Consider the following 230,686-nt stretch of genomic DNA (forward strand, 5'->3'; position numbering starts at 1 on the left):
AATAAATGGTCTTTTACATACAGCAGATGTTATTATACCGAGTGTACTAGAACAAATTGAAGGGGAACATTTTGATTACATCATACACGACTCTATGTTTGGCTGTGGACGTTTAATTGCTCAAATTCTAAAGCTGCCAGCAATTAATTCGTGTACATCTTTTGCGCAGGATGAAATATCATTTGAAAGAATGTTAGACCATCTTTCGAAAAATATCCCTGTGGAAATTAATGATAGAATTAATAATGATTTTCAAAGCTTAAAAACAGGAATTAAAGAAAAATATGGTGTTGAAATCCAATCACCTTATGAAGTTTTCTGTAATCCCGCACCACTTACCATTGTTTATACAACAAGGGAATTTCAACCTTTTGGGGATGCATTTGACGAAACTTTCAAATTTGTAGGACCATCTATCTCTACACCAATCGCAAAAGAGGGCTTCGATTATACTTTAATTAAAGAGAAAAATTCGATTTATATTTCACTAGGCACTGTTTTTAATGAAGCGATTGATTTTTATAAACTTTGTATTAAGGCATTCGAGAATAGTGACCATGCGATTGTTATGTCTATTGGCAGCAAAACAAAAATAAGTGATTTAGGTGATATTCCTGAAAACTTCATTGTGAAAAATTATGTACCACAAACTGAACTTCTTACATATTCGAAATTATTTATTACACACGGCGGGATGAACAGTACACATGAAGGACTCTATAACGGTGTTCCACTCATTGTAATTCCGCAAAGTGCAGATCAACCGGTAATTGCTCAGCAAGTGGAGAATCTTGGGGCAGGAGTTAAGTTACATATGAAAGAATTAACTGAGGATCAACTACGTGAAAGTGTTGAGCTAGTATTAAATAATCCGTCATTTAAAGAAGCTTCTTTGAATATGAAGGAGTCTTTCCGAAAGTCAGGTGGGCATAAGCAAGCTGTTGATGAGATTTTTACATTTATAGGTCGGTAGTAAATTTAAAACTGTACATGAGAACAGTGTCTATGAAAGGGTATTATATGAATCCATAATGCAGATTCATATAATACCCTTTTTATTACGCCAATTCTTTCGTCATAAGAATGTGCGGAATTCCATCTTCCATAAATACGTCAGATGAGGTTTGATAGCCTAATTTTTTATAAAATCCTTCGGCATGTGTTTGACCGTGTAATTTAACTTTGTTTGCTTCTTTGTTGCGAGCAATCTCTTCTAATGCTTGAATAATTACTTTTCCTAATCCGTATTTGCGATAGTCTTTTAAAATACAAATTCTTTCTAGTTTACCTATCCCGTCAACAAATCGTATACGACCAGTACCTACAGGAAGCTCATTATAATAAACTAAAATATGTTTGCATTCTTCGCCAATTCTATCGAATGTATCGAACTCGTCTTCAAGAGGAACACCTTGTTCTTTTACAAATACTTCTTTACGAATGTGAAAGGCAGTTTCTAAATCTGTAAATTCTGTTATGAGTTGTGATTCCAATTTGTTCAGCCCTTTCTAGAATGATATGTATGTGTTTTCATAGTATATCATACAGTAGCGTTATAAATGGAAAAAGAAAAACTGACTTTCAAAAGTCAGTCTTTAAAGCAGTTAATATTCTTTTATTCCGTTTTCTGTTCCAATGATTGCTTTGCTCGTCATATTAATAAATAATCCTGTTTCAACTACACCAGTAATCATTTTTAGTTCTTTATGTATGTCATTTGGATTCAATATTTTATTTGGAAAAATACAATCAATAATGAAATTACCGTTGTCGGTAATAAATATTCCATCATTTTTCATACGTATATGTGTTTCGCATCCTAATGTTTGAACTCTCTTTTCAGTTTGTTTCCAAGAGAAGGGGGTAATTTCAATAGGAAGTGGAAAGGCGCCTAAATGTGAAACGAGTTTGGATTCATCTGCAATAATAATAAGTTTTTCAGAGGAGGCAGCGACAATTTTTTCGCGAAGTAATGCACCACCACCACCTTTTATTAACTGCAAATTCGAATCAATTTCGTCTGCACCATCGATTGTAAGATCGAGTATTTCAATTTCATTTAAAGAGATTAACGGAATAGATAGTTGTTTAGCTAATGCTTCAGTTTCTTTTGACGTTGGTACAGCTTGAATGGATAAACCTTCTTGCACACGTTTCCCTAATTTTTGTATTGTCCAATATACGGTGGAGCCTGTGCCGAGTCCAACTTTCATATTGTCTTGTACAAAATTCGCAGCATATTCACCGGCGAGTTGTTTTAAATTCATCGCTTTACTCCGCCGGACGTGGTCCAGCATCTAAGCCAGAATTTTCAACTGTAAGGATAGGGCGGACAGTAATATCTTTGTGTACACGCATTTGGCACGATAATCTTAAATGATCTTCAATTCCTTTTTCCGTAATCGCTTGTTTTTCATCATTTGTGGGATCACAAAAATCACCTGCAATGACTTCAACTCGACAAGTTGTACATCTTGCTTTGCCACCGCAACGATGTAGAATATGTACACCGTTATCTTCAAGTGCTAATACTAATTTCGTTCCTTCTTTAATATCAAAAGTTCCGGTACCTTCAACTGTTAATTTTGGCAAATTGATTCCTCCTCATGTAAAATTCTATATAACATATTTATGACCCGTATTCATGAACATAAACATAAAATTTATTATAAGCCCCGTAACTTTTTTATTTGTTCAATCGTTTATTAAGTAAGCGCTGAAAAGGAGTGGTTATTTTGTGCACAAAAGTAACGCAATTCTTAAAGGATCATATCGATATGAATCATTCAAATATAAATTTTTTAATCGAGAATTATGCGGAGTTAAAAAGATATTGTACATTTCTAACGAAAAATAAATGGGACGGTGAAGATCTCGCGCAAGAAGCAGTGTGTAAAGTTCTTCAAAAGTATAGTGATAAAGATATTTGTATGACGCTTCTATATAAAATAGCTAGAAACCGGTGGCTAGACCAAGTTAAGGTAAAGTCAGTTCAAGAGAAAATGGAAGAACAAAATACATTTGAAGAGCCACATGAAAAGATTGCAGATTTGCATGAGATGGTAGGAAAAGTACTATTTTCGCTAAATGTGCAACAATCTGTAATTTTATTATTAAAGGATGTTTTTCAGTATAGTATCGCGGATATTGCAAAAATATGCTCTGTATCAGAAGGTGCGGTTAAAGCATCGTTATTTAGGAGTAGAAATAGGCTGAAAACTGTAAGTGAAGAAGGCATTGAAATAGTGGAGTACACGGATGATGTTGAAATCGTTGTAACTTCTATTCGTGAAGAAAGACCTGAATTGTTGACGAAACTTCTCCCAACAATAGATTTCACTAAGTTACCATCAATACAACCGGTGTTATTATTCAGTATGAAAAAACCTTCTTCTTACAGTTGTATGCTTAGTGCGGCATAAAATAAATGGAGGGATTTATAATGAATGCAATTCCTTACGTAGTAGAACAAACGAGATTAGGAGAGCGCTCCTATGATATATATTCAAGGTTATTAAAAGACCGAATTATTATGATTGGTTCTGAAATTAACGATCAAGTTGCAAGTAGTGTAGTAGCACAATTATTGTTTTTAGAAGCGGAAGATGCAGAAAAGGATATATTCCTGTATATCAATAGTCCAGGTGGTTCAACGACAGCGGGATTTGCAATATTAGATACGATGAATCTTATTAAACCAGATGTGCAAACGCTTTGTATGGGCTTAGCGGCATCATTTGGTGCACTATTATTATTATCAGGTGCAAAAGGTAAACGCTTTGCGTTACCTAATAGTGAAATTATGATTCATCAACCGCTCGGTGGTGCGAAAGGGCAAGCGACGGAAATTGAAATTACAGCAAAAAGAATATTAAAATTAAAACACGATATTAATAAAATTATCGCAGAGCGAACAGGGCAACCAGTTGAAAAAGTAGCACATGATACAGAAAGAGATTATTTTATGACGGCAGAAGAAGCGAAGGAATACGGGATTTTAGATGATGTCGTTACGAAAAAATAAAATAAAGCAGGCTAGAGATTATAATTTATTCTCTAGCCTGCTTTTTAATCTTTTATCCATCCATCAACTAATGTTTGATTCTTTTTAATCCATTTTCGTGCAGCTTCTTCTGGGTCTTTCGTTTTATTTAACATGACCATTAACGTACCAAGCTGCTCATCGTTCATTTTCCATTTATCAAAGTATTTCACAATATCAGGATGATCTTTTTCGAAACCTTTACGAACTGAGTAATAAATGTCATCTTTTTCACCATATACTTTCTTAGGGTCTTTTAAATATTTCAAGTCAAATTCTGAAAAACCCCAATGTGGATTCCAAAGCGTAACAGCGATTGGTTTCTTTTTCGTATATGCCTTTTTTAGTTCGCTCATCATCGCAGCTTCTGAAGATTGGACAAGCTTTAGTTTTATATCATATTCCTTCATTGCTTTATTCGTTAAATTCATAAGACTACTGCCAGGTTCAATCCCGACAATTTTATCTTCTAACTCATCTTTATGAGCATTTAAATCTTCAATGCTGTTAATGTTTTTCACATAAGAAGGAACGACTAAACCAAGTCCAGTACCTTCATACCATTTTGATTTTAAGACAATGTCATTTTTATAACGATCGTTTAATGGTTTATCCGTAACAGGAAGCCATACTTCTAAATTAGCATCAACATCACCGCGAGCGACTCCAGTCCAAATCGCAGCTTTTTCTAAATACATAAGCTCTACTTTATAACCTTTTTCTTCTAATAAAACTTTCCACATATTTGCGGTTGCAATATTTTCTTTCCAACTTGTTACACCAAGTTTAATTTTTCCTTTCGAATTTGCATTTGTTGCATTACAAGAAGTGAAAATCATACTAATAAATAATAAAAGACTTAATATCCATATTTTTTTTCGCATTAAAAAACCTCCTATGAAACCTTAACTCATATAAATAAATCTATAAGTGAACACTCTTATTATGAACGGAAACGAGAATTTTAAAGGAAACTTATGAATGTCATTTTTATGTAATATTTATTTGTAAAATCGCAACACTATGTGAATAGATGGGTAGGAAAGGAGTAGCTGTATGAAAAATACGAAAGTACGTGTCGAGAACGTAACAAAAGTTTTCGGGAAAAATCCTCAAAGAGCGGTTGCTTTATTAAAGGAAGGAAAGAGTAAATCTGAAATATTAAAAGAAACGGGAATGAATGTTGGTGTGAAAAAGGCAACATTCGATGTGTATACAGGAGAAATATTTGTCATAATGGGATTATCCGGTAGCGGAAAATCAACGTTAGTTCGAATGCTAAATCAATTAATCAAACCCACAGCAGGTCATATATACATAGATGGTGAAGACATCGCAACGATGGGAAAAGAAGAATTGCGAAGAGTGAGAAGAACGAAGATGAGCATGGTATTTCAAAAGTTCGCTTTATTTCCGCATCGTACAGTTATACAAAACGTTGCGTATGGTTTAGAAATACAAGGAGTTCCAGTAGAAGAACGAGAAAATAAAGCGTTAGAATCATTGAAGTTAGTAGGACTTGAACATCATAAAGATAATTACCCTAGTCAACTTAGTGGCGGTATGCAGCAACGTGTTGGAATTGCAAGGGCGTTAACGAATGATCCGGATGTTTTATTAATGGACGAGTCGTTTAGTGCGTTAGATCCGCTTATTCGAAAAGAAATGCAAGATGAATTGTTAGAGTTGCAAGATAAAATGGAGAAAACAATCATTTTTATTACGCATGACTTAGATGAAGCCCTTCGAATTGGTGATCGAATTGCATTAATGAAAGATGGAGAAGTAGTTCAAATTGGAACACCAGAAGAAATAATGATGAGCCCTGCGAATGAATTTGTAGAGAGATTTGTCGCAGATGTTAATTTAGGAAAAGTCATTACGGCAGAATCGATTTTAAAAAGACCAGAAACGTTATTAATCGACCGTGGGCCTCGTGTAGCTCTACAAATTATGAGAAATGCGGGTGTTTCTACTGTATATGTTGTGAACAAAAAGTATGAGTTTTTAGGTATTTTAACAGCGGATGATGCTAGTAAAGCTGTGCAAAAACAGTGGCCAATTGCTGATTTATTACTTAATGATATTCCGCACGTTTATTTAGATACTTTGCTTGAAGAAACGTATGCAAAAATGGCGGAGATGAAATTTCCATTACCAGTAATTGATGAAAAGAAAAGGTTAAGAGGAATTATTAAACGTGAAAGTGTCATTCAAGCTCTTGCAGGTAATATCGAGGAAGAGGTGAAAGACGATGAATAATATTCCGCGTATTCCGTTAGGCGAATGGGTTGATACATTTGTTGCGAGTTTATATGATCACTTTGAAGGGTTATTCCGAGGGTTCTCCTATATTATCGGCGGATTCGTTGATTTACTCACTAATTTTTTAACAATAATACCAGCCATATTGATGATTATTATCGTGTGTTTCCTCATTTGGTACACAACGAAAAAAGTATCTTTAGTCATTTTTACTATTATCGGTTTACTGTTCATTTTAAACATTAACTATTGGGGACAAACGATGCAAACTTTAGCGCTCGTACTCACTTCAGTTATTATTTCCATTATAGTCGGCATTCCAATTGGTATTTTAGCATCACAAAATGAACGCTTTTCAAAATTTTTAAAACCGACATTAGATTTTATGCAAACAATGCCGGCATTCGTATATCTCATTCCCGCAATAACATTTTTTGGAGTAGGCGTTGTACCAGGTATTATTGCTTCCGTTATTTTCGCAATGCCACCGACAATCAGATTTACAGACTTAGGAATTAGACAAGTTCCAGAAGATTTAATTGAAGCAGCAAATGCATTTGGCTCTACCGCATCACAAAAATTATTTAAAGTACAATTACCACTCGCAACGGGTACGATAATGGCAGGAGTGAACCAAAGTATTATGCTTTCGTTATCAATGGTTGTAACGGCTTCACTTGTAGGGGCACCAGGACTTGGAGTCGATGTTTACCGCTCCGTTACACAAGTAAATATCGGAATGGGATTTGAAGCTGGACTAGCTATTGTAGTAATTGCGATTGTATTAGACCGAATTACACAAGGGTTTCATCAAAAAAGAAAATAAAAAAGAAAACACACTTTATACTTCAAAGTGTGTTTTTAATTATGTTCGGAAAGATTACATCCGAACGATAACTGAACCTCCAGCTGGTGCACAAACTTGGTTTTGCTGTTGTTCCATTGATTTAATTAAATGATTATTTTCTTCGATTAAAGAGATTAATTTTGCTAATTGGCTCTCAAGGCTTGCAATGCGCTGCATCATGTATTGAGAATCATGATGAAGTGTATTCCTCGCAGTGTGGGGGGGATAAACATATTGCTGATTTAAATTTGGATTCCAATGAGGATGCATATGAATTGTTCCTCCTTAAATGAATTACAGATCTTTCTTATAGTAAATGCCTATACATATTTAATGGTGACTTATAAAAAAATTTCATTAGAAGAGGATATTGTAAAGACAATGGATAAGTAGTGTTATAACTGCAATTAGTTTGTATTATTGTAATTATTTGGATGAATCGGCGAGTTTAGCTATAACAAAGTTTTGTATGAGTGGAAATGTTGTTAATTTAGCCTCTATGGTATTCATTAATATTATTGATAGCCATGAACAAAGGGGGATTTTTATTGGCTAGTAATAAAAAAAGTAATGAGGCAATGGCAACAGGAATCGGTATAGGTATCTTTATTGGATTGGCTCCCGGTTTATTTGCAGACAATCTAGTAATAGGAATTGCAATAGGGATTGCAGTTGGAATGGGGATAGTTTTATATAGAAATCAGAAATAGATTGTCCTTTTAATATTGGTTTTTAAGATAAAAAAAGTACAAACATCCTCATTTTATTTCTGAAAAATCAAACTATTAATCCTGTTTTTATGATATTATATAATGTAAATTTAAGGAAAGAGGGATGGATATGTCAATAAAAAAACAAACAAATGAAAACTGCTTCATTTGTCAAAAACATAAAGGAAACATAGCAGTTTCAGGCGGGGCAATTTATGAAGATGATCTTGTATACGTTGGACATGTCCATTGGGATGACGAAGAAACATATCTTGGTTATGTAATGATAGATATAAAGAGACATGTACCTGGCCTTGCTGAGCTAACAGATGAAGAAGCGAAAGCGTTCGGACTGATAACAAGTAGAATAAGTAAAGCGCTAAAAGAAAGCGAAGGTGCAGAACATATTTACACTTTCGTTTCAGGAAATGGTGTACCACATATGCATATGCACATTATACCGCGTTATCCAAATACACCAAAAGAATATTGGTCACCAACTGAAGTAGCGGAATGGGCAGGTGCACCGCATGGTGACTCAGAGGAAATTAAAAAACTATGCGAAAGAATACGAAAGTATATGGTAAATAAGTATGTATACAACAAATAATACACAATATTCATGGGTTGGAAGTAGAGAAATGTGTTTAGGGGAAGTTTCAGTTAAGCAATATGGCGATATCGTACTCGGTAAATATGGTGGTAATATAAGTGCTGGAGCGAAAAAGAATGAAGATGGTGCGTTAGTTTGGTCAAATGATCATTGGGAATTCGCCGCTATTTTAGACGGACATAATAGTGCAGAAAGTGTTGATTTAGTAGTAAATACAATCCAAAAAGAATATGAAAATATAAATGCGATAATGGAAGAACCAATTGAAACAGTATTTCGATCTGTTGAAAATCATATACTTACAGTTTTTCAATCACAATCATTTAAAGAAGAATGTGAAAAAGTTAAAGGTGAAACAGCTTGTTTAATCTCTGTAAGAAAAGAAAATTATATTTGGTGGCTATCTATTGGGGATTGTCTAGTATATGTGTTTCATGAAGAGTTACATAAACTAGGCCAACATGCACTAAACCAGCGTCATTTTTACGAATGGATTGGTAATATTAATACATTTTCTTTACCAGTTCCTTGTTATTCTTCAGGAATCCGCGAATTACGTACAGGGAAAAATCGAATTGTAATGGTAACAGACGGTGTATTAGAATGCGGAGAACGAATTTATGAAAATCCATCAAATTTGTATAAAAATATGAGCGAAAATACGAAAGAGCTAACAGACTGTGTTCAAAATATATTAAATCACGTTCATCATCAATTAGGACGAGATAGTGCGACAATTATAAGTTGGGATTATGAAAATGATGTGTATGCTACGTATCCGAGTGATCAGCCTGAGAAAATCAAGAAGATAAAGTAAAGGGGGAGACCTCTCTGTATCATGTAAAAGTAATTGTATTAGTTTTATGGATCATATTCTTAATTGTCTTAGAAAATATATTGAGAAAAAAGCTGAATATACCGAGACAAAAAGGATGGAATAATCAATATGTGAACAAGTCTCATAAATGGGGAAACAGGATTATCATTTTTTCTTATATAGTGGTTATAATTATATGTTCTTCTCTTTCAAATCCTCTATACATGGGCTTTTTACCTTTTCTGTTTTTAATTACGTTATATAGTTTCGGAGCATTTATGGAATGGAAATATGATCGGGAATCGAGGGAGTTTTTGATGTCCTTAGGTGGGGCTGTATCATTAATGATAACGGGGCTGATTTTATATTTACTTATTTAATACGTATTGATTACGGCCCTGTGGAAATATCATATAATGAGCAATTAAGGGAGCGGAAAAATGAAAGGTCCTCAATTACGTACTGAAGCAATAATTTTAAATGAAGATTGTTCTAAAGTGCTTGTTCAATGTGACGAGAATGAATCATTTTACCGTTTTCCAGGTGGCTCTATTGAATTTGGTGAGACGGCAAAAGAGGCTATAATGCGAGAGTTAATGGAAGAATATAATTTGAAAGTTTGTGTTCAAGAATTAGCAGTTGTAAGTGAGCATTTTTTTGAGTGGAACGGAGAAAAAGGACATCACTGCACATTGATACATAAGGGATATGTTGAACAAATAATTACTAAAGAAATAAGACATAAAGAATACAAAGACATTATATTAATATGGAGAAGTCTTGAGGAATTAAAGGAGAAGCCAACAGATCCTAAGGAGATTATAAGCTATTTGGAAGGAAATGGTGTTAACATAGTCCACTTTATTTATAAAAATTAAATGAAGTAATGGGGGATGGCTATGGGGAAATCTGCTTTTTTGATTATAATTATAGGTGTTTGTATAGCTGGATACTTTTTAGAAAAGTTTTTAAGAAAAAAATTGAATATGCCTGAGAGAAAATTTTGGATTTATAAACATGTAAATAGTTTACATGTGAAGCTGGAAATAGGGTTATTTATTATTTATCTTATAGCTAGCTTTATTTATCTCTATAAAGTTGAAAATTATAACATGGGGTATGCTATGTTTACTTATTTTGGGACGCTATGGATTTTAAGAGCATGGATGGAATGGAAGTATGATAGAGAATCAAAAGAATATATTCTCTCAATAATCGGATTATTTGCATTTGTTTTTATGATTTCGATGTTATTTTATTTTGATCCTCTTTCCACATAGTGACATTGGGAAAAAATGGCGAAAATTTAAAAAGAGTAGCTACCATTATTTATTTTGACAGCCACTCATTTTGTTTACTTCTTTGTAAAACTCCTCAAAACAAGAAATTCCCACAATCTCCACGGAAGAATCTTCTTCGCAAAGATTATAAATTTTACCCCTTTTCCAATCGGATATCGTAATGTAGTATGTTTTGCTTCGGCGATTTCAACGATTTTATTTGCTACATCTATCGGATTACCCAATGTATCACTGCCGCTATTAATATGTTTTTGTATTTTATCCATATATTCTTTGTAAGGAGAGGGTGTATCAGATTTGTTTTCAACTAATTGTTTGCCTACTTCCCATATGTTCGTGTTATAAGAACCAGGTTCAATTAATGCGACATCTATCCCGAAAGGTTTTACTTCTAAGCGAAGGGATTCACTCCAGCCTTCTAATGCATATTTTGAAGAAACATAAGGGGATAGACCAGGGAATCCGACTTGTCCGCTAATGCTGCTTACGTTAATGATTTTACCGCTTTTTTGTTTACGCATATAAGGTAATACAAGTTGGGTTATTGATATAGCTCCGAAAAGGTTCGTTTCAAATTGTTTACGGTATTCTTCTGTTGGAATTTCTTCTACAAAGCCACCATTTGCATAGCCTGCATTATTGATGAGAATATCTACTCTGTTCATCTCTTCTAAAAACAATTGAAAGTTATGTATAGAGTTTTGTTCTGTTACATCTAATTGTTGTACTTTTATATTATCGTGTAAGTTAAGTGCAGTAGCTTGAGTTATTAAGTTTATTTGTTTATCAAGGTTTCGCATAGTAGCGATAACAAAATAATCTTTTTTCGCTAGTTCAAGCGTCGTTAATAGTCCGAATCCACTTGATGCACCTGTAATAACCGCAATTTTTTTATTCATTGTCCGCTCGCTTTCTTTTTCTTTTATCATAACGAGTAATAAGGAGAAAATCTATTAATCTTATATATTGTTTTTATACATGTAATAGCAATTAGTAGTATTTCTGTATTCTAGGAGACGCTTATGGATTGGGTGCTTTAAGTTTATTTTAGTGCATATGTATGGAAATGGGGCAAAAAAGAGGGAAGCGTACAGACTCAGCGTATATAGAAAAGAGAGTATTGCATTCATGCTGATGAATTTAAGTTTTTATAATGGGGGGAAGCAAAGTGTTCCATGTTAAAGACGTTTTAGCAAATCAGTTATTAGCAAATGCGAATGATCCGAGTTGGTATATTCCATTTTCAGATGCAGTAAAAGATTTATCTGAGAGAGAAGCTTTCTGGAAGCCGAATGAAGAGAGTAATAGTATAGCTGAAATTGTACAACATTTACTGTATTGGAACTCGACGTGGCAAACAAGGTATAAAGAATCAAATGTTAATGCCGTGCCCGCTATCGGTGATAATAACAAAAGTTTTAAGCTATCAGATAATCAAACATTTGAAGAGTTAAGAGAAAAACTACTAGAGAAATTGTTACAATGGCAAAATCTTATAAATGAAGATAAGGTTGAAAGTGATGTAGTTGGATTTCCTGTATCTGCGAAGTGGTGGGAAGTATTAGCTAATGTAACAACTCATAATGCGTATCATATTGGTCAAATTATTTACATTCGGAAATTACAGAAGCATTTTGATAGTGAATAATGTAATAATTCTCAAATTGAGTGAACAAAAGTGGACAAAACGAGACAACCGTCTCGTTTTGTCCACTTTTTTATTTTTAAAAGGAAGAGAAAACCTATTAAATCAAGGATTGGAATCTGGCACGGTACTTGCAATATAAAAGACGAACAAGAAAATAGGAGGGCTGGACATGTTAAAAACAACTGAAAGTAAAGGGAATGAAATTACGAAAGAACAAGCTCGTTGGATGTATGAAAAAATGTTAGAAATTCGTAAGTTTGAAGATAAGGTGCATGAATTGTTCGCGCAAGGCGTTCTACCAGGTTTCGTTCATTTATACGCTGGAGAAGAAGCAGTAGCAGTTGGTGTATGTGTCCACTTAACAGATAGCGACAGTATTACAAGTACACATAGAGGACACGGTCATTGTATCGCAAAAGGTTGTGATTTAAATGGAATGATGGCTGAACTGTTTGGAAAAGCGACTGGATTATGTAAAGGAAAAGGCGGGTCAATGCATATTGCCGATTTAGATAAAGGAATGCTTGGTGCGAATGGAATTGTTGGCGGTGGTTTTCCACTTGCTTGCGGTTCAGCATTAACAGCTAAATATAAAGGAACAAAAGATGTGAGTGTTTGCTTCTTCGGTGATGGAGCAAACAATGAAGGAACATTCCACGAAGGAGTTAACTTAGCGGCGATTTGGAAGTTGCCAGTTATTTTTATCGCAGAAAATAACGGTTACGGGGAAGCAACTACATTTGAATATGCTTCAAGCTGTGACTCAATTGCTGATCGTGCGAAAGCTTACAATATTCCAGGTGTTCAAGTGGATGGAAAAGATCTTCTAGCAGTATATAAAGCAGCTGAAGAAGCGGTTGAGCGTGCACGTAATGGTGGTGGCCCAACTTTAATTGAATGCATGACGTATCGTAATTACGGTCATTTTGAAGGAGAAGCACAAACATATAAAACTGCGGAAGAAAAAGAAGAACATTTAAATGAAAAAGATGCGATTGTGCATTTTCGCAAACATTTAATTCATGAAGGCTTATTAACAGAATCCGAACTTGTCGATATGGAAAAAGCAGTAGATGAAGCAGTGCAACAATCAATTGAATTTAGTGAAAATAGTCCATATCCAGCTGATGAAGAATTATTAGAAGATGTATACGTGTCTTACAAATAAGAGGAGGGTGAAAAACAATGACTAGAACAGTAAGTATGTCAACTGCAATTAATGAAGCGATGAAATTATCAATGCGCCGTGATGAAAATGTCATATTAATCGGAGAAGATGTTGCGGGTGGTGCACAAGTTGATCATTTGCAAGATGATGAAGCGTGGGGCGGGGTTCTAGGGGTAACGAAAGGCCTTGTTCAAGAGTTTGGGAGAAATCGTATATTAGACACGCCTATTTCTGAAGCTGGTTATATGGGAGCAGCCATGGCAGCTGCAGCAACTGGATTACGTCCAATTGCAGAATTAATGTTTAATGATTTTATCGGTAGTTGTCTTGATCAAGTTTTAAATCAAGGTGCAAAATTCCGTTACATGTTTGGCGGGAAAGCGAAAGTACCAGTTACAATTCGTACGATGCACGGTGCTGGATTTAGCGCAGCTGCACAGCATTCTCAAAGTTTATATGCTTTATTTACAAGTATTCCAGGTATTAAAGTTGTTGTTCCATCCACACCGTATGATGCAAAAGGTTTATTATTAGCGGCAATTGAAGATGATGACCCAGTAATCTTCTTTGAAGATAAAACTCTTTACAATATGAAAGGCGAAGTTCCTGAAGGATATTACACAATTCCATTAGGAAAAGCAGATATAAAACGAGAAGGGTCTGATGTAACGATAGTTGCAATCGGAAAGCAAGTTCATACTGCGCTCGCTGCTGCTGAGCAATTATCGAAAAAGGGACTAGAAGTAGAAGTCATTGATCCGCGTTCTTTATCACCACTTGATGAAGATACAATTTTAGCATCTGTTGAAAAAACAAATCGTCTTATCGTTATTGACGAAGCGAACCCAAGATGTAGTAATGCAACTGACATCGCAGCGATTGTAGCGGATAAAGGTTTTGATTTATTAGACGCGCCTATTAAGCGAATAACAGCGCCACATACACCAGTTCCGTTCTCACCACCACTTGAAAAATTATATTTACCAACGCCAGAGAAAGTGATTGAAACTGTATCAGAAATGATCGGAGACCGTTCTTTATTAAATGTGTAATGAAACGATGAGAAGGGAGAGAGAAATATGGCTGTTGAAGTTGTAATGCCGAAGTTAGGGATGGCGATGAAAGAAGGTATTATTACGAGTTGGAATATTAAAGCGGGAGATAATGTAGCGAAAGGTGAATTAATCGCTAGCATTAACTCAGAAAAAATTGAAACTGAAATAGAAGCGCCAGCTGATGGCACTATATTGGATATAGCTGTAAGCGAAGATGAAGGAGTTCCGCCTGGTACCGTTATTTGCTATATAGGTAAACCGGATGAAAAAGTAGCTGCGCATGGAGCGGTAGATATTATAGAGGAATCTGCACCTAAAGAAGTAGCTCCTCAAAATGTACAGCATACAGAACCGTATGCGAAAGAAGGAACGAAACAAAGAATGAAAATTTCTCCAGTAGCGAAAAAAATTGCAAAAGCTGAAAATCTTGATATTGCAACATTAATAGGAACGGGTCCTGGAGGAAGAATTACAAAGGCAGATGTATTAAAGGCACTTGAAGAAAAAGTAGTTATTCCAGAAACGTTTGGAATAGAGGAAAGTACAACAATTCCTGTTACTGGTATGCGCAAAGCGATTGCAACTCGTATGCACGCAAGCTTGCAAAATAGCGCGCAATTAACATTAACGATGAAAGTAGATGTTACAGATTTAGTAGCTTTACATAAAAATATGGCTGAAATTGTGCAAAAACGATACGATAATAAACTAACAATTACTGATTTAGTTTCTCGTGCTGTTGTATTGGCACTTAGGGAGCATAAAGAAATGAACAGCGCTTATATAGATGATGCAATTCATCAATTTGAACATGTTCATTTAGGTATGGCAGTAGCATTAGAAAATGGTTTAGTCGTTCCAGCTATTCGCTTTGCAAATAATTTATCTTTAGTAGAGTTATCAAAAGAAATTAAGAAAGCTGCGCAAAAGGCAAGAGAAGGTAGTTTAAGTAGTGATGAAATGCAAGGAACGACATTTACAATTAGTAATTTAGGAAGTTTTGGAATTGAGTATTTCACACCAGTATTAAATACACCTGAGACTGGTATTTTAGGTGTAGGTGCAATTGAACATGTTCCAGTATATAAAGGGGAAAAATTGCAAAAAGGAAGCATATTACCATTAAGTTTAACATTCGATCATCGTGTATTAGATGGTGCACCAGCAGCTGCATTTTTACGCACAATTAAACAATATTTAGTAGAACCCGTAACAATTCTTTTATAAAGAGAAGGTGAGAGAATGAGTAAATTAGTTGTAATTGGAGGCGGGCCAGCTGGCTATGTAGCGGCGATAACCGCTGCTCAAAATGGTAAAGAAGTCGTTCTTATTGATGAAGCTGACCTTGGCGGAACGTGTTTAAATGTCGGGTGTATGCCTACAAAATCATTGTTAGAAAGTGCTGAAGTATACGATATTGTTAATCATGCGAATCGTTTTGGAGTATTAGTAGATAAGCAGAATGTATCAATTGATTGGAAACAAATACAGATGAGAAAATCACAAATCGTAACGCAGCTCGTCCAAGGTATACAATATTTAATGAAGAAAAATAAAATTAAAGTTTTAAAGGGAAAAGCAAAATTTGTAACGGATCATCGTTTACAAGTTATACAGGGTAATAAGGAAGAAGTAGTCGATGGTGAGCAATTCATTATCGCATCGGGATCAGAACCAACTGAGCTTCCATTTGCTCCATTCGATGGAAAGTGGATATTAAATAGTAGTCATGCAATGTCTTTTGAGAGTGTACCATCTTCATTACTTATCGTTGGCGGTGGTGTAATAGGCTGCGAGTTTGCAAGTATATATAGTCGCCTTGGAACGAAAGTAACGATTGTTGAAATGGCACCACAATTACTACCTGGTGAAGATGAAGATATCGCAAGCATCTTAAGAGAGGAACTAGAAAAAGACGGCGTAGAAATTTTCACAGGAGCAGCTTTAAAAGGATTAAATAATTATAAAAAACAAGCGATGTTTGAATATGAAGGTAGAATTCATGTGGTATCTCCTGAGTATGTTCTTGTATCTGTTGGCAGAAAACCACGTGTGCATGTATTAGGTTTAGAGAATGCTGGAATCCAATTTTCTAATAAAGGGATTACTGTAAATGAGCATATGCAAACAAATATACCGCATATTTACGCAGCGGGTGATGTTATTGGAGGGATTCAGCTTGCTCACGTCGCCTTTCATGAAGGGACAACAGCAGCATTACATGCGAGCGGAGAAGGTGTGCAAGTAAATTATCATGCTGTACCACGCTGTATATACACAGCTCCTGAAATCGCAAGTGTTGGCTTAACTGAAAAAGGAGCTAGAAAGCAATACGGTGATATCCTCATAGGAGAATTCTCATTTACTGCGAACGGAAAAGCTCTTATTTTAGGAGAACAAATGGGGAAAGTAAAAGTCATCGTTGAACCTAAATATCAAGAAATTGTAGGAATATCTATTATCGGTCCTCGTGCAACCGAATTAATCGGACAAGGAACGGTGATGCTTCATACAGAAGTAACCGCTGATATAATGAGAGATTACATTGCAGCACATCCAACTTTATCTGAAGCAATTCATGAAGCATTATTGCAGGCGATAGGACATGCTGTGCATGCATAAGTAGAAAAAGACCAGTCTTAAATGACTGGTCTTTTTATTTGGATACTAGATTATCAAGTTTCCAATATGTATTTGTTAATGGAGCAACTTTACTATCTATGTACAAATACATATTATTTAAATCTTTTGGTGAAGTTTTCATATTAAATATAATGTCAGTAGTTAAAGAGAACTCGAGTGGAACATTTTTATATTTCTCATCATCTACTGGATGAACTTCACCTTCATATTTTTGACCAGTTTTTTCATCTTTTATGAAATATTTTATTTCTGAAAGATCAATAGTTTTTCCGTCGGCTCGAACATTATTAATCATAACACGAGTTGAAAGGCGCCACTCTTTGTCTATTTTTTCAAATTTTGCATTTTCAACAGTTGCTCTATAGTATTCGTTTTTAACTATTTCCCCATAGTGCATTGCATTCTTTTCGAGAGCGCTCTTTTCTTGTTTTGGTGTAGCACTTCCATTACATCCTGCCATTATTCCTATAAATAATAATGCTGTACAAGTTACTTTAATTAAAGATTTCATAGTAATTCCTTTCTGTATTAAAAAGTAAAACATAGGAATAATTTTACATCAATAGGAAAATAAATGTAAGTCTTTTTGTGGAATATGCAAATATGCATTTATTTGGTGTTAAAATTAATGAAATAGAAAGAGAGAAAAAACCCGCATAAAGCTGGGAAAATAAGAATTGAAAATATTGTAAAACGGAAGAAACGTGCATATAATTAACATGAAGTTTAAATTTCTGAATCTTCAATAACGGTGGTGAGAACATGTTTACTGAAGAACGTCGAGAGAACATTTTAGAACTGCTTAAGAAAGATGGAAGAGTAATCGCAAAGGATCTTGCGGAAAGGTTCGATATGTCTATCGATTCTATAAGAAGAGATCTGTCAATAATGGAGAAAGATGGTTTATTAAAAAGAACACACGGGGGTGCGGTTGAACTTGCGCGAGTGAGAAATTTAGCTGCTGAACCATCTAAACGTTATAGTGATAGTTCAATATACGAGAAAGCAATTGCTAAAGTTGCTGCTTCCTATATACATGAAGCAGAGTCAGTTTTTATTGGTGGGGCTTCAGTTCATTGTGCCATGTTAAAGTTTTTACCCGAAACATCATTTACAGTTATAACAAATTCTATAGAGGTAGCTAGTAAATTGCGGGAATGTAAGAACATTGATACATATTTAATTGGTGGTAAGGTGAAAAATTCAGGAAATATTACTGATACACTTGCCTCTGAGTCAATTGGAAGTTTTTCTATTGATGTTAACTTTTCTACAGGTGAAGGCATTTCAATAAGTGGTATAAGTGCTGCAACACCTGAAGTTGCTTATTTTAATAAAAGGGTAAGTGAAATTGCCAGAAGAAATATTTGTTTAGCACCCCATAATAAACTTGGAATAGATTGCTTTATAAAAGGAGAGTCACTAAAAGAAATTGACCTTATTATAACAGACGAAGAAGCTAGTAAAGAAACCATTCATGAATTTGAGAAACAAGGTAAACAAATTGTAATAGCGCCAATGTGCTAAATTTGAAAGGAGTTTGTAATGATTATAAAAGAGCAAGAGTTTCATATAAATGGATTAGTTTATACAATTCGTTCCGCAGCTGAGACAGATGCAGATCAGTTATCGAAACTACGAGTACAAATTGATGGAGAAACTGAAAATATGGATAGAGAACAAGGTGAGGGATTTATAGATGCGAAAGGATTCCAGGAAATAATAAAAACAGATAGTGAAAAAATGAAAAATCTCTTTTTAGTTGCGGAAGTTCGTAATCGTATCGTTGGATTTTCAAGATGTGAAGGCTCGGACTTAAAGAGATTGTCTCATAAAGTAGAGTTTGGCGTTTGTATTTTAAAAGAGTTTTGGGGATATAGGATTGGAAAGGAATTTTTACAAGAATCTATCAATTGGGCTGACGCAAATGAAGTGAAAAAAATAGCGTTACAAGTATTAGAAACAAACGACAAAGCAATGCATCTTTATAAAAAATTAGGTTTTGAAGTAGAAGGTGTTCTGAAAAATGATAAGCGGCTGTCGGATGGTAAGTATTACAATACGGTTATCATGGGCAGATTTAACGATACCTCTCATAAAAGAGGTGATGAAATATGTTTTACAGAAGAAAATATTATAAAGTGAAAAGTGAATTTGTTGAAATCTTTAATAACCATTTCAATGATACAAATTTACCTAATCAATTAAAATATGGTTCCCGTTTAATTGGACGCTGGATGAAAGATAATAATGATGGTACGACTGAAGTGTTTGCCATATGGGAATATGATAGTTTTGAAGATTATGTAGAAATTGAAACGAAAATTAGAAGTGATGAGATGCACGTGAAAAGAATACATGATTGGTATGAAAAGTATGGAGGGAGAGAGTATGTTTTACAAGAGTATATATTGGAGATGAAAAATGAGAAGTTACTACATACTGTAAAATGATGACGAGGTGAAGTGAAGTGGAAATTAAAACAAAATTATTTGTTAGTTTAGCATTTACTATTTTATTTATCGTCGCGGTGGTAATATTCTTTTTTAATAATAATCCGATAAAGTGGTTTTGGTTATGTATTTTACTAGGATCAATTATACAGAATATAGTTTTATTTAAAAAATATAAAGAGATTCATTAAGATATTCAAATTATTAACATATTTGTGTCGTCTTTCTAATTGTATTGTAAACGCTTTTAACCGGTTTTATAATAAAAGTATGTTTTTAAATCTCCAAATAATTAAAGGGGAGATGATACAATGTTAGCTTCACCGCATTACGTACATACATGGCAAAAGTTTGTGGATGAAGGTGTACTCGATTCAGACCGGATAAATAAAAGAATTTCAGAGTCATGGTATCGCTGCAAACAAGCAAATGTAAATCCTCATATAAATAAAGGTCAGAACATTTTGACTTCTAGTGTTTTTCAAGATCAAAAACAAAAGAGTGAAATTTTTCTTGATATAGCATTACCTCATTTACAAAATATGAAGAAAACAATTGATGAATTGCAAATGATGGCTTTATTAATTGATCCAGATGGTTATGTCCTATCGTTAAGTGGAAACCAACAAACGTTAAAACGAGCGAAACATATTAATTTCATTGAAGGTGTGAAATGGACGGAAGCAGCTGTTGGCACAAATGCGATAGGAACAGCACTAGAAATTGAAGAAGCTATTATGATAAGTGGTACAGAGCATTATTCCGTCGCATCACATAGCTGGAGTTGTGCGGCTGCTCCCATTCATAACGATGATGGGAAATTAATTGGTGTTCTAGATTTCTCATGTCCAATTGAGTTTTCGCATCCATATATGCTTGGCATGGTAACTTCGATTGCACATGCGATTGAACGTGAATGTAGTATTCGAGTACATCAAAATGAACTACACTTAATTCACCGTTTTTTAGATGTAATTGATAGTGATGAACAAGTAGTTGTTTGCAATCATCGTGATGTTATTGTTTCAGCAAGTAAGCGAATTCGTGATCGAGTATCTAATTGGTCGCGAATGAAACTTGAAAATTTAATGCAAAATGGATTGAAAATTAAATTAGAAGTACCTGTATATAGTAATGATAGATTGATAGGGAAATGTATTTATTTAAAGGAAAATAAACAAACGAATGTACATTCTACTTTCCCGTTAATGAAAGGGATTTCTTTTCCTGGAGTTATTGGGACAAGCAGTGCCTTTCAACATACATTAGAAGAAATTAAGCTTGTTTCACTGACTGACGCTAGTGTATATGTATGTGGTGAAACAGGTGTAGGGAAAGAATATGTTGCGAGAGCTATTCATGAAAATAGTCCAAGAAAAAGTGGTCCTTTTATAGCCGTTAACTGCGGTTCATTGCCGAAAGAGCTAATGGAAAGTGAATTGTTTGGATATGCTGAAGGAGCGTTTACAGGTGCGCGACGTCAAGGATATAAAGGGAAATTTGAACAAGCGAACGGAGGAACGATATTTTTAGATGAAATTGGTGAAGTACCACCAGAGATGCAAGTAGCGCTATTGCGTGTTTTACAAGAACGAACAGTAACACCAATTGGAAGTTCAAAAGAATTTCCAGTAAATATTCGTATTATTACCGCGACGCATAAAGATTTACTAAGATTAGTAGAAGAAGGGAAATTCCGTCAAGATTTATATTATCGTTTACACGTTTATCCGCTATATGTTCCTTCATTATTAGAAAGAAAAGAAGATATTCCGTATTTCATACAACATTTTTGCGAACGAAAGAAGTGGAATGCTCAATTTCCAAAGAGTATTTGTAATCAATTTTCACAGCATATATGGCCCGGAAATATTAGAGAATTATTAAACGTATTAGAACGTATTTACATTTTGTCGCAAGGACGGGAAATATGCGGAAAACAAGTCTCTTTTTTATTACAAACAATGATGGGAAATCAACAAAAACTTGAATTACAAGCTGAAAATAAAACGGAACATACATTAAATTTCCGTGAAAGAATACAGCGTGATAGCATGATCGAAGCACTTCAAAAGACGAACGGAAATGTTTCATTAGCTGCTAAACTATTAGATGTGCCCCGTAGTACATTTTATAAGCGAATGCAAAAATTTAGACTATAAAAGTAGATTTTTGTAATCTACTTTTTCTTTATGTGCTCAAGTTCTGTCGGAATGTGCGCTTACCAGGGAAATAATAGAATAGTTAGAAAAAAGATTTCCTAAAGGAGGTTACTATGTGAAGTATATTGAAGTTGGGATCGGAAATAGATGGTTCGTTCGGACGGAAACGGAGAATAAGGATGGGACTGAATTTGAGGAACGAGGAATTGTAAAACCCATTTACTTTGAGTCTTTATATGTACGAGTTTGGTTTCGGAAAACGTGCTTTATTTTTGATACGAAAGAAGGGTTTAAGAAAGTAAGAAAAAGTAGAGATGAGTATAAGTTTATTGTTGGAATTGTGAGTAGGTTAAACCATTAGAATAAAACAGGGGGTGTTCTTATGATTAGAATTATCACCTTCATACTCGCAATTATTGTATTGGGCTATTCCATTTATAGTTGGAATGATGATTCGAAGCAAAGTATGCTCATTTTACAATTACTGTTAGGTTTTATGCTTGCTAGTATGGGGATACAGAACGTTAAGAAGGATGAAAAAGAGAATAAGAATATGGGGCATTTGCTTTTACTTACATCGATATTTTGTATCATTATATCGTTCATAAAATATTTTAAATAAACCATTACTTAACATATTGAGTATTGGTTTATTTTTTTGAAGGTTTCTCATTAAAAATTTCAGTATTTATCAAAGGAGAGAAAATCAAATGCCGATGTCATTATATTATAAAAGACTTCGTGAAAAATTAGAATCTGAACTAATTTTTATGCCGAGTATAGCTGCTGTTATTAAAAACGAGCAGGGGGAAACCTTATTTCAATATCCTGGAGGAGAATATTGGAGTTTGCCAGCAGGGGCAATCGAACCAGGAGAAACACCAGAAGAAGCGGTTGTTAGAGAAGTGTGGGAAGAAACAGGATTGAAAGTAAAAGTGAAAAAAGAAAAAGGGGTATTTGGAGGGAAAGAATTCCGGCATACATATTCGAATGGAGATCAAGTAGAATATATTGTTGTTATATTTGAGTGTGAAGTTATCAGTGGCGAGTTGAAATCGATAGATGGTGAATCTTTAAAACTAAAATATTTCCCTTTATCTGAAAAGCCGCCATTAGCATTACCGTATCCCGATAAACTATTTTTATAGATGTAAAATAGCACCCCTTATTAATAAGGGGTGTGCTATTTATATAGCCCTGTCGTATACATCACTGTCAACGTATGTACAACCTCTTCTAAATCTAGTTTTTTATCATTTTGCACAATTGCCCAAAGAAACATTTCATTCATTGCGAACCAACCACGTGCTACAATTTCTTTATTTAATTCAGGGTGTGCCAATTTATTTTCTTGAGAGTAAGTAATATCCTGGGTAATACTTTTTATAAAGCGTTCGCGAATCTCATCCCATTTTTGACGTATCTCTTTTGATAACCCTATTGCTTCTTCCACAACTTGCAAAATAGCTCGTTCTTCTTCCGCTAATTGTAAGAATGCTCTAACTTGATTTTGAATCATATCACGTGCTTCTACATTTGTTTGAGGTGAAAAAGTGCGCTCAGCAATATCATAAAAGCGATTCATAACATCTTCCATCAAAATGATAAGGAGATCATCTTTGTTTTTAAAGTATACATATGCAGTTCCGTAACCAGTTTTCGCATGTTTAATAATTTGCGTGATTGTCGTTTTCTGAAATCCGTTATTTATAAAGATAGTGTAACCGGAATGTAATAGTTTCTTTTTGGTTTCTAAGGAGCGGTGTTTTCTTGTTGAAAGAGCAGAGTTTTTCAAAGAATCACCTCTTTATACTGAAATATCTGAAAATATAATTGTATTGTAAAAGAAGTTTGTATATAAAGTCAACTGACATAATATCATTGACGTTATATCAATTTCAGTGATATATTTCAATTAGTTAGAATAAAAAGAAAATTAAAAGAAGGTGACACCATGTATAAAGTACCATTTCAACCAACTTATGAGTATGCGCTTGAATGTGATAAACATGATGAACTGAAAGATTTTCAAACTGAATTTTATAAAAAAGAAGGAACAATATATTTAGATGGGAACTCATTAGGTTTACTTTCAAAAAGGGCAGAGAAATCGTTACTTACTTTGCTAGATTCATGGAAAGAGTATGGAATTGATGGATGGACTGAAGGAGAACATCCTTGGTTCTTCTTATCAGAAAAGCTAGGAGAATTGACTGCACCTCTTATTGGATCTTTACCAGAAGAGACGATTGTAACCGGTTCCACGACAACGAATATTCATCAAGTAATCGCAACATTCTATGAACCGAAAGGGATTCGTACAAAAATTCTTGCGGATGAATTAACGTTCCCATCAGATATATACGCACTTCAAAGTCAAATTCGTTTAAAAGGATTAGATCCAGATGAGCATCTAGTTCAAGTAAAAAGTAGAGATGGTAGAACACTTTCAGAAGAAGATATAATTCATGCGATGACCGATGATATCGCTTTAATTTTATTGCCATCTGTGCTATATAGAAGCGGACAAATTCTAGATATGAAGCGATTAACAGCAGAAGCTCATAAACGTGGTATTGATATCGGTTTTGACTTATGTCATTCAATCGGCTCCATTCCGCATCATTTTAAAGAGTGGGATGTTGATTTCGCTGTATGGTGTAATTATAAATATTTAAATGCAGGGCCTGGTGGAGTTGCAGGATTATATGTGAATAAAAAACATTTTAATAGACTGCCAGGATTATCTGGTTGGTTTAGTTCTAGAAAAGATAAGCAGTTTGATATGGAACATTCATTAACTGCTGCAGACCATGCTGGAGCTTATCAAATAGGGACACCTCACGTATTAAGTACGGCGCCGTTAATCGGTTCACTTGAAATTTTTAAAGAAGCTGGCATTGAAAGGTTACGTGAAAAATCATTACATATTACGAGATACATGCTTAATTTAATTAAATATGAATTAAAAGATTTTGGATTTATAATTGGAAATCCGCTAGAGGATGAAAAACGAGGCGGGCATATTTATTTAGAACATGCTGAGGCGGCACGTATATGTAAAGCGTTAAAAGCAAATGGAGTGATTCCTGATTTTAGAGCTCCGAATGGAGTTCGTCTTGCACCGGTTGCTTTATACAATACGTATGAGGAAGTATGGAACTCTGTACAAATTTTAAAGAAAATTATGAAAGAGGAAGAATATAAAAAGTTTGAAAATAAGCGAGAGGTTGTGGCATAAGCATGAAAACATCGCAGTGGATTGATATCTCGCAACCGCTAAATAATGATATCGCAACGTGGCCAGGGGATACACCGTTCTCGTATGAAGTTTCATGGTCAAAAGAAGACAGTGGTTCAGTCAATGTCGGAAAGTTAACGATGAGTATTCATACTGGTACTCATATTGATGCACCTTTTCATTTCGATAATGACGGTAAGAAGGTGTTAGATTTAGATATAGACGTATATGTAGGTACAGCACGAGTTATCGATGTTTCAGGGTTGGAGAGTATCGGTAAAAAGGAATTAGAAACATTTAATTTAGAAGGTGTAGGACGATTATTATTACGTACATCCTCACACGGTAATGCGCAAGAGTTTCCAGAAGAAATCCCGTATTTACGTGCCGATATTGCCCCTTTTCTTTCAAGTAAGGGTATTCGTTTAATTGGGGTAGATGTACCTTCTGTTGATCCTTTAGATGATAAAGAACTAGCAGCGCATCATCAATTATTTAAACACGGAATTCATATTTTAGAAAATGTCGTACTAGATGACGTAGTAGATGGCGATTACGAACTTATTGCATTACCACTTGCATTAACAGATGCAGATGGAAGTCCAGTTCGCGCTGTTATTAGACCAATATAAATAGAAATGTTAAAAGGGGCGTTTGACTAATATGAAAGAAAACGAAAAAGTAATTATGGAAAAAGGGATTCACACGGACTTTAAGGAAAATATGACGTATGGAGAGTATTTACAATTAGATAGTTTACTATCTTCTCAAAAGAGATTGTCCGATCATCATGATGAAATGTTATTTATCGTCATTCACCAAGCGAGTGAACTTTGGATGAAGCTTATTTTACACGAATTGAACGCAGCAATTGAATCTATCAAACAAGATAAATTAGCACCAGCATTTAAAATGCTAGCGCGTGTATCAAAAATTCAGTCACAAATTATTCAATCTTGGGATATTCTTGCGACATTAACGCCATCAGAGTATATTGAGTTTCGGGATTCACTTGGACAGGCTTCAGGGTTTCAATCGTATCAATATCGAATGATTGAGTATGCACTTGGCTATAAAACACCACATGCGTTAAAAATTTATGAAAAAGATCCAGAATTACATGCTCGTCTTCATAAAGCACTTCATGCGCCAAGTTTGTATGACGTTGCGATACAAACGCTTGTTAAAGAAGGTTTCCCAATTCATAAAGATGTGTTAAATCGTGATATTACACAGCCTTACGAAGAGGATGCAACTGTAGAAGCGGCTTGGATAGAAGTATATGCGGACGTTAAGAAATATTGGGATTTATATCAGCTTGCAGAGAAATTAATTGACATTGAAGACTGGCTACAACAATGGCGCTTCCGTCATATGAAAACGGTAGAACGTATTATTGGTCATAAAATGGGAACAGGTGGATCTTCTGGCGTATCTTATTTAAAGCGAGTGCTTGATCAACGTTTCTTCCCAGAGCTTTGGAGCGTTCGAACTAAGTTATAAAAAATAAAACCTGATAGCTACTAAAGCTGTCAGGTTTTATTTTTTAGAGTTAATTTCGTGTATTAGACATTTTTGAAATTGTTGATAAGACTGGTTTTCAATTCGGCTTAAATGGCGGTAAGGAATGATTGTACAAGTTTTATTTGAATTAGGATATAAGAATTCAAATGTATGTTGCTTTTGAAAAATGAAATCTTTTGAAAGGAAATTTAAGTTTTGTAATATTGAAATTAGGTTTATAAATGCTCTTTTTCCGTGTACTACGATTATAGAGGGTTGTATTGTATGTAACATCTCAATAAATGGTTGTTTCACTTCTTCTATGACGTCTTTAGGTAATGCTCGCAATTCTTTTTCTTTTGATGTTGGATAAGAGAAAATATTAGTTTCGAACATTACTTCATTTGTTTCTGTAAAAACTTTTGTAACCAAATCATTAATTCTTTTCCGAGTTGGAGATTGTTTTCTTTTACCTTTCTTTACTCGTAGTGATTCATAATAAGAGATAAAGTTTTTATGGGATAAAATTAAGTTTTGATATGCACTTTGCTTCAAATCGTCTATATGAATTGGAGTAGCTGGATTATATCCGACAAGAAATATGTTTGGATTTGTGTCATTGTTTGAATAGAGGCCAGGGCGTAAATACACGCCATTTATACTAGGATAACTATATTTTTTGATGATTTGGTTTAATTTATTTGTCATCATATAAAATCTCCTTTCTAAATTTAAACATACAATAAAAGCATGTGTTTTAATAGAGAAAGAAATATAAAATTGTATAAACAACAAATACTAAATAATCAAATGATCATTAAGATGGAGGAAGATTCTTTGAATTTCGAACAGCTAGAAAATAAATTTAATAAGAAAAAAGTTAATACATTCCTTGTTTATCAAAGGGGGGAATTAACGACTGAATACTATAAAACGATAGACTGTGCACATGACTTATATAAAATTAATTCAATTACAAAAAGTATCGTATCTATATTAATTGGTATCGCAATTGATAAAGGGTTAATAAACGATATACATACACCAATTACAACATGGATTCCAAATGTGCCAGAGGAAAAGAGAGAATTAACGCTTTATCATTTATTAACGATGACAACGGGAGAAGAGTGGAAAGAGTTTGGGAATGGGGTCGTTTTTCCAAATGACTTTGTGGATTCAGAAGACTGGGTACAATTCATTATAGAAAAGCCGCTCATTGAAGAAATGGGTACAAAAATGAATTATAATTCAGGTTCTTCACATTTACTTAGTTATATTATCCAAGAAGAAACTGGTATGTCGACAGAGCAGTTTGCCAAAAAATATTTATTTGGGCCGCTAGACATTAAGGAATACGAGTGGCAACAAGACCCGCAAGGTGTATATGTCGGTGGATTCGGCATGAAAATGAAATCTATAGATTTATTAAAGGTCGGAAAATTATGTTTGCAGAATGGATATTGGCAGGGGAATGAAATTGTATCATCGAAATGGTTAGAAGATTCAAGGGAGGCACTATTTGAAACGTATGAACACGTCGGAGCATATGGATATCACTGGTGGGTATTAAATAAAGAAAGATTTCATATACCGTATTTTATGTATTTTGCTATGGGATATGGAGGGCAATACATTATTATCATTCCACAGTTAGAGCTCGTAGCTGTTATTAGTAGTCACATGCCGAAACGTGGCCTCGTACCATTAAAGTTATTTATAGAGCATGTAAAAGAGAATTCTAATTATTAATAAGAAGAGGGGGGATGTATTATGAGAAGTGCAAAAACGATAGCGATTTATAGGCTGTTTTTAAGTCTTCTAGCGTTTAGTGCACTTATTACTCAATTTGTTACAAGGGCACAAGTGAAACCGTTCAATCCAGTTAACTTTTTTAGTTTCTTCACAATTGAAAGTAATATTTTAGTGGCGATAATTCTACTTTTAAGCAGTTTTGGAACAGCCACATTCGGGCGTTCGGAGCAGTTTGGAGTTCTTCGCGGTGCGGCAACAGTATACATACTAACAACAGGACTCATTTATTTTTTGTTATTAAGAGGATTAGAAGAGTCACTTCAAACACCGATACCGTGGGTAAATACTGTGCTTCATTACATCATGCCATTAGCAATGATTTTAGATTGGGTTATAAATCCACCTACGAAGACCATTACATGGAAACAAGCTGCAAGTTGGCTTATTTTCCCGCTTTTATATGTTATATATAGTTTAATACGTGGTCCATTCGTGAATTGGTACCCATATCCGTTTTTAGATCCGAGAATAGATGGATATGGTAGAGTGTTTTTATTTAGTATAGGGATAGCCGTTGTGATTGGGGCTATTTGTGTTTTAGTAAAAATGTTAGGAAATCGAACTTTAAAGTTGAAAAGAAATCCCCCTTATTAAAGGGGGATTTCTTTTTGGAAGGGTTTGTAATATGGAGGGCGAAATAATAAACAATAAGGAAAGGAGAGATTGCCTGTGGATAAGATTAAAATTTTAAATTTGATACCAAAATTTTTAGATTTTTATACACTTGCTAGTCAAGATATGATAGATGAGGAGAAACGTTGGGAGCAGTGGAAAGAGCACTACAATTTTGCGGCTGTTCCACCTGGAGAAGAAGGGAGACAGTTAGCGAAAGAACTTTTGAGAAGTGCTTGGCCAAAATATGAAAAAAAGATAGAGTACATAATAAACTGGGAACCAAATCTGCAAATTATCGAGACATATTTAGAAGAAGTAAAAGAACTTTTGAATTGTAAAGAAAATATCAATATAACGATAGTATATTTTGTAGGTGCTTTTGATGAAAATCCTTTTGTAACCCCAACTGATGGTGGGGGAATCGCATTATGTTTACCTATTGAGAACGGTACTTCTGAATCTAGTATTATGATAGCACATGAATTAACACATATTGTTCACGCTAAAACAGCTAACCTTTCAACTAGTTGGGAACGTACAATAGGTTCTACAATATTACAAGAAGGATTAGCGACTCAAGTTAGTAAATATATAGTCCCGGGACATGCTGATGAATATTATATTGAACGTAATGAAGGTTGGTTTTCCTCGTGTCAAAATGTAAGGGAAAAAATTTTAACGGGAATATATCCGTATTTACATAAGTCGTCTCCAGAATACATCATGAAATTCACTTTCGGAAAAGGTACAACTAATCATGACAGAGAAGCATATTTTGCTGGATGGGAGATTGTACGGATTTTATTAGAAAATGGAAAAACTTTTAGTGAAATTGCTAGTATACAAGAAAATGAAATGCCAGCATATCTTGAATGTTTATATAAAGAAACCTCTGTCTTTAAGTAAAGACGGAGGTTTCTTTGATTCAACTTGTAAAAGTCCGATTAGTGTAGGCTTATAACCAGCCGTGATGGAAACACAAATTGATTAAAGTTGCACTTTACCGACTTGTTTTCTGAAAGGACATCTTTAGAAACTTCTCTGTTTTCGTATCAAACTCTACATCAACAAAAACACCATATTCTTTTCCATCCTCACGAAGCCACAATTTAAACTTTTCCACTGTTATTTGTACAGTTTTTGGTTTTCTACCTATATGAAGGTAATCAATAATTTCTGCTTTCGGATATTGCTCTTTCGTTTTTTCAACGGCCAGTTTACCCCATTTTGCATAGGGTGGCTGTGCGTGAACGATAGATGGACCGGTATATATATTTGCACAAGTTGTGATTAAAAAAATTATAAATGCTGTACGTGTAATGAATTGCTTCATAATAAGCTCCTTTATTCTTTTTGTATATTGTTTACATATTTCTTTAAGCATATAAGTTTGGCTTTTTTTGTCTTCTTTACATAAAAGCGAGGGTTTTACAAAACATAACCATGAAATCATTTCCGTAATTAAGGAGGGAAATACATGCGTCAAAAAACTGTTTTTAAGATAGCGATTTTACTCGTCTTTATCGGGCTATCTGTAATGGTAAGTAGTATACAAATGAAAAATGTAGAAGCCTTTTCTAATCAAGTGATTCAAAGGGGAGCATCTGGAGAAGATGTCATTGAACTGCAATCTCGTTTGAAATATAACGGATTTTATACAGGGAAAGTAGATGGTGTTTTCGGATGGGGTACATATTGGGCACTTCGGAATTTTCAAGAAAAATTCGGATTGCCAGTTGATGGTTTAGCGGGTGCTAAAACGAAGCAAATGCTTGTAAAGGCAACGAAGTATGAAAAATCGACTGCTAATAAAGGTACTACAACTAATAAAGGGAATAGCGGTGGAGGTACACAAGAAAATAAGCCACCAAAAAGTACAGGGACAAATGTTCCAAACGGTTATTCTCAAAATGATATACAGCTAATGGCAAACGCTGTATACGGAGAATCACGTGGAGAGCCGTATTTAGGACAAGTAGCAGTAGCTGCGGTTATTTTAAACCGCGTCACAAGTGCATCATTTCCAAATACTGTTTCAGGTGTAATCTTTGAACCGAGAGCCTTTACAGCAGTAGCAGATGGACAAATATATTTAACACCAAATGAAACAGCGAAAAAAGCTGTACTAGATGCGATCAATGGCTGGGATCCTACAGGAAATGCATTATATTATTTCAATCCAGATACTGCGACAAGTAAATGGATTTGGTCTCGTCCACAAATTAAAAAAATTGGTAAACATATTTTCTGTAAATAGAGCGGAGGTGGAAACATGTTACGAGGTATTATCATTGTATTGTTAACAGTAGGTGTAGTCGGAACAGGATATTGGGGCTATAAAGAGCATCAAGAGAAAAATGCAGTATTAATTAGAGCGGAAAACAGTTATCAGCGTGCATTTCATGATTTGGCATACGAAGTTGATTTATTACACGATAAAATTGGAACAACTCTTGCGATGAATTCACGTTCATCATTGTCGCCAGCTTTAGCAGATGTATGGCGTTTAACATCAGAGGCTCGTTCTGATGTAGGGCAATTACCTTTAACATTAATGCCATTTAATAAAACGGAAGAATTTTTAGCTAATATCGGTGATTTTAGCTACCGTGCAGCGATTCGTGATTTAGAAAAAGAACCGTTAAATGATCAAGAGTTTAAAACATTGCAAACTTTATATTCAAATGCAGGCAATATACAAGATGAACTAAGAAAAATGCAACATCTTGTTTTGAAAAACAATCTGCGCTGGATGGATGTAGAAATGGCTCTTGCGTCAAATCAAGATCCAGCAGATAACACAATTATCGATGGATTAAAGACCGTAGAAAAGAATGTAACATCATATTCGTCTACTAATTTCGGACCTACTTTTACAAGTGCACAAAAGAAGAAAAAGGGCGGATTTGAAGCAGAAGGGAAAGCAATTTCGAAAGAAGAGGCGGAAAAAATTGCCAGATCATTTTTAAATTTAAAAGGAAATGAAAAAGTAGAAGTCGAGAAAAGCGGAAAAGGTGCAAAAGAATCATTTTATAGTGTAAAGATTCAAGACCCAGCGACAAATAATGAGTTTTATATGGATATTACCGGGAAAGGTGGATATCCAATTTGGGTAATGAATAACCGAGAAATTAAAGAACAAAAAATTAGTTTAAATGATGCTGGAAGTAAAGGGTTAACATTTTTAAAGGATCACAAATTTACAAATATGGAGCTATATGATAGTTCTCAATATGATAATATCGGTGTGTTTACGTACGTTGTAAATGAAAACGGAGTGCGTATTTATCCAGAAGCAATTCAAATGAAAATTGCTTTAGATGATGGATCGATTGTTGGGTTTTCAGCGAAGGAATATTTAGCATCGCATCAAAAACGAACAATACCAAGTGCGAAGCTAACTGCTGCTGAGGCAAGAAAGAAAATTAATCCAGATGTAAAAGTAATGGAAGAGCGAAAAGCTTTAGTAGTAAATGACTTGCATAATGAAGTACTTTGCTATGAGTTTGTTGGTACTTTAGGGAAAGATACGTACCAAATTTTCATTAACGCAAATAGCGGTGCAGAAGAAAAAGTGAAGAAGATGCAAGCTGTTGAAAAAATTTATGATTAAACATTTATGATAAAGTGGTGAAAATAATGAAAATCCTTATATATATGTTAATGCTTTGCTTCGTTATTACTGGCTGTAGCATTGGAAAAAAAGATAACCCTAATGAAAAGCCAGAACAAAAAAATGTCTCGATGAAAAATGTTAATTATACAAACAAATCAAATAAGCCGAATGAAAAAGCAGCTGATCATTTAGCATCATTAGCTGCAAGTATACCTGGTGTAAACGATGCGACAGCGGTAGTAGTTGGTAAGTATGCAGTTGTAGGTATTGATGTGAAGGCGAAACTTGATCGAACTCGTGTTGAGTCAATTAAGTATTCTGTTGCAGAAAGTTTGAAGAATGACCCAAATGGTGCTAATGCCGTTGTTGTAGCAGATGTTGATACGTATGAACGATTAAAACAAATAGGTAAGCAAATTAAAAAAGGTAAAACTGGTCAAGGTATACTTGATGAATTAGCAGCAATTGTTGGCCGAGTAATGCCACAAGTTCCAAACGATCTAATTGAAAATAGAGAAACGAATCCGATTAAAGATAACGATAAACAATTACCAAAAAATGAAGAACAAGAACTAAAAAAAGAACAAGAAGATCAATCAAATAATCATTTGAAAAAATAGTGAAAATCCCGTACTAAACTGTACGGGATTTCCTTTATAAAATTAAATATTCAGTTTATTTTCCAGGGAAAATATGGTTTAATAATGAGGGGAGGGACAACCGTTATGATGAAAAAAAGCACACTCATATTTTGTAGTTTATGCATAGGTTTTAGTATGACAGCGTGTGAACAGAAGAAAGAAATGAAGAAGAAAACTGCTACTTCTTCTACTGTAACGGAAAATAAAAAGCAAGATTCCATTAATATCAATCATTTCTCAAATATTATTGAAGGAATGACTTATACAGAAGTGAAAGATTTAATCGGTTTTGAAGGGGATTTACTCATAGAAGAAGGGGAAGAAGATTCTACACAAATTAAACAAATTTTTGCTTGGAAAGGTAGCGATTCAAAATCATTTGTTGAGATTACATTTTTGGATGGAAAGGTTCATTCTAAAACACAGCAAGGTTTAAGTTAATAACTTGAAGGAATGGGAGAGTTAAGCATGAACATACATACTGGGGAAATACAATTGGTACCATATAAGGAGCAGTATAAAGAGAACATACAAGCATTTACTTTACCAAGTGAACAAGTTCAATTCACATCGAATCCAGGAGAATTACTGGAGAAAGCAAAAAATGATCGTACTAAAAATGTAGTTGTTATTTTAGACTATAACGGAGTACCTGTCGGTGTATTCGCATTACAAACAGGTGATAGAGTACAGGAGTTCACAGATAATAATGATGCCATACTTTTAACTTATTTTTCTGTTAATCACAATAAGCGAATAAAAGGATATAATAAAAATCATTGGCTTTATTACAAGACTTTGTAAAATATTATTATCCAATTAAAAATGAAGTTATACTTGCTGTAAATGAAAAAAATATTCCAGCGTAAAAGTTATATGAAAAAGTTGGGTTTCAAGATAAAGGGTATAGAAGAATGGGACCGATTGGACAACAATTAATATTACATTTACCGATAACCAAATAATTTAAAAAGCTTACTCTTGAAAAATCATGCAGTAAGCTTTTTTGTTTGAGATATTGTCCATGCATGATATGTTAGAAGAATTAAAGCCAGTAGCCGAGAAATATGAAGGTGCAAAACAAACCGATTGTTATGCACTTAAATACGTGAGGGGGTAATCAAATGACAATTTATATTGCACTACTACGGGGAATTAATGTAGGTGGACATAAAGTAATCAAAATGGCAGATTTGAAAAAAATGTTTGAATCAATAGGGTTAAAACAAGTGAAAACATATATTCAAAGTGGGAATGTAGTGTTTGAATCAGTGGAAGATATAAGTTTTGTAAAGGAACAAATTGAAAGTGAAATGAAGAATGTTTTTGATTTCGATGTTCCAGTCATGTTAAGAACAAATGATGAATTAATTAATATTATTAAAAAGTGTCCTTACGAGACTAATTCACTGTTAGAAGGTGAAAGTGTACATGTGGCCTTTTTAGCTAATCCACTTTCTGAAGAAGATAGTAAGCAGTTACTTATGTATAAAAGTGAAATAGAAGAATTCCAAATCGAAGGAAGAGTAGTGTATTTATTATTTAAGAAAAGCATACGGAATTCTAAATTAATGAATCAATTTCAAAGATTACATACGCCAGCTACAGTAAGGAACTGGCGTACTGTGAATAAGTTAAAAGCAATAGCTGAGGAGATGTAAATATAAAAAGATGAGGTTTTCTTTATTTAGAAAACCTCATCTTTTTATTTATATTGTTTTGCGATAATGAGTTCAACGATAGGATAAATAAAGAATGAAGAGCAAAGTGCGATAAAAAGAGGAAGGTTTTTAACTCCATCTAAATTGGAACCCATAGAAAACCCTTCCGAGAAGAGTAATATAAGGAACATTACAACTACAAGCACAAAATACGCGATTTTAAAGCTTTTATATGTAATTTGTTGGCCCATCTCATCTTGACTTTCTTCTGATACTCCGTTTGGATCTCCCCATGTAATATGATTAATTAAATTACTAAGTATTAGAGAAGCAGCGAAAATCGTCCCGCCTAAAATTGAACCTTCAGTTATGTATTTGTATGTGCCATGTACAAGTATTGCAATTAAAGCTAAAACAATGATTATAAAAGTAGTTTTTTTAGTATTCAATAAATGATTGCACCTCCACGATTGTAAAAAACTCTTTACAACTATAGTATAAAATTGGGAAACTTTCATGTCAAACACTTTTTACATAAGATATGTAAGCATATAATATTTTGTTTTTATGATAAACAAAATATTACATTACATTTGAATGTAAAAGAATAGGCTCGCATATATTTGGAAGGGATGTCAGATTAAATTAGGGGGTAGTTATGTCTATTCTTTTGAAAGCTGGTGCAGATGCAGGAAATAACGGTTTGAAGTTAATGGTGAAAGGGCAGGACCCTATTTTTATTCCGAGTATCTATTCTTTATATATAGGTGAACCTACAGGATTGTTGGATGAGGAAGATGTTTCATTAACCGAATTAGAGAATCATATTGATGTGACCATTAGTTCTCCATCGCTAATGCTAAATAACGTACGGTACATCGTTGGAGAAAAAGTGATTCAAGATCAATTAAAAGGTACTGAAGTGGAGAAAAAATCAAATAAATCGACTGATGAATTAATGGTTATTACAATCCTTTCGGGTTTAGCTATAAGCGCTATACGTCAAAGTCCAACTTCAAGTCATATTAATATTCATTATGATTTATCTGTTGCTCTTCCTATGCAACTAATTACACAAGAAATTGCTGCTGAAAATGCGAAACGTTATATGGGAAATCATAAGGTTGTTTTCCATTATCCGAACGGCCGCGATGTTACAATTAATGTTTCTATTGAGTTCTGTAAGTGCCTACCTGAAGGCGCGTCTGGGACGTGGGGCATTGTATACGATGAAGAAGGAAATGTAGTGAAACATAAAATCGAATGCGAACAAAATAAAGTGTCTGAAATTGATTTTGTAGATAAAACATTATTATCATTTGATATTGGCGCGGGGACGACAGAAGAGGTTGTTTCGTTAGGTGTAAACTTTAGACCGCAATTAAGTAAGGGATTATCATACGGTGTGAAAGAAACTTTACTGCAAATTATTACGAGATGGAATAGAAAGTATCCTACGAAAACGATTGATAGTATTACAGAATTTAATCAAATTTATTTAAATGAAAAGCATCCAAGAAATGCTTTATTAGTGGAAGAATCGCAACCAGCACTTTTAGGTTTAGCAGCACGTGTCGCAACAGATATTATTAACAAAATTGATGATATGAAAGACGATCCATATGTATTTATTTATGGTGGGGGCGCAGTTATTATTAAAAATAGCTTGAAAATGATTTTAAAACAAAAAGGACGCTTGAAAAATGTAATTTTTGTAGATAACCCGTTATTTACAAATGCACGTGGGTTATTAGTATATACATGTTCGCCAAAGTATAGAGAGCATAAGCAAAAAGAGTTAGGGTTTACAAACTTAACGATAAGTTAGTTGGTGGAAGTATGCGATCTAGGCGATATAAGCGTGGTGATCGAGTAAAACTTAATATTAACAGATCGGTATCACCCGAAATGATTGCTTGGCTGAATAAACAATCTAATCCAACTAATTTCTTTTTCTTTGCAGCCCAGCAATTATTTAAGCAGGTAGGAGATATTGATGTGTCAAAAACATTGACTAACAGCTATGTTTTTTCTTTGTATGCTGATCCTTCGCCGCTATTAAAAGTTGAAGTGAATCCTTTTAAAAATATACCAGTTGATAACAATAAATCTACTGAAAGTATAAAAAAAAAATTGTGGGAATCTGTTGATCAATTAGATTGCCCATTCTTTTAAACATAGAAAATCATAGGTAGAGCCCATCACTATACATACGGATGCAGTGATGGGTTTTTGTTTTTATTGCATAAAAAAGTGACGCAATGTAATTTGCGTCACTTTTAATAGGTGTTTTTATTCTATAGTTTTGAATGTGCTTTAATAATTTCATCCCAGTCATCAGAATGAATCTCATGTCCTGCACCTTCAAGGGTTAATAGTTTTGAATTCGGAATTTCATTAATAAGTGCGAGACTATGTTCAAATGGTAGTGCGGTATCGTCTGTACCGTGAATTACTAATGTAGGTACTTGTATCAATTGAAGTACACCTTCATACGAATCATCACCTTTAAGAAGAGCATGATTAAACATACTTAATAAATTATTAGCTCGCTCTATTTCTTGTTTTACTTGTTGATAAACCCTTTGTTTATCAAATAGACGTTTTGATCCACAGAGTAGACGAGAGCCTGAAACTAAGTATTCTGCGACATCATTTTGATTTGTCCAGTCTATATTTACGATATTAGCATGATGTGTTAAAATTCTTTCGTCCATTGGAGGTAAATCGCGAGTGTTATTATCAGATCCAATAACACTCGTCGCTAATAGGGTTAATGTTAAAATTCTGTCAGGATGTTTTACTACAGCGATTTGAGCAATCATACCTCCTAATGACATGCCCAAAAGGTGTGCCTTGTCAATATGATACGCATCGAGTACCCCAATGGCATCTTCAGCCATGTCTGCTACAGTGTAATTGGAAGTCCCAGGCTCATATGTAAAAGAGCGCCCAACATCACGGTTATCATAACGAATGACAAATCTTCCTGTACTAGCCAACCGTTTACAAAATTCTTCATCCCAATAAACCATTGAGCATGTAGCCCCCATAATTAATAAAATTGCTGGGTCATTAGGGTTACCAAAGCTTTCTGTACATATATCAATACCATTTATTTTGAAAATTTTCTCGCTCATAGTTTTCTCTCCATTTCATTTAAAGGTAATTAACATATAAAGAATAACTCTGTGTGTATATTAAACATAAGGTTGCATGGATGCTGTTTATATTAGAAGAAGATTCTCTTATCTAAAAGATAAAAATTTTTGTGCAAAATTACATAAATAGCACCCCAAGATATACTTATTGTCATTCCAAATAAAAAGTATTGATAAATAAATTTTGTTTCATCCGCTACAATTTGAAATTAATATAGGGGAAGTGTAGGACGATGAAAAATAAATTTAAAAGATTAATTTATTTTGAAGAGTATGTACCTATTAACGATACTAATCAATATTTATTTCATTCAGGTACAAAGTATGATAACCCAGTTATATTATATTTATATGGTGGACCTGGCAGCGTTGAATCTCTTTTTGCACATGCTTTTCAAGATAGATTAGAAGAGATCTTTACAATTGTACATTGGGATCAACGTGGCGCGGGAAAGACCTTTATAAAAAATCGTGATAAATATCCTACAATCGATTCCATGGTAAAGGATTTATATGAAATTATTCAATACTTAAAGAGGAAATATAATAAAGAAAAGATAGTTTTACTGGGACGGTCATGGGGTACTGTATTAGGAAGTGTGTTTGTAAAACAGTATCCTGAAGAAATTACTTATTTTATTAATGTTGCACCAGTTATTTCAATGCTTGAAAATGAGCGTGTTGCCTATAAGAAAATGAAAGGATTAATTAAAAAGGCGAATGATAAAAAGTCTTTAAAAAAACTTGAAGTTATTGGAGATTATCCGGGTGAAAAGATAACATTTGATAATGAGTTTTTAAAGAAATGTATGAAAATACGAAAACTTCAAGGGAAATACGGATTAGCAGGTAAAAGTGATTTTCCTGTATTTATAACTGCATTTAAAAGTCCTATCTTTAAGTTATCAGATCTTTTGGCACTTTCTAAAATTCTAAAAGTGAATAGAAAAATTCTTGAATATTTACAAGACTTTAATTTAATGACTGAATTAGCAGACTATGAAGTGCCAATCTATTATATTTTAGGTGAAGATGACTGGCAAGCACCATATGTTATTGCTCAAGAATACTTTCCAAAAATAAAAGCTCCGTATAAACAATTATTTTTAATACCTAATGCCGGGCATAGAATTATGTTAGTTTTGAGGTATTATCACAGATAAATATAATAGAACAAAACAGAGATAATTAGTAGCTTAGTTCAATAAATATGGAGTTAGTGAGACAAATACAAAAGAACTAGTAATGATTATTTATCATTATTAGTTCTTTTATATATATCATTTACGGACGACAAAAGTAATCGCATTTGTTTTAAGTTGAATGTGCTCTTCATTACGAACTATATTATATGCTAAGGTTTTTATTTCAACCTTTATTTCTTCCCAATCTCTATATATCTTTTTTAGTACATGCAACATTTCTTCAGTCGTTAGGTTAATTTCAATTAACGCATCTAGTTCTTCTCCTGTTTCTAAGTCTACTTCCCGAATGTTGGAGTTGACAATTAAACAATTAATACCGCCACTCTTTGTTCCGTTTTTTATAGCATGAAGTACTTTTTTAAAATCTTCTTCAGATTTGACATGCTCTAAACTTGATACTGCAACGATGTAGTCATAACTATTAGGGGGAATATAGTAATTTTCGATTGCTGATTGCTCCGCTTTTATTACTTCAAATACACCATATTCTTTGCTATAAACTTGTAACTTCGTTAAAGCCGAATCGAGTAGATCAACACAAGTAACTGTACCGCCAGCATTCATGATTTTTTGTGCAATTGGAATACTGTTTCTACCAACACCAGAGCCAAGGTCAAGTACTTGCAGGTAGTTCTGTCCTTCAAAATAACCCATCAAATCCAAAACTGTTTTAACAGGTTTATAAAGCCATGATCCTGCTTCGAATAATTTGTATTGTTCATAGCAAAAATCATGATACTTTTTCTCTTCTTGTCTTATGTAATCGATTCTGGTCATAGTGTTTCGGCTCCAATGTTTTCACAGCGAAATGAATATGTTGGACAACCTTTAACGTTCGTTTGAATTCGAAATATACCACCAGCATGTGGGTACTGTTTTAATTCCTCATCCGTCATTCTTGTTCTGGCTGTTGTTATATACAAATCGGTTAAATTAGATCCTCCAAATGTACACGATGTTACATATAACGCAGGGATCGGAATGCTTAATATTTGTTCTCCAGTCAAGGGATTCCATCTAGTAATTTTCGAACCTCCCCAATGCGCAATCCATAAACAACCTTCTTCGTCAATTGTCATACCATCGGGTAGACAGTCATTTGCAGGGAAGGTGATAACATCTGTTGGATTGCTAATTACACCAGTGTGTATGTCATAATGATAACGAACTACTTTTTTAGTAGGTGTATCAATAAAATAAAGGTATGCATAGTCAGGGGACCATGCTAGTCCGTTTGAAGTATTTACATGCGAAACTTTTTTCTCTACGCTGTAATTATTATTCAAACAATACAAGGAACCGGCCCCACTTATACCATATAAGTCAGTAGTACCTGCCCAAAAACGACCAGCTGGGTCGCATTTCCCGTCATTAAAACGATTTTTTAATAAATTTGGTTCGGGATCATAAATATGTGTAAGTTTTTCTGTATTTAGATTAAGAGAATAAAAGCCTCTTTCCATAGCTAAAAGTACTACACTATCTAAACATGGAACAACACAACCAATTTGCTGGTCGAGAGTTATCACTCTGTTCGTATTATTAGCAGGATTATAAAGGCATAACTTCTTCTCGATAATATCAACCCAATATAATATTTGTTTCTTCTCATTCCAGCAAGGCCCTTCACCTAAACAAGCCTTAGCATCTACGACTAATTCAATACTTCTGTGCACTATGTTTCACCTCGATTTATTAAAAGATACATATAAAGTTCGATAAAAATGGAGGTAAACCTTTTGTTAGATTGGAATAAAGATGTACTATGAAAAAAGAAGACCTTCTCAAGTAACTTGAAAATAGCATATAACTGTGGGGAGAAATAGACATATGATGTTTTATGAGATCTGTTGTTTTTCTTGTAAAAATGTATTTCGAGTATATGAAGGAAGTGAAAAGTATAAGCGATTTAAAGAGAAACCGAAAGGGGCATATTGTTGTGATGAGTGTAGCCATAAAATTCAACTTGAAGCAATAAAATATTTTTTTAGATAATGAAAGAAAATCAAAAACAATTGTTTATTATTATATATAGGCTTATTATGAATCAATCAAGTGGCCCGCGTATACCACTACTTATACATGTTGTCGGAGTTGAAAAATTTGTCTCATTATTAGATTTCTAGAGTCAGATACAAAAACAACGCAAGTACTTATAAAAATAAGTGCTTGCGTTACATAGTTCTTTACTATCGCGAATACATCTTTGGACACTCATCGCCATTTGGTTCGTAAAAACAATGACTTTTAAATTGCCCTGCAAACGGCTGATTATACCACTCGGGCGGGCAAGCTCCGACTGGACGGAAATACCAAAGAGCCCATCTTGCTGGCCAGCGCCATTCACCTTGTAAAACTCGTCTTGCGATTTCTTTTTCTGAATCACGAGCACGTTGATAAAAGTATCCGTATTGAACCGCTTCAAATCCACCAGGGCTTTGATACACAGCATCGCGTACTGTACGGATTTGTTTAAAATCTAAGCAATCACAAAATACACGGTTTACTACAACACATCCAACAAGTTGTTCTCCTTGTCGACCTTCGCCTTCAGCTTCAGCACGTATTAAACGTGCAAGTAATTCAACGTCACTTTCGTTGTATGGAATAAGGGGCATAGTGATACCACCTTTCTTTACCTGTTATAGTAAAGAGTGTATGTTTCAAAATGAGCTAAGTGCTTTTTTCTTTAAAATTACTACTAATTTTAAAAAGGAGCTTATACGGTTAAAAGCTAATTATTATATAGAAGATAAAAATGAAAAAGGAGAGGTACTATGCATCGTATTCATAAAGACCATATCATTTACGCAATGTCTCCACATAATGAGCCATGTATAGAAGTAGAACCTGGGAGCAGGATTATATTTGAAACGTACGATTGCTTTGAAAATCAAATTGATTCTGAAGATGTTGTGTTTCAAGAGCTAGATTGGAATCGAATTAATCCAGTGACTGGGCCTGTATATATTAAAGGCGCAGAACCTGGTGATATATTAGTCGTAACGATTGAAAAGATTAAAATTGCAGAGCAGGGCGTTTTAACAACAGGTGCGAACCTTGGTGTAATGGGTGATGAGCTAAATGAAAATACAGTGAAAATTGTCCCAATACATAATGAACATGTTGTATTTTCGAATGAACTACAGATTCCAATTAATCCAATGATCGGTGTGATTGGTACTGCACCGAAAGAGGAGAGTATTTCATGTGGCACTCCACATGATCACGGCGGGAATATGGATTGTAAAGAGATAAAAGAAGGAACAACATTATTATTACCTGTAAATGTTCCAGGTGCTCTTTTAGCATTAGGTGATTTACACGCTGCAATGGGTGATGGTGAAATTGGTGTTAGTGGGGTGGAAGTTGCTGGAGAGGTAACTGTAACAGTTCAAACTATAAAAGGAAAGAAATGGCCACTACCAATGGCTATCCAAAAAGAAAAAATAATGACGATTGCTTCAGAGAAATTGTTAGATGATGCAGCTAGTCGCGCCGTACATAATATGGTGACATTTTTACATGAAGAATTAGAAATGCCTAAAGCTGATGCAACTCTTTTATTATCAGCAGCAGGTAATTTAAAAGTTTGCCAAGTTGTGGATCCGTTGAAAACGGCGCGGATGGAACTAGGGATGGATTATGTGAAGAAACTGGGATTTACTTTGATTGAATTTCATATTAAGTAAGAAAAAATAGAAAAAGGATACTTTGGTATAAAAGCATCCTTTTTTAATTTACGGATTTAATGAAAAGAGATAGTATTTATTTTGTATAATTGTATATGAGATTGTGGATCGAAAAGGAGTTAAAAAATGGTTAAAATTATGATTGTAGAAGATGATATGAAAATTGCGGAGCTATTATCAACTTATGTTGCGAAATACGGTTACCAAGGAATTATTGTATCGGATTTTCAAAATGTGTTAGACATATTTTTAGAAGAACAACCAGAGTTAGTTTTATTAGATATTAATTTACCAAGTTTTGATGGATACTATTGGTGTCGTCAAATTCGTGCGGTTTCTACATGTCCGATATTATTTATTTCGGCCCGCGAAGGTACGATGGATCAAGTTATGGCGTTAGAAAATGGTGGCGATGATTTTATTCCGAAGCCATTCCACTATGAAGTTGTAATGGCGAAAATCCGCAGTCATTTAAGGCGTGCTTATGGAGATTATGCACCGAAACTAGAAGAACGAATGGTTGAGCAACAAGGTCTTTGTTTATATCCCGAAAGACTTGTATTAAAACTTAGAAACCAAGAGATTGATATAACGAGAAACGAAGCCATTTTATTAGAAATGTTAATGAAAAATTATCCGCGCGTTGTGAGTAGAGAAGTGTTACTAAATAAATTATGGGATAGTGAATCCTATGTTGATGATAATACATTAAGTGTAAATACAACACGTGTACGTAAAAAGTTAAAAACGTTACATATTGAAGGAGCGATTGAAACAATTCGCAGTGTTGGATATAGACTGCATATTACTTGGGAAAATGGTATGGAAAAATGATAAGACTGTTTATACGTGATCATATACCACTTATATGTTTTACTGTTTTTCAACTCCTAGCCATATTCCTTGTATATTGGTTTGATGGGCATAATCATATTACAACGGCATTATATGCAATGTTCTTAGGTGCTTTTTTTATGGTAAGTTATATATTATTTCGTTATTTTACACATCGATCTTTTTATGAACGGTTAGCAAATCCGATGCAATCTTTGGATGAATCTGTTCAAAAATCTGATTTTGCAGTTTTATCTACTGCTCTCCAAGATCTGCTCGAGGTGCAATATCGCCATTATCAAAATCAGCTGCAATTACAAGAGAGAAAAAATAATGATCATTTAACCTTTATGAATCAGTGGATTCATCAAATGAAAACACCTTTATCTGTAATAGAATTAATTACACAGGATGAAGTGGATTCGCGTTTCGAAAGTATTAATGAGGAAACAGATAGATTGAAAAAGGGGTTAGAGATGGCTCTGTATGTTGCACGTTTAGAAGCATTTACACAAGATTTTTATGTTGAAAGAGTACAATTACATAAAATAGTGAATGATTCTGTACATGAACATAAACGCTTCTTTATCCGAAATTTTGTATATCCAGAGCTTGAAATTGATAAGGGTATTATTGTAGAAAGTGATGCGAAATGGTTACAATTTTTAATTGGACAAATTATATCGAATTCGATTAAATATTCATCAGGCAGTAGAGAAAAGATTAAAGTAAAAGCATGTAAGGAAGGTAATACAGTTGTACTTGAAATTATCGATAGTGGCGTAGGGATACCGAAGCAAGACTTACCAAGAGTATTTAAACCTTTCTTTACAGGAGAAAACGGTAGAGATTTTAAAGAATCAACCGGAATGGGGCTATATCTTGTATATGAAATTACAAAACAATTAGGACATAGTGTAGAGATACATTCAGAAGTTGGTAAAGGTACCGTTGTAGAAATTAAATTTTGTAATGTGTAAAAAGTGATTCAGGCTAAAGAACTTTTGAGATAAGTTTTTTAGCCTTGTTTTGTACCGTTGATAAAATTCCGGAATGAAAGATTATTTACATAAGTGAAGCAAAACGATCTTGTTAAAAATAAAAGAAATACTAGATACATTAATGCTTTTTAGTATTAAAAGAGAATCCTTTTTTACTAGTTAATGAAAGAGGTGTATTGTAATGGATATTCGGAAAATGAGATATTTCATAACGGTGGCAGAAGAATTAAACTTTAGTCGTGCAGCAGAGCGGCTTAGGATGACTCAACCACCTTTAAGTCAAGAAATTCGTAAATTAGAAGAAGAATTAGGGGTTCAACTTTTTCATCGAACAAAAAGAATGGTTGAACTTACCAGTGCGGGGAAAATATTTTTAGAAGGTGCACGGCAAACGTTGCTTCAAGTAGATAGAATCATTAAAGAAACACAGCTTGCGGATGAAGGGAAGATAGGACATTTAATAATTGGTTTTGTCGATTCTACAGAAACTGTTATAAATATATTAAAAAAATTTCGAGAACGTTTTCCTAAAATACAGCTCATATTACGCGAGATGACAACAGACCAGCAAATAAAAGCACTCTATGAAAAACAAATTCATATTGGATTTATTCGTTCCAAGCAGAACAATGAAATATTAGCTTCCGAAGTTTGTTCTGAGGAATGTTTAAAATTGGTTTTGCATCAAGATCACCCTTTGGTTTCGTTACCTAACATTTCAATCAAATCATTAGCTGATGAACCATTTATTTTATTTCCCCGTCATTTTGGTACAAATTTTTATGATTTAATTATTAGTTACTTTTGGGAACATGGAGTAAGTTTAAATATTGTTCAAGAAGCGATTCAAATGCAAACGATTGTGAATTTAGTTGCTGCAGGAATAGGGATTTCTGTCATTCCATCATCGGTGGAAAGTTATAAAAAATCGGGAGTCATGTATAAAGAAATTCAAGAAAACACACCGAAAATAAATTTATATGTTGGATGGAGACAAGGAGAAAACTCTGTAGTGTTAGAGCACTTCTTAACAGTTGTTAGAGAGGTTTATACGACTTCATAATTTGAATTTAAAGAGAAAAAGCCCATCTTGATGGGATGGGCAGTGGGAATTTTGAAAGGGAAACGTTTATATTAAATTAGGACTACAAAGTTATTTTTATGTTTTTCATTAAGTATATTACTGATGTTTCAGCCTGTTTTGCTTGGATCGTACTCAATGAAACCTTTTAGTACACTATCAATTTGATCCATAATTTCAGGTTGCAATTTAACACCAGCAGCTACTGCATTTTCTCTTATTTGCTCCGGATTTGAAGCGCCGATAATCGCGGAGGAAACAGCTGGATTTTGTAGCACCCATGCAACTGCGAGTTGAGGTAGGGTAAGATTATTTTCTTGCGCGATGGGATTGAGTTTCTGGATAGCAGTGAGTACATCATCACTCATCCAACGTTGCACGAGTTTGTGGAAAAATGGTTTACCAGCATCTGAATTAGCACGTGATTGAGTGGGGATTGGTTTACCAGGTTGATATTTTCCAGTGAGAATCCCTTGTGCGAGGGGAGACCATACAACTTGACCAAGTCCCTCAAGTTGACATGTTGGTATCACATCAGTTTCGATAACTCGCCACAATATCGAGTATTGAGGTTGGCTAGCAATGAGTGGAATTTTCAATTCTCGTGCAAGTGCTGAACCGCGGGTGATTTGTTCTGATGTCCATTCACTTACACCAATATAAAGAACTTTTCCTTGTCTTACAAGATCTGAGAAAGCTAACATCGTTTCTTCAAGAGGAGTTGTTGTATCAAATCTATGTGCATAATAGACATCGATGTAGTCTGTTTGTAATCGACGTAAAGATGCATTACAATTTTCTAAAATATGCTTTCGTGATAAGCCTCTATCATTTTTTCCAGCCCCAGTCGGATGGCACACTTTTGTACATAGTTCTATACTTTCTCGGCGTATACCTTGCAAAGATCGGCCAAGGACTTCCTCAGCTATAGTGTCCGAATAAACATCAGCAGTATCGAACGTTGTAATACCGACATCTAGTGCGGTTTTTACACAATCATTTGCAGTATCCTCATCTACTTTTCCACCATGGTTTATCCAGTTCCCATATACAATCTTGCTTACAGTTAATCCACTGTATCCTAGTTTACTAAATTCCATTGTAGAATCCCCCCTTAAAAATGATATCTTTATTATAAGAACTGAAATTTAATATGTATAATATATGATTAATGATAAATTTATATAAAAATTATATAAAAATTATATAAGAGGGAGTGCTTAGAAGTTTACTGGTAGGGAAATATAAAGCCAGTATTACAACAAATGTTGTTTGTGCTTAATCGATATGAAGTGTAGAAATGATAAATAGACCTAAAAAAAGTGATCTTTATAACAGCACATATAATTGCATTTACTCATACAGTACTATTATGGTACAATATGGTTACTAAAGACGGAAAGGAATGATGGGTGGACGATGATTAACTAATCTTATTTTTAAATGTTGAAATTCAATAAATTTCAATTTATAAAAAATAGGATTAGTCTGCCCAATTCCATATAATAGTATTGCTATTTATTTTGTGTAATAGCTTATTTGGGTATAAATAATGTAACGACTAATCCTGCCAAAATTACTTTGGGAGGATTTTTTTATTCTCCCTTAATGAAAGGGATCGGTAATATGAAAGAATTATTAAAATTAAATGATGTTTATGTTGAAATAATGGAAAATACTTTATTAGAAAAAATGAATGTTACAGTAAAACAAGGGGAAGTTATCGGATTAATTGGTAAAAATGGTGCTGGTAAATCAACTTTACTTCAATTAATAAATGGGAAGATTGAGCCATCAAAAGGCACTGTTGAATGGCAGCAAATGAATATGACAACAGCATATGTTGAACAAGAAAAAGAATCTTTTATTAGTAATGATGTGATTGCAAAAGAAGCAGAACTTCTTGCAAAATGGGGCGTTCCAACGAACGATTTTATTACGTTAAGTGGTGGTGAAAAACTGAAAGTTCGACTAGCAAAAGGATTTGCTGAAAATCCTAATGTCTTAATATTAGACGAACCGACAAATCATTTAGATGAGATGAGTACGGAATTTCTTATTAAACAAATAAAAAATATGAGAGGTACAGTTATCGTTGTATCGCATGATCGATATTTTTTAGATGTTGTCGCAACAAAAATATGGTCAATTGAGGATAAGAAATTAATTGAGCATAGCGGTAATTATACGAGTTATATGAAAGCGCGTGAGCAAAAACGAATGACGCAGCAGCGTGAATATGAAAAACAACAAAAAAAGATAGAACAAGTAGAAACTCATATAAAAGAATTAAGTTCATGGTCACAAAAGGCACATGCACAGTCTACAAAACAAGAAGGAGTTAAAGAATTTTATCGTGTGAAAGCGAAGCGAATGGATGCACAAGTTAAGTCAAAACGAAAACGTCTCGAAAAAGAGCTTGAGAAAACGAAAATAGAACGTGTTAAAGAAGAGTATTCAGTTGAGTTCTCTATTCAAGCGAATAAAAAAGTAGGAAAACGCTTCTTAGAAGTGAAACAATTGCGGAAAAAATTTAATAGACGAACATTATTTGAAAACGTTAATTTTACAATCCAGCACGGTGAGAAGGTTGCGATTATTGGACCAAACGGTAGCGGGAAAACAACATTACTGAAGATGATTATGGGAACGGAAACTGCTCAAGGAGAAATATGGATTTCACCATCAGCAAACATTGGTTATTTAACACAAGAAGTATTTGATTTACCACTGGATAAAACACCAGAAGATTTATTTTATAAAGAGACATTTGAAGAAAGAGGAAAAGTCCAAAATTTAATGAAACATTTAGGGTTCCAAGCTTCTCAATGGAAAGAGCCGATTCAGCATATGAGTATGGGTGAGCGAGTAAAATGTAAGTTAATGGCTTATATTTTAGATGAAAAAGATGTACTTATTTTAGATGAACCGACAAATCATCTAGACTTACCTTCAAGGGAACAGCTTGAAAATACATTGGCTGAGTATAATGGAACACTAGTTATCGTTTCTCACGATCGATATTTTCTGGAGAAAACAACTAACACGAAACTCGTGTTTTCAAACAATACGATACAAAAGCAGCTAGAAGAACCTACTAAAACAAGAGATGATATTGAAGAGTTACGTTTAACGTTAGAAACAGAGAGACAAGAAGTATTAGGTAAATTAAGCTTTTTAACTTCTAACGACAAAGACTATAAAGAACTTGACGAACGATTTAAAGAACTTACGAAGCAGATAAAGGCACTTTAATGTGATTATGGGTACCTCTAGCTAGGAGGTATCTATAATTACTGAATAACAAATTTGATTAAGGGGGATTAACATGGGAGAAGAAAATTCGACTAAGTTATTTAGACTAGATTGTGGTGATATTTACTTACGAGAATTTTCCATTGAAGATGCGGAGAGTATTTATAAAATATCGAATCAACCGGAAATAGAAAAGTTTTTGCCAGACTGGAAATCAACGAAAGAACAACGAGTTGATTGGGTTACAAATTATGAAATACCTTCTAATAAAGCATTTCTAATGGCAGCTAAAAATCATTCGAGTATAGATGGACACTTTTTAAAACTAGGAGTATTTATTAAGGATACTCATAAGTTTATTGGATGGTGCTGTACAGGCATGAAAGAAGAACTCCCTGCACCGAATAGAGAAATTATGTACGCCATTTCAAGCGAGTATCAAAATAATGGGTACGCTACTAAAGCGACTAAGGGATTGATTGACTATTTGTTTGAAAATACAAATGTAAATGTTCTTAACGCAGTTGCTTTAATTAACAACGTACCATCAAATAAAGTTATTGAAAAGTGTGGATTTAATTATCTGAATCAACAGACGATAGAAAACCAACTATATAATCATTATATATTGAGTAAATCAGAGTGGATAAAAAATATTTCTCTTTAAAAAGGAGCTATAATGGAATGAAATCATTACCAAAAAAGCTTAGAGCTTAAAACTCTGAGCTTTTTTACGTACTATTTACTTTTTTGGTTTTACTTGCGAAGTATAAGTTGTTATTCATCGTTTTGAAGTTGTATAGTTATTCTTTATAATATCTTGCATGTGGCTAATAAAGAATACAAGGAATACAGCAGCTATTAATGATGATAAACATCTCTTAATCCCACTTCAGGTTTACAAGGTGTCCCAGAGACCAGAAATAAGTAGCACTGTATTTTATGCTGCTATGCAAATATTATAAGATAGATATACATCGGTTATAGTTTGAAAATAGGCTTGTTATCAGTTTTTTAGAAATCTTACAAGCGTGTAAGATAAATGAAAGATGAATCAATATGAGCTATAAGACAATTCATTTACACTTTATAGTGAGCAGTGCAAATGAAGGGAGAATATAAATGGAAATTTTACATGCAAAAAGTATTAGTAAAGTATATAAAGGGAAAATACCTTTTAAAGCATTGGTAGATATCGATTTATCAATTCAAGAAGGTGAATTTGTAGGGATTATGGGGCCATCAGGAAGTGGGAAAACAACGTTATTAAATATGGTATCTACTATCGATTCTCCAACATCGGGAGAAATATTAATAAATGGTACAAATCCTTTCCAGTTGACATCAGATAATTTAGCATTATTCCGTAGGAAACAGTTGGGATTTGTTTTTCAATCATTTAATCTACTTAGCACACTTACAGTAAAGGAAAATATCGTATTGCCGATGACATTAGATGGTGTTTCTTTACAAGAAATGAACAAACGAGTGGAAGAAATTGCAGAGAAATTAAATATTACAGATATATTGAGTAAAAGAACTTTTGAAATATCAGGGGGACAAGCTCAAAGAACAGCAATCGCTCGCGCTATCGTTCATAAGCCGCAATTATTACTTGCAGATGAGCCAACAGGGAATTTGGATTCTAAATCTTCAAATGATGTAATGGAGATGCTAGATACTCTTAATAAGGAAGAAAAGGCAACGATGATGTTAGTTACACATGATCCGTATGCAGCGAGTTTTTGCAGCAGAGTTATATTTATTAAAGATGGTCAACTTTATAACGAAATTTATTGTGGTGAAAGTAGGCAAACTTTTTATCAAAAGATTATGGATGTCCTTTCTTTGTTAGGAGGGAAAAGGCATGACTTTTCGTCAGTTCGCATTTAATAATATTTTTCGTAATAAGCGTACATATGCTGCTCATTTTTTAAGTAGTGCATTTTCTATTATGATTTTCTTTACGTACGCCCTTTTATTATTTCATCCAGATTTACAAGGTGAGTTAAAATCGACAAGTGAAACAATAAGTTCATTCGGTACTTTGGGATTTAGAATTTCACAAGGTTTGATATTTGTATTTTCATTTTTCTTTATTCTATATTCAGTTAGTTCATTTTTAAAAACACGTAAGAAAGAATTTGGCATTTTAATGATGCAAGGTATGTCAATGAGACAACTTAAGAAATTATTATTGATTGAAAATATGTTAATTGGATTTGGATCAATTTGTTTCGGAATTATAATTGGTCTCATATTTTCTAAATTAGTTTTATTGATAAGTGCAAGTGTATTAATGATTAATAATGGCTTACCTTTCTATATGCCGATACAAGCGGTACTATTAACTGTCATCACGTTTTTTGTTTTATTTTTAATTGTTTCGCTAGTTACTTTTAAAATGATAAAAGTAACAGAACTTGCGGAACTCATTCAAGCAGAAGAAAAACCGAAGCCTGAACCGAAATCTTCCATTTTATTATCGCTACTATCTTTAGTTAGTATAGGGTGTGGATATATTTCAATATTTCGTTTTATCTCAAGTCACAGTTTTATTATGCTTGGAATTGGTGTACTCCTTGTAATTATAGGAACGTACTTTTTATATACACAGTGTAGCGTTTATATATTATATCTTGCGAAAAGGAGTGAATCTTTCTTTTTAAAGAGAACAAATATATTAACATTTTCAGAATTGATTTACCGTATGAAAGATAATGCAACCATGTTTTTTATAGTATCTGTTATTTCAGCAGTTGCATTTACAGCAATTGGTACGACAGCCGCTCTTGGAAATCAAGAATTGGTAAGAATGACAAATCCGTATACATTTCTGTATGAAAGCTCTGAAAATGACAAAGAGGTAGATAAACATCTCTCTACTATAAAAAAACTTCTTGCTGATGCTAATATTCCGTATCGAATGGCTTCATCTTCAAATAAATATACAGAAAGTAACGTTTCTGTAATGAAGTTGAGTGAATATAACGAACTTGCGAGAGCACTTGGGTATCAACAAGAAACGATTGAACATGAAGATGAAATTTTACTAGTCCCTGGGATGGTATCGCAAAAGCAAGAATTTAAAAATGGTGACTATAAGAAGAATATTGAAGTCATTCAGGGAGATTGGACAAAGACATTCCGTGTAAAAAAAGCTGTAGCAAATTTAGTTTTACCGCATGATGTAGGAAGTATTTTCATTACTGTTCAAGATCATGTGTATGATGAAATTCCTCTTACTGCTAAACAAGATGATGAACATGTTCAAGATCGTACTTACGGATTTGTTGTAGATGATTGGTTAAAAACGAAAGAAATTTCAAATCAATTAAAGAGTATATTCGATAAAGATGTTAGAGAAGGTAATTTCTACTTTCAAGCTTTAACATTAGATTTGTTAAGTGCAAAGCAAACGAATGGATTATTACTTATGGCAAGCGTTTTAGTCGGAATTGTCTTTTTCACATTCGCTGCTAGTTTTATCTATTTCCGATTATATACTGATTTGGACCGCGATCAACAGCAATATAAAATGATTTCGAAAATGGGATTAAGTAAACGAGAATTAAAAAAAGTTGTAACGAGACAGTTATTATTAATGTTCTTCTTACCGATTGTCGTTGCGGTGATTCATACTGTAGTTGCTTATACGGCATTACAACAATTAGTCGATTTTTCTATTTTAAATAGCTCTATCGTTATTTTAATTTCATTTATATGTATACAAGTTTTATATTTCTTTATAACCCGTTGGCGTTACCTCCAAAAGCTTTATAAGACTATGGAGCAATAGAGTATACCGACTATAAAGATTACGAAAAAGCATGTTCTAAAAATGAATTGAATTATGAAAGGAATCGTGATGAAAAGAACACTATTTATTTTCATGTTAACTATAATAATTTTAATAAGCTTAAGTGCATGTTCTAAAAATAACGCCTCATTTCCAGCTAACGGTGTACTAATCATTGGAGATGAGAATAATATTTCACCAATTATTAATCGTTATAAGGCAAACACGAAAGAAAATGAAATTTTTTCAGTGAAAACAGGTACATTTGGAAAAGGAAAGGTGCTAATTTTAAATGAATCTACAGCACAAGCGATGATTAAAGCTAAGATTTTTCGTAAACGGGATAAAATATCCGATTCTATACCTATAGATAAGTTACCGAATATCCCGAAAGATGGATCACTATTATTTACACATGAAGACGAAGGGACTATGAAAAGTATTGAATTAGAAGGAAGAGAGATTCCTGTTATATACGATAGTAACGCTTGGATTGGTAACACTCGTAATTATGGGTTTCAATGGTATGTGATTGTAGCGAAAAGTAGTGTATATAAAGAAATAAAAGCAAATGAAACGAATTTGCAACTTCTCCATCTAAACAAATCTTTAGGTGATGAAAAACCTAAAATGTCGACAGATAATACATTGATTAATGAATATGTAAAAGTAAGAAAGCAAATTAAAGATTTTGATGGAAAAGTATCAGTTCAGTTTGTAACGATTGGAGAAAAATCTTAAAAAAGAGTTCGAGGTTGATAGAAACTTTATCAACCTTGAACTCTTTTTAGTTTATAGACCATTCAGATAACATAGATTACATTACTTCATTTAATCGAGTCTCACTCGTTTCTTCAATCACATTCGAATTTTGAACCGAATTATTTTGAGCTTCTTTTTCTTTACGGGATTTTTGTAGCATTTCAAGTATGATCCATAAAGGAACACCTTTATCTTTCAACATCTTCCATAAATCTAATTCGTTAAATTTATGCTCCGGTTGTTTCATTTCTTTTTCAGATGAACGAATATCAAATTTGATTGGATCATTTGATTTTTTTTCTTCAATTTTAGTAGAAGAGATATTATTATTATTATTATTATTATTATGCTCAAGACTAGAGGTAGTTAATTTAGTAGGTTGAGATAATGTATTCATATTTAATCCAATTTGCATATCGCTTTTCCTCCTTTTTATGTAATGAAGATAGCTGTCTTATAATATATAGATTGGTTTAGCGTGAGGAAACTACATTTAATTATAAATTCAAATAAACGGATTTACAAGTTATATTGTAAAAAGTAAATGCATACTTGGAATAATATTTATCAACATTTGTATATGTTTTCTACATATACAATGTATATAAAATATTTTACATTATGTATAAGTTAATAACTAATTGTGTGGATTGTTTTCATATTAAAATGTAAACGTTTTATTAGGGGGGAGAAAGTATGGGGAAGTTATTCTTTAAAATATGTTTTTTCGCATTAGTGGCTGTTTGTTCATTCACAGCGAAAACAACTTACGCTGAAGAGAGGCCACAAAATAATTATCCTATCGTTTTAGTAAATGGATTTGCGGGATGGGGTAGAGAGGAAATACTAGGGATAAAATATTGGGGTGGTTCTAATGATATTCAGGAAGATTTAAAACGAAATGGTTATACAGTACATACAGCTGCTGTGGGACCTGTTTCTAGTAACTGGGACCGAGCATGTGAATTATATGCGCAAATTAAGGGGGGAACAGTAGATTATGGTACAGCACATTCAGAAAAACATGGACATAATCGTTTTGGCCGAACTTATAGCGGGTTTGCACCGAATTGGAGTGAATCAAATAAAGTTCACCTAATTGGACATAGCATGGGTGGACAAACAATGAGAACTTTAGTTCAGTTGTTAAAAGAAGGAAGTTTTGAAGAAAAGAATTATGTGAAAAATCATCCGAATACGAATATCTCACCTTTATTTGAAGGTGGAAAATCATATGTTCATAGCGTTACAACATTAGCAACTCCTCATAATGGTACAACACTTGCGGATGGAAGTCGTCTGTTGCCGTTTGTTAAAGAATTACTTATTGCAGCTGCGAGTATGGGAGGGAATAATAATCTATCATTATATGATTTTAAATTGGATCAATGGGGTATTAAGAAGAGTGCCGGAGAGCCCTTTTTGCAATATACTGATCGTATTCTAAATAGTTCAATTTGGAAAAATACAAAAGATATAAGTCAATGGGATTTAAGTACTGATGGAGCAAATGAATTGAACAATTGGGTAAAAACACAATCAGATGTGTATTACTTATCGTATAGTGGGCATGCTTCGCAAGCAACGCCTTTAACAGGTTTGCATCTACCCCATATTACGATGAATAAAGTATTAATGGGAAATGCATTTTTCTTAGGCTCCTATACAAGGTATGAAGAAAACCGACCATTAATTGATGCGTCTTGGTGGCAAAATGATGGTGTAGTAAATACAAATTCTATGATTGCGCCTTCGTCTAATATTGCTGTAAATGATAATGAGTCTTTACAGATTGGAAAATGGAATCATATCGAAACGAAAGTGAATTGGGACCATCTCGATATGGTAGGATTAAGCGTTTCAGACACATTAGGTTTTTCTAATATTCAAGAGTTTTATAAAACAATTGCAGAAAAATTATCACGGTTACCGAAATAGATAATAATAAAGCGCTCTCGATGGAATTCGAGGGCGCTTTATATTATATTGAAAGAGGGATTTGGTAGAAAATATGGGGGGATATTATGAAAATTCAAGTTGTATTATCAGGGTATGGGACAGTAGGAAGAGAGTTTATAAAATTATTAAACGAAAAACATTTATATATAAATGAAACATATGGAATTGATTTAGTTGTTAGTGGAGTGATAGGAAGAAATATTGCAATACATAATGAGGAAGGTTTGTCTATTAATGATTTATTGTTATATGGTGGCGGTACTGCTGCAATTGAAAAATATATAGAACATTATCCAGAGAATCGTGGAACTATTAATATAAATGGTACTGTATTAGTTGAATCAACTGCTACAAATCTTAAAAATGGAAATCCAGGGAAACAGTACATGGAACAAGCTATTGAAAATCAAATGGATGTAGTAGCTATTTCAAAAGGCGCACTTGTTACAGCTTGGAGTGAACTGAATGAGGAAGCACGTATTTCAGGCTCACGTATTCGGTATAGCGGTGCAACTGCGGCTGCGTTACCTACATTAGACATCGGACAACTAAGTTTAGCAGGTTGCCATATTGAAAAGATAGAAGGAATATTGAACGGGACAACAAATTATATTCTTACAAAGATGTATGAAGAAGATAAAACGTTTGAAGAAGCGTTGCATGAAGCACAAAATAAAGGAATTGCGGAGACTAACCCATCATTAGATATTAGCGGGATGGATAGCGCATGTAAATTATTACTTTTGACGAATAGTTTAATGGGAACAGAGTATTCACTTAAAGACATACATATCGAAGGAATAGAAGACATTACAAAAGAACAAATTCAAAGTGTGAAGGAACAAAATAAATCTATTAAATTAATTGCATCAGCTTATAAAGATGATGATGGAAAGATAAACTTAAAGGTACAACCATGTGATATAGAGAAAGAGCACCCGTTAGCAAATATAAATGGTACCGAAAAAGGAATTACGTTCTTTACAGATACAATGGGACAAGTCACTACAATTGGTGGAGCTTCTAATCCACGCGGAGCAGCTGCTGCTGCTTTAAAAGATGTAATCAACTTATATCGTAAAGATTTGTAAGACCGTACCGCTATTAATAAAAAATACATATGTAGTGGACCTTTTGAGAATGAAATAAATATGCAAAAATAATTGCAGGGGGTAAGGAATTGTTTAAGGATTTTAAAGTTGTAAAAGATCGTCCCGTTTATATTCAATTGAAGGATTATTTGAAAAAGATGATTATGAAAGGGCATTTGTTAGGGAACCAAAAAATTCCATCAACCCGAGAACTGAGTGAATTATTATCTGTGAGCAGAAATACAGTACTCGCTGCTTATGCGGATTTAGAACAAGAAGGACTAATTTATGCAGTTAAAGGAAAAGGAAATTTTGTTGCGAAGGTGGATATAAGTAACACTTCGTCTGTTGAAATAGATTGGAAAAATAAACTCAATACAGTTACCGCATTAGCGGATGAATTAGATTTAATGAAACATGGTGTTCGCTGGGAAAAAGGAATGATTGTTTTTAATAGTATAGCCCCGGACGAAAAGCTATTTGATGTTGAAAATTTCAAAAGAGCTTTTCTTACTCGTATGTCCATTGAAGGGAATATCGTATTGAACTACGGATATGCAAAAGGTTATCGACCGTTAATGAATTACCTACTTCATTACATGGAAATGAAAGGTGTAGACATTTCGAACAAAGATATTTTAATTACAAACGGATTTACAGAAGGGTTAGATATTGTATTATCTTCTTTATCGAAGAAATCAGGGCGTGTTATTTGTGAAAATCCAACTCACCATGCTGCATTGAAACTTTTTCGCTTACATGGACTCGAAGTTCATGGGATTGATATGAATGATGATGGTATTGATACGAATGAAGTAGAAAAAAGTTTACGTGAAAAGGATTTTGATTTCGCGTATTTAATTCCTTCTTATCATAATCCAACCGGTATTGTTACGAGTTCGGAGAAAAGAACGGAATTGATGAGGTTATTTTCACAATATAAGATTCCTATTATAGAGGATGGGTTTAATGAAGAATTACGTTATTCAGGTTCACATTTAGCGCCATTATTAACTTTTGCTGGGGCTGGTAATAATGTGATTTATATTAGTAGCTTTTCAAAGGTACTTTTCCCTGGTTTACGTGTAGGTTGGATCATTGCAGACAAAGAACTGATTCATTATTTAGAAAGTGTAAAAAGAGCAAGAACCATTCACACATCAACGTTAGATCAAGCTGTTCTGTTTCAATATTTACATGAAGGATATTTTGAAAAATATTTAAAAAAGGCAAGATCTGTTTATAAGAAAAAATATGAGTTAGCTGTTGGGGCGTGTAATCAGTACATTCCGTTTAAAAGAATGACTGGAGATGGTGGACTTCATTTATTTATAGAATTGGAAGAAAAAATTCACGCCCGCACACTTTTACAAAAATGTTATGAGAAAGGAGTTACGTTTTCTCCTGGAGATGTTTTTTACTCTGATGGAGGAGGAGCGAACACTTTCCGATTAGGATTTTCACGTTTGAAAGAAAAGGAAATAGTTAGCGGGATTCAAATAATTGGTGATACATTAAAGAATGAAATTTGGAGTTGAGAAGATGAGAATTGGCGTTATTATGGGAGGAGTATCCTCTGAAAAACAAGTATCAATTATGACTGGGAATGAAATGATTGCACATTTAGATAAGGAAAAGTATGAAATAGTTCCAATTACGTTAAATGAAAAAATAGATTTAATTGAAAAAGCGAAAGACATTGATTTTGCATTGCTAGCATTACACGGAAAATACGGAGAAGATGGGACAATTCAAGGAACGCTTGAGAGTTTAGGTATTCCTTATAGCGGTAGCAATATGTTATCTAGCGGTATATGTATGGACAAAAATATTTCGAAAAAGATTTTACGTTATGAAGGCGTAGAAACACCAGAGTGGATTGAACTTACAAAAATGGAGGATCTAAAGCTTGAAGAGTTAGATAAGTTAGGATTTCCGCTAGTTGTAAAACCTAATTCTGGCGGCTCGAGTGTGGGAGTAAAGATCGTCAATGATAAAAATGAATTAATCTCTATGCTGGGAACTGTATTCGAATGGGATTCTGAAGTAGTAATTGAGAAGTATATAAAAGGTGACGAGATTACGTGTTCAATTTTTGACGGGAAACAGTTACCTATCATTTCGATTCGACATGCAGCTGAGTTTTTTGACTACAATGCGAAATATGATGATGCTAGTACAATTGAAGAAGTGATTGAACTTCCAACTGAAATTAAGGAACGTGTAAATAAGGCTTCAATTGCTTGTTATAAAGCATTAAAATGTAGTGTGTATGCAAGGGTTGATATGATGGTGAAAGACGGAATTCCATATGTAATGGAGGTTAATACATTACCAGGGATGACACAATCAAGCTTGTTGCCAAAAAGTGCAGATGCAGCTGGAATTAACTATAGTAGACTATTAGATATGATAATTGAAACTTCATTAAAAGTTAGGAAAGAAGAAGGTTTTTAAGTTAGTTGTATCATTAATACTTTTAACAGTTCTACGAAGTATGCTATGATAATTATAATACGACAACTAAATATTTATCCACTAGGGGGGCCTTTTATAGGCTGAGATCAAATATAATTTTGAGACTCTTAGTACCTGATCTGGTTAATACCAGCGTAGGGAAGTGGGGAAGACATGATATTTAATGCATAAATTAATACTGTCTATTTCACTTTCTTTACGCCTGTAAAGAAAGTTTTTTTATTTTACAGCGTTAATAACTGTGGATAAATACTTATATTTTATAAATTATTGGAGGGATTTAAATGACTTTTTCACAATCATTACGTAAAGATGCAGATTCTATTTGGGAAGCAAGTTTCAATCATCCTTTTGTAAAAAAACTTAGTGAAGGAACGTTAGATTTAGCTAGTTTCCGTTATTATGTGCTCCAAGATTCATATTATTTAAGTCATTTTGCTAGAGTGCAAACATTAGGTGCTGCTAAGGCACTTGAATTAGAAACGACAGCTCGTATGGCGCATCATGCACAAAATACATATGAAGCTGAGTTATCATTACATAAGAACTTTGCTAAGAAATTAGGAATTACGAAAGAAGAAAAAAACAATTTTGTTCCAGCACCAACTGCATATGCGTATACATCCCATATGTATCGTGCTGCTTATGAGGGGCATTTAGGAGATATAATTGCAGCTATACTACCTTGCTATTGGCTATATTATGAAATTGGTGAACGTTTAAAAGGAAGTCAGCCAGAAGAACCAATCTATCAAGAATGGATTTCTGCATATGGATCGGATTGGTTCCGTACATTAGTAGAAGAGCAAATCACACGATTAGATACTATCGCTGAAAAAGTAACAGAGGCAGACCGTAATCGTATGAGACAACACTTTATTATTAGTAGTCAATATGAATATTCATTTTGGGAAATGGCATATACATTAGAAGAATGGCCGGTGAATGAAGAAGTTAAAGGTGTTTTTTAAAAAAAAGTATAGTAAAGGTATCGCTATATAAAGAGGCGATACCTTTTAATATATTTAGTTTCTGTAAACATTTTGTAAATTATATATACATAATATAGCGATTTATCATATAATCGTTTTGTAATATACTAGGCGATGTAAGGAGGGATGTATATGGTAAAAGTAATACGTGAAATATAAGAAAGTATTGATATCTTTCATGAGATCGGTTTATGTAATGTTGTATTCATATAATATGATTAAGGCGTTTTTTCTGTAGTACTTGGTTTTAAATTAATTAGATTGGGCTTTATAAAAATTAGCGAGCTTTTTTTGTTTTATTCATAATCAAGATAATTAATAAAGAGAGGAAGTATTCATAGTATGAAAAAATTACAATTACTAACATTTAATGATATAGTAGAACCCCTCTTTAATGAAAAAGTAGCATGTATATATTTTCCAATTGAATGGCTTGATATTGTAGATATACATTATAGAACATTTTTATTAACGAGCAAATTAAAACTTTTAAATGAAAGATTGTATGATATGTTCTCTGACATATTATTCATTCAGCATAATCCATATATATTAAAGGAAGATACGCCTTGGATTGTTTCAAAAGAACCAATGAGACAAGAACAGTTAGACTATATTTTACAAAGTTGGTATGCGGTTATTCATGATTGGAAACCGAATAAATTAACAGATCCACCAGGTTTAGAATGGCATTATGATTTAATATGTAATTTACCAGTATTACATGATAAAGAAACATATTCTAAATGGGTTCCAGCATTAATTACACATGTTTTTTGCGAACAACCTGTACGTATGAATAATAAGAATGAAGAAGAAATATATTTTTCACCACTTCGATCACAAAATATTTGTGAAGCGATGTCAGAGCCAATTATAGATGAAGAAACACAAGATTATTTCGCTTATGTGTATCGGTTTGAATATATAACTCGTGGAGGCGAGAATATTCCACTTTTGAAAGTATCCATAGGGATTAGGCGATTTTATCAACAATATAATCATAAAGATATGTCTATACTTTTGAGTCGGAAACGCGGATTAATACTAGTTTCAACTCCTGAATTTGCATCGAAAAATAAAAAGCAGCGATTTGTAAAGTTAAAAGTGCAACAAGCGAAAAAAGGAATAAAGTGGATTAAACTTTATAGAAATTTAAAAGATGATTTTAAGATAGGAGGAGAAGTAGTGTTAGATCATATTCTTCAATATCCGAAAGAGTATATTGCGGGAACGAATGTAAGAGTGCTACTTCCATATAATGAAAAAATATATAAAGTTCAAGGAACAAAAATAAAATTTGGTATAAGAGTAAGAGATAAAGAGGAACTTTTTAATGAATTCCAGCGAAGTTTTCCATATTTCACATTGCTTCCAGAATGTGAAAAGATATTAACTAATACTGAAAATGAACAATTACCTTTATTTGCGCCAAAGGGATTAAAAACAATTACGTTAGAAGTATGGTCGAACGATATATTAATAGAGATAGAACAAGCGTTATTAGAAAGTAAAATAGTTCTGGCTCAGAATGATGATTCCACTTATTTATTAAATGCAGATGCTCCAGTTTTGTTGAAGATAGTGAGATGTAATATTGAGAAAGTGTTACAAAATCCATATCGCATGCAATATTGCCATAAATATAAAACAAATCTTGTTGACGATGTCGTGAAAGCTGTGCACGCTACAGCAGGAGAGCGAAATGAAACGACGTTAGCATTAATCGCAATAAAAAACTATGACGGGCGTGAGAAAATTGATCCGAAGCAAATTATTCGTGAAGGATTCGCTCGAACGAAACGTATTTCAACATTTATTAATTTATTTATCGGACAAAGTGTGTCTAAAGGGGAAATAATAACCGCAGTTTTTAGTTTGTTAGAGCAAAAGGGTTTCTTAAAGCGTAGTTGGAATAAGATGGAATTACCAGGTACTTATGTAAATTTATCAATTGAGAAAATATATAAATTCGATTCCTTACCTATTTTTTCAAAAATAAATGGGACAGAAATTTCATATAAATTATACGGACAAGCAGAGTGGAACACGATTGATCATACATTATTAAATATAGATAATTATAATGCGGTTGTACCCCAGCCATCTAAAAGAAATGATATGGGAGTTCGTTTTAAACAATTCGTGTCCGAAACGTTAGTTGAAATATTACAAGATGCGCAAAAGCGAAATGAAGATGTTTATTTTATTGTAGATACAAATATGAGAAAATATTGGATAAAAGAGTTGGCAAAATGAAACCATTGATATAGATGTTTTACCCGATATAATCTCGAATTCAAAAGAATATTCAAATTTAAAAGTAGTAAGAATTAATACAGCTTTTGATGTACCAAGTTATATTACTAGAGAACATAATTACGTTATAGATGAGAGTGGCTTATTTGCAGATCAAAAAGGAATGTATTATAGCACTAATGCGTACGTGTTAGAGTGTGATGAGACTGTACAGCAGTACATACGTGAAATTATCCCGTTAGGTGCAAAACCCGAAGAGAGAGACGACATCGCCAAATTGATACATTATATGTGTTGTAAAACAAGCTCGCTCGCGGAAAGAAATATACACAAGACGTATTCGATGCAAATGGCTAAATTAATAAAAAATTATATTACGGATATAGATGCAAGAGAATTTAAAGAATTTAATGATGAATTAGATGTGGATATAACGATCTTAGAAAAGGAAGATTCGTTGTTATTAATTTAAATATCAGTAAACAAATCCTGCTCATTATAATGAGCAGGATTTGTCATTTTTCAATGTAAATATAGATATGATTTGTCATGTATATTTTCTTTTTCATATTTACTTTATTCACATACGGGATTAAGATGTTTTTTAGAAATACCACTATTGTATCACGAAGAGTTGCCTTAAAATATGAAATTCACTTTACAAAACTGAAAAAGAATTTGAAAGGAATGGGGAATGGTGAAAAAATTAGATGTACTATTAATGGTACTGAGCAGCCTCTTTCCAGTTGCAGGCATTATGAAGCAAATCCCTCTAGAGCAATCTTTATTTATTGGAGGGTTATTATTTTTTACTAGTTTTGGTAGTTATTACGCAAAAAAGATGTACTCACGAATATGTAGCTGGATAGCATACGCTTCATTTATTACATTATTGTTAGTCATTTGGAATCAATATGTTACAATGAGTTCGTTAATAGCGAACGCGAAAATCGCTGCATGTATCGCTTTAATTCCATGTATATTCCGTTTTCGTACATACGGGCTTACAGTAGGCTTACTCTCACTATGGTCTGCATTGTTATGGGATATAAAAGAAATAAAGTCATTAGCAATTCTTGAGCGTATTACAAGTTTAATGACAACACATTATTCATATCTTCTGTTGCTAATGGGAGGATTTATATTTGGTGGATTACTTGCGATGCTATTGCACCGTAAAGAAAAAGATAATAACGTAGAAAATACAAATATATTTAAACAAAAAAAGAAACGCGAGAAGCCAACATTTAAAATTCGTATTCCTAGATTACCAAAGTTTAAGATTAAATTATTTAAGTTTGGCGGAAAGTCTCCAAAACGAAAAACGCCAGAAACTATTTATGAGCGTAATTATGATAAACCAGTTGAAACATATCAAATGATAGAGCAAGAGCAAGAACAGCAACATAAAGTAGAAGCTATACAAGGACAAACAAGGATGGAACGTCGAAGAAATAGGTATAATGCATAGTAAAATTAGTTAACCCCTTAATGATTTATCGTAGAATTGATAGATTATTAAGGGGTTTTATATATAGTTCTTTAATACTTTGAATGGAAAATAGATTTCTAAAGAAATTTGTAGCATACTTTAAAAAGTGAGACTTGAACAAAATAATGGAGGTGCCAAAATGCTTATTTTTACAATTATTTCTGTATGTATATTATTCTTAGTGAGCTTTTTACATGTATACTGGGCTTTCGGAGGAAAGTGGGGAACAAATAGCGTCATTCCAACTGAATTTGGAGAAAAAACGTTTACACCCGGTACAGCAATGACATTATTAATTGCGCTACTATTAAGTGTAGCAGCAATAATTTTATTACTACAAGCGAAAGTTATTAGTTTTGCGGTTCCAGACGTTATTATTCAAATTGGCACATGGGTTTGTATGATTGTTTTTTTCATTAGAGTAGTAGGTGAGTTTAACTATTTTGGAATATTCAAACGTAAAAAGGATACTCCTTTTGCTAAAATGGACACTCTTTTATATATTCCTCTTTGTGCCTTCTTATCTCTCACATTTTTATTAGCAATTATCCAGTGAAGAATTTAATAAACCATTAGGGTTACGTTATAATTTCTTTATTTATTTTTACAAATGATTGGATAACTTCACCGGCTTGCTAGAGGTCTTGTTTATGTAGACTCAAAGTAATAACTTTCTTTCATTTTAAAATAGTATAAATTGGAATTGTTCATTGTTGAACTACTTTATTTTGAAACTAATTGGAAAGAATGACAATAAATGATATTAATAGAAAGTCTAATAAAGTAAGTATCTAGAGCACGCATTAAGGTATTTTTTGTTTATGATATAGAAATTGTACTTTAAATATATGAAAAGAAGTTTTGTGATTATGTAGAATAGCAAGAGTACGTTGATACAGAAAAAACTTTTCTAGCGTGTTAGTTACCTCTATGTGTATCTATCTCTTTGGCACCTGGGCGAGGGTGCTTTTTTTATGCACATTTTAACAAGGTACAAGCATATATTACGTTATAGGACAAGTTCTTCGTGTTCTATTCAATACTCAGAGAAAACCTCTAATCACATGAGGGCATCCAATTGCAAGGGTGCTCTTTTTTGTTTGTAAAAATTGTAGCTTCATAAGAATAATAAGAGGAGTAGCAAAATACCACTTACAATAAAACCGACATGTACTCATGTGTATTTAAGAAAAATCACTACGAATTCTTCTTCTACGTAAAGTATGAATCAATAATAAAGATCTAACTAGGAACAGTATTGCATTTGAATCATAGCAAGGTTAAGTAAAAGAGAAATCCGAAAGATTTCTTTAATCTTAGATCTTAAACTTATCTTTAACATTAATAAATATTAAAAATAATATTATGGCAGATATTAAGTTAGACAAGTAGAATTCTTGGTGAAACAGTAGCTCAAAGATGACATCGAAAGTGTATAGTAAACCAATTACCGGCAATATACAAATGAATAGATATCTCCAATTTTTTAAATATTGTTTGTAATTAATAAGTACTTTCTCCATAGATTTTGCTCCTATAATTTTTATTTTCTATATAATTATACATTTAAATAAAAAGATTTACAAAGCGTTTTAAAAATAAATAAAAATTACCGTTAATATATCACTGTACTAATATGAATTTTAAAATAGATATAATCTATAAAAAACTTTAAAACATCTACACTAAAATGATACACTATAATCTATGTTATTTTAGTAATGAATTGAGGGATTTACATGATAGATAAAATTAAAAATGTTGTTGATGAAATGTATGAGGATGAAGCAAAACAATTACTTCAAAGTATTCTTATACAGTTAGATCTATTAGAAGAAAACTATAGTGAAGATACAATTAAACACTTGATGGATATTCCTAAGCAACTAACGAGAAATAAATCTTATAAAAGGAATGTAAAAGAAAGCACACACGTACATATCGCTTTTGATGATTCAACAGCTGGGTGCTTAAAATATATGTTAGATCAAGAAGAACTACATGAAGAGAGTGTTGTTGCATTCTCTGAATTCTTTTCAATTGGACCGATACATATGTTACATAAGAATAAAGGGCAACTAGCAAGGCAGCAATGGCTATTAAACAACTTAACTGCTTATGATAGTTATTTTGAAGAAGAATATTTACCAAGATTTATGGAAACTTTAGAAGAACTACAATCTATACCTAATGAAACGCCTATTACAATTTGGAAGGCAAATAATGCCCATGAGCATGTGGGCCTTTGTTTTGTAATTGCTCAATTAAAGGATAAGAAAAATATTCGTGTTATAAATACATCTGAAGCGAACAAAAACATATTCATCCAAGAGTATGATATACGTGGAACGGGAGAATTATCGCCTGAAAGTTTAGCTACTTTCCAAAAAAGCTTTGTAGAATTACCTTATTTAACTACAGAGAACAGAATAGGTCTTGAGAATGAATGGAATCATTTATCGAATCGTACAGAGTTTTTAAGAGTTTGGACCGATAATGAAGTGCATTCTGTACAAGAAGACCATTTTGATCAATTCATTATTGATTGTGCGAAAAGAGTGGGTGCTGACAAAGGGTTCCTTAAAGCTCCGAGAGTGATTGGCGAAGCGCTTGGCCTTGTGGAACAATTAGTTGGGGATACGTTTTTAGAGTATCGCTTGAAAGAATTAATTAAACAAGGATTATTTGAATTTGAAGGTTCACTAGAAGAAATGCGTTTTTATAGTGTGAAGTTGAGAAAATTATAAATACATGTCGCTTTATGAAAAGCTCGTATTTTTCAAAATACGAGCTTTTTTGAGTTGAATTTGGGCTATATATAAGCTTCCTTTAGGTGCCATATCACATATTAATGTTAAAGTTAATAAGTGAAAAGAAGGTGATTCTTTATTATGTATAACCAACAAAACTACCCATATGATCAAGCGATGTATTATAATCCACAAAACTATGGATATGAATCTACAAATGAAGTTAGAGATGTTGAACATGAAGATTATAGACCAGATGATGCGGAAGATGCTCCAACATCACCACCACCGTCACAAGCTCCGTCGTTACCTTCCACATTCTCTGCTCCTGCGCAAGCAGGAAATATGAGAACATGGATGTGTAACTGCCTAGGAAGATGGGGATATTTACGTTTGCATCGTCCTGGCCCATTCGGAAGAGACTTATGGTTCTTTCCGACAGAAGTAAGAAGAAGCGGAGTATCAGGATACACTTGGCAAGCTGGTCGTCGCCGTAAAGTAAGTTATCGATATCAACAAATTAGTAATTTTATGTGCTTCGCATAGAAGGAAGTGAGAGGGTAGAATGATTTTACTCTCTCACTTTTTTATTTTTCAATATATAAAGTAAGATTTTGGTTAAAAATTTACAATTTTCTAGTTTTTTCTGAAGTATAATTCAAATGTTGGGTTGATTTTTAAAAACAATTGAAAGTGAGGGAATGTAATGTCCATGAAAAACAAGGTTGGCCGAAAAATAGAGGATGGCATTAATTTGGCTTCTGCTCAGTTTAAAGAAGATGCATACGAAATTTATAAAGAATCGCGAAAAGTGCAACCTATTTTATTTGTTAATAAAGTCGAGATTGGTAAAGAATGGCTCATTACTAGATATGAAGATGCTCTGCCACTTTTAAAAGATAATCGCTTGAAAAAAGATCCAGCTAATGTATTTTCTCAAAATAGAATGAACATGTATCTTTCTCTTGATAATAGTGATCATTTAACAACGCATATGTTAAATTCAGATCCCCCTAACCATAATCGTTTACGATCTCTAGTACAAAAAGCTTTTACCCCGAAGATGATTACGCAATTAGAAGGAAGAATTCAGGAAATCGCGGATGATTTAATAAACGACGCCCAGCAAAAAGGTACACTAAATCTTGTCGATGATTATGCATTTCCATTACCGATCAATGTAATAAGTGAAATGCTAGGTATTCCAAAAGAGGATCAAGCAAAGTTTAGAATTTGGTCGCATGCTGTCATTGCCTCCCCAGTAACACCTGAAGAAATAAAAGATACTGAACAGCAACTATCTGAATTTATTACATATCTTCAATATTTAGTTGATGTAAAACGACAAGATCCTCAAGAAGATTTGGTCAGTGCTTTAATACTTGCGGAAAGCGATGGACATAAACTTAGTGCTCCGGAGCTATATTCAATGATTATGTTACTTATCGTAGCTGGACACGAGACGACAGTGAATTTAATTACAAATACGGTATTAGCACTTCTAGAAAATCCGGATCAGTTACAGTTATTAAAAGAAAATCCAAAACTAATTGATTCAGCTATAGAGGAAGGATTACGATACTACTCACCAGTTGAAATTACAACTGCAAGATGGGCGGCTGAGCCGTTTCAAATTCACGACCAAACAATCCAAAAAGGAGACATGGTTATTATTGCATTAGCTTCAGCAAACCGTGATGAAACAGTATTTGAAAACCCAGAAGTATTCGATATTACGCGGGAGAATAACCGTCACATTGCATTTGGTCATGGTAGCCATTTCTGTTTAGGTGCGCCACTTGCTAGGTTAGAAGCAAAGATTGCTATTTCTACTTTGCTAAAACGTATGCCTGGACTACAAATAAGTGGTAATCGTGAAGAAATTAAATGGCAAGGTAATTATTTAATGCGTTCATTAGAGGAATTACCATTATCTTTTTAGAATAGTTATATTGAGACATGCATACATCACATATGATTTACATAGAGTATGTATGTGTTATTTAAATTCGAAACGGAAGGGTGAAGACATCCCAATGATCAACTAATTCTATTTGTAAGAGATCTTCGTTAAAAAACGAAATATTCTTCTGAATAGGATTAGTATGTACATTTATAGAAAAGGGATGAATTTCGCACTGCGAATATATAGTCTTTTTATCTGATTTGTGCTGCCTCCTGTTCAGTATGCGAAATAGGAGGCTTTTTTATGTCGACGACTGTAGAAAGGAAACAAAATCATGGGGTATCAGAAGTATTAAAAAATCGATTTGTTCAAGGTATTCTTGCTTCAGCATTATTTTTACAAATTGGAATATGGGTTCGGAACTTTGCGGTATTATTGTATGTTATGGAAATGACGAAAGGTGATGCTTTCGCTATTTCCATGATTTCAGTTGCTGAGTTTGCTCCAATTTTTATCTTCTCCTTTATAGGTGGAACTTTTGCAGATAGATGGAAGCCGAAAAGGACAATGATATGGTGTGAAACTTTAAGTTCTTTATCAGTGTTCGCAGTATTAATTACTCTTATGTTTGGTACGTGGAAAATAGTGTTTTTTGTTACGCTCATTTCGGCAATCCTTTCACAGTTTTCCCAACCATCTGGAATGAAATTGTTTAAACAGCATTTATCGACAGAACAAATTCAGTTAGCGATGTCAATATATCAAACAATATTTGCAATATTTATGGTATTAGGGCCGATTCTTGGAACATTTATCTTTCACGGTTTTGGAATCTACATTTCAATAATAACAACTGGTATCGCATTTTTACTTGCAGCAATTGTACTATTATTTCTTCCGAAAGATCTTGAAAATGAAGAAGGGAAGACAGAAATCAGTCTGTTACAAGAAATGGTGGATGGTATTAAATATGTAAAAAAGAAAAAAGCATTAACTTTGCTCGGTTTATGTTTTATGGCAGCTGGACTTGGTATAGGCCTTATTCAACCGCTTGGAATATTTATTGTGACGGAACAACTAGGATTATCAAAAGAAAGTTTACAATGGTTATTAACAGTAAATGGTGTGGGGATGATTGTTGGTGGAGCTTTAGCGATGGTATTCGCGAAAAACGTTGCCCCGCAAAAGATGTTAATTGTAGGTATGTTTGGCCAGGCAATTGGGATTGGTATTATAGGCTATTCCACAAATTTATGGGTTACACTTACTGCACAACTTTTTAGCGGATTAGCTTTGCCGTGCATTCAAATAGGGATTAATACTCTCATTATTCAAAATAGCGATACGGATTTTATTGGACGGGTAAATGGTATTTTAAGTCCACTATTCACAGGTTCAATGGTAGTAACGATGAGTATTGCTGGTTCACTAAAGGAGCTGTTTTCACTAAGTACGATGTATGAGGGGACAGCTTTACTGTTTATTATAGGGTTATTATTCATTTTGCCAATTTATAATTTAAAACCGATTATTACAGCGAGTAAAGATAAAAATGGTGAAATGCAACAAGAGTCTTAATTTCAATGGGGAAATATACAACAACGATAATAATACAAAAAGCGTATAGCAAAGAGTATCATACCTCCGAATTTTGTTAATGATAAAAGAACAAGGAGGTGTGATACTATGGCACAAGACGTTTTATGTGAAGTAAACAACTGTAAATTTTGGGCTAACGGTAATAAATGTAGTGCAGACGCAATTTATGTAGTAAGTCATAAAGGGCAACAAGCATCTACAACTGAAGAAACAGATTGCAAAACTTTTATTCCAGAAGTGTAAGTTTTTTTTAAAGGGTAACCAAATCACGGTTGCCCTTTTATTAATTATATTATTGATAATAAATCTCATTTTCATTCATGTTTTTATAAATATTTATATTTTTTTCATGAGAGATAGTATCCAATTTAGTTCATGTTCAATACGCGATCTACTAAATTCAACAACTTCTGTAATAAAAGGGGCAACACCATCGAGTGATTGGATAGATATAAGCTGCTTATGAAGAACATCATGGCGCATAGTTAAAATTTCTTTTCTTGCCTCGTAATCAAGCTTTTCGAATAAGGCGATACGAACAAGAAATTCAGCATTGTTTACCGCAATTTTTTCAGGGAAATCTCTTAGCATTTCATAAAATATCTCTTCACCTGTTTCTGTTATTTCATAAATATTTCGATTTGGTTTTCTAACTTGCTCATGAATTTCTTTCGTTATGGCACCCATATCTTCAAAGCGCCGAAGAGCAGGATAAAGCATGTTATGGTTTAATTCAAAATTCTCACCTAAACGATTTTGGATATTTTTCTTTATTTCATATCCATGTTTTGGTCCAGTCGTTAATTCTGCCAGTAGTAAAATATCAACATACATAAAAATCCCCCTCATAATATTTCTCAAGTTCCTATTTGAAAATTTCAGCTTTGTATATGTTAAAATAACATATGTTAGATTATACATCTTTGAACTGCCGACCTATCACTTTTATTGTAAAAGAAAAGGGAGGAAAGAACTATGGATTCATCTGAAAATGTTATTTTAGTTCATGAAATTTCAAAGCTGAAAACAAAAGAAGAGTTATGGAATCCGTATGAGTGGTATCAATATATGAGAGATAATCACCCAGCATATTATGATGCAGAGCAAAATGTATGGAATGTTTTTTCATATGAGAATGTTAATCGTGTTCTATCAGATTATCGATTGTTCTCGAGTAAAAGAGAGCGCAGACAATTTTCAATTCCACCTTTAGAAACTAGGATAAATATAAACTCTGTTGATCCCCCAGAACACCGTAATGTACGTTCAATCGTCTCTAAAGCATTTACTCCAAGAAGTTTAGAACAGTGGAAACCGCGAGTACAAGCTATTGCGAATGAACTTGTACAACATATAGGAGAATATAATGAAGTTGATATTGTTGAACATTTCGCGGCAGCTTTACCTGTAACTGTTATATCCGATTTATTAGGGGTACCCACAACTGATCGTAAACAAATTAAGGGATGGTCTGATATTTTGTTCATGCCATATAGTAAAGAGAAATTTAATGATTTGGATACGAAAAAGGGAATTGCTTTAAATGAATTTAAAACGTATCTTCTACCGATTGTTCAAGAAAAAAGATATCATTTAACCGATGATATCATTTCAGATTTAATACGAGCTGAATATGAAGGTGAAAGATTAACAGATGAAGAAATCGTCACTTTTTCATTAGGACTATTAGCTGCCGGTAATGAAACGACTACTAATTTAATTATTAATAGCTTTTATTGTTTTTTAGTGGATGCGCCTGGAACATATAAAGAATTACGAGAAAAACCGAATTTGATTTCAAAAGCGATAGAGGAAGTATTACGATATCGCTTTCCTGTTACATTAGCTCGTCGTATAACTGAAGATACGAATATCTTTGGACCTTTAATGAAAAAAGACCAGATGATTGTTGCATGGGTCAGTGCAGCAAATTTAGATGAACAGAAGTTCCCACAAGCTTCTACTTTTAATTTACATCGAGTAGGAAATGAAAAACATTTAACTTTTGGAAAAGGGGCTCATTTTTGCTTAGGTGCACCGCTTGCACGTTTAGAAGCTGAGATTGCATTAAACACTTTTATAAATACTTTCGAAAAAATAGAGTTATCTCCATCTTTCTGTTTAGAAGAATGTATACTCGAAAATGAGCAAACATTAAAGTATTTACCTATTCGTTTAAAAACTAAATAAAATGTTCGACAAGGTGCATACATTTGCATCTTGTTTTTTGTTTCTCAATTGTAGGTATTTTAATCCTTTCGTAAGATGGAAGTGTATGGAAGAAAAGAGAGGAGAGATACTCATGTTAACGTGTAATGGAAGTAAGACGTTTCAAAAGTTTATAAATGGTGTAACTGATCTTATGGATAGTAGGTTACATGAGGAACAAATAGTAAGTAAAATTGAAAAATTACTTGAAAAACTTTTAGAAAAGAAAACATGGCTTCCGTTGGAAAAACAAAAAACGGATGCAGCTCAATATGCACGTCACTTACTATATGAAGATCCATTAAAACGTTTTGAAGTATTAGCTCTTGTATGGAAAGATGGGCAAGCTACGCCTTTACATGATCATGATGGCACTTGGGGAGTAGAAGGGGTTTTTTCAGGAAGAATAATGGTTCGAAACTTTTTACAAACTAAGCAACTTGGAAGTTCTCTATTTCATTTAACTCATACAGATAATATTTATTTAGGAGAAGGAGAAACAGATAAAGTGATTCCACCTGCCGATTGTCATATTCTTGAAATAGAAGAAAACGAAAGGGTTGTTACGATCCATATTTACGGAAAGCGGTTAGAAAAGTTTAAAGTATTTATCCCAACCAAAGAAAAAAATGTGTACATGTGTGAGACGAAATATATTACTTATAATTCATAGTTAAAAATGCAAAGCTTTCATTAAAATAGAAAAGCTTTGCATTTTTAAGTTTATTTATTAATATTTCTTGACCTGAAACGCTTTTCATAAATTATAAATAAGAAGTACTTAACGAGTTCAATATGAAAACGATACCTCTTTTCGTTAAATAGATCTCGTGTATTTATAGAAAGTGGTGAAGAAATAATGAAATTAATTGCAATTGACTTAGATGGAACCCTTCTTTCCGGTAATAAAATGATTAGTAACGAAAATGCAGAAGCAATTCGAAAATGTCAGGAAGCAGGCCATGTCGTGGCAATTTGTACAGGGCGTTCAATCGTTGATATTGAACGATTATTGTTAGAAGTTGATTTAGAGTGTCCGATAATTGCGGAAAATGGTGCACTTATTTATAAAGATAAGAAAATGATGAAGAGATATCCAATACAAAATATCCAGGCACTTGAAATTGTTGAATACCTTGAAGAAAGTGGTATGTATTATCAGCTCTATACTGACAAAGGAGTATATGTACCTCATTACGGAACTGAAAGTGTTCTTAATGAAATTGAGAATGTGAAGAAATCAAATTTAGATGTTGATTTACAAGAGCTAGAAACGATTGCCGCTTTATATATTGAGCATACTGCATTTCATAATGTTGAAAGTTGTAAGGAAATTGTAGAAAGTGATCTATATGTGCATAAACTTTTACCATTTTCTTATGACATACAAAAGTTAAAACAGCTAAAAGAAAAATTTAAACATAATAAAGAATTAGCAATCACATCTTCATATTGGCATAATTTAGAGATTAACCATTATAATGCACAAAAAGGTAAAGGCTTATATACTTTAGCAGAACATCTCAATATTCCAGTTGAAAATACTGTAGCGATAGGTGATGGACTAAACGATGTTTCAATGATGGAAAAAGCAAATATATCAATTGCGATGGGAAATGCAGTTGATGAAATAAAGGAAATTTGTCATTTCGAAACATTATCAAATGAAGAACATGGTGTTGCACATGCTTTATATAATTATGTAATGTAACAAGAAAGTAAAAAAGAATCCAAAAAGGATTCTTTTTTACTTTTTATTAGGGGTAAGGTATTCTATGAGTCTCATAGAAGCCTTATTACTCTTTATTATATAGAATATATTGTAATAAATGTTTATATTTTCCATAACATTTATGAATATTCTGTGAACTTTCCATTCAAAATCACTACATATTTTCTGTTTTTTTATTGAAAAATAAAATTAATTTGAATAATTATGCTATCACTATATACCTGTACGGACATTATCCGTATAATGGAGAAGTATGAATTTTAAACGGGTATTAAATTTACACATAGAGGTGAAAAAAGAATGAATGCTCGGCTGATGGAACTTATTGATGTGAGTACAATAGAAACCATGGCAGAACAATTTTATAAATTAACTAACATATCACATCAACTTCTTGATACTGAGAAAGAATGTGTTTTTTCATTCGGAATGAATGAAGTGAAAAATAGTAATCTTCCAAAGGTTGTAATCCCCATTTTCTTATACAATCAACATTTAGGTTCTTTTGTAGTTTGGTCTAAAAAAAGCGAAATTTTCAATTGTCAAAAATACTTTGAAATGCTTTCGAATCTTATTATAGATGGAGCTACAAATGCTATTCAAAGTAAAAATAATAATTTACTCTTTCGAAAGGAAGAGGAATTATATATGATTTTACAAAACATGCCTGTTATGGTTGATGCACTAGATAACAACGGCGATTTCGTTTTATGGAATCGGGAATGTGAAATTGTAACAGGTTATACAGCCGAAGAGATTATCGGGAACCCAAACGCACTTCAAATATTATATCCTGACGATAATTACCGTCACCAAATACAAAAAAAATTCTTAACTTGTGGGAAAAATTTTAGAGATTGGGAAATGCATTTAACATGTAAAAATGGTGAAGTCAAAACGATAATGTGGTCCAATATTTCAGAACAGTTTCCTGTAATAGGATTTAGTTACTGGGCTGTCGGGGTAGATATTACACATTTAAAAGCAATAGAAGAACAACTAAAACAACAAACCTCTGAATTGGAACTGATTTTTAAAGCTTTACCAGATCTATGTTTTTTAACAGAAGCTGATGGAACAATTATAGATTATAAAGCTGGATCACCTACAAAATTTTACGTACCTGCAGAAACCTTTATGGGAAAAAAGTTTTACGAGGTGTTACCATCTCCAGTAGCACAGCAATTTCGAGAAGCAATTCGTCAAGTAAAAGAAAAAGAATCCACTGTAATTGTTGAATATCCACTAGCACTTAAAGGAAGTATAGATTTTTTTGAAGCTAGATGTTTACCATTGCTACATGACAAAATTATGGTTATTATACGCGATATTACAGAGCGAAAAAAGACAGAAGAATTACTAAATAAATCAGATACACTTGCAGCAATTGGACAATTAGCAGCTGGCGTTGCTCATGAAGTGAGGAACCCTTTAACTGTAATAAAAGGATTTATACAACTATTCCAAATTAACAAAGAGGATCAAGAAAAGTATTTTGATCTTATGCTTTCTGAAATTGAGAGAATTGAAGCGATACTTCAGGAGTTTTTGTCGATTGCTAAAACAGATGAAATTCCTACTGAAAAGAAAAATATTTATAAAATATTTGAAAATGTAGTGTCATTGATTAACACAAAAGCGATTATGACAAATATTCAAGTTGAATTAATTGCAGATTCAAGTGAAATAATTATTGAATGCTCTGAAAATCAATTGAAACAAGTATTTATTAATATTTTGCAAAATTCAATCGAGGCAATGCCAGATGGCGGGAAAATTTCAATTCATATGAAAGAAATGAATGAAGACGGAGTCATTATAGATATCGTCGACGAAGGAATAGGAATACCAGAGGAAAGAATTAAGAGATTGGGTGAACCATTTTATAGTACGAAAGAAAAAGGTACTGGAATTGGATTGATGTTAAGTTACAAAATTATCGAAAGTCACCAAGGGGCTATTAGTATTATGAGTGATGTTGGTGTTGGGACTACTGTAACAATTTACTTACCAAAAACGCAAAGTGAACTGTACATATCAAAGAGTGAAAATAAATCCGTAATAGTACGCTCTATATTTAACTCGTAAATAATTAAATACGCAATAACAAAAGGGTTAGTGCAAACTAAGCCCTTTGTTATTGCGTATTTTTTAATTTTATTTTAGTAAACTTTACCTTTTCTTTACCATTACTTAAATTTCTATTAAGTATTAATCATTATATTAGTATTTATGCAATGTAATGTTAAGAATTTCAACATTACTTACTATGATGGGAACTACTTTAATGTTAGAAGTAATGTAAGGAGGAGGATTATGACAAGGTGAAAAAGAAAAAACAGAAAAGCGGTAGAGTACTTCCAATACGATTAAACATTTTATTCTTTTGTGTGTTTTTATTGTTTTCTGCTATTATAATTCAGCTAGGTAAAGTACAAATTTTCGAAGGAGAAACATATAAAAATGAAGTAGAAAAGAGAGAAAATGCAACAGTTAGTCTTACAGTACCACGTGGCAAAATTTATGATCGTGAGGGTAAGCCGGTTGTTGATAATAAGTCTTTACGTACGATTACATACACAAAGATGAAAGGTGTAAAATCAGAAGATATGTTAAAAACTGCAAGAAAACTTGCAGAAATAATTGAAATGCCACAAGAAGATATAGATAAGTTAACGGAGACTGATAAGAAAGATTTTTGGATGCAATTAAATCCAAAATTTTCCGAAAAATTAGTATCTAAAAAAGAAATAGATAAGTTTAGAGAAAAGGATATTACTGAGGAAAAACTAGATAAAAAAATAGAAGAGTTAAGACGAAAGCGTGTTACAGATAAAAATCTACAAGAATTAACAGCTAAAGATATAGAAGTGTTAGCTATTAAAAGTAAAATGACTTCTGGTTATCAAATGGCACCCCAAATTATTAAAAAAGATGTTAGTGAAAAGGAATATACTGTAATTAGTGAAAATTTAGCAAATCTTCCAGGTGTAGACGCATCGGTTGATTGGGAGAGACTCTATGTAAATGATGGCTTATTCCGTTCGGTACTTGGAAATGTTTCAAATGCTGATGAAGGATTACCACGTGAACGATTAGATTATTATTTAGTACGTGACTATAGCCGAAATGACCGAGTTGGAAAAAGTTACATCGAACAACAATATGAAGATGTACTTCATGGTACGAAAAAAGAAGTAAGAAGTATCGCAGATAAACAAGGTAACACAATTAGAACGGAAACAGTTTCTGAAGGGAAAAGCGGTAAGAATTTAACTTTAACAATAGATATGGAATTACAGAAAAAAGTAGAAGAGAGCATTGAAAAAATATTAAAGGCCTATAAAGGTTCAGAATCGATGTTGGACCGTGCTTTCGTTGTAATGATGAATCCGAAAAACGGTCAAGTATTATCGATGGCTGGGAAAAAGTTAGTAGAAAAAGACGGCAAAATAGAAGCTGAAGACTATGCTTTAGGTACGATGACAAGTTCATATGAGCTTGGATCAACTGTTAAAGGTGCGACAATATTAACCGGTTTTGAAACGAAAGCTATAACACCAGGTACTTACTTTTATGATGCACCTATGAAGTTTAAAGGAACTAAGGAGAAAAAGTCTTGGAAAGATTTCGGGAATATTGATGATCTAAGAGCTTTACAAGTTTCTTCTAATGTTTATATGTTTAATACAGCATTAAAAATTGCAGGTGTAGATTATGTAAGGAATAGTTCACTAGATATTAAACAAGAATCCTTTGATAAAATGAGATATTATTTCAGACAATTTGGTTTAGGTGTTCCAACGGGCATTGATTTACCAAATGAAACAGCTGGGCAAATAGGGCGAAAAGATAATCAGCCTGGTTTCTTATTAGACTTTTCCATTGGTCAGTATGATACGTATACACCGCTTCAACTTGCCCAGTACATTTCGACTATCGCAAATGGCGGCTATCGTATGAAACCACAAATTGTTCAAGAGATTAAAGAACAAACTGTGCAGAAAGATGAAATTGGTAAAGTCGTACATTCACAAGAACCAATTGTTTTAAATAAAGTGGATATGAAAGAAGAGTATATTAATCAAGTAAAAGAGGGATTTAGAAGAGTGTTCCAAGAGGGAGATGGTACTGGGGTAAGTAAATTCCAAAAAGCACCATATAAGCCAGCTGGTAAAACAGGGACAGCACAGACAGTATATGGAGGAGATAGTGACATTGGTAGAAATGATAAAGGTGAGCGTATAAAATGCTATAACTTAACACTAGCAGGATATGCGCCATATGATAATCCAGAAGTAGCTTTTTCAGTTGTTGTTCCATGGATTATAGATGATAAGTCTGGTATTAATTCTGCAATTGGTAAAGATATTTTAGATGCCTATTTCGATTTGAAAAACCAACGATTAAGTGAGGGAACTGCAAAAGTAGATGATTTAAAAGAAAATTAGAAAATATGAACCGTCTCTATCATTTATATGAACTAGAGACGGTTTCACATAGGGCTAGATTGGAAATGAGGTATTTATGAATAGATTCGTTTGTAAAGGATGGGGAAAAATATGTATCTATATTTTAATTATTGTAGCAGTTATTTTAATAAATAAATCTTTTTTATTTTGTATGGTAGAAGGAATTTCGATGCAACCAACATTAAATGAAAAAGATCGTATACTAGTTCATAAAGCTAGTTTTTCCTTTCATCATGGAGATGTAGTGATAATTAAAAAGGAAGATGATCCAACATACTATGTTAAACGAATTATCGGATTAGCCGGAGATGAGGTAAAGTTAAAAAACGATGTCGTTTATATAAATAATAATAAGCAAAATGAGTCATATATACAGTTAGATATATCACAGACATCAAAACGTTTTTCAAACATCTCAGAAATAAAAGTTCCAGCGCATAAATTCTTTGTATTAGGAGATAATCGTTATCATAGTAAAGATAGTAGAAATACACTAGGTCTTATTGATGAATCAAATGTGATTGGTAAAGTAGAAATGGTGTATTTTCCGTTTGATCAAATGAAAAGAATAAAATAATTTCGTAAAAAAGAATGCTATTAAATATTCACCTTTTGCAAAAAATTACATATATTGATAGCATAGGACAAGCCAAAAGGCTTGCACCCAACCTCACTGAACACTCCTTATCACGGCTTGGCATCTACTTATGTAGATGCCTTTTTTATATTTTTGACTGACAATTATTTATCAATATAAGGTGGTAAGAATATTAGGTCTTTTAGGGGGGGTTTACCTGTAAAAATAACTGTACTCTTAATAAATGAAAATGAAATATAAGGAGTGAGAAATCAGTGCTGAATATTTTAATGGTCAATTTTCCGGCAGAGGGACATGTGAATCCTACTTTAAGTATAGTAAAATCCTTTACTGAACGGGGCGATAACGTACATTATATTACTACGGAAAATTTTAAGGAAAGGCTTGAATCAATGGGAGCTATTGTGCATTCTCATCCAGATTTATTAAAAGAAATCTCTATCGATACGGTTACTTCATCTGGATTAAACGCTTTCTTTAATGTTCATGTTCAAACTTCTTTATATATATTAGAAATTACAAAAAAGTTATCTAAAAGTATACATTTTGACTTCGTATTTTATGATATATTTGGCGCTGGAGAATTAGTAAAGGAATATTTACAAGTTCCAGGAGTAGTTTCCTCTCCTATATTTTTAATTCCGACAGATTTTTTAAAGACCTTACCTTTTCATCCAGATACCACAGTCCCATTTCATCCTGATAAATTCGCTAAAAATTTACTATATGAAATGGAGAATAAATTTGGAGTTTCCCCAAAAAGTAATCTTCAATTTATGAATAATAAAGGGGAAATATGCATCGTGTATACAAGTCGTTATTTTCAACCTAATAGTCATTCGTTCGGAGAAAATAATATTTTTATTGGACCGAGTTTTCCAAAGCGGAAAACAAACGGGGAGTTTCCACTTGGAATGCTAAAAGATAAAAAGGTTATTTATATTTCAATGGGGACCCTCCTCGAGGGGATCGAACCATTTTTTAATACTTGTATTGATGCTTTCTCAGATTTTGAAGGAGTAGTTGTAATGGCAATAGGTGATAGAAATGATATTTCAAAAATTAAACAAGCACCAGACCATTTTATAATAGCTCCATACGTACCTCAATCTGAAGTATTAAATGAAGCAGATGTTTTTATTACACACGGGGGAATGAATAGCGTACATGATGCAATTCATTATAATGTTCCATTTGTAATAATACCGCATGATAAAGACCAGCCCATGATAGCACAAAGGTTAATTGAGCTAGAAGCAGCGTATAGATTATCAAAAGATAATGTGAATGCTCAGTCTTTAAACGAAGCAGTATTCGAAGTTTTTTTAAATGAAAAATATAAAGATGGTATACGAAAACTTAATGATAGCTTTTTAGATTGTGGTGGTTCCAAAAAAGCAATCGCGGTCATTGATTCACTATTAAATAAATAGTTTTGAGATGATAAAAGCATAGAGGCTCACACCTTTATGCTTTTAAATTGTTATCCAGCAAATTGTACAGCAGTATTCGCGTGTAAATAAGCAGTGTCAAAAACAGGAACAGATAGATCGTTTTGAGAAATGAGCAAAGGAATTTCTGTACAGCCAAGCAGTATTCCTTCAGCACCGTTTTTAATTAATGTATTTGCGATTTGTAATAGCTTTTCTTTTGATGCATGTGAAATGATACCTCTACTTAATTCGCTTAATATGACATGATGAATAAAGGTTCTATCTTCTTCATTTGGGATAATTGTCTCAATGTTGTAATTTGCTAATCGAGATTTATAGAAATCTTGTTCCATCGTTTGTTTCGTTCCTAAAAGTCCGATACGCTTTATATTATGCTCTACCATTTTCTTAGCACTTACGTCTCCAATATGAAGGAGTGGTATTGATATTGCCTTTTCTACTTCTTCGGCAAATAGATGTACTGTATTAGAACATATTAGTAAACATTCAGCTCCAGAGTTTTCTACTTTTTTTGCTACTGTGACTAATTCATTTTTCACTTCCTCATATTGATGGTTTTGTAATAATGTAGTTACTTCACCAAAGTCCATGCTATATAAAACAAGCTTCGCATTTTGATCATATTTAGAGAGAGTAAGTGTATTAATATGTTTATAGTACAACGATGTTGATTCCCAACTTAGTCCGCCAATTAGGCCAATTACTTTCATCATGTATTCCTCCCGTAACAATTTTGAATTCATTATTCCATAATTCCTATAAGAATACAATGATTTGAATGAACTATTTATTTAAAAGTTAAAATAGTAAGAAAAGTATTGAAATTGTTAGTTGTTAGTGCCATAATACAGATTACAAATACATACTTATCCAGAGAGGTAGAGGGAACGGCCCTATGAAGCCTCAGCAACCCCTATGTAATTACATAGGAAGGTGCTAATTCCGCAGAAGACATTTATATGTCTTTTGAAAGATAAGAGGATTCTTGTACGTGAAAGAAAATGACCTCTTAATTTAAGGGGTCATTTTTTGTTGTATAGAAAGGAAGTGTCGATGCATAATTCATTTTCAAAACAAATATAGAGTATTAAAAGCTGAATAATACGAGAGGGGAATTGTAATGAACAAATTAACGACAAAACTAGTAGTAGCAATCGGAATTGGAGCAGCTTTATACGGTGTATTAGGACTTTGGGGATTTTCTATCGCACCCAATACATTTATTAAACCAGCATTAGCTATATTAACAGTTTTTGGCGCATTATTCGGCCCAGTAGCAGGACTATTAATAGGACTCATCGGTCATACAGTTACAGATACAATCGCTGGATGGGGTATTTGGTGGGGATGGGTGATTAGTTCAGGCATTATCGGATTTTCAATGGGGCTCATACAAAAAAGAGCTGGTTTCAGTGTGAAAAATGGAAAGTATAATAACCGTGATATTTCTTATTTTACAATTGCGGGGTTAGTAGGAATTGTAATTGCCATTATATTTGCAGGAGCATTCGATGTTATTGTGATGGGAGAACCATTTGATAAAATCGTTATACAAGTGCTAGGAGCAACCATTGCAGACGTTATCGTATTTTTAGTTCTTGGCTTACCAATCGCAATCGGCTTAGCTAAAGCGAATAAAAAACATACACATTTAAAAATTGAAAAGTAGGGATGTATACATGCAACCAATTATTTCTTTTGAGCAATTTACCTTTCAATATGGGCATGCCACGCAGCCTATTTTAAAAGATGTTACATTTCAAATATATCCTGGGGAAAAAGTGCTAATAGCTGGACGGAGTGGTTCAGGGAAGTCAACATTAACTCATTGTATAAATGGGCTAATCCCATTTTCTTACGAAGGGATAAGTACTGGTAACATTTTAATAGCTGGAAAGGATCCGAGAGAAGGAAGTATTTTTGAACAGAGTAAACATGTAGGAACAATATTACAAGATCAAGATTCGCAATTTATTGGCCTTACTGTAGAAGAAGATGTAGCATTTTTATTAGAAAATGAATGTGTAAACCAAAAAGAAATGAAAAGAATTGTGACTGATTCTTTAAAAAAGGTAAATATGCAGAACTTTCATGCACAAAGTCCACATGAATTGTCAGGAGGTCAAAAACAGTCAGTTTCTCTTGCAGGGCTGTTAACGGTAAATGCAGATATATTATTATTTGATGAACCGTTAGCTAATTTAGATCCTGTAAGCAGTTTGAATACTATAAAACTTATTAAAGATATACATGAGAAATATAATAAAACAATTGTAATTATTGAACATCGAATAGAAGAAATTTTAAAGCTTGATTTAGATAAAATTATTTTAATCGATGAAGGAGAAGTTGTTGCGATTGGTTCACCGGATAAAATTTTAGCGTCTAATATATTACCAAATATCGGGCTAAGAGAGCCTATTTATATAGAAGCTCTAAAGAAATTAAATTTTGGTAATAATAATGACATGTTATTTCCAATTGAAAATCTTTGTAATGAAAGAATTAATAGCGTAATAAAGAATTGGATGCAGAAACAAGTATCATTTGAAAACACACATAAAAATAGAGAAATATGTCAAATTGAAAATTTATCATTTTCGTATAATAACAAACATACAGCATTAGAAGATATCAACCTTTCAATAGGAGAAGGTGAAATAGTAGCGTTACTGGGTCATAACGGAGCAGGTAAATCGACATTAGCTCATAGTCTAATAGGAATAAATAAAACAAAAAATGGGAGAATTACATTCGCTGAAGAAAACATAAACACGTGGTCTATCCGTAAACGTGGGGAAGTTATTTCATATGTTATGCAAAACCCCAATCATATGATTACACAAAGTACTGTTTTAGAAGAAGTATCATTCACATTAAAATTAAAAAAGGTTTCTAAAGAAGAAATTAATAGTAGAGTGGAAGATGTTTTGAAGATTTGTGGATTATACCCATTTCGTAATTGGCCAATTCAGGCATTAAGCTACGGGCAAAAAAAGAGACTAACTATTGCTTCTGTACTTACAACAAACCCAAAACTAATTATATTAGATGAGCCGACAGCTGGACAAGATTATTATCATTACAAACAGTTTATGTCGTTTATAAGAAAACTGGCTGAAAAAGGCATATCCTTTATTTTTATCACACACGATATGAATCTTGCTTTAGAATACGCAAATCGAGCAGTAGTTCTGCATAAAGGGAAAATCATTGCGGACAATACTGTATCCGTTGTATTAGGAGATCAAGAAACGTTACAAAGAGCCAATCTACGGGAGATTTCATTAATAAAGCTTGCTAAATTAAGCGGAATTTCATCTCCAGAAATGTTTGTGAAACTTTATATAGAGGTTAATAGGAGGGAGGAGTATGCATAATACGTATTTTCATCGTATGGATGGTGCAATTAAGTTATCTTTATTTATATTTTGTATGACTCTTACTTTTTTATTTTTTGATTTTCGTATATTGCTAATTTTATTTTTCATTGGATGTGTCGGCCTCTTAATTGCTAAAGTTCAGTTACGTAAAATTATAGTTGTTTTCAGCGTTATATTTACATTTAGTTTATTAAACTCTGTTATGATTCTTTTTATTACGCCAACACATGGATCAGAATTAACAGGAACATACACATCTTTTTTTAATATAGGTTATGCAACAATTACATACGAAACATTATTTTTTGCCGCTACACTTTCATTAAAATATTTTACGTTATTACCATTTACACTTCTTTTTATTTATACAACTCATCCAAGTGAATTTGTCAGTAGCTTAAATAAATTTGCTATGCATTATAAAATTACATATGCAATAAATATTGCACTGCGTTATATACCAAACATTCAATCTGAATATGTAATCATTAAACATGCACAGGAAGCAAGAGGTGTACCTTTTGAAAAAGGAGAAGCGAGCTTGTGGATTCGTATGAAAAACCGTGTTTTAATTTTTTGGCCACTTATTATTCATTCTTTAGAAAGAATTGATACAGTTTCAAATGCAATGGATTTAAGAGGATTTGGAAAGAAAAACAAACGTACGTGGTACTATGCAAAGGACGCACAAAAAGAGGATTACATCACACTTTTTGTTGGTATTATTATTTTGATTATTGCAGTTTACTTAAAACTAAATGTATTCCAAAGCTTCTGGTACCCATTTTAAAGCACTCTTAATAGAGTGTTTTACTAATTTTATGAGGACATGCTCAAAAATGGGATATACACATACTGTATAATACGAACCAGTTAAAAATGATCAACTACCTATTAGTTTTCAAACCAAAAGGAGGAGAAAATATGAGTTTCGGTGGTTCTTGTGGTTTTGGTGGAGGTTTCGCTTTATTAGTTGTGTTATTTATTTTATTAATTATTGTTGGATGTAGCTGTTGGAGCTAAGGGTACTAATTTCTAATTAGTCTTCACAAAATGTAAACTTTAAAAAACATAGCAGATACTTGTTGTATCGAAATAAAAAAGGAGCATAATGGCTCCTTTTTTATTTATTATATGGAATACTCTCATCAATATATTTTGGGAATGTAATAGTTAGGGCCGTTCCTTTATTAACAATACTTCGGATTTTTAAAGTACCTTGCATTGTTTCGATAATTTTAACAGCAACCATCGTACCTAAACCAGTACCTTTCGTTTTTGTACTAAAATATGGTTCGCCAAATCGATTTATTTGCTCTTGCGACATTCCAATTCCACTATCTTGAATCCTTATTATGACTTTATTATTACTAGCAGTTGCAGAAATAATTAGATCACCGCCACTAGGCATTGCTTCAATACTGTTTTTAATTAAGTTTAAAAAACATTGGTGGAAGTGCTGTGTATTACCAATAATTGTCCCCCCGGAGAACTCTTTTGTAATATTAATAGTGTTCATATTACATAAAGGCAATATCATATTAATTACTCGATGTAACTCGTGCTCCACAGAGATATGGTCTAGTTTCTCTGATGCTGGCTTAGCAAAAGTTAAGTAATCATCAATAATTATTTGTGCTCGATTTAACTCTTCAAGTATATGTTCAATATATTCCTCCCTGGACTCTGGGGTTAAATTGGGTGTTTTTAAAAGTTGAGTAAATCCTTTTACGACAGTCAAAGGATTCCTTACTTCATGTGAAATACTAGCAGCGAGTTGGCTGACAATCTCCATTTTTTCAATTTTAATTAACTTTGATCGCATGATTACCGCATCTTTTAAAACTTCATTAAAATAGACAACAAATAACATTAATGTAGTTGGTAATAGAATAAAATAAATAATATACAAATTATTAACTTCAAAATCTGATAAAGTTAAAACAATAACAGTTGTAAATATTGTAAGGAAAAAAGTTAAAAACATAGACGAAGCTACTTTAATTTTTCTATTGTATGTATTAAATTTAGCTGATGCGAATGCTGTAATAATAAATATTGTTCCATAAACAATAATTGTTAATAGACTAAAACCATAAAACATAAAACGTGTTATTAATAAAATAATGAGTAATATAAAACCGACAGGAAACCCACCATAAAGTGTTCCTATTAAAAAGGGTATTTGTCTTAAATCGTGAATGCAATATTCATCCATATAGATAGGATATCGCATACATAAAATAAGTGGGATGCTCGTACAAAGAATAATAAGTAGTTTTTTGTATTTTTTCCCAAAGAGCCCACTATCATAAACGAAATAAAAAACAAATATACTACTTAAAATATAAAGAAGATTATTTAAAACATTTTGATTTATGTAAACAAAGTTCATAATACATGCCCCGTTATCCTGAATTTCAATTCCATATGTATTATACATTATAAAAGTAATAGTTTTACATATGTCTAATAAATATATAAATTTTTTATAGCTTCTGAGTAGTATGTACTTCTAACCATGTATTATAAAATTCTTCAACTGACGCATAGCGTTCGCTTCGATTTTCATTTACAGCACGATAAGCTATCTCAAATAAACCTTTACTAGCTTCCCATTTTATAAAGGAACGATCTTGTCCGCCACCTAAAAGTGTGAAAGCCATTGCACCCATATTAAATACATTCGTTTTTCCATCTATTATTGCGTTAAGCTGAAATTCTTCAGGGGACATAAAGCGTGATGATCCCCATAATCGCCCCATTGTATTTATGTAAGGTTTTTTGTTGTATAAATCAATATCGCAAATTTTTGTTTCATTTGTTTTAAAGTTATACAAAATACTACCATCATAAAAATCAATAGCTACATAGTTTTTATGCTCTACATAAGCATGAAAAGAAAAAATAGAATGTAATGAAATAAGTCGGTCCTTAACGGATAATTTCTTATATTTATAAAATGGTGAGTTAGAATCTTTATATTTCGCAGGGGGTGGGAAACTCCAGTGCGGATGAAGACATTCACCATCAAACCACTCAAAAATTAAAACATATCCATGTTGTACTGGAAAGTGTTCAATTAAGTTTATAAGTGAATTGTGCTTTAATTCATTGTAAAGAATAACTGAATTTTTTAATCTTATTATCGCTGCATCTGTAGACCCTTTATATGCTATTGTTTGTGCCCCTGCATATTTAATAAATTTCTTTTGACCATTCTTTTCAACCCCAAAGCAAATATTACCCGAATCTTGTTGATCAAAAGCTACAAATACTTTTCCTAATTTCATAAGCCAATCAAAATTATGATGTTCTTTTAATTGGAATGTTATATTATTTAACTGAATTTCAACTGGAATATCTTTCATTATTCACCTCGTATTAAATATAATTAAATTGTATATTGCAGTATTCGACATATTTTGTGAAATCCCTATGTTATTAACGTGAAATTTTATAAATATAATGATGTACAGTTATAAGGAGGAAAGAAAATGGATGAAAAAATCATAATTAAACCGTACCAACATCATTGGCATAAAGAGTTTTTAAATGAAAAAAATAAAATTACGTCTTTATTAAATAAAGAAGTGATAACAATGGAACATATAGGAAGTACAGCGGTAGAAGGATTAGGAGCTAAACCTCTTATTGATATGATGATTGGCGTAACAAATTTACAAATTACTGAAAATTGGACTGAAAGCCTTGCGGAAATTGGATATGAATATGTTCCTAAAAAAAACTCTAATTGGCGTTTTTTTAGAAAAGGAAAATGGAGAGCTGGTACCCACCATTTACATGTTTATATTTATAATAGTGAAGAATGGAAGAACAACCTTTTATTTCGAGATTTTCTCATAAAGCATGAATGGGCACGAAAAGAATATAGAGGTTTAAAAGAAAGACTTGCTACTACATATCCTTTCGATCGAGTTGCTTATACAAATGAAAAAGCGCCGTTTATTCAAAAAATAATAATTTTAGCTAAAAGGGATCGATACAAAATTTAAGTCGCTTTGAAATTCTCATTTTATTTTAATCTTTCTCTCATGTTCCTTTCTTTTTTATTTGATACACTGCTTGTTACAAAGCCTTTATAAGTAAGGGGATAAAAAATGGATAAGATACTAAGAAATAAATATGTTCATATGTATGTTAAAATAATAGGTATTACTATTATTATTTGCAGTGTAGCATTGCTATTTATTAATGTTTTGTACGGGAATGTATTAAATGTAAAAGGGTTAAATAAGAAATTAGGTTCTTTCGGTGAATATGGGGCAATTCTAGCTGCATCATTATGGTTGTTACGTCAAATATGGTTATTTTTAAAGAAGAAAAATATGCACGGATTTAAAATAATTAAAGAGCTATATCTTTTTATAAAACAGTTTCACGTATTAATTGGATACGCTGTAATAGCTGTTGCGACTACTCACGGTATTTACTTTTTAATAAAAGGAAGTCGTCATATTATACTAATATACAGTGGTATATTTTCTCTTTTAGCCTTAATAACATTAGGGATTGCAGGATTTGTTTTACAGAAATCTAATCAGAAAACAAAATTGAAGATGTATCGAAAAGTACATCAATTCATTGCGGTTATATTCGGAATAGGATTGCTTATTCATTTAATCGTATAGGAGGAAGTATCGTTGCAACATATATTAATTATTGAAGATGAGGAAAGCTTAGCAGAGTTTTTAGAATTAGAATTAAAGTACGAAGGATATAAAGTAGATATACAACTTGATGGAAGAAAGGGATTAGAAGCAGCACTTGAAAATAGTTATGATCTCATTTTACTTGATTTAATGTTACCAGGATTAAATGGACTGGAAGTATGTCGTCGACTAAGAGCAACTAAAAGCACACCTATTATTATGTTGACTGCTCGTGATAGTATTATGGACCGTGTGACAGGGTTAGATAGTGGAGCTGATGATTATCTTCCAAAACCGTTTGCGATTGAAGAACTTTTAGCACGTATGAGAGTTATATTTAGAAGAGAAGAAAATATAGAGCATAAGCACACATCTTATCTTACGTTTAAAGACTTACAGCTTCAAATTGAATCTCGAACTATAACTAAAGGAAATGAAGAAATCGAACTTACAAATAAAGAATTCGAGCTACTGCTTATGTTTATGAAAAATATTAATCGAGTTCTTACCCGTGATATTTTACTTGACCAAGTATGGGGATATGATGCAATGGTTGAGACAAATATCGTTGATGTATATGTTCGTTATTTACGGAATAAGTTACATAGTGTAGATAAGGAGGAATATATCCAAACAGTTCGCGGTGCTGGATATATAATGAAATGATAAAAAACATTATGTACCGAATTCGAAATTTACCTATAAAGTGGAAGTTAACACTTTGGTCCACTACACTTGTATTCATATTGTTTATTTTGTATAGCGCGTTACAATTCATTGTAATTAATAAGTGGACTATAGATTATGAACAGAAACAAATAAACAGACAAGTGACAGAAATAGCAGCATATTTTCAAGATAAAAATGATACACTCTCGAGCAAAACATTTGAAAACAGTAAAGAATTTCTTAACAATATGATTGATAAACATCAAATGATTCGTATTATAGGAAATGATGGAAAATCCATTGTTACTGTTTCGCGAGATTTTAATGAAGCGTGGATAGAACCAAAAATGGTTTCACAAGATGAATCATTTATAAAAAGACAGATAGAAGATCGAATTTTAATTGAACGAATACCAATTCAAACAAAAGAATTTACAGGAACTATTGAACTTGCGAAAAACTTAGAGACATTTGATCATTTATTAAAAATAATTTTAGTGGTAATGGTTATCGCCGGGATATGTGGATTAGTGCTTAGTTTTTTAGGCGGGATACTTATAACGAAAAAGCTTTTATCAAGTGTCCAAAACATAACGGATACGATGAAGCGTATTAAGAAAAACGGACTAAATGAAAGAGTTCCAGTACGAGAAAATAATGATGAACTCGCAAAATTATCGATTCTTTTTAATGAAATGATGGATGAGGTAGAAACTTCTTTTACACAGCAAAAACAGTTTGTAGAAGACGCATCGCATGAATTACGAACACCATTAACAATTATTCAAGGGCACTTATCAATGCTGAATCGATGGGGGAAAAATGATCCAGCAGTATTGGATAAATCTCTTCAATCCAGTCTAAAAGAAGTAGATCGATTAAATAAATTAGTTTCAGAATTGCTAGAGCTATCAAGAGCTGAATCAGAACAGATGCATCCAATAGCAGTCGAACGAGTCCATGTTAATAGCGTATTAAAACAAGTTACACAAAACTTTGCAGTACTTCAAACTGACTTTCAATTTGATATGAAATTGGATGCAGATGAAGCATATGTTTCAATGCCATCATCTTACTTAGAACAAGTTATTATTATTGTAATGGATAATGCAGTAAAATATGCAAAAGAAGTTAATAAGTATATTTGCATTGAATCAAGTATACAATCGGGAAAAGTTAAAATTCGCATAATAGATCATGGAGCGGGAATACCTGAAGAGGATTTACCATTTGTTCTTAATCGTTTTTATAGAGTCGATAAAGCGAGAAGTCGAAAACAGGGTGGAAATGGTCTAGGTCTATCTATAGCAAAAAGGCTTGTAGAAAAATATAACGGAGATATTCAATTAGAGAGTAAAGAAAACGAAGGAACAATTGTTACGATTACATTTCCTTATGCTACTCATTACTAGTTAAAGGTAGAAACTTCTTTTTGAAAAAACCCTTTAAAAGGAGGAATACATTTTGTATTTCCTCCTTTTTTGATGCTTAGTAATCAAATTATTGTATTTACTTCGATATTTCTAGTACATTGAAAGTATTAAGGGGGAATAATTAATGAAAGCTATTGTACATCAACATAAAAAAGGATTAAAAGGTTTAGAATATAAATTATCACCTGAGATAACTCCTAATGTTGGGGAAGTTAAAGTGAAATTAAAAGTAGCAGGTTTAAATCATCGTGATTTATTTATAATAAATAATAGAAGAGAAATGAAATTACCTTTAATTTTAGGATCAGATGGTGCAGGTATTGTTACGGAATTAGGAGAAGGTGTTTCAAATATCACACTACATACAGAGGTTATTATAAATCCTAGTATTGGATGGAATAATACTCATGAAATACCAGAGTTACCTGAAGTATTAGGTGGACCAGCAGATGGAACGTTTGCCGAATATGTTATTCTGCCAGCTGAAAATGTAGTGAAAAAGCCATCCTATCTTTCGTGGGAAGAATCGGGTGTGTTATCTTTATCGGCATTAACTGCATATAGAGCGCTTTTCACAAAAGGTAGATTGAAATCCGAAGAACATGTTCTAATTCCGGGAATTGGCGGTGGTGTAGCTACTTATGCTATGTTATTTGCTAAAGCAATCGGAGCAAAGGTGAGTGTTACTTCAAGGATAGAGAGCAAAAGAAAGGCTGCAGAAAAATATGGAGCAGACTTTTCTTTTAATAGTTCTGGTAATTGGGAAGAGTGCTTACATGGCGAAAAAGTAGATTTAATTATAGATAGTATAGGGCCAGCAACTTTCTTAAAATATTTTGATATATTAAAACCAAATGGAAGAATCGTTAATTTTGGTGCAAGTTCAGGAGATAAAATTGAATTACCTTTACGAGCATTATTTTATAATCAAATCGATATTATGGGAACATCAATGGGAAGTAGTGAGGAATTTAATGAGATGATTCATTTTATAGAGGAACATAATATTAAACCAATCATTGATAAAGTATATCCATTAGAAGAAGCAATTCAAGCTTTAAATCGAATGCAGCAAGGAGAACAATTCGGTAATATAGCCCTTCGTATGAAATGAAAATATGATTTCGTAGCGAGTATATTTAAATGAACATGTTAAGTATTATATTCATACATAGAGTGTTTACCATACTATTTTAAATGTTTTATAACTTTTATACATATTTAGCACGTGTAAATAGTTACACGATTGTCAAATTAATAGTAGCAAAATGAGAATTAGATGAGAAAAGTTTAAGCCCATTTTCATATTAATGTTGTATACTGTGTAAGTCAAGAACACTTGTATCTTTATTTAAAGTACAATGAGAAAGAATAAGGAGAGAGTAATATGAATTACACAGTATTTCAATGGATTAATAATTTTGCTGGATCATCCAAACTATTAGATACGCTAATGATCGCTATTACAAATAGTGTTCCATATGTAGCTATTTTATTTATGCTTATCCTATGGTTCAATAATGGAAAGAAAGAGAATGCAATCAGAAAACAATATACAGTGTTATATACGACACTTTCAGTTAGTATTGCATTATTAGTAAATGTTCTTATACATGCGGTATATTATCATCCGCGTCCTTTTATTACACATCATGTAAATCAATTAGTACCGCATGCAGCAGATTCATCATTTGTAAGTGATCATTCCGTACTTGTATTTTCGATTGCTTTCGCATTTATTCTTAGAGGAGAAAAACTTAAATATATCGCGCTTATATGGGCAATATTAGTCGGTGTATCACGCATGTACGTAGGTGTTCATTATCCTCTAGATATACTTGGTGCTGCGTTCTTAACATTTATTACAAGCGGATTAGTAATGCAAAGTACACGTATATTTGAACCGTTAGCAAACTTTATTTTCAAAATGTATGCACTAGTAGCAAAACGAGTTCCTTTTTTAGCGAAATATAACCACATATCGTAAACTTAAGAACCTACAAAAAGTAGGTTCTTTTTATTTGAAGATTCTAAAATTTCACTTACCGTATTTAATATTTAAAAACATAAAACGATAAGAAACAATTGGCAACATAGATTGTTTTCTTATCGTTTTAGAGGAATTCACTAAAAAAACTTCGAAAAATATAGTATCTAAAATAAAAAAGCGCATATTTGCATTAATAAATTGTAAAGGAAAGGAGATAAGTATGCATAAACTTCAAACGAATAAAGGCGCTCGATATATGATGATTGCTTTTATTGTTTTGTTTCTTACTATGCTTTTACGTATATTTTATATTCAAGCTGTAGGAGTCGTGCATAATGTTAATGTAAAGGATCTTGCGAATGAACAACATAACAAAAATGGAGTTCTGGAAGCAAATCGTGGTACAATTTATGACCAAAATGGGAAAGTATTAGTTCAAGATTCAACAACATATCGCATCGTTGTAAATTTAAAGGGAAAAGATAAATTAAAAGATAAAGAAGACACTGCTCAACGATTAGCAGATGCGCTTGAAGTTGATAAAGAGGAAATCATGAAAAACTTCCATGAAGGACGTACACAAGTTGAAATTGGTAAAATTGGTCGGAATTTATCTAGAAATGTGAAGGAAACAATTAAAGATTTAAAAATACCAGGTGTATCTTTTAAAACTGAAAAAGCCAGAGTATATCCAAATGAAGATTTCGCTTCTTATATACTAGGTTTTGCAAAACCAGATGATAAAGGCAATGCAGAAGGGAAATTTGGTCTTGAAAAAAGTTTAGATAAATATTTGCGCTCTACAAATGGAAATATTTCATATGTAGGCACTCGAAAAGGAATTCCGCTTACAAATGATATAGAAAAAATAGAACCTGCTAAAAATGGGCATAACGTATATCTCACATTAGATAAACAAATTGCTAGTTTTTTAGAAGAAGCGATGAATAAAGCACAGCAACACTATGATCCTTCTATGTTAGTAGGTATTATTGCGGATCCAAAAACAGGTAAGATTTTAGCTATGTCTAGTAAGCCTAGTTATAATCCTAACAAAGGAGACATTGAATATTTTTTAAATGATCCAATTGCAAACGCATACGAGCCAGGGTCTACAATGAAAGTTTTTACATTAGCTGCAGCAATTAATGAAGGTGTATATAACGGGAGAGAATATTTCCAATCAGGAAAATACGCAGTTGGTTCAGCAGAAATTAAAGACCATAATGGTGGTTATGGATGGGGTTCTATTACATTTGATGAAGGGTTTGAACGATCATCAAATGTCGGCTTTTCTATTTTAGAAGATCAGTTATTGAAGCCAAACAACTTTAAGAAGTATATGAATAAATTTGGATTCAATCAAAAAACAGGCATAGATCTACCTGGAGAAAGTAAAAATACATTATTGTTAAACACACAGATTCAACAAGTTACTACTTCTTTCGGTCAAGGTTCAACTGTAACTCCTATTCAATTAGTACAAGCTGCTACAGCAATAGCGAATGACGGGAAAATGATGAAGCCATTTATTGTTGATAAAGTTGTAAATCCAACAAACAATCAAGTTATTATGGAAAATCAACCTAAAGAAATAGGGAATCCGATTAAAAAAGAAACTGCAGATAAGGTAAGGAACTTAATGGAGCGTGTAATAACTTCATCAAAAGGAACGGGAACGATGTATAAAGTTGATGGTTATCCGATTGGTGGTAAAACAGGAACAGCACAAATTCCAAATCCTGAAAATGGACGATATATGGAAGGAAAGGAAAATTACATTTTTTCATTTCTAGGAATGGCTCCGATTGATGATCCACAATTAGTCGTATATTTAGCCATTAAGCAACCGAATTTAAAGGGGGATGAGTACGGCGCTCAGCCTCTTGCTGAAATTTTTAAACCAGTTATGAAAAATAGTTTAGAATATTTAAAGGTGAAACCATATACAGAAAAACAAATGGCAGATGCAACAAAACAATCTCAAATAAAAGCACAAAATTATGTGAACCAATCGATGGATAAAGTAAAAAATATTGCAGAAAAAGAGAAACTTCAGCCAGTATTATTAGGAGAAGGGAAGATAATAAAACAATATCCACAGGCTGATGAGGTGATAAGTGAAGGAGATCGTATATTTCTAGTAGGAAATAATGTGAAAATGCCTAACTTAAAAGGTTGGTCAATGCGTGATGTTATGTATTTATCAAAATTATTTAAATTAGATTTAAAAACGACAGGTACGGGCTATGTGACGAGTCAAAGTATTGAAAAAGGACAAGATTTACAAGAAGGCGCGACTTTAAAGTTAGACTTAGAGCCTCCGTTACAACCATTAGCAGAAGCGAGTGCAAATTAATATAGAATTTTGTAAGAGCCTATTATTCTACAGGCTCTTTTTGTTAGAAATACAAGTAATTTCACGCACTGTATTTTTTATATTAATAATAAATTAAGCAACAAAATTACAGGGGATGTTCTCTTTTATCAAAAAACTGATTATTCTTTTTAATTATTTACAATATAAAACCTCTATGATAATATGGATAAAATTACATGCGATGATGAGAAGAGTAAATAAATGAATTTTTCACAGAGAGCTCCATTTAGCTGAAAAGGAGTAAAAATTCTTTATTGAACCAAGCCTCTGAGCAGCACATCAGAACCTTTAACGAGGGGGTGGTGTGACGGGAGCTCTCGTTATAGAGCTAAGGTATAAGCATGAAAACAATGCAGTACCTGATAAGGTTGATATGGCGACATATTAATAAACTAGGGTGGCACCGCGATGATAAATCTCGTCCCTAAGACTTTAAGTCTTGGGGATGGGATTTTTTTATTGGTTTAAAACAATTTAGAAAGCGGGGCCTAAAGTGAAAAAATTACTTAAAGATTGGAAATATCCTATATTACTATTGTCTGGAGTTGGTATTGCAAACTTAGGTGCATGGATTTACTTAATAGCACTTAATATACTTGTCTATAAAATGGGTGGTTCAGCTTTAGCTGTTGCTACTTTATATGTGATTAAACCATTAGCCGCTTTATTTACAAACGCTTGGTCAGGAAGTATGATAGATCGTTTAAATAAGTGGAAGTTAATGGCTTATCTCGATATATATCGTGCAGTATTTATCGCTATTTTACCCTTGGTTCCATCACTTTGGATTGTCTATCTCTTAGTATTCTTTATAAGCATGGCCAGTGCAATTTATGAACCGACTGCCATGACCTATATGACGAAATTAATTCCAGTAGAGCAAAGACAGCGTTTCAATTCATTACGTAGTTTAATAGGATCTGGTGCATTTCTAATTGGTCCAGCGGTAGCGGGAGTATTATTAATAGCGAGTACACCCGAGTTTGCAATATATATGAATGCTATAGCATTTCTGTTATCGGGGTTCATTACATTACTTTTACCTAATCTTGATAAAAAAGACGATCCTAATACATCCCGTGATAAATTGTCTCTAATTTTATTAAAGAAAGATTGGAACGTAGTTTTAAATTTTAGTAAAAAATCTGTGTATATAGTATGTGTTTACTTCTTATTCCAGGGGATGATGGTATTAGCTACCGCTATGGATTCACTTGAACTATCGTTTGCGAAAGAAGTTTTACTGTTAACAGATAGTGAGTATGGTTTCCTAGTTAGTATTGCTGGGGCAGGCTTTATTTTAGGCGCAATAACTAATACAATTTTGTCAGGAAAATTAGCGCCTTCATTTCTTATAGGAGTGGGTTCGTTATTTATCGCAATCGGTTATTTAGTCTATGCTTTTTCAAATGAGTTTTTAATAGCTGCTATCGGATTCTTTATTTTATCTTTCTCTATGGCATATGCAAATACAGGATTTTACACATTTTATCAAAATAATGTTCCTGTTCATATGATGGGACGGATCGGAAGTATATATGGGCTTGTTATTGCGGCAATAACCATTTTTATAACGATTCTGTTCGGCGTTGCAACTCAATTCACTTCTATACAACTTGTAGTCATTGTAGGAGTATTGGTAATGCTATTTATTACTATTATATTGTGTGCGTTTACCTTATTACCTTCAAGGTCCAAGGTATATTCAACTGAATCAATAGATTCGAAATAATTTTTCTTTTTTTTACAATTAATGGCACGTAATAAGAGGGTTCTTCCATCTATATATTGAAAAATAATTAGGTGGAGGAACACTATTGGACTATGAGGGTCGCATGATCAATACAAAGGATGTGGTTGAGAAAATTATAAAATTAAGCCAATAGTATACGAAGTTACTTTTAACTCCTCACATTTTGGTGAATACTCAGTCTTACGATTATGGAATATGGATTGAGGAAAAACAAAACGATATTTTTAAATATTACAGAATGGGATATCATCCAGGCGTGAGTTTTCGCTCGGCCGTATACCCAGACCTAGGAATTACATTAGTTCTTCCATCAAATAAAAGGGCAGAACTTGAAAAATTAATGGCAGAAATAGAAGGAGCTTTTTAATTACATGGATATTAAGATTAGGGCGTATAAAAAAGACGATGAAATAGGCTGGGTACGTTGTCGTGCGTTATCTTTTTTAGATACAGCATATTATGATAATGTATTTAGAGAGAAAGAAAAATATGAAAATCCTGCTATTGAATTAGTAGCTGTACACGAAGATCAAATAGTGGGTTTAATAGATATTGAATACGAATTAGAAGAACGTACTGTTTGTTCAAGAGGAACTGGTCTTGGCGGTATGATTTGGCATATTGCAATTCATCCCGATTTTCGCAGAAGGAGAATTGGTAATCAACTATTAAATGAAGCAGAAAAGATAGCTAAAGAACTCAAGCTAAATCGACTGGAAGCATGGACTAGGGACAATCTGTGGGTTCATGGATGGTATGAAAAAAATGCTTTTGTAAACGTAGATTCATATTTACACGTTTATTCCGACCATACAGACGAAATAAAAGATGTAATAAATAGTAATATAAAACAGTTATATCCGGTTCAAACATTTGCTCATTACACAGGTGAAAATAAAGAAGAGATAAGAAAACAATTTAAACGGGTTCATGATTGTATCTGCTTTGAAAAATATTTTAGTTAATGGAATAAGCCATCAATTAAAAATCTTCATTTGATTTATAATAACTAAAAGTTTAAACGAGTTCATAAAGAATGTACTTGTTTTGAATAAAGGTACTAAAAGACGTACGAGTAAAAAGTACGTCTTTTTACTTTTATAAATAATGCTTAAGACTGAGGGGGAATCACATTCCATATTTTACAATTAAAAGGAGCTATTGTATTTCAAGTATGGAATAAAGAAAGGGGAATATAATTTTTAAAGGGAAGTGAGTAAATAGGGGGGATTTAATTGGATATTATCGTTGTTATTTTTATTATCGTTTTAATGCAAGGGAAAGAACGTAAAATAAAAATTAATCGTATTTGGCTCGTTCCAGCTTTATTGTGTTATGTAACAATTCAATCCATTGTTCACATGGAGCAAGTAACTTTATTGCAAGGACTTCTTTTCGTTGCAATGCTTGGAATTGGATTGGGCCTTGGAATTATAAGAGGCAAAGCTTTAACATTTCGGTTAGATAGTGAAACGGGTCATGTATTACGAAAAGGAAATTGGTTAAGTACAATTATTCTCCTTGTTATTTTAGGTGCAAAAATTGTGATTAAGCAAAGCATGTTTTCTGGCAGTACGCCCTATACATTAATGATTGTAACGAATGCTTTTTTATGTATCACATTAGGTACTGTTATTAGTAGACGATATTATATTTGGAAGAAATATAATGAATTAACACAAAAAGTATAAAAAATTCATCCCTTGTTTAACAATCTTTTGAATGGTGATACTAATTAACATTGAACTTTTTATAATAAGGGATGATATTATGATTTTTATCTATACAGACTTCGGTGGAACACATACAACTTCACTCGCTGCAGCTTATCATCTAAATAAATTACCAACTGATCGGAAGTTAACGAAAGACGAAATTTTAAATGTGGATTACTTTAATAAATTGAAAACAGAAGATATGGGAAAAATTATTTTTCATGGACAAGATGAATATGGGAATCCTGTATATACAATTGGATGCGGGGCATCAAAAGTCGTTGTACCTGCGATGAAGCATTTAGGAGAGATTCTGCAAAAACATTATCAAAGCCATGAAAAGATTATTTTTTCTAATACATCACCAACAGTTCCTTTACCAATGACTTTAGGTGGTCTGTTTTCTAGAAGGTTACACATCGACTTTATCGGTGTACCGTTACTCGTATGGGGAGCGAAAATTTGCTGTGATAACATACAACGACTTGTCAGTTATACGAAAGAAGCTGGGCGATTGACCAATGATTATGTTGTAATTTTAGATAATGAAACCTTTAAATAATGTAGTATTAAAAGAAAATCGGGGAAATATCCTGATTTTCTTTTTTATTTGTGAAATAGACAAAAAATATTCACATTTAATATTCATCTACTATAGCAAAAATAAGAAAGTCCTGTTACTATTACAGGGATATTCTCTTTTTATAATATAAATATATAGAAAAGTCAGAAAAGAGGAATAGAATTAAGGGAGGAACAACATGAAGCGTGTTGCTTGGATTACTGATAGTACAACTGCGAGTTTTACAACAGAAGGAGATAACTTTGTTATCCCAATTGAAGTTATTATTGATGGAGTGCCGTACAAAGATTGTGAAGAAGGTGTTCGTGAACGCGTCTATAATGCGTTAAACGAAGGTAAAACTGTCACTACATCACAACCTAACATTGGGGAAATGGTAGAGTTATTTACGAAATGTAAAGAAGAATACGAAGAAGGATTCGCAGTCGCTATTAGCGGAAAAGTAAGTGGAACATATCAAAATATGAAGCTAGCTGCAGAAATGGCAGGTTTCCATTTAACTGTTTTAGATAGTGAAACAACAAGTTATCCAATGGATGAACTAATTAGAAAAGCGAAATCGTTATACAATGATGGTATGACTTTACAAGATATACACAAAACATTAGTAGATGAAAAAAGAAGACCTTTTCATGTATTTCCAAAGAGTTTGAAAGGTCTATATGCAAGTGGTCGTGTAAAAGGAGTTCAATTTTTACTTGGAAGTTTATTAAGTGTCAACTTAATTTTGGAAGTAAAAGGTGGGGAACTTTTACTTGAAAAGAAAGTACGCAAAATCCAAAAGTGTAGAGAATACATTAAAAATGAACTTGAGAAAGAGCTACCAAAAGTACTCCATATGTTCCATGCTAATGATAAAGATGGTGCTGAGGAATGGATTTCAGATATAAGACAAGCATTCCCTGAAATGGATTTCAAACTGTATCCATTACCAATTTCATTTGCTGTTCATGCCGGTGAAGGTACAATAGCAATTAGTTATTAAAAAGAAAACCCGTGAATGATTCGCGGGTTTTTTTATTATATAAAACCTTCATTACATCATCCCCGTATCATAAATAATAATGTATAGATAAAAGGATTTTCTACTATAAAAAAAGAAGTATTTATAAAAAAATACTATAATGGTAGTGATATTATGAAAATCGGTAAATTCGGAAAGATAAATAATCTAAGTATAGATACAATCAGACATTATATGGATCTCGGACTAATTATTCCTGAAAAGAAGGGTGGCCACTATTTTTTTGATGAGTATTGTCAAAAAGATGTAGAGCTTATATTAGAGTACAAATGGCTAGGATTTAGCTTGAATGAAATTAAAGAACTTTTTCTTTATAAAAATTTAGCGAAATCTATGAATTACGAAAAAGATACTTTTTACCAATCTTTATTTAAATTGAAATACGAAAAGATTGAACAAGAAATACAAATTTTAGAGGAGAGAAGAGATAAATTAAAAGAAGTGTTAAATGATTTATCTCTAACAAATGAAACTTCGAATTCTATTATAGGGATAGATTTAAGCATACTTCATTTACTTATATGTTCTAAGTGTAGCAAAAACCTAATTCTTCAAAATGGAATTATTAAAAGCAATCAAATTACAGAGGGGAAGTTAATTTGTAACTGTGGTGAAGAATACATTATTACTTCAGGGATTATGACAGCTGGTAAATTATTTAAAGCATATGAGCGAACTTCACTTGAAGATTCTATTTCGGATTATATTCATGAAACTGATACTGCATATTTGGAAAATATGCATAGAGAAGGAGAATGGGCGAAAAAGAAACTGATACAATTAGATTTAAATAACAAAATACTACTTGATATAGGATCGGGTCTTGGGTTCTTTTTGCGAAACATTTATGAAGAACTACCCGAAGATTGCTTATATATTGCAGTTGATCGAGATTTGAATAAACTGCTATTTTTAAAAGATGTATTAGAGAGAAGCAATCCGAAAAGAAACATCCTCTTTATCTGTGCTGATTTTTTAAATATACCTATTCAGAATCAGTCTGTTGATATTGTAATTGATCAGTCTGGTACTAGTAATTACAGTTTTGAGCATGAAAATTTTTTACTTCACAAATTAAATTCTCTTTTAAAACCTGATTGTTTTTTATTAAGTTTATTTATTTTATTTAAAAATTTTAGCATAAACAGCCAAATTACAACTAGGTTTCGAGAAAATTTTACACTTTCAAAAGTAACGAAAGAAATCCAAAATCTACAGTTTCAATCCATTGATGAAAGAACTTCAAGTTATTTGGAACGAGGCGGAAAATACGAGGATTTCTTTGTTCAAGGAGAAGAAATTTATACATATTCATTTTTCGGAAAAAGATGGGGTTAGCCCCATCTTTTTTTATTTCACCTTAAAAATTTTTAATTAATACATATTGATATTGGGTTTACCCAAGAGATTACACTGTATGTAATACAAATTTAAGCGAGGTGTAAAGATTATGAAAAGTTTACAAGTACATTTACAAAACAAAAAAAGTACGCAAGAGTTTAAAAATATTTACCTCTATTCAATCGGAAAAACAATATCATTATTTGGTACCTCTATTTATAATTTTGCATTAGGGTTATATGTATTACAAATAACTGGATCAGCATTTAATTTTGCGCTCACGCTCATATTAGGAACTATTCCAATGATCGTTATGAATCCATTTGCCGGCGTAATCGCAGATAAGATTGATAAAAAGAAGCTGGTTGTTTGTATGGATCTACTTAATGGAGGGGTATTAATCGCAGTTTATATATTCAGCAGCAAGTATGGATTAAACTTATTCATCATTTATACTACTACCTTTCTTATGACGGTATTTACAACATTTTTTGGAATAGGATTAGAAGCCGCAAAACCAAATATCGTCTCTAAAGAGAGGCTTATGAGTATTAACTCTATAAGTAAAATTATCGATTCTGTATCTTTAATTCTCGGTCCTATGCTAGGTGGCATTGTTTTTGTTGTCTTAGATATAAAAACTTTTATTATTATAAATGGTATTTCATTTATTCTTTCGGGCATATCCATGTTGTTTATTCACTTTAAATTATTCGAGTGCAACATAAATGAGGAATGTTCACAAACAGGCATTAATTTTATCAAAGATATAAAAGAGGGATTTTCTTACTTAATTGAAAATGAAAGCTTAAAGAATACGTTTAGTATTTTAATATCACTTAATTTCTTCTTAGGCTTTGCAGTAACTGTTCCATTGCCATACATTATTAACACGGTTCTCAATCTAAGTTCTAAACAATTTGGGATGATTCAAGGGACTTTTCCAGTAGGGATGATAGTTGGTGCAATACTTGTAAAAAAGATAACTAATCGTTTTTCTTACTCCTATCTTTTAAAAAAGTTAAGTTTTATGTTGGCAGTTTTTATGATTATTTCAGGAATTCCAGTTTTATTCAAAAGTTTTGAAGTAAATGGTTTTGTATACGTTATTACGTATTGTGCTGTTATGTTCTTTTTAGGGCTAATTATAGTTCTAATTGATATACCATTAGCTTGTTTCATGCAAAAAGAGATTCCAAATGAATATAGAGGGAGAGTACTCAGCATTGGATTAAGTATAGGTAAAATGATGCTCCCTATAGCAATGGCACTATCAGGTATATTATTAAACTATATTCCAGCCTATACTATTCCAATTGTAGGAGGAATCTTATATCTAATATTGAATAAGGTTTCTTCAAATCGTTTAATATTAGAAGTTCATTCGAAAGATTATAGTGTTTAGTAGCTTCTTAAAAAACAGCCTTCCTTACGTTAAAGGAAAGCTGTTTTTTAAATTGAACTCAAAATCCCATAAAAAAGAATAATGTGTAGGTTACAATATAAATGTGCAAATTATCAAAAAAAACTTTTGTTTAAATTATAAAATATGAACTATACAGAGGTGTTGAGGAATGGATTACTTTGAAAGTATACAAAAATCAATTGAATTCATTGAAAAGAACTTACTGATATTACCGATGTCTTAAATTCAATATTTCCAAATGAAAATGAAGATTTACATACCCATTGAGGAATAATTTTAAGGAGAGAATAACATGAATTTAGAAATGATTTTTAGAGATTTCCCAGTATTGGAGTCTGCCAATCTAGTATTAAGAAAAATTGAAGAGGAACACTTACAAGAAGTATATATGATCTATGACAACGAAAATGTATTTGAATATTGCGGGATCATTCCTAAACATAATATACAAACGGTAAAGAAGATGATTGGTCATTTTGATAGGGATTATCATAAAAAAAGTAGAGTTAAGTGGGGAATCTTTCAGAAAAAGCAAAATAATACTTTGTTGGGAATTATAGAAGCTATGGATTTTAATCAAAAAGTGAACATGGTATCTATTGGTTACTTTTTAGCAGAGGACAATTGGGGCAAGGGCATTGCGACTGAATCCGTTCATATGCTAGTAAAATTTTTATTTGATGAAGTGAATGTAAATAGAATTCAAGCAGAGGTCATGCCCGCAAACGAGGCTTCAACGAAAGTCCTCTTAAAAAACGGTTTTATAAAGGAAGGATTGTTAAGACAAGCCACATTATGGTCTGGTAAAGGAGTTATCGATTTAGAAATATTTGGTATCCTTAAAGGAGAATACATGAATATTTAAAATTTCTAACCCGTTCTCTTTTGAACGGGTTTATATGTTTGATAGAATAAAAAATATTTAAGTTCATTTCCGAAAATGAACGTTTTAGGGGATAATCATTACTTGAGAGAGTGATTTGGTGGGAAAGATTTTTTGATATGCTTGTGGTTCATAAATTACCAAAAGCGCAGGATGATACTCCTGCGCTTTTCTATCGTAATTCAACTGTTTTTCTAATAACGATTTTATCAATATCATCCTCTTCATCACCAATATATAATCCGCGTTCTTTTAAATATGTTTCAAAGTATAAATCGGCTTCTGCACGTTCATCGTATGGCTTTACAGAAAGAACGAAACCTAATTTATTTTGCTCTTCTAAATGAGAAGTAGAGATGTATGCTGGTACATTGTGGCGTAAAAAGAGCTCTTTAACAGGAATGATCATATCTTTCATTAATTTTGATAACATACTCATTTCGAAATCAAAATTAAAACGCTCTATACTAGATAAATCGGCGAATACTACACCAATAAAACCTGTATTAAATACTTCTTGATATTCTACTTCTTCGTCACCATAAAAATTTTTTTCGATCAAATAATTTATAAAGTAAGCAACGCCATCACTTTGTTCAAAAGGTTTTGTTGAAAGAACAAATCCGATTTTCTTTTGTTTATGTAAATATACACATGACATGTATGCGGAGATATTATGTTCTTTAAATAAAGCACTCGTTGCTCCAGATAGACCATCTAAAACGTGATGAACAATTTGAAGTTTTTTACGAGCGAAATAATAGGATTTCTTATGTAACTCCAATGTATCAATAAAGACAGAGCCGATAAAGCCTGTATTTGAAATAATAGGTGTTTGCTTTTTTCTTCCTCTGCGCTTTGCTTGAGCCATTGTAAAAATCATCCCTTCATGTACAATTAAAATAAAAAAGAACGTTTGTTCGTATATTTATATTTTACTATTAAAACGCTCTAAAGTAAAGGTTTTTTGATGAAAAAACAAACAAAAAAGACACCTGTAAAAGGTGTCTTAAACGCTGTAGGGAAGAGGGTTCGTCCCAACTATTTATATTATGATACAGAAACAATCTCTTCTGTATCTTCTACATCTAAGTGACAGTCCATAGTACGAACATCTTGATCTTCATGACTTCCGAAATAAATAGTAATTTTCATATGTATCGCTCCTTTATTCTAGGAATACCTAAAATAATTACTAGTAATGTTAATATTTATTATATACCACTTTTTTCATTCCGACAATGTTATATCATTTTTAATTCTTATCATGCTACATCGTGTGATATACAGGGGTTAAAAAAGGGAGAAGCATAGATTATGTGAAATTCCTTATATGTTATATTTAATATAGATATTATTTAATTACTATTTTTTAAAGGAGCATAATTGATGAATTATCAAAATTTACTCATAGATAATTTTATATACAAAATTACATATGTTGCCCGTCATGTGCAAGGTATGAATGTAAAAGAAACAAAGGATTATATTGCCGTTGACTGCAGTTTACCTGCAGATACATTCAATATTATTACTTTACTAAACAACAACTTAACGAAAGGAGTCGATCAATTATATACTGAGATAGAACACTTTAATCAAAAGAGCTTTCCAATGAGTGTTTGGTTCTGGGATGAGGAGCAAGAGCAAAATATTAATAGCAAATTAATACAACTTGGCTTAAAAGAAGCAGAAAATAATATTGCAATGGTTGCAGATTTAAAAACAATAAATCCAATAATAGACGTACCAGCAGATTTTATAATTCAAAAAGCGTCTACACCAGAACAAATACTACAATTTGGTGAAACGTTAGCGGCTTTATTCGGTACATCAGCAGAAGGTACTCACGTTCAAGCATACTATAATCAAATTGCCTCTTTAGATTTATGGAATAGTGATGCCATGAAACTATACTTAGGTCTTTATAAAGGCAAGGTAGTATCTGTTGGCTCTTTAGTATGTACGGAAGATAGCGTTGGTATTTATGATATAGCGACTAAAGAAGATATGAGAGGAAAAGGATTTGGTTCTACTATGTTCAATTTCCTGCTTCAAGAAGCCAAACAACTAAAAGATACTTATTGCGTGTTACAAGCTTCACCTGATGGAATAAATATTTATAAAAAATCTGGCTTTCAAGCTGTAGGACAAATGACTGTTTTTGAAAATCGGCATTTAATTGAATAATTCATCCAAGGCAAGCCGCTTTAAGTATAGGAGTAAACACACCGTTATGAAGAAAATATCTATAATTACAATCATTTGTTTCTTTATAGTAATAGGCATTTTTGTTTTTCACCAAAAAAATGAACATAAATATACAAAAGCTATTAATCAATCAAATCATATTAAAAACATCGCGCATAGGGGGGCTTCTGCATATGCACCGGAACATACATTAGAAGCGTATAAATTAGGACAGCAATTAAAGGGAGATTACATAGAAATAGATCTCCAAATGACAAAAGACGGACATTTAGTAGCTATGCATGATGAAACATTAAACCGCACAACAAACGGTACTGGTTTTGTAAAAGATCATACATTAGATGAAATAAAACAACTGAATGCAGGTTCTTTTTTCAATAAAAAGTATCCAAAGTTAGCAAAGAAAGAATTTGAAAATGCTAAAGTTCCAACACTAGAAGAAATTATTGAAACGTTTGGACATAATGCTAATTATTATATCGAAACAAAATCACCAGATGAATATCCGGGAATGGAAGAAAAGTTATTTGAAATTATAAATCAATATCAAATAAGTGATAAAGTTATTATTCAATCATTTAGTGAAGAAAGTCTACGAAAGATTCATAGTTTAAATGCCAATATACCGTTAGTACAATTATTATCATTTAAAGAAGCAGTTCAATTAACAGATTTAGAAATAAAAAACTATAAAACATACTGCATTGGCCTAGGCATGAACTATAAATATATTGATGCAGCCTATGTAAAAAAAATAAAGAAACATGGATTAGAAGTTCATCCATTTACAGTAGATAATGAAAAAGATATGGAAAAGTTAATAAAATGGGGTGTAGACGGGATATTTACTAATTATCCGGATCGTTTGCATTCAATTTCGTCTAAAAAAAATCATAAATAAAAAGAATCCAAATATTATTGGATTCTTTTTATTTTCTCTTCCTGGTCATCCCTATAAAAATAAATTAGAAAGTAATTAAACTGTAATTAATTTTACCTTTGTTTTTTATACCTTTTTGATACACTAGATACAAGAGGAATGCCAATTAGTGTAGGTAAGAACCAAAACCATATTGGTGGAAGTAAATTTATAACAGGAATATACATCCCTATGTTTACTAAAAGTGCGGTAACTGCACCGATATAAGAGCCTAGCATACCTCTAATATGATGCCCTAGCCAATTTTTCCATCTCTTTTTTCTTGCAAGATATCCGTAAATCGCAAATGCATAGGAGATAATTGCTACATAAAATAAATATGCGATTTTATCCCAATTTAATATGGACAATATAATTGCAGTAATGGTTATAACAACATAGGATGCATGATATATTTCGCCCCATTCTGTATGTTTTCCTTTCTTTTTTTGAGCAAGCATCGCTACGATACCAGTGATTAAGCATATTGCTCCAAATAATATGTGTATGAACAAAATCATGTTGAAAATGCTCATAAAAATTCCTCCTTTTTTATTTTTATAGTATTGCAGTATAGGAGAAAAGTTGAAAAACATTGTTAGTTCGGCTTAATATATTGAAATGTAGGTACTCCTCGAACAAAATAAAACGATTAAATTTTTTCTCAAATTTAGTGAGACGAGTATTACGTTAAATGAAGGAGAGACTTCTATGTTTACATCTATCACATATTTACAATCTGGGAATGATAAGCAACAAAAAGTTTACGAAGTTATTAATAAACTAAACATAATGGAGGATTTAGCTTTATATAGCCCTGTACTTTGCGGGACAATCCCTATTAGAATTGATACCCTTCATTCTGACTTAGACATTGTAATGGAAGTACATAATTATGATTTTTTTGAACAGGAAATCAGATCATTGTATGGCTCATACGAAGGATTTGAAATGAAAAAGAAAAATATTAAAAATATCTTAACAATAAAGGTGAATTTTCAATTTGAAGGTTTTGAATTTGAATTATTTGCTCAACCGCAGCCAGTTCGTAACCAAAATGCATATAAACATATGATAGTGGAGCACATGCTATTAATGCAGCACCCACACATTAGAGGAGAAGTAATTGAATTAAAAGAACGAGGTGTAAAAACAGAACCGGCATTTGCGCAAGTATTAAAAATTGATGGTGATCCCTATAAAGAACTTATTTTATTAGGACAGGAAATGAGATTGTGGTAAAAAAGGTACACAAAAAATCCTCTTTATATAAAAGAGGATTTTTTATTATGCCATTAACTTACGAATCAAATTACTTAATATAATAATACCTTGAGTAATTTGTTCAGGAGAAGCATATCCATAAGACAAACGTATAAACTGATCTGATTCTTCCTCATAAATACGTCCCGGGTTAAAAAGAACACCCTTTGATTGAGCCTCTGAAAATAGTTTTTTCATCGAAATGTTAGGAACAATCTTTAGCCATATAAATAATCCACCATTAGGAATATCCCACGTGGCAATATCTGCACAATACTTATTTAAAGCTTGTATCATTATTTGTCTTCGCTCTTTTAGGTGAATTCTTACGTTCGCTACATGCTCCGAATAAAAACCTTTACTTAACCATTCCGCAGCAACTCTTTGAGATAAAGAACTTGATCCATAGTCAGTTTGCATTTTTATATCTGACAATCTATCAATAACAGGCTCTGGTCCAATAATCCAACCAATTCTAAGTCCCGGGCTAAGTGTTTTAGATAGACTACCGATATATAATACATGTCCATGTTTATCCATCGACTTTAAAGGCGGTGGCGATATTTCATCAATCCATAATTCACGGTAAATATCATCTTCAATAATAGGCAATTGTTCTTTTTCGCATATTTTTAGTATTTCTTTTCGTCGATCTTTGGACATTAATACACCTGTCGGATTTTGAAAACAAGGAATCGAATATAAAATATTTTTCTTTTGACTATAATTAATTCTTCTTAACAAATCATTCGGGATAATTCCATGTTTATCCATCTGTATTCCAGAAAGATGAATATTAGCCGATTGAAATACATGAAGTGAATATAAGTAAGAAGGTTGTTCAAGTAACACTGTTGATTCTCTATGTAAAAGACCGATTGATATTAATTGTAATGCCTGCAATGCACCAGAGACTATTAATATAGAATTTGGAGAAGTATTTATTCCAAATGATTTTACATAATTACTTATCGCTTCACGTAAAGGGAAATATCCTTTTTGTTCCTCGTATCCGAAATAATCTAGCTCCTCACATACGTTACGCATAATGAATTGCATAGTTTCTAACGGGAAAAGATCAGGTGCAAGTTCTCCTTTACTCAGATGAATGAATTTTTTATTTGCTTCTGCTTCGTTAATTTCTCGAACCATTAATTTATTGGGTTTATGAATACCAGCTTTCACATATTCACTCCAATCAGGCGGGGGATTAGTCGCTAATAATGACCATGTATTATTCATTACAATTGTTCCCGCTCCAATTTTCCCTTGAATTAAACCATCTGCCATAAGTTCTTCTAGCGCAGTTATTATAGTACTACGATTTACTTGAAATAATTTTGCTAACTGCCGCTGGCTCGGAATCTTACTTCCAATTGGCCATTCTCCGTTTTCAATTTTCTCTTTCATATAGTCTATTATTTGTCGATATTTTGGTAATTTTTTATCGGTAGACATATTAAAAAACTCCCTCATTCATTTTAAAAATGCAAATTGGTTGGTTTTTTCGAGGAATAACTGGTTGAAGACATTGTATCAACTATTAAATATGATGAAAAGAAATAATTGGTAATTAGAAAATGGCTGGTTTATTGGAGAGGGAGAGAAAATATGCATAATAAAAAATGGGATTTTCGTATTGTATGTGCTCACGCTTTTACGATTCTTATATGGGGAACTGCTTTTCCAGGGATTCGAATGGGGCTTGAAGCTTACACGCCTGAGCACCTCACTTTGCTACGATTATTAATCGCTTCTTTGATTCTTCTACTGTTTTCGTTTATATACAAATTACGTTTACCAGACTTGAAAGATATTCCAGTAATTTTTATATTTGGCGCTCTAGGATTTACTATTTATCATATTGCACTGAACTACGGTGAACAGAATGTGAATGCTGGACCTGCTAGTTTAATTGTATCAGTAACACCTATATTAACGGCAATTCTTGCTTCTGTTTTTATGAATGAAAAAATGAAATTAAATGGTTGGATTGGTGGTGTAATTAGTTTAGTAGGAATTGCTTTTTTATCATTAAGTCAAGGAGATTCCATTCAATTGAATAGCGGGGTATTACTTATATTATTAGCGGCATTTTCAGAAAGTCTATTTTTCGTTTTCCAAAAGTCGTATTTAAAAAAGTACGGTTTCTTACCATTTACAATATATACAATTTGGTCTGGTACTGTATGTATGCTTATTTTTTTACCAGGGATTTATCAAGAAATCGTAGCAGCTCCTATAGAAACTACTTTGAGCGTTATATATTTAGGTGTGTTTCCGACAGTACTGCCGTATATTGCATTAGCATATATTACATCCCATGCGGGTGCTTCTGAGGCAACAAGTTCTCTATATTTAACACCAGTAACTGCATGTTTTATTGCTTGGGTATGGTTAGGTGAGTTGCCAACCTTTGTTTCGATAATCGGAGGGATAATTACTATACTTGGAGTTGTGATTGCTCATTTAACATTTAAAAAAGAGAATTATATGCAAATTGAGAGTGAAAAATTATAGTAATACAGTTCAGTGAGTATTTGCAATTTGAAACCAACAATATTGAATTGATATGGGGCTTTTAATATAGATATAGCGGAAAATATCTATATTAAAATGCGCTAGTCTAGCAATTGTACGAAATTTAATTATACTATTAGATTATTACCAGAGTAAGAACTAGCATAATGCTAGTTCTTTTTTATCAATACACTACTTACCATTAATATTTGCTTAGAACTGTATAGATTTAAATTATTTCTACATATACATAATTATCTTACCTATGAAAGGAGAACGTTTCTTGAAGAAAGTTTTATTTTTCGGAGACCCAGGTATTGATGATTCTTTTGCAATTATGTATGGTTTGCTACATCCTGAAATTGAAATTGTCGGTATCGTAACTGGATATGGAAATGTTGAACATATACATGCCGCTCATAATGCCGCGTATATTTTACAGTTAGCAAACAGACAAGATATTCCTGTCATTAGCGGTGCAACTAGTCCACTTACAAATGGAATTACAACGTATTATCCTGAAATTCATGGACCAGAAGGATTAGGTCCTATTCATGTACCGGAAAGCGTGTTATCTATTCCGATATACAATTTTGGTAGTATTGCAGCAATTCTCGTAAAGTATGGCAAAGATTTAACAATTGTCGATGTAGGAAGATCTACCTCATTAGCGATTGCTTTTAATTTATGGCACGACATGATGTTAAATGTAAAAGGAATTTATTTTATGGGTGGTGTCTTTTTAGAAGCAGGAAATGTTACTCCATTAGCAGAGGCAAATGTGTACGGAGATCCTGTAGCAAGTAAAATTGTACTTCAGCAAGCGAAAAATTTAACGTTATTCCCTTTAAATGTAACAAATAAAACAGTTTTAACTCCAAATGTATTTACTTATATTTTAGCTAATACAAAAAATCCATTTAAATCGATCATGAAACCCATGTACGATTATTATTTATCAGCATACCAAAAGCTCAATCCATCTATTGAAGGGCCATTATTACATGATGTACTTGCTATAAGCGGTTTGGTGAATCCTACGTTTTTAAAATATACATCCCGAAAAGTAACTGTGGATATATGCGGCGAAACGAAGGGATAAACTTTTGCTGATTTTCGCCCACATTCTAAATCTGAAGGGGCTCGTATAGCGTTACAATTAGATGAGGAAAAATTCATTCAGGATTTTATGAAAATCATGTTATAAGGCGATGTCGAAAAAGGGATTTATTTCACTCCGTTGAATATAAAAGATACATTCTCTATACAAAGGAGCTTAAAATATTGAACGTCCAATTAAAAGTTGTTACGAGAGAAAATTGGGAAGAGGCATTAAACTTACAAGTTAAAGAAAATCAAACAAAATTTGTCCCGGCAGTTGCAGTATCACTTGCTAAAGTATACATAAAGCCAGATGGTGAAAACGTTGAATATATTCCTTTCGCTATATATGATCATGATCTTATAGTTGGTTTTATTATGCACGCTTTTGTACGGGAGACAACAGACATGTATTGGATAAACGGATTTATCATTGATAAAAAACAGCAAGGAAATGGATATGGTAAAGCAGCGTTAAAGGAAATTATTAATTTAATAAAAAATAGATTTAAAGAGTGTAAAGAAATTAGATTAACTGTACATAAGGATAATATTTCTGCAAAAAAACTATATGAACGGTACGGTTTTCAACCATTAGGAAAGATTTATGATGGTGAGCAAGTATATCGTTTATTTGTATAACTTTAATAATGTAAAGGTGTGAACTGATACATGCAATTTACTGAGGTTAAAATCGAAGTGTTTATTCCTGAAGGATACGTTGTATTATTACGAGATGAATTAAATAAAGTTGGTGCTTGTAGAACTGGACATTATGACAATTGTCTTTCTTATAGTTCAGTTAAAGGGTACTGGAGACCATTGGCAGAGGCAACACCTTTTAATGGCGAAATTGGTCAAATATGCGAAGGGAAAGAATGTAAAGTTGAAATAAAGTGTAAACAAGAACTTGTAAAAGATGCTCTCGAAGTTATAAATGAAATTCATCCTTATGAGACGCCTATGATTTACATTATCCCAATTTTAAATGACTATTTTAATCAGGTATAAAGTAAATAACTAGGAGGAATATCAATTGAACAGTAAATTCCATCACATTGTACGAGCTGTTATGATTAAAGATGAAAAATTGCTAGTTGCTGAATACATAGGACATCACTATTTTTTACCTGGCGGTCATGTTGAAGTTGGTGAATCAGCAGAGAACGCACTAATAAGAGAGTTACGAGAAGAACTTGGAGTAAGTTGCAGTATAAAACAATTTTTAGGAGTCATTGAAAACCAATGGCAAGACAGAGAAACACTTCATCATGAAATTAACCACGTTTTTGAAATAGCTTCACAAGAGTTACATTGTAATTTAGCACCAATATCTAAAGAATCACATCTAGCATTTCATTGGATTGATTTTAATAATGAGAGTATTAATTCTTATAAAATAATGCCGTCGCCTTTAGTTAAAGAATTACTTGAAAGAAGATTAAGTGATGAACTACTAAATTGTTGGATTAGTAACCTTTAAGTCGCTCTATTTATAGTAAATACGTCCACCGAAAAGATATAAAGAAAATAGGCTCAAAAACAAGGTACATCACCTAATGTAAAGTCATATTTTGTTGATGTACGCATTTAGTCTATAGCCTTATTTCTACTTTATTTTAAAAAGTAAATATACTTAAAAATTTGGACGGAATTTATATTTATAAATGGAGGTTTTCGTAATGAATGAGTTTCAACAAGAACTACAATCATTAAACCTTAATGAGTATCAACCTGGTAATGTAGTGTACTGGGATCAACAACAAAGTCAGTATCCTTACTACTACATTCAAGATGATGCACGGCGTTGTGGCGGATGCGGCGGGCGTTGTGGTGGCTGTGGTGGCTGTGGTGGACGTTGTGTAGGCTGTGTTGGTTGTTTTGGTTGTTTCGGCTGCTCTAATTGCTGGAGCTGGTGGATTATTTAAGTAACATAAATTAATAGTATATTTCATGAAAGAAAAGTGTAGATACCCGATTATATAGTATTGACGCTTTTCTTTCATACTGTCATTTTTATACGTTGTAGGGAGATGTTCATTTGTACACATTTGAGAAGTTAATTTCATGGGTAGAAAACATTAAAGAGACAAACCAAAGTTCTGCGGCAGCACTTTGTATTATAAAAAATAATAAAATTGTACTAGAGCATTATAGCGGAAATCATTCAAACACACCAAATAGTAAAAAGATAACAGCAACTTCACAGTTCAATGTTGCTTCCGCTAGAAAAAGTTATTTAGGACTAATGGTAGCATATGCGCTTTATGAGGGGAAAATAAAATCTCTAGATGACGAAGCAGTAATTTATTTTAAAGACTGTGATCCTTCGTTACTCGGTAAAACAACAATAAGACATTTAGTAACCCATTCGCACGGATTAAATGAAACTGATGATGGGACAATTTATCGTGAATTTGAACCTGGACAAGCTTGGGCGTATAGAGATATTAATGTAAGAATGATTACACGTCTTATTTATCAGCTTTATAATAAAAGTTTTCCTGAACTGTTAAAGGAGCGTGTATTTAAACCAGCTAACTTCAAAGAAACAGGATGGAGAAGACAGCAAGATGATAATTTAGTTAATGTTGTTGTAAATCCAAACGATGACGCGATATGTACTATTGGCACAGTAGATGATGGTACGGAAAAAAATCTTTTTGTCTCTGCTAGAGAATTTGCTTATTGGGGAAATCTTCATTTAAATCAAGGTGTCATAACTGGTAAACAAATTGTGCCAGAAGAAGTTATAAAAATTGCTACTAGTTTACAGAGTCCAGCCTATATAAATAAAGAACTGCCACAAAACGGGCTATTTTGGTTCGTTCAAAACGAACCTGCTTTGCTTAGCGAACTTGGTGAACGAGTTCCTAAAGGGTCTTATCAAATATTAGGAATTACAGGACCAACAATTTTAGTGATTCCAGAATATAATGTTGTCGTCGCAAAAATGTACAACAAAAGATATAACTACGGCGGGGATAATTATTTATATTATTTACGTGAATTTAGTAATTTAGTCGCTGATACATTTAGCAGCAATAAAAATAATACGATGAGGGCATAACTACTCCTATAAAGTAAAGGAGTGAGGTTTAATGAAGAAAGAAGTGCATAAAAATAAGAAGCAAAATATAAAAGATGTAAATACGGAACAAAACGCGATTTATAGTGATCCGAAAGATGCAGCTAATATGCAAACTGTACCGCAACCGAAAGACTTCGAGGAAATTGAATATTAATTTTCTCTCCGACTTTTTTATGAAAGAAAAATACGTCTTAAGTCTCATCACATTTAGACAATTATTTGATAACATATGTACATAAGCATTTGAAAATGTCTTATCTTAACAAAGCTTTCTTTAAATATTTCTGTATATAACCTGCAAAAAGGCACTTCTTTATGAAGTGTCTTTTTGTGTATACTAACTTAATTTCCATTTTCCGTACAGTATCTTGATATTTATCATGGATATACTAACTGTGAAAATTCATATCATGAAAAAAAGAAGGGGACAGTTAGTATGAAACAAACATCTATAAATCCGTTGCTAATTGTTCTAGGTACAATCATTGTTCAAATTGGCCTAGGAACAATTTATACATGGAGTTTATTTAATCAGCCCCTTGTAAGTAAGTTTGGATGGAACCTTAATTCAGTCGCAATCACTTTCTCTATTACGAGTTTTTCTTTATCATTTTCAACACTATTTGCAGCAAAGCTACAACAAAAATTAGGACTTCGTAAACTCATTGCTACTGCAGGTATTGTTCTAGGACTCGGTTTAATACTCAGTTCACAAGTTTCATCATTACCATTACTTTATTTATTAGCTGGTGTTGTTGTTGGTTATGCAGATGGAACTGCGTATATTACATCACTATCTAATTTAATTAAATGGTTTCCGAATCGTAAAGGACTCATTTCTGGTATATCTGTTTCAGCATACGGAATGGGTAGCTTAATCTTTAGATATATAAACGGGAATCTTATTAATAGTCTTGGTGTATCACAAGCATTTTTATATTGGGGTATTATCGTCTTACTTTTAGTATTGATCGGATCGTTCTTCTTACGTGAAGCAAACGTAAGTAACACCGTAACTGAAACATTACACAATGACTATACTCCGCGTGAAATGATGCGAACTAAACAAGTATATCTCTTATTTTTTATGCTGTTCACATCATGTATGGGTGGTTTGTATTTAATCGGAATGGTAAAAGACATTGGGGTACAGCTCGTTGGTCTTAGTGCAGCAACCGCAGCTAATGCCGTCGCAATGATTGCCATCTTTAATACAGTGGGGAGAATTATTCTTGGAACGTTATCGGATAAAATAGGCAGATTAAAAATCGTCTCTGCGACATTTGTGATTATTGGATTGTCCGTCTTTACTTTAAGTTTTATTCCATTAAATTACGGTATTTATTTTGCTTGTGTAGCAAGTGTTGCTTTTTGTTTTGGTGGTAACATCACTATATTCCCAGCCATCGTCGGGGATTTCTTCGGATTAAAAAATCATAGTACTAATTATGGGATTGTTTACCAAGGGTTCGGATTTGGTGCCCTCGCAGGATCATTTATCGGCGCACTACTCGGCGGATTTCAGCCAACTTTCATTACAATCGGTGTTTTAAGTATTATATCTTTCGTTATTTCTATTTTAATCCGCCCACCAAATACAGAAAAGAAGAAGGAAATAAAACAGTTAAATCGGAAAATAGCTTAATGCTAAAAAAGAGTCCTTATACTAGGGCTTTTTTTCATTACAAAATAATGTATAAACAATGGATGTCATTCAAAAAATCTAATTTTGTCTCTTTACTTACTACATAACCTAATATTAAAGAAGACAGGACAATTCGATTATTAAATTGAATAAATAACATAAAGGAGCGTGATACTTAAAATGAAAATAGTAAAGCAATGGGTACAAGAAGATAGTGATTACATAAGAGAAAAAGTAATTGAATATAACCAAAAACAACTTTCAAATGAAGAAAAAACACCTTCAGAAAAGGTCAGTTTTATAGTAAAAAATGAAAAAGAAGAAATAGTAGGAGGGATAACGGCAATCACATTTTGGCACCATGTACATGTTGACTTCCTATGGGTTTCTGAAGAATATAGACACAAAGGTTACGGAAGCAAATTAATGAATCTTATTGAAGAATTCGCAATTGAAAAAGAATGTCGGCTGATAAACTTAGATACTTTTAGTTTCCAAGCTCCAAATTTTTATAAAAAGCATGGATATAAAGTGATTGGAATGAGTGAAGATCACCCTAAAGGGTATAATCATTACTATTTAGAAAAAAGGTTATAAATGAATCATTTAAGAGTGTATTTTGATTAATCATTTTCAAAATATGCTCTTTTTTTCTGTGTTTATGAACGGGATATCGTTTCGTATTAATTATTTATTCATATTACTTTTTATGAATCAAAACAATTTAATGGTAGAATGTAATAAAGACAGAAAATTCTTATCATTAAAGGGGACTACATATGAAAAAAGTAAATGTAACATACGCACTTTTATATGATGAAACTCATGAAAAACTTTTAATGGTTAAAAACAAAGGGAAAAATGGTTCTTATTACACATTACCAGGCGGCGCAGTTAAATCCGGGGAAACGTTAGAAGAGGCAACAATTCGTGAAGTGAAAGAAGAAACAGGGTTAGACATATCCGTAAAAGGGATTTGTTTCATTAGCGAAGCCCTTTTTGAAGAGAGAGGACATCATGCAATCTTCTTTAATTTTTTAGGGGAAATAATCGGAGGAGAAATATGTATATCGCGGCCAAAAGAAATTGAAGAGATTATCTGGATGGAATTACATATAGCAGAACCTTATTTACGTATACCAGAACAATTAAAAGGAATTTTGCAAGGGAAAGAAACAGTACCTTATATTTTTAATGGAACTATAATTCATCAATCTTCATAAAGATATTATTTCATTTAAGGCGGGGGAAACATGGAGTTTATCGTTAAACACAAACAATTTGCACAAGCTCTTTCAGAAGTGAGTAAAGCTATCTCGACAAAAACTTTAATTCCTATATTATCTGGAATTAAAATAACAGCAGATCAATCTGGAATAACTTTAATCGCAAGTAATTCGAATATTTTCATTGAAAAATTTATACCTAGTTCAATTGAAGACGAACAAATTGCAACTATCTTTAAAGCAGGAAGTATTGTTGTACCGGCTAAATATTTCATTGAAATTATAAAGAAAATGCCAAGTGATATTTTAATAAAAAGCATGAATGAGCAAATAATTACCATTCAATCTGATGAAATTACATTAAACTTAAATGGATTCTTAGCGAATGAGTTTCCTAATGTACCATATATAGACGAACATGCAGAAATACAAGTAGAGACAGAAAAATTAATCGAAGTATTTAAACAAACTTCCTTTGCAGCTGCTAGAAATGAATCCAGACCAGTTCTTACTGGCGTACATATCGTATTTGATCACAATAAATTAGTTTGCGCTGCGACTGATTCACATAGACTGGCTTTGCGTGAAATACTAATTTCATCTCATGCGAAAGCAAATTGCATTATACCAAGTTCAACTATTAGTGAACTTCTAAAATTAATGAACAACAATTCAAATTTTGTATACATATATCTTTCAGAGAGTCACATTATTTTTAAATTCGGTACAATTGCGTTGTATTCAAGACTAATTGAAGGAAAATACCCTAATATATCTAGCCTAATACCACGTGAATTTCAAACAGTAATTAATATAGACAGAAAAAAGATTTTACAAGGTGTAGATCGATCCAGTTTATTAGCAAGTGAATGGGCGAATAACAACGTAAATTTAGAAATCATCGATGAATCCACAATAAAAATTTCTTCTAACGCTTCTCAGGTCGGTAAAATATCAGAAACACAACAAATAGATACCATTTACGGACAAAAGCAATTAAATATATCTTTCGATGGACGCTTTATGGTTGATGCTTTAAAAGCAATGAAAGAAGATATAGTTACTTTAAGTTTTGGTGGTTCTATGAGACCGATATTAATTGAAGCAGGAGAACAATCTGCAGCAGTACATCTTATATCACCAGTTAGAGCTTATTAGGAAAAAAGGGAGTAATACATAAATTCTAAATACAATTCAATCATAAACAAAGTATCAATTGTAATCTGTAATATATAGCAAAATAATTACTACCTAAATATAAAAAACATAGTGCATTTAAAGAGTTACTAAGGAGAAATTTTATATGAGGATGAATGTGATGAAGAAATTTATTGTTTTACTCATAGGTATAGTTCTAATTATTTTTGCTTTTTATCATTACTACAATAAAGAAAGTTTGGCTAAAAATAATAAGTTGTATGTAGAAGACTTTAAAGGAAACAATGATTCAAACAAAATACAATCTGCTATTAATAAAGCAGAGTCTAGTAAAATTAAAACAGTATTGCTCGATGATAAAAAGTATAAAATCACGTCACCAATTATTGTTAAAAAAGGGGTGAAATTATTATTCGGTTATGGAACACAATTTGTTGTTGAGGGAAACTTTAGGGTTCTAGAACTAGAAAAAAATGCTTCTATTGAAGGAGCTTATATAGCTATCGATGATCCTAAATTTAATTCTGAAGTTATATATTTAGACGGAAAGAATAAGTATTATAACACTTGGCACAAAACACAAATAAAAGATATAAATATTATAAATTGGACTGAAACAAATAAAGGTACAAGAATTTCTTTATATTCCGGTGGAAAAGAAAATGAAATTTCGTTTATTAACTTCGAAAACATTAAAGTTGTAGGAATGGAAACTGGGATAAAATTAGTAGCAAAAAAACCGAACTCTGGACATGCTTGGATAAATGCCAATCGTTTTATGAACTTTTCTCTAGAGGATTGTGTAAATATGATTTATATGGATAGTCATGTAACTACACCAAATGAGATAAGTGGGAATCAATTTACAAACCTTCAAATACAGCCTTCAAATAAAACAAAAAGTATTGTAAGAGTAAGCGGACAGCATAACGAGTTTAATGGAATGGTGTGGGATTTAAATAAAATAAATCACGAAAACGAACTCATCGAACTGACTGATAAAAGCATGGATACAGTTATTAATATTACCTCTGTACCGACAAGTAGAGTTTTAGATAGCGGGAAAGCAAATATAATAAAATAATGAGTATAATTATATTGGACAAAAATGATGAAAGCTGTAATTCCAGTTAAATGATTAAGAAAAAGCGAACCACTTTTTTATAGAAGGTTCGCTTTTTTCTATTTTTAAACTTTTCGCCACCAAGCTGACGTAGGATAATCTGTATATTTTAAAGTAATAGATTCACCAATTTGTGGCGTTGCAATATTAACCCCTAAACGATTTGCTTCTTTCGTAACTCGTTCGATTGGATCGCTCCATTCATGTAATGCTAATGTAAAAGCACCCCAATGTATAGGAACAAGTAATCCTCCTTTAACGTCTATATGAGCTTTAACAGTTTCTTCAGGTAACATATGAATAGCAGACCATCTCGTATCATATTGCCCGCATTCCATTAAAGTAAGGTCGAACGGGCCGTATTTATCACCAATCTCTTGAAAGTGAGGAGCATAGCCACTATCACCACTAAAGAAGACTTTAGTTTCTTGACCAAGGATAACCCATGAACACCATAATGAACAATCTCTATCTGTCATACTACGTCCTGAGAAATGTCTTGCAGGTGTACAAACTAATTTAATATTATCAAACGTAACTTCATCCCACCAATTATGCTCACTAATTTTATTAGGTGAAACACCCCATTTAATCAGATAACGTGCAACTCCAGTCGGAACATAAAAGTGCTTTGCATGATCTTTTAACTGCATAATACTTTTGTAATTTAAATGATCGTAATGATTATGAGAAATGATAATCGCATCAATCTCTTGAAGATCTTCACGTTCTAAAGAAAAATTACCACTATAACGTTTACTATTAAAAACAGGAAATGGGGAAGAGGCATCACCAAACATCGGGTCTAATAAAAGCTTTTTACCCTCTATTTTCAAAAGAGAAGCAGAGTGGCCGAACCATGTAACACTCTCTAAAGATTCATTATCTTTATTCGATAAAACAATAGGTAAATCTTTTATAGGACGTAGCTTTGTTTTCATTTTAAAGTAATCAGTCATTAAACCTATAATATCTTTTGGTTTAAAACTTACATCAGTAGGAATCTGATTTATATATTTCTTTTTCATTCGTTCTCCTTTTTACGTTTAACAATATAGGTATGTTGTTATTCTAGCTATTTGTAGTGTAAACTATATCATTTTACCTTAAATGCAGTACATTTCATAAATTCGTTAAATTTATTATTTATATATATAAAATGAAGTTCATTTAGCAGCAGCTAAAACTAATATTATGTAATTGTAAATTGTTTTAATTAAGTAAATTCCTTATCATAAACCACGCAGAATATAAGTTTCTCTATAGGTTTAAGAAGCAGGAATTCATCTAATTATCCAATGGAAGGAGAGTCTTTAAATGCCTGAAGAAAGAAAAAAGAAGTCCAAAAGTATACTATCAAAATCGGAAATAATTTAGCTTTATGCAGAAGGGAAGAACACCTCAGAAATTGCCTTACTTGCTAATGTGTCTGCATTTCTCAAAAAGAAAGTGACATTCTAGCGAATTAACATTTAAAAGTCGGTTAAAAAATGATAATCAATTTAAAAAAGACTATGAAGAAATCAATTTAACATATAGCAATAATTCATTATAAAAACCCAAAAAAACGTAGTATATCTATACTACGTTTTTTAATTTGAGATTATTAGAGGATACTTATTTTTATTTATAGAACATAGTTAATACATAGATTTTACAACTAACTTAATTAAAAAGGAGTGATTCAACGATGCTTGTTATTAATACCCCAGAGAAAGTACTACAAACAGCTTATGAGACTAAAACGATTTCATCTGGAGACAATTCTCCATCTATAAAAATAAGTGGAACTAATCTTCAATATTTACTTGTAATGCTTCATCTGGGTATAGAATCAAATGCTATAAAAACGGAGCTAAATTGGACTAACGAGGAATTCGAAAAACAAATGCATGCACTAGAACTAGAAGGTTTATTGAAAAAGACAGGAGGGAGTTACTATCCAACGTGTATGGTTATAACAGCTAATGAAGGGGAAAAGCTGTATCACCTATGTGAGCCTCTAATTAAACCTACACTTAACATAATTGAGAAGTATTCTAATCAAATTGATGCTATTTCTAAAAGAATTGAGACATTTAATCATTTATCTAAAGAATCGTATAGTCTTTTACTTTATAGTGGGGTGTTATTAGATTCTGGACAAATAAATAACATTGAAGAAAACTATTTAGAAACGGAACGGCCTTTGAGAAATAATAAAAGATATTATTATGCGATTCAAGAACAAGAACAAACAGACAAAGAGGCCTTTGGGATGTATGGTAATACGTATTTGGATTTAGGAGAATATCAAATTGGACTTTATGGAAACACTCGATATACAACCTTGAATTTAATAACTGCGAATAAAGAAATGTTTGAAGAATATTTTCACAATGCTATTGCGGATATTAATTATACGAAAAAGCAATTAATTAAAAATTTTGTAGCAGTAGATAGACAAGCAGACTTAAATTTAAATGTATTTTACGAGAAATTAGGCTTATATCAAAATTCACAACCCGTTATCCCAGTGTTTAAAAAAGCTGACTTATCTATACTTAGCGAAATCGCGAACACGATCAGTGAAGATTTGATCTTATTATTTAAAGAAAATGAGAAACCTTTAAAAGAATACTTTTCAAGCAGCAGATACTCAAAAGAAATAACTTACGAAGAATTTTTTATTTGGTGGTATCACTTTTTCTATACAAAAGTAACTGAAGAATTAATAAAACAAGACATAATTAGAATCAGCATTCAAGAAAATCAAACATATATAATCAATTAAATACGTTAAATACCTAATTTTATTAATATAAGCAGCATATTATTACTTCGCATATGTAGCAGAAGGATATGTGAAAGATCATTTGTAAAATAGATAGTCATCCAAAATTGAAATTGAACATAAAGAAAATACGATATAAAAAGGGGAGAGGCACCTTGCAAAAGAAATTTATCAATCCAGAAAATATGCCAGCAACTTTCGGATATTCGCATATAGTCGAGGTCAATAATGCTAAACGCACAATTTACATATCTGGACAAGTAGCTATTAATACTGATGGCCATATAGTTGGAATTGGAGATTTAGCAACACAAACGCGACAAGTATTTGAAAATATTAAAATTGCATTAAAAACTTCAGAATTAAATTTTAACGATGTAGTAAAATTAACATTTTTCTTAACGGACATTTCGCAAATGGCCATTGTTAGAGATATTCGAGATCAATACATCAACACAAATAATCCACCAGCTAGTTCAGCTTTAGAAGTTAACAAACTAATTCACGACGAACTATTAATTGAAATTGAAGCAATTGCTGTAGCAAACTAATGTCTAAACTCATTATTAATTAAATTAATATCAAAGCAATTTGTTTAAAGCTAATTATTAAACAAATTGCTTTTTATTGTCTTAAAAACAATTTGTTCGCGGTAATAATTACGACAGTAAACACCGAAAATTAATTAGAGCAACTTATAACAGGCTATCAAACTTTATCAAACCGTAAAACAAACAACTAATCATGAATAAACAAAGAAAAGGGAAGCGTAACAACCTGAACTAATATATAATAAGTTTTTAACTTTTACTAGTTTACATAATATATATTATACAAAGTTATATAAAATAGACACTTCACTGTATCAAAAACCAAGTAAACTATACTTAATGAGATGAAACGGAGATTTTCAATGAAATTCACACAAAATCTTATCTAAATGAATTTCTACAGTTTTATCGTTTATTTTGCTATACATTAATCACAGCAAATCTTAATCGATTAGCGGATTATCATTTAACGAGTCAAAAATTATTTTTGATCAGCGCGGAATTTTTTTATCCGGAATAATTTTTTTCTATATAAAATATAAATTTCATTTTATATTTTACTTTATAGATTTATTGCTAATTACATACGTTTTATATTTTTGTTGTTATTTCTTTTATTTACGCTTGACTTTCATTGTACTTATCGTTGCACACTCTAGTTAACATAACGTTTATTTTTAACATAAAAAAATCCTCCTCACCTTCAGGAAGATTTTTTAGCTTGCTAGTAATTCATATCTATCTTTTTAGTAACAATCCCAATTGTAAATAACATTGGAAAAATCTAGATTTAACAAATCTTCCTTACGTATAAAGAAATTAGCAACACCAGAATCTCCCCACATAATATTCAATGCATCATCCGTGTCGATTTGTAGCAATAATATATCATGCTGTTTGTATTTTTCTTCCCATTCTCTTGGATCTGTCTGTGTGAAAAACGGATAGCCACCAATTTTATGCCCTTGATCTTCACATAGATCATCATATAGTTCGCCTAACTCTGTTTCATTTTCTTCATCAACGATTTCTTCCCAATCAATGTTATCATTAAAAATCTTTTCAAATCGATAATCTCTTGAAGTTACTGGTTGATAATTCAATTCAAACTTTAGTTTTGCTGCCTCAGGTATGATGAAATGCTCTAATTCTAAAGTGTTTAAATAGCTAAAATCAGTAATAACCTTAGTTAATTCTTCTGTAATTGTAGAATGGTAAATAATTCGAAAGTCTTTTTGGTTTGTTGGATGATCAAAATCTGCGCCAAAAAGATCATCATTAGCACTTACGAAAAATTGTAACATTCCATTTTGAGGCATATATTCAATATGCGGCATTTCTTCAAAGTTTAACTGCGCAAGTAGCATCATAGGTTGTCCGTTTGAGTCTTTAGGATGCTCTTGATTTATAGGTACATACGGATAGCCACCAAACTTACTTTCAAAAAGAGTTGTCTCTGCTTGCATTCCAGACACTTTAATATACGGTTTCACACTTTCTTCTAAAATACTACGATACTGCTCGAGTTCTTTCGGTATATTAAGCTGATACGTATCCTTCATTTCTCTTGCCTCCCTTTAAAGATAATTTATAAATGCCTACCTCTATTATATAGCAAAAAGTGCTTTCATTAAAAATAGCTAAAAATCCGTTTTCATTCTCATTTTTTGTGCACTTGGCGGACAAAGTAAATTATGTTCTGAAACCTTTTTATTAATAATTTGAATTAGTTTAGCTGCTTCTTCTGCATCTGTTGCCTCTTTCTGCTTTTCTTTTAAATTATCAATTTCCTTTGAAAGCTCAATCCACCTAGGCAAAACATGATTATTTTTCAAAGTCCTATAAAGTTGCTTGTCAGGATTATACGAAAGATCTTTATCAAGATTAAGAGGTTTCCCTTTCCCAGGTAAATCATTAAACGCTCCTGTCTTTTCTGCCTGTTTAACGATAGAACTAATATGATCTTCATACGTATAAGACCAAACTTTCTCATCTTTTACTAAAATTTCTTGTTTTTTTAGCTTTTTATCTAACTCATCTTGATTCATAGATTCTCTCTCCTTTTTATTTTATAGAGTGGTTTTTGTATTTTTCAATGATCTCAATCCATCAAATAACTTTTCACGCCACTAAACACTGTCATGACCGTCCGTAAACTCTCCGTAATTGGTTTGATATCCTTTTTCTTTTAAAGCTTCAGACAGGTGTATATTAGCCGTTAAAAGGGATTCACTTTCAAGTTGTGCTGCTGTCATATGAAATTTAAGATAAGATGCGTTCAGATTACTAGGTAAAATCTGATACTCAGTCCAAGGAACTTTTCCGAATTCTTCCTTTTTCCAATGAACAGAATCTGACAATGACAACATATTTCCAAAAATACGAGGATTTTGAAGTGCTGCATAAAGCCCGCTAAACCACCAAGACTTAAACCAGCAATTGTTGTATGCTTTGGTTCTTTTAGCACATGATATCTAACTTTAATCCAAGGAAGTAATTCATCTGTTAAAAATGTATTCATTTTATCGTTATAAGTCAGCTCATCTAATCGAGCCACATGATCTATAGCAACGACAAGACAAGATGGAATTTCTTTTTCGTAAATCAAATAATTGAGTGTTCTTGCGATTTTAATAATTGAATCCCCATCAAATGCAATGAGAAGTTATTGAAGGTGTGAAGTGTGATAATAATCATGAGGTGTATTAATATGGATCTTACGTGTATTATTTAAAATTGAACTGTAGAAAGTCTATGTTTCAATCTGTCTTTAATGTGATAATAAAGATATTTAATTTCGATATAATTATACAAGAGCCTTGCTACACTTTTTTGTAATAAGACTCTTTAAATTCGTTTCATTCATATTGAACTAATAAAGCATATGTAGTTAGATGAGTTATTGATTAGAAAATTTATCAATTGCTTGAATAGCAAATTCCAATGCTTTTATTCTTCTTTCTAAAAGTGTTCTTTGAGGACTACCAGCCTTTGACTTTTCATACGCCCTCTCAATTGATGGAAGCAAACCAGTAAGAACATGGCGAGCTTCTGCTAGATTTTCTTGTGTGTAATGATGAGCTCTTTGATTCCAAACGTTTTCTAACGCCGCTAACCCGATGCAAACAGCTTTAAGTCTTTTCTTCACTAAGGTCGTGTTTGCGCCTTTCTGAGTCATCTGTGACAAAGCATTTTCAAGTTTACGGATTGTCGACTGTAAAGATTTGAGTGATTCCAATTTATCTATATTTGCTACGTTTTCCATGTTAATGCTGTCCCTTCTGCGTTTCTAACTTATTTTGTTTAATGTTTGATAAAATCGTTAAGAACTTGATTTTACTAGAAATATTTTAACATAAATAACTATATTCAAGTTGGACAATAACTTAAAGGAAAACGACTACTAAACTTATCCTCCCTCCCTTACATCATTCTATATGTACTTCTTTCTTCTCATTAGAATTCCTATATAAACAAGTTGTTAATATTGTATATTTTATGAACAAAAAAACGCACAAGTAATGTAACCTGTACGTTTTCACTTTTATTCAGTAAGGTAATAAAGTAATAGTTTCCGAGCCTTCTCATAATTCATAAAATCTTTATACAAAATAGAATACTTCACAATTTCTGTTTCTAGAAAACGATATTGTGGAAACCATTCAAAAAACGATTTTCTCAGCCACTTTATTTGCTGAAACGTAATATTCTCTTCGTTTTCATTTAGTATAGAATTTAAAATTGCTGCTTTATGCATCCAATAATGATTCAAATCAGCACTTATGTCGTCAATTTCTGTAAATTTACATTTAAAGTCCCTTCTTAATTTTCTTGTATCACGATAAGGAAATGACTTGTGCAGTGGACTATGCATTTTCTGCAATTCATTAAAAATAACCTTTTTTCCTGATATCAGCTTTCCACTCCTTTATTTCTTCATCCAATTCAATAAGTTTTCATAATGATTATGAGCATCGTTATATCCAAGATTATATAAATTAACGAGCTTTTCTTTATTTCTTTCTATTCCGCTTATAGGAAGCTGTGCGCTTGGCTGAATTACATAAAAATTATCTTTTTGTTCGTTGTGATTCATATAAGATACGGTTTCATTATAAAAACGATAATGTTCTACTAAAAGTTCTGCGATTTTCGGATATCTTCTATATAAAATTTTGGACAGTCCAGAAAATTTATTCCGCTGCTTCTCGTATCCTTCTGGCTTTGTCATAATAACAACGTTCTTTTTATAACCATCATTCTGTGCTTTGAAAACTGGAATAGGATCTATAATCCCTCCATCTAACAATTTTCGATTATCATATTCTACAGCAGGTGCAATAAATGGCACAGAGCTTGATGCACGAATAATTTTCAAAATATCATTTCCATGTTCTGTTTTATTATAATAAACTGCCTGTCCTGATTCGCAATCGGTTGTTCCGATTACAAACTGTTCATTTGAATTTAGGAAAGTTTGAAAATCAAACGGTACAATTTTGTTTGGTACTTCATCAAATAAAAAATCCATTCCAAATAATTCACGTTTTCGAATTAAGTTTCGATAAGATATATATCTGTGATCTGCTACTAGCTCTGTATTTACTTTCTTATTCCTTCCTTTTTGACGTGACAAATATGTTGCTCCCATACAGGCTCCAGCCGATACACCCACTACATACGGAAAGAATAAGTCCTTTTCCATGAAATACTCGAGTACTCCTGCAGTATATAATCCTTTCATTCCGCCGCCTTCTAATACTAAACCGATATTATTCATGCTTAATCCCTCTACTTCTGTTTTCTTACTTACATGTTAGCACAAGATTTTAGGATGAGGTTATATAAATTAATTGCAACTATAACGAAAAACTATGGAACTTATGTCATAATTTCTTATTCAATAGCATGGTACAATATAAAAAACTCATTCCACATATTATAAAGGAGGAATTTCATATGGGTTTATTTAGTGGCATTTTAGGAAATGCATCGAATACGAGTACAGAAAGCGTAGAACGTGATTTAGAAAAGATTATGCTAGATGATGAGAAAGTTGAGCATGCTTATAAATTAATTCGCGATTTAATCGTATTTACAAATCGCCGTCTTATTTTAGTAGACAAACAAGGAGTAACTGGTAAAAAAACAGAATACCATTCTATCCCTTATAAAAGCATTACACAATTTAGTATTGAAACAGCCGGGCATTTTGATTTAGATGCAGAACTTAAAATATGGATTTCTAGTTTGAGCGCGCCAATTACGAAAGAATTTAAAGGTGACGATAGCATATTAAGTATTCAAAAAGCGTTAGTAACATACACGACAAAATAGTTTGTTTTTGTATATTTATTCTATTTTAAAAATACTAACCCGAATATTTCGGAAGAATATACATTAAATTTGTATATTTAATCTAAAGCACCACAAAAAGGTAAAGCGTTTAAAATGTGCTTTACCTTTCTTTTTTATAATAAATTAAAGTTGCTTTATCATTTAATTTATTTTTTAAATCTGTTCTTTTATACCCTATCTTTTCGTATAGAAAACAATTTCGTTCTTCCTCTAAAATTGTAGCAAGCTCCCAAGTAGTTGCTTCCGGAAACATCTCTTCGATTAAAATTAATACTTTTTGAGCAATTCCGTTCCCTTGATAGTTTGGATGAATAAACATTGGGCTAATCCAAAATCTTGAGGGATCTTCTTTTCGTGATATACATATCGCGCCAACAAGATTCGTATTTACTATAATTTTATAGAAACCACCGTCCGGATGATTTATTCTTGAAATTGTTCTATCAATGGATTCACTTGCTGGACTTGTTTCATAATCCTTATACTTTTCTAATAATGAGCTAAATGATTCTACTTGCATTTGAAAAATAATTTCTGCATCAATTTCTGTCGCCTTCTCTAATGTAATTTCCATTTTACCAATTTAGACGCTTTCGGAGCGACGTAATATGAGCTGTATGATGACGACCGTGCCATGCATATAAACCGATTGCAGCAGCAAGTTTTGTTTTTCCAGATTCAGGATGATTAAATGTCTTTTCTAAATCCGTAGTTTCTAAAGAATATAATAAGTTTACCCATCTTTTATGTAATGAATCTAGCATAACAAGTGAAACATCTACTGGTAGCTTTGAATCAGGTAGCTCTGCCCACTTTTCTTCTTTATATGGCTTAATAGTCGGATTCTTTTCTGTTAGTGCTAATTTAAAGCGTATGTAGCTATTCATATGGCTATCTACAACATGATGAACGACTTGACGAACTGTCCATCCACCAACACGATACGGTGTATCTAGCTGTTTCTGATCTAAGTCTTTTATCGCTTTTGTTAATTCATTTGGTAAATCCTCAATTTCTTGAATCCATTTATCAATCATTTCTTCTGTAATTGTACCTTCATAAGTAAATTGGCCAATTGGATAACGTAAATCCTTCATGGATAAGTCCCTCCTATTATTTTGAACACGAAGTATTTCTCCAAATATAATGTACAAAATTTACATGTTCTCCGTTTAATTCTACAGAAGTTGTATCTGCTTCGTTCTTATAAGAAAATCCGCTTTTTTCTAGTACAATTTGTGATGCGAGATTATTAGTTGTTGTTTTAGCACGAACCTCATTAATTTCATTATTTTTCGCTACGTCTAAAATTAATTTTACAGCTGCTGTTGCAACTCCTTTTTTAGTAAACTTTTCTCCAACTCGATAACCTAACGAACTGATTCGAGTTTCCGTATCTATATCTGCTAAATTTATTCGTCCTACAATTTCTTTTTCTTCATTACGAATTAAATAAAAATAAGAATTTCCATCTGCCTGTTCTATTAATAAATCGTCTAGTAGTTTTTGAAAATATTCAAAATCGAAATATTTTGAACCGCGATTTGGTACCATTGTTTCAAAAAAAGATTTATTCGTAAGTTCAAACGTAAATAAATCCTCAGCATCTTGTTTCTTTAGTTGCTCTATGTATATTTCCATCCCGTATACTCCTTCTTGATTTACTAACTGTTATACATTCTTTTTTAATCGATTATATTCCTGCTATTTCTTTCGATTAAGTAATACAGCTAGTAACACTTTCGGATGAAAAAGATGAAATGGACTACGAATTAAATTCATCACTCGTACTAATCGAATATAAACGTCAGAATCACTTGCGGATAGTCGATATATTTGTTTCGTGTACCAAAGCTGAAACTTTTGCTTCATAGTTAATTCTCTCTTTAGCTGCGGGTGACGTGATATTTCCGTTGTTGTCATATCCCAAGGGGTTTCTATTATGTTAGCGGCTTTTTTATAAAATTGTTGTGTAAATGTTTTATCGAGCTGTTTTCTACCTTGCAGAAGTACTTGCAATTGGTGAGCTTCCATAGCTGCAACTGAAACACCTTGACCGAAAACGGGATCAAAACGACATTGTGCATCTCCAACTACTAACAATCCTTCTGGTAAATTATTAACTAGATCAAATCTCCGACGTACTTGATAAGGAATTTTGTACGTTTTTATATCGGTAATCGCCTCAGCTTTGTTTAGAAAATCTGTTACATTAGGGATTGAAAGATTTTCAGCAAAATCGTAAAACTCATCATCAGTTTGTGGTGCTTTCTCATTTGCATATCCACTAAAAGTAACAAAATAACGATTATCTTCAATCGTTTGTATAAGTACACCATAAGGGTTTTCTGGAAAACTTGGAGACATTAGCATATTGCAATAGTCTAACGTCTCATCTTCTTTTAGCCTAAACATTCTAGTTGCGTAAAATAAATCAATGCGTACTTTCTCTTCTTTCACTTCAATATCGTATGCTCGTAACCACCCTATACTTTTTGAACCAAACCCACTCGCATCAACAACAATATCTGCGTGAATTTCTTCTTGCGTGCCTTTCTCTAAACATTTAGCCTTTACTCCATATACTTTGTTACGTTTTTCATCTACTTGTAATGCTTCAACCAATATTTCATACTTCGTAGTAATATTTGAAGCTTGTTCAATTCGGTTTTGAATATGTGATTCTAGCATAGGACGACTTTGTTGGATCATATGCACTTCTCCTATAAATGGCTGTTTCCATAAGCCAAATTGATGCCATTTTAAATCCCGAGTAAAGTTATTTACGATGCTGCCTGCTTCTATTAATTCATTAGTAATATTAGGGAACAATTCCTCAATTGCTTTTTCTCCGCCTTTTAATAACACATGAGGGTGATTGCTTTGTGGAACTCTTTTACGAGGGTCTATTCCGTTCCATCTTTCTCCAGCCTCTAAAATGATTACTTCTTTAAAAGCAGTTGATAATGCTTTTGCTGCGAGTTTTCCTGCAATACTTCCGCCAATAACAATAGCTTTATTAAACATATTTTCCCCCTTAATGAAAAGAGATCCTGTCGTGTATGAATGAAACAGGATCTTAAATTAATAGCTTCTTTATCATTATATTTAAAATACATGAGTAAATTGCAACGTTAAAATTAAAATACCTAGCCCCCATACGTAATACGCGAATACTTTTAATGAATGACGTTTTAAATATTGAATCATCCATGAAACTGCTATGTAACCAAAGAAAGCTGCTGATAACGTTCCGACAATTAAGGATGTACTAGAAATAGATTCTGCTTTCCCTTGAAAAACATCAACAAATTGCAAGATGATAGCTCCGACAATTGCTGGTGTTGATAATAAAAAAGAAAAGTAAGCAGCTGTTTCACGGTCTAGCTTTCTCCATAATGCAGCGACAATTGTCATACCAGAGCGAGAAATTGCAGGGAAAATAGCAGCTGCTTGAAATGAACCGATGATAAATGCATCTTTATATGTAATGTCGACCATTTTTTTACGACCATTCTTTTGTTTATCGGCCATATACAGAAATAAACCTGTCACTAAAAATTCCCAACCAATGGTGATACCTGTTTTTGAAATGTCTTCAAAGAAGTCTTTAAATAATAAGCCGATTATAACAGCAGGTATCGTCCCGACAATAAGTAATAACATTAGCTTTGAAAATGGATTTTTAATTAAATATATAAATTCTTTTTTGTAATAAATAAACACTGCAAGCAAAGTCCCAATATGTAGCATCGTATCTAAAAATAATCCTGCTTCATCTAATTGAAACAAATGCCTTCCTAAATAAAGATGCCCTGTACTACTAATCGGTAAAAACTCTGTTAATCCTTGAATTATGCCTAAAATAAAAGCTTCTAACCAATTCATGATGGTCTCCTTTCTCGTTTGCTTGTACCAATATATGAAGGTTAAATTTTCGATATGAAAAAAACTATATTTCTCTATGAATTTACTTTTAAATTATGGATATATATGTAAAGAGAATCGAGGAGGGTTAATATGTGGAAGCATACAAAATTCGGCAATGTATTACTTTGGGTGGGACCTATCCTTGTGTTTTTAGGGTTATGTATGACTAATGTTATTTCAGACATTCCTTTCTTTGAAGGAAAACATAAAACGCTTGGAGTAATAATTTTATTTATAGGGCTTTTCTGTTTAATTGTTGCTAATCACTTTAAAAAAGGAGAAAGAAATGAAGAATGAAGCTAAATAAAAAACAATCCCAGTATATATGCTAGGATTGTTTTTCGTTTATGTTGCTTATTTATAGAATACTTTATCAACGTTATATTTTGCTTTATATTCATTAATGATATATGTTTCGTAAATTTCTCTTTCTGTTGGATCTTCTACGATACATGCATCAATGCGGTATACTTCATCACGATGGTTTTTGATTGGTGAAACATTGTCTTCAAAATGTTTCTTAATACGTTGTCTAATTTTACGAGCTTTACCTACGAAAAGAAGTTCGTCATTAATATTGTAAAACATAAAAATGCCGCCTTTATCTCTAGGGAACAAGTGGAAATCGATAAAACCGTTAATAGGAGTAATTATCGGCTCGTCTCCTTTAATAACTTGTTTACGTTCAGTAATTGAAACATCAGCCTCAGGAATATTAATTTTAATCAAGTTCATTCACGTCCTCTTTTATTATAAAGATAAATAATAGCATACATATGTAAGAAAAGCTACGTTCAGAGGTATATTTCATTTTATAATTCAAATATTATAGGTATATCATGCAAACTCTTTTTCCAAATCATATGATCGCTTGATTCTCCCCAATAATCCTTCATTATATAACTAGGTTCTCCAAACTTTTTTGTCCATATACTTTGTGCTTTTTTGTATCCACTATCTAAACAGTATTCGGTTATCCCTCTGCTAAGTAATGTAAGATACATTGCATTTAGTAGTAAACTCCCTATACCCTTTCTTTGGTATTCAGGAAGGACAAATACAGTTCCTATTTCATATAAATTTTTAAGTACATCGCCAGTACAACTATAAATCAATGTACTTACTGGACCGACTTCAATTGTTCCAATGATTTTTTCGTTATCTTTATCGATTGCTAATAAAAAGTAACGATTTTCTCCATTACTATCAAAATCATTTTTCAAATATTGCTTTTTCGTATTAATTTCATTTTCTATGTCATCCAATAATTGTGATAATCCTTCATCTTTATATGTATTCGTAATAACTATACGGAAAAACAAGTACAGTTCATCTAAATCATTCGAATTCGGTCTTCTAATCGCAACGTTAGTCATGAATTAATTCTCCAATCTATGAAAATATCCGGGGAAAATTTATATTGTAAATTATTTTGGTACTAAACAGTAGCCTTATCATATTTACTGATTCTTTTTGAACTTATATCGCATCACAGCATATATTCGTTCAAAAATATTTTATGACATTATTAATACAATACTTTATATAATCTATTCATCATTATTCTACAAAGACCTGCATAGATCCAGCAGTATAGAAAGCTCAGTATAAATATTAATGAAATAATTTTTATATCCATAGTTGTATGAACAGCAGGACCGAGTACTGGAAAATGGAAAATATCGAGAACGATCATAATACCTATGAGTAGGCATATCGCAGAAAAGGAAACAACCCATATTCTCCTCTTTAATTGTAGAAAGGATACTCCTAACGCTATACCTAATAAGCCAGTAGTAAAAGGGAAAACAAATAGTTCGCTTGGTTGAATAATAAATAGTAGGAAAATAGTAAGGACATAAGAGAGTATTCCCTCACGAATAGAATAACAAATAGCAACGAAAATCGGTAACGTCGCAAATGGACTAATGAGTAATCCTATACCAGGAATTAAGTTCCCCGCCGCTTGAAACATGGTGGCCAATGCACTCATTAAAGCTGTAATTACTAACTTATTTACAAGGGACAACTTTCTTTTATGAACAAAGTTCGCATCCTGCTCTATCATCAGTTGATACCAATAACGTACAAACCGATTCATCAAAATCCCCCCTAAATATACCTAGTTCATCACTTCCTATATTATTCATACACTTTTTGTTTATGCGTTACTTTCTGCTGGTTATCGATCACTATACAATAGTCGTTTATACATAGAAGTATTTTTAGGGGGACAACAGATCGTACATTTTGAAGAATTTAGACTGAGAGTTTATATCGTATCAAGGAACAATTTCAAAAATAGTACCTTTATTAGAATCAGATACTTTCATAGAACCATAAACTCCTAAATATAATCTAGTTTGATCCAAATTTGTTGCCAAACTAACATAATAAGCTGATTGAGCACCAAAATCATAATTGGTTTCAATAGCATGAAAGTCATTATGTTTACCGTCTGTACCTGCTCTAGTATAAGCTAAAACACCTTTAACTGGAGATTGAGATTCTTCATTCTTGGCGAGATCAGTAAACACAACGCTACCATTTAAATTCGGGATTGCAGTTCCCATATATGGCTGAACTCCTGTAAGTGAAGTTCCTCCAAACTTATCCGGTCTAGAATCTTTATGAAAATAACTAATAAGAGGCTGAATACGCTTCACTGATGTTTGTATTGTTTCATCATAATAAGCCATTGTTCTCTCATCCAAAGTAGGATTCTCAGAACAGTGTCTTATAAAAGAGGTGGGCAAGTTTCCTTCCCACCCTCGCCAACCAAAGTTAATAAATCCTTCTTGATTAGGAGTAGATCTCATTAAATACGTTTGAACAAGTTCGGTAACCGGGATTGGTTTATAATGAACAAACGAAAAAATAGACTCTACAATATCCTGTCCGACATTTCCAACATATTTTACAAATTGATTATAAAATCTTTGAAATGAAATACCTGTTATATTACGAACTCCTTTCGCAATTACTGTAAGTGTTTCTTGTATAGATAAAGGAAGTTCATTGAAACGTGTAACAACTGGCGGATTATGTATGAATGTGTTTTTACTTACATCGATTTCAATTATTTTACCCGCTATTTCTAAATCATCCTGGCTTAAATTAAATGGATCATAACCCGATCCACCATCTCCATTTGAATAAATAAGTTTCCCAGTCTCCGGTGAAAAGTTTAAACTATTGACTCCGTTATGATTAAAAAATGGCCTTCTTATATTAAGTAATGTTCGTCTTTTTTGAGGTTGACCATGTGATTGTAAAATCCATTCCTCAACTGTATCGATATGATCATATTGAGTATCTCTATTTACCCACTTTAAGTTTAAAGCTTTAAGGTCACAAGGATTCGGTTTAAATTGTTCAGTAAGCGCACCCGGTCCTTGAGTTCCAGCTACTGAATAATGAAGATAAAATAAACCGTTTTGATAAAATTGTGGATGAAACGCTAGACCTAGCAATCCACGTTCATCATAGCCACTACTAGAAACGCCTTCTTCAGATGTACCTAACTTGATAACTTGCGGACGGATATTTAAAAATGTTTTTATAACTCCGTCTCCTATGTAAAAAATCTCTCCCAGTTGTGTTGCGATAAATAGTCTTTCAGTTGAATCACCCGGAAGTATGGTTGTTTTCATTACAGTCGGTAAATTTATATTATGAACAATGGGTCGTAAACTAACTTTAACTTTTGTCAATTAACTGTACACCCCTTTTTATTCTTTTTTATAGAAGAATATGATTAGAGTAGTTCTATTAGTATCAAACAACCAACATTCCTTTTTATTACGATTTTGTATATAATATAATTATAAATAATCTGGGGGACGAACTATGACAATCGTACTACAAATCATCTTATCACTAATTTTCGCAGTGTATTTATTTACCCTCTATCGTAATGGGAGGTTTGGATCAGCTTCATTCCTTTTAGCAGTCATGATAGGGATTTTCGGTTTAGAGAATATTTTTCAATATGCTAGTTTAACAGACCATGCTGTTTATCCATATTGGGGCAGTTTGAAGGCTGTAATTATTATTCTGTCAGTAGTGTTTTTATTCAAAAGAACCCCCACTCCATATAGTAATTAAGTATAAATAAAAAAGATTAGGATTCTATCCTAATCTTTTTTATTATTCAATTGCACCAGCAACATCATAATCATTTATATCTAATTCAATAGGTTGTCCGAGCGCTAGTTTAGCCAGTTCTGCTCCTAAGTATGGACCAGCCGTTAAACCTGAAGCTCCTAATCCGTTCGCAACGAGGATACCTTCAAAGTTAGGTAGTGGTCCGATAACAGGTAAGAATCCTGGTGTAAATGGTCTGAATCCAACTCTCGTTTCAAGCATTGTACCATCTCCTAAACCAGGTGCAACCGTCAATGCTTTATGGAATACCTCATGTAAACCACCCGCTGTTACACGATGATCGAAACCAGTGTCATTTTCATGTGTTGCACCAATTACAACATGACCATTGTCAAATGTTAAAATGTATTGATCGTTTGGCGGCATAACAACTGGCCAATTTTCTGTATTAGTATTTTCCATATGCAAATGAACAATTTGTGCTTTTTGGAACGTAACTAAGAAATTAATACCTAATGGGTTTAATATTTCGTTCGCCCAAGCGCCTGCAGTTATAATTACCTTTTCTGCTAAAATTGTCTCGTCGTTTACTTTAACTCCAGTAATGTGATTCCCTTCACGGACTAATACTGCATCGCCTTTTATAAAGGTTGCACCATGTTTTTTCGCAGCGCTTATTAATGCGTTGCGTAATGATCTTCCATTTACTCGTGCAGCTCCACTAATATGAACAGAACTATATTCTTCCGATAATGCTGGGAATAACTTTTTCGTTTCTTCAGCTGATAAGCGAGTGATTTCACCAATCTCTGGCGCATCTTCACGTCGTTTATAAGCTCGCTCTTCCATTTGATCTAGTTTTTTCTCGTCAGTATGTAAACTAATTGCACCTACACGGTTGTATCCTGTATCCGTTTCACCGTCTTCTTCTAATTGCTGAATTAACGAAGAATAGTAACGTGCACCGCCCTTAGCAATTTTATACCACGCTTTATTACGACGTTGTGAAAGCCATGGACAGACAATACCTGCTGCTGCATCAGTTGCTTGACCTAATTGTTGGCGATCTACGATAGTAACATTCGCACCAGCCTTAGCAAGATGATAAGCAGTAGACGCTCCTAAAATTCCAGCTCCAACTACAATATAAGATTTCATTTCAAACACCTTTTCTCTTTTGCTAATTATATAAATATAAGAACATTCCTTAGTATAATGGAAGGAATACTTTTTTCAATGTACTCATCGCAATTAATTGTTGCATCATTGTGACTTTCCTAATCGTTATTTTTTCTTCTTACGGAATAATTCAATTGTTTTATAGCCTTGTGAAAGGATTTCAATCATTTTCTCAAGACGTTTTTCACGTGTTTTTTCTTGTTTTACAGAAAAAAGATTACGTGCCCAATCTTTTTGGTATCCAGGTGTTAAACTTTGATAAAACTGAAGTTCATTCGGATGATTAGTTAACAATGCTTCAACATCTTGAATTCGATCTGCATAATCAGCTACACATTGACTCGCAGCAGGCGTTTTCGTCGCTTTTTTCTTTTCACGTTTTAAACCTACAACAGTAAAGACATCATCCATACTTACCATTCGCGCAAATTTAATATCGCTTTTTCCTACATACCCGTCGTCCCCAACCTGTAATGCTGGAAACATCTCATCACGATGAATAAACGTACTGTAACGAGAATTGCCTTTTTTCGGATATGCGAAAAACACATAACCTTTTTCAATTAGTAATTCTTCATTACTAATAATAAAATTCGTTTGTTTCACCATGTCATCAAGCGTTTCAACAAAAATAAAAATAGCATCGTGTTCTTTTGAAAATGCAGTTTCTTTACCTGTAAAAATGTTGTAATCACTTGGTTCGTTAATAACGACCATATTTGTATACTTATTAAGTTTCAATTTATCGATAACTGACATAATAATCTTCCTTTACATTCAAAATTCATTGTACATATTTTTTTATACTGTTCTAGTGTATTATATCTATTAAGAAAATCAAACTTTAAATCGTATCATTCTATTTCAAAAGGACATAATTCTTTTACTAGAAGGAGTGGTTTTATGCCGTATGTAATCCGTGATGAAGGACTAGTTTTGCAAGGAGACAATGGAAAAGAACCCGTTTTTCATACGTATGAAGAGGCTACAGAAACGTTAAGAACACTAACTATACCGCAGTTTCCAAAACATATTAGAAGAAAACCTTTTAAACCGAAAATTATACAAATAGCCGATTCTGAATAAGAACCGGCTATTTGTATATTCATAACTTAATAGCAAATAAAGTATATAAAAGTTCTCTATATTGTTCGTCTGTAACTTCACGCTTCGTTTTTTCTCCATAAATAATTTCAGTCAAACTAGTATTCGTTAAAGAGACATGGCCAGCGTTCGTCAACTTTACTACAATTGGTCCCTTGTTGAAAATAGACTTCTCATCTTCTATTACTCGTCTTTGAACCTCATTTACTACTGCCTCATCAATAATATGAATATAAAAAGCATGACAAACTTTCCATTCTCCATCAACATCTATTCTTTCTAGAACATAATTTCCTTTACTCGTATCTTTTCGTCTCGCCCGGTACGAACCATTTTTTGAAGAAACAGACTCACCAGTAAAAGGTACAGGAACGAGAGGTACTAACGAAGCTATACCTACATCAATTAAATACCGTACGTTATCATTATTTAAAATAATTGTTATATGTCCGTCCTCAAGTGCCCAAGCGTTTATATCATTTTTATATACGGTACCTAGTGCGAGTTGTACATCATAACCACTATCCTTTAAAAAATAATAAAAAAGAGTATTTAATTCATAACAAAGTCCACCGCGGGAACTAGTTAAAATTTTCTCTTGTAAGTTTTCCATAGAGATTTTATTCGTATTACCTGCTATTACATCTAAATTCTCAAACGGTATAGTGTGTGCAAATGCAAAGAGTATTGTACTTAATTCTTCAAATTTTATTTCAGTACGTTTTTCAAGGTTTAATCTTGTAAAGAGTTGATCTTGTAAACTTTTCATATCCAGCACCCCTTAATAGTTATAAGTTAAAATAGTATATGCTGATTGTAAATTTGATGGGGTACTGTAACAATGTACATTTCGTTTAACTGTACCGGTACGAAAAAACTGATTCACAAGATAACTTAATATGAAAATTAAAATAAGAGGCATTATTATAAATGCCTCTGGGATACAGAAAAAAACCTACTTTTTGGAGCCACATACAAAACTAAAACAAAAAGCTACGAATATAAATGTAATAGTTTGTCTATGGATAAATTATTAGTATCACTTAAATCAACAAAATATTGAAGTTGCCACATTTGGCTCTTTTTAGCTTGATTACTAACAGGGGTATCCCAAATCGGATAAATTCTCATAGCCATCTTTCCTTTTTGACTTTGAGTTTTCAATATTTTCTCTTTAAGAAGAATATCTTTTGGGAAAATAAATTGTCCTAGTTTATTATCGTCTATACAAGTGATAACTAATAAGTCAGGAGCAGAGTCATAAGAAAATGCTTGATTTTGCATGTTTTCATTTTTCTCCCAAAAAGAAACAAATTGACCAATTTTATTAGGAGTAATTTTTGATACTCTAAAACGTATCGTTTTGTTATTTAAGTGAAATAACGCCCCTGCATACTCTGAGTTTTGTTTTTCTTCTTTTAAATTAGTTATCATTAAGTTATTTGGTTTATATACTATATTATTTAAATTTCGGATTATATCATTAAATTTGTTCAAGTAAACGCCCCCTTTATCCATCACTAAGTTTATCACAAACGTTAGTTCTTATATATTGGATAAATAACATATGGTCATTAGCGACGTGAAAAAGAGGGGTATTTTAGTGGAATATGATTATGCAAGAGTATCAACTTTGAATTAAGTTTTAAAAATACAAATAGCAGCATTAGAAAAAGAGAAGTATGATTGTATTTTTTCAAAAAAATCCTATGGAACAAAAACAAATCGACCAAATTACTTTACTGTACTTAATTTTTCAATTGCTTGTTGCTCAGTTGCTAAGTAAAAAATATCTTTGCCTTTATTACACTCATAAATGAAGTCCTTTAAGCTTTCACTAGCGTACATAGAAAAATCCCCAACGATAGCAATCTTTACCTTGTAATTTATAAACTTTTGAAGAATTTCACCCGCAAGACGTGTTTTTAGGTTAAAGAAATCTTCACTTATTAATGATTTATGGATAATAATACGTTTCGCATCTACCTCATATTGAACTGTTGCCATAAGATCCAATGCAGATTGAACGTCAGATATTACTACTGTATCGTTTCTTACGACAGCAATATTTATTCCGCTAGTTACTATTTTCTTTATTTCCATAGTTTCACTCCTCCATAATTTAAAAAGCATATATTAAACATGCTTTGTAGCTCTTCATTAACACACATAGATGATTTGCCCTGGCTCAATATTCTCTCTATACCGTTGTAAATAAATATTATTTTTAAATTTCTCATACGGTCAATGAAATTAAGGATAATCTATCACTATTTTTGAAAATGTATCCCTCCACAATAACTTAATAAACTATCAAAAGAAGTAATCTCGGCATATGGTTTTGTGTCGGTATTATTCTTAATCATATTAGGATTGAACCATATACCCTTTATATTTGCATTTTGACAGCCACCAATATCCTTTTCTAAGTCATCTCCAACAAATAGTACATCTTCTGGTTGCACATTTAGCTTATTTAATGCTAATTCAAATATGCGTTTGTCAGGTTTACTAAATCCCGATTCTTCAGAAATAATGATTGTATCAAAATAACTATTTAAATTCGTGTTAATTATTTTAGCTTTTTGCCTCTGAGTTGAGCCATTTGTTATAATTCCAACTTTAATACGCAACTTTATAGTATTTATGATATTAATAGTATGTTGGTTTATAGAAAAACAATAAGGAAAATTATTGTTCCAAAAACCTTGAATGCGATTGCGTGGTAATCTATATTTCGGTGGGAATTCATCAAAAAATAATTCCAGAACTTTTACTTTGTCATTGTGGCCATAGCTTTTTTTATCATATTCCTTGAATTTCTGTAACATTTCGTTTTTTACTGAATCTTGTTTAATCTCCCCATAAAACTTTTCTAACATGATTGAAAACAATTTATCTACTGCCTTATCCCTATCAAGTAACGTATCATCTAAATCAAATAGCATTGCTTTATAGCCCCTCAAATAATTTCACAACCTTTCTCGCATTATATAAATAATCCCTAGTTCGTACCTTTAAACTTTTGGTTTACTAAGAGAGTTGTTATTTAGGTGAGAATAACGGTCAAACAGAGAAAAGGAGTTATTTACACCTTCCCGCAGAATAAATTCTAGCCTTGGAATCCAGTTGTTTTTCTCTGTATCAATTAGATGCTCAACCACTTCGAATGTATTCCAAGTTCCTACCTCTTCATTACAATTTAGCCATTCGCCGGATAAACCAGATAAAAGAACCCAAAGTTTGTGGCGCACGCTCCAGAATTTCGGTAGCTTCTTTTATATTGAAATTCATTTCCTTTTCCCCTTCTGGTAAAGAAGCAAAAGTATATTTTCATACAGTTTAAGAAATTACATCCAATTTACATTATTATACATTGATTTTTCGTAAATATTAATCGTTCATTTTTTATACGATGAGTATTTTTTTCAAGCATACAATTATTTATCCATAAAAAAGTAATGAGGCTATTAATACTTATTAGCTGATAACACATAATCTTGAACGTGGAGAACGTGGAGCTAACACGATAAACGTATTATAAAGTCTCGTAATGCATCTCCACATAAACTCCAGATAGTAAGGCTATAATGACTACCAGAGGTGATATTATGAGGAACTATCATATTCTCGTGGTAGAAGACGATCAAGAAATTCAAGAATTAATTAAACAATTTTTAATGACACAACAGTATACAGTTGTAGTTGCATCAGATGGATTAGAGGGTATGACACAATTTAATAAGCAATCCTTTGATTTAATTCTTCTAGATGTAATGATGCCCAATCTTAATGGATTTGAAGTTTCCAAGATGATTCGAAGCCAGTCAAATATACCAATTATTATGCTAACTGCATTAGAGGAAGAAGAAGATCAAATGAAAGGGTTTGATCTTGGAATCGATGATTATATAACAAAACCCTTTTCGTTTCATGTTTTGATTAGACGAGTCGAAGCTGTACTAAGAAGAAGTTATGATAACAATGTAAATAATCATTTGGTTTTTAAAGAAGTGCGTGTCGATGTTGATGCATATAAAGTATATGTAAATGACGTTGAAATTTTATTAACGACAAAAGAGTTTGAAATTCTACAACTACTATTTCAAAATGAGAGAAAAGTACTCACAAGAGAAAATATCGTAGAAAAAGTTTGGGGGTACGATTATTTTGGAGAAACACGAATAATCGATACACATATTAAAAACTTACGTAAAAAGTTAGCTATCCCTTACATTAAAACAATAAAAGGTATTGGTTATAAAATTGATGAATAGTATTGTGAAAATCATGAAGATGAAGCGAATTACTTATAAACTCTTTATGACTACCTCTCTCATTTTGTTATCCTTTGCAGTATTGATTTATTTAACTTTATACTTCTTTCTCCCTACGTTTTATGAGCAATACAAAACAGATCAACTTCAAACAGGGATAAAAGAAATCATTGATAAGTCTAAAGATCTTACGTTTCAAGATGCGATACCACTTTTTGATGAATATGCAAAAAAAAATAATGCGATGCTTTATCTTCAAAATAATGAGGGAATAGTTAAATACTCTCCTTCATTTTCTTTTACTCAAAGTGGTTCGCAAACAACAGTAGTTACTAGAGCGACACGGTTTGAGAATGCAGGTACCCTTAGCAATTCATATAACGTTACGAAACCAATTCAATTCCAAGATGGTAGTTTAACGCTTGTAGTGTACGCAACATTTCAACCGATAGATGAAGCTTCACAGGTTTTAGTACGCTTTCTTCCCTATATTAGTATCATTGTACTCATAATTGGTGTAGGGAGTGCTTATTTCTATTCCAGGTTTATTACAAAGCCACTTATTTATATTAATGAAGGTGCACAAAAGATGGCAAATTTAGATTTCTCCGAAAAAATTGAGGTTCGCTCTACAGATGAGTTAGGAGAATTATCTAATAGTTTGAATGACATGTCTATTAACTTACAACAAGCTATGTTTGATTTAAAAAAAGCAAATCAACAATTAAAAAATGATATTGAAAAAGAAAGAGAAATAGAAACAAAACGCAGAGAGTTTTTTGCGATTGTAGCACATGAATTAAAGTCCCCTCTTACTGTAATGAAAGGATACTTAGAAGGGATGATATACAATATTGGCCCTTATCAAAATCGTGATCAATATTTAAAGAAAAATCATCAAATTATTGAAAGTATGGAACAATTAGTTCGTGAAATTTTAAGCATGTCGAAGTTAGAACAACATACCTTTAAACTAAATATAGAAGAAGTTAATCTTTCAAAGTTAATAGGTACAATCACAAAAGATCTCGAATTTTTTGCTTCTCAAAAAAGCATCCAAATAATAAAAGAAATTGATTCTGACCTTTCTGTTTATACAGATCGTGTTCTTTTTGAAAAAGCATGTAAAAATATTATCCATAATGCGGTTATGTATTCACCACATAATGAAAAAGTCTATATAAAGTTAAGTGAGGATTCTAAACAAGGTCAAATCAAAATGAAAATTATGAATACAGGTGTCAATATTAAAGAAGAAGATATACAACAAATTTTCAAACCATTTTATCGAATTGAAAAATCAAGGAATCGAAATACTGGAGGAAGTGGTTTGGGGCTATATATTGTTAAACAAATTCTTGAAACGCTAGGTATAAAATATTCTATAAATAATATGGAACATAGTGTACAATTTTGCATGAGCATTCCATTATCTAAACAAAAAACAAACAAACTCCCCTCTTAGTAGGACGAGTTTGTTTGTTTTTGTAGTAAGTATAAACTTATTAGGAATCAATAGGCTGGATTTTCGCTTTATGACGTATTCTATTTTCTAAATGGCGACCGTAATAAGTAGCGATAACAATTAAGGCTCCCCCAATCCACTGTATCCAACTTAAATATTCTCCCCCTACTATAACAGCAAAAAGAACAGCAAAAACTGGTTCTGTTCCCATGAGTAAGCCTGCACGTGTGGGGGATGTTTTCCGTATCATTATTAATTGAATATAAAATGCTAACAACGTACCGAAAATCGCCAAATATAGTGTTAAAATCCAAAAGTTGATGGGAAACGTTAAATTTAGTGCACTCGGTCCATGCATCCCTAATGATAAACCTCCCATAATAATAGGAACACATCACCGCAGTAATGATAGATTTCACGCGCTGCTTCTTCTCCGCCATGTAACATCTTCATATGAAACTCTGTAATCATTAACACTTTTTCGATAAACTCCCATTCGTAACCAAGCTCTATTAAAAAGCGGCAAGCGATATGGGTACTGACATACTCGTGACCATAATACGAATGGTACCCCTTTAGTTTTTTAAATTGATCTGACACCTCGCATAACATAAAAAACGAGATGCGATTACATCTCGTTTTTTTACGCCCTTTATTTTTATCATCCACCTTACGTTACTTAGATCGTGGACAAACTAAAAACTACACTCAGATATTTGTGGTACTCCATTTTTTAGTACCGGTATTTTTCTAGATACTTTTTAAGCAATATTGGGATTAGCTTTTTTACCAATCCACATACCTAAGCCCACCATGCCAAGCCAACAGCAAATTGCTAACATAAACATCAATCGTTGTACGGATAACCCTTCAATCTGCATTTGACTCTTCCCAACAATTGTTTGGAAAAGTTGCGACCATTCGACATCATAAAACACCCCTACTCCCACAATCACAATCAAAATAAAAAATTGTAAAAATATATTCCCCATATTTCTCCATGTTGTGTAAATGAGTAAAGAAAGCTCTCTTTGTGTAGCATTCACCATATATACTTTCATATTATTTTGAGAAGAAATACTATTAATGGCATAGCTGCCAAATGTAACGCTAAGGACTATAAATATTGGAGAATAAAACCCGAATATCATGATTAAGGTACTTACTAAAAACAAATGGATTGGATTAACTTTCTTAACAGCTTTGATATCTAAAAATATGGACATCAAAACCCCTAATAGGTATGGACCAACTACAATGAAAATACAGGTTAACATGTTATAGAAAGTAAAACTATAAAAAATACCCATCAAAAATAAATATCCATTTCCTAATCCAAGTAAAAATGATTCTGCCTTTAATCGAATTGGTAAAGAAGATGAAAGTTTATGAAAGAACTTTCCTTTCAACAAACTCAAAAACATGAAACAAATAAGCGCTATAGAGAGCAGAAAAAAATAGAAAATATATTGTTCATTATTTAGGTTACGACTTGTTCGTATCATAAGAATAAGCATTGAGACAAAAAGAAACTTTCCTACTACCGATACGATGGAGATAGGTAAAAACCCTTTGGCTAACTCCGTTCTCGGCATCATTTTTATAGCAAAAAGGATACTGAGTAAACAAATCCCATATATGCATGTTATCAGCGGCGGCGATAGAAAACTAATCGCTAACAATACGATGATTAGTAAAAGAAAAACGATACCAATAATAATCGCTTGTTGATTTTTATTATAAATCTTTCCCCCACCTTCAACATGTAGAAACAATAAAGTACTCGTCATCGTAGAAATTGTACTAACTGCAAAACCAGAAACTAACGCACTGATTTCTAGCCATTTTGAACTCCATCCAAAGAAAGTAACACTAAGTAATGATACTATCAGAATAGAAATAGCCCAATATAAGGAGCGTTGAATCCCAGCTTTATTCACAATAGGTATCCAGATAAACACACCCGTCATATAGGTTGTATAAAACAAGATTGATGGCCAGTATCCCTCAAAGCCTTTCGAAATCTGTAATCCATAAACAATATAAATAAGCATGGGTGTGAAGATAGTCGTTATTAGTAGACTAAATGTAGTTATACTTTGCACCACAAGTCTTTTTTGTTTTGTCGTATGTATCATATAACACCTCACTTAAAATGAAATCAGTAGTTGTTATTACTTATTCTATCCGAAACGAGGTTGTTATATATGCGCTATCCAATTGAAATTCCCATTACGAGGGAAACTCAATCTAAATCTATATTAAATTAAGTGGAGTTCAAAAAAGGTGGATTTTGTGATTCTTATAAATAAAATTAATGGATATATTCAAAACCTTAATCATAAATGGAACAAATGTGTTACCTAGATTGTCTATTACGTATAAAAAAGGTGTTCTTGGTAGTTCTCTCATTTTGTAACGTAAGAAATACAAGAGGAGTGCTATCCTGTACATTTGTTAATTGTATCGGTATGTAAAATACCTAAACAAAATCCATATATTCTTGAAAGAGGTTGAAAATGTATGATAGTTTCAAAGAAGTTTTTTCATATTTCACATTATAAAAAGATGCTATCTGTAGTATTACTTTCATGTGCAACGATTATAGGCTGTTCCAATAGTAATACTCAATCTGAATCCCCCAAACAAACCAAACAAGAACATATAAGTAATCCATCTTTTGTTAAACTTGAAAAAGAATATGATGCTAAACTTGGTATTTATGCATTGGACACAAGTACGAATCAAACTGTTACTTATCGTTCAGATGAACGGTTTGCATACGCATCTACCCACAAAGCCCTTGCTGTTGGAGCACTGTTACAAAAGAAATCAATAGAAGATTTAGAACAAAGAATTAAGTATACTAGCAAAGATCTTGTGAATTACAATCCAATTACTGAAAAATATATAGATACAGGTATGACTTTGAAAGAGCTTGTGGATGCTTCCATTCGATATAGCGATAATACTGCACAAAACCTTATTCTTAAGCAATTAGGTGGGCCAAGTGAATTCAAAAAATCACTGAGAGAAATAGGAGATACTGTTACAAATCCTGAACGTTTTGAACCAGAATTAAACGAAGTACAGCCAGGAGACACTCGTGATACTAGTACCCCAAAGGCATTAGCTACTAGTCTTCAAGCTTACGCGCTAGGCGATATACTTTCAATTGAGAAACGGAACTTTTTAATAGATTTGATGAAAAGGAATACTACGGGGGACAACTTAATTCGTGCTGGAGTTCCAGGAGAATGGGAAGTAGCCGATAAGACTGGCTCTGGGTCCTATGGAACAAGGAATGATATCGCAATTATTTGGCCACCAAATAAAAAGCCAATTGTTCTTGCGATACTTTCTAATCATGCTAAAGAGGATGCGGAATACGATGATAAACTTATTGCAGACGCAACCAAAATAGTGTTAGATTCTTTAAAAGTAACGAATAAATAATAATAGTCATGAATGTAAGCTGCTCCTACTTTACGGTACATATAGTTTGAAAGACATTTACGTATCTAAACGCTAAGAAGTATCATTGAATGTATTTAAATTATTCAATACCAAATAATAAGCATCTCTTGTTAATAGGTTTACTATGTTTTAAATGAGCAAATACTTTAGTATATAGCTTTTGAGTAATCCAATTTTAGTTTTTTGAAATTTAGTATGCAGCACTGGAAAACAGGTTAATTCACTATAGTTGTCGAATATTCTGTGCTTAGTTATCTCCAGGTTGATATACTATAAACACAATCGTTCTAGAAGGGTGATGATATTATGTATGAACAACAAAATAATAGGGATAGAGATCAAAAAATGATGCTTTCTATGCAAGGAGTTCCCACAAATAAAGTTAACATGAATCAATTACCTAAATGGATTAGAATTTTCGGCTATTGTGCGTTTGGTTGGATGATAGTATTTAGTTTCATTATGATTGTAGGTTTGATTCTTCAATAACTATAGAGATAAACAGTTAAACGGGACAGTATTTAGATCTTACATCTAGGTAATGTCTCGTTTTTCATATGCAATTCCTCAATGATATATTAACCGATCATAACAAAAAGAACCTGTAGAATATTCTACAAGTTCTTTTTCAAATATTGTTAAAAAAGGAACAACAAACTATCTTAACATTCAATACAGGGAGACCATTTTGATAATGGCTTGGTTTTATTGTATATCAAATATTAATATTTGAAGAAACTAATTTCCGAAAATTATGTGAATAAAAAATTAGAGTATTTATATTAGATTTCGTTTACTACTAACTTCTTCTTACTTAAATAAACTGCACGATCTGATTTTTTAGCAACTTCCTGTGAGTGCGTCACAACAATAATACATTTATTTTCTTTATGTGCAAGTTCTTGAAACAGTTCTATTATATCCATTGCCGTTTCTTCGTCGAGGTTTCCTGTTGGCTCATCCGCGATCAGTAAATCAACATTACAAGATAACGCTCGAGCAATTGCTACACGCTGTTGTTGCCCGCCACTTAGTTGCAAAACGTTACGTTTCGCTTCTACTTCTGTGAGCCCTACCTTCTCTAATAATTCTAATGCCCTTGCAGTTTTATTTTGCACTTTAACACCTGTAATTTCCATAGCTGTTAGGACATTTTGAAGAGCAGTCATATAGGTAATTAAATTATAAGATTGGAAAATTACAGATACATTTTGATTACGGTATCGATCCAAACCAATTTTCCGAATATCTTTTCCGTTATACAGTACGTAACCATTTTTAGGGACATCCAGTCCACAACCTAAGCTCAGAGTTGTGGTTTTACCAGATCCAGATGGTCCTAAAATCGTGTAGAAATGCCCTTTTTGAAAAGAAAAATTAACATTATCTAATATCGCTACATTTTTGCCATTACTTTCATAGTAATAGTCCAAATTTTTAAATTGTAAAATCGTTTCCATATCGAGCCTCCTTATTCATCTTTTAAAAGAATTTGTTTTGGGTTTAAACGTAGAATAGATAATGCTGGAAGAAGCGTTGCTAATATAGCAATAGCTAGTCCTATCCCTCCCATTTTGCCTACATCTTCTCCTGTTACACTTACATCAATTTTATCAATCGGATCCTCTTTTTGATTTTGTACAGTTCCACCAGGTCCAGACATCATTACAGTCCCATTTTGCGGGGTGTTTGTTTCTTCGCTTGCTGTAGCAACTTCACTTGAAAGTAAATTATCCCCTATGAATTGAGAAACTTTAGCTCCTGTTGTTATGGATAATCCAAATGCTAAAATAGCGATACATACTACTTCTACTACAAACTGCGCCATCAGCTTCCACTTTTTTTCTCCAATGGACAATAGAATCCCCATTTCTTTACGACGCCCTTTAATCGATAACATAATGATTAACCCTAATATAATCGCACCTGCAATTGATACAATATAAATAATCATTTGAGAAGTAGATGAGATATTTTCGATAGGCCCAATCATTTGTTTGTACAATGAATCATGTGCATCTAATTTATAATAATTAAAATTAATATTAGATTTTTTTGCTTCTTTTTTAAATGCTTCAATGTTTTGTGGGTCTTTCAAGAAATACACGACTTGAACGCTACTTATACCTTGGTCTACTTCTAATTTTTTCATAGTTGAATGCGGCATATATAGTTTATTAGCTGGATCCATTATAGGAGGGGCCTGTTGACCCATTGCTTGCTCATTCGTTTCGTAAATGCCGATAATTTCAACTTCAAGGGTTTCCTTCTTATCCCCTGATTGCATTTTAACTTTGTCTCCTACTTTCAAATTGTTTAATTCCGCTAATCGTTTTTCCATTAAAGCTACATTCTGATCTTTCATCTGTTCTGTAATTGGTTTCCCATCAATGATTTTACTTTTTCCGTTCTTAAAGCTTTCTTGTAATGCAGTCTTGCGAACTCCCTCAATCATAAAGGAAGCATTCATATCTATTTCTGTACCGGAGCTTGAACCGCCTCGTACAGCCGCCATTCCCGTTTTACCCTTTCCTTCTTCTTCTCCTTCTGAAGCTCCTACTAGTTTAAGTCCATCCGAAATTCCGAAAGTATTGCTTATGTAATTATAGTCTTTTACATATTTTGACTTCGCTAATTGATCTGCTTCTTTCGTGTTGAGCTTCGGCGGATTAGGCATCTCTCCAGTTTCCCGAGCTTGTTGACCTAATTTGTCAAAATCAAGACTTAAAGTAACATCTGCACCTAGTTTTTTTCTTGCTGCATCCGCAGCTTTTTTGGATGCATTTTGGATTGCAAATCCTGCCAACACTAAATTTGTAACAATTAGGAAGACTGCCATCAAAATTAATGATGTTCCTACTCTTTTTTTCATACTGAGAATTGCTCGTTTCATAAAATTCATTTTTTCTTACCTCCTTGATAACTTGTATTCTATATAGGTTATCTAGAGTCTATATGGAGCTAATCGGTAGTTTATCTAGAGATATAAGGAGTTTATGTGTAGTTATGCATTGACCTGATCAAGAAAAACTGGAGCACAATTTCAAAAACGCAATCGTTTTTGAATATTGGTAAAGAGTCACTCCATTTAAGGCACTTATAGAAAAAAGAAAGAGTTAAGCTTTATTTAATGTATATAACATACAAATTTATGTTTGTTGTGTAATTTTTACACAACAAAGAAAAAGCATCCTATTTGGATAGTTATATGGGTATTTATTAATGTCTTTCATAGAAAGCACGTCACTTCAAAAGGTGTACCTTTTAATACGAAAAAAAGAAAGTTAATATTCTCTTATAATAATGAGAATATTAACTTTCTTTTTAGATTTTAGTATAAATTATTTATGGTTTTATTTTATTGCTAGTTTTATAATATAATATACAAATTTATCACCTATTTTTATAATTCAAGCACCTAATATTAGGAAAAGAGAACATTTGATAAATTGATATTCTTCTAGAAATACATTTAGATTATTCATGATGTATAATCCTTTTAATATTTTATAATTAATTTACAGCATAAATAAAACATAAATTTTGCCCATGTTTTAAACAATATGTATTTTGGAGGAGGTTAATTTGATTTTTTCAAAACTCATTGATCGATACGCCTTGTATGATTTGCACAAAAAAAGAAGTGTAGAGTTTCAGTATGCTTCTCTTTCTAACACTTCACTAGATATAAAGGACATAGATTTTTTTTATAAAGTAAAACCATCTGATATTCATTTTAACATTAAGCATTCAAAACAGGAAAAGGAATACATGGTTGGACAATTCAAATATAAAAGCTCGGTTCAATCTGGTGATTCACGCAACGACTCTGTAACTGGAGAAATATTCTTACATAAAAATGAAGATGCACCTCATGTCATCTTTGTTCATGGTTGGAGAATGGATTCTAACGAACGTGTAAAAAAAATATTTCACGACCATATGACCAACTTGAGGTGGAATATGTATTATTTCACTCTACCATATCACTTTGAAAGAAAACCCAAACAATCCCTTTTCAGTGGAGAGTACATGGTAAGTGCCAATATTGAACGAACTGTAGAAGCAACTAGACAAGCGGTAGCTGATTTACGAACTTTGATCAAATGGGTTAAAGCAAATAAAAATGGTCCCCTGATTCTAATAGGAATCAGTTTAGGTGGGGTTATTACTAACCTAACATCTCTTGTTGAGCCAGAGATTGATGTATTAGCATCCATTTTCTACGCGAATCGGCTATCGTATTCAATTTGGAAGACAAATCCAGGTAAATTTATTAGAGAAGACTTGGAACATCATGGTGTAACATATGATGATTTAATAGATTATTGGAAAATCACTGAACCGAGTCAAGCATTACCAAAAGTAAAAAAAGAAAATATTTTATTAATTTCAGGCAAGCACGATCTATATGTGCACTCTGAGGATACGGACTACTTGTGGGAATCCTGGGAAAGACCTACACGATATATTTATACATGTGGACATGCCGGGATTGTTCTTAAACGTAAAAAAATTGCAATTGATACTATCGATTTTATTCGGAATCGATTGAACTCCCCACACTTACCCAATGACATGCATTAAGACGGGAGATTACTAAGTACAGAATCTTATACTTGCAATGTTTCATTTTATACCAAGCTCATTTTTAAATCTTCCTTTCTACTGGTATCTCCCTTAACCTTACACGATTGGAAAATGAACTAAAGTCTAGGAAATAACTAAGAAACAAACTCGCCATATGAAAAAGCGCTACTCATCATTTTCACCAGTGGCTCCTTTTTATCAAAAGAAATTATTGTTGTTTACCCTTTATATGCAATATTACATATAATAATCTTTATTTGTTCTGTTATAATTTTAAGAGTAAATTATTCATCCATTAATTTACACCATCCATATCTACAGTTATGGAAACCCTAATTTCATATAAAAAAGAGAAGAACATTGGTGAGTTCTTCTCTTTTTGTTTATTTTTTTAAGATTAATATCTAAAGTGATTATTGCAATTACTTTAAGCTGGCTTTTGAATTGTAAATTCTGATTTTCATACCTCTTCATGAGTCTAGAAAAAGAAAAATGTATTTTAGATAATTTTATAAATAAATACAAAAATATCTCCCCCCTACTGTTACAATAGCAACAATCTCTTGTTTATTTTTCTTATTAAATTGTAATATAATTACAGTATGTGAAATTATACTAATTTGACTTTAAAAGCGAAGTGAAAACAACCGTCACTTCGCTTTTTGCATTTATAATCCTTATTTAATTTGCTCAATTCAGTATACACTTTCACATTATTTGCTTTTATTTAATCGGCTTTTCTGATTTTAAAACAAATGAACTTAATGCAGGAACTTTAATTTTATTGTCATGGACAACATAAAGTGTTTTACTTCCCGCCTGCTTACCGTCTACTAGTACTTTCCATGGACCTTTCGATGGGAGCGTTATGTCAACCGCTTCTCTATTTGCATTGTGAGCCACCATAAAGTATTCAGTTTTATTCTCATTACCCTTTCCATCTATTGTATAAGCTACAACATTTTTTGGAGCATCAATAAAAGATATATCCTTTTTAATTTGCTCTGCAGATGTCATTCGAAAAGCTGGGTATTTTTTGCGTAAATCTATTAAGCCCTTCATATACTCTACTTCATTATTATACGCTGCACGGCGCAACCAATCCATTTGGTTAATTGAATCAGTAGATTTGTAACTGTTATGATCACCATACTTTGTGCGCATAAACTCTTGTCCTGCATGTAAAAATGGAATACCTTGCGATGTTAATAAAATAGAAGAAGACAATTTATGCATTTGTTTTCGCACTTCTTCACTGTCACCTGAATTAGTCAACTCAAGTTTATCCCATAATGTATGATTGTCATGTGCTTCCACATAAGTTAGCACCTGCTCTGGATCTTGATAGGTAGACGAGTTTGTATCATAGTCAATACCTGCTGTAATGCCTTTTTTAATACGGTCTTCCATGTTTTGCTTTCCATTTACAAAACCATTATCTTTATCCTCAAATACACTACCTTTCAATCCATCACGTATATTATCGTTAAAATGAGCAATCCCTTTCATTTTCTCTGCATTTTTTTGATTTGCTTTCAATTCAGCTGCAAGAGGTGTATTTAAATCCCAGCCTTCTCCATGCAGAATAATAGAAGGATCAATTTGATTAACACTTTTACGTATCTCATTCATCGTTTCATAATCATGAATACCCATTAAATCAAAACGGAACCCATCTAAATTGTATTCTTTTGCCCAGTATGTTACAGAATCAACCATAAATTTCCTCATCATTTTTCGTTCTGAAGCTGTATCATTTCCTACTCCAGTTCCATTTGCAAATGTTCCATCTTCATTGTAACGATAATAATAACCTGGAACTAACTTATGAAAATTAGATTCAGCGGCATTATACATATGGTTATATACTACGTCCATCACAACACGAAGATTATTATCATGCAGTGTTTGAATCATTTGCTTTAATTCCGTTATTCGAACAGTCGGCTCATAAGGATTTGTAGAATAGGAGCCCTCTGGGACGTTGAAATTTTTCGGGTCATATCCCCAGTTATATTGTGGTTCGTTTAAAGTTTCTTCATTTACTGAAGCATAATCAAATATCGGTAAAAACTGAACGTGAGTAACACCAAGATCTTTAATATGATCAAGCCCTGTTTTTACACCTTCAGGCCCTTTTGTTCCTTTTTCTGTTACACCTAAATATTTTCCTTTATGCTTAATACCACTTTCAGGTTGGATGGAAAGATCGCGTACATGCAATTCATAAATAATAGCATCTTCCGGATTTTTAAATTTTGGCTTTTTATTCGCTTTCCAGTTTTTCGGATTTGTTTCTTTTAAATCAACGACTACACCTTTATCTCCATTTACAGAAGCAGCACGCACATACGGATCAACCGCTTCAGTCCACTTATCACCAATTTTCACCTTATACGTATAAAAGAGACCTTTTTGGTTCCCTTTAAGTTCTGCTATCCAAGTTCCTTTTTCACCTTGTTGCATGTTTATTTCAGTACCTATTTTATCGCTCCATTTTTTATATGTAACTAACTTCGCTTCACTCGCAGTAGGAGCCCATAAACGGAACTTTGTATGTTGTGGAGTATATATATTCCCTAAATCATTACCACCATAATAAAATGAATTATCAAATTCCTCGCTACGAATGACTTTGCCTATTTCAGTATTCGCATCAGCGAAGTTTTCTATTTTAACTTTGTATGTTTGTTTTAAATCAATTTTCTGTTCCGTAATTATTTTAACTTTATTTGTAATATCTCCACCATTTGTATCAAGAGGACTAATTCCCTTAATTTTAATGCCCTCAATTTCAATTTTCTGTTCCTTAATATTGAATGGAACATTAGTAGTTACAGTGATTTCATTGAAACTATCAATAGTAGCTTTTTGAATAGAGAGTTCAGAAGAAGGCTTAGAATCATATACTTTTTCATCGCCAGAAAGGACCCATACTTCAGCACGACCGTCCTTTATATTTTCAATCCAGCGATCACCACCATCTTTTTCCCATTCATTCGTACGAATTATAAATCCTACACGATTATAGTCACCATCTATTTTTATCTTAGCGTACTTTCCAAATTCATCTTCACCATTAAATTCATAAGATTTACCATTTACATTTTCTCCCCATATCCAAAGATTCCAGTCTTTTGTATTTCCAGACTTCTCTTTGTAATGAATGATAATTTCAGTAGTTTTCGAATTTGAAACGGCCTTCACACTCTGAAAAGAGAAAACAGATGATAACATAACGATAATGGTAAGTAATAAAAACGATTTGTTAATTAATCTTTTTGTAATTCGCACCACATACACCCTTTCTTTAAATATTACGAGCGATTTATTATACTCATACTAAATAACACTGCTTAAATTAATCTAGAAATCTCTTTTACTTCACCTCCATATTTGCTATTTTCACATATGTATTTCAATGATCTTTTAATACGAAAGCGTTTGCATTAAAGATTAAAAAAATAGATTTGTTTATACCTTCTTATATTTGTAAATACTAAAAGATCAGGGAAATCATTTTAAAGCAATCGTTTGTTATCGCTTTCATTCTATAGCACTTACTACTAAGAGGTCAATATATTATTAATTTTCTGTTTTTACTAATTTCATTTATGGTTAAAGTCACAACTTATTGAAGTTAGACAGAGTGAATAGTATTTAAATTTGAAAATAAACTTATCTTCTAGACAAAATAAGTTTATTTCCGCTAATGCCTTGCTACATTACAAAAAAACAGCTAATATCATATCAAGATATTAGCTGTTTTTTGTAATGTATTAATATATGAATAAAAACTATATTTCTAACTTACTTAATTATACAACTTATTTAAACTTATATTTCGGATATGAAGTTATTTGTTATTTTGTATTTTTTTAATCGGTACAAATAAAGCACTGATTTTTCGATAAAACTGGTACATTCACTTGCAATGAACAACTTGATAAATATTGCAAAATATGAATTTCAGCTTGAATAGCTTCTGTACTTTTTTCTTCTTTTTCTACAAATCTAAGGAAAAAATGCTCACCATTATTTTGAAAAATAAATACAAAATTTGAGCTAGCACGCATGTAATAAAGATTACCTTCATCGTATTCCCAGTTTGTTAAAATATTTTCAGCAAAAGAACTTCGCCATTCTTCATCAACAGTTACGACCACTTTTAACATCGTACTTAATTTCATCATACAATCCACCTCATCACGTTTTTAAACAATGTGGAAATGTACTTTATGTATGATGTATAAAATACTGCTTAATACTTATTAATGTATACACCATCAATTATGTGAGAAAGATCTAGATGTATTTCCACATGTTTCTCTTTTAAAGACTTCATCCGATCTACTCACCTCCTTTTATTCGTTAAGAAAATTATAACAATTAAGAACATGTTCTATCAATCAAACATTAAATAAATGTAAAAAATCACCCTATTCATTCATTTTTAATGCGTATGTATGTACATTTGTTAATTTATTCGATATATTATGGGTATTGAATGATTACGAAAAATTTATAGGTCGCTTATATAACACCTTATATTTTTATATCCGTGAAAACTACAAAATGTATGAAATTCCATTTGTCAAATGAATTTAATGCGGAAGGAGGTTTGTGGTTATTTCATCGGGATATAATAATCAGTTTTATTGAACTGATAAAAATACAGGAGGCGACATGATGTTTCGTACGATTTCAAACTTTATGAGAGTGGCTGAGATAAGAAACAAAATTCTTTTTACACTAGCGATGTTAATTGTTTTTCGAATTGGCACGTTTATTCCAGTTCCTCATACTAACGCAGAGGTATTAAAAGTACAAGATCAAGCCAACGTTTTAGGCATGCTGAACGTATTTGGCGGAGGAGCACTGCAACACTTCTCAATCTTTGCTGTAGGTATCACACCATATATTACAGCTTCTATTATTGTACAATTACTACAAATGGACGTTGTACCTAAATTTACAGAATGGGCAAAACAAGGAGAAATGGGCCGCAAGAAATCAGCTCAATTCACTCGATACTTTACAATCATTCTCGCATTCATACAAGCCATTGGAATGTCTATTGGCTTTAATAATATAGCAGGCGGACAATTAATAACAGATCCAAGCTGGACTACATACTTATTTATTGCGACAGTTTTAACTGCTGGTACTGCATTTTTACTTTGGTTAGGTGAACAAATCACCGCTAACGGCGTCGGTAATGGAATCTCAATGATTATCTTCGCAGGTCTTGTTGCAGCGATTCCAAACGTTGCAAATCAAATTTATTTACAACAATTTCAAAACGCAGGCGATCAGTTATTTATGCATATCATAAAAATTCTCTTAATTGGACTTGTTATTTTAGCAATTGTTGTAGGTGTTATTTACATCCAACAAGCTGTTCGAAAAATACCTATTCAATATGCAAAAGCTGTTTCAGGAAACAATCAATATCAAGGAGCAAAAAATACTCATTTACCTCTTAAAGTAAATAGTGCAGGTGTTATCCCTGTCATCTTTGCTTCTGCCTTTTTAATGACGCCGCGTACAATAGCGCAGCTCTTCCCTGATTCAAGCTTATCTAAATGGATAATTGCGAACTTCGATTTCGCACATCCAATTGGAATGACACTTTATGTAGGTCTTATCGTTGCTTTCACATATTTCTATGCATTCATTCAAGTGAACCCTGAACAAATGGCTGAGAATTTGAAAAAGCAAAATGGATACGTACCTGGCATTCGTCCAGGTAAATCTACAGAACAATATGTAACAAAAATTTTATATCGCTTAACATTTATTGGCGCAATTTTCTTAGGAGCAATTTCAATATTGCCACTTGTATTTACGAAAATCGCTACATTACCGCCATCTGCTCAAATCGGTGGTACAAGCTTACTTATCATCGTAGGTGTAGCATTAGAAACGATGAAGACGTTAGAAAGCCAACTTGTGAAACGTCATTATAAAGGATTTATAAAAAAAGTGAATTAATTACGAAAACACGCTAGATATCACACTTGTTATCTAGTGTGTTTTTTATTATAAAAACTTATTTTTCAAAACTACATTTCCTTCTTCAATAACTTCCCTTGCTTAAAATAAACTCCAAGTGTAGTACGATTCGCTAAAAATACACCAATCAAGATTAAACAAGCTCCAATACCCATTGCAGGATTTAAAGGCTCTCCTAAAATGATATATCCCACAATAACAGCGATTAATGGTGATACATATAACCACGTTGATGGAAATACTGGATTTGTTTTTGATAAGAGCCAGTAGTATAAGCCGTGTCCACCAATCGACCCTACAAATATGAGATATAAAATCGGCCATTGTACATTCCAAGATATTAAGATTGCTAGATTTGGCTGTTCAAATGCAATAGATACAATTAATAACAAAATCCCACCATAAAACATTTGAATACCGTTAATTAGAAATGGTGATACGTCCGATAAATCTGAAAGTATTTCTTTTGAATGAATAGAACCTATTCCGTAAAATAACTCTCCCACTAATATAACGAGGCAAGCGATGCTCCATATAAATGTTAGTTCTTGATGCAGTCCAGGTAAAGAAATACAAAAAACACCTACAAGTGCTATAACTAAAGCAACGAGTTGTTCTTTTTGTAATTTCGTTTTATTTCGCCTTGACTGCCATATCAAAATCATCATTGGTCCCGTCGCAGAAAGGACAGCAGCTAAGCCAGAAGAAATATGTTGTTCAGCCCAGTACAATGTTGCAAATGTCATAAATGTTAAACAAAAACCAGCGTACATAATACGCTTTGAAAATAAATATGGCATAATTTCTTTTCGTTTTAACTTAAATATAACCATAAGAATAATCCCCGCCAAAAAGAAACGAATTCCTGCCGAAAACAAAGGTGGTGCACCTGCTTCTATTCCGAGCTTTATCGTTAAAAATGTTGTTCCAAAAATGATACATACTAAAATGTAATTGAAAATGACCATTAAGCTTCCTCCTTTTTACTCTTGAAATGAGTATAGAGGATACGGTGTATAACAGTGTATTAGCGCTTATAACAGTTGCCCACAGTTATAGTTGATTACTAGCATATTTTTCGCTTTAATAAAATTAAAAAGAAAAATAGGTGATGCCATGAAGATTGTACTACGTAAAGAATCCAACATACCCTATTATCAACAAATATATATGCAAATTGTTGAGAGAGTGCAAAACGGAATGCTTTTACATGGTGATTCCCTCCCTTCTTTACGCTCTATGGCCGTGGATTTGCAAATTAGCTTATTAACTGTTCGTAAGGCATATAAACAGTTAGAAACGAAAGGTTATATACGGATTGAGCAAGGAAAAGGTGCTTATATATATAAACGTGTAAAGAAAGATTTCAAACCAATTCCATATCAATGGCAACAAACGAAATCCATCAATGTTCTGCGTTCTCAATATGTAATGAATCAACATCGTAAATATTATGATTTTTCACAAGCGATCTTGTATCCACGTTTATTACCAAATCCATTTCTATCTGATGAAATGCACAAATTACTTAATAAAGACCAGATGATACTAGCTACTTACGGACCTGTTCAAGGCGATAGTGAGCTCCGAGGTGAAATAGCCAATTACTTAAAAGAACACCAACAATTAGTTACAGATCCATCTCAATTATTAATTACAAGCGGAGCCCAGCAAGGAATCAATTTAATCGCCCAAACATTATTAAAACCTGGAGACATAGTGTTAGTAGAAAGTCCGTGTTATGGCGCTGCACTTGATGTGTTTGTTAATAAAGGAGCTCAAATTATACCTATCAGTCTTGATGAAAACGGAATTCGCTCTGATTTGATCGATGATATTTGTCAAAGAAAGAATCCTGTTTTGTTGTATGTGAATCCTACTTTTCAGAACCCGACAGGTACTGTGATGAGTAAAGAAAGACGCATGGAGATTGTAGAGCTAGCAGAGTTATACCAATTTTTTATACTTGAAGATGATTCTTTCGGAGAAATATATTTTGAGGATGCTATAGTACCACCTCCAATGAAAAGCTTTGATACGAATGGTCATGTTATATATGTAAAAGGATTTAGTAAGACGTTAGCACCAGGACTTCGCATTGCAGCACTTGTAGCCGAAGGACCTATTTTTGAATGGCTTTATGCAGTAAAGGGTTCAATGGATATTGGCAGTCCTTTATTAACACAAAAAGCACTCCTTCCCTTTTTACGTGCAGAACGTATGAAAAATCATTTAGAAAAATTACGTACAGCTTTACAAATAAGACGTGATATAACAATTGATATATTATTGCCATTAAAAGAAATACAGTTTGAAATACCTAATGGCGGATTTAATTTATGGGTTACACTTCCTGACTCAATCGATCCCTTTACATTACTACAAAAAGCTAATGAAGTAGATGTTTCTTTTTTACCCGGCACAGCTTGTCTATTAAATCATGAAACTCAATGTAATCACTTGCGAATTAGTTATTCAATGTTAAATGAAAAAGATATGTTGATTGGTTTAGAGAAATTACATGATACAATAAGCAATTTTAAATAGTCTTTTCAGGGATTTTGAGATACCTTAATAACGAATGTTAATGTTACTTAAAGTTAATAGGATATTTATAATATATGCTTGTCCTTTTTATTTGTGTGTAATCTATATATAACAATTGTAATTATTATCTACAAATTTACCCTTATTGTTCTTTCTTACATTTAATCATTAAAAAATTTATTGAAGGCTTATTTTTCGCGTTCTTATTTGGTTCGTCAATTTCTGAAACTTGTACCAATCCATACTTATTAAAATCTTGTTTTACGGATTCAGAATCATAGAAGTACATTTTCACGCCTTCCATTAGTGAATATTATTTCTTTTTATTAATTTCAGCTTTATATTGTACGATTATTTAACGTTATTTGATAAAATAAGTAAGCTTTACAAATGCCCTAGTTCTCATAGTTTTCATCATGTGAAAACTATTTATAACACCCTTAGTCAAAAGTACTTCTCCCCATGTATACTTGATTTTTGCTCTTGTATTTTTTATTCATTCATGTATTATATGATGAAAGAAACTTCACAAGAAGAAAACTAGTGTCAATGAGGTGTATCATATGGAAACAAAAAATAACGTTACAATTGGTTCTTTCGTACAATTTCCCTATCGTAATAACTCCTCCTTACAATTAACAGGTTATGTAGTGAATATCTTACAAAATACGATTGTAGTTGATATTGCAGAGATTGCAGAAACACATGCTATAGACGAAACTAGACAAGTCGTAAAACATGGTTGTTATCACAAAATGAAGTAAACTTATAATAGATAAAAAGATCCTAGTACCCACTAGGATCTTTTTATCTAACGTTGGACAGTTACCACGCTTAAGGGTACCGCATGGTGGAAAGTATCCTGTGAAACAATTACTTGTATAGACTTTTCCATTACAATCATATGCATAAATAAAATAGTGAATAAATAAAAGACAAGATGATGGTAACATCCCGTCTGATATGTAACTACTGCTGTTAGGTGCTAGGTTACAAAAAGTTATTTTCTTTTTGAACCACCTTTATTACGATTGGCTGACGTGAGGTTGTTCTTTTATGTTTATTGTAACTGTTAAAAAATCACTTCTACTTGATTCATTTTCAGCCAAACCAAATATACATTGTATTAGCCATTAGTTCCTTATTCATAAAGGATATAGTATTTAGTAAAACTTGTTTTTTGACCAATTTTTTTAGTTTTAAAGCCATCGACTAAACTTCCTGATGTATATTCTCTTTATAATCTGAGTAACTAGTGCATACATTGTTAAAATTCCCAATAACCACAGAAAATAATAAAACGGAAGTGGAGTTAAGCCAATTTGAGCACTTAAACTGGTAAATGGAAGGGAAATCCCTATAATCATAACTAAGCCTGTAAGTACCAAAACTGGCCCAGCAGCCGTACTTTGTAAGAAAGGAATATGTTGAGTACGAATCATATGTACAATTAATAATTGTGTTAATAACCCTACTACGAACCAACCCGTTTGAAATAAGGATTGCATTTCAGGAATATTTGCACCAAATATATTCCACATTACAATAAAAATGATTATATCAAAAACACTACTTACCGGCCCAATAAAAATGATAAAACGAAATAAATCTTTTGTGTCCCAATTTCTTGGTTTTACTAAAAATTCATTGTCTACTTTATCCCATGGAATTGAAAGCTGGGATAGATTATATAGTAAGTTTTGACATAATATTTGAATTGGTAGCATTGGAAGAAAAGGAAGAAATGCACTAGCAATTAAAAAACTTAATACATTTCCAAAATTTGAACTTGCTGTCATCTTAATATACTTCAGTATATTTCCAAACGTTGTCCGACCTTCCACTATAGCATCTTCTAAAACATGTAAATTCTTTTCTATAAGTATAATATCTGAACACTCTTTAACAATATCATCTGCTGTATGGATAGATACACCAACGTCAGACTGTTTTAAAGCAAACACATCGTTAATTCCATCCCCCATAAACCCAACTGTATGACCATTCATTTGAAGTGCCTTAATAATACGGAATTTTTGACTAGGATTTAATTTTGCGAACACACTTGTTTTACTTGCAAGTTTTACTAATACTTTATCAGGAAGACTATCAATTTCATAACCCAGTACTGGTTCTCCTATATACAAGCCCATTTTCCTACATATATTTCTTGTCACGGACTCATTATCACCAGTTAAAATTTTCACTTGTACTCCTTTCTTTTGTAGAGTATGAAGTGCAGCGATAGCCGATTGTTTGGGTGGATTTAAAAAGCCTACATATCCAACAAGTATCATATCTGATTCATCATCAATTGAGTAACTCCCCACTTTATCACTCTTTAACTGCTTATATGCAACTGCAATAACTCGCGTCCCTTTTTCCTGCCAGAGTTCAATTAAGTGTTTATTTTTACGTTGGATTTCATCTGTAATAGGAATAATCTTATTATTTTCTTTTATATAACTACAAATTGATTCAACTTCTCTAACAGCACCTTTACATATCATTATTCGTTCGTTAGCATTTTTTTCTACAACAACTGAAACTCGTCTTCGATCAAAATCAAATGGGTATTCATCTATTTTTGTGTATTGAGATATATCATATTTACTACTATCTCTTACATAACGCATAACCGATAGATCAATTTCATTTTTATATGCTGTATGAAAGTAACCATTTAAATACGCTAATTTCAAAACCTCATCCGACTTCTCCCCATTTGTATCTGTATGGCGTACCAGGTCCATTTTATCTTCTGTCAACGTTCCTGTTTTATCGGTACAGAGAATATCCATAGCTCCGAGATTATGGATAGAAGATAGTTGTTTTACAAGTACCTTCTTTTTACTCATATTAATAGAACCTTTAGCTAAATTAGCGGTTACAATCATTGGAAGCATCTCTGGAGTAAGTCCAATCGCTACAGCTATAGCAAATAAAAATGCCTCATACCAATTCCCATTTATAACCCCATGTATCATCATGACAATAGGTGTCATGATAATCATAAATTTAATTAATAGCCAGCTAACTTTGCTTACCCCTTTATCGAATCTAGAATCAGATTTCTTGTTCAGTTTGAACTGATTCTTTGCTATTGAACCAAAGTAAGTATCTGTTCCAGTACCTACAACTATTGCTTTTGCGGTACCACTTATAATATGGGTTCCCATAAAACAGAGATTTTCTAATTCAATTAAATTTTGGATTTTTCTAATTTTACGTTTTTTGTACATATGGAAATATTGATTTGATTTTTCAATAGGTAATGCTTCCCCTGTTAGTGATGATTGATTTACAAGTAAATTTTCCGATGAGATAATTCGTACATCTGCAGGTACAATATTCCCAGCAGATAATTCTATAATATCCCCTGGTACAAGATTCTCAAGAGCAACTTGTACCTTTTCACTTTCTTCTAATACCGCCCTCTTATTTTCTTTATATAAAACATTCCCCGCCCTGAGGACGGTTACCTTTTCATATACAAGATTTTGTAATTTTTCTATAGACTTCTGAGAACGAATTTCTTGTATGAACCGAATTAACGCACTTACAGCCACCATAATCCCTACAATAATAGTACCCTTTATATCATTAGTAAGAAAAGATAACATCCCTAATATTATTAGAAGAGAAATAAACGGACTTCTAAAAGAATTAAATAATGTTATGTACCATTTTATTCTTTTTTGATAAACTACTTTATTTTCCCCATATACTTCAAGCCGCTTAGTAGCTTCCTCCTGAGAAAGTCCATGAGACGTTGTTTTAAAAAAAGCTAACGTCGACTCAACATCACTTTTTGCAATTTCACTTAGCATTTTATAATTTTTGCTTAGTACTTCCTGATTATAAAAAGATTTTTTTTTATTAGATCGCAACAACTTAGCCTCCTATCCATTAAATAAAATCCCCCAGTTTTTTCAAAATATAATTTTAAAACTACATTTTTAAAATCACCCTGAATTTTCAATTAAATTTAGAAGTCCTATTGCACTTAAATAGTATTATTCTCACCGTAAAAAGTAATTTTTATTTATAAGTTTCCTCTTATTAGCAGCAAAACTTTTGAATATAATGTGGTCTGTCGCTAGTATAGTAGTGTAGATTCTTCATTTATTATTTTTGAACTTCGTTTGCAAACTTGTTAGCACTTTTTTATATTCCCTCTAATACATACACCTTCACAAAAACATCATACTTAGCTGCTAACTCTTCCAATTTCTTTTCTCTGTATTTTGTAATCGTAAAAAAATGAATACTCGGCATTTTCCCGTTATATTTCTGTTTATAAATTCATGTGAACTCTTCGTACTTTTTTAATTTCTCTTCATTCATTTTCATTTTCTGTGAGCGATTTACTTCAATTGCATGGAGCACGCCTTCTTCATCTCGACATTTCACATACGGAATAATTTTCTTTTTCTCTCCATTCTTCCTGAAGCGTATTTCTGTTTCTACTTGCCAATCATCTGGACATAATAAACGTAACCATGATTCGTTCCTTTGTAATGCATGCGCAAGCTTTCCACTTGATACAACCTTCCCATCATCACCAAACTTTGCATGCCCTTCTTTTGTATAGTCACGCATTAGGATTTGGCTTTTCCCGACAGAAGTTGTAGCAGGCATATATTTCTCCGAATTACGGCTGAAGTCAATTCCGTTGCTATGTAAGTGCAATTCCTCTCCGTTCTTACCGAAGCTTTGTTTTAAGTGTTTAAGAGGGTAAATGGCCAAATCTCCGATAGAATGTATTCCCTTTCGGTTTAACTTTTCTTCTGTTTTGTGCGGAATTCCCCGAAATTTATTAAGTGGTCGTTGTAGCTTTGAAATAAAGTTACGATATTTATAAAAAAGAAACGATGCTTTATTCCTTCAAGTAAAAAATTCTAAGTGAGTTTTGATTAAACATTTTACAAAATTCGTATAATTATTAAAAAAGTAGGAATCCATTTTGATCAATCTTTTTTCAAAATGGATTCCTTTTGTCTCTTATCAATATTCATATGTTACAATAGTATCAGTAGTACCGGCAAAACCATCAAAACAATTAGAGCAACCACCGCCACCACAACCACCACAACCGCCACAACCACCACAACCACCACAACCAAAACAACTAAAGCAACCGAAGCAACCAAAACAACGGAATCCACCACAACGGAATCCACCACAACGACCACCGCCACAACGACCACCGCCACAACGACCACCGCCACAACGACCACAACCGCCACAGCGACGAGCATCATCTTCAATATAGTAATATGGATATTGGTTTTGCTGGTCCCAATACACAACATTTCCAGACTGATAATCATTAAGGCTTAACGCTTGTAGTTCTTGTTGAAACTTATTCATTTTCATGACCTCCGTTTATAAACTAGAACCCCATCGATGCTTTCCTATATTTCTGTTCGTTAAATCTAAGTAGAAATAGCGCTATAAACTAAGTTCAATACGTACACCAACAAAATATGACCTATCACTAGATGATGCAGCTTGTTCATATGCCTATTTTTAGGTTATTTTTACTATGGGCTCATTTTTATAAACGGAAGGGGGAAAAATTCCCGTGACACCTTCCAAATTGATTTTTACACTCTTGAGCAATTTTAAAAGAGCAAAGTACTATAGTTAATAAACCAGTTAATATGATCAGTACCCCTATAATACCAAGCTTCTCAGATACAATTGACATAATAAAATCAGTATGAGGCTCAGGTAAAAAACCTTCCTTTTGAATTGTAATGATAAGCGAAAACACCAACGGATAATCTATTAACTTTAATACTTTTTTTCATTTCTATTCTCTCTTTCCCCATACTTCCAACAAATTTGTCTACAAACTTTGCGGGAACGAACTTAGGTATAAAAACTTAATATAAATTTTTTATAAACCTAGTAACATTTTTGCAATGGTAAAGTACAGAATTAACCCAGTCCCATCGACTAATGTCGTAATGAACGGACCTGAGATAACAGCTGGATCCAGCTTTAACTTATTTAGAATCAAGGGTAATACAGATGAAACAATAGACGACCAAATAACAATGAATAATCCAGTAATAGCTACAACTTGTGCGACTTCTGTACCTACGCCTAAAGTGTACGCACGAATTAATGCCGCCACGGCTAATGTAAGCCCGAGTAAAATACCTACTAATGCTTCTTTTTTCATAACACGAAATATATCTTTAAATTTCACCTCATTTAGAGCTACAGCACGAACCAATGTAGTTACGACCTGTGTACCTGTATTTCCACCAGTTCCAATTAACAATGGAATAAAGAAAGCCAGTGCAACTACATGAGTCAAGGTTTCTTCATAATGTCGAAGTACAGAACCAGTATATGCTTCTGCTACAAACAGAAGTAATAACCACCCTATACGTTTACGGTATATTTGCCAAATAGAGGTTTCGAAATATGGCTTATCTAATGGTGTGCTCCCTCCTAATTTTTGAATATCTTCAGTTGCTTCTTCTTCGAAAACATCCATTGCATCATCAAAGGTTATGATACCTATCATCCGATTATCCATTGTTGTTACAGGTATAGCGGATAAATCATAATCCATTAGCTTTTGTACAGCTTCTTGTTGGTCTAGGTCCACTGAAACTGAAATAACATCTGATGCCATTATTGATGATAAAGTCTTATCATCTGAAGCTAGCAATAATTCACGAATAGAAACAATTCCATTAAGCTGACCACGCGTATCAAGAACATAAATATACGAAATTGATTCTACCCCTGCCCCAATTTTTCTAATATGCGACAGCGTATCTTTCACTTTCCAATTTTCTCTGGCAGCAATATAGTCAATTGTCATCAGACTACCAGCTGTTCCAGATTGAAAAACCAGCAGACTTCTAATTCTTTGTTGAGATTCTTCAGACAAAAGTTGTATCAACTTTTCAGCCTGAAGTGGATGAATTGAAAGAATTACATCAACAAGGTCATCAATAGATTGCCTAGCTAATAGCTCTTCCCCTTTATCCACAGACAAGTTGGTGCAAATATTATATTGCTCCTCTGGAGTAAGGTAACTAAGAATTTTCGCACCTTTTTCAGTAGGAAAACATTTCATTAAAGATATCTGATCTTTATGATGAAAATCTTTCATTTCCATTGCAATATCATAGGATTGAGTTTTTATAAGCTCTCGCACTAAGTGTATGTCTTTTGTCGTTAATAATTGTTGTAAACATTGTTTCATCGTAATTCCTCCTTAAGGACAGTGGTACTTGTTTTCATTTTCCCACTTTTGGGAAAACAAATTTCTTAATAAATATGGGATCAATATCATCAATCATTAGTTTCCCCCCCTTTTATAAGAGATTTATTACAAATAAAATTTTGCATATAAAAAACCTCCCCTAGTGATTCAACTAAAGGAGGCTGATTTTAAAAAAGACATAGCTAAATAAAGCTCATTCCCCCTAGTTGAGTTTTGGCACTATACAACGTAAAGGATGAATCATTCATCACTTAGCTATCTTAAGAAGAGCCTTAATCCGACAATTCCTGTTCTACCCATTGGCATCTTTCGATATTTTTGGGCAATAGCCTGTGTTTGTATAGGAGCCTCACCTAACAGGTTATAAATATTTAAAATTTTTTGCTTGTTTCATGTTAAAGCATATCCACTATATTTGAACTTGTCAAGTTATAATAAAACTTATTTTTCCACCTTTTAATATCAAAACATTCCCAAATCATAGATATAAACATCTGTATAATAATTTATATTTATACAGCGAACCTTACAATTTATGCGCTAAATTTTTAAAACTATAAAATATTAACCATGAACTCATTAAGCAGGTTTAATAGTATATTAAAATCATCATTATCAAGACTCTGTTAAGTTCATACCATCTTCTACTGTTACACAAAAATACTATTGTTCCTGAATCAAAAATTATTAAAAGCCACTATGTAAAGTACTCAAAAGCACATTTCCAGTCTAAAGAAAGTATACCAAAAGAAATTTATTATTCTTCAGTAGACTTTAATGGCTATATACAAGCAACTACCGCTCTCCAAATCCTGTCTGAAAACCCCACTCCTGATTCAGTCCCTTCCTTCATGAATACCCTTTTCCTTATTTAGTTCCTACACCCTATTCAAGATATGCTGTTTTATCCTTGTCTGATGAATATCTATTTATCTTTTCATATAGAGCAAACAGAATTTTTACTCATAATTTTTTATTTATTAGGCAAACTATGTCTAAGCCGTTTGAACTAGCGGCTTCACTCTTCTGGTAATGGGAAAGCAATTTATTGTAATTGACTAACTCATTCAATCCACTGGTACCGGCAGGCAACAAAAATTGTTGCCTGCCATTTTCATATATACTTTTTCTGATTTCATTTCAAACCATATAGAAATTGCGTGCTGTACTGATTTTAAACAGGAAGGAAATTGATTTTTGAAAAAGCAGAAAGGGTAAGGTTCTGTCTACTTTTTGTATAAGACTCTCCCTTTTCACATATACTATTTTTGAACCTATTTACCAATACGTGTCCTATTGGTGTCTTGAATTCCTCCTTAGCTTCTTTAATATTTGGATTTTACAGATCATAAGCACATTTTCTGGTTATTCGTAGTTTTTATCCAGAATAAATTCCTCCTAAAAAGGGCGGCAGATACAACTGCATGCCCTTTTTACTTACATTGCTGCTATATCCAATAAAGTAAATAAAAACTTATAGAATGCAGTATTACATATTCTTTGTAGTCCAAATTATGTTAGAATTTCTTATGTTGTTTATTTCATAATCGAATTATGGTTTCATATCTAATTCAGCAACGCGTGAGCTGTATACTAAAAAAGAAAAGACACCAAAAAGGTGTCTTTTCTTTTTTAATATAATCGAATTCCAGTACTATATTTGTTCTCTTAAAAACCTTCTATCTTGTTCTTAAAGTTGTCAAATTTCATATGTAATTCCCCAAAAGCATATGCTATTATGTTGCTAAGAAACTATGTGTTCCCTTAACCCTGTATCCGGCCCTGTATTTTTTACAGGGTCTTTTTTTATTTGACAGTTTATCAGTGTTAATAATTTCGAATTTTTATTTTAAATCGTTTACGTGTTAATTAGGTTTTGAACCAATATATTAATATTTAGGTGCAGGTTTAACAATAAGTCCCTTGAAATGCCTAGGTCGGCAATGAGTTGCACTAACTCAAAAAATAAAAGCCAGTCTCAATAAAGAGAAATGACTTCTATTTGGGTAACCATAATTATCATAGAACTTTTACTTTAACAGTTTGTCTTCCCCAATTAATAGCTTTGCTTTTTGAACCTACTAAAACATCAATACGATTACCTTTAATTGCGCTACCGGTATCAGCAGCGATCGCTTCACCATAATTTTCTACCCATACTTTTGATCCTAATGGAATTACTTTTGGATCAACTGCAATAATTCTCATATTCGGATTTTCCGTTAAATCATGCCCCATCGCACTTAATACGCGTCCACCATATGTACCATTTTCACTTGGATCAGCAGTATACGCTGTTGCTATAACCGTTAATTCACGTTTAGCAGACTGTGTGTTATTTTTAGATACTTCTTTTGCCTTTGCTATTTCCTGCGCTTTTGCTATTTCCTGCGCTTTCACTGCTTCCTGCGCTTTTGCCACTTCCTGCGCTTTTGCTACTTCCTGCGCTTTTGCTACTTCCTGTACTTTTGCTACTTCTTTCGCTTTTGCTATTTCCTGCGCTTTCACTGCTTCCTGCGCTTTTGCTACTTCTTTCGTTTTTGCTACTTCCTGCGCTTTTGCCACTTCCTGCGCTTTTGCTACTTCTCCTGCTTTTGCTACTTCCTGTACTTTTGCTACTTCTTTCGTTTTCGCTACTTCCTGTACTTTTGCTACTTCTTTCACTTGCATTGCTTTTTTCGCTTTTACTACTTCTTGCGTTTTCTCTTCACCTTTCTTTTCAACTGTTGCTGTACTTGATAAGAAAGAAACATTTGCATACGCTGTTTTTCCTTTATACTCAAATTGCAGCCATCCATCTTTCACTTGCTGCGTTGTTTCAATTACATCATCTTTTTTCAGTCTGCCAAGAATTTCTGATTCTGTGTTCGCTTCAGAACGTACATTTAACAAGTTTGCTGTTACATGATAAATATTTTTTGTAAACTCGGAACTTACAAATGCCTCTTTACCGTTTAGCTCAATTTTCGACCACCCTTTTTCAGTATGTATGACATTTAACTTATGCCCATCTAATACTTTACCGACAACCTTTGATTCTGTAGTTGGGTTTTCGCGTACGTTTAGTACATCAGCTGTTACAATAGTTTCTGCGGTAACGGATGTTGTAAAAGCCCCCAACCCAAAAACTGTTGCTGTTGCTGCACCAATTATTTTTTTCATAATAGCCTCCATTATATTTATTTTTTGCAGTTTATTATATCAAATGTTTCCGTAAAATTAGGATAATTCACTGAATAACAATATATTTGTAACAATATATTAACACAACTTAATATATTGTTGTTTATAAAACCCCTTTTCATTCCAGATTTATAATGTTTCTTCATTTTTTAAACACAAAAAAGGAACCTTTTATAGGTTCCTTTTTGCCTCACACTCTTTTTCAAATGGTACATTTTTGCACCTACATTCAGCATAGCTTATAATTCCTATAAAACAAATAAGATTAAATGAAATTGTTATCTTATTTTCATAAAAGAAGATGCTGGTATAGAAATTAATAATATTAGGTTCACGTGCGAAAGCTTTAGTGTTCTTTCACCAGCATCAAAACACCATCATTTCTTATGATTCTACAGATAGGATAGCGTACTTTTTAATTTCAGGGGAATTTTGTTTCGATAGCTCGATAGCCTGCCGCATCTTTAGGTACACTTCAAAAGAATCTCACGTTAATGCATAAAAATCGTAGAAATAAGTTTGATCATTTCTTGATCCTTGTGCTATTAAAGCGTCCAATTGTGAAATTGGCAAAGGCAGTCTAATTATCGAATAGCCCTCTTCCTCTCAGATTTGCGGAAACAGGCTCCTTTCCTATTTCACGTGCCCATATAGATAACTGGCCGATATGGTGGATTTCGTGGGCAATGACATGACGTATAATCTCTCCATGTGTACATTCAATGACTCGGCGCCTGATTGGTGCGTCTCTAGAGCTAATCGGTTTTTCATTGAAATCAGTTTCTGAAAGTTTCCGAGAATCCATTTCATTTGTCCAAGATGTCACAAATGCCTTCACTTTCTCGTGGTATTGAGCTGAAAGATTTTTCACTTTTTGTAAATTAGCATAATCTTCAAACAATAGCTCCTCAGGCACTGGTTCACCTCGTAAACCTAAGATCCACATACATTCCACATCTACAATATGAAATAGGGTATGTAGGATACTGCCGAACCCACCGACCCGTTTTTTTAATAGTTCTTCATCCGGTATATCTTCGCACAATGTAAACCAAGCATCACGAACTTGCCAGTTATATTGAAACAGTTTCAACATCACAGCAACCTCCATCTTTTAGATTAATATTTAATATTCACCAATAGACTTCAAAATCCCTATTTATATAATAACTCTAAGAACCTATTAAAACCCTCTACAAACTGGCCCTTTAATTGAACATTCCAGATGAAGTTAAAGGGTCAAAAGAAAAATCCTATTATACAGGGGTTTATCAAACTTTTTTTAAAATTATCAATTTTTTTAATACAGGTTTTTCCAGAGATGTCACTATGGTATCTATTAATGTCATGTCACTTTAATCGAGTTCTATTTCCGACGTTGATTAAAGAACAATCCATTAACGTTTTTATTATAAGAACAAAACTAATTCCACCACAAAATATAGCAATTCCTGAAAATGTTTATTTATAAATATTTTCACTTGATTAATAAAGGGATTATTTTTTTGTTGTATTACTTCTTGGATTTGTCATAGTACAAAACCTTTCTCCTCCTAACTTTTCGATACATTCTCATGACAAATCACTTTCTCATAATGTGCTGATCTAATATTTTTTCTAGCATTTCCAAAGTAACTGGTTGCGCTAATGCATTAAGTTGATACCCAATACGCCCGTTCGGTTCCGCTGTAACTTTCTGTAAGCTCTTTAAATCATGAATCCCTTTTTCTCTTAACTGCATATATAATTGTTGTTCTGACATTTTTGCCCGCATCAAATTCTCTTTTACAATCTCTCCGTTTTCAACAATTACAATACTACTTCCATTTAGAAATTGTTCTACCTTCCGTGATTTCAATTCTAAGAAATGAATAATAAATAGTATGCTCGAAAATGTTATAGCTGCAAAAATAGATGGAATCACTTTCCTACTCAATACTGGTTCTACAATAATACGTCCAATTGATACAACTATAATTATTTCAGCTCTCGTCATTTGGCTAACAGATTTACTACCTGTCATTTTTAAAACAATAATTCCAGTGAGGATTAAAATAATGCTTTCCAAAAGAATATTCATAATAGCCCAATCCTTTAATAGTGAATGTTACTAGCATTCCCATTAAAGGATCATTTTTATTATATTTTACATACTTTTCAAGTTTTTAAACCATTCGGACCATGATGGAAATAAAGGCTTCCATCCATATTCTTTACGGGCTTTATTATTTGAAGCTCCTCTTTCCCAACTATTTTTCCAAACTTGAACTTTAGGTTCAGGTGCCTCTATTGCAGCTGCATATATCGGTAACCATTCTTTACTAGTTACAGGAGAGTCATCTGCAATATTTACGATTCCGGAAGGCCAATCAAGAGCTAACACAGCTGCTCTAGCGGCATCTTCCACATGTATAAAAGAGCTCATACCATCTGTTGCAATAATTTCGTTATTACGAACTTGATTCGCAAACACTCCGTTTTCCGCATACCATGTTCCTGGTCCATATAGCGTACCGTATCGAAGTATAACTGCTTCGGGTAATTCAGAAACTGTTTCTTCTAATTTAGCAATACCATTTATCGTAACTTGACGAGGCATAGGAGCGTAAAAATCTAGCGGGTCTGTTTCTGTCGCAAGTTTATCCCCCGGTTCATACGCCCACGAAATACTTTGAGCAATTATTTTCTTTACACCTACATTTTTAGCAGCATCGACAAGATTACGAGTACCTTCAATTCTAATCCTTGCATTGTCCTCTAAATTCCAAGTTGATAGCGCCGTCAATTGATGGATGACTACATCTGGCAATGTTTCTTTTAAAACAGAGAATACTTCTTTACGATTAAATACATCAGCTATTACCGGTAATACCCCCAGATTTTTCAATGACTCTTTTTGTGAATCACTCCGAATCATTGCATATACCGTATGCCCTTCATTTATTAACATCGGTAATAAATTACGTCCTATTACACCTGTTGCACCTGCTACAAAAATCTTCATATGTGTTCCTCCTCATTTTGAATATCATAATTGAGACGAAACATATGTAAGGTATGTGACAAATATTTGGTTAGTTTTTCATTATTCATATGAAACGTACACTTTTAAAGGGCTAATTATACCTTGACTCAATTCCTCAAAACATTGTATGAGTCTAGCATATTGTATTTCATGTTGAAAAATTTCTTCTATAAATGTTGTGTATTCTATTTGGTTAAAAAACCAATCTGCATGTTTTTGATAATCGTATCCATCACTTGACCCAATGATTTGCAATTCTTTCCCATAAAAGTCGGCAGTTAATGTTAGTTCTTCTTTATTACCATCAGAAAGTATACATATTACACCATTATTATTAAGAGCTTTTTGCAATGTACGAAATCCGCTATTTGTAGCTGAACATTCGAAACCGTAACTATATGTTTCTAATATTTGCTCTTCTGAATCATATATGTTTTTTGCACTAAATTTCTTTGCAAATTTTTTTCTGCTACTATTAGGTTCAATAACATCCACATGATCAACACCTGCATAGTATTTTAAGAAATAACTTGTGAGTAACCCCATAACTCCCATTCCAGCTATAAGTACTTTTTCATCCTTACGTGGGTTTAGTTTCAATATTCCTTTTGCGGCATCACATGAAAGAATTGATAATAACGCTGTTTTAGGTTTTATGTAATTAGGCACTCGAATTACTTTATGGCTCTTAACAACACCTAATGTTTGGTGCCCATAAAAAGAAACTACTTTATCACCTACGTTTAAATTGGTCACTTTATTACCTACTTGTACAACTTCACCATAACTTTCATATCCGGTTTCTTTCGGATATAACGGATTAGAATCCGAAATATCCGAACTATTATATTGTGGTAATTCAGCGCCAATACTTATTGCACCAGCTATTGTTTTAACGATTATTTCATCGTCCTGTAATAACCTGACTTCATCCGTTTCCCATTTAAGTTGTTTAGGTCCTTCTAACACTAACTTATATTGTTTCATTGTTATCCTCTCTTTTTATGGAAATGTATTCAAACTAACTTTTGAACTATATATAATAACCAATATGGATGTCTCATCCAAAATTAAAGCTATAGAGTTGGCTAGCAACCAACAGTGATAAAGTGATTGTTGAATTTGAAGGATTTGAAATAAATGAATATATTATTGGAAGTAACTGTTCTATTGCTGATTTGAAGAAAAAGTATCAAAGCATAAAACAAGATGATCTATCTTATAACGAAATTGTTACTTTATTTTGCGTTAAAAATAATTACCAACGTATTTCAAAGGTTTATTTAAAAGATATTTTAAGTGATATTGTAATTGATTTAGACACAGACTATATATATTTTCCTAGAAGGTAACAGGAACCACTTAAAATAGATAATTTTAATACAAATTATGATTTAGACAATAATTTAATAAAAGAAGTGAATGCCCAAATGAAATACGCAAGTTGTGTTACGATATACATCGTAAGTTCAAAACCTGTAAGCTTTCTTTCTCTTTTCATCTTCTTTAAATATCTATAAAAACAAAATGAGCATAAGAGCAGTAAAACTATAGACATTTGATATAAATTTTCCACTAAAAGAACTGCCATATACTTCACCCCCATATAAAATAAATAAACTATACTTTATAGGATATCATTAAACAGGAATTATTTACCATTATTTTAACAGAAAATCTATAATAATTAAATTTTAAAAAGAGCACTCCTACAAATGAGTGCTCTAAAAAAATATTAATTTTGATTTAAAACATTCTCCTCAAAATATTTGCCCCAATCCGGTCGTCTTCCATCCATATCTGTAAAACCATACTCTCTTCCCAATTCCCATGAACTAAGCGCACGGCCTGTTTTTTCATGTACATTTGGATCACTTGCTAAAGCTGCAATAGCTCTTCCAATGAAGAAAGGAGTTTCTGATGCGATAAAATGCGGATCCGTTTTTGCTCCTTCTTGCCAGTTCTCCTCTGTTACACCAAATATATCTAACATCACTTCGGAACGAAGAAATCCTGGGCTAACTGCAACTGCTGTAATATTATCCTTCCCTAAATCTTTCGCCATCGCTTCTGCTAAATGAATTGTGGAGACTTTGGCTAAACTATAGTATAAATTACCACGGTATTGATAATCGACGCCATCTGTAATTTCAATAACGAGTCCTTTTTTATTTTTCACCATTAATGGCACGCCGTAATAACTCGTCAACATATGAGAATGGACTGCCCTTTGCTGCATCAATAATCCGTTATGTAAATCATGTTCCCAAAACATTTTGCCCCATTCTGTTAAAGGGTCACCGCCCCAAACATCATTAACTAAAATATCAAGCTGTCCATTTTGCTCGTCTTGAATTTTTGCAAATAGTGCTTTCACATCCTCTTCAACCGTATGGTCAACACGGACAGCAATTCCTGTCCCACCCTGTTTTGTTACAAGTTCTGCCGTTTCTTCAATCGTTTCAGTTCTTCCCATAGAGGATAGATTACCTTTTGTACTTCTTCCTGTTACATAGACAGTTGCGCCTGCTTCGCCGAGCATCATCGCAATACCTTTACCCGCACCTCTTGTTGCCCCGGCTACAACTGCTACTTTACCTTGTAATGGTTTCATATCATTCTCCTTAATTTTCATTATCAAGTTTTATTATTTTGAGTACACTCTTACTATCATATTTTTTCGTATAGATTTCTCCATCTGGAGTAATAAATTTTAGCGTAATTACACCGCAAACTCCATTATAAAATTGAAATTCGCCTTGCATATTTGATATAGCGACTTCCTTATTTTTAATTGAGCCTGCGTAAATCTTCACAAATGATATAGGATTGTCGTTTCGGCCAACAACAACTGACTTTGAGTGAATAGCAATCGCTATACATTTATCACTTTCTTTATTATATAGTAATTGTAATCACTCCAATTACTACAGCAATACATACAAACAAGGCTATTATTTTTCTTTTCATAATAAGCCTCCTAAAAAACATTATTCTTTTTTGAACTGAAAATCCACACGGTTCATTCGTTTTATTTCCTCAATTATCTTACAAATACCTTCTTCAATATTGGTTTCTTTTACATTTGATACATTTAACTTTAACAATCTTTCTTTATGAAAGTTACTTAAATAATTTTTATCAATAGAATCTATGCTTATTTGACTCTTGCTTACATTTTCAATAAATGTGTCGGTAACTATGTTTCTTTTCAGCTGTAAACACGTGTGTATTCCAATTGGATCTACTGCTCTATAAGTAAACAAATGTGGATTTTCATTTTGAACACCTTCTACTACTTCCGCAAGTTTTTTTGACCTATTGTAGTAAGATGCTTTAATTTTATGTTTATGCCGTTCAAACATCCCGCTCTTTATGTAAATTTCTAAAGCAGCTTGTGAAATCATAGGACTATCTATATCTAATATTTTTTTATATTTATAAAATGCCTCTCCAATAGATTGCGGAATGACTGCAACACCGACTCGTAAGCCTGGGAAGATAATCTTCGAATAACTTTTTAAATATATAACATGATTACAATTATCTTGGTTGTAAAACGGATCTACTTTTGAATCAGTTTCTAAATCCGCTAAGTAGTCATCTTCCACTATAAACACATTATATTTCTTCGCAAGTTGAATAATCTTCTCTTTCTCTTTTTTAGAATAAGAAGTTCCAAGCGGATGATGAAATCTTGGTATTGTATAAAAGAATTTAATTTTTTCTGTTCGGAATACCCTCTCTAGTTCATCTAAATCTATCCCTTTATGCGTACGCTTTATTCCGATTACAGGGACGTTATTTGTTTCTATATATTCAATATATAAATGGTAACTTGGCTGTTCAATTAGAATTGTGCTATGTGCATTCGGGAATGGTATAGAAGTTAATATTGCAAGTGCTTGCTGCACACCTGACGTTATAAAGATATTTTCTTCTTTTGTGAAGACTTGATAGTTTGCCAGCTGTTTTTGAATAACTGGAATTAAAGACGGTAAGCCTTTCGGTGTTCCGTATACAAACAAATCATTTTTATATGTATTAATTGCCTTATTAATACAATGTTGAAAATCTAAGTACGGAAAAACATCTGGATCAGGTGCTGAGGAAGCAAAATCAATCATCTCGTTATTTTCTATATAACTCTCAGATTTCTTAACAACGTAGTATCCACTTTGAGGTACAGAATAAATAATATGACGCTTTTCTAGTTCATGAAGCGCACGTATAATTGTAGCCTTATTACATTCATATTGCGTAACAAGTAATCGTATTGACGGTAATTTCTTTCCTTCTTTTATCTCTCCATTTTGAATCATACTTTCTAAGTCGTTTAAAACATGTAAATATTTATACATCATTACCACCCCAACATTTAATTTGTACCGGTACAGTTTGTATTTGTTCACATTGTAGCACTAGATCAGAAAGATTACTATGTACGTATACTGGCCAGTAAGAAATCAACTACTATGAGGTGAAATTATGAAAAATACAACAAAAGCATATATATCAGCGTTACTCTATTCATTTATTATTGGATTTTCATTTATGTTTGTGAAACTAGCATTAACCATTACGAACCCTCTTGATACTCTTGCTCATCGTTTTACAGTTGCTTTCATAGCAGCAAGTATTCCAGTTATTTTTGGTTTTGTAAAGTTGAATATTTCATTCAAAAACATACTTGCACTTTTGCCACTTGCAATATTTTATCCAGCATTGTTCTTTGCTTTCCAAGCATTTGGCTTAGTATATACAAGTTCATCTGAAGCTGGAATTATACAGGCTGCTATCCCTATATTTACAATGATACTCGCTTCCTATTTTTTAAAAGAGTATACGAATATATGGCAAAAAACATCTGTACTCATTTCTGTCATCGGTGTCATTTATATATTTATCATGAATGGTATCGTTGCTCATAAAACTAGCTTCATCGGTGTTATTCTCATCCTGTTATCAGCATTATCATCTGCTTGCTATAATGTGTTAGCTCGAAAAATGACAAAGAAATTCAAGCTAATGGATTTAACCTACACAATGACAGCGCTCGGTTTTATTAGTTTTAATTCCATCGCAATCGTCGATCATTTAAATAAAGGTACAATAACTATATATTTTAAGCCCTTTACAAACGGAACATTTCTTATCTCCATTTTATATTTAGGATTACTATCATCCTTACTAACGGCCTTATTATTAAACTATTCATTATCTTATATTGAAGCAGCTAAAATAAGTGTCTTTAGCAACTTATCTACACTTATTACCATTATCGCAGGCGTTGTATTCTTACACGAGCAAATTGCCTACTATCATATCATCGGTACAATTATGATTATTATTGGTGTAATAGGTACAAATTTTTTGGGTAAAAAAGGAATTTTAGCGCGAAAGAAGAATATTTCCATGAATAAATAAAAAGTGAGGGATGTAAAATGCAGCGCTTGAACACGATTGATATTAGTAATGTACTAGAATTAGAAAAAGCTCTTTCGTCTTTATTAGATATACACATTTCTTCAAAACTAGACCTTGAAAACTGGCTAAAAGAGCAATCTAAATTAATTTGGGAAATCGAAGAACAGCTAAGATCTCATTATATCGCTTTTCAATGTAATACAGATAATCAGGATATTAAAGATACATTTGAATACGATCAGCAGCACGTAAGACCACTTATCAAACGTTATCAAAATTTATTTGATAATAAATATTTAGAATCACCTTTTCGAATGGAATTAGATTCTAAAGACTATGGTTTGTTGGATAAAAAAATACAAAATGCTCAAACATTATTTTGCGAGAAAAATATTGAACTAGAAATAAGGGAAGATAAATTCGTAACAGAGTACTTTGAAATCACAGGAAGTTTAAGTGCAATATGGAATGGCGAAGAGAAAACACTAACTGAATTACAATCATATTTACAAGATCCAAATCGAGATATACGTAAAAAAGCAAGAACACTTATCTCAGAACAGTATTTAACTGTTGAGAAAGAACTCCAAAACATCTTAAATAAATTGGTTGAAATTCGCCATCAAAAGGCAAAAAACATTCAATTAGATAATTATCGTGATTATATGTTCAAAAAATATGAACGTTTTGATTATACAGCGGAAGATTGCTACGAACTTGCAGAATCTGTTCGTAAATACGTTGTACCACTTATTGATAATATATTTAATGAGAAAAAAGCTGAGCTTCAAGTAGATACACTTCGTCCGTGGGATCTAAAAGCAGTCGCACCAAATCAAAAAGTATTAAGACCTATTGAAGACGAGAAGGATTTAATCGAAAAAAGTTCTCACATTTTACACAAATTAGACCCTGAATTTTATGCATTATTGAGCCGTATGCATAAAAATGATTGCTTAGATTTAGAAAGTCGTAAAGGAAAAGGACCCGGAGGATTTTGCGAACACTTACCTGCTTCTCAATTATCTTTTATTTTTATGAATCTCAATCATACACATGATGATGTTACTACTTTCCTCCATGAAATGGGCCATAGTATTCATAATGAATGTATGAAGCAGCTAGAGCTACAAAAATATTTAGAAATCCCTTCAGAATCAGCCGAACTAGCTAGCATGACAATGGAATTGTTTTCGATGGAGTATTGGGATGCGTTTTATGAGAATACAGAAGAATTTATAAAAGCAAAATTAGATTTCTTTAAAGATATTATTAAGTATTTACCACAAATGCTTATCGTTGATCAATTCCAACATTGGATGTATGAAAACCCTAATCATACTGCTAAAGAAAGAAATGAAAAATATTTAGAATTACATAACACTTACCAATCGAATGTGGTAAATATTGAAGGTTATGAGAATTGGATAGCAACTGGCTGGTTACCTGTACTACATATTTTTGAAGTGCCATTCTATTATATCGAATATGCAATCGCACAACTTGGTGCGCTTCAAATGTATAAACAATATAAAGCAAATCCAAAACAAGCACTAGAAAATTATAAAAAAGCTTTATCATTAGGTAGCTCTAAATCTTTAACAGAAGTATATGAAGCAGCTGGAATTCGTTTTGATTTTTCTAGTGAAACAATAAAAGAATTAATGGCATTTGTAGAAGCAGAATTAAATTTACTTAAACAAATATAAGAAAAAAAGATGCACTTATCCTTTTAGGTGCATCTTTTTTCCGTATTCTCTCCTAATTTGTTTCAATTTTTATCTCACTTTATTAATAAGCTTTATATATTGTAGATCCCCATATCCTATTGTTGGAAAAAGATTAAATAACCTTTTTAATAGTTCTTGTGTTGGTAAATCTTTATTTTGGGAGATATACTTTACTACTGCATTTTTTTCTTTTAGCATATTTAAATACAAATCTATTGCTTGATACATTACGGGTAATACCTCATGAGATGGCTTTTTATAATTTATTACTACTTCATTGTAAATAGCATCATAGTTTCCTAACTCAAGTTCCATCTGACTTACTTTATATTCATCATCTCTGAAGCTATTGATGTATACCTTCCCCTCATAACCAGACTGTTCAAGGTATGAAAGTAATGTAAGTAAATTTATTTGGCAAAACATATCTTCACCAAACCATAAAACGATACATTTATACTCTCTCTTAAAAAGATTCTCTAATGGATCAATAACCTTTTTTATATAATCTTCTACTGAGCTATTATGCCCCTTCGCCCTCATTTTAATAAACTCATCATCAAAAACTTGTGTAGTAGCTGCGTTTACACACATTGCTTCATTAAATGGAGCGTAATCAGACTCTCCCATTAGTTTTTCATTTTCAAATTCTTCATACATAACTTGACCATTTAATATGTTAAGTACATCTCTATCAAACAACTCACTCTTTTTATTTCTTAACTGTTCTACCTCAATTTTTCTAGAAATATTCATTCTACACCACTCCTTACCATTATTGATTGAGAGTTTACTAAATGATTGAACAGGCATTTGCTTAAGCTGGAATTCTCTTGGAGTTATACCAAAAATAGTTTTGAAAGCCCTACTATAAGCCTCTTGTGAAGAATAGTCATATTCAAATGCAATATCAATTATCTTTCTATCATTCATCAAATCTTCCGTAGATAAATACAATCTCCTAAAAAGAGTATAGCCTCTAATACTTATACCTGTTACTTGGTGAAATTTAAAAGAACAGTAATAAGGAGAAAACCCCATATAATTAGATAATGCATCTAATGAAAATTCACTATTTAAATTTGTTTCAATCCAATCGATCATAAGTTGTATATGTTCATTCATTAACCTCACCCCTGAATAAAATTATACGAGCTATCCATTTCTTTCTTTTGATATTTCTTGTGATTTATAACGTTAAATATCCTCTAAAATCTTTAAATACTATATGTAACTTTTATTTTCATATTTTTTCAGCTATCTTATTTTGTCATACATTTACTTAAATTTCCAATAAAGTTCAAACTTAATCAGTCTGAGAAATACTTTTTAAAGGATTCTGTAAAATAAAACACGAATTTTGTAAGTTAAGAAACTAGTAGCTTTGTAAATGGAAAAGCCATGTTTGGAAAGGAAGTTAATATGAAGAATATAGAAAAAGAAATACTTAAACTAATTAACGAGCTATATCCATTGGATTTTATTAACATTACACCAGTAACAAATGAAATGTATCAATGTCTCGCGAAACAAGGAAATTATTTCGTTAGAATAACTAACTATAAAACTTATGAAGAGCAGTTGGAAGAAGTAAAATATACGGACTTTTTATATAAAGAAGGATTAGGAGTACCTCCAATAATACCTTCTTTAACGGGGAATTTAGTAGAAAAAATAACACTAGACAAAGAACTCTTTACTGTATTATATAAAGCTGCTCCCGGTATTCATTTGCCAAAAAGCGAATGGAATTCCAATGTATTTAAAAAATTAGGACAACAAATCGGCAAATTACATCGTATATCTAAAAACTTTGAAAGTATTGAACCGGTAATACATATAAACGATTGGTATGAAAATGAAGAATATAATTTTCTTCACTATATCCCTATAGAAGAAACTACTATAAGAGAAATTGCATCTGATGTTTTAACTTCTATACAGGAACTTTCAAAATCCCCTTCAAATTACGGGTTAATACACGGAGATTTATGGCTAGAAAATATATTAGTGGAAAATGATTTGAATTTAACAATGATTGACTTTCAAGACTGTGAAAAACATTTTTATATATTCGATTTGGCAGTTCCAATCTATAGTGCGATAGAATATTCATTCGTTGGGAATGGTAACATAGTTGACTATGAGAACTCTATTACAAAAGCAATAGTTGAAGGATACAAAGAGGAACATGATTTACCTAAAGAGATGCTAGACCAGCTACCATTGTTTATTAAATTAAAGGAGATATTCGAATATAGCTTAATGCATATGTATTGGGATAAAGAAGAATTAACTGAGGAACAAGTACGGATAATGAATCTTTATAGAATGAAGATCGAAAATAATCATTCTTTCATTAACATATAACACAGATGTTGTTCAACTACACGGTTATCATAGTTGAACAACATCATGTAATTACTAGTTTATTTTTAGGTATATTCTACATTTCATCTTTTATAAATTGATCTTCCTTCCCATGTCTTTTCTTAATTAAAATAGCTTTATACAAAGATGCTATACCTAATACAGCAAATACGACGATTATAGGAATACGAACAATATGCGAAAAGTAGCGTGGGAGAAAGAAAAGACGAACTTTTTCATCTACACTAAATATCTCAAAAATTAACGGTATTATACTTTGATGAATCAAAAAAAAGATACCCATAAATACTAATAGAACAACAACAGCAAGTTTTTTCTTAGGTAATTCAGCCGCCATTCTGTTATTTTTCTCTTTGTTATCATCGCGCAATATTTTCATGCCACTTTTCATTGCAAATAGCAACTCAGGGCCACTTTTTTCAAGTTTTAAGTAAGCAATTCGACCAAACCACCAAGCTAAAAACACTCCTGTACAAATGCCAGTCAGTACACCTAGCCATTGTAAGAGCTGTATATGTAGTAATGTCCCAATCCATACAACTAACAAAGCGGGTATAGCTGTTGCTAATACCATCACCATCATTAACCACGTTGTTATAAACATTTTACTGGCACTCATATCATCACCTGAGATAACGGTTCCTCTTCCGCGGCGATGAGGATCAGTTATTGGGATTAAGTTAAATACAGAAAACAACATAATAAGACCTGCAGCTCCACCGAGTAATGCTGGAATTATCGCAAATACCCAAGGATAAACGAAAGTAAGTCCGCTATAGATAGTGAAAATAATTGTTGTTAAAATTGCAATCGGGCCAATAGCTATCAACCAAGCCAATTGACGACCACGCACATCAATCCGTTCTGCGCCAGGTGTCGTTAATGTTAACCATAATGCACTCCCATCAAACCCATATATATTGCAGGCAAACATACTTGTGAAAACAATCATAATTACCCCTGCCCAAGGCATTAAATACGATATATGAGCACTTGTAATTAAAATACCATAAAACACTCCTATCCAAATACCCATCCGGAGGAAACGACCTCGTTGTGGATCTCTTCCCCAACTTTTTAATTCTTTAGTTATTATTGCTCCAATTTTCTTTTCTGAAAAGATTCGTAGAGCTTTTCTATGTTTATTAATAGTAATCGTATTTTGGATTTTCTTAGTATCCTTCACTGTACTTTTCATCAGTAATGTCGTCCATATAAATAAAAGCAGTCCGCATAATATTGTTAGAACAATTAATAAAACAAAAGCTAATAACCAATTAGATTGAATAGCAAACTCTACAGCAAGTATCGCCCAACTAGACGGAAACATGTAAAGAAATGTAGGTTCGTTAAGTGTTATCCCATTAATAGCAGGAAGTGCATACCAGCCTACATTTAAAAACGCAATGATGAAACCAAAGAGCATTGCTCCAAATTCCATACCGATCCTTGATTTCATCGTCTCACCAATTATACTAACTACTACTTTTGATAACAGCACGACAAATATTAACTGTAAAATAATTGCTGGAACTGCAACTATAGTTGCAGTTAAACTAGCCCTAGCTGCGTAAATTAATAATCCTATGAATGCTATAAGACTAGCAAGTGGGCCTAATCCTATAAAAGCTACAGCGAGTAACGCCCTAGCAAGTTTAAATGAAGTGAGTGGAAGCAGCGCGAAATATTCAGGACGTAACATTCCATCTCCCCCAGTAAGAAGTGGGCCCAAAATCCACCCTACTGTCCACAGAGCGAATATCACATATAGAATACTTTTTGAAACGTTATGTTCCGTAGGATAGAAAGAAAAGAGCAAGATGGTTCCAATTGCAATCAATAAACCAACTATTCCTGTAATAATTAAAAGAACTGCTTTACCACTATTCATTGAATTTTTTAGGATTGATAACTTCATTCGAATCAAAACACTAGCCAAGACAGTTCTCCTCCTTTAACAGCAGGGACGCCTACTAACTGAACGAAAATGTCTTCGAGCGTTTCTTCACCGCAAACATCTACCATTGTTCCTGAAGATACCACTTTTCCTTTGGAAATAATTGCAACGTGATCACAAAGTTGTTCAACTAACGCCATGACGTGACTTGAAAATACTACTGAACCACCAGAACTAACAAATTTCTGTAAAATCTTTTTAATAGTAGTTGCAGAAATAGGATCTACTGCCTCAAATGGTTCATCGAGAATGAGTAATTTCGGTGCATGGAGGAGTGCAAGTGCAAGACCAATTTTTTTACGCATGCCAGTAGAATAATTGATAACTAGCGTTCCTTCAGCATTATTCAATTCTAGTATTGTAAGTAATTCTTCTGTTCGTCGATTAACTTCTTTGGCACTCATTCCCCTTAACAGGCCCATATATGTTAATAATTCGCGACCAGTAAGTCTTTCCGGCAAGGCCAATCCATCTGGTAATACCCCGATCAATGTCTTTGCTTGTGCAGGATTTCCCCAAACATCAACCCCAAAAACTTTAGCGTTCCCGCCATCTGGTCGTAATAAACCAACAGCCATCGACAACGAAGTAGTTTTTCCTGCCCCATTAGGGCCAACAACTCCATAAAAAGATCCCCTCGGAACAGTTAAATCAATATGATTGACTGCAATAAACTCGCCGAATTGTTTATACAGCTTCGAAATTTGTAGCGCGGGAGCAGATTCCTCCCATTCAGGTTCCCCTGAAATCGATTCAAAAGATTTCATAAAATGGACTCCTTCTTTGCAAATTTAATATCTGATTGTAAATCTCAATACCTTTACTCATCTGTTTGTATTGTTAGAACGTATTTAATTTTAAAATTAAAATATCGAAAGTTTTTCTTTAATTACAATACTGTGCTACCAGATCATTCAAATATTCAATGTTTGTAGCAGATACATTTTCAGATATTCTAGCCGCAATAATAATAGGTGCCCATTGAAAAATCTCATTTCTTGATATCCCGGTATTCCTGCAATATATATGTAAATACATTTCAGCTAATTCTACTGAAGATTGTGAGTACAACAAGTATGTTCGAAACACATCTGCACGAATATCGCCTAAACTAGCATCAACCCAATCTATAGTTGTCATATTATCATTACTCATAATTAAATTAAACGGATGAAAATCACCATGACATAATCTAGGTTCAAACACGATTGAATCCATTTTGCTCAATATATTCTTCTTTTGTTTCTCATCTAGATTTTGAACAGATTGAATTTGACGATAAAGTCTCTCTTCCATCTGTTCTATTTCATCCGAGCTTACAGAAATAGCATGAATCTTTTGTTGTTCATTAACACACATACTTATGTAATGCTCCGCTTCACTTAAATTATTTAGCAGAAGCTCACCAACACTTTTCCCTTTTACATATTCCATAATAATAGCTTGTCTACCTTGTATCTCTGTAACTTCGAATACTTTAGGAACGTGTAAACCACGTGAATATGCATACTTCTGTTTTTGTGCTTCATATAGAGATTCTGTATTAGGGAGGTATTCTTTAAATAGTTTCACAACTTTATTATCACAAAGATAAATTTCAGCCGTATTTCCTTTTGCTATCGGATTTCCTAAATTCAATTCATTTCTCTCCTTACAGTAAATTAGTATTACACCCTACACTCCTCTATAAATTCAGTGTAATTATGCTGAATCCCTTCTTCATGAAAATGCAAAAAACTTACCACTTCCTATAATTATATAGAAAGTGGTAAGTTTAATTTTCTAGGAATATCGGAATGAAAATCTGGTGTATGCAAAACAGAAAATGTATACCTCTGTTGAATAAATAATACTTCATTATGTTTGCTTTCAAATGGAACACTATTTTTCTTAAAATTATTTTGAATTCGTTTTAAAAATGCGTGATCAGATGTTCCGAAAGATACGTGTACTTTCGGTGGTAAAGCTTTCATCGCAATTGGAATCCAAGGTCGCTGCCACCAAGTTGCAACAATATATGCAGTTCCACCAATAACAAAGTTGAAAATATCCCCATCTTCCTTCGTTTTCATGTCTAGATTTGATTTCAACCATTCTGTAAATACGGGCACACTTTTAACCGGAAGACCAATTTCCCTTACATATAAAATGTTTAAAGGTGAATGCGGAACTAATATATTTTCCTCAACATAGCTATGTGCGATAATTTCGAGAAGGTTTCCATCGCCATCTCTAAAGTATAAATTGAAAAGACCGTTCTCCTCATCAATTGTATGACCATCTTTCCATTTCGCAATGAGTAACCCAGACCCTTCTAGCCATTTTGCCGTTTCATGAAATTTTGAATAAGGAATCTCAAAAGCGAAATGCGCAGGTGCAATCGGTTCATATACTTCCTGGAAACTAATTGTTGTGTAAGGTGTGACTTCAAATTGAATAAATGTTGCTGTTTCTGTTTTTATCGGAAAAGATAATATGTCTTTATAGACTTGTTTTACCCCTTCTATAGAAACCGTTTGTAGTTTTATATCTGCTATATGTGTAATCACTTTACATCCCCCTCTATTTCATATTATCTATTCGTATTGTATTACAATTATAAATAGATAAAATCAAACTGAAGGATGGATTTGTTATATAGAAACTACAACTTTAGTATGAATATGTTAGCTCCAATTACTTTTTATTTCCTCTATAACAACTTTTGGTTTATCCCAATGCAACATATGTGTAGTATTAGGAATTAATTTTACAACACTGTCAGTTTTCTCTTTAAAAATAGTTACGGTCTTATCTCTATATTCATCCCATATTTGTGGAACTGTAGCTCGAAGTAATACAATATTAGCTGGTAGCTTCTCATATATATCTATCGTTTCATCTTTATGCATACCTCTTATTATATTGCTAGCTGTTGTCCCACGCGCATGCCAACATACTTTATTATTCATTTCAATCCCAAGATTTCTTACTGCAAGTTCTAATAATGGAGACCACCTAGTATAAGCTTCTTTTTCGCTTTTGAAGAATCCATCCCAATTATTAAAAACATATTCATCAAAGTCCTTTTCGTAATAAGCTATTTCCTCTTGAAGTGTTTCTTCTTGAAGTCTTTTTGTTTGATATCCACCATCAATAAGAATACTTCCTAATACTTTATCTGGATTATTTAATAAATAAAATAACGCGACAAAGCTTCCCCAAGAATGAGAAAGAAAATAAAAACGTTCAATTTTAAGTGCACTTACAATTTCATTTAACCAATACGCCAAATGTTGCATCTCATACTCTTCCATTCGTTCAAATGGAGGTGTTTTACCGTGTCCTGGTGCATCGATAGCTATGAATTTAAAATCGTCTTTTAAGTTCTCTGCAATTTCTATAAAACTTAAACTCGTACTACCTAATCCATGTAAACAAAAGATAACGGGCTTGTCATCATTTCCCCACTCAGTAATATGTACGTTTATTTTTTCATTTTTAATATAGAAACGTTTCACAACAATTATCCTCCATATTTCGATTTTCAGATTAACACTCTACTTATTTCTATTATTTTCAAGTTTTCCCTGCATTCTTTTTCACACAAAAAAGCTTATTTTCGTTTACAGAAAATAAGCTTTTACGCTAAATATATTAAGATTTAACCGCAAAAATCATAAATCTTTTTGAATTCGTACGAATACCTTTTTCAGTACGATTAGTATCAATGAACTTTTGTAAAATATCGAAATCCTCTTCCTCTTCTCCAAATCTAGAAATAATAGGCGTATGTTTTAATAAGAAAATAAGGTCTTCAGGTGTACTGTAATAATCGGTAACATCATATTCCCGTACTTGCACGAGCTCAAATCCTGCACTAATAAGTTCACTCATATATTTTTCTTTTAAAGCTCCTTCTCTTTCACCTAAGCATTGTCCTCTTCCAAATGCTTCTTTAAGATTTAATTTATCATGTTCGCTAACTTGTTGTGATAAGAAAAAAGCACCTCTTTTCATTACTTTTGCCAATTCAGATGCTTCAAACGGTGCATGACAACTAGAAGCAATATCAAAATAAGAATTTGGAAACGTTAAAGCTTCAGAATCCATTTGGAGAAACTTAACGTTTTGTACGCCTGCTTTATTCAAGTTGGAATGTGCCGTTTCAATCATTCCGCTAGAATTATCTATTCCAATTAATAAAGCAGCTGATGATGCTATTTTTAGTACATTTTCTCCTCCGCCTGTACCAACATCAAGTAAAATATCTGACGGTTTGCACCTTTCTTTCACTTCACCATAAAAGTCCCAAGTATCACCTACAGTTTCACATTTCAACTTACTGAAGTCCCACCCGTTTGCTCGTCCCACTTTATTATAAAAATTTTTATACTCTAATTCATTCATTTTATTATTTCCCCTTTGCAGAAAAGCATTAAATATCTAATTTTGATAATTCCCGAAATAGACTCAACGGTGATATTTTCATAAAGGGGCTTACGTTCCTTTTGATATTTGGTACGCATTTTTCAGCCCCAAATAACTAGTTACTTCGAACAATACGGCATTTCATCAATTTCACCTCTTTTGGAAGATTATATGTATAATAACCTGTAACATTATTTAATTATATATTATAAAATACAAATTATTAAAACATTAAATTTCCAAACACTTCGTTTTCTACTTTTATTTTCTTTGATCGTGCATTCCAATTCTTTTTGTAAAATGTAAATGGTGAATTCAATATAGTAATGTCGATAGCAGCTTCTTCTTTCACCTCTCTTTTAGCAGTTTCTACTACTGTTTCATTGTTTTCTTTATGTCCTCCCAACCTTACTACACCTAATGAATCACCTTTACTCGTTGGGCCAACTTGAAAAACAAATAGATTTTTATAAAGAACATAAGCTCCAGATGTTCGTACATTTCCATTAATATGTATCAAACTTCCCCCTTCAAATCCCCAATTGTTTTCCCAATGCTATATTAACTTGAAAATGATTAACTATTATCCATCAAAACAGTTTACTATAATTATATTATGGTTATCTTTTTTTAACTCCACAGTCCAATTAACAGTATTCTTACCATAACTCCCAATCTAGGAAAGCTGCCTTCATTTCTATCTCTCCTTCTTATTTACAAAATAAAACTTATCAAAGTAGGATTCAACAAATTTTTACAGAAATCTATACTTAATAAGTATTGGACGGAGTATTTTCAAATTCCTCTATAAAAAGGTGGTACATACAATTGTGAAATTGAAACAAGAAAGAAGTATGACTGTAAGCACAACTTTTTCTAAAGAGTACAAGATTTTTATTTTCGGTTTATTTATTTCAAGGATTGGGGATTCGCTATATACCTTCGCATTTCCTTGGATTGCCTATCAATTAACTGGTTCGGCAGTTATCATGAGTTCTTTATTTGCTATTAACGTATTACCAATCGTTTTATTTGGTCCTATAGTTGGCGTTATTGTAGATCGATATGATCGGAGAAGATTACTATGGATTGCAGATACAATCAGTATTATTTTAGTAAGTCTCGTACCAATTCTACATTCATTACATCTATTAGAAATATGGCACTTATACGTAATTACTTTTATTTTAGCTGTTATGTCTATGCTTTTTGATGTAACAACCGTTACAGTTATTCCGCACATTGCTGGAGCATCATTAACAAAGGCCAATTCTCTATATCAAATGGTAAATCAACTATCTAGTCTTTTGGGACCTATGTTGGCCGGTCTTTGCATTTCTTTTATTGGTGGTTTTCAAGTTCTTTGGATAAATGTTCTCTCATTTATCGCAACATTAGTTGCTGTGATGTTATTACCATCAATTATAACTTTAAACAGTAAAAATAATGATAAGAATACACTTCAAAATGTACTAGCTGATTTGTTAGATGGGTTTAAATGGCTCAAAAATGATCGCTTAAATATAGCTTTATCTTTTCAAGCTATGGTAGGAAACTTTGGAGCAAGTGCGGTTTTAGGTGTACTCATGTATTATTTACTATCCACATTGCATCTTACCCCAGAACAAAGTGGTTTTAATTATTCGTTAATTGGAATAGGTGGTCTTTTAGGTAGCTTGATTGCAGTTCCTTTAGAAAAGAGGTTACGGCGCGGCGTTCTTATTCCTTTACTTCTATTTTTGGGGGCACTTGGCTTAACTATTGCACTATGGAGTACATGTTGGATAGCACCTGGCATCGCTTTCGGTATCGCAATGACCTGTAATATTGCATGGAATACAATTATTGCATCGGTTCGTCAGGAAACTGTCCCATCAAATATGCAAGGAAGGGTATTAGGATTTTCACGTGTACTTACTCGATTAGCTATGCCACTGGGGGCATTAGTAGGTGGCATTGTTTCAGCTTATAATCCAGTGTTTGTATTTGCTTTAGCTGCTTTTACGAAGCTACTTGAAGTTTTTATTGCATTATGTAGTCCGATACGAAAACTATGATGGATGGGAGTTATATTTATGTATGATTGGTTAATTGAAATAGAAAAGCCAATTTTGATATTTACGGTTAAGTTTAGATAAAAAAAGGCATATAAATTATGCCTTTTTTCTTTATCATTTTTTAATTGGATAACAAACTTCAGTAACGCACTTAAAAGGATCTGATTCCATCGCTGGACTAACGTGATAAATTACATCAATCTCGAAGCTCAACTATAGCATGAACAATGACATAGTGTGAGAGTCAACCCTTTATAATTATTTAAACAACAATTCATTATGTTATATTAACATAATGAATTGTGCATATTTTTGTTTTTGTAACCGCCTTAATTAAACTACATACGAATTATTAAGTTCAATTATTTTTCTCAAGGCATTCATAAACTGCCATCATTTCTCGTTTATTCAACTCACGAATTCGATTAAATATTAGAATACCTGCAACATCCTCCGTTCGTAAGCTTTCATCCACAACATCACTTACTTTACCAGTTAACCATGTTTGCACGTCTATGCCATCAACAATTTCTTTACGCCCTTCATCATTGATACCACTTTCATAACAAGTTACACATGGAATTGTTAATTTAAACACACCGTCATGTAGATTATCTTCTGTTATTACTTTCTTACCTTTACAAAATGGACATGGGTTGCTTTTTTTTATTTTATTAATTTGCGTAATTAATTTTTTGTATCCAAAAGCTTCATAGACATATGTTAGCTTTTTATATTTCCCATTTGTGAAATATTTTTCTATAATATCTTCTTTTGTTTCATTGATATTTTGGAAATCACATATAGTTACTCTATTTTTATCGCTGATTGATTCGATATTATATTTAATTTCGCCCCAGAATGGTAAGACATTTTGTAACACCATTTCATAGTTTGAGAAACTTGCTTGTTCTAGTTCAAACATTTTCAGTGCAACTTGCGTTTTTCTAGATAGTAACGAAATATCTTCGGTTAGAACCATATCGTCACCTACAATGGATTTCAATTTAACGAGTGCAGGTAAATCGCCTACTATTTTTAATACTTTGTTAAGTGGCTGATTGATAATTTCACGGATATCTACATTTTCAAATTTAAGCTGTTTATGGTGGTTTAAAACCGTCCCATCACAAATTGGACATATGATCATTTCTTTAGAAGCCTTAATATCTTCTTTAATAGGTGCTTTTGAAATAACAATATATCCACCAATAATCGTATTAAATCCTACCCATGTTCTTCGTGTTTTTCCTTTCTTATCATAAAATGATTTTTCAAAATAACCATACCAAAATGTATGTTTTTCTTCATCAGACATATCATTATAACTTTTCGTCAAATCATGACCAAGCTCATTTTTAATTTCTTCAAATAGAAATTCTATTTTTTCATATTGATAAAATTTTAATACTTTCATTATTTCTGGATAGAATAAACCATCCCAAAATGGAACGTTTTTATCTTGGATTACAATCTCTTTATCAAAGATCTCAATTTCAAGTCGTCCTGAGCATGATGGACAATGATTATCTTGGGAATAGAAATCGAAGCTTCTCGTATCTTTATTAGTCGGATGTGCGGCCACAATATGATTAATTAATCCACCAATTTCATACAGGAAGCTATACTGACTATACAAATGTCTTTCCAGATCAATAGCGACTACAGGGGCAATTGTATCAGATTCGTATTCACCGTAAATTAATCGTGCCATTGAAGATAAGCTTTTTAAAATGCCACCCTTATAGATTTTTTCTGCATTTTTAAAATAAGCAATATGATTTTTTTCTAAATAATTAATTCCATTTTGTTGATTAAGAGTAGAAGAAATTTGCAATGAAGCAACTCTATCTACAACATTTTTTTGACAATAATACTCATCATGGCTCACAACATCAAGGTATTCTACAGATTCAAGCTGTCTTTTACCAAAATCAACGATAAAGTCAGAGCTTTTTAGCATATAAGCATTATGTTCAATCATTACGATTGAAACTGAATCATCTTGCAAAATACCCCTGACACTATCAATAAATTGATTTAAAATATTTTGTGATAGACCTTTTGAAGGCTCGTCAAAAATAAATAGTGTATGTGGGTTTCTTGAGTTTGCAAATAACTCCGAAACTAAATGAACACATTGAAACTCACCAGTTGATAATGTTTGTGTTTTTCTCTCTAATGTCAAATAACCAAGTCCAAGTTTGATTAATAGGTTCAAGCGTTTATAAGCGATATCTTCATTTGGAAGGTCATCAATGATCTCTTCAATCGACCGCTCAAAAATATCATCTATATCGTCACTATATTTTGTAAGTTTCTTTTTAATATCAAGAAAAGTTGCAACAGTTGATCGACTTGTAATTGATTGGTTTCGATCTTGACCTACCATAACTAATTTATCTTTTGGATATCGTTTCAAGAAATCTTTAGCTATACATTCATTGACAAGTGTAGATTTACCACATCCTGATTCTCCCGAAACAGTTACAAGCCTATTTTTAGGAATCCGAAACTCAGCCATTTGAATATTACGGCAATATAAATCATGGAATGTATAATATTCTGTTGGCATTTCCTGATTACGTTCCCAATGTATTGGCTCTGGCCTTGGTGATTCTTCAACAATTTTCCCGCCATATTTCCCGCTACCTGGTCCAAAGAACAATTGTTCATCAGTTGTATCAAGCACTGTATCTGAATGATCAATGAGCCAAATTTGATTCTTACATCCTAATTGTTTAATCTCTTCTAATATCTTCAATAGTGTTTGATGATCAAGCCCTACTGAGATTTCATCAATAATTATTACTGTATTTTCACTTACTGCCATAAATTCAGCCAAATAAAGTCGTGTTAATTCTCCACCTGACAGTGTACCCATTATTCGATTTAATGTTAAGTAGCCAATATTCATATTGATAATGTTTTGAAGAATATGTTGTTTCGCTTCACTAATATTTAAAACCTCTGCTAACGAAAGAATAGATTCAATACTTAAATCATTAATATCGGAAATAGTATGTGGATTATCAAACAATTCAATTGTATATTGCTCAACCTCTTGACTATATCGTTTGCCCTCACATTTTTTACACTCAATATTTTTAGTAGTACCGCGTCCTTTACAACCAGGACACCAACCTAACGGATTATTAAATGAAAAGGCCTCTGGAGAAAGATCAAATTTTCCAGCAAGCCTCTCACGAATCTCTTTAAATACGCCCGTATGGGTACCAATTGTAGAACGTGGATTGGAAGAAATCGATGATTTACCTAGAAAAAGTACTAAAGGCATTTCTTCCATTTTAATAGCACTAAAATTTGTTTCCATAATATTAGGAAATAAATACTGATATTCAGCTTTTGGCAATAACGAAACAAGACGCTTCTTGGATTCTTCACCAATTGTTTGACAAAAAGTTGTTTTACCAGATCCAGATAAACCAGCAATTCCAAACGATTTATTTACTGGTATTTCTACGTCTAATTTGTTTATATTGTTCGCAATTAATTGATTTACTTTCATATTAACCTCTATTCCTATCGTTTTTAAAAACCGCTTTTATAAGATAATAATTACACAATAAATTCGAATTTCATAATCAATACCCTTTCAATTCATCGATCTTCACCTTATATTTGTTAAACCAATATTCCCACTCATCTTTTGAAAACTCTTTTTCTTCCCCTTCTAAAACAGAAGAAAAAAGGTCTAAACAAATATGCCATCCTGCTATATCTTTCGGTGTATGATCTGTTAATTCATGAATAAATTCTTTAAGTAGTAAAAGGCATCCATTTTCTTTTTTATGTATTTCAAATCGGACACGATCTTTACCCCATGTGAATTCTAGTACTAAATTTATTTGACATTCTAAAATATCAATGTTTATAAATGTGCCATCCATCATATCAAACTTTATAATTCCACCTGTACAAAGGTCTTCTATTTGCAAATTAGACATCCACTTTTTTAACTTATTATTATCTGTTAATACAGACCAAACTTCTTCTATCGTATATGGAAAATGACGATCAAATTGTACTACGTATTCATTACTTTGTTTATTTATTACAGCTAACATTATTAATTAACCTCCTTTTCACCAAAACGAATGTACGTTCTGTGTTTATTTTACATGATTTCATTTGAAAAAGAAATCTCTATTACACTTCAATTAATTTAAGAAGTTTTTGTTAGCTCCAAAATTGATTGACTTATTATATACGAGAGCTCTAATCTAATTGACCATGATTTTATTGGATCAATAATATTGTCTTGATTAAGTTTGTTCACATATTTTAAACCGTCCACTGCTACGTAATCAATATTAAAATCTGTAAAAGTGTTTATAATCATCGGCCATTCTCCATCAGTCATTCTGCATTTAGAATGTTTTATTATGTAGTCTATTGCTTGTTTTGATAACACACATGAGCCAGCCGTAATATCTACTTCTTTACCTAATTGTAATGACATAATTTTATTTGATACTGTTTCTGTAATTTGCCATTCCTCAGGGTGGGTATGAAAAGCTGCCTCCGTTCTTCCAATGATTAAATAATCTACATCCACTATATTCTGGATGAAAGCATTATGCTCCTCTGGATATTCTGTAATCCAAGTTAGTAAACGATCAAAATCACAATAGTGATAGTAATCATGATCATAGTTACCAACAAATCCTAGAGAATCTCTTCGGGCGTTCCCTACTCCTGATTTTTCGACTATGGTTATATGAAAATTACATTCCTCCAGTTCTTTTACAATATCTCTTGGAGTTACATTACTGATTGTTATATATTTTTGGTCATAATTTAAATTTAGCAATTCCTCTTTTAGTTCTTTTATTGTAGATAATAATCTCCCTGTTGGATCATGAGTAATGCATGTTAATGCTACTCGTTTTACAGATTCCATACTATATTCTCCCCCCTGGCAAAATAAAAAGCAGAAAGAATACTTTCTGCTTTTTATAATAAATGGTACATTTCAAATTGTGCTAAAGAGTTTTTTTCAAATCCGCATTTCTTCAAATACCCCTGAAGTGAGCTATTATTAGGAAACCCGATTGATAAACTTGATAATTTCAGCTCTTCACTTGCGACTTGTAATAATCTCGTCGCTATACCAATATTTCTATATTCCTTGGCTACGAATATAAAACTAATTTTACCTTGTTCATTTATACATACAGTACCTTTTAAATCATTATCGTAATATGCACCGTAATATGTATTATTTGCTTTTTCGATATAATCAATATCATTTTGCCAATTTACATGGAAGTTAAGCCATTTCTGAATTTCAACTTTAAATGTTTGAAACTCTAATCTTTTTACTTCAATATTTCTATTATCATTATTTGTTATTTTAGTTAAATCATTTAAATTATAATAAACAAGGTCATACACTTTTTCATAACCTAATTTATTATAAAAATGAATCGCTCGGTCGTTGCCTACAATGACTTCAAGAAAAAGTTGCTTACATTCATTTTGAATCGCCTCTTCTTTATGAAGTTCAAATAACTTTTGACTAATACCAACGCCGCGATAACTGGGATGAACAGCTAACGTTCCGCAGCGCATTGTTTTTATACTTTCGTAAATCTTTATACCACCAAGTATTACACCAACAGATTTATCATCATCTAAAGCAAGAAAGGAGTGTTCCAGTGAATTCCCTTCTGGTCCAAAAAACCTTTTTATAAAACCTTCTTTTGAAACATCCATTTTAATAATATAATCTGAAAATCCGTCCTTAAAAGCTTCATATACTAACTCTATACTTACTTCACTACATCTTTTGTATTGAATCATATAAGTATAATCCTCCGCTATGACTTGTTATATACTACATTCAAACACATGAAATGAATTCCCTTCACCATATCCATCCTTTATTTCATGAACAACAATTTGACTAAATCCATTAGTAATTAGTATATTTTCAAATTCTTTTAAATCATATAGTCTTATAGGAAAATCCATGATCTCAGTTTCTACTATTTTCTCATCATGATTAACTTCATATTTCAGTATAATATTTAAGAGCTTTTTCGTCTCATCATATGATACTTTTCTATACTCAACAATTAATTCATTGTTAATTTCTTTTCTATTTGTCTCTATCCAATCTAGAATTTGTTCTGTTTCACTTCCACCTTGTACAACAGTAAGAAGTAATTTTCCATTTTCTTTCAAGTTATTTTTCATATTTTGAAGACTAATATCTACTAAATTATCTGGTAAAAGGGAGAATGATCCAATAGGAATCATAATAAGATCGAATTTGTTATCACTATGGAATTTTTCTATTCTTCCTTGTGACACAACTGGTTTTAAGTTTAGTTTTTCTGCTTTATCTTTGCACACCTTAAGCATATCTTTCGAAATATCAAATCCTTCTATTTTCACACCATTTTGCATAAAAGGAATTAACATTCTACCATTTCCGCACATCGGTTCTAACACTGTCATGTTTTTGTCTTTTGCAAAAGAAAGATAAAAATCCAATTCTTTTCCACTCGCAATTGATTTGTCACTTTCATAAATCTTTGTACAAAGTTCACCATAATACGTAAACACTTGTAATTCACCTCTTAATTTGAAATAAGTGGACATTTCCCTACATATGTCTCACTATTTATTTGTTTTATAACAAACGGTGCAATATCTCCATTCTTAATTTTAATTCCTGGCATATCTACTAAACTTTCTTTTATATTTCCAATACCATTTCCCTCTATAACAAATGGTAATCTAACAATTGTCCAATCTACATCACTACTTTGTATAAGTTGCAATTCTTTATATTTATCCTGCATCATCTTTGGAAAAAATAATTGAAACAAATTAGCCCCTATTTTATTTACAATTCCCTTCTGATCTCCCTTTACATTTAAGGAGCCCCCAGAAATAAGAATATAGCGCTTCATTTCATATTCCTTCATTACTTTTAAAATATGCTTCGTAACTGTACTAAAAATATAAGATTCATTTTTGGGCTGACCTACCGCATTAATCACTGCTTTACACCCTTGAAGTAATTCCTGTATAGCTGAGAAATCACGGGCATCTCCACTGATAGTCTCTATATTTTCATTAGTTATCCTCATATTTTTAGAATTTCTCGTTAATATTCGTACTTGATAGCCCTTTTCTAACGCTTGATTTATGAGGAATTTTCCGACTTTTCCATTCGCACCAAGAATCGCTATCTTATTTGCAGCTTCCATCACTATACTCCTCTTATTATCCATTGTTTACTACAGTAATTTCATAAACACGTAAAAAAGCAATTAAATGCTCACATGCTCGTTCACAGGCTAACATTTTAAAAATCTTTTGTTCTTCTTTCGTTTTATCATTCGCTTGATCTGAAGCAGCTTTTAAACATAAAAATGGTTTATTATTTACATGACACACATAAGCGAATGCCGCTACTTCTTGATCAACAGCTAAAGCTCCGTATACAGTATGCAGTAAATATCTCATTTCTGAACTACGAATACGCTGATCCCCTGACAAAAAGGTACCAAAATGAACTGGGTCATACGAACGCAATTTCTTCATTCGTTTTACGAGTGATTTAGTTGTTTCAATCGGTGCTGTTCTACCATTATATAGATTAAAAATATCTTCTCCTGAACCAGCCGCAGTAACATCGTGCTGTAAAGTATTAAGAGCTACAACTATGTGCCCATTTTTCACTTTATCTGATAGGCTCCCGCAAATTCCTGTCATAAATAACTGCTCTGGTTGGAATTCGCTTATTAATAGTTGCACACAACTAGCGCAACTTACTTTACCGACGCCAGTTACGACTGAAATCACTTCTAATTCATTAATAAAATGAAAATGAAATTCCCAAGCTGCTCTCTTTTCTACACGCTCACTTGGATAATGTTGATGCAAATACGTAAGTTCTGGTTCCCATGCAGATACAATTGCAATACGTTTCATTACATACTTCACTTCCTCCTATTTTCGTCTAAATAAGTCATCTATACTTTCTCGTTCATAATCTGGAACCCACTCTTTATATTCCTCATATAAATCCCGTATCATTTCTTTATTCTTCGCAATTACTTCACATCCTCTATCATCATAAATAAACATGACAATATCTTTCGTTTTGTTTATGAGAAATACATCCGGATAAGACATTTCTTTCTTACGCCCAAAACGTGGATAAAGCCTAGGAAAATCTTCATGATTAGCAGCTTTAATTAGTGGTACAGATTTTATATCCTCCGTAAGGCATTTTAAAGAAAATTGATATGTACAATACAAGTGAGCTTCTTGATCTTCAAATAGGAAAGGTAATGTTTCTTGTCTTATATGAAACTTTAATGCTCTCTTCTTAATAAATCGGTTGTATACATTTATTTTCTGCGGATTTTTTATATTTTCCTTTTTATATCTATAAACATTTGTAACTATAAAAACTGTATCTTCTATTGAAAATATATCTTCAAATAAATATTTATTATATGTATATAGTTGAGAGAAGTATTCCATATTTAAATCATCGGAGCCTTCAATGTTTTGATATATGTCTTTTCCAAAATCAAAATGAAGATGGTCTTCCCATTGAGAGTATATATATGGTACTAATGTTACTCCTGGAAATGTGTGACTCATATATTCTTTTAGTTGCATTTTCATATCCTTTCTAAACTACAATTTCTTTTAAATGCCAATATGCTTCTTCTAGCCATGGGTGTATAGCTTTCAGTGTATCTTTTTTTTCCATAAATATGAGATATATGCGAAAGCAGCATGTTCCAATGATTTTTCCAGTCCATTTTTCACTTTTAATATGTATGGCGGCTTTCCTTTTTGATCCCATTCAATTTTATCTGCAATAAACAGTACTAAATCCATCTTCGTTGCATTTTTACGTAAAGTAGTGTGGCAACTAATTGCATTCAATACTCCTTCGTCTTCCACTTTAAATACCTCTTTCGCGATTACTCTCGATAGTTTTTGATGAATGATCATCGGGAATTTTCATTCTTCTTGTAAAATTTCTATTCCAAATTCTTCAGCAACTGCTATCCGCTCCTCATTCGGAAAGATTGCGCTAATGTCATGTAAATATGCTGCAATAGCTACTTTTTCTTCGTTTTCATGAAACATTTCTGCAATTTTTCGTGCTTCATTTGCTACACGAATAGAGTGTTTATATGTAATTTCTTTATTGTATTTTAATAGAAATGAATTTATATCGTTTTCTATTTTTCCAGTTGGAGTAAATGTATATATTTCATTATATAGCACGTTAATATCCTCCTGATTACTATTTTTCAATATAATGTGAAATTTAAATAATCCTTCTATTTTATATTCGTTATAAATGTTTTTATACCTTTTTAATGCGTTACATGAAATTTTATATGGAATCTTTACTACAAAACACATAAATGTTTGATATTATAGTAATGTTGATTAATTGTAAGGAAAGGAATTAACTATATAATGAATAAGAACATATTAATAATTGATGACGATAAAGAAATTGTAGAATTGCTTGCAGTTTATTTGCGAAATGAAGGTTACAACATCTATAAAGCTTATGATGGTGATGAAGCATTACAAATGGTCTCTACATATGAAGTTGACCTTATGATTTTGGATATTATGATGCCAAAACGAAACGGATTAGAAGTTTGCCAGGAGGTAAGAGAAAATAATACTGTACCTATTCTTATGCTTAGTGCCAAAGCTGAAGATATGGATAAAATATTAGGCCTAATGACCGGTGCAGATGATTATATGATCAAACCGTTTAATCCACTAGAATTAGTCGCTAGAGTGAAAGCTTTGTTACGAAGATCCTCTTTCCAAAACGCTTCTACACAAAGGAAAGAAGACGGCAACATTCGTATTCGCACAGTTGAAATACATAAACATAATCATACAGTTAAGGTAAATGGTGAATATATTAAGCTCACATCTATTGAATTTGATATTTTATATTTACTTGCAAGTAATACAGGAAGAGTATTTAGTTCTGAAGAAATATTTGAACGCGTTTGGAATGAAGATGGTTATGGTTCTAATAAAACAGTAATGGTACACATTAGTAATTTACGAGATAAACTTGAAACTGTAATGAATGGAGATAAATTTATTCATACTGTTTGGGGAGTAGGCTATAAAATTGAGAAATGAAGCATTTGATATTCTAAAAGATATTCCAAAATGGAAAATAATTTTTTGGCTCTCATTGGCTATTACACTAACACCTATTACCGAATTAATTATATATCGTCTCGTTACAAGTGTAATTGAAAGTTCACTTACTCTAAGTGAACTTGGCAAAGAATTTATTAGAATCTTTGGGTATGAAAAATATAAAGGATTAAAGGAATCTTTATGGATGATGACCGTTTCTTATTTGTTTTTATTTTCCATTTTCTCATCCTACCTTTACATTTTTTATCGCCACGAAAAGAAGCTTTACTATGAAGCTTGTATAAAAAAAATGATCGAGGAAATTCGTTATATTGCGAGCGGACACTTTAATCATAAAGTATCGATTGTACATCATAATTATTTAGAAGAGTTAGCTACTGGAGTCAATCACATTGTTGAACAGTTAAAAGTGTCAATTGATGAAGAAAGACAGGCGGAACAAGCAAAAAGCGAACTTATTACAAATGTATCACATGACTTACGGACTCCCCTTACATCTATAGTTGGATATGTGAATTTAATCCATCATGATAATTATAGAGACGAAGTGGAATTGCGTCATTATATACAAGTCATTTACGATAAAGTTACTCGTCTAAACACATTAATGAATGATTTGTTTGAATATACACGTGTTCAAAATAAAGAGTTAAGTTTAAATTCTGTTCCCATTGATATTGTAGAACTGCTTGGGCAATTAACTGTCCAATTCCGGATACAGCTCCAAGAAGCAAATATTGAATGTCGCCCATCTTTCCCATTGCAAAAGCTAATGGTACAAGCTGATGGCGATAAATTAGTGCGTGTGTTTGAAAATCTAATCATAAACGCTATAACTTATGGAAATGATGGAGATCACATAGACATTACAACTTATGAAAGCAATAGTATGATTGCAATTGATATTACAAATTACGGGCAACCTATTCCAAGTACTGATTTACCTCATATTTTTGAACGTTTTTATCGCGTAGAGAAATCACGCTCAACAAACACAGGCGGATCTGGGCTCGGCTTAGCAATTGCGAAAAGTATTGTCGAACTGCATAAAGGAACAATTGAAGTATATAGTGATGATAAAAAGACAACTTTCACTGTAAAATTACTTCCATATAAAAATTAATATTACATCTTTTAAGGTTCAATTTCTTATATGATAAGAAATTGAACCTTTTATTTTCCATAAATATCCAAAATTTAATAATTCCTTAAAATTCTTTAGAAATTCTTTACCTTTTCTTTCTTCCTATTTAAGCATTCCTTTTTACAATAATGTTACTAATGTAATTGAAGGAGGATCGCGTATGCAATTCTTTAAGAAAATAGCAATATTATTTTTATCTTTTCTTATCACAGTAATTATTGTTTTATATTTTTATTTATATGTTAATGGTCCAATTATCCAGGCTAAATCAGCCATTTTAATAGATGCTAATTCAGGTGAAGTTGTTTATAAAAAAAATGAAAGAACTCCTATTCAATCACCCACTTTAACTAAATTAATGACGGAGTATATCGTATTGGAACAACTTCATGATGGCAAAATACAATTAGATGAATCTGTGAAAATAAGTAACGAAGTTTTTCACACAGAAACGAGTCCACTACAAGTAACATCGGAGGATAACACAACTGTTCGTGACTTACTTCATGCATTGCTTTTAACAGGAAATAATCGTTCTGCACTTGCACTAGCAGAACACATTGCTGGAAATGAGGATAATTTTACAACGTTAATGAATGAAAAAGCAAAACAGCTAAAATTATCACAAAAATCTCCATTTTTAAATTCTACTGGAATAAATAACGAGAATAATAAACAATCGATTTCTACTGCAATAGACGCAGCTGAATTAACAGCGCAACTAATAAAAGATTATCCAGACGTATTAAATATTACTAAACTAACCTCTTACCAATTTACCTTCAAAGATTTCCAAGTTTTCAACACAAATAAAATGATTTATTCCCTTGATGAAAACATTAAATTCAAAGGTGTTGATGGCTTACAAACAAGTTTTTCAACTAACGGTAATTATAGTTTTGTCGGCACAGCAAAACAAGGAGATACAAGGTTTATTTCTGTAGTTTTAGACGCCAATGAAGAAAACACAGCTTTTATTGAAACAAAAAAGTTACTTCAATATGGTTTTGAGCCTTCCTCCTACTCTGCACTACAAGCTTTCAAAGACGCTGTTACATCTTGGACAATATTGCTTCAGTTTAAAAATTTAATTATACAAACGATTATGATTTTTTTCATCATTACAATTTTAATGTTTTTACATATACGTCAAAAAAAATCAGAGGATTTTAACTAAAAGTTCTCTTTTATATAAAAAAGCCGACTTGCTAAATGCAAGTCGGTTTCTAAATCTATAATCCCCTTCCTATTAAATTCGCTGAAACGGGCTGAAGGTTTAACTCTCTTGCCCATACAGATATTTGCCCTATATGATGAATCTCATGTACAATTACATGTCGTAAAACTTCTCCGTATGTATATGTTTTGTCTGTCCATGAAGCTTTTAATATTTTACATTCTAAATCAACAGACCATACTTGCAAAAACTCTTCTAATTCTCGTCGATATAAATCAGATAATGCTTTCACTTTTTGGATTGATTGATAATCTTTAAACTGCGGTGCTCTATCTTCATTTCCTTGAAGGGCACTAATCCAGCTATACTCTACATCTACAATATGAAATAGTGTTTCTAAAATACCGCCAATACGTTTGCGAAGCAATTCTTCCTCAGTAAGTTGCTCACACCACTTAAACCAATCCTCTCTTACTTGCCAATTATACCGAAATAAAACTAGCACATTTATCACTCTCCATATCTATTATCCACTTTACAGCATCTATTACATAATGTGGCTCATCTTTTTGAATATGGTGACCACTATTTTCTGCAATTATAAATTTATTATTGGTTGATAATTGTAATAATTCTTCTTGTAATTGTAACCATTTCATTTGTGCATCTTGCGAATAAAAAGCTTTTTTACCAGCAGCTAACACGAAAATTGAAATATTTTCGTATATATTTTAAAGTCATCAACTTGTACATATTCCTCTATACATTTAACCATTCACAATCACTTCTCTTCGATTAAGTTCCTCTACTATTCGATCAATTATTTCACTTACAGATAATGATCCATCTAAAACGATATCCGAATTTGGCTTAACAGTATTACTTGCCTCTACATAAGCTTTTCTCGCATGCGTTATATAATGATTCAAATCTTTATGCAGTTCAATAATTGGTTCATCTTTAAAGTCCCTTATAATCCGTCTAGCCATCGCAATATCTAAAGGCGTGTCAACATAAATAGTTACATCAATTAAATTTCGCATGCTACTATTTAAGTAGGCAAACGGATAATCTACAATAATATAGTCTATATTACTATTTTGTCGGAGTTGCTGAATATCAGTAATCAATGGTGTTAGTACCCATTCATCATAATCGGCCCCATCATCTATCCATTTACAAATGTCTGCCGGGCAGTTATTAAACTTATAACTATCAAAATATAGAGCCTTTGAATTTTTTAACTCCCGAGCTAATCTTTCTGTAATTGTTGTTTTCCCACCCCCTGAAACAGCTGCAATTGTAATTACCTTTGTTTTACCGTTCATAATTATTCCACCCAACCCTTTTCATCATTATTAACATAATATAATTATAAAAAACTATCGTTATTGATTGTTCCATTCATATTCTAACATACTCATTTCCCATAAATTCCAATACTTATCTCCTACTTTTCTAGCATCTCTTAATAATCCTTCTTTTACAAACCCTATTTTTTCATAACATGTAATGGCTGAAGTATTAAAATCAAAAACACCAAGTGTAACTCGATGCAGTTTTAATTCATTAAAAGCAATATATAGTACAGCTTTCATCATTTGCTTCCCTATAGAACGTCCTCTCATATTTGTATCACCAACCAATACTTTTCCAATTCTGGCAGACTTATTTACATTGTCTATTTGTTCAAGCGAAATGTGCCCAATAACGTTTTTAGTTTCTTCATCTATTACTTTAAAAACGAACGTATTTGAATTCTCACAATTAGCACTTTCGATATATCTTTCTAATTGCTGTTCATTTAATGGATATGTAAATGCATTTCCTGACCATTGTATTAAAAATTCTTTGGAATCGATCCAATTTATTAATTGCTTAAAATCATTTCTTGTAAAGTTTTCTAGTTTAATCATTCCTATTCTCCTTTCGTACACCCTTCTATATACCCTCAAACTTATTTCGATATGAAAAATATATTTCCTCTTGTATAAAATAAAAAGCCATTCACAAGAATGGCTTTACACAAATAAAGCATAATTTATGCTTTATTTGCTACGTCAACACCATTTAAATCAAACTCAGCAGTAACAGTTGTAGCAGGTGGTATAATTGCTTCAATTTTACATACAGATATAATTGCTGCAACTGAACCAGGAATAGCAGCAAGCTTCACGACATCACAAGTTACCGAAGAAACAGTACCTACATAAGTACGTCCTTCTGTATTAATTGCAAAGCGAGAAAAATATAAAAACTGACCTTTAATTGTTAGAGGTCAGTTTTTATATTTTTAATTTTATAGTTTGCTAGACTGTAACCCCTGAATAAACTGAACCACTTCAGGATTTACAAGTGACGATAAGTCTCCTAATTCTTTTCCTAAGTATGCAGCTTTAATGACACGTCTCATAACTTTGGAATTACGAGTTTTTGGTAAATCTTCTACAACGTGAATATCTTTAGGGCATAATGCTTTTCCAATATGAGAGTTTACTAAGCTCATTAATTCTTTCTTTAATTCTCTCGAGAAGATTACACCGTCCCGCAATACTACGAAGCAATGACAAACCTCACCTTTTACTTCGTCAGGGACACCAATTGCTGCTGCTTCTATTACATCATTATGTTTCACAAGAATAGATTCATATTCAGCAGGTCCAATACGTTTTCCAGCAATATTTAGCGTATCATCTGAACGTCCTGTTATGATATATTGTTCACCGTCATAAATGACCCAGTCACCATGCACCCATTTATTTTCAAAACGTGACCAATATGTGTTTACATAACGCTCATCATCTTCCCAGAAACTTTTCGTCATACCCACCCAAGGTTTTTCTAAACATAATTCTCCAACTTCATCACGAATCGGTTTACCTTGGTCATCGAGTACAACCGCTGCCATTCCTGGTAAAGATGCATTAAAACTAATCGGTGCAATCGGCTTAATTAGGACATTCCCAAAAATCCCACCAGAAATTTCAGTTCCACCTGAATAGTTACAGATTGGGACTTTCCCTTTTCCAACCGTTTCAAACAGCCACATCCATGGATCTGGATTCCAAGGCTCTCCTGTTGATGCGAATACTTCTAAACTCTTTAACGAGTGTTTATTTACATACTCATCACCTTTTGACATTAACGAACGGATTAATGTTGGTGAAATACCGAGATGAGTAATTTTATATTTATCGACTGTCTCCCATAAGCGGTCTGCTTCTGGGAAATCTGGAACGCCTTCGTACATAACCATCGTTGCTCCATTAATAAGAGAACCGAATAATAAAAATGGCCCCATCATCCAGCCCATATCGGTTACCCATAATACCCGGTCGCCTTGTTTTATATTCATACCAAATCCCGCATCAAATGCAGACTTTAGTGGGAAACCAGCATGCGTGTGTACCGTTCCTTTCGGTTTTCCAGTCGTTCCTGATGTATAAATGAGCATTAACGGATCATCACTATGCATTTCTTCAGCATGTGTAAATGGTTTTTCTTTTTCTAACGTACTCCATGAAAAATCATAGTTATGCGGTGTAAAATCATTTCCTGCATGACGAACAATTACAACCTTTTCAACAGTTGGGCAATGTTCACAAGCTTTATCTACTTCATCTTTTAAAGAAACAATTTTCCCACGACGTGAAAATCCATCTGCAGTAATAATCATTTTTGAACCAGCTGCTTGTACGCGAGTCATAACTGCATCAGCAGCAAATCCTGAAAATATTGGCGAAATAATCGCTCCAATTTTCATTACAGCTAGCATAGCAACAACTGTTTCAGGAATCATCGGCATATAAATTGTTACACGATCGCCTTTCTCAATACCTACATGTTTTAAGCCATTTGCAACACGGCTTACCCAGCTATCAAGCTCTTCATACGTAAATGACTTCGTTGTTCCATTTTCTCCTTCATACATAAGTGCTGGCTGTGTTTTCGTTTCATCGTCAGCAAGCCAGCGAGATAAAGCAGATTCTACTACATTACAAGTTCCCCCATTATACCACTGTGCAAAAGGTGTACCATTTTCTAAATCTAATACTTCTGTATATGGTTTCATCCACTGATAGCCAACCGCTTTCTCAGCTTCTCCCCAAAACCACGCTGTTTCTTCAATCGACTTATTATAAAAAGCTTCGTAATCTTCATAGCCTAATGATTTCATCCAACTAAATAGACGCGTTTTTTCTTTATATTCTTCTGTTGGAAACCAAACTGCTTGTTTCAATGTTTTCCCCTCCTTGACTTTTTGAGCAAGAAAGCCCTAAATAGGGCTTTTAAACTGGATATACAGGATGTTTGCGATCCGTGAACACTTGATATTTACTCATATACATTTCGAATCGTCCTTTTAACTCTTCACGTAAATTGTTTGGATGAACAATACCATCAATCACCATCTCTGATGCTAAATGATAAATATCAATATCTTTCTTATACTCTTCACGTTTTTCAGCAATGAAGCTTGCACGTTCTTCTTCTGGTAAAGCTGCAATTTTATTTGCATATACAGCATTGACCGCTGCTTCTGGACCCATTACTGCAATAGAAGCTGTCGGTAATGCTAAGCAGCAATCTGGTTCAAAGGCTGGACCTGCCATTGCATATAAACCAGCGCCATATGCTTTACGAACAACAATAGAAATTTTCGGTACAGTTGCTTCACTCATTGCAGAGATCATTTTTGCACCGTGACGAATAATACCAGCACGTTCTACTTTTGTACCAATCATAAATCCAGGTACATCTGCAAGGAATAATAATGGAATATGATATGCATCACATAAATTAATAAACTTCGCTGCTTTATCAGCTGAATCGTGGAATAACACGCCGCCCTTCATACGCGGCTGATTTGCAATAATGCCAATAGGCTTACCATCGATGCGTGCTAAACCTGTAATTAATTCTTGAGCGAATAATTTTTTCACTTCAAAGAAAGAGCCTTCATCAATAATTCTATTAATAAGATCTTTCATATTGAAAGGAGCATTTTGATTTTCTGGAATGATTTGTTCTAACGTTTTATCGAACTGTTTCGGTTCTTGAGGTGTAATCAAAGGAGTCTTTTCTAAATAGTTACTTGGAAAATAAGAAATATATTGTCTTGCTTCAGTAATTGCATCTTCTTCTGTTTTACATAAAACATCTCCGCATCCTGATACTGAGCAATGCATACGAGCTCCACCCATTTCTTCTAAAGTTACCTTCTCACCGATAACCATTTCAGCCATACGCGGGGAGCCTAAATACATTGATGCATTACCTTCAACCATCATAACAACGTCACAAAATGCTGGAATATATGCACCACCAGCTGCAGAAGGTCCAAATAATAAACAAATTTGTGGAACCTTACCAGATAATTTTACTTGGTTATAAAAGATTCTTCCTGCACCGCGGCGTCCAGGGAACATTTCAACTTGATCTGTAATACGTGCCCCAGCAGAGTCAACTAAATAAAATAACGGCACACGTAATTTCTCAGCCGTTTCTTGAATACGTAAAATCTTTTCAACTGTACGTGATCCCCATGATCCGGCTTTAACCGTTGAATCATTTGCCATTACGCACGCAGTACGACCATGTATTTTACCAGTTGCAGTTACAACACCATCAGCTGGTAATCCTGTTTGTTCACAATTTGCAAATAATGCATCTTCCACATATTCGCCATTATCAAATAAAAGAGCTAAACGATCTCGAACAAAAAGTTTCCCTTTTGCTTTATTTTGTTCATGATATTTCGGTGCCCCGCCTTGCTTAATTGTTTCAACTCGTTCTTCAAATGAATTGGATTGTTGTTTTTGATCTAACATATTTACTCCCCCTTATACATAGGTTTGCGTTTTTCCTTAAATGCCTGTAATCCTTCTAATCTATCTTTCGTATGGATTACACCCTCGTACGCCTGTTTTTCCATTTGTAATCCGGTATTTAAATCTACTTGAATACCATTTGAAATTGCCTCTTTTGCTAATCGAACAGCAATTGGACCATTACTAGCAATTCGCTCTGCAATTTCAATCGCTTTCTCTTCTAGTAAATCAGCTGGTACGACGAATTCTACTAAACCATATTCTTTCGCTTCTTGCGCCGAAATACGTCTTCCTGTATAAATTAACTCTTTCGCTCTACCTACCCCTATTAATCTTGGCAAGCGCTGCGTACCACCTGCTCCTGGTATAATTGCAAGTGAAGTTTCAGTAAGACCAAGGCTTGCGGAATCAGAAGCCATTCTAAAATCACAAGCTAAACTTAATTCAGTACCACCACCAAGAGCGATTCCATTTATAGCGGCAATTACAGGCTGTGGTAATTGTTCAACCATCTCCATAGTAGAACGAATCATACCAACAGCATGGCGAACTTGTTCTTCATTCATGCCAGCGCGTTCTTTTAAATCAGCACCAGCACAAAACGCTTTTTCACCAGCCCCTGTTAAAATAACTACGCGTGTATTCGTTTCTTCGTTTATTTGAGTTAATATAGTTTGTAATTCGTCTAATAACGCTAATGATAATGAGTTTGCTTGTCTTTCACGATTTAAAGAAATCTTTACAACGTGCGGTGTAACATAGTCAACTGATATGTTTTGTAATTGTAGCATCTTCTCACCTACTTATCGTTTTATGTTGAAGCGCTCTATACACATGACTCGGTAATTGGATATTCAACTTACTTTGAATAAACTGACTAGCCTTTAACAACTTTTCTTCATTTATATTTGTTTGTACACCTAATTTATGGAGCATATGCACTAAGTCATCGGTTGCAACATTACCCGATGCTCCCGGTGCATATGGACAACCCCCAAGACCACCACAAGAACTATCGAATGTTGTTATACCATATTCTAAAGACTTAACTACATTTGCAAGTGCCATACCGTACGTATTATGAAAATGCATTGCAAACTGCGAAGTATCATACTTCTTTAATAAATGATCTAACACTTGCTCTACTTGTAACGGATTTGCTACACCAATCGTGTCACCAAGAGAGATTTCATAAATGCCATATGAAAATAGTTGATTACATAATTCATCAACAGCTTCTACACTTATCTCCCCTTCATAAGGACAGCCAAACACAGTAGAAACATATCCTCTTACTTTTTTCCCTTCAAACATTGCTTGTTTCGTTAAATCTTCGATCACAGCTAATGCTTCTTGGATTGATTTATTAATATTACTTTTATTATGAGATTCACTTGCTGATAAAAAAACATTCACCTCATCTACATTTTGCAAAAAAGCTCGTTCCAAACCATTTTGATTTGGAACAAGCGCTGCATATGTAACATTTGGATCCCTTTTTAGCTCAGAAAATACATCACTTGCATCTGCTAATGCAGGAACCCATTTAGGGTGAACGAATGAGGAAACTTCAACGTACGACAATCCCGCTTCTGTAAGTAGTTGAATCCATTTTACTTTATCTTTTGTGCCAACAATCTTTTTTTCATTCTGTAAGCCATCACGTGGCCCTACTTCTTTAATGACAGCAAAATTAGGTAGTTTCAATTCGCTTCCCCCTATATCTCCCTATTCAATTTCTAGTAATACATCTCCTTCATTTACAAAATCGCCTTCTTGCACGTTTATTTTCATAACCGTTCCAGCGTCTTCTGAAATGATTGGAATTTCCATTTTCATAGATTCCAAAATGACGACATCCTGCTCTTCCTCTACTGTATCTCCTACTCCTACAACTATCTTCCAAACATTTCCTGCCATCGATGCATATACTTTCGTCATCATTTTTTCCCCCTTAATATTCATAAACCTTATTTTTTAACAAGTTGTTTCGTTACAAAACCCGTTGTATAAATACCACTTTTGAATACATCGTCTTCCAATACTTGCAGTAGCATCGGTGTATTTGTTTTAATACCTTCTACTTTTAACTCTTCTAGAGCATTTTCTAATTTTGAAATTGCCTCTTCACGAGTTTCACCATGAGCAATAACTTTTGCAATCATTGGATCATAGAAAGGTGTAATTGTTACATTATTCTCTAAAAAGTGATCAATACGTACACTTGTCGGTAGCGTTAAATCTGTAATTTTCCCTGGTGATGGGAAGAATGTTTTCGGATCTTCTGCATAAATACGAGCCTCAATGGCATGACCACTACGTTTTACATCATCCTGTGTAAATGATAGCTTTTCACCGCATGCAATAAGGAGTTGTTGTTCAACAAGGTCTAAACCAGTAATTTCTTCCGTAACTGGATGTTCTACTTGTAATCTCGTATTCATCTCTAAGAAATAGAAGTTTTTCTGATCATCTACAAGAAACTCAACTGTACCTGCATTTGTATAACCAAGAGCTTTAGCAGCTTGTACAGCAACTTCTCCCATAGCTTTTCGTGTACCTTCATCTAAAAATGGTGAAGGTGCTTCTTCAATTACTTTTTGATTTCGGCGCTGTACTGAACATTCGCGTTCCCATAAATACACTGTATTACCATGAGTATCTGCTAAAAGCTGAATTTCAATATGGTGTGCATCTGCTATATAGCGCTCTAAATACATTTCACCGTTACCAAAGAAGTTTTGTGCTCTTGTTTTATTACTTTCAAATGCTTTGGTGAGCGTTTGCTCAGTTTCCATCAACTGCATTCCAATGCCTCCGCCGCCCGCGGATGCCTTAAGCATTAATGGATAACCAATTTGTTTTGCAATTTCAATTGCTTCTTCAGCAGTTTCAATATTTGTAGTTATACCTGGAACTACTGGTACATCTGCTGCTTGCATTGCTATACGTGATTCAATTTTACTTCCCATCTTCGTAATGATTTCTTCTGAAGGACCAATAAATACGATTCCTTCTTCTTTACAGCGAATCGGAAAAGATGGATTCTCTGATAATAATCCGTACCCCGGATGGATTGCTTCAGCATTTGTCTTCTTAGCTATTTCAATAATTTTTTCAAGGTTTAAATAGCTTTCTTGGACACGTGGACCGCCTACTAAGTAAGCTTCATTTGCCATTTTTACATGAAGGGCATTTTCATCAGCCTCAGAATAAATAGCAACGGTACGAATTCCAAGTTTTTGACAAGTTTTCATAATGCGAACTGCAATTTCCCCGCGATTAGCAATTAATATTTTTTGAAACATAGTGATTCCTCCTTTTTATCTACATCCTAAATGTCTTGCAATTACGAGACGTTGAATTTCAGAAGTTCCTTCACCAATTTCTAACAGTTTTGCATCACGAATATGACGTTCAACTTCATATTCACGCATATAGCCATATCCACCATGAATTTGTACTGCTTGATTTGCTATACGACTTGCTGCTTCAGAGGCAAACAGTTTTGCCATAGCCGCTTCTTTACCGAAAGGTTTATCATTATCTTTTAACCAAGCTGCCTTATGTACTAAATTACGCGCTAATTCCACTTCAGTCGCCATATCAGCTAATTTAAATTGAATCGCTTGGAAATTAGAAATTGCTTTTCCAAATTGTTGACGTTCTTTCGCATATTGCAGAGCACGTTCAAATGCAGATTGTGCAATACCTACTGCTAATGCTGCGATTGAAATACGTCCTCCATCAAGTGTATATAAGAATTGTTTAAATCCTTTATTTACATCACCAAGTATATTTTCTTTCGGTACACGCACACCATCAAGTACGATTTCACAAGTATTAGAAGCGCGAACACCCATCTTATCGTAAGGACTTGAAATCGTTAATCCTTCACTAGTAGTCGGTACAATGAATGCAGAAATACGTTTTTTACCATTCTCTTCAACACCATTGATAGCGGTTACAATGATTGTATTTGCATACTCTGCATTTGTAATCCAACACTTTTCGCCACTAATTACATATTCATCTCCATCTAAAATTGCTTTCGTCTGTGTGCCTCCTGCATCAGATCCCGCGTTTGGCTCCGTTAATCCGAAAGCACCTAATGTTTTACCTGACGCCATTGGAACTAAATACTTTTGCTTTTGTTCTTCTGTACCGAAATAATAAATTGGAGAAGCTCCTAATGAAATTGTTGCAGCGTAGCTTAAACCTGTCCCACCACAAGCACGACCAATTTCTTCAACTGCTAACGCGTACGATACTGTATCGCCACCTGAACCTCCATACTCTTCTGGGAATGGGATGCCTAATAATCCTAGTTCGCCCATTTTTTGAAATGTTTCATATGGAAATTCCGCAGTTTTGTCATAATATACAGCTTTCGGTGCGATTTCCTTTTCAGCAAAGTCACGTACCATTTCTTTAATCATTTGTTTTTCGCGAGTTAGAGTAAATTCCATTCCGCTACACACCCCTTATCGAATATTGAGTTTCGACAGCGAGCGAGTTTGTACTACAAACATTACTACTTAAAAAACAAAAATATTAGTTAGACAATTGCTATAATTCTGTCATAAATTAATTTTAAAACAGATTCTGTACTAATGCACAAAAAAATTCCTACATTGTTCTACAACAACATAGGTGGTTTTATGTCGAATTATGTATTTTTTTGTTTAATAATCTCTATTTTTCCCCGAATCAAAAATTTTCACTAACACCTCAGGATGTAGTTCGAAATATGTTTATTTTAATAAATACTTTTCATCAAATCGTATTGCCTACAATTTTAATATGGTAATCAAACTGCTAAGTGTTTTTCGTTTCTCTGCATATTTATGAAGTGCTTCTAGCAAATGCTCTTTCTTTTATTACAGTGTTTTAATATGCCCCCAAAAATGCTCGCATACATTTCAACTTGATATATATAGCGGTGTACACATTAATAACTTATAAAAAGTGGTCTCATCATTTTCAAAAACTATATTTTTGATTCACAACAATACGCACTCATTCTTTTTCTTTCATTTGCGTATATACAATAAATAAACATTTTTTAGCAAGATGGAAATTAAATAAACATTTATATTTTAATTGATTTTCACGCTTTAAAATGTGTGGTCATAAAAAGTAGTGTGATAATATTTACGAAAAAATAATTCGACAAACTAGTTTCTTAATCACCAAATTTCCCTCTTACTTCCCATTCGATTTCACAAATTATTACAATCACCGTCCCTCTAGAGATAGAAATAGGCAATCGATTTTAAATCGATTGCCTTGAATTTCACGTATCTTTTGTAGTTCTTATACCATAATATACTGTTCTATCGAAAGTCCTTTTTAGAGAACTAGATTCACCACTATTCCATCGTGATCAGATGGCCAAAGAGTAATCAATGTTCTATCAGCTTGTTTGTCTGCTACAATGGGTCTAAAACCATTTTTAAATAAAATGAAATCAATTCTTTCATTATAATTTTTATCCGAATGCATAGTCCGAAAATAAAATTCCTCATATATCTAATACATAAATCTTCTATTTCTAAAGTATAGATTAAAAATTCCCCCTATGCATTATCCATTATTAACAGTTTGATTGAATTTATTACCTCCGCGGTGTTAATCCGTATAATATAAATTGAATCGTATTTTCAATTTCCACTTCATCTTCCCATTTCTCTTCAGGCAATAATAAAAATCGAGTTAAGAGTAATCCTAGTACAGCTGATAAAGTAAGACGTAATACAGAAGATGGTGGTATTTCAATAATTTCCCCATCTTCTTGAAACTTCACAATTAACTTTTTAAAATTTGAAAGTAGTTCTGTTTCCACTAATTGCTGTATTTCACTTTTTAGTTCTGGTTGAAATGGTACTTCTTGAATTAATATTTTTATCATTGGAAAGTGCTTTTTGGCAAATTCAAATCTATTATTAATTACTACTCTTAAAAGTCCTTCATATGATTCATAATTAGTTTTAAATATTTCTTTTGCAAAAGCTTGTACGAAAAATGGTGCAGCGAACTTTGTTAAAGTTGGCATTACGACCGCTAACAATAAATCTTTTTTCGTTTTATAGTAGCGGAAGATCGTTCCTTCCGCTACACCCGCTCGCTTTGCAATTTCATTTGTTGAAGTTGCAGCGTACCCTTTTTCCCCAAACATATCAACAGCTGCCTCTAATATACGCATTTGACGTTCATTTCGTTTATCAGTATTTGTTGCAGCAATTAATTCTTCAAGCCAATCCTTCCTCATTTATAAAGCTCCTTTTTGTCATCATTATATTTTACGATGTTTCTTTAAAGCAAATACATTTCCTACTGCAAATAATAGTGAAAAAAGAAGTAAAACAGTAAGATCTACTGCAATCTCTTTAAATCCTTGATTTCGAATCATCACTTGTCTCATTGCGTCAGCACCATATGTGAGGGGAAATAATTTCCCTAACATTTGTAACCACTTATTCATGGATTCAATTGGAAACAACCCAGAAAAGAAAACTTGCGGTACGATAACAAGCGGTATAAACTGGATCATTTGAAATTCATTATTTGCGTATGCCGATAGAAATGTACCTAATGTTAGGGCAGTTAAAGAAAGCATACATGTAATTAGTAAAGTCAACCAGATGGAGCCTGCTACATATAAGTCTAAAATATAAACCGAAAAACTTACGATAATGATAGATTGTATAAATGCAAAGATTCCAAAACCAATAATATATCCTACAACTATTTCCCATCTTCTCACTGGTGTGGACAATAATCTCTCTAATGTACCACTTAAACGTTCTCTTACAAAAGATACTCCTGACAATATGAATACAAAGAAAAATGTAAAGAAACCGATTAATACGGGACCAAGCCCATCAAACATCGTAAAGTCTTTAGATCCATGTAAATAATTAACTTCAGGCTTCATAATTGATACATCATTTTTCTCTGTGCTTTTTTGCAATACTTGAAGTACAGCACGATTTTTTGATGAATCACTGCCTTCTAATAGAAGATTCATCTTTCCATTTTCTAAATGAATTACTGCATCTACCTTTTGCTTTTCTAACTCCGAAATTGCTTTCTCTTTGCTATATTCATAAATTGATGCTTCTTGATGCTTCATCGCTTTTACTATAGGAGCAGGCACATCTACTACAGCAATATGCGGTATATAATCATTTTGTGTAAATACTAGAGACAATAACCAAAGCAATAACATAGGTGCCCCAAACATCATTGCTAAAGAACGCTTATCTCGAAAAAATTGACGAATGATACGGATAATTACACCATTAACTCTCATGATTCAATCACTCCTTCTAACAAAAAGACATCCTCAATTCGTCCAGATGATGTTTGTTTTTTCAATTCCTCGGGTGTGCCAATCGCAACTAAATTCCCTTCTCTAATTAACCCTAGTCGTTCGCAAAACTCAGCTTCATCCATAATGTGTGTTGTTACAATAATAGTTGTGCCTTTCTTTTTAAGAGCATAAAATTTCTCCCAAATCGATTTTCGAAGAAGCGGATCTATCCCAACTGTTGGCTCATCTAAAATTAATATTTCTGGTTCATGAAGGAGTGCTATCGCCAATGATAAACGCTTTTTCATTCCACCTGAAAAATGCTGCACTTGCTTTTTCAGATGCTGTGACAATTGTACAAGTTCAAAAACTTCTTCGATTCTCTCTTTTTTACGCTTACCTTTCAATCCATACATCGTTGCAATAAAATCTGCATTTTCATATGCTGATAGTTCTTCGTATAAAGCATCAGCCTGAGCCATATAACCAATTCTTTTCATTTCATTTAAATTAGGCATGTTTGTATTGAAAACAATTACATCCCCTGTAGTTGACTCATTAATACCTGCAATCATTTTAATAAGCGTCGTTTTCCCTGATCCGGAAGGTCCAACCAAGCCAAAAATTTCCGCTTTTTCTACTTGCAACGAAAGATTGTGCAAAACTTCTTTTTTTCCAAATTTCTTTGATACATCTCGTAAAATAATTGAAGGTTGCTGCACTCAAAATCCCCCTTTTCCATAAAATGAGTGAGTACTCACTTTTATTTTACTCTAGAGTTGTTATATGTCAAACTTAATTCATTACTATTTATTTTTGGCCAACAACTACACAATGAAACAGAGTCGACATTAGAATATTTTTTCTTAAAGCCGACTCTGTTTCATTTTGAACCATAACTTTTTATCTATGTTTTTAAATTCATATATTTTCTAATTCTAGCTACATCTAAAGAATATTCGATAATTAATTGCTGTATTGGTAAAATAACCGTTTCAGGATATAAATGTGCATATTGTAATGTTTCCGTATACTTTTCTAATCTTTTTTCTAAATATTTTACAATTTGTTCAGGATGACTTACCAATAAACATTTACAATAATAATGAATTTGTTCCTCAATTGCCGTATATTCTTCAATTTCAAATTCTTTATGCATGTGTACACCCCTTTATATTTTTAATATCGTTTAATAATAACCATTTTAACTCGACTAATTTTTGAGTTTTTTGATTATTTACACTATAACAAACTCATTAGGTCAAATTTTGTTACTTTATGTAGCGTGGAAAAATTTTAACAAATTTGTAATAGAAACTTGTACTAAAGTAAAAGTATCTTTACGTAATAATTAATTTCCCTTCAAAATAAAAAAGCCGCACAGATTAATTTAACTGTACGATTGCCCATTTCAACTTATAGACATGCCCTTTTATTAAAAGATTTTCACGAGCATAATGCTTCGAAAAGAAACAAAAAAGGACTGTATTCCAGTCCTCTTTCTATTTATATGTTATCAATTTAAAAACCTTCAGCATACGCATTTTGCTTTAGGCTCAACCTGTCTTGTTAGTTTAGTAGGCATGTAGCTTTTTTCTCTTCCCCTATATTTATTATCTCCGGATCTGTCCATTTCCACGAATTACATATTTTGTGGAAGTCAATGCAGGAAGCCCCATTGGTCCTCTTACGTGTAGCTTTTGCGTACTGATGCCGATTTCTGCGCCGAAACCAAATTCAAAACCATCAGTAAAACGGGTCGAAGCATTATGGTAGAGTGCCGCGGCATCGACGGATGTAAAAAATTTGCTGACGTTTTCCTCATCCTCTGTAATAATCGCTTCAGAATGCATGGATCCATAAGTATTTATGTGATTAATTGCTTCTTCGGCAGAGGAAACCACTTTGACTGCCAGCGTGAGAGATAAAAATTCTGTTCCCCAGTCTTCTTCTGAAGCCGGTATAATAGAAGAATCAATTGTCAATACTTTATTATCTCCACGTAGTTCCACTCCTCTTTCCTTCAAGGAAGAAAACAGTTCGCTACCAAATCGCTGCGCCCAATTTTCATGAAGTATAATCGTTTCAATTGCATTACATACAGATGGACGCTGCGTTTTGGCGTTTATGATAATATCAAATGCCATTTGTTTATCTGCTGTTCCATCAATGAAAACGTGACAATTTCCCGCACCTGTTTCTAGTACTGGAACAGACGCTTCTCTCACTACAGTATCTATTAACTGTTTGCCACCTCTTGGGATTAGAACATCCAAGTACTCGTTTAATGTAAACAGTTGCTTTGCGCTATCTCGTGACGTATCTTCTATGAGCTGTACACTTTCTGGAGGTAAGCTCGTTTTTTTGAGCGCTCGGTGAATAACAGCCACGATGGCTTTGTTAGAATACGTAGCGGAAGAACTACCACGCAAGATCACTGCATTTCCTGTTTTCAAGCAAATTGTGGCCGCATCTACTGTAACATTTGGCCGCGCCTCGTATATCATCCCGACAACACCTAGTGGCACGCGCATCTCCTGAATAGATAATCCATTGTCCCTTTCCCATGCACTTACACATTCTCCAACAGGATCACGCAAATCAATTAGTTGCTTGATACCCTCTGTCATACCAATAATACGCTGTTCATTCAGCATAAGGCGATCAAGGAGAGAAGCAGAAAATCCTTTTGCCTTACCTCCTTCAATATCCCGTTTGTTCTCCTCTAAAATATAAGCTGTTTCTATTATCAATTGATCAGCAATCGTGGCAAGTGCTTCATTTTTTTGATTTGTAGATTTGAGCACAAGTTCTCTAGCAATCTTCTTTGCTTTTTGTCCTTTTGCCAACACTTCATTCATTTTCATTTCCTCCTTTTTAAAGATTAATAGGTAACATTTGATACCCGTTTAACTCCAGCAAAGCACTATCATCTAAGCCTTTCCTGCCTAGATATGCGTTGGATTTATTGAAGATTTAGAGTCAGATTTATTACGGTCGACTCTACGCTCTACACTTGGATGAGTCCACTCTATTCTTAAAATGAAACCCAATTATCTCTATGGATGACTTCATAGCTATGCCTTTCACATCGCGCTTGAATGTCTTGGCTCTGCATACCTTTTATATCCCTTAGTTCCTCTGCACTATATCTGCATTGCCCTTTCCCTATTACGCGCCCTTGTTGCGTTACGACCTCCACAACTTCGCCTACTTGGAAGAACCCAGACACACTAGTAACACCAGCAGGAAGAAGACTCTTTCCATGCTGAATGATGGCAGCGGCTGCTCCAGCATCCACTTCGATTTGTCCGCCGACAAGCGAATGTAACGCGATCCACTGCTTATTCATCTTAATCACTTTTGGAGGAGCATTACCGATATACGTTCCATCACCTTTCCCCTTCAAAACATCTAAAAACTTCTCATGTCCACGACCTGTCCCGATAAATACACTCACCCCAAGAGAAATTGCCGTCTTTGCAGCATCGATTTTCGATTTCATACCGCCAGTTCCCAGTTTTGAGCCAGCATCACCAGCAAGAGAAGCGATTTCTTTCGTAACCTCAGGGAGGAAATAATATTTTTTCGCGTCCGCATTTTTCTGGGGATTCTGGTCATATAAACCGTTCACATCCGTAAAAATCATGAGCATATCCGCCGAAACAAGCCCACTTACTAAAGCTGACAGCATATCGTTATCACCAAAAGTCAACTCCTCTAAAGAAATAGAATCATTTTCATTGATTATAGGAAGAGCGGAACGGTTTAGTAGCTCCCCTAAAGTAGCATAGGCATTACTGTATTGTTCTTTTCTAGAAAAATCACTTCTCGTTAGTAAAAGTTGCGCGGTAACGATATCATATTTACGGAATTCCTCCGTGTATGCCTGCATTAACAAACTTTGTCCGACAGCAGCGGCAGCCTGTTTACCTTTAATTGTTACAGGTCGGTTAGGGTACCCTAGAGCAGAAAAACCTGCAGCGACGGCCCCAGATGTAATTAGCAAAACTTCATGTCCTTCCTGTTTCAATCTCGCCAAAGCTGCAACGTGATCTGAAAGTTGTTCCGCAGAGATGCCTCCATGATTAGTCGCCAAGGAACTGCTCCCAATCTTTACAACAATTCGTTGTTTTTTCACTTTTGTACCCCCTAGTCTAAAATCACAGCTTTTATAAATTGCACTTCTATACATGCAGTTTGCAGCAATGTTTCCTCTCATCAATGCTACGCCTATAGAAATAAAGAGCAAAATAAAAATGACCGCTTCGCCCTTAATAAAAAGGACGAAACGGTCATTGTTCCGCGGTACCACCTTAATTGATATACATATATATCCACTTAGCGCCTATAACGCAGGCGTACGCCTAAACTTTCATTTAAGACTCAGGGATAGGTTCGATACTTTCTATACGAGGAATCTTTCAGCCGGTGAATTCCACTCTCTTTCGCAAGAAGACATATGTACTAGTTCCCTTCAACGATTTTCAATTTAATTTTTATATATTATGCGATATATTTCGTTTTTGTGTCAAGAGATATTTTGAAAAATTAATAGGACGACAAGTTTTAAGTATAAAATTATGTACAGACTGTATAAACATCACCACATCTAGAAAAAGTTGATATAACTATACCTATTCTCTTATTCATAAACATAAAACCTTCTAAATATCTCTTAGCTTACAACAATAAGAGCAATTCATGGCATAGCATACAACTTCCCCTGTTCTTTATGCGATTGATAGGATTTCTTGCTATTCTCCAACATGCTTTTAAATGTTACCAAATAGTATATAACATAAAATATTAAATTATTGAGAAGGTACTTGTTTAGTACATAATAAAATTGAGTTCTTTATTTTTTGTATTGCAAAAAGGCACGCACTCTCTTAAAATGTTTCTTTATATTGTATGGGATATTATTTATTTTTTTCAGAATAATAATTTCAAACCGATAAAATTGATTATAAAAGGAGAAAGATCGAGTTATTATGGACAAACAAATTGGATTCATCGGATGCGGAAATATGGGGATGGCTATGATTGGCGGGATGATAAACAAAAATATAGTGTCTTCAAATAAAATCATTTGTTCAGATTTAAACGTTACTAATTTAAAAAATGCTAGTGAAAAATATAGCATAACTATAACTACTGACAACAATGAAGTAGCTAAAAATGCTGATATTTTAATTTTGTCAATCAAGCCAGACCTATATTTATCGGTAATTAACGAAATAAAAGAGCAAACAAAAAACGATGTAATAATCGTAACTATAGCTGCAGGAAAAAGTATTTTGAGTACTGAAGATGCTTTTGGTAGAAAGTTAAAGATTGTAAGAGTAATGCCTAATACACCAGCTCTTGTTGGTGAAGGAATGTCTGCATTATGTCCTAATGAAATGGTTACAGAAAAAGATTTAAAAGATATAATAAACATTTTTAATAGTTTTGGCCAAACAGAGATAGTAAATGAAAAATTAATGGATGTTGTAACTTCTGTAAGTGGTTCTTCGCCAGCCTATGTATATATGTTCATAGAAGCCATGGCAGATGCTGCTGTACTGGATGGTATGCCAAGAAATCAAGCATATAAATTCGCAGCCCAGGCTGTATTAGGTTCTGCCAAAATGGTACTAGAGACAGGAATACATCCAGGTGCATTGAAAGATATGGTTTGTTCTCCAGGTGGAACGACAATAGAAGCTGTAGCAACATTAGAAGAAAAAGGCTTACGAACAGCCATCATTTCAGCTATGCAGCGTTGTACTCAAAAATCTGTTGAATTATCTAGTCTAACGGAAAACAAATAAAATTGCACAATTGCGTATACCTTAAAATAGTTGTAGACCATATTCATATTCGGTTTATATAATCCCTCATTATCAGTAGTAAATAAAGCGGACAAATTCATACTTACTCGAGTTTGTCCGTTTTGTTCTTTTTATTATTCTTAAATAACTTTATACTTTCCTAATTACATGCCTTTTGTTTCCTCTATTCTTCACCACTTATTTCCCGAATAAGATTCTGCATAAATAGAAAAAAACGATTCTTTTCACACGAAAAAGAATCGTTTTCTAATCTTAAACTTTCGATAACATTAGGTAAAGAAATGAGAATACTGAGAGATTATCACCTAAGAGCATTAACTATAACTTCAGCAGCCTCTGCAATTAGTTGATTATCATAGGTAGCCTCTTTCTCATCTTTACTGGATAAAATTGCGATAATAATGGGTGCTCTATTAGGCGGCCAAACGATAGCAATGTCATTTCGTGTCCCATAACTTCCAGCTCCAGATTTATCTCCAACTACCCAGTCAGTTGGTACACCAGCACGGATAAGTTTGTCTCCTGTAGCATTTCCTTTCAACCAATCTGTAAGAATTTTTCGTTTGTCAGCTGGAAGCGCATTTCCGACCGTAAAATCCTTAAGGTTGGTAGCAAGTGTTTTTGCTGTACTTGTGTCACGAATGTCTCCTGGAGTAGCCTCGTTTAACTCTGTCTCAAAGCGATCAGCCATTGTAACTCGATCACCGATTTGTCTAAGCGCTTTTTCATACCCTTTAGGTCCGCCTATTTTATTAAACAAAAGGTTCCCTGCAGTATTATCACTGGAACGAACAGCAGCCTCTGCTATTTCCCCAAGTTTCATGCCTGTATCTACATGTTTCTCTGTAATGGGTGAATATTCAACTAAGTCTTCTTTCGTATAGGTGATGACTTCATTTAATTTATTAATTGAGTTTTGCTGTAGCAATACTCCTGCAGCTAGAGCCTTGTAGGTTGATGCATAGGCAAACCGCTCATTAGGTCGATAAGCAATTGTTCGATTTGTACCAGTATCAATAGCATACACGCCTAATCGAGCATCAAATTTTTTCTCAAGTTGAGAGAATTCTTGATAAGTCGCATGATTTTTATGTTTAACGTGCCCTGTCTTTTCTTTCGCTTCAACTTGCAATGACCCTCCTGTAAAAGTTTCTAGGCTTGTAAGACTTAAACCTAATATACCAACGCATATTCCTATTCTTAGCATGCTCTTGTTTTTCAAAATCATCATTCCTTTCAAATTTTCAATACTGAAAACAAGTAGTAAATTCAATACACTGTATCCTATTTGAACACCTGTTTTTATACGTACACATAATAGACCATCTAAGAAACAAGTTTGTTCCATAAATTTAAAACCTTTTTAATTAGTAGCCAAGATATTAACAAAAATAAGAGATAGCAACTATGATAGCTGCTATCTCTTATTTCAAATCTTACTTTTTCTTTAACTTATAAAGGCTTTTATATAAACAGGGTCTCTTCCCCTGAGAAAAGTGCACAAATTTTACTGATTTTGATTAGGACTATCTGTACTAGCAGCTTCACCATGTATACGTTGCTTTTTTAAATCAAAGTATACATCTAAAACTTCCTTTCCAATTATAGAATTAATTCCACTTTTATCATTATGAAGCCATGGGACTACTACAGAAAATGCTATTTCTGGATTATCATATGGAGCATATCCAACTAATGTTAAATTGTAACATTCCATACGTTCTCCTTTTGCATTTCTACCAATTGGATCATCTCCACCATATACAGTTTGAGCTGTCCCTGTCTTTCCTGCTGGTTTAAATGGAGCATTTTTGAAATACTTCACACCAGTTCCATCACCTTCTTGGAATACCCATCTAAAACCTTCTTTTATCCGATCAATATATTCTTTCTTCATATCAACTCGATTTAATACGACAGGCTCTATGGAGCGTATAACTTTACCTACCTCTTCTTCTTTTATTGATTGCTCTCGTATTTCTTGTACAATTTTGGGTTGCATTCTATATCCACCGTTAGCAATTGTTGAAATATATTGTGCTAATTGCAATGGCGTATAAGTATCATACTGACCGATAGAGAAATCTAGTAAAAATCCAGGTTGACTATCTACTTTTCTAGTTTGCCCAGTTATTTCATTCGGTAAATCAATACCTGTTGGGACCCCTAAACCAAATTGTTTAAAATAATAGCGCATCGTATCAAATGCTTCTTGTTTAATATCCAATGAACCATTTGGTACGTAATTAACCCCTGCGATTTGTAAGGCTGTCTGGAACATATATACATTCGAAGATACTTGTAAAGCTCGTAAATCGTTAATATTACCAAATCCGGATACATTCCATGATTTCTTAGCTTGTGTACCTTTAAATTTCATCGGTGCGTCATAAAATTGATCTCCTGGCTGTATTGCCCCTGTCTCGTATCCAGTTAATAAAGTAGCACCTTTTACAGCTGATCCTAGTTCATACGAAGTTGTCATGTTACCTAATGCCAAATCCTCAATCTCTACTTTCCCTTCTTTTTCTACAATCTTTTTGCCTGCCATAGATAAAATCTGTCCGTTATTTGGATTCATCATGACGACAAAAGCTCGGTCCATCAATGGCTCTGAACTCTTAAAAGCTCTCAAATTTTTCTCTATACTTTCTTCCACTTTCTTTTGTAATTCCATATCAATCGTTAATATTAAACTATTACCACTTTTTCCTTTAGAGATTATTTCTGTGTTTATAATGTTTCCTGATTTATCAGTAATGTTTTTAACTTCTTCTTTTTTACCGTGTAATGCATCTTCATATCGTTGTTCAATATAACTCTTCCCCACACGATCATTACGGTTATATCCACGTACTAAATAAGAATCTAAGTGTTCTTTTGGTAAACCTTCTTCGCTACTTGTAACATTTCCTAATACTGAACGAAATAAATTACCATATACATAATTACGTTCCCAATCAACCGTTGCATCTACTCCTGGAAATTGTGCAAGGTCTTCACTTATCCGCGCATATTCTTGATCTGTTACATTTTTTTTAATAATTTGTGGTGTTAGTTGATAACCGGAACTCATTCTACTTTTAATGGCTAACACATTTAAATCTTGTGCTGTTAATTCTGCCAGTTCCGCTTCTGTCACACGACTTCGTCTTAAGTCTTCAATTTTTTTGTCTAGTTCTTTTCCCTCTATTCCCTTTTCTTTAAACTTTCCTATGTCTTTTTTAGTAATCTTTGATTCCGCACGTTTCGTATTCAATTGCATCCAGAAATCTTTTTTATCGATATCGGTTAACTTATTTATATCTTGCTCAGGCATTTCAAGTATTTTTGCCAAGTCTTTTGCTGTTTTTAAAATATTTTCATTAGTTATCCCCTTCACCCTTGTATACGTAATAGTACGAAGAGATTGATTATTAACAACTATTTTCCCTTCTCGATCAAGAATTTGTCCACGTGGAACCGGATTACTAGTTGTTGCATTTTGACTGTTTTCCACTTGGTTCTTATAAGCCTCTCCCTCAACGATTTGTACTTTTCCTAGCTGAATAATAATAGCTGAGAATAGTAAAAATATGCAAAGGAACATTATATTTAATCGAATAGATATATATGTCTTCTGCTTCTTTACTTTTTGTTTTTTCATAAATCCTCCATATAATTCTTCCGGAACTCTTCACTAATACTTAGTAAATAAATATACTAAATACGTTCCCTATATATTAGAAACCACCATTCAGTTATAAATAGTGTCTTATCTTTTTTTCTAAATCCTTGTAAGCGTCAATTCCTTTTCGTTTAGCCGCGTAATTGATAAATCTCCTTTCCTGTTTTTCTCTCTATTTTTTTTGTCGCTTGCATTAGAAATGCTAAACTGTATAATGACTCATATTAAACTTACACATAGACTTGCTAGTAACTTTTCATACTGATTATTCCTTTCTTCATGCTGTAATACTTAATAGACAACCTAAGTAATAAAGTTGTTCCACATTTACAAAAAAAATAATTAACTATAAGATGAAATAGGCTACATAAGGGAGGGTTATATGTTACATACAAAAAGATGGAGATTTTTTGCGGTTCTTTCTATTGTAGGTTTGATTTTAATAATTTTATTAAAAATCAACTTCATTTCAATTACTATCGCAACTTCTTCAGCTGAAAGAGGAAAAATTTTTGATCAAAATGGTGTAATACTAGCTACAAATAAGGAAGTTCAGTCTCTATATTGCACTTCTAATGATGAAAAGCTATCGAATCAAGATACATCAAACGCATTAGCTTTTTTCAATCAATTTTCAAGCGAGTTTCAACATGACATTTCTGCAGAGAACATAAAATCGCAATTAAAACAATCTTGTAAAAAGCAGACTATGAATGATATACCGTTATACTCTGACATAAATGAGAATGAACTTACATTCATAAACAAGAACAAACCCAATAATGTAATAATCAAAGATGAATTGATTCGATATTATCCCAATCACGAAATTGGTTCACAGGTAATTGGGTATGTAGAAAATGACCTTAATTCTAAGTATGGACCTGTTGGAAAAAGTGGGATTGAGCTTCAATATGATAACTATTTAAAGGGGAAACCAGGAAAAACTCTTATTTTTAAAATGAATAATAAAAAGTTCTTATGGAACATTCAAAAAGTACAAAAAGGAAAAGATGTCAGGCTAGCTTTAGATTCTAAGCTGCAGCAAAAAACAGAGGAAGCATTAAAATCTCAAATTAAGAAAATACCTGATGCCAATGCTGGTTATGCTGTAGTGACCGATGTAAAAACTGGTACAATTTTAACTATGGCCAACTCAGCAGTTTTTGATCCAAATACATTACATACACATGTATCATCTAAAAAAGAAAACATCAAATCATTGTCGCAAAATAAAGCAATTCAAAAATTAAAGTATGGTGAATCTTATGTAAATATGGCCTCTACTATAAAGCCACTTACTATTTTAATTGGATTAAATGAAAAGCTTTTTCAACCTGAAGATACTTATTTAGATAAAGGTACTTTTCAGTATGATAATCAAAATAACATTACGAATGCACCTGGAACGCCAACAGGTGAGATTACACCGAGTCAGGCTATCATTAATTCATCTAACACATTTATGACAGCAAAAATAGCTCTACCCTTATTCAACCAAAATAATGGGAATATAGAAAAAGTGGCAAATATATGGACAGATTATTTAATGCAATTCGGCCTTCGCTCTAAAACTGGGATTGATTTACCCTTTGAAGAAGACGGACAATATCAACTTCATCCATCTAGTAAGTTTGAAAATGGAATCTCTGCTTTATTAAATGCCTCTTGGGGAGGAAATGAAATACACACCCCTCTTCAACTTGCTCAATATGCAGCAACTTTAGCAAGTAAAGGTGATAAATATAAACCTCAAATCGTAAGTGCTATTATTGATCATGACGGTAATGATTCAAAAAAGTTTAAACCAATCTTAGAAAGTTCTAATCGATATCCGATGAAATTTTGGAGTGTCGTACAAAGTGGGATGAGTCAAAATATAGAGGAAATTAAAAGGTTGCCCTTTGACGTCGCAGGTAAAACAGGCATAACAGGTTCTCCAAATGAACAAGAAAGAGTGATCAATCATTCTCTTTTCATTGCATATGCTCCTGCAAAAGATCCTCAAATCGCAATTTCTGTCGTTATTCCAGGTGGTAAGACAGAAAAAAATAGTGCCGCTCTCGTTACATCAGAAATCTTAAAGTCCTGGAATTCTCTTCAAAAAGAGGATAAAGATAAAGAGGAAGGTTCATTAAAGTGAACCTTCCTCTTTTACCATATAGAATCTATATTCGTTATTTTCCATTTACCTTCAGCGTTCTTCTCGAACATGAAAGAATATTTAATATCAGTTAAAACATATTCTTTTTGTACATATCCAGTATGACCGTTAATTGTCGATATTTTTATATATCCATCATTCTGCACTTTTTCTGGAATCCAAGCTTTTACCATTTCATTAGATACTTCATATAAAACTTGTGATTCTCGTTTTGGTTCAGCTAAAATTTTTGTTTTATTTCCAGTAACAGTTGCATATATAAAATGCGCTTGATTTGGTTGGTTACTTTCTGTCAATCCATTTGGTACTTTGTATACTTTCTTTGTATCATTTGCAAATTCTCCCCCCATTGTAAGAGCGACTTGCAACTCATGAAAAATATCCTCATCAAACTTCAATTCATCCTTCTTATAAATCTTCCCTTTAAA

Annotated in this window: 222 protein-coding genes, 19 pseudogenes, 3 riboswitches and 2 other annotated features (2 of these 246 cut by a window edge); of the genes and pseudogenes, 130 read left to right on the forward strand and 111 right to left on the reverse strand. The window is 32.8% G+C overall.

Annotated elements, in window-relative coordinates; translation table 11 throughout:
- Window positions 1-973 carry the 3' portion of a macrolide family glycosyltransferase gene (locus ACTFQM_RS01825; protein ID WP_440033250.1) on the forward strand. Its footprint begins 221 nt before the window's first position, so only the last 973 of its 1,194 coding nucleotides appear in the window; its start codon lies beyond the left edge, outside the window; it ends in the stop codon at window positions 971-973.
- An 85-nt stretch (window positions 974-1,058) separates the two neighbouring features.
- Here the strand turns inward: ACTFQM_RS01825 and ACTFQM_RS01830 are convergent, their stop codons facing one another.
- The 3 genes from ACTFQM_RS01830 to ACTFQM_RS01840 form a co-directional block, all read right to left on the reverse strand.
- Window positions 1,059-1,493, reverse strand: a complete 435-nt coding sequence (locus ACTFQM_RS01830; protein WP_327903018.1) for a GNAT family N-acetyltransferase — start codon at window positions 1,491-1,493, stop codon at window positions 1,059-1,061.
- A gap of 111 nt (window positions 1,494-1,604) precedes the next feature.
- Window positions 1,605-2,267, reverse strand: a complete 663-nt coding sequence (rpiA, locus tag ACTFQM_RS01835; RefSeq protein ID WP_440033251.1) for a ribose 5-phosphate isomerase A — start codon at window positions 2,265-2,267, stop codon at window positions 1,605-1,607.
- A gap of 4 nt (window positions 2,268-2,271) precedes the next feature.
- Window positions 2,272-2,592 (reverse strand): 2Fe-2S iron-sulfur cluster-binding protein, encoded by a 321-nt coding sequence (locus ACTFQM_RS01840; protein ID WP_002172267.1) that lies wholly within the window; start codon window positions 2,590-2,592, stop codon window positions 2,272-2,274.
- Window positions 2,593-2,735: 143 nt separating this feature from the next.
- Between ACTFQM_RS01840 and ACTFQM_RS01845 the strand changes: the two genes are divergently transcribed.
- Together ACTFQM_RS01845 and clpP are read left to right on the forward strand one after the other, a co-directional pair.
- Entirely contained in the window at window positions 2,736-3,422 is a 687-nt protein-coding gene (locus tag ACTFQM_RS01845; RefSeq protein ID WP_440033252.1) for an RNA polymerase subunit sigma-70, read from the forward strand.
- 20 nt (window positions 3,423-3,442) lie between these two features.
- The gene (gene clpP / locus ACTFQM_RS01850) at window positions 3,443-4,024 is read left to right on the forward strand and encodes an ATP-dependent Clp endopeptidase proteolytic subunit ClpP (protein ID WP_440033253.1); all 582 of its coding nucleotides are present in this window, start codon (window positions 3,443-3,445) and stop codon (window positions 4,022-4,024) included.
- A gap of 44 nt (window positions 4,025-4,068) precedes the next feature.
- On the opposite strand, the gene ACTFQM_RS01855 is transcribed toward clpP, so the two are convergent.
- Window positions 4,069-4,926 carry a glycine betaine ABC transporter substrate-binding protein gene (locus ACTFQM_RS01855; RefSeq protein WP_440033254.1) on the reverse strand — a complete coding sequence of 286 codons (858 nt, stop codon included), beginning with the start codon at window positions 4,924-4,926 and terminating at the stop codon, window positions 4,069-4,071.
- A gap of 172 nt (window positions 4,927-5,098) precedes the next feature.
- Between ACTFQM_RS01855 and ACTFQM_RS01860 the strand changes: the two genes are divergently transcribed.
- Both ACTFQM_RS01860 and ACTFQM_RS01865 read left to right on the forward strand, forming a co-directional pair.
- On the forward strand, window positions 5,099-6,304 hold the full coding sequence (locus ACTFQM_RS01860) for a quaternary amine ABC transporter ATP-binding protein (RefSeq protein WP_002172263.1): 1,206 nt from the start codon (window positions 5,099-5,101) through the stop codon (window positions 6,302-6,304).
- On the forward strand, window positions 6,297-7,133 hold the full coding sequence (locus ACTFQM_RS01865; protein WP_025148531.1) for an ABC transporter permease: 837 nt from the start codon (window positions 6,297-6,299) through the stop codon (window positions 7,131-7,133). The genes ACTFQM_RS01860 and ACTFQM_RS01865 overlap by 8 nt, the downstream gene beginning before the upstream one ends.
- Window positions 7,134-7,187: 54 nt before the next feature.
- Here the strand turns inward: ACTFQM_RS01865 and ACTFQM_RS01870 are convergent, their stop codons facing one another.
- Window positions 7,188-7,424 (reverse strand): hypothetical protein, encoded by a 237-nt coding sequence (locus ACTFQM_RS01870; RefSeq protein ID WP_141548850.1) that lies wholly within the window; start codon window positions 7,422-7,424, stop codon window positions 7,188-7,190.
- Between the two features lie 257 nt (window positions 7,425-7,681).
- Between ACTFQM_RS01870 and ACTFQM_RS01875 the strand changes: the two genes are divergently transcribed.
- The 6 genes from ACTFQM_RS01875 (at window position 7,682) to ACTFQM_RS01900 (ending at window position 10,574) form a co-directional block, all read left to right on the forward strand.
- Entirely contained in the window at window positions 7,682-7,864 is a 183-nt protein-coding gene (locus tag ACTFQM_RS01875) for a septum formation initiator (protein ID WP_098304846.1), read from the forward strand.
- Between the two features lie 130 nt (window positions 7,865-7,994).
- Window positions 7,995-8,474 carry an HIT family protein gene (locus ACTFQM_RS01880; RefSeq protein WP_440033255.1) on the forward strand — a complete coding sequence of 160 codons (480 nt, stop codon included), beginning with the start codon at window positions 7,995-7,997 and terminating at the stop codon, window positions 8,472-8,474.
- Window positions 8,452-9,294: a PP2C family serine/threonine-protein phosphatase gene (locus tag ACTFQM_RS01885; protein WP_440034371.1), complete on the forward strand. Its 843-nt coding sequence runs from the start codon at window positions 8,452-8,454 to the stop codon at window positions 9,292-9,294. The genes ACTFQM_RS01880 and ACTFQM_RS01885 overlap by 23 nt, the downstream gene beginning before the upstream one ends.
- Window positions 9,295-9,308: 14 nt before the next feature.
- The gene (locus ACTFQM_RS01890; protein WP_440034372.1) at window positions 9,309-9,674 is read left to right on the forward strand and encodes a DUF4181 domain-containing protein; all 366 of its coding nucleotides are present in this window, start codon (window positions 9,309-9,311) and stop codon (window positions 9,672-9,674) included.
- Window positions 9,675-9,734: 60 nt separating this feature from the next.
- The gene (locus ACTFQM_RS01895; RefSeq protein ID WP_440033256.1) at window positions 9,735-10,172 is read left to right on the forward strand and encodes an NUDIX domain-containing protein; all 438 of its coding nucleotides are present in this window, start codon (window positions 9,735-9,737) and stop codon (window positions 10,170-10,172) included.
- Window positions 10,173-10,193: 21 nt separating this feature from the next.
- Window positions 10,194-10,574 carry a DUF4181 domain-containing protein gene (locus tag ACTFQM_RS01900; protein WP_440033257.1) on the forward strand — a complete coding sequence of 127 codons (381 nt, stop codon included), beginning with the start codon at window positions 10,194-10,196 and terminating at the stop codon, window positions 10,572-10,574.
- A 74-nt stretch (window positions 10,575-10,648) separates the two neighbouring features.
- Here ACTFQM_RS01900 and ACTFQM_RS01905 read toward each other — a convergent pair whose 3' ends face one another.
- On the reverse strand, window positions 10,649-11,494 hold the full coding sequence (locus ACTFQM_RS01905; protein ID WP_440033258.1) for an oxidoreductase: 846 nt from the start codon (window positions 11,492-11,494) through the stop codon (window positions 10,649-10,651).
- 269 nt (window positions 11,495-11,763) lie between these two features.
- Between ACTFQM_RS01905 and ACTFQM_RS01910 the strand changes: the two genes are divergently transcribed.
- The 5 genes from ACTFQM_RS01910 to lpdA all read left to right on the forward strand — a co-directional run bounded on the left by ACTFQM_RS01910 (window position 11,764) and on the right by lpdA (window position 17,088).
- Window positions 11,764-12,243 carry a DinB family protein gene (locus tag ACTFQM_RS01910; RefSeq protein ID WP_440033259.1) on the forward strand — a complete coding sequence of 160 codons (480 nt, stop codon included), beginning with the start codon at window positions 11,764-11,766 and terminating at the stop codon, window positions 12,241-12,243.
- A 169-nt stretch (window positions 12,244-12,412) separates the two neighbouring features.
- The gene (gene acoA / locus ACTFQM_RS01915; RefSeq protein WP_440033260.1) at window positions 12,413-13,411 is read left to right on the forward strand and encodes an acetoin:2,6-dichlorophenolindophenol oxidoreductase subunit alpha; all 999 of its coding nucleotides are present in this window, start codon (window positions 12,413-12,415) and stop codon (window positions 13,409-13,411) included.
- Window positions 13,412-13,428: 17 nt separating this feature from the next.
- Window positions 13,429-14,463 carry an acetoin:2,6-dichlorophenolindophenol oxidoreductase subunit beta gene (gene acoB, locus ACTFQM_RS01920; protein WP_440033261.1) on the forward strand — a complete coding sequence of 345 codons (1,035 nt, stop codon included), beginning with the start codon at window positions 13,429-13,431 and terminating at the stop codon, window positions 14,461-14,463.
- Between the two features lie 27 nt (window positions 14,464-14,490).
- A complete protein-coding gene (locus ACTFQM_RS01925) occupies window positions 14,491-15,693 on the forward strand; it encodes a dihydrolipoamide acetyltransferase family protein (RefSeq protein ID WP_440033262.1) in 1,203 nt (400 codons plus the stop codon).
- Between the two features lie 15 nt (window positions 15,694-15,708).
- Window positions 15,709-17,088 carry a dihydrolipoyl dehydrogenase gene (gene lpdA / locus ACTFQM_RS01930; protein ID WP_002172247.1) on the forward strand — a complete coding sequence of 460 codons (1,380 nt, stop codon included), beginning with the start codon at window positions 15,709-15,711 and terminating at the stop codon, window positions 17,086-17,088.
- A gap of 34 nt (window positions 17,089-17,122) precedes the next feature.
- On the opposite strand, the gene ACTFQM_RS01935 is transcribed toward lpdA, so the two are convergent.
- Complete coding sequence (locus ACTFQM_RS01935) at window positions 17,123-17,620, reverse strand: hypothetical protein (protein WP_440033263.1); 498 nt, start codon at window positions 17,618-17,620, stop codon at window positions 17,123-17,125.
- A gap of 251 nt (window positions 17,621-17,871) precedes the next feature.
- Between ACTFQM_RS01935 and ACTFQM_RS01940 the strand changes: the two genes are divergently transcribed.
- The 7 genes from ACTFQM_RS01940 to ACTFQM_RS01970 all read left to right on the forward strand — a co-directional run bounded on the left by ACTFQM_RS01940 (window position 17,872) and on the right by ACTFQM_RS01970 (window position 22,872).
- On the forward strand, window positions 17,872-18,636 hold the full coding sequence (locus ACTFQM_RS01940) for a DeoR/GlpR family DNA-binding transcription regulator (protein WP_440033265.1): 765 nt from the start codon (window positions 17,872-17,874) through the stop codon (window positions 18,634-18,636).
- 18 nt (window positions 18,637-18,654) lie between these two features.
- Complete coding sequence (locus tag ACTFQM_RS01945; RefSeq protein WP_440033266.1) at window positions 18,655-19,254, forward strand: N-acetyltransferase family protein; 600 nt, start codon at window positions 18,655-18,657, stop codon at window positions 19,252-19,254.
- Window positions 19,224-19,562 carry an NIPSNAP family protein gene (locus tag ACTFQM_RS01950; protein ID WP_440033267.1) on the forward strand — a complete coding sequence of 113 codons (339 nt, stop codon included), beginning with the start codon at window positions 19,224-19,226 and terminating at the stop codon, window positions 19,560-19,562. The genes ACTFQM_RS01945 and ACTFQM_RS01950 overlap by 31 nt, the downstream gene beginning before the upstream one ends.
- 311 nt (window positions 19,563-19,873) lie before the next feature.
- The gene (locus tag ACTFQM_RS01955; RefSeq protein ID WP_440033268.1) at window positions 19,874-21,724 is read left to right on the forward strand and encodes a sigma-54-dependent Fis family transcriptional regulator; all 1,851 of its coding nucleotides are present in this window, start codon (window positions 19,874-19,876) and stop codon (window positions 21,722-21,724) included.
- A gap of 115 nt (window positions 21,725-21,839) precedes the next feature.
- On the forward strand, window positions 21,840-22,085 hold the full coding sequence (locus ACTFQM_RS01960) for a DUF3977 family protein (RefSeq protein ID WP_327907754.1): 246 nt from the start codon (window positions 21,840-21,842) through the stop codon (window positions 22,083-22,085).
- Between the two features lie 21 nt (window positions 22,086-22,106).
- Window positions 22,107-22,346: a DUF3953 domain-containing protein gene (locus ACTFQM_RS01965; protein ID WP_327907756.1), complete on the forward strand. Its 240-nt coding sequence runs from the start codon at window positions 22,107-22,109 to the stop codon at window positions 22,344-22,346.
- Between the two features lie 88 nt (window positions 22,347-22,434).
- Window positions 22,435-22,872, forward strand: coding sequence for an NUDIX domain-containing protein (locus tag ACTFQM_RS01970; protein WP_440033269.1), 438 nt, complete (start codon window positions 22,435-22,437; stop codon window positions 22,870-22,872).
- A 35-nt stretch (window positions 22,873-22,907) separates the two neighbouring features.
- Here the strand turns inward: ACTFQM_RS01970 and ACTFQM_RS01975 are convergent, their stop codons facing one another.
- Entirely contained in the window at window positions 22,908-23,519 is a 612-nt protein-coding gene (locus ACTFQM_RS01975; RefSeq protein WP_440033270.1) for a TetR/AcrR family transcriptional regulator, read from the reverse strand.
- Window positions 23,520-23,678: 159 nt separating this feature from the next.
- Here ACTFQM_RS01975 and kynU point away from each other — a divergent pair, with 159 nt between their 5' ends.
- Genes kynU through kynA form a run of 3 tightly spaced genes read left to right on the forward strand, consistent with a single transcriptional unit; the run spans window position 23,679 to window position 26,468 of the window.
- Complete coding sequence (gene kynU, locus ACTFQM_RS01980) at window positions 23,679-24,965, forward strand: kynureninase (protein WP_440033271.1); 1,287 nt, start codon at window positions 23,679-23,681, stop codon at window positions 24,963-24,965.
- 2 nt (window positions 24,966-24,967) lie between these two features.
- Entirely contained in the window at window positions 24,968-25,597 is a 630-nt protein-coding gene (gene kynB / locus ACTFQM_RS01985) for an arylformamidase (protein ID WP_440033272.1), read from the forward strand.
- Window positions 25,598-25,628: 31 nt separating this feature from the next.
- Window positions 25,629-26,468, forward strand: a complete 840-nt coding sequence (gene kynA / locus ACTFQM_RS01990) for a tryptophan 2,3-dioxygenase (protein WP_440033273.1) — start codon at window positions 25,629-25,631, stop codon at window positions 26,466-26,468.
- Between the two features lie 36 nt (window positions 26,469-26,504).
- Here the strand turns inward: kynA and ACTFQM_RS01995 are convergent, their stop codons facing one another.
- Window positions 26,505-27,179, reverse strand: a complete 675-nt coding sequence (locus ACTFQM_RS01995) for a hypothetical protein (protein WP_440033274.1) — start codon at window positions 27,177-27,179, stop codon at window positions 26,505-26,507.
- A gap of 126 nt (window positions 27,180-27,305) precedes the next feature.
- Here ACTFQM_RS01995 and ACTFQM_RS02000 point away from each other — a divergent pair, with 126 nt between their 5' ends.
- From ACTFQM_RS02000 to ACTFQM_RS02010, 3 genes are all read left to right on the forward strand, one after another.
- Window positions 27,306-28,220, forward strand: a complete 915-nt coding sequence (locus ACTFQM_RS02000; RefSeq protein WP_440033275.1) for a serine hydrolase domain-containing protein — start codon at window positions 27,306-27,308, stop codon at window positions 28,218-28,220.
- 21 nt (window positions 28,221-28,241) lie between these two features.
- Window positions 28,242-28,877: a Pr6Pr family membrane protein gene (locus ACTFQM_RS02005; RefSeq protein WP_440033276.1), complete on the forward strand. Its 636-nt coding sequence runs from the start codon at window positions 28,242-28,244 to the stop codon at window positions 28,875-28,877.
- A 75-nt stretch (window positions 28,878-28,952) separates the two neighbouring features.
- Window positions 28,953-29,804: a DUF2268 domain-containing putative Zn-dependent protease gene (locus ACTFQM_RS02010; RefSeq protein ID WP_440033277.1), complete on the forward strand. Its 852-nt coding sequence runs from the start codon at window positions 28,953-28,955 to the stop codon at window positions 29,802-29,804.
- A 94-nt stretch (window positions 29,805-29,898) separates the two neighbouring features.
- Here the strand turns inward: ACTFQM_RS02010 and ACTFQM_RS02015 are convergent, their stop codons facing one another.
- Window positions 29,899-30,231: a DUF3889 domain-containing protein gene (locus ACTFQM_RS02015; protein ID WP_440033278.1), complete on the reverse strand. Its 333-nt coding sequence runs from the start codon at window positions 30,229-30,231 to the stop codon at window positions 29,899-29,901.
- 144 nt (window positions 30,232-30,375) lie between these two features.
- Here ACTFQM_RS02015 and sleB point away from each other — a divergent pair, with 144 nt between their 5' ends.
- The 6 genes and pseudogenes from sleB (at window position 30,376) to ACTFQM_RS02045 (ending at window position 34,816) form a co-directional block, all read left to right on the forward strand.
- On the forward strand, window positions 30,376-31,155 hold the full coding sequence (gene sleB / locus ACTFQM_RS02020) for a spore cortex-lytic enzyme (RefSeq protein ID WP_242272679.1): 780 nt from the start codon (window positions 30,376-30,378) through the stop codon (window positions 31,153-31,155).
- A gap of 15 nt (window positions 31,156-31,170) precedes the next feature.
- On the forward strand, window positions 31,171-32,511 hold the full coding sequence (gene ypeB / locus ACTFQM_RS02025; RefSeq protein WP_440033279.1) for a germination protein YpeB: 1,341 nt from the start codon (window positions 31,171-31,173) through the stop codon (window positions 32,509-32,511).
- A gap of 26 nt (window positions 32,512-32,537) precedes the next feature.
- A complete protein-coding gene (locus ACTFQM_RS02030; protein WP_025148496.1) occupies window positions 32,538-33,134 on the forward strand; it encodes a YhcN/YlaJ family sporulation lipoprotein in 597 nt (198 codons plus the stop codon).
- Window positions 33,135-33,218: 84 nt separating this feature from the next.
- Complete coding sequence (locus ACTFQM_RS02035; RefSeq protein WP_440033280.1) at window positions 33,219-33,596, forward strand: DUF3862 domain-containing protein; 378 nt, start codon at window positions 33,219-33,221, stop codon at window positions 33,594-33,596.
- A 27-nt stretch (window positions 33,597-33,623) separates the two neighbouring features.
- Window positions 33,624-34,120: pseudogene (locus ACTFQM_RS02040) on the forward strand (GNAT family N-acetyltransferase).
- Window positions 34,121-34,279: 159 nt separating this feature from the next.
- Entirely contained in the window at window positions 34,280-34,816 is a 537-nt protein-coding gene (locus tag ACTFQM_RS02045) for a DUF1697 domain-containing protein (RefSeq protein ID WP_440033281.1), read from the forward strand.
- Between the two features lie 44 nt (window positions 34,817-34,860).
- Here ACTFQM_RS02045 and ACTFQM_RS02050 read toward each other — a convergent pair whose 3' ends face one another.
- Window positions 34,861-35,265, reverse strand: coding sequence for a hypothetical protein (locus ACTFQM_RS02050; protein ID WP_440033282.1), 405 nt, complete (start codon window positions 35,263-35,265; stop codon window positions 34,861-34,863).
- Window positions 35,266-35,474: 209 nt separating this feature from the next.
- On the opposite strand from ACTFQM_RS02050, the gene ACTFQM_RS02055 reads away from it, so the two are divergent.
- Together ACTFQM_RS02055 and ACTFQM_RS02060 are read left to right on the forward strand one after the other, a co-directional pair.
- The gene (locus tag ACTFQM_RS02055; RefSeq protein WP_440033283.1) at window positions 35,475-36,644 is read left to right on the forward strand and encodes a ParM/StbA family protein; all 1,170 of its coding nucleotides are present in this window, start codon (window positions 35,475-35,477) and stop codon (window positions 36,642-36,644) included.
- An 11-nt stretch (window positions 36,645-36,655) separates the two neighbouring features.
- Window positions 36,656-36,991, forward strand: a complete 336-nt coding sequence (locus tag ACTFQM_RS02060) for a hypothetical protein (RefSeq protein ID WP_265622507.1) — start codon at window positions 36,656-36,658, stop codon at window positions 36,989-36,991.
- Window positions 36,992-37,113: 122 nt separating this feature from the next.
- Here the strand turns inward: ACTFQM_RS02060 and ACTFQM_RS02065 are convergent, their stop codons facing one another.
- Window positions 37,114-37,956, reverse strand: coding sequence for an alpha/beta fold hydrolase (locus ACTFQM_RS02065; RefSeq protein WP_440033284.1), 843 nt, complete (start codon window positions 37,954-37,956; stop codon window positions 37,114-37,116).
- A 254-nt stretch (window positions 37,957-38,210) separates the two neighbouring features.
- Here ACTFQM_RS02065 and ACTFQM_RS02070 point away from each other — a divergent pair, with 254 nt between their 5' ends.
- A complete protein-coding gene (locus ACTFQM_RS02070) occupies window positions 38,211-39,140 on the forward strand; it encodes an alpha/beta fold hydrolase (RefSeq protein WP_440033285.1) in 930 nt (309 codons plus the stop codon).
- Window positions 39,141-39,257: 117 nt separating this feature from the next.
- Here ACTFQM_RS02070 and ACTFQM_RS02075 read toward each other — a convergent pair whose 3' ends face one another.
- Both ACTFQM_RS02075 and ACTFQM_RS02080 read right to left on the reverse strand, forming a co-directional pair.
- Window positions 39,258-39,959, reverse strand: a complete 702-nt coding sequence (locus ACTFQM_RS02075; RefSeq protein WP_440033286.1) for a class I SAM-dependent methyltransferase — start codon at window positions 39,957-39,959, stop codon at window positions 39,258-39,260.
- Window positions 39,956-40,858: an SMP-30/gluconolactonase/LRE family protein gene (locus ACTFQM_RS02080; protein WP_440033287.1), complete on the reverse strand. Its 903-nt coding sequence runs from the start codon at window positions 40,856-40,858 to the stop codon at window positions 39,956-39,958. Before ACTFQM_RS02080 ends, ACTFQM_RS02075 begins: the two co-directional genes overlap by 4 nt.
- Before the next feature lie 154 nt (window positions 40,859-41,012).
- Between ACTFQM_RS02080 and ACTFQM_RS02085 the strand changes: the two genes are divergently transcribed.
- Both ACTFQM_RS02085 and ACTFQM_RS02090 read left to right on the forward strand, forming a co-directional pair.
- The gene (locus ACTFQM_RS02085; RefSeq protein WP_115610305.1) at window positions 41,013-41,177 is read left to right on the forward strand and encodes a DUF2197 domain-containing protein; all 165 of its coding nucleotides are present in this window, start codon (window positions 41,013-41,015) and stop codon (window positions 41,175-41,177) included.
- A pseudogene (locus tag ACTFQM_RS02090) lies at window positions 41,174-41,308 on the forward strand (lysine--tRNA ligase); the annotation flags it as partial. The gene ACTFQM_RS02085 and the pseudogene ACTFQM_RS02090, both read left to right, overlap by 4 nt.
- A gap of 63 nt (window positions 41,309-41,371) precedes the next feature.
- Here ACTFQM_RS02090 and ACTFQM_RS02095 read toward each other — a convergent pair.
- On the reverse strand, window positions 41,372-41,800 hold the full coding sequence (locus ACTFQM_RS02095; RefSeq protein ID WP_002172215.1) for a cell wall hydrolase: 429 nt from the start codon (window positions 41,798-41,800) through the stop codon (window positions 41,372-41,374).
- Window positions 41,801-41,959: 159 nt separating this feature from the next.
- Here ACTFQM_RS02095 and ACTFQM_RS02100 point away from each other — a divergent pair, with 159 nt between their 5' ends.
- The 4 genes from ACTFQM_RS02100 (at window position 41,960) to ACTFQM_RS02115 (ending at window position 45,772) form a co-directional block, all read left to right on the forward strand.
- On the forward strand, window positions 41,960-42,874 hold the full coding sequence (locus ACTFQM_RS02100) for an acetamidase/formamidase family protein (protein WP_440033288.1): 915 nt from the start codon (window positions 41,960-41,962) through the stop codon (window positions 42,872-42,874).
- A gap of 126 nt (window positions 42,875-43,000) precedes the next feature.
- Window positions 43,001-43,708 (forward strand): response regulator transcription factor, encoded by a 708-nt coding sequence (locus tag ACTFQM_RS02105; RefSeq protein WP_002172213.1) that lies wholly within the window; start codon window positions 43,001-43,003, stop codon window positions 43,706-43,708.
- Entirely contained in the window at window positions 43,705-44,688 is a 984-nt protein-coding gene (locus tag ACTFQM_RS02110) for a sensor histidine kinase (RefSeq protein ID WP_440033289.1), read from the forward strand. Before ACTFQM_RS02105 ends, ACTFQM_RS02110 begins: the two co-directional genes overlap by 4 nt.
- 202 nt (window positions 44,689-44,890) lie before the next feature.
- Entirely contained in the window at window positions 44,891-45,772 is an 882-nt protein-coding gene (locus ACTFQM_RS02115; RefSeq protein WP_440033290.1) for a LysR substrate-binding domain-containing protein, read from the forward strand.
- Window positions 45,773-45,900: 128 nt separating this feature from the next.
- On the opposite strand, the gene ACTFQM_RS02120 is transcribed toward ACTFQM_RS02115, so the two are convergent.
- Window positions 45,901-46,890: an aldo/keto reductase family protein gene (locus tag ACTFQM_RS02120; protein WP_440033291.1), complete on the reverse strand. Its 990-nt coding sequence runs from the start codon at window positions 46,888-46,890 to the stop codon at window positions 45,901-45,903.
- Between the two features lie 526 nt (window positions 46,891-47,416).
- Here ACTFQM_RS02120 and abc-f point away from each other — a divergent pair.
- From abc-f to ACTFQM_RS02145, 5 genes are all read left to right on the forward strand, one after another.
- Window positions 47,417-49,045, forward strand: coding sequence for a ribosomal protection-like ABC-F family protein (gene abc-f, locus ACTFQM_RS02125; protein WP_440033292.1), 1,629 nt, complete (start codon window positions 47,417-47,419; stop codon window positions 49,043-49,045).
- Window positions 49,046-49,118: 73 nt separating this feature from the next.
- A complete protein-coding gene (locus ACTFQM_RS02130) occupies window positions 49,119-49,712 on the forward strand; it encodes a GNAT family N-acetyltransferase (protein WP_440033293.1) in 594 nt (197 codons plus the stop codon).
- A gap of 455 nt (window positions 49,713-50,167) precedes the next feature.
- On the forward strand, window positions 50,168-50,938 hold the full coding sequence (locus tag ACTFQM_RS02135) for an ABC transporter ATP-binding protein (protein WP_025148476.1): 771 nt from the start codon (window positions 50,168-50,170) through the stop codon (window positions 50,936-50,938).
- Entirely contained in the window at window positions 50,913-52,844 is a 1,932-nt protein-coding gene (locus ACTFQM_RS02140; RefSeq protein WP_440033294.1) for an ABC transporter permease, read from the forward strand. Before ACTFQM_RS02135 ends, ACTFQM_RS02140 begins: the two co-directional genes overlap by 26 nt.
- A 69-nt stretch (window positions 52,845-52,913) precedes the next feature.
- The gene (locus ACTFQM_RS02145; protein ID WP_440033295.1) at window positions 52,914-53,585 is read left to right on the forward strand and encodes a lipoprotein BA_5634 family protein; all 672 of its coding nucleotides are present in this window, start codon (window positions 52,914-52,916) and stop codon (window positions 53,583-53,585) included.
- Window positions 53,586-53,661: 76 nt separating this feature from the next.
- On the opposite strand, the gene ACTFQM_RS02150 is transcribed toward ACTFQM_RS02145, so the two are convergent.
- A complete protein-coding gene (locus ACTFQM_RS02150) occupies window positions 53,662-54,021 on the reverse strand; it encodes a DUF3914 domain-containing protein (RefSeq protein WP_440033296.1) in 360 nt (119 codons plus the stop codon).
- A 281-nt stretch (window positions 54,022-54,302) separates the two neighbouring features.
- On the opposite strand from ACTFQM_RS02150, the gene ACTFQM_RS02155 reads away from it, so the two are divergent.
- The 8 genes and pseudogenes from ACTFQM_RS02155 (at window position 54,303) to ACTFQM_RS02190 (ending at window position 64,433) form a co-directional block, all read left to right on the forward strand.
- Window positions 54,303-55,544 carry an esterase/lipase family protein gene (locus tag ACTFQM_RS02155; RefSeq protein ID WP_440033297.1) on the forward strand — a complete coding sequence of 414 codons (1,242 nt, stop codon included), beginning with the start codon at window positions 54,303-54,305 and terminating at the stop codon, window positions 55,542-55,544.
- A gap of 86 nt (window positions 55,545-55,630) precedes the next feature.
- Window positions 55,631-56,656, forward strand: coding sequence for a homoserine dehydrogenase (locus tag ACTFQM_RS02160; RefSeq protein ID WP_440033298.1), 1,026 nt, complete (start codon window positions 55,631-55,633; stop codon window positions 56,654-56,656).
- 89 nt (window positions 56,657-56,745) lie between these two features.
- Complete coding sequence (pdxR, locus tag ACTFQM_RS02165; RefSeq protein ID WP_440033299.1) at window positions 56,746-58,194, forward strand: MocR-like pyridoxine biosynthesis transcription factor PdxR; 1,449 nt, start codon at window positions 56,746-56,748, stop codon at window positions 58,192-58,194.
- 4 nt (window positions 58,195-58,198) lie between these two features.
- Complete coding sequence (locus ACTFQM_RS02170) at window positions 58,199-59,113, forward strand: D-alanine--D-alanine ligase (RefSeq protein WP_440033300.1); 915 nt, start codon at window positions 58,199-58,201, stop codon at window positions 59,111-59,113.
- A gap of 73 nt (window positions 59,114-59,186) precedes the next feature.
- Window positions 59,187-59,292, forward strand: a riboswitch (TPP riboswitch).
- Window positions 59,293-59,418: 126 nt separating this feature from the next.
- Window positions 59,419-60,105: a thiaminase II gene (gene tenA / locus ACTFQM_RS02175; RefSeq protein WP_440033301.1), complete on the forward strand. Its 687-nt coding sequence runs from the start codon at window positions 59,419-59,421 to the stop codon at window positions 60,103-60,105.
- A 363-nt stretch (window positions 60,106-60,468) separates the two neighbouring features.
- Window positions 60,469-62,857: pseudogene (locus ACTFQM_RS02180) on the forward strand (RNaseH domain-containing protein).
- Between the two features lie 225 nt (window positions 62,858-63,082).
- A complete protein-coding gene (locus tag ACTFQM_RS02185) occupies window positions 63,083-63,856 on the forward strand; it encodes a DUF3959 family protein (RefSeq protein ID WP_440034373.1) in 774 nt (257 codons plus the stop codon).
- A 160-nt stretch (window positions 63,857-64,016) separates the two neighbouring features.
- A complete protein-coding gene (locus ACTFQM_RS02190) occupies window positions 64,017-64,433 on the forward strand; it encodes a DUF3995 domain-containing protein (protein ID WP_440033302.1) in 417 nt (138 codons plus the stop codon).
- A 760-nt stretch (window positions 64,434-65,193) separates the two neighbouring features.
- On the opposite strand, the gene ACTFQM_RS02195 is transcribed toward ACTFQM_RS02190, so the two are convergent.
- Window positions 65,194-65,400 (reverse strand): hypothetical protein, encoded by a 207-nt coding sequence (locus tag ACTFQM_RS02195; protein WP_002172195.1) that lies wholly within the window; start codon window positions 65,398-65,400, stop codon window positions 65,194-65,196.
- 216 nt (window positions 65,401-65,616) lie between these two features.
- Between ACTFQM_RS02195 and ACTFQM_RS02200 the strand changes: the two genes are divergently transcribed.
- The 5 genes from ACTFQM_RS02200 (at window position 65,617) to ACTFQM_RS02220 (ending at window position 70,375) form a co-directional block, all read left to right on the forward strand.
- Window positions 65,617-66,624 carry a DUF1835 domain-containing protein gene (locus ACTFQM_RS02200; RefSeq protein WP_440033303.1) on the forward strand — a complete coding sequence of 336 codons (1,008 nt, stop codon included), beginning with the start codon at window positions 65,617-65,619 and terminating at the stop codon, window positions 66,622-66,624.
- Between the two features lie 144 nt (window positions 66,625-66,768).
- Window positions 66,769-67,173: a hypothetical protein gene (locus tag ACTFQM_RS02205; RefSeq protein WP_002172193.1), complete on the forward strand. Its 405-nt coding sequence runs from the start codon at window positions 66,769-66,771 to the stop codon at window positions 67,171-67,173.
- Between the two features lie 160 nt (window positions 67,174-67,333).
- A complete protein-coding gene (locus ACTFQM_RS02210; protein ID WP_440033304.1) occupies window positions 67,334-68,569 on the forward strand; it encodes a cytochrome P450 family protein in 1,236 nt (411 codons plus the stop codon).
- 267 nt (window positions 68,570-68,836) lie between these two features.
- Window positions 68,837-70,111 (forward strand): MFS transporter, encoded by a 1,275-nt coding sequence (locus ACTFQM_RS02215; RefSeq protein WP_440033305.1) that lies wholly within the window; start codon window positions 68,837-68,839, stop codon window positions 70,109-70,111.
- 108 nt (window positions 70,112-70,219) lie between these two features.
- The gene (locus ACTFQM_RS02220) at window positions 70,220-70,375 is read left to right on the forward strand and encodes a DUF1540 domain-containing protein (protein WP_440033306.1); all 156 of its coding nucleotides are present in this window, start codon (window positions 70,220-70,222) and stop codon (window positions 70,373-70,375) included.
- Between the two features lie 93 nt (window positions 70,376-70,468).
- Here the strand turns inward: ACTFQM_RS02220 and ACTFQM_RS02225 are convergent, their stop codons facing one another.
- Window positions 70,469-70,966, reverse strand: coding sequence for a PadR family transcriptional regulator (locus ACTFQM_RS02225; protein WP_048376605.1), 498 nt, complete (start codon window positions 70,964-70,966; stop codon window positions 70,469-70,471).
- A 141-nt stretch (window positions 70,967-71,107) separates the two neighbouring features.
- Here ACTFQM_RS02225 and ACTFQM_RS02230 point away from each other — a divergent pair, with 141 nt between their 5' ends.
- From ACTFQM_RS02230 to ACTFQM_RS02260, 7 genes are all read left to right on the forward strand, one after another.
- The gene (locus tag ACTFQM_RS02230) at window positions 71,108-72,322 is read left to right on the forward strand and encodes a cytochrome P450 (protein ID WP_440033307.1); all 1,215 of its coding nucleotides are present in this window, start codon (window positions 71,108-71,110) and stop codon (window positions 72,320-72,322) included.
- A gap of 112 nt (window positions 72,323-72,434) precedes the next feature.
- Window positions 72,435-73,013: a cysteine dioxygenase family protein gene (locus tag ACTFQM_RS02235; protein ID WP_265619807.1), complete on the forward strand. Its 579-nt coding sequence runs from the start codon at window positions 72,435-72,437 to the stop codon at window positions 73,011-73,013.
- Window positions 73,014-73,199: 186 nt separating this feature from the next.
- On the forward strand, window positions 73,200-74,051 hold the full coding sequence (locus ACTFQM_RS02240; RefSeq protein ID WP_440033308.1) for a Cof-type HAD-IIB family hydrolase: 852 nt from the start codon (window positions 73,200-73,202) through the stop codon (window positions 74,049-74,051).
- A gap of 321 nt (window positions 74,052-74,372) precedes the next feature.
- On the forward strand, window positions 74,373-76,160 hold the full coding sequence (locus ACTFQM_RS02245; RefSeq protein ID WP_440033309.1) for an ATP-binding protein: 1,788 nt from the start codon (window positions 74,373-74,375) through the stop codon (window positions 76,158-76,160).
- A 236-nt stretch (window positions 76,161-76,396) separates the two neighbouring features.
- Window positions 76,397-78,523, forward strand: coding sequence for a peptidoglycan D,D-transpeptidase FtsI family protein (locus tag ACTFQM_RS02250; protein WP_440033310.1), 2,127 nt, complete (start codon window positions 76,397-76,399; stop codon window positions 78,521-78,523).
- A gap of 76 nt (window positions 78,524-78,599) precedes the next feature.
- Entirely contained in the window at window positions 78,600-79,121 is a 522-nt protein-coding gene (gene lepB, locus ACTFQM_RS02255) for a signal peptidase I (RefSeq protein WP_440033311.1), read from the forward strand.
- A gap of 275 nt (window positions 79,122-79,396) precedes the next feature.
- Window positions 79,397-80,575 (forward strand): macrolide family glycosyltransferase, encoded by a 1,179-nt coding sequence (locus tag ACTFQM_RS02260; protein ID WP_440033312.1) that lies wholly within the window; start codon window positions 79,397-79,399, stop codon window positions 80,573-80,575.
- Between the two features lie 50 nt (window positions 80,576-80,625).
- Here the strand turns inward: ACTFQM_RS02260 and ACTFQM_RS02265 are convergent, their stop codons facing one another.
- Entirely contained in the window at window positions 80,626-81,309 is a 684-nt protein-coding gene (locus tag ACTFQM_RS02265; RefSeq protein ID WP_327917929.1) for an aspartate/glutamate racemase family protein, read from the reverse strand.
- A gap of 150 nt (window positions 81,310-81,459) precedes the next feature.
- Window positions 81,460-81,576, forward strand: a riboswitch (SAM riboswitch).
- 140 nt (window positions 81,577-81,716) lie between these two features.
- Between ACTFQM_RS02265 and ACTFQM_RS02270 the strand changes: the two genes are divergently transcribed.
- From ACTFQM_RS02270 to ACTFQM_RS02285, 4 genes are all read left to right on the forward strand, one after another.
- Complete coding sequence (locus tag ACTFQM_RS02270) at window positions 81,717-82,265, forward strand: ECF-type riboflavin transporter substrate-binding protein (protein ID WP_440033313.1); 549 nt, start codon at window positions 81,717-81,719, stop codon at window positions 82,263-82,265.
- A 10-nt stretch (window positions 82,266-82,275) separates the two neighbouring features.
- Entirely contained in the window at window positions 82,276-83,976 is a 1,701-nt protein-coding gene (locus ACTFQM_RS02275; RefSeq protein ID WP_440033314.1) for an ABC transporter ATP-binding protein, read from the forward strand.
- Complete coding sequence (locus tag ACTFQM_RS02280; RefSeq protein ID WP_440033315.1) at window positions 83,969-84,769, forward strand: energy-coupling factor transporter transmembrane component T family protein; 801 nt, start codon at window positions 83,969-83,971, stop codon at window positions 84,767-84,769. Before ACTFQM_RS02275 ends, ACTFQM_RS02280 begins: the two co-directional genes overlap by 8 nt.
- A 134-nt stretch (window positions 84,770-84,903) precedes the next feature.
- Window positions 84,904-85,002: a YjcZ family sporulation protein gene (locus ACTFQM_RS02285; RefSeq protein WP_000007808.1), complete on the forward strand. Its 99-nt coding sequence runs from the start codon at window positions 84,904-84,906 to the stop codon at window positions 85,000-85,002.
- A 100-nt stretch (window positions 85,003-85,102) separates the two neighbouring features.
- On the opposite strand, the gene ACTFQM_RS02290 is transcribed toward ACTFQM_RS02285, so the two are convergent.
- Window positions 85,103-86,422: a LytS/YhcK type 5TM receptor domain-containing protein gene (locus ACTFQM_RS02290; RefSeq protein ID WP_440033316.1), complete on the reverse strand. Its 1,320-nt coding sequence runs from the start codon at window positions 86,420-86,422 to the stop codon at window positions 85,103-85,105.
- Window positions 86,423-86,468: 46 nt separating this feature from the next.
- Window positions 86,469-87,350 carry a serine/threonine protein kinase gene (locus tag ACTFQM_RS02295; protein WP_440033317.1) on the reverse strand — a complete coding sequence of 294 codons (882 nt, stop codon included), beginning with the start codon at window positions 87,348-87,350 and terminating at the stop codon, window positions 86,469-86,471.
- A gap of 126 nt (window positions 87,351-87,476) precedes the next feature.
- On the opposite strand from ACTFQM_RS02295, the gene ACTFQM_RS02300 reads away from it, so the two are divergent.
- The 16 genes and pseudogenes from ACTFQM_RS02300 to ACTFQM_RS02375 all read left to right on the forward strand — a co-directional run bounded on the left by ACTFQM_RS02300 (window position 87,477) and on the right by ACTFQM_RS02375 (window position 103,831).
- Complete coding sequence (locus ACTFQM_RS02300; protein ID WP_002172175.1) at window positions 87,477-87,995, forward strand: GrpB family protein; 519 nt, start codon at window positions 87,477-87,479, stop codon at window positions 87,993-87,995.
- Window positions 87,996-88,100: 105 nt separating this feature from the next.
- The gene (locus ACTFQM_RS02305) at window positions 88,101-88,631 is read left to right on the forward strand and encodes a hypothetical protein (protein WP_440033318.1); all 531 of its coding nucleotides are present in this window, start codon (window positions 88,101-88,103) and stop codon (window positions 88,629-88,631) included.
- A gap of 12 nt (window positions 88,632-88,643) precedes the next feature.
- On the forward strand, window positions 88,644-89,318 hold the full coding sequence (locus ACTFQM_RS02310) for a response regulator transcription factor (RefSeq protein ID WP_440033319.1): 675 nt from the start codon (window positions 88,644-88,646) through the stop codon (window positions 89,316-89,318).
- Window positions 89,315-90,733 (forward strand): HAMP domain-containing sensor histidine kinase, encoded by a 1,419-nt coding sequence (locus ACTFQM_RS02315; protein WP_440033320.1) that lies wholly within the window; start codon window positions 89,315-89,317, stop codon window positions 90,731-90,733. Before ACTFQM_RS02310 ends, ACTFQM_RS02315 begins: the two co-directional genes overlap by 4 nt.
- A gap of 145 nt (window positions 90,734-90,878) precedes the next feature.
- Window positions 90,879-91,868, forward strand: coding sequence for a zinc-binding dehydrogenase (locus ACTFQM_RS02320; protein WP_440033321.1), 990 nt, complete (start codon window positions 90,879-90,881; stop codon window positions 91,866-91,868).
- Window positions 91,869-92,141: 273 nt separating this feature from the next.
- Window positions 92,142-92,741, forward strand: coding sequence for an undecaprenyl-diphosphatase (locus ACTFQM_RS02325; protein WP_002172170.1), 600 nt, complete (start codon window positions 92,142-92,144; stop codon window positions 92,739-92,741).
- A 223-nt stretch (window positions 92,742-92,964) separates the two neighbouring features.
- The gene (locus ACTFQM_RS02330; RefSeq protein ID WP_440033322.1) at window positions 92,965-95,103 is read left to right on the forward strand and encodes a penicillin-binding protein; all 2,139 of its coding nucleotides are present in this window, start codon (window positions 92,965-92,967) and stop codon (window positions 95,101-95,103) included.
- Between the two features lie 193 nt (window positions 95,104-95,296).
- Window positions 95,297-95,553 (forward strand) — a binding site (T-box leader).
- 64 nt (window positions 95,554-95,617) lie between these two features.
- Entirely contained in the window at window positions 95,618-96,856 is a 1,239-nt protein-coding gene (locus tag ACTFQM_RS02335) for an MFS transporter (RefSeq protein ID WP_440033323.1), read from the forward strand.
- Between the two features lie 154 nt (window positions 96,857-97,010).
- Window positions 97,011-97,244, forward strand: a pseudogene (locus ACTFQM_RS02340) (penicillin-binding protein); the annotation flags it as partial.
- Between the two features lie 4 nt (window positions 97,245-97,248).
- Window positions 97,249-97,842, forward strand: coding sequence for a GNAT family N-acetyltransferase (locus ACTFQM_RS02345; protein ID WP_400529678.1), 594 nt, complete (start codon window positions 97,249-97,251; stop codon window positions 97,840-97,842).
- 270 nt (window positions 97,843-98,112) lie between these two features.
- Window positions 98,113-98,568 (forward strand): DUF1453 domain-containing protein, encoded by a 456-nt coding sequence (locus ACTFQM_RS02350; protein ID WP_440033324.1) that lies wholly within the window; start codon window positions 98,113-98,115, stop codon window positions 98,566-98,568.
- Between the two features lie 79 nt (window positions 98,569-98,647).
- Window positions 98,648-99,154: a DUF3189 family protein gene (locus ACTFQM_RS02355; protein WP_400529682.1), complete on the forward strand. Its 507-nt coding sequence runs from the start codon at window positions 98,648-98,650 to the stop codon at window positions 99,152-99,154.
- 199 nt (window positions 99,155-99,353) lie between these two features.
- Entirely contained in the window at window positions 99,354-100,160 is an 807-nt protein-coding gene (locus tag ACTFQM_RS02360; RefSeq protein WP_025149091.1) for a DegV family protein, read from the forward strand.
- A gap of 153 nt (window positions 100,161-100,313) precedes the next feature.
- Window positions 100,314-101,537, forward strand: a complete 1,224-nt coding sequence (locus ACTFQM_RS02365) for a methyltransferase domain-containing protein (RefSeq protein ID WP_440033325.1) — start codon at window positions 100,314-100,316, stop codon at window positions 101,535-101,537.
- A 112-nt stretch (window positions 101,538-101,649) separates the two neighbouring features.
- Window positions 101,650-102,945: an MFS transporter gene (locus ACTFQM_RS02370; protein WP_440033326.1), complete on the forward strand. Its 1,296-nt coding sequence runs from the start codon at window positions 101,650-101,652 to the stop codon at window positions 102,943-102,945.
- A 313-nt stretch (window positions 102,946-103,258) separates the two neighbouring features.
- Window positions 103,259-103,831: a GNAT family N-acetyltransferase gene (locus tag ACTFQM_RS02375; protein ID WP_440033327.1), complete on the forward strand. Its 573-nt coding sequence runs from the start codon at window positions 103,259-103,261 to the stop codon at window positions 103,829-103,831.
- A gap of 190 nt (window positions 103,832-104,021) precedes the next feature.
- Here the strand turns inward: ACTFQM_RS02375 and ACTFQM_RS02380 are convergent, their stop codons facing one another.
- A complete protein-coding gene (locus tag ACTFQM_RS02380) occupies window positions 104,022-104,732 on the reverse strand; it encodes a hypothetical protein (protein WP_082183018.1) in 711 nt (236 codons plus the stop codon).
- A gap of 506 nt (window positions 104,733-105,238) precedes the next feature.
- On the opposite strand from ACTFQM_RS02380, the gene ACTFQM_RS02385 reads away from it, so the two are divergent.
- The gene (locus ACTFQM_RS02385) at window positions 105,239-106,039 is read left to right on the forward strand and encodes a GNAT family N-acetyltransferase (RefSeq protein ID WP_440033328.1); all 801 of its coding nucleotides are present in this window, start codon (window positions 105,239-105,241) and stop codon (window positions 106,037-106,039) included.
- 46 nt (window positions 106,040-106,085) lie between these two features.
- Window positions 106,086-106,961, forward strand: a complete 876-nt coding sequence (locus ACTFQM_RS02390; RefSeq protein ID WP_440033329.1) for a glycerophosphodiester phosphodiesterase — start codon at window positions 106,086-106,088, stop codon at window positions 106,959-106,961.
- 92 nt (window positions 106,962-107,053) lie between these two features.
- Here the strand turns inward: ACTFQM_RS02390 and ACTFQM_RS02395 are convergent, their stop codons facing one another.
- Window positions 107,054-107,515, reverse strand: a complete 462-nt coding sequence (locus tag ACTFQM_RS02395) for a DUF2306 domain-containing protein (RefSeq protein WP_440033330.1) — start codon at window positions 107,513-107,515, stop codon at window positions 107,054-107,056.
- A 175-nt stretch (window positions 107,516-107,690) separates the two neighbouring features.
- Here ACTFQM_RS02395 and ACTFQM_RS02400 point away from each other — a divergent pair, with 175 nt between their 5' ends.
- The gene (locus ACTFQM_RS02400) at window positions 107,691-108,221 is read left to right on the forward strand and encodes a DUF4269 domain-containing protein (protein WP_002172152.1); all 531 of its coding nucleotides are present in this window, start codon (window positions 107,691-107,693) and stop codon (window positions 108,219-108,221) included.
- Between the two features lie 45 nt (window positions 108,222-108,266).
- On the opposite strand, the gene pdxR (ACTFQM_RS02405) is transcribed toward ACTFQM_RS02400, so the two are convergent.
- Window positions 108,267-109,700 carry a MocR-like pyridoxine biosynthesis transcription factor PdxR gene (gene pdxR / locus ACTFQM_RS02405; RefSeq protein ID WP_440033331.1) on the reverse strand — a complete coding sequence of 478 codons (1,434 nt, stop codon included), beginning with the start codon at window positions 109,698-109,700 and terminating at the stop codon, window positions 108,267-108,269.
- A gap of 153 nt (window positions 109,701-109,853) precedes the next feature.
- Here pdxR (ACTFQM_RS02405) and ACTFQM_RS02410 point away from each other — a divergent pair, with 153 nt between their 5' ends.
- The 13 genes and pseudogenes from ACTFQM_RS02410 (at window position 109,854) to ACTFQM_RS02470 (ending at window position 120,067) form a co-directional block, all read left to right on the forward strand.
- The gene (locus tag ACTFQM_RS02410; RefSeq protein WP_429700683.1) at window positions 109,854-110,762 is read left to right on the forward strand and encodes a DMT family transporter; all 909 of its coding nucleotides are present in this window, start codon (window positions 109,854-109,856) and stop codon (window positions 110,760-110,762) included.
- Window positions 110,763-111,045: 283 nt separating this feature from the next.
- Window positions 111,046-111,969: pseudogene (locus ACTFQM_RS02415) on the forward strand (nucleoside hydrolase).
- Between the two features lie 77 nt (window positions 111,970-112,046).
- Window positions 112,047-112,505 (forward strand): GNAT family N-acetyltransferase, encoded by a 459-nt coding sequence (locus tag ACTFQM_RS02420; protein WP_440033332.1) that lies wholly within the window; start codon window positions 112,047-112,049, stop codon window positions 112,503-112,505.
- A 30-nt stretch (window positions 112,506-112,535) separates the two neighbouring features.
- Window positions 112,536-112,874: a divalent cation tolerance protein CutA gene (gene cutA, locus ACTFQM_RS02425; RefSeq protein ID WP_440033333.1), complete on the forward strand. Its 339-nt coding sequence runs from the start codon at window positions 112,536-112,538 to the stop codon at window positions 112,872-112,874.
- A 25-nt stretch (window positions 112,875-112,899) separates the two neighbouring features.
- Window positions 112,900-113,346, forward strand: a complete 447-nt coding sequence (locus ACTFQM_RS02430) for an NUDIX domain-containing protein (protein ID WP_440033334.1) — start codon at window positions 112,900-112,902, stop codon at window positions 113,344-113,346.
- Between the two features lie 199 nt (window positions 113,347-113,545).
- On the forward strand, window positions 113,546-113,791 hold the full coding sequence (locus ACTFQM_RS02435) for a heterocycloanthracin/sonorensin family bacteriocin (RefSeq protein ID WP_440033335.1): 246 nt from the start codon (window positions 113,546-113,548) through the stop codon (window positions 113,789-113,791).
- Window positions 113,792-113,904: 113 nt separating this feature from the next.
- A complete protein-coding gene (locus ACTFQM_RS02440; protein WP_440033336.1) occupies window positions 113,905-114,933 on the forward strand; it encodes a serine hydrolase domain-containing protein in 1,029 nt (342 codons plus the stop codon).
- Between the two features lie 31 nt (window positions 114,934-114,964).
- Window positions 114,965-115,108 carry a hypothetical protein gene (locus ACTFQM_RS02445; RefSeq protein ID WP_002172143.1) on the forward strand — a complete coding sequence of 48 codons (144 nt, stop codon included), beginning with the start codon at window positions 114,965-114,967 and terminating at the stop codon, window positions 115,106-115,108.
- A 282-nt stretch (window positions 115,109-115,390) separates the two neighbouring features.
- Window positions 115,391-116,599 carry an L-lactate MFS transporter gene (locus ACTFQM_RS02450; RefSeq protein WP_440033337.1) on the forward strand — a complete coding sequence of 403 codons (1,209 nt, stop codon included), beginning with the start codon at window positions 115,391-115,393 and terminating at the stop codon, window positions 116,597-116,599.
- A 180-nt stretch (window positions 116,600-116,779) separates the two neighbouring features.
- The gene (locus ACTFQM_RS02455; protein ID WP_440033338.1) at window positions 116,780-117,196 is read left to right on the forward strand and encodes a GNAT family N-acetyltransferase; all 417 of its coding nucleotides are present in this window, start codon (window positions 116,780-116,782) and stop codon (window positions 117,194-117,196) included.
- Window positions 117,197-117,378: 182 nt separating this feature from the next.
- Window positions 117,379-117,822 (forward strand): NUDIX hydrolase, encoded by a 444-nt coding sequence (locus ACTFQM_RS02460; protein WP_440033339.1) that lies wholly within the window; start codon window positions 117,379-117,381, stop codon window positions 117,820-117,822.
- Between the two features lie 30 nt (window positions 117,823-117,852).
- The gene (gene dnaN, locus ACTFQM_RS02465; protein WP_440033340.1) at window positions 117,853-118,983 is read left to right on the forward strand and encodes a DNA polymerase III subunit beta; all 1,131 of its coding nucleotides are present in this window, start codon (window positions 117,853-117,855) and stop codon (window positions 118,981-118,983) included.
- 145 nt (window positions 118,984-119,128) lie between these two features.
- A complete protein-coding gene (locus ACTFQM_RS02470; RefSeq protein WP_440033341.1) occupies window positions 119,129-120,067 on the forward strand; it encodes a hypothetical protein in 939 nt (312 codons plus the stop codon).
- 104 nt (window positions 120,068-120,171) lie between these two features.
- Here ACTFQM_RS02470 and ACTFQM_RS02475 read toward each other — a convergent pair whose 3' ends face one another.
- Window positions 120,172-121,134, reverse strand: coding sequence for an MBL fold metallo-hydrolase (locus ACTFQM_RS02475; protein ID WP_440033342.1), 963 nt, complete (start codon window positions 121,132-121,134; stop codon window positions 120,172-120,174).
- A 662-nt stretch (window positions 121,135-121,796) separates the two neighbouring features.
- Here ACTFQM_RS02475 and ACTFQM_RS02480 point away from each other — a divergent pair.
- Window positions 121,797-122,879 carry a hypothetical protein gene (locus ACTFQM_RS02480; RefSeq protein ID WP_440033343.1) on the forward strand — a complete coding sequence of 361 codons (1,083 nt, stop codon included), beginning with the start codon at window positions 121,797-121,799 and terminating at the stop codon, window positions 122,877-122,879.
- A gap of 155 nt (window positions 122,880-123,034) precedes the next feature.
- Complete coding sequence (locus ACTFQM_RS02485) at window positions 123,035-123,430, forward strand: RidA family protein (RefSeq protein ID WP_048373803.1); 396 nt, start codon at window positions 123,035-123,037, stop codon at window positions 123,428-123,430.
- 746 nt (window positions 123,431-124,176) lie between these two features.
- On the opposite strand, the gene ACTFQM_RS02490 is transcribed toward ACTFQM_RS02485, so the two are convergent.
- The 6 genes and pseudogenes from ACTFQM_RS02490 to ACTFQM_RS02515 form a co-directional block, all read right to left on the reverse strand.
- Complete coding sequence (locus ACTFQM_RS02490; RefSeq protein WP_440033344.1) at window positions 124,177-124,992, reverse strand: YwqG family protein; 816 nt, start codon at window positions 124,990-124,992, stop codon at window positions 124,177-124,179.
- A gap of 78 nt (window positions 124,993-125,070) precedes the next feature.
- Window positions 125,071-125,478, reverse strand: coding sequence for a DUF1992 domain-containing protein (locus tag ACTFQM_RS02495; protein WP_440033345.1), 408 nt, complete (start codon window positions 125,476-125,478; stop codon window positions 125,071-125,073).
- A gap of 81 nt (window positions 125,479-125,559) precedes the next feature.
- Window positions 125,560-126,182: pseudogene (locus ACTFQM_RS02500) on the reverse strand (alpha/beta hydrolase); the annotation flags it as partial.
- 147 nt (window positions 126,183-126,329) lie between these two features.
- Entirely contained in the window at window positions 126,330-126,695 is a 366-nt protein-coding gene (locus ACTFQM_RS02505) for a hypothetical protein (protein WP_440033346.1), read from the reverse strand.
- 279 nt (window positions 126,696-126,974) lie between these two features.
- Complete coding sequence (locus tag ACTFQM_RS02510; RefSeq protein WP_440034374.1) at window positions 126,975-127,304, reverse strand: YxiJ-like family protein; 330 nt, start codon at window positions 127,302-127,304, stop codon at window positions 126,975-126,977.
- A gap of 54 nt (window positions 127,305-127,358) precedes the next feature.
- Window positions 127,359-128,210 (reverse strand): patatin-like phospholipase family protein, encoded by an 852-nt coding sequence (locus ACTFQM_RS02515; protein ID WP_440033347.1) that lies wholly within the window; start codon window positions 128,208-128,210, stop codon window positions 127,359-127,361.
- 179 nt (window positions 128,211-128,389) lie between these two features.
- On the opposite strand from ACTFQM_RS02515, the gene ACTFQM_RS02520 reads away from it, so the two are divergent.
- A complete protein-coding gene (locus ACTFQM_RS02520; protein ID WP_440033348.1) occupies window positions 128,390-128,767 on the forward strand; it encodes a PH domain-containing protein in 378 nt (125 codons plus the stop codon).
- Between the two features lie 121 nt (window positions 128,768-128,888).
- Here ACTFQM_RS02520 and ACTFQM_RS02525 read toward each other — a convergent pair.
- From ACTFQM_RS02525 to ACTFQM_RS02545, 5 genes and pseudogenes are all read right to left on the reverse strand, one after another.
- A pseudogene (locus tag ACTFQM_RS02525) lies at window positions 128,889-129,362 on the reverse strand (GNAT family N-acetyltransferase); the annotation flags it as partial.
- 1 nt (window position 129,363) lies between these two features.
- Window positions 129,364-129,885, reverse strand: a complete 522-nt coding sequence (locus tag ACTFQM_RS02530) for a YfiT family bacillithiol transferase (protein WP_002172124.1) — start codon at window positions 129,883-129,885, stop codon at window positions 129,364-129,366.
- Between the two features lie 16 nt (window positions 129,886-129,901).
- Window positions 129,902-130,429, reverse strand: a complete 528-nt coding sequence (locus ACTFQM_RS02535; protein WP_440033349.1) for a GNAT family N-acetyltransferase — start codon at window positions 130,427-130,429, stop codon at window positions 129,902-129,904.
- Between the two features lie 63 nt (window positions 130,430-130,492).
- A complete protein-coding gene (locus tag ACTFQM_RS02540) occupies window positions 130,493-131,815 on the reverse strand; it encodes an NAD(P)/FAD-dependent oxidoreductase (protein ID WP_440033350.1) in 1,323 nt (440 codons plus the stop codon).
- A gap of 81 nt (window positions 131,816-131,896) precedes the next feature.
- On the reverse strand, window positions 131,897-132,676 hold the full coding sequence (locus ACTFQM_RS02545) for an undecaprenyl-diphosphate phosphatase (RefSeq protein WP_440033351.1): 780 nt from the start codon (window positions 132,674-132,676) through the stop codon (window positions 131,897-131,899).
- Window positions 132,677-132,808: 132 nt separating this feature from the next.
- Here ACTFQM_RS02545 and ACTFQM_RS02550 point away from each other — a divergent pair, with 132 nt between their 5' ends.
- On the forward strand, window positions 132,809-133,015 hold the full coding sequence (locus ACTFQM_RS02550; RefSeq protein WP_002172120.1) for a hypothetical protein: 207 nt from the start codon (window positions 132,809-132,811) through the stop codon (window positions 133,013-133,015).
- 57 nt (window positions 133,016-133,072) lie between these two features.
- Here the strand turns inward: ACTFQM_RS02550 and ACTFQM_RS02555 are convergent, their stop codons facing one another.
- From ACTFQM_RS02555 to ACTFQM_RS02570, 4 genes are all read right to left on the reverse strand, one after another.
- Window positions 133,073-133,453 (reverse strand): nucleotide excision repair endonuclease, encoded by a 381-nt coding sequence (locus ACTFQM_RS02555; protein ID WP_001048941.1) that lies wholly within the window; start codon window positions 133,451-133,453, stop codon window positions 133,073-133,075.
- A 77-nt stretch (window positions 133,454-133,530) separates the two neighbouring features.
- The gene (locus ACTFQM_RS02560) at window positions 133,531-134,094 is read right to left on the reverse strand and encodes a GNAT family N-acetyltransferase (RefSeq protein ID WP_440033352.1); all 564 of its coding nucleotides are present in this window, start codon (window positions 134,092-134,094) and stop codon (window positions 133,531-133,533) included.
- A 152-nt stretch (window positions 134,095-134,246) separates the two neighbouring features.
- Entirely contained in the window at window positions 134,247-134,819 is a 573-nt protein-coding gene (locus ACTFQM_RS02565) for a hypothetical protein (RefSeq protein WP_440033353.1), read from the reverse strand.
- A gap of 181 nt (window positions 134,820-135,000) precedes the next feature.
- Window positions 135,001-136,431 (reverse strand): PQQ-dependent sugar dehydrogenase, encoded by a 1,431-nt coding sequence (locus ACTFQM_RS02570; protein WP_440033354.1) that lies wholly within the window; start codon window positions 136,429-136,431, stop codon window positions 135,001-135,003.
- 136 nt (window positions 136,432-136,567) lie between these two features.
- Between ACTFQM_RS02570 and ACTFQM_RS02575 the strand changes: the two genes are divergently transcribed.
- Window positions 136,568-136,825, forward strand: a complete 258-nt coding sequence (locus ACTFQM_RS02575) for a hypothetical protein (RefSeq protein ID WP_440033355.1) — start codon at window positions 136,568-136,570, stop codon at window positions 136,823-136,825.
- A 42-nt stretch (window positions 136,826-136,867) separates the two neighbouring features.
- Here the strand turns inward: ACTFQM_RS02575 and ACTFQM_RS02580 are convergent, their stop codons facing one another.
- Together ACTFQM_RS02580 and ACTFQM_RS02585 are read right to left on the reverse strand one after the other, a co-directional pair.
- Window positions 136,868-137,983: an NAD(P)/FAD-dependent oxidoreductase gene (locus tag ACTFQM_RS02580; protein ID WP_440033356.1), complete on the reverse strand. Its 1,116-nt coding sequence runs from the start codon at window positions 137,981-137,983 to the stop codon at window positions 136,868-136,870.
- A 126-nt stretch (window positions 137,984-138,109) separates the two neighbouring features.
- The gene (locus ACTFQM_RS02585) at window positions 138,110-138,763 is read right to left on the reverse strand and encodes a YdeI/OmpD-associated family protein (RefSeq protein ID WP_071719484.1); all 654 of its coding nucleotides are present in this window, start codon (window positions 138,761-138,763) and stop codon (window positions 138,110-138,112) included.
- 144 nt (window positions 138,764-138,907) lie between these two features.
- Between ACTFQM_RS02585 and ACTFQM_RS02590 the strand changes: the two genes are divergently transcribed.
- Window positions 138,908-139,090 carry a hypothetical protein gene (locus ACTFQM_RS02590; RefSeq protein ID WP_071719485.1) on the forward strand — a complete coding sequence of 61 codons (183 nt, stop codon included), beginning with the start codon at window positions 138,908-138,910 and terminating at the stop codon, window positions 139,088-139,090.
- A gap of 19 nt (window positions 139,091-139,109) precedes the next feature.
- On the opposite strand, the gene ACTFQM_RS02595 is transcribed toward ACTFQM_RS02590, so the two are convergent.
- The 5 genes and pseudogenes from ACTFQM_RS02595 to ACTFQM_RS02615 all read right to left on the reverse strand — a co-directional run.
- The gene (locus ACTFQM_RS02595; protein ID WP_071719486.1) at window positions 139,110-139,877 is read right to left on the reverse strand and encodes an arylamine N-acetyltransferase family protein; all 768 of its coding nucleotides are present in this window, start codon (window positions 139,875-139,877) and stop codon (window positions 139,110-139,112) included.
- A 224-nt stretch (window positions 139,878-140,101) separates the two neighbouring features.
- Window positions 140,102-140,605, reverse strand: coding sequence for a MepB family protein (locus ACTFQM_RS02600; RefSeq protein WP_440033357.1), 504 nt, complete (start codon window positions 140,603-140,605; stop codon window positions 140,102-140,104).
- 237 nt (window positions 140,606-140,842) lie between these two features.
- Complete coding sequence (locus ACTFQM_RS02605) at window positions 140,843-141,211, reverse strand: DUF4180 domain-containing protein (RefSeq protein ID WP_071719488.1); 369 nt, start codon at window positions 141,209-141,211, stop codon at window positions 140,843-140,845.
- 167 nt (window positions 141,212-141,378) lie between these two features.
- Window positions 141,379-142,056 carry an HAD-IA family hydrolase gene (locus tag ACTFQM_RS02610; protein ID WP_071719489.1) on the reverse strand — a complete coding sequence of 226 codons (678 nt, stop codon included), beginning with the start codon at window positions 142,054-142,056 and terminating at the stop codon, window positions 141,379-141,381.
- 84 nt (window positions 142,057-142,140) lie between these two features.
- Window positions 142,141-142,402: pseudogene (locus ACTFQM_RS02615) on the reverse strand (DinB family protein); the annotation flags it as partial.
- A gap of 317 nt (window positions 142,403-142,719) precedes the next feature.
- Between ACTFQM_RS02615 and ACTFQM_RS02620 the strand changes: the two are divergent.
- The gene (locus tag ACTFQM_RS02620) at window positions 142,720-143,385 is read left to right on the forward strand and encodes a response regulator transcription factor (RefSeq protein ID WP_071719490.1); all 666 of its coding nucleotides are present in this window, start codon (window positions 142,720-142,722) and stop codon (window positions 143,383-143,385) included.
- Entirely contained in the window at window positions 143,378-144,850 is a 1,473-nt protein-coding gene (locus ACTFQM_RS02625) for a sensor histidine kinase (RefSeq protein WP_071719491.1), read from the forward strand. Before ACTFQM_RS02620 ends, ACTFQM_RS02625 begins: the two co-directional genes overlap by 8 nt.
- A 40-nt stretch (window positions 144,851-144,890) precedes the next feature.
- On the opposite strand, the gene ACTFQM_RS02630 is transcribed toward ACTFQM_RS02625, so the two are convergent.
- The 3 genes from ACTFQM_RS02630 to ACTFQM_RS02640 form a co-directional block, all read right to left on the reverse strand.
- Complete coding sequence (locus ACTFQM_RS02630) at window positions 144,891-145,208, reverse strand: DMT family transporter (RefSeq protein ID WP_071719492.1); 318 nt, start codon at window positions 145,206-145,208, stop codon at window positions 144,891-144,893.
- A gap of 2 nt (window positions 145,209-145,210) precedes the next feature.
- Window positions 145,211-145,519 carry a hypothetical protein gene (locus ACTFQM_RS02635; RefSeq protein ID WP_244158132.1) on the reverse strand — a complete coding sequence of 103 codons (309 nt, stop codon included), beginning with the start codon at window positions 145,517-145,519 and terminating at the stop codon, window positions 145,211-145,213.
- Between the two features lie 92 nt (window positions 145,520-145,611).
- Entirely contained in the window at window positions 145,612-146,904 is a 1,293-nt protein-coding gene (locus tag ACTFQM_RS02640; RefSeq protein ID WP_440034375.1) for a hypothetical protein, read from the reverse strand.
- Window positions 146,905-147,373: 469 nt separating this feature from the next.
- On the opposite strand from ACTFQM_RS02640, the gene bla (ACTFQM_RS02645) reads away from it, so the two are divergent.
- Window positions 147,374-148,306, forward strand: coding sequence for a class A beta-lactamase (bla, locus tag ACTFQM_RS02645; protein ID WP_083594796.1), 933 nt, complete (start codon window positions 147,374-147,376; stop codon window positions 148,304-148,306).
- 327 nt (window positions 148,307-148,633) lie between these two features.
- Window positions 148,634-148,816, forward strand: a complete 183-nt coding sequence (locus tag ACTFQM_RS02650; RefSeq protein WP_071719493.1) for a hypothetical protein — start codon at window positions 148,634-148,636, stop codon at window positions 148,814-148,816.
- A gap of 293 nt (window positions 148,817-149,109) precedes the next feature.
- Here ACTFQM_RS02650 and ACTFQM_RS02655 read toward each other — a convergent pair whose 3' ends face one another.
- Both ACTFQM_RS02655 and ACTFQM_RS02660 read right to left on the reverse strand, forming a co-directional pair.
- Window positions 149,110-149,787: an ABC transporter ATP-binding protein gene (locus tag ACTFQM_RS02655; protein WP_002172100.1), complete on the reverse strand. Its 678-nt coding sequence runs from the start codon at window positions 149,785-149,787 to the stop codon at window positions 149,110-149,112.
- Between the two features lie 11 nt (window positions 149,788-149,798).
- Window positions 149,799-151,229, reverse strand: coding sequence for an ABC transporter permease (locus ACTFQM_RS02660; protein ID WP_427292282.1), 1,431 nt, complete (start codon window positions 151,227-151,229; stop codon window positions 149,799-149,801).
- Between the two features lie 683 nt (window positions 151,230-151,912).
- On the opposite strand from ACTFQM_RS02660, the gene ACTFQM_RS02665 reads away from it, so the two are divergent.
- On the forward strand, window positions 151,913-152,914 hold the full coding sequence (locus tag ACTFQM_RS02665; RefSeq protein WP_071719494.1) for an alpha/beta hydrolase: 1,002 nt from the start codon (window positions 151,913-151,915) through the stop codon (window positions 152,912-152,914).
- A gap of 726 nt (window positions 152,915-153,640) precedes the next feature.
- On the opposite strand, the gene pulA is transcribed toward ACTFQM_RS02665, so the two are convergent.
- Both pulA and ACTFQM_RS02675 read right to left on the reverse strand, forming a co-directional pair.
- Window positions 153,641-156,211, reverse strand: coding sequence for a type I pullulanase (pulA, locus tag ACTFQM_RS02670; protein WP_440033358.1), 2,571 nt, complete (start codon window positions 156,209-156,211; stop codon window positions 153,641-153,643).
- A 584-nt stretch (window positions 156,212-156,795) separates the two neighbouring features.
- Window positions 156,796-157,110 (reverse strand): hypothetical protein, encoded by a 315-nt coding sequence (locus tag ACTFQM_RS02675; RefSeq protein ID WP_131801209.1) that lies wholly within the window; start codon window positions 157,108-157,110, stop codon window positions 156,796-156,798.
- Between the two features lie 496 nt (window positions 157,111-157,606).
- On the opposite strand from ACTFQM_RS02675, the gene secY reads away from it, so the two are divergent.
- Window positions 157,607-158,911 (forward strand): preprotein translocase subunit SecY, encoded by a 1,305-nt coding sequence (gene secY, locus ACTFQM_RS02680; protein WP_071719498.1) that lies wholly within the window; start codon window positions 157,607-157,609, stop codon window positions 158,909-158,911.
- Window positions 158,912-158,982: 71 nt separating this feature from the next.
- Here the strand turns inward: secY and ACTFQM_RS02685 are convergent, their stop codons facing one another.
- On the reverse strand, window positions 158,983-159,900 hold the full coding sequence (locus ACTFQM_RS02685) for a DMT family transporter (RefSeq protein WP_071719499.1): 918 nt from the start codon (window positions 159,898-159,900) through the stop codon (window positions 158,983-158,985).
- Between the two features lie 148 nt (window positions 159,901-160,048).
- Between ACTFQM_RS02685 and pdxR (ACTFQM_RS02690) the strand changes: the two genes are divergently transcribed.
- On the forward strand, window positions 160,049-161,479 hold the full coding sequence (pdxR, locus tag ACTFQM_RS02690) for a MocR-like pyridoxine biosynthesis transcription factor PdxR (RefSeq protein WP_071719500.1): 1,431 nt from the start codon (window positions 160,049-160,051) through the stop codon (window positions 161,477-161,479).
- Window positions 161,480-161,621: 142 nt separating this feature from the next.
- On the opposite strand, the pseudogene ACTFQM_RS02695 reads toward pdxR (ACTFQM_RS02690), so the two are convergent.
- Window positions 161,622-161,792 (reverse strand): annotated as a pseudogene (locus ACTFQM_RS02695) (SAM-dependent methyltransferase); the annotation flags it as partial.
- A 250-nt stretch (window positions 161,793-162,042) separates the two neighbouring features.
- On the opposite strand from ACTFQM_RS02695, the gene ACTFQM_RS02700 reads away from it, so the two are divergent.
- Window positions 162,043-162,243: a DUF2187 domain-containing protein gene (locus ACTFQM_RS02700; protein ID WP_002172089.1), complete on the forward strand. Its 201-nt coding sequence runs from the start codon at window positions 162,043-162,045 to the stop codon at window positions 162,241-162,243.
- A gap of 435 nt (window positions 162,244-162,678) precedes the next feature.
- On the opposite strand, the gene mgtA is transcribed toward ACTFQM_RS02700, so the two are convergent.
- The 6 genes and pseudogenes from mgtA to mgtE all read right to left on the reverse strand — a co-directional run bounded on the left by mgtA (window position 162,679) and on the right by mgtE (window position 168,713).
- Complete coding sequence (gene mgtA, locus ACTFQM_RS02705; protein ID WP_071719501.1) at window positions 162,679-165,372, reverse strand: magnesium-translocating P-type ATPase; 2,694 nt, start codon at window positions 165,370-165,372, stop codon at window positions 162,679-162,681.
- A 274-nt stretch (window positions 165,373-165,646) separates the two neighbouring features.
- Window positions 165,647-166,066 (reverse strand): annotated as a pseudogene (locus ACTFQM_RS02710) (replication-relaxation family protein); the annotation flags it as partial.
- Window positions 166,061-166,318 (reverse strand): annotated as a pseudogene (locus tag ACTFQM_RS02715) (DNA polymerase thumb domain-containing protein); the annotation flags it as partial. The pseudogenes ACTFQM_RS02715 and ACTFQM_RS02710, both read right to left, overlap by 6 nt.
- Before the next feature lie 168 nt (window positions 166,319-166,486).
- On the reverse strand, window positions 166,487-166,852 hold the full coding sequence (locus tag ACTFQM_RS02720) for a heterocycloanthracin/sonorensin family bacteriocin (RefSeq protein WP_440033359.1): 366 nt from the start codon (window positions 166,850-166,852) through the stop codon (window positions 166,487-166,489).
- A gap of 223 nt (window positions 166,853-167,075) precedes the next feature.
- A pseudogene (locus tag ACTFQM_RS02725) lies at window positions 167,076-167,240 on the reverse strand (FtsW/RodA/SpoVE family cell cycle protein); the annotation flags it as partial.
- Between the two features lie 144 nt (window positions 167,241-167,384).
- Window positions 167,385-168,713 carry a magnesium transporter gene (gene mgtE / locus ACTFQM_RS02730; protein ID WP_002172084.1) on the reverse strand — a complete coding sequence of 443 codons (1,329 nt, stop codon included), beginning with the start codon at window positions 168,711-168,713 and terminating at the stop codon, window positions 167,385-167,387.
- Between the two features lie 212 nt (window positions 168,714-168,925).
- A riboswitch (M-box (ykoK) riboswitch) is annotated at window positions 168,926-169,102 on the reverse strand.
- A gap of 236 nt (window positions 169,103-169,338) precedes the next feature.
- Between mgtE and ACTFQM_RS02735 the strand changes: the two are divergent.
- A pseudogene (locus tag ACTFQM_RS02735) lies at window positions 169,339-169,609 on the forward strand (hypothetical protein); the annotation flags it as partial.
- Between the two features lie 1,144 nt (window positions 169,610-170,753).
- Here ACTFQM_RS02735 and ACTFQM_RS02740 read toward each other — a convergent pair.
- The 5 genes from ACTFQM_RS02740 to ACTFQM_RS02760 form a co-directional block, all read right to left on the reverse strand.
- Window positions 170,754-171,896, reverse strand: coding sequence for an SH3 domain-containing protein (locus ACTFQM_RS02740; protein WP_440033360.1), 1,143 nt, complete (start codon window positions 171,894-171,896; stop codon window positions 170,754-170,756).
- Window positions 171,897-172,497: 601 nt separating this feature from the next.
- Window positions 172,498-173,013 carry a DinB family protein gene (locus ACTFQM_RS02745; RefSeq protein WP_071719504.1) on the reverse strand — a complete coding sequence of 172 codons (516 nt, stop codon included), beginning with the start codon at window positions 173,011-173,013 and terminating at the stop codon, window positions 172,498-172,500.
- Window positions 173,014-173,499: 486 nt separating this feature from the next.
- Entirely contained in the window at window positions 173,500-173,997 is a 498-nt protein-coding gene (locus ACTFQM_RS02750) for a DUF421 domain-containing protein (protein ID WP_440033361.1), read from the reverse strand.
- 66 nt (window positions 173,998-174,063) lie between these two features.
- Window positions 174,064-174,921 (reverse strand): NAD-dependent epimerase/dehydratase family protein, encoded by an 858-nt coding sequence (locus ACTFQM_RS02755; RefSeq protein ID WP_440033362.1) that lies wholly within the window; start codon window positions 174,919-174,921, stop codon window positions 174,064-174,066.
- Window positions 174,922-175,002: 81 nt separating this feature from the next.
- A complete protein-coding gene (locus ACTFQM_RS02760) occupies window positions 175,003-175,929 on the reverse strand; it encodes an alcohol dehydrogenase catalytic domain-containing protein (protein ID WP_440033363.1) in 927 nt (308 codons plus the stop codon).
- Between the two features lie 122 nt (window positions 175,930-176,051).
- Between ACTFQM_RS02760 and ACTFQM_RS02765 the strand changes: the two genes are divergently transcribed.
- The gene (locus ACTFQM_RS02765; RefSeq protein WP_002172078.1) at window positions 176,052-176,294 is read left to right on the forward strand and encodes a hypothetical protein; all 243 of its coding nucleotides are present in this window, start codon (window positions 176,052-176,054) and stop codon (window positions 176,292-176,294) included.
- 35 nt (window positions 176,295-176,329) lie between these two features.
- Here the strand turns inward: ACTFQM_RS02765 and ACTFQM_RS02770 are convergent, their stop codons facing one another.
- The 4 genes and pseudogenes from ACTFQM_RS02770 to ACTFQM_RS02785 all read right to left on the reverse strand — a co-directional run bounded on the left by ACTFQM_RS02770 (window position 176,330) and on the right by ACTFQM_RS02785 (window position 179,303).
- Window positions 176,330-176,533 carry a hypothetical protein gene (locus ACTFQM_RS02770; RefSeq protein WP_002172077.1) on the reverse strand — a complete coding sequence of 68 codons (204 nt, stop codon included), beginning with the start codon at window positions 176,531-176,533 and terminating at the stop codon, window positions 176,330-176,332.
- 144 nt (window positions 176,534-176,677) lie between these two features.
- On the reverse strand, window positions 176,678-177,556 hold the full coding sequence (locus tag ACTFQM_RS02775; protein ID WP_440033364.1) for an SDR family oxidoreductase: 879 nt from the start codon (window positions 177,554-177,556) through the stop codon (window positions 176,678-176,680).
- Window positions 177,557-177,566: 10 nt separating this feature from the next.
- Window positions 177,567-177,912 (reverse strand): annotated as a pseudogene (locus ACTFQM_RS02780) (carboxypeptidase regulatory-like domain-containing protein).
- A 20-nt stretch (window positions 177,913-177,932) separates the two neighbouring features.
- Window positions 177,933-179,303 carry a PLP-dependent aminotransferase family protein gene (locus tag ACTFQM_RS02785; RefSeq protein WP_440033365.1) on the reverse strand — a complete coding sequence of 457 codons (1,371 nt, stop codon included), beginning with the start codon at window positions 179,301-179,303 and terminating at the stop codon, window positions 177,933-177,935.
- A gap of 127 nt (window positions 179,304-179,430) precedes the next feature.
- On the opposite strand from ACTFQM_RS02785, the gene ACTFQM_RS02790 reads away from it, so the two are divergent.
- Both ACTFQM_RS02790 and ACTFQM_RS02795 read left to right on the forward strand, forming a co-directional pair.
- A complete protein-coding gene (locus tag ACTFQM_RS02790) occupies window positions 179,431-180,369 on the forward strand; it encodes a DMT family transporter (protein ID WP_071719510.1) in 939 nt (312 codons plus the stop codon).
- 17 nt (window positions 180,370-180,386) lie between these two features.
- Window positions 180,387-182,078: a M3 family oligoendopeptidase gene (locus ACTFQM_RS02795; RefSeq protein WP_440033366.1), complete on the forward strand. Its 1,692-nt coding sequence runs from the start codon at window positions 180,387-180,389 to the stop codon at window positions 182,076-182,078.
- A gap of 69 nt (window positions 182,079-182,147) precedes the next feature.
- Here ACTFQM_RS02795 and ACTFQM_RS02800 read toward each other — a convergent pair whose 3' ends face one another.
- Entirely contained in the window at window positions 182,148-183,224 is a 1,077-nt protein-coding gene (locus ACTFQM_RS02800; RefSeq protein WP_440033367.1) for a helix-turn-helix domain-containing protein, read from the reverse strand.
- A 276-nt stretch (window positions 183,225-183,500) separates the two neighbouring features.
- Here ACTFQM_RS02800 and ACTFQM_RS02805 point away from each other — a divergent pair, with 276 nt between their 5' ends.
- Window positions 183,501-184,469 carry a phosphotransferase enzyme family protein gene (locus ACTFQM_RS02805; RefSeq protein WP_400529844.1) on the forward strand — a complete coding sequence of 323 codons (969 nt, stop codon included), beginning with the start codon at window positions 183,501-183,503 and terminating at the stop codon, window positions 184,467-184,469.
- A 76-nt stretch (window positions 184,470-184,545) separates the two neighbouring features.
- Here the strand turns inward: ACTFQM_RS02805 and ACTFQM_RS02810 are convergent, their stop codons facing one another.
- The 7 genes and pseudogenes from ACTFQM_RS02810 to ACTFQM_RS02840 form a co-directional block, all read right to left on the reverse strand.
- Window positions 184,546-186,429, reverse strand: coding sequence for a hypothetical protein (locus ACTFQM_RS02810; protein ID WP_440033368.1), 1,884 nt, complete (start codon window positions 186,427-186,429; stop codon window positions 184,546-184,548).
- On the reverse strand, window positions 186,414-187,214 hold the full coding sequence (locus tag ACTFQM_RS02815; RefSeq protein WP_048373881.1) for an ABC transporter ATP-binding protein: 801 nt from the start codon (window positions 187,212-187,214) through the stop codon (window positions 186,414-186,416). Before ACTFQM_RS02815 ends, ACTFQM_RS02810 begins: the two co-directional genes overlap by 16 nt.
- A gap of 118 nt (window positions 187,215-187,332) precedes the next feature.
- Window positions 187,333-188,085 (reverse strand): aminoglycoside phosphotransferase family protein, encoded by a 753-nt coding sequence (locus ACTFQM_RS02820; RefSeq protein ID WP_440033369.1) that lies wholly within the window; start codon window positions 188,083-188,085, stop codon window positions 187,333-187,335.
- A gap of 116 nt (window positions 188,086-188,201) precedes the next feature.
- The gene (locus tag ACTFQM_RS02825; RefSeq protein ID WP_440033370.1) at window positions 188,202-188,996 is read right to left on the reverse strand and encodes a VOC family protein; all 795 of its coding nucleotides are present in this window, start codon (window positions 188,994-188,996) and stop codon (window positions 188,202-188,204) included.
- Between the two features lie 117 nt (window positions 188,997-189,113).
- On the reverse strand, window positions 189,114-189,947 hold the full coding sequence (locus ACTFQM_RS02830) for an alpha/beta fold hydrolase (protein ID WP_440033371.1): 834 nt from the start codon (window positions 189,945-189,947) through the stop codon (window positions 189,114-189,116).
- Window positions 189,948-190,083: 136 nt separating this feature from the next.
- On the reverse strand, window positions 190,084-190,836 hold the full coding sequence (locus ACTFQM_RS02835) for a class I SAM-dependent methyltransferase (RefSeq protein WP_440033372.1): 753 nt from the start codon (window positions 190,834-190,836) through the stop codon (window positions 190,084-190,086).
- Window positions 190,837-191,101: 265 nt separating this feature from the next.
- A pseudogene (locus ACTFQM_RS02840) lies at window positions 191,102-191,377 on the reverse strand (NUDIX hydrolase); the annotation flags it as partial.
- Window positions 191,378-191,687: 310 nt separating this feature from the next.
- Between ACTFQM_RS02840 and ACTFQM_RS02845 the strand changes: the two are divergent.
- Window positions 191,688-192,914: an MFS transporter gene (locus ACTFQM_RS02845; protein ID WP_440033373.1), complete on the forward strand. Its 1,227-nt coding sequence runs from the start codon at window positions 191,688-191,690 to the stop codon at window positions 192,912-192,914.
- A 114-nt stretch (window positions 192,915-193,028) separates the two neighbouring features.
- Here the strand turns inward: ACTFQM_RS02845 and ACTFQM_RS02850 are convergent.
- The 10 genes and pseudogenes from ACTFQM_RS02850 to yqeK all read right to left on the reverse strand — a co-directional run.
- A pseudogene (locus tag ACTFQM_RS02850) lies at window positions 193,029-193,106 on the reverse strand (MerR family transcriptional regulator); the annotation flags it as partial.
- Window positions 193,107-193,272: 166 nt separating this feature from the next.
- On the reverse strand, window positions 193,273-196,443 hold the full coding sequence (locus ACTFQM_RS02855) for an ATP-binding cassette domain-containing protein (protein WP_440033374.1): 3,171 nt from the start codon (window positions 196,441-196,443) through the stop codon (window positions 193,273-193,275).
- A gap of 76 nt (window positions 196,444-196,519) precedes the next feature.
- On the reverse strand, window positions 196,520-197,002 hold the full coding sequence (locus tag ACTFQM_RS02860; protein WP_242272894.1) for an SRPBCC family protein: 483 nt from the start codon (window positions 197,000-197,002) through the stop codon (window positions 196,520-196,522).
- Window positions 197,003-197,100: 98 nt separating this feature from the next.
- Complete coding sequence (locus tag ACTFQM_RS02865; RefSeq protein ID WP_440033375.1) at window positions 197,101-197,838, reverse strand: hypothetical protein; 738 nt, start codon at window positions 197,836-197,838, stop codon at window positions 197,101-197,103.
- A 53-nt stretch (window positions 197,839-197,891) separates the two neighbouring features.
- The gene (locus ACTFQM_RS02870; RefSeq protein WP_440033376.1) at window positions 197,892-198,740 is read right to left on the reverse strand and encodes a GNAT family N-acetyltransferase; all 849 of its coding nucleotides are present in this window, start codon (window positions 198,738-198,740) and stop codon (window positions 197,892-197,894) included.
- A 27-nt stretch (window positions 198,741-198,767) separates the two neighbouring features.
- Window positions 198,768-199,508: a class I SAM-dependent methyltransferase gene (locus tag ACTFQM_RS02875; protein WP_440033377.1), complete on the reverse strand. Its 741-nt coding sequence runs from the start codon at window positions 199,506-199,508 to the stop codon at window positions 198,768-198,770.
- A 14-nt stretch (window positions 199,509-199,522) separates the two neighbouring features.
- The gene (locus ACTFQM_RS02880) at window positions 199,523-200,158 is read right to left on the reverse strand and encodes an SDR family oxidoreductase (RefSeq protein WP_440033378.1); all 636 of its coding nucleotides are present in this window, start codon (window positions 200,156-200,158) and stop codon (window positions 199,523-199,525) included.
- A 16-nt stretch (window positions 200,159-200,174) separates the two neighbouring features.
- Window positions 200,175-200,885, reverse strand: a complete 711-nt coding sequence (gene mtnN / locus ACTFQM_RS02885; protein WP_400486422.1) for a 5'-methylthioadenosine/S-adenosylhomocysteine nucleosidase — start codon at window positions 200,883-200,885, stop codon at window positions 200,175-200,177.
- Window positions 200,886-200,903: 18 nt separating this feature from the next.
- A complete protein-coding gene (locus ACTFQM_RS02890; RefSeq protein ID WP_440033380.1) occupies window positions 200,904-201,584 on the reverse strand; it encodes a DUF3885 domain-containing protein in 681 nt (226 codons plus the stop codon).
- A 13-nt stretch (window positions 201,585-201,597) separates the two neighbouring features.
- Window positions 201,598-202,205 (reverse strand): annotated as a pseudogene (yqeK, locus tag ACTFQM_RS02895) (bis(5'-nucleosyl)-tetraphosphatase (symmetrical) YqeK).
- Between the two features lie 198 nt (window positions 202,206-202,403).
- Here yqeK and ACTFQM_RS02900 point away from each other — a divergent pair.
- From ACTFQM_RS02900 to ACTFQM_RS02910, 3 genes are all read left to right on the forward strand, one after another.
- Window positions 202,404-203,099: a response regulator transcription factor gene (locus tag ACTFQM_RS02900; protein WP_002172052.1), complete on the forward strand. Its 696-nt coding sequence runs from the start codon at window positions 202,404-202,406 to the stop codon at window positions 203,097-203,099.
- The gene (locus ACTFQM_RS02905; RefSeq protein WP_440033381.1) at window positions 203,089-204,246 is read left to right on the forward strand and encodes a sensor histidine kinase; all 1,158 of its coding nucleotides are present in this window, start codon (window positions 203,089-203,091) and stop codon (window positions 204,244-204,246) included. The genes ACTFQM_RS02900 and ACTFQM_RS02905 overlap by 11 nt, the downstream gene beginning before the upstream one ends.
- Window positions 204,247-204,427: 181 nt before the next feature.
- The gene (locus tag ACTFQM_RS02910; RefSeq protein ID WP_440033382.1) at window positions 204,428-205,444 is read left to right on the forward strand and encodes a D-alanyl-D-alanine carboxypeptidase family protein; all 1,017 of its coding nucleotides are present in this window, start codon (window positions 204,428-204,430) and stop codon (window positions 205,442-205,444) included.
- 55 nt (window positions 205,445-205,499) lie between these two features.
- On the opposite strand, the gene ACTFQM_RS02915 is transcribed toward ACTFQM_RS02910, so the two are convergent.
- The 18 genes and pseudogenes from ACTFQM_RS02915 to proB form a co-directional block, all read right to left on the reverse strand.
- Window positions 205,500-205,949 (reverse strand): DinB family protein, encoded by a 450-nt coding sequence (locus tag ACTFQM_RS02915; protein WP_440033383.1) that lies wholly within the window; start codon window positions 205,947-205,949, stop codon window positions 205,500-205,502.
- A pseudogene (locus ACTFQM_RS02920) lies at window positions 205,927-206,163 on the reverse strand (alpha/beta hydrolase); the annotation flags it as partial. The gene ACTFQM_RS02915 and the pseudogene ACTFQM_RS02920, both read right to left, overlap by 23 nt.
- 48 nt (window positions 206,164-206,211) lie before the next feature.
- Window positions 206,212-206,772, reverse strand: a complete 561-nt coding sequence (locus ACTFQM_RS02925) for a hypothetical protein (RefSeq protein ID WP_440033384.1) — start codon at window positions 206,770-206,772, stop codon at window positions 206,212-206,214.
- Between the two features lie 60 nt (window positions 206,773-206,832).
- Window positions 206,833-207,360, reverse strand: a complete 528-nt coding sequence (locus ACTFQM_RS02930) for a GNAT family N-acetyltransferase (protein WP_440033385.1) — start codon at window positions 207,358-207,360, stop codon at window positions 206,833-206,835.
- A gap of 125 nt (window positions 207,361-207,485) precedes the next feature.
- A pseudogene (locus tag ACTFQM_RS02935) lies at window positions 207,486-207,677 on the reverse strand (hypothetical protein); the annotation flags it as partial.
- Window positions 207,678-207,743: 66 nt separating this feature from the next.
- Window positions 207,744-209,684, reverse strand: coding sequence for an AMP-binding protein (locus ACTFQM_RS02940; RefSeq protein ID WP_440033386.1), 1,941 nt, complete (start codon window positions 209,682-209,684; stop codon window positions 207,744-207,746).
- A gap of 49 nt (window positions 209,685-209,733) precedes the next feature.
- On the reverse strand, window positions 209,734-211,275 hold the full coding sequence (locus ACTFQM_RS02945; protein WP_440033387.1) for an acyl-CoA carboxylase subunit beta: 1,542 nt from the start codon (window positions 211,273-211,275) through the stop codon (window positions 209,734-209,736).
- Between the two features lie 2 nt (window positions 211,276-211,277).
- Entirely contained in the window at window positions 211,278-212,066 is a 789-nt protein-coding gene (locus ACTFQM_RS02950; RefSeq protein ID WP_440033388.1) for an enoyl-CoA hydratase, read from the reverse strand.
- 4 nt (window positions 212,067-212,070) lie between these two features.
- Window positions 212,071-212,982 carry a hydroxymethylglutaryl-CoA lyase gene (mvaB, locus tag ACTFQM_RS02955; protein ID WP_440033390.1) on the reverse strand — a complete coding sequence of 304 codons (912 nt, stop codon included), beginning with the start codon at window positions 212,980-212,982 and terminating at the stop codon, window positions 212,071-212,073.
- A 21-nt stretch (window positions 212,983-213,003) separates the two neighbouring features.
- Window positions 213,004-213,219 (reverse strand): acetyl-CoA carboxylase biotin carboxyl carrier protein subunit, encoded by a 216-nt coding sequence (locus tag ACTFQM_RS02960; RefSeq protein ID WP_025150553.1) that lies wholly within the window; start codon window positions 213,217-213,219, stop codon window positions 213,004-213,006.
- Window positions 213,220-213,245: 26 nt separating this feature from the next.
- Window positions 213,246-214,583: an acetyl-CoA carboxylase biotin carboxylase subunit gene (locus tag ACTFQM_RS02965; RefSeq protein WP_002172029.1), complete on the reverse strand. Its 1,338-nt coding sequence runs from the start codon at window positions 214,581-214,583 to the stop codon at window positions 213,246-213,248.
- Between the two features lie 15 nt (window positions 214,584-214,598).
- Window positions 214,599-215,744, reverse strand: a complete 1,146-nt coding sequence (locus tag ACTFQM_RS02970) for an acyl-CoA dehydrogenase (RefSeq protein WP_002172028.1) — start codon at window positions 215,742-215,744, stop codon at window positions 214,599-214,601.
- Between the two features lie 1,148 nt (window positions 215,745-216,892).
- Window positions 216,893-217,546 carry a TetR/AcrR family transcriptional regulator gene (locus tag ACTFQM_RS02975; RefSeq protein ID WP_440033391.1) on the reverse strand — a complete coding sequence of 218 codons (654 nt, stop codon included), beginning with the start codon at window positions 217,544-217,546 and terminating at the stop codon, window positions 216,893-216,895.
- Window positions 217,547-217,570: 24 nt separating this feature from the next.
- The gene (locus ACTFQM_RS02980) at window positions 217,571-218,590 is read right to left on the reverse strand and encodes an ABC transporter permease (protein WP_440033392.1); all 1,020 of its coding nucleotides are present in this window, start codon (window positions 218,588-218,590) and stop codon (window positions 217,571-217,573) included.
- Window positions 218,587-219,312 (reverse strand): ABC transporter ATP-binding protein, encoded by a 726-nt coding sequence (locus ACTFQM_RS02985; RefSeq protein WP_440033393.1) that lies wholly within the window; start codon window positions 219,310-219,312, stop codon window positions 218,587-218,589. Before ACTFQM_RS02985 ends, ACTFQM_RS02980 begins: the two co-directional genes overlap by 4 nt.
- Window positions 219,313-219,497: 185 nt before the next feature.
- Window positions 219,498-219,749, reverse strand: a complete 252-nt coding sequence (locus ACTFQM_RS02990; RefSeq protein ID WP_002172024.1) for a hypothetical protein — start codon at window positions 219,747-219,749, stop codon at window positions 219,498-219,500.
- A gap of 454 nt (window positions 219,750-220,203) precedes the next feature.
- On the reverse strand, window positions 220,204-221,451 hold the full coding sequence (locus tag ACTFQM_RS02995) for a glutamate-5-semialdehyde dehydrogenase (protein ID WP_440033394.1): 1,248 nt from the start codon (window positions 221,449-221,451) through the stop codon (window positions 220,204-220,206).
- Between the two features lie 176 nt (window positions 221,452-221,627).
- Window positions 221,628-222,731 carry a glutamate 5-kinase gene (proB, locus tag ACTFQM_RS03000; RefSeq protein WP_440033395.1) on the reverse strand — a complete coding sequence of 368 codons (1,104 nt, stop codon included), beginning with the start codon at window positions 222,729-222,731 and terminating at the stop codon, window positions 221,628-221,630.
- Between the two features lie 138 nt (window positions 222,732-222,869).
- Window positions 222,870-223,080, reverse strand: a binding site (T-box leader).
- A 504-nt stretch (window positions 223,081-223,584) separates the two neighbouring features.
- Between proB and proC the strand changes: the two genes are divergently transcribed.
- Window positions 223,585-224,406 (forward strand): pyrroline-5-carboxylate reductase, encoded by an 822-nt coding sequence (gene proC / locus ACTFQM_RS03005; RefSeq protein ID WP_440033397.1) that lies wholly within the window; start codon window positions 223,585-223,587, stop codon window positions 224,404-224,406.
- Between the two features lie 322 nt (window positions 224,407-224,728).
- Here the strand turns inward: proC and bla (ACTFQM_RS03010) are convergent, their stop codons facing one another.
- Together bla (ACTFQM_RS03010) and ACTFQM_RS03015 are read right to left on the reverse strand one after the other, a co-directional pair.
- The gene (gene bla / locus ACTFQM_RS03010; RefSeq protein ID WP_440034376.1) at window positions 224,729-225,655 is read right to left on the reverse strand and encodes a class A beta-lactamase Bla1; all 927 of its coding nucleotides are present in this window, start codon (window positions 225,653-225,655) and stop codon (window positions 224,729-224,731) included.
- Window positions 225,656-225,934: 279 nt separating this feature from the next.
- Window positions 225,935-228,073 carry a peptidoglycan D,D-transpeptidase FtsI family protein gene (locus ACTFQM_RS03015; RefSeq protein ID WP_440033398.1) on the reverse strand — a complete coding sequence of 713 codons (2,139 nt, stop codon included), beginning with the start codon at window positions 228,071-228,073 and terminating at the stop codon, window positions 225,935-225,937.
- Window positions 228,074-228,476: 403 nt separating this feature from the next.
- On the opposite strand from ACTFQM_RS03015, the gene ACTFQM_RS03020 reads away from it, so the two are divergent.
- Window positions 228,477-230,237, forward strand: coding sequence for a peptidoglycan D,D-transpeptidase FtsI family protein (locus ACTFQM_RS03020; RefSeq protein WP_440033399.1), 1,761 nt, complete (start codon window positions 228,477-228,479; stop codon window positions 230,235-230,237).
- 11 nt (window positions 230,238-230,248) lie between these two features.
- Here the strand turns inward: ACTFQM_RS03020 and ACTFQM_RS03025 are convergent, their stop codons facing one another.
- Window positions 230,249-230,686, reverse strand: the 3' portion of a protein-coding gene (locus tag ACTFQM_RS03025; RefSeq protein WP_440033400.1) for an SH3 domain-containing protein. The gene runs 390 nt beyond the window's last position; 438 of the gene's 828 nt are visible here — the last part of the coding sequence; its start codon lies off the right edge, out of view; its stop codon occupies window positions 230,249-230,251.

Source organism: Bacillus cereus group sp. MYBK30-2 (assembly GCF_051915945.1).
GTDB classification, from domain to species: Bacteria; Bacillota; Bacilli; order Bacillales; family Bacillaceae_G; genus Bacillus_A; species Bacillus_A paramycoides.

Bases quoted from the DNA above. Each gene is read 5' to 3' on its own strand.
- ACTFQM_RS02540 (WP_440033350.1), bottom strand. From the start codon at position 131,815: ATGTTTAATAAAGCTATTGTTATTGGCGGAAGTATTGCAGGAAAACTC.
- ACTFQM_RS02805 (WP_400529844.1), top strand. From the start codon at position 183,501: ATGTTTGGAAAGGAAGTTAATATGAAGAATATAGAAAAAGAAATACTT.
- ACTFQM_RS02195 (WP_002172195.1), bottom strand. From the start codon at position 65,400: ATGGAGAAAGTACTTATTAATTACAAACAATATTTAAAAAATTGGAGA.
- ACTFQM_RS02900 (WP_002172052.1), top strand. From the start codon at position 202,404: ATGAATAAGAACATATTAATAATTGATGACGATAAAGAAATTGTAGAA.
- ACTFQM_RS01965 (WP_327907756.1), top strand. From the start codon at position 22,107: ATGATTAGAATTATCACCTTCATACTCGCAATTATTGTATTGGGCTAT.
- cutA (WP_440033333.1), top strand. From the start codon at position 112,536: ATGCAATTTACTGAGGTTAAAATCGAAGTGTTTATTCCTGAAGGATAC.
- ACTFQM_RS02510 (WP_440034374.1), bottom strand. From the start codon at position 127,304: ATGCATAGTCCACTGCACAAGTCATTTCCTTATCGTGATACAAGAAAA.
- ACTFQM_RS02625 (WP_071719491.1), top strand. From the start codon at position 143,378: ATGAATAGTATTGTGAAAATCATGAAGATGAAGCGAATTACTTATAAA.
- ACTFQM_RS02170 (WP_440033300.1), top strand. From the start codon at position 58,199: ATGAGAATTGGCGTTATTATGGGAGGAGTATCCTCTGAAAAACAAGTA.
- ACTFQM_RS02085 (WP_115610305.1), top strand. From the start codon at position 41,013: ATGATGTTTTATGAGATCTGTTGTTTTTCTTGTAAAAATGTATTTCGA.
- ACTFQM_RS01870 (WP_141548850.1), bottom strand. From the start codon at position 7,424: ATGCATCCTCATTGGAATCCAAATTTAAATCAGCAATATGTTTATCCC.
- ACTFQM_RS02530 (WP_002172124.1), bottom strand. From the start codon at position 129,885: ATGAAGGATTTACGTTATCCAATTGGCCAATTTACTTATGAAGGTACA.
- ACTFQM_RS02380 (WP_082183018.1), bottom strand. From the start codon at position 104,732: ATGATTTTTACAATGGCTCAAGCAAAGCGCAGAGGAAGAAAAAAGCAA.
- ACTFQM_RS02320 (WP_440033321.1), top strand. From the start codon at position 90,879: ATGAAAGCTATTGTACATCAACATAAAAAAGGATTAAAAGGTTTAGAA.
- ACTFQM_RS02855 (WP_440033374.1), bottom strand. From the start codon at position 196,443: ATGAAAGTAAATCAATTAATTGCGAACAATATAAACAAATTAGACGTA.
- ACTFQM_RS02960 (WP_025150553.1), bottom strand. From the start codon at position 213,219: ATGATGACGAAAGTATATGCATCGATGGCAGGAAATGTTTGGAAGATA.
- ACTFQM_RS02315 (WP_440033320.1), top strand. From the start codon at position 89,315: ATGATAAAAAACATTATGTACCGAATTCGAAATTTACCTATAAAGTGG.
- ACTFQM_RS02630 (WP_071719492.1), bottom strand. From the start codon at position 145,208: ATGCATGGACCGAGTGCACTAAATTTAACGTTTCCCATCAACTTTTGG.
- ACTFQM_RS02980 (WP_440033392.1), bottom strand. From the start codon at position 218,590: ATGAGAGTTAATGGTGTAATTATCCGTATCATTCGTCAATTTTTTCGA.
- ACTFQM_RS02870 (WP_440033376.1), bottom strand. From the start codon at position 198,740: ATGATTCAATACAAAAGATGTAGTGAAGTAAGTATAGAGTTAGTATAT.
- secY (WP_071719498.1), top strand. From the start codon at position 157,607: ATGTTTCGTACGATTTCAAACTTTATGAGAGTGGCTGAGATAAGAAAC.
- ACTFQM_RS02580 (WP_440033356.1), bottom strand. From the start codon at position 137,983: ATGAAATCTTATATTGTAGTTGGAGCTGGAATTTTAGGAGCGTCTACT.
- ACTFQM_RS02575 (WP_440033355.1), top strand. From the start codon at position 136,568: ATGACAATCGTACTACAAATCATCTTATCACTAATTTTCGCAGTGTAT.
- ACTFQM_RS02535 (WP_440033349.1), bottom strand. From the start codon at position 130,429: ATGGAAATATACATAGAGCAACTAAAGAAACAAGATGCTGAGGATTTA.
- ACTFQM_RS02215 (WP_440033305.1), top strand. From the start codon at position 68,837: ATGTCGACGACTGTAGAAAGGAAACAAAATCATGGGGTATCAGAAGTA.
- ACTFQM_RS02115 (WP_440033290.1), top strand. From the start codon at position 44,891: ATGGATATTCGGAAAATGAGATATTTCATAACGGTGGCAGAAGAATTA.
- ACTFQM_RS02370 (WP_440033326.1), top strand. From the start codon at position 101,650: ATGAAAAGTTTACAAGTACATTTACAAAACAAAAAAAGTACGCAAGAG.
- ACTFQM_RS02075 (WP_440033286.1), bottom strand. From the start codon at position 39,959: ATGACCAGAATCGATTACATAAGACAAGAAGAGAAAAAGTATCATGAT.
- ACTFQM_RS01945 (WP_440033266.1), top strand. From the start codon at position 18,655: ATGATTATAAAAGAGCAAGAGTTTCATATAAATGGATTAGTTTATACA.
- pdxR (WP_071719500.1), top strand. From the start codon at position 160,049: ATGAAGATTGTACTACGTAAAGAATCCAACATACCCTATTATCAACAA.
- ACTFQM_RS02220 (WP_440033306.1), top strand. From the start codon at position 70,220: ATGGCACAAGACGTTTTATGTGAAGTAAACAACTGTAAATTTTGGGCT.
- ACTFQM_RS02995 (WP_440033394.1), bottom strand. From the start codon at position 221,451: ATGAATGAAGTGTTGGCAAAAGGACAAAAAGCAAAGAAGATTGCTAGA.
- lpdA (WP_002172247.1), top strand. From the start codon at position 15,709: ATGAGTAAATTAGTTGTAATTGGAGGCGGGCCAGCTGGCTATGTAGCG.
- ACTFQM_RS02655 (WP_002172100.1), bottom strand. From the start codon at position 149,787: ATGGAAACGATTTTACAATTTAAAAATTTGGACTATTACTATGAAAGT.
- ACTFQM_RS02970 (WP_002172028.1), bottom strand. From the start codon at position 215,744: ATGGAATTTACTCTAACTCGCGAAAAACAAATGATTAAAGAAATGGTA.
- acoB (WP_440033261.1), top strand. From the start codon at position 13,429: ATGACTAGAACAGTAAGTATGTCAACTGCAATTAATGAAGCGATGAAA.
- ACTFQM_RS02745 (WP_071719504.1), bottom strand. From the start codon at position 173,013: ATGTTGAAACTGTTTCAATATAACTGGCAAGTTCGTGATGCTTGGTTT.
- ACTFQM_RS02345 (WP_400529678.1), top strand. From the start codon at position 97,249: ATGGATATTAAGATTAGGGCGTATAAAAAAGACGATGAAATAGGCTGG.
- ACTFQM_RS02100 (WP_440033288.1), top strand. From the start codon at position 41,960: ATGCATCGTATTCATAAAGACCATATCATTTACGCAATGTCTCCACAT.
- ACTFQM_RS02950 (WP_440033388.1), bottom strand. From the start codon at position 212,066: ATGCTACAATTACAAAACATATCAGTTGACTATGTTACACCGCACGTT.
- ACTFQM_RS01900 (WP_440033257.1), top strand. From the start codon at position 10,194: ATGGGGAAATCTGCTTTTTTGATTATAATTATAGGTGTTTGTATAGCT.
- ACTFQM_RS02235 (WP_265619807.1), top strand. From the start codon at position 72,435: ATGTTAACGTGTAATGGAAGTAAGACGTTTCAAAAGTTTATAAATGGT.
- ACTFQM_RS02480 (WP_440033343.1), top strand. From the start codon at position 121,797: ATGCTTGTTATTAATACCCCAGAGAAAGTACTACAAACAGCTTATGAG.
- kynU (WP_440033271.1), top strand. From the start codon at position 23,679: ATGTATAAAGTACCATTTCAACCAACTTATGAGTATGCGCTTGAATGT.
- ACTFQM_RS02470 (WP_440033341.1), top strand. From the start codon at position 119,129: ATGAGGATGAATGTGATGAAGAAATTTATTGTTTTACTCATAGGTATA.
- ACTFQM_RS02740 (WP_440033360.1), bottom strand. From the start codon at position 171,896: ATGAAAAAAATAATTGGTGCAGCAACAGCAACAGTTTTTGGGTTGGGG.
- ACTFQM_RS02190 (WP_440033302.1), top strand. From the start codon at position 64,017: ATGCTTATTTTTACAATTATTTCTGTATGTATATTATTCTTAGTGAGC.
- ACTFQM_RS02295 (WP_440033317.1), bottom strand. From the start codon at position 87,350: ATGAAAGATATTCCAGTTGAAATTCAGTTAAATAATATAACATTCCAA.
- ACTFQM_RS01865 (WP_025148531.1), top strand. From the start codon at position 6,297: ATGAATAATATTCCGCGTATTCCGTTAGGCGAATGGGTTGATACATTT.
- ACTFQM_RS02560 (WP_440033352.1), bottom strand. From the start codon at position 134,094: ATGACTAACGTTGCGATTAGAAGACCGAATTCGAATGATTTAGATGAA.
- ACTFQM_RS02095 (WP_002172215.1), bottom strand. From the start codon at position 41,800: ATGCCCCTTATTCCATACAACGAAAGTGACGTTGAATTACTTGCACGT.
- ACTFQM_RS02325 (WP_002172170.1), top strand. From the start codon at position 92,142: ATGAATTACACAGTATTTCAATGGATTAATAATTTTGCTGGATCATCC.
- ACTFQM_RS02145 (WP_440033295.1), top strand. From the start codon at position 52,914: ATGAAAAGAACACTATTTATTTTCATGTTAACTATAATAATTTTAATA.
- ACTFQM_RS02300 (WP_002172175.1), top strand. From the start codon at position 87,477: ATGGATGAAAAAATCATAATTAAACCGTACCAACATCATTGGCATAAA.
- ACTFQM_RS02200 (WP_440033303.1), top strand. From the start codon at position 65,617: ATGATAGATAAAATTAAAAATGTTGTTGATGAAATGTATGAGGATGAA.
- ACTFQM_RS02455 (WP_440033338.1), top strand. From the start codon at position 116,780: ATGAAAATAGTAAAGCAATGGGTACAAGAAGATAGTGATTACATAAGA.
- ACTFQM_RS02035 (WP_440033280.1), top strand. From the start codon at position 33,219: ATGAGGGGAGGGACAACCGTTATGATGAAAAAAAGCACACTCATATTT.
- proC (WP_440033397.1), top strand. From the start codon at position 223,585: ATGGACAAACAAATTGGATTCATCGGATGCGGAAATATGGGGATGGCT.
- ACTFQM_RS02650 (WP_071719493.1), top strand. From the start codon at position 148,634: ATGTATGAACAACAAAATAATAGGGATAGAGATCAAAAAATGATGCTT.
- ACTFQM_RS02060 (WP_265622507.1), top strand. From the start codon at position 36,656: ATGCGATCTAGGCGATATAAGCGTGGTGATCGAGTAAAACTTAATATT.
- ACTFQM_RS02660 (WP_427292282.1), bottom strand. From the start codon at position 151,229: ATGAATTTTATGAAACGAGCAATTCTCAGTATGAAAAAAAGAGTAGGA.
- ACTFQM_RS02880 (WP_440033378.1), bottom strand. From the start codon at position 200,158: ATGGAAGCTGCAAATAAGATAGCGATTCTTGGTGCGAATGGAAAAGTC.
- ACTFQM_RS02410 (WP_429700683.1), top strand. From the start codon at position 109,854: ATGCATAATAAAAAATGGGATTTTCGTATTGTATGTGCTCACGCTTTT.
- ACTFQM_RS02030 (WP_025148496.1), top strand. From the start codon at position 32,538: ATGAAAATCCTTATATATATGTTAATGCTTTGCTTCGTTATTACTGGC.
- ACTFQM_RS02750 (WP_440033361.1), bottom strand. From the start codon at position 173,997: ATGAATATTCTTTTGGAAAGCATTATTTTAATCCTCACTGGAATTATT.
- ACTFQM_RS02835 (WP_440033372.1), bottom strand. From the start codon at position 190,836: ATGAATGAATTAGAGTATAAAAATTTTTATAATAAAGTGGGACGAGCA.
- bla (WP_440034376.1), bottom strand. From the start codon at position 225,655: ATGATTTTGAAAAACAAGAGCATGCTAAGAATAGGAATATGCGTTGGT.
- ACTFQM_RS02435 (WP_440033335.1), top strand. From the start codon at position 113,546: ATGAATGAGTTTCAACAAGAACTACAATCATTAAACCTTAATGAGTAT.
- ACTFQM_RS02400 (WP_002172152.1), top strand. From the start codon at position 107,691: ATGTTTACATCTATCACATATTTACAATCTGGGAATGATAAGCAACAA.
- ACTFQM_RS01950 (WP_440033267.1), top strand. From the start codon at position 19,224: ATGTTTTACAGAAGAAAATATTATAAAGTGAAAAGTGAATTTGTTGAA.
- ACTFQM_RS02520 (WP_440033348.1), top strand. From the start codon at position 128,390: ATGGGTTTATTTAGTGGCATTTTAGGAAATGCATCGAATACGAGTACA.
- ACTFQM_RS01875 (WP_098304846.1), top strand. From the start codon at position 7,682: ATGAACAAAGGGGGATTTTTATTGGCTAGTAATAAAAAAAGTAATGAG.
- ACTFQM_RS02925 (WP_440033384.1), bottom strand. From the start codon at position 206,772: ATGAACGGTAAAACAAAGGTAATTACAATTGCAGCTGTTTCAGGGGGT.
- tenA (WP_440033301.1), top strand. From the start codon at position 59,419: ATGACTTTTTCACAATCATTACGTAAAGATGCAGATTCTATTTGGGAA.
- ACTFQM_RS02305 (WP_440033318.1), top strand. From the start codon at position 88,101: ATGGATAAGATACTAAGAAATAAATATGTTCATATGTATGTTAAAATA.
- ACTFQM_RS02930 (WP_440033385.1), bottom strand. From the start codon at position 207,360: ATGATTAAACTAGAAAACTTTACAAGAAATGATTTTAAGCAATTAATA.
- ACTFQM_RS02070 (WP_440033285.1), top strand. From the start codon at position 38,211: ATGAAAAATAAATTTAAAAGATTAATTTATTTTGAAGAGTATGTACCT.
- ACTFQM_RS02160 (WP_440033298.1), top strand. From the start codon at position 55,631: ATGAAAATTCAAGTTGTATTATCAGGGTATGGGACAGTAGGAAGAGAG.
- ACTFQM_RS02240 (WP_440033308.1), top strand. From the start codon at position 73,200: ATGAAATTAATTGCAATTGACTTAGATGGAACCCTTCTTTCCGGTAAT.
- kynA (WP_440033273.1), top strand. From the start codon at position 25,629: ATGAAAGAAAACGAAAAAGTAATTATGGAAAAAGGGATTCACACGGAC.
- ACTFQM_RS01955 (WP_440033268.1), top strand. From the start codon at position 19,874: ATGTTAGCTTCACCGCATTACGTACATACATGGCAAAAGTTTGTGGAT.
- ACTFQM_RS02790 (WP_071719510.1), top strand. From the start codon at position 179,431: ATGAAAAATACAACAAAAGCATATATATCAGCGTTACTCTATTCATTT.
- ACTFQM_RS02355 (WP_400529682.1), top strand. From the start codon at position 98,648: ATGATTTTTATCTATACAGACTTCGGTGGAACACATACAACTTCACTC.
- ACTFQM_RS01940 (WP_440033265.1), top strand. From the start codon at position 17,872: ATGTTTACTGAAGAACGTCGAGAGAACATTTTAGAACTGCTTAAGAAA.
- ACTFQM_RS02130 (WP_440033293.1), top strand. From the start codon at position 49,119: ATGGGAGAAGAAAATTCGACTAAGTTATTTAGACTAGATTGTGGTGAT.
- ACTFQM_RS02610 (WP_071719489.1), bottom strand. From the start codon at position 142,056: ATGCTATTTGATTTAGATGATACGTTACTTGATAGGGATAAGGCAGTA.
- ACTFQM_RS02990 (WP_002172024.1), bottom strand. From the start codon at position 219,749: ATGCATAAAGAATTTGAAATTGAAGAATATACGGCAATTGAGGAACAA.
- ACTFQM_RS02675 (WP_131801209.1), bottom strand. From the start codon at position 157,110: ATGATGAAATTAAGTACGATGTTAAAAGTGGTCGTAACTGTTGATGAA.
- ACTFQM_RS02210 (WP_440033304.1), top strand. From the start codon at position 67,334: ATGTCCATGAAAAACAAGGTTGGCCGAAAAATAGAGGATGGCATTAAT.
- ACTFQM_RS02860 (WP_242272894.1), bottom strand. From the start codon at position 197,002: ATGTTAGCTGTAATAAATAAACAAAGTAATGAATACGTAGTACAATTT.
- ACTFQM_RS02135 (WP_025148476.1), top strand. From the start codon at position 50,168: ATGGAAATTTTACATGCAAAAAGTATTAGTAAAGTATATAAAGGGAAA.
- ACTFQM_RS01935 (WP_440033263.1), bottom strand. From the start codon at position 17,620: ATGAAATCTTTAATTAAAGTAACTTGTACAGCATTATTATTTATAGGA.
- ACTFQM_RS02290 (WP_440033316.1), bottom strand. From the start codon at position 86,422: ATGTATAATACATATGGAATTGAAATTCAGGATAACGGGGCATGTATT.
- ACTFQM_RS02775 (WP_440033364.1), bottom strand. From the start codon at position 177,556: ATGAAACCATTACAAGGTAAAGTAGCAGTTGTAGCCGGGGCAACAAGA.
- ACTFQM_RS02005 (WP_440033276.1), top strand. From the start codon at position 28,242: ATGAGAAGTGCAAAAACGATAGCGATTTATAGGCTGTTTTTAAGTCTT.
- ypeB (WP_440033279.1), top strand. From the start codon at position 31,171: ATGTTACGAGGTATTATCATTGTATTGTTAACAGTAGGTGTAGTCGGA.
- ACTFQM_RS02865 (WP_440033375.1), bottom strand. From the start codon at position 197,838: ATGGAATCTGTAAAACGAGTAGCATTAACATGCATTACTCATGATCCA.
- ACTFQM_RS02155 (WP_440033297.1), top strand. From the start codon at position 54,303: ATGGGGAAGTTATTCTTTAAAATATGTTTTTTCGCATTAGTGGCTGTT.
- ACTFQM_RS02450 (WP_440033337.1), top strand. From the start codon at position 115,391: ATGAAACAAACATCTATAAATCCGTTGCTAATTGTTCTAGGTACAATC.
- ACTFQM_RS02785 (WP_440033365.1), bottom strand. From the start codon at position 179,303: ATGTATAAATATTTACATGTTTTAAACGACTTAGAAAGTATGATTCAA.
- sleB (WP_242272679.1), top strand. From the start codon at position 30,376: ATGCGTCAAAAAACTGTTTTTAAGATAGCGATTTTACTCGTCTTTATC.
- ACTFQM_RS02800 (WP_440033367.1), bottom strand. From the start codon at position 183,224: ATGAATGAACATATACAACTTATGATCGATTGGATTGAAACAAATTTA.
- ACTFQM_RS02395 (WP_440033330.1), bottom strand. From the start codon at position 107,515: ATGAGCATTTTCAACATGATTTTGTTCATACACATATTATTTGGAGCA.
- ACTFQM_RS02365 (WP_440033325.1), top strand. From the start codon at position 100,314: ATGAAAATCGGTAAATTCGGAAAGATAAATAATCTAAGTATAGATACA.
- ACTFQM_RS02545 (WP_440033351.1), bottom strand. From the start codon at position 132,676: ATGAATTGGTTAGAAGCTTTTATTTTAGGCATAATTCAAGGATTAACA.
- ACTFQM_RS02495 (WP_440033345.1), bottom strand. From the start codon at position 125,478: ATGAATCAAGATGAGTTAGATAAAAAGCTAAAAAAACAAGAAATTTTA.
- ACTFQM_RS02385 (WP_440033328.1), top strand. From the start codon at position 105,239: ATGAATTATCAAAATTTACTCATAGATAATTTTATATACAAAATTACA.
- ACTFQM_RS02110 (WP_440033289.1), top strand. From the start codon at position 43,705: ATGATAAGACTGTTTATACGTGATCATATACCACTTATATGTTTTACT.
- ACTFQM_RS02015 (WP_440033278.1), bottom strand. From the start codon at position 30,231: ATGAAGCAATTCATTACACGTACAGCATTTATAATTTTTTTAATCACA.
- mgtE (WP_002172084.1), bottom strand. From the start codon at position 168,713: ATGAAACAATGTTTACAACAATTATTAACGACAAAAGACATACACTTA.
- ACTFQM_RS02375 (WP_440033327.1), top strand. From the start codon at position 103,259: ATGAATTTAGAAATGATTTTTAGAGATTTCCCAGTATTGGAGTCTGCC.
- ACTFQM_RS02205 (WP_002172193.1), top strand. From the start codon at position 66,769: ATGTATAACCAACAAAACTACCCATATGATCAAGCGATGTATTATAAT.
- ACTFQM_RS01995 (WP_440033274.1), bottom strand. From the start codon at position 27,179: ATGATGACAAATAAATTAAACCAAATCATCAAAAAATATAGTTATCCT.
- acoA (WP_440033260.1), top strand. From the start codon at position 12,413: ATGTTAAAAACAACTGAAAGTAAAGGGAATGAAATTACGAAAGAACAA.
- lepB (WP_440033311.1), top strand. From the start codon at position 78,600: ATGAATAGATTCGTTTGTAAAGGATGGGGAAAAATATGTATCTATATT.
- ACTFQM_RS03015 (WP_440033398.1), bottom strand. From the start codon at position 228,073: ATGAAAAAACAAAAAGTAAAGAAGCAGAAGACATATATATCTATTCGA.
- ACTFQM_RS02270 (WP_440033313.1), top strand. From the start codon at position 81,717: ATGAACAAATTAACGACAAAACTAGTAGTAGCAATCGGAATTGGAGCA.
- ACTFQM_RS02685 (WP_071719499.1), bottom strand. From the start codon at position 159,900: ATGGTCATTTTCAATTACATTTTAGTATGTATCATTTTTGGAACAACA.
- ACTFQM_RS02595 (WP_071719486.1), bottom strand. From the start codon at position 139,877: ATGAAAAGTTTACAAGATCAACTCTTTACAAGATTAAACCTTGAAAAA.
- ACTFQM_RS01880 (WP_440033255.1), top strand. From the start codon at position 7,995: ATGTCAATAAAAAAACAAACAAATGAAAACTGCTTCATTTGTCAAAAA.
- ACTFQM_RS02890 (WP_440033380.1), bottom strand. From the start codon at position 201,584: ATGCAACTAAAAGAATATATGAGTCACACATTTCCAGGAGTAACATTA.
- ACTFQM_RS02550 (WP_002172120.1), top strand. From the start codon at position 132,809: ATGTGGAAGCATACAAAATTCGGCAATGTATTACTTTGGGTGGGACCT.
- ACTFQM_RS02815 (WP_048373881.1), bottom strand. From the start codon at position 187,214: ATGAAATCTTTTGAATCGATTTCAGGGGAACCTGAATGGGAGGAATCT.
- ACTFQM_RS02150 (WP_440033296.1), bottom strand. From the start codon at position 54,021: ATGCAAATTGGATTAAATATGAATACATTATCTCAACCTACTAAATTA.
- ACTFQM_RS02055 (WP_440033283.1), top strand. From the start codon at position 35,475: ATGTCTATTCTTTTGAAAGCTGGTGCAGATGCAGGAAATAACGGTTTG.
- kynB (WP_440033272.1), top strand. From the start codon at position 24,968: ATGAAAACATCGCAGTGGATTGATATCTCGCAACCGCTAAATAATGAT.
- ACTFQM_RS02330 (WP_440033322.1), top strand. From the start codon at position 92,965: ATGCATAAACTTCAAACGAATAAAGGCGCTCGATATATGATGATTGCT.
- dnaN (WP_440033340.1), top strand. From the start codon at position 117,853: ATGGAGTTTATCGTTAAACACAAACAATTTGCACAAGCTCTTTCAGAA.
- ACTFQM_RS01905 (WP_440033258.1), bottom strand. From the start codon at position 11,494: ATGAATAAAAAAATTGCGGTTATTACAGGTGCATCAAGTGGATTCGGA.
- ACTFQM_RS02770 (WP_002172077.1), bottom strand. From the start codon at position 176,533: ATGGCAGTTCTTTTAGTGGAAAATTTATATCAAATGTCTATAGTTTTA.
- ACTFQM_RS02475 (WP_440033342.1), bottom strand. From the start codon at position 121,134: ATGAAAAAGAAATATATAAATCAGATTCCTACTGATGTAAGTTTTAAA.
- ACTFQM_RS02720 (WP_440033359.1), bottom strand. From the start codon at position 166,852: ATGAATAAGTTTCAACAAGAACTACAAGCGTTAAGCCTTAATGATTAT.
- abc-f (WP_440033292.1), top strand. From the start codon at position 47,417: ATGAAAGAATTATTAAAATTAAATGATGTTTATGTTGAAATAATGGAA.
- ACTFQM_RS02245 (WP_440033309.1), top strand. From the start codon at position 74,373: ATGAATGCTCGGCTGATGGAACTTATTGATGTGAGTACAATAGAAACC.
- ACTFQM_RS02620 (WP_071719490.1), top strand. From the start codon at position 142,720: ATGAGGAACTATCATATTCTCGTGGTAGAAGACGATCAAGAAATTCAA.
- ACTFQM_RS02460 (WP_440033339.1), top strand. From the start codon at position 117,379: ATGAAAAAAGTAAATGTAACATACGCACTTTTATATGATGAAACTCAT.
- ACTFQM_RS01860 (WP_002172263.1), top strand. From the start codon at position 5,099: ATGAAAAATACGAAAGTACGTGTCGAGAACGTAACAAAAGTTTTCGGG.
- ACTFQM_RS02285 (WP_000007808.1), top strand. From the start codon at position 84,904: ATGAGTTTCGGTGGTTCTTGTGGTTTTGGTGGAGGTTTCGCTTTATTA.
- ACTFQM_RS02945 (WP_440033387.1), bottom strand. From the start codon at position 211,275: ATGTTAGATCAAAAACAACAATCCAATTCATTTGAAGAACGAGTTGAA.
- ACTFQM_RS02555 (WP_001048941.1), bottom strand. From the start codon at position 133,453: ATGAACTTGATTAAAATTAATATTCCTGAGGCTGATGTTTCAATTACT.
- ACTFQM_RS02445 (WP_002172143.1), top strand. From the start codon at position 114,965: ATGAAGAAAGAAGTGCATAAAAATAAGAAGCAAAATATAAAAGATGTA.
- pdxR (WP_440033331.1), bottom strand. From the start codon at position 109,700: ATGTCTACCGATAAAAAATTACCAAAATATCGACAAATAATAGACTAT.
- ACTFQM_RS03020 (WP_440033399.1), top strand. From the start codon at position 228,477: ATGTTACATACAAAAAGATGGAGATTTTTTGCGGTTCTTTCTATTGTA.
- ACTFQM_RS02505 (WP_440033346.1), bottom strand. From the start codon at position 126,695: ATGGAAAACGTAGCAAATATAGATAAATTGGAATCACTCAAATCTTTA.
- ACTFQM_RS02265 (WP_327917929.1), bottom strand. From the start codon at position 81,309: ATGATGAAAGTAATTGGCCTAATTGGCGGACTAAGTTGGGAATCAACA.
- ACTFQM_RS02590 (WP_071719485.1), top strand. From the start codon at position 138,908: ATGCCGTATGTAATCCGTGATGAAGGACTAGTTTTGCAAGGAGACAAT.
- ACTFQM_RS01970 (WP_440033269.1), top strand. From the start codon at position 22,435: ATGCCGATGTCATTATATTATAAAAGACTTCGTGAAAAATTAGAATCT.
- ACTFQM_RS02275 (WP_440033314.1), top strand. From the start codon at position 82,276: ATGCAACCAATTATTTCTTTTGAGCAATTTACCTTTCAATATGGGCAT.
- clpP (WP_440033253.1), top strand. From the start codon at position 3,443: ATGAATGCAATTCCTTACGTAGTAGAACAAACGAGATTAGGAGAGCGC.
- ACTFQM_RS02490 (WP_440033344.1), bottom strand. From the start codon at position 124,992: ATGAAGGATACGTATCAGCTTAATATACCGAAAGAACTCGAGCAGTAT.
- ACTFQM_RS02795 (WP_440033366.1), top strand. From the start codon at position 180,387: ATGCAGCGCTTGAACACGATTGATATTAGTAATGTACTAGAATTAGAA.
- ACTFQM_RS01855 (WP_440033254.1), bottom strand. From the start codon at position 4,926: ATGCGAAAAAAAATATGGATATTAAGTCTTTTATTATTTATTAGTATG.
- ACTFQM_RS02585 (WP_071719484.1), bottom strand. From the start codon at position 138,763: ATGTCAGTTATCGATAAATTGAAACTTAATAAGTATACAAATATGGTC.
- ACTFQM_RS02755 (WP_440033362.1), bottom strand. From the start codon at position 174,921: ATGAAGATTTTTGTAGCAGGTGCAACAGGTGTAATAGGACGTAATTTA.
- ACTFQM_RS02230 (WP_440033307.1), top strand. From the start codon at position 71,108: ATGGATTCATCTGAAAATGTTATTTTAGTTCATGAAATTTCAAAGCTG.
- mtnN (WP_400486422.1), bottom strand. From the start codon at position 200,885: ATGAAACGTATTGCAATTGTATCTGCATGGGAACCAGAACTTACGTAT.
- ACTFQM_RS02515 (WP_440033347.1), bottom strand. From the start codon at position 128,210: ATGAATAATATCGGTTTAGTATTAGAAGGCGGCGGAATGAAAGGATTA.
- ACTFQM_RS02140 (WP_440033294.1), top strand. From the start codon at position 50,913: ATGACTTTTCGTCAGTTCGCATTTAATAATATTTTTCGTAATAAGCGT.
- ACTFQM_RS02390 (WP_440033329.1), top strand. From the start codon at position 106,086: ATGAAGAAAATATCTATAATTACAATCATTTGTTTCTTTATAGTAATA.
- ACTFQM_RS02700 (WP_002172089.1), top strand. From the start codon at position 162,043: ATGGAAACAAAAAATAACGTTACAATTGGTTCTTTCGTACAATTTCCC.
- ACTFQM_RS02975 (WP_440033391.1), bottom strand. From the start codon at position 217,546: ATGAGGAAGGATTGGCTTGAAGAATTAATTGCTGCAACAAATACTGAT.
- ACTFQM_RS02360 (WP_025149091.1), top strand. From the start codon at position 99,354: ATGAAGCGTGTTGCTTGGATTACTGATAGTACAACTGCGAGTTTTACA.
- ACTFQM_RS02565 (WP_440033353.1), bottom strand. From the start codon at position 134,819: ATGAATCGGTTTGTACGTTATTGGTATCAACTGATGATAGAGCAGGAT.
- ACTFQM_RS02225 (WP_048376605.1), bottom strand. From the start codon at position 70,966: ATGTATGTTGATATTTTACTACTGGCAGAATTAACGACTGGACCAAAA.
- ACTFQM_RS02640 (WP_440034375.1), bottom strand. From the start codon at position 146,904: ATGCTTATTTATATTGTTTATGGATTACAGATTTCGAAAGGCTTTGAG.
- ACTFQM_RS02910 (WP_440033382.1), top strand. From the start codon at position 204,428: ATGCAATTCTTTAAGAAAATAGCAATATTATTTTTATCTTTTCTTATC.
- ACTFQM_RS02045 (WP_440033281.1), top strand. From the start codon at position 34,280: ATGACAATTTATATTGCACTACTACGGGGAATTAATGTAGGTGGACAT.
- ACTFQM_RS02280 (WP_440033315.1), top strand. From the start codon at position 83,969: ATGCATAATACGTATTTTCATCGTATGGATGGTGCAATTAAGTTATCT.
- bla (WP_083594796.1), top strand. From the start codon at position 147,374: ATGATAGTTTCAAAGAAGTTTTTTCATATTTCACATTATAAAAAGATG.
- rpiA (WP_440033251.1), bottom strand. From the start codon at position 2,267: ATGAATTTAAAACAACTCGCCGGTGAATATGCTGCGAATTTTGTACAA.
- ACTFQM_RS02760 (WP_440033363.1), bottom strand. From the start codon at position 175,929: ATGAAACAATATAAGTTAGTGTTAGAAGGACCTAAACAACTTAAATGG.
- ACTFQM_RS01895 (WP_440033256.1), top strand. From the start codon at position 9,735: ATGAAAGGTCCTCAATTACGTACTGAAGCAATAATTTTAAATGAAGAT.
- ACTFQM_RS02605 (WP_071719488.1), bottom strand. From the start codon at position 141,211: ATGGAAATAAAGAAAATAGTAACTAGCGGAATAAATATTGCTGTCGTA.
- ACTFQM_RS01925 (WP_440033262.1), top strand. From the start codon at position 14,491: ATGGCTGTTGAAGTTGTAATGCCGAAGTTAGGGATGGCGATGAAAGAA.
- ACTFQM_RS02105 (WP_002172213.1), top strand. From the start codon at position 43,001: ATGGTTAAAATTATGATTGTAGAAGATGATATGAAAATTGCGGAGCTA.
- ACTFQM_RS02965 (WP_002172029.1), bottom strand. From the start codon at position 214,583: ATGTTTCAAAAAATATTAATTGCTAATCGCGGGGAAATTGCAGTTCGC.
- ACTFQM_RS02120 (WP_440033291.1), bottom strand. From the start codon at position 46,890: ATGGAATTTAGTAAACTAGGATACAGTGGATTAACTGTAAGCAAGATT.
- ACTFQM_RS02065 (WP_440033284.1), bottom strand. From the start codon at position 37,956: ATGAGCGAGAAAATTTTCAAAATAAATGGTATTGATATATGTACAGAA.